136 protein-coding genes, 1 tRNA gene, 15 pseudogenes and 2 other annotated features are annotated in these 164,632 nt (G+C 64.7%); of the genes and pseudogenes, 74 read left to right on the forward strand and 78 right to left on the reverse strand.

What is annotated here, in order from left to right:
- Positions 1-16: 16 nt before the first annotated feature.
- Together BLS40_RS10145 and BLS40_RS10150 are read right to left on the reverse strand one after the other, a co-directional pair.
- The gene (locus BLS40_RS10145) at positions 17-8,914 is read right to left on the reverse strand and encodes a type I polyketide synthase (RefSeq protein WP_092151791.1); all 8,898 of its coding nucleotides are present in this window, start codon (positions 8,912-8,914) and stop codon (positions 17-19) included.
- A gap of 24 nt (positions 8,915-8,938) precedes the next feature.
- Positions 8,939-10,564 carry an acyl-CoA carboxylase subunit beta gene (locus tag BLS40_RS10150; protein ID WP_092151793.1) on the reverse strand — a complete coding sequence of 542 codons (1,626 nt, stop codon included), beginning with the start codon at positions 10,562-10,564 and terminating at the stop codon, positions 8,939-8,941.
- 148 nt (positions 10,565-10,712) lie between these two features.
- Here BLS40_RS10150 and acpS point away from each other — a divergent pair, with 148 nt between their 5' ends.
- Genes acpS through BLS40_RS10180 form a run of 6 tightly spaced genes read left to right on the forward strand, consistent with a single transcriptional unit; the run spans position 10,713 to position 14,551 of the window.
- Positions 10,713-11,084 carry a holo-ACP synthase AcpS gene (gene acpS, locus BLS40_RS10155; protein WP_092151795.1) on the forward strand — a complete coding sequence of 124 codons (372 nt, stop codon included), beginning with the start codon at positions 10,713-10,715 and terminating at the stop codon, positions 11,082-11,084.
- Between the two features lie 57 nt (positions 11,085-11,141).
- Complete coding sequence (locus BLS40_RS10160; RefSeq protein ID WP_092151797.1) at positions 11,142-11,873, forward strand: biotin--[acetyl-CoA-carboxylase] ligase; 732 nt, start codon at positions 11,142-11,144, stop codon at positions 11,871-11,873.
- Between the two features lie 10 nt (positions 11,874-11,883).
- Positions 11,884-12,348, forward strand: coding sequence for a hypothetical protein (locus BLS40_RS10165; RefSeq protein ID WP_092151800.1), 465 nt, complete (start codon positions 11,884-11,886; stop codon positions 12,346-12,348).
- A gap of 49 nt (positions 12,349-12,397) precedes the next feature.
- Positions 12,398-13,567, forward strand: a complete 1,170-nt coding sequence (locus BLS40_RS10170) for a 5-(carboxyamino)imidazole ribonucleotide synthase (protein ID WP_092151802.1) — start codon at positions 12,398-12,400, stop codon at positions 13,565-13,567.
- Positions 13,568-13,569: 2 nt separating this feature from the next.
- Positions 13,570-14,070, forward strand: a complete 501-nt coding sequence (gene purE, locus BLS40_RS10175) for a 5-(carboxyamino)imidazole ribonucleotide mutase (protein WP_092151804.1) — start codon at positions 13,570-13,572, stop codon at positions 14,068-14,070.
- Entirely contained in the window at positions 14,063-14,551 is a 489-nt protein-coding gene (locus BLS40_RS10180; protein WP_092151806.1) for a YdcF family protein, read from the forward strand. Before purE ends, BLS40_RS10180 begins: the two co-directional genes overlap by 8 nt.
- A gap of 80 nt (positions 14,552-14,631) precedes the next feature.
- Here the strand turns inward: BLS40_RS10180 and BLS40_RS10185 are convergent, their stop codons facing one another.
- From BLS40_RS10185 to BLS40_RS10210, 6 genes are all read right to left on the reverse strand, one after another.
- Positions 14,632-14,823 carry a hypothetical protein gene (locus BLS40_RS10185; RefSeq protein ID WP_092151808.1) on the reverse strand — a complete coding sequence of 64 codons (192 nt, stop codon included), beginning with the start codon at positions 14,821-14,823 and terminating at the stop codon, positions 14,632-14,634.
- The gene (locus tag BLS40_RS10190; RefSeq protein WP_092151810.1) at positions 14,823-15,644 is read right to left on the reverse strand and encodes a carbohydrate ABC transporter permease; all 822 of its coding nucleotides are present in this window, start codon (positions 15,642-15,644) and stop codon (positions 14,823-14,825) included. The genes BLS40_RS10185 and BLS40_RS10190 overlap by 1 nt, the downstream gene beginning before the upstream one ends.
- Positions 15,641-16,552 (reverse strand): carbohydrate ABC transporter permease, encoded by a 912-nt coding sequence (locus tag BLS40_RS10195; protein WP_092151812.1) that lies wholly within the window; start codon positions 16,550-16,552, stop codon positions 15,641-15,643. The genes BLS40_RS10190 and BLS40_RS10195 overlap by 4 nt, the downstream gene beginning before the upstream one ends.
- A 149-nt stretch (positions 16,553-16,701) precedes the next feature.
- Complete coding sequence (locus tag BLS40_RS10200; RefSeq protein WP_092151814.1) at positions 16,702-17,991, reverse strand: ABC transporter substrate-binding protein; 1,290 nt, start codon at positions 17,989-17,991, stop codon at positions 16,702-16,704.
- A 128-nt stretch (positions 17,992-18,119) separates the two neighbouring features.
- On the reverse strand, positions 18,120-18,785 hold the full coding sequence (locus BLS40_RS10205; RefSeq protein ID WP_092151816.1) for a TIGR03089 family protein: 666 nt from the start codon (positions 18,783-18,785) through the stop codon (positions 18,120-18,122).
- 26 nt (positions 18,786-18,811) lie between these two features.
- On the reverse strand, positions 18,812-20,395 hold the full coding sequence (locus BLS40_RS10210) for an LCP family protein (protein WP_092152273.1): 1,584 nt from the start codon (positions 20,393-20,395) through the stop codon (positions 18,812-18,814).
- A 140-nt stretch (positions 20,396-20,535) separates the two neighbouring features.
- Between BLS40_RS10210 and BLS40_RS10215 the strand changes: the two genes are divergently transcribed.
- The 3 genes from BLS40_RS10215 to BLS40_RS10225 all read left to right on the forward strand — a co-directional run bounded on the left by BLS40_RS10215 (position 20,536) and on the right by BLS40_RS10225 (position 23,072).
- The gene (locus tag BLS40_RS10215; protein ID WP_407922408.1) at positions 20,536-21,417 is read left to right on the forward strand and encodes a glycosyltransferase family 2 protein; all 882 of its coding nucleotides are present in this window, start codon (positions 20,536-20,538) and stop codon (positions 21,415-21,417) included.
- A gap of 6 nt (positions 21,418-21,423) precedes the next feature.
- The gene (gene manB, locus BLS40_RS10220; protein WP_092151818.1) at positions 21,424-22,503 is read left to right on the forward strand and encodes a mannose-1-phosphate guanylyltransferase; all 1,080 of its coding nucleotides are present in this window, start codon (positions 21,424-21,426) and stop codon (positions 22,501-22,503) included.
- A 320-nt stretch (positions 22,504-22,823) separates the two neighbouring features.
- A complete protein-coding gene (locus tag BLS40_RS10225) occupies positions 22,824-23,072 on the forward strand; it encodes a WhiB family transcriptional regulator (RefSeq protein WP_172808059.1) in 249 nt (82 codons plus the stop codon).
- On the opposite strand, the gene BLS40_RS10230 is transcribed toward BLS40_RS10225, so the two are convergent.
- On the reverse strand, positions 23,069-23,557 hold the full coding sequence (locus tag BLS40_RS10230; RefSeq protein WP_092151822.1) for a metallopeptidase family protein: 489 nt from the start codon (positions 23,555-23,557) through the stop codon (positions 23,069-23,071). The genes BLS40_RS10225 and BLS40_RS10230 overlap by 4 nt on opposite strands.
- Before the next feature lie 94 nt (positions 23,558-23,651).
- Between BLS40_RS10230 and BLS40_RS10235 the strand changes: the two genes are divergently transcribed.
- From BLS40_RS10235 to BLS40_RS10245, 3 genes are read left to right on the forward strand one after another with little or no spacing between them, the layout of a single operon-like run.
- On the forward strand, positions 23,652-24,179 hold the full coding sequence (locus BLS40_RS10235; RefSeq protein WP_092152275.1) for a DUF3499 domain-containing protein: 528 nt from the start codon (positions 23,652-23,654) through the stop codon (positions 24,177-24,179).
- Positions 24,180-24,189: 10 nt separating this feature from the next.
- Positions 24,190-25,569, forward strand: a complete 1,380-nt coding sequence (locus BLS40_RS10240; RefSeq protein ID WP_092151824.1) for a phosphomannomutase/phosphoglucomutase — start codon at positions 24,190-24,192, stop codon at positions 25,567-25,569.
- Positions 25,570-25,603: 34 nt separating this feature from the next.
- Positions 25,604-26,587 carry a hypothetical protein gene (locus tag BLS40_RS10245; RefSeq protein ID WP_092151825.1) on the forward strand — a complete coding sequence of 328 codons (984 nt, stop codon included), beginning with the start codon at positions 25,604-25,606 and terminating at the stop codon, positions 26,585-26,587.
- Here BLS40_RS10245 and BLS40_RS10250 read toward each other — a convergent pair.
- On the reverse strand, positions 26,580-27,368 hold the full coding sequence (locus BLS40_RS10250) for a hypothetical protein (RefSeq protein ID WP_092151827.1): 789 nt from the start codon (positions 27,366-27,368) through the stop codon (positions 26,580-26,582). The genes BLS40_RS10245 and BLS40_RS10250 overlap by 8 nt on opposite strands.
- A 213-nt stretch (positions 27,369-27,581) precedes the next feature.
- Here BLS40_RS10250 and BLS40_RS10255 point away from each other — a divergent pair, with 213 nt between their 5' ends.
- The 9 genes from BLS40_RS10255 to secA all read left to right on the forward strand — a co-directional run bounded on the left by BLS40_RS10255 (position 27,582) and on the right by secA (position 38,223).
- The gene (locus BLS40_RS10255; RefSeq protein WP_092151829.1) at positions 27,582-27,935 is read left to right on the forward strand and encodes a DUF4259 domain-containing protein; all 354 of its coding nucleotides are present in this window, start codon (positions 27,582-27,584) and stop codon (positions 27,933-27,935) included.
- A 118-nt stretch (positions 27,936-28,053) separates the two neighbouring features.
- Positions 28,054-29,517, forward strand: coding sequence for an adenosylhomocysteinase (ahcY, locus tag BLS40_RS10260; RefSeq protein ID WP_092151831.1), 1,464 nt, complete (start codon positions 28,054-28,056; stop codon positions 29,515-29,517).
- A gap of 4 nt (positions 29,518-29,521) precedes the next feature.
- Entirely contained in the window at positions 29,522-30,127 is a 606-nt protein-coding gene (locus BLS40_RS10265) for a dTMP kinase (protein ID WP_092151833.1), read from the forward strand.
- Between the two features lie 9 nt (positions 30,128-30,136).
- Entirely contained in the window at positions 30,137-30,820 is a 684-nt protein-coding gene (mtrA, locus tag BLS40_RS10270; protein WP_092151835.1) for an MtrAB system response regulator MtrA, read from the forward strand.
- Positions 30,821-30,830: 10 nt separating this feature from the next.
- Positions 30,831-32,399, forward strand: coding sequence for an MtrAB system histidine kinase MtrB (gene mtrB, locus BLS40_RS10275; protein WP_092151837.1), 1,569 nt, complete (start codon positions 30,831-30,833; stop codon positions 32,397-32,399).
- Positions 32,400-32,434: 35 nt separating this feature from the next.
- Positions 32,435-34,114 (forward strand): LpqB family beta-propeller domain-containing protein, encoded by a 1,680-nt coding sequence (locus BLS40_RS10280; protein WP_231908453.1) that lies wholly within the window; start codon positions 32,435-32,437, stop codon positions 34,112-34,114.
- 19 nt (positions 34,115-34,133) lie between these two features.
- The gene (locus BLS40_RS10285; RefSeq protein WP_197672615.1) at positions 34,134-34,739 is read left to right on the forward strand and encodes a ComF family protein; all 606 of its coding nucleotides are present in this window, start codon (positions 34,134-34,136) and stop codon (positions 34,737-34,739) included.
- A gap of 92 nt (positions 34,740-34,831) precedes the next feature.
- Complete coding sequence (gene hpf, locus BLS40_RS10290) at positions 34,832-35,512, forward strand: ribosome hibernation-promoting factor, HPF/YfiA family (protein WP_092151843.1); 681 nt, start codon at positions 34,832-34,834, stop codon at positions 35,510-35,512.
- A 167-nt stretch (positions 35,513-35,679) separates the two neighbouring features.
- On the forward strand, positions 35,680-38,223 hold the full coding sequence (gene secA, locus BLS40_RS10295) for a preprotein translocase subunit SecA (RefSeq protein ID WP_092151845.1): 2,544 nt from the start codon (positions 35,680-35,682) through the stop codon (positions 38,221-38,223).
- Here secA and BLS40_RS10300 read toward each other — a convergent pair.
- Positions 38,220-38,585 carry a hypothetical protein gene (locus tag BLS40_RS10300; RefSeq protein ID WP_092151847.1) on the reverse strand — a complete coding sequence of 122 codons (366 nt, stop codon included), beginning with the start codon at positions 38,583-38,585 and terminating at the stop codon, positions 38,220-38,222. The genes secA and BLS40_RS10300 overlap by 4 nt on opposite strands.
- Before the next feature lie 135 nt (positions 38,586-38,720).
- Between BLS40_RS10300 and BLS40_RS10305 the strand changes: the two genes are divergently transcribed.
- Together BLS40_RS10305 and BLS40_RS10310 are read left to right on the forward strand one after the other, a co-directional pair.
- Positions 38,721-39,134, forward strand: coding sequence for an HAD-IA family hydrolase (locus tag BLS40_RS10305; protein WP_092151849.1), 414 nt, complete (start codon positions 38,721-38,723; stop codon positions 39,132-39,134).
- Positions 39,134-39,628, forward strand: coding sequence for a DUF6912 family protein (locus BLS40_RS10310; protein WP_172808027.1), 495 nt, complete (start codon positions 39,134-39,136; stop codon positions 39,626-39,628). The genes BLS40_RS10305 and BLS40_RS10310 overlap by 1 nt, the downstream gene beginning before the upstream one ends.
- Here BLS40_RS10310 and rsgA read toward each other — a convergent pair.
- On the reverse strand, positions 39,602-40,627 hold the full coding sequence (gene rsgA / locus BLS40_RS10315) for a ribosome small subunit-dependent GTPase A (protein ID WP_092151851.1): 1,026 nt from the start codon (positions 40,625-40,627) through the stop codon (positions 39,602-39,604). The two genes, BLS40_RS10310 and rsgA, sit on opposite strands and share 27 nt — an antisense overlap.
- Before the next feature lie 5 nt (positions 40,628-40,632).
- A complete protein-coding gene (aroA, locus tag BLS40_RS10320; protein WP_092151853.1) occupies positions 40,633-41,904 on the reverse strand; it encodes a 3-phosphoshikimate 1-carboxyvinyltransferase in 1,272 nt (423 codons plus the stop codon).
- Between the two features lie 41 nt (positions 41,905-41,945).
- On the opposite strand from aroA, the gene BLS40_RS10325 reads away from it, so the two are divergent.
- Complete coding sequence (locus BLS40_RS10325; RefSeq protein ID WP_092151855.1) at positions 41,946-42,593, forward strand: SOS response-associated peptidase; 648 nt, start codon at positions 41,946-41,948, stop codon at positions 42,591-42,593.
- Here BLS40_RS10325 and BLS40_RS10330 read toward each other — a convergent pair.
- Positions 42,590-43,054 carry an aminoacyl-tRNA deacylase gene (locus BLS40_RS10330; RefSeq protein WP_092151857.1) on the reverse strand — a complete coding sequence of 155 codons (465 nt, stop codon included), beginning with the start codon at positions 43,052-43,054 and terminating at the stop codon, positions 42,590-42,592. The genes BLS40_RS10325 and BLS40_RS10330 overlap by 4 nt on opposite strands.
- A gap of 15 nt (positions 43,055-43,069) precedes the next feature.
- Positions 43,070-43,864, reverse strand: coding sequence for a VOC family protein (locus tag BLS40_RS10335; protein WP_092151859.1), 795 nt, complete (start codon positions 43,862-43,864; stop codon positions 43,070-43,072).
- Between the two features lie 57 nt (positions 43,865-43,921).
- Between BLS40_RS10335 and BLS40_RS10340 the strand changes: the two genes are divergently transcribed.
- On the forward strand, positions 43,922-44,497 hold the full coding sequence (locus BLS40_RS10340) for a sigma-70 family RNA polymerase sigma factor (RefSeq protein WP_092151861.1): 576 nt from the start codon (positions 43,922-43,924) through the stop codon (positions 44,495-44,497).
- Entirely contained in the window at positions 44,497-44,763 is a 267-nt protein-coding gene (locus BLS40_RS10345; protein WP_231908454.1) for a zf-HC2 domain-containing protein, read from the forward strand. Before BLS40_RS10340 ends, BLS40_RS10345 begins: the two co-directional genes overlap by 1 nt.
- A 76-nt stretch (positions 44,764-44,839) precedes the next feature.
- Here the strand turns inward: BLS40_RS10345 and BLS40_RS11395 are convergent, their stop codons facing one another.
- Positions 44,840-44,914: a 50S ribosomal protein bL37 gene (locus tag BLS40_RS11395; RefSeq protein ID WP_095066802.1), complete on the reverse strand. Its 75-nt coding sequence runs from the start codon at positions 44,912-44,914 to the stop codon at positions 44,840-44,842.
- A gap of 128 nt (positions 44,915-45,042) precedes the next feature.
- Entirely contained in the window at positions 45,043-45,306 is a 264-nt protein-coding gene (locus BLS40_RS10350; protein WP_092151863.1) for a WhiB family transcriptional regulator, read from the reverse strand.
- A gap of 464 nt (positions 45,307-45,770) precedes the next feature.
- Between BLS40_RS10350 and BLS40_RS10355 the strand changes: the two genes are divergently transcribed.
- Positions 45,771-46,232 carry a hypothetical protein gene (locus BLS40_RS10355; protein WP_092151865.1) on the forward strand — a complete coding sequence of 154 codons (462 nt, stop codon included), beginning with the start codon at positions 45,771-45,773 and terminating at the stop codon, positions 46,230-46,232.
- On the opposite strand, the gene BLS40_RS10360 is transcribed toward BLS40_RS10355, so the two are convergent.
- Together BLS40_RS10360 and BLS40_RS10365 are read right to left on the reverse strand one after the other, a co-directional pair.
- Positions 46,229-47,425: an Rv3212 family protein gene (locus BLS40_RS10360; protein ID WP_092151867.1), complete on the reverse strand. Its 1,197-nt coding sequence runs from the start codon at positions 47,423-47,425 to the stop codon at positions 46,229-46,231. The two genes, BLS40_RS10355 and BLS40_RS10360, sit on opposite strands and share 4 nt — an antisense overlap.
- The gene (locus BLS40_RS10365) at positions 47,422-48,702 is read right to left on the reverse strand and encodes a DEAD/DEAH box helicase (protein ID WP_092152278.1); all 1,281 of its coding nucleotides are present in this window, start codon (positions 48,700-48,702) and stop codon (positions 47,422-47,424) included. Before BLS40_RS10365 ends, BLS40_RS10360 begins: the two co-directional genes overlap by 4 nt.
- A 126-nt stretch (positions 48,703-48,828) precedes the next feature.
- Here BLS40_RS10365 and BLS40_RS10370 point away from each other — a divergent pair, with 126 nt between their 5' ends.
- Genes BLS40_RS10370 through BLS40_RS10400 form a run of 7 tightly spaced genes read left to right on the forward strand, consistent with a single transcriptional unit; the run spans position 48,829 to position 60,307 of the window.
- On the forward strand, positions 48,829-49,053 hold the full coding sequence (locus BLS40_RS10370) for a DUF3107 domain-containing protein (protein ID WP_092151869.1): 225 nt from the start codon (positions 48,829-48,831) through the stop codon (positions 49,051-49,053).
- Between the two features lie 22 nt (positions 49,054-49,075).
- Positions 49,076-50,017 (forward strand): DUF3152 domain-containing protein, encoded by a 942-nt coding sequence (locus BLS40_RS10375; protein WP_092151871.1) that lies wholly within the window; start codon positions 49,076-49,078, stop codon positions 50,015-50,017.
- 38 nt (positions 50,018-50,055) lie between these two features.
- Positions 50,056-50,778, forward strand: coding sequence for a hypothetical protein (locus tag BLS40_RS10380; protein WP_092151872.1), 723 nt, complete (start codon positions 50,056-50,058; stop codon positions 50,776-50,778).
- A gap of 18 nt (positions 50,779-50,796) precedes the next feature.
- Complete coding sequence (locus tag BLS40_RS10385; RefSeq protein ID WP_092151874.1) at positions 50,797-53,847, forward strand: ATP-dependent DNA helicase; 3,051 nt, start codon at positions 50,797-50,799, stop codon at positions 53,845-53,847.
- 34 nt (positions 53,848-53,881) lie between these two features.
- Complete coding sequence (locus tag BLS40_RS10390) at positions 53,882-57,157, forward strand: ATP-dependent helicase (RefSeq protein WP_092151876.1); 3,276 nt, start codon at positions 53,882-53,884, stop codon at positions 57,155-57,157.
- A gap of 11 nt (positions 57,158-57,168) precedes the next feature.
- On the forward strand, positions 57,169-58,269 hold the full coding sequence (locus BLS40_RS10395) for a potassium channel family protein (RefSeq protein ID WP_092151878.1): 1,101 nt from the start codon (positions 57,169-57,171) through the stop codon (positions 58,267-58,269).
- Positions 58,259-60,307 carry an ATP-dependent DNA helicase UvrD2 gene (locus BLS40_RS10400; protein WP_092151879.1) on the forward strand — a complete coding sequence of 683 codons (2,049 nt, stop codon included), beginning with the start codon at positions 58,259-58,261 and terminating at the stop codon, positions 60,305-60,307. Before BLS40_RS10395 ends, BLS40_RS10400 begins: the two co-directional genes overlap by 11 nt.
- Before the next feature lie 23 nt (positions 60,308-60,330).
- Here the strand turns inward: BLS40_RS10400 and BLS40_RS10405 are convergent, their stop codons facing one another.
- Positions 60,331-61,194, reverse strand: a complete 864-nt coding sequence (locus BLS40_RS10405) for a hypothetical protein (protein WP_231908455.1) — start codon at positions 61,192-61,194, stop codon at positions 60,331-60,333.
- Between the two features lie 25 nt (positions 61,195-61,219).
- Between BLS40_RS10405 and BLS40_RS10410 the strand changes: the two genes are divergently transcribed.
- Positions 61,220-61,729: a M48 metallopeptidase family protein gene (locus BLS40_RS10410; protein ID WP_092152279.1), complete on the forward strand. Its 510-nt coding sequence runs from the start codon at positions 61,220-61,222 to the stop codon at positions 61,727-61,729.
- Positions 61,730-61,732: 3 nt separating this feature from the next.
- Here the strand turns inward: BLS40_RS10410 and BLS40_RS10415 are convergent, their stop codons facing one another.
- Complete coding sequence (locus tag BLS40_RS10415) at positions 61,733-63,130, reverse strand: zinc-dependent metalloprotease (RefSeq protein WP_092151881.1); 1,398 nt, start codon at positions 63,128-63,130, stop codon at positions 61,733-61,735.
- 180 nt (positions 63,131-63,310) lie between these two features.
- On the opposite strand from BLS40_RS10415, the gene BLS40_RS10420 reads away from it, so the two are divergent.
- On the forward strand, positions 63,311-64,366 hold the full coding sequence (locus BLS40_RS10420) for a YlbL family protein (RefSeq protein ID WP_407922430.1): 1,056 nt from the start codon (positions 63,311-63,313) through the stop codon (positions 64,364-64,366).
- Here BLS40_RS10420 and BLS40_RS11145 read toward each other — a convergent pair.
- Entirely contained in the window at positions 64,363-64,965 is a 603-nt protein-coding gene (locus BLS40_RS11145) for a hypothetical protein (protein WP_197672616.1), read from the reverse strand. The genes BLS40_RS10420 and BLS40_RS11145 overlap by 4 nt on opposite strands.
- A gap of 24 nt (positions 64,966-64,989) precedes the next feature.
- On the reverse strand, positions 64,990-65,511 hold the full coding sequence (locus BLS40_RS10430; RefSeq protein WP_092151883.1) for a PPA1309 family protein: 522 nt from the start codon (positions 65,509-65,511) through the stop codon (positions 64,990-64,992).
- An 80-nt stretch (positions 65,512-65,591) separates the two neighbouring features.
- Here BLS40_RS10430 and BLS40_RS10435 point away from each other — a divergent pair, with 80 nt between their 5' ends.
- Entirely contained in the window at positions 65,592-68,558 is a 2,967-nt protein-coding gene (locus BLS40_RS10435; RefSeq protein ID WP_092151885.1) for a UPF0182 family protein, read from the forward strand.
- Between the two features lie 137 nt (positions 68,559-68,695).
- Positions 68,696-68,769 (forward strand) — tRNA-Met (locus BLS40_RS10440).
- A 117-nt stretch (positions 68,770-68,886) separates the two neighbouring features.
- Here the strand turns inward: BLS40_RS10440 and BLS40_RS10445 are convergent.
- From BLS40_RS10445 to BLS40_RS10475, 6 genes and pseudogenes are all read right to left on the reverse strand, one after another.
- A pseudogene (locus BLS40_RS10445) lies at positions 68,887-69,795 on the reverse strand (IS1249 family transposase); the annotation flags it as partial.
- Between the two features lie 16 nt (positions 69,796-69,811).
- Positions 69,812-70,117: pseudogene (locus BLS40_RS11120) on the reverse strand (integrase core domain-containing protein); the annotation flags it as partial.
- A 36-nt stretch (positions 70,118-70,153) separates the two neighbouring features.
- Entirely contained in the window at positions 70,154-71,503 is a 1,350-nt protein-coding gene (locus BLS40_RS10455) for an IS256 family transposase (RefSeq protein WP_092151888.1), read from the reverse strand.
- A gap of 57 nt (positions 71,504-71,560) precedes the next feature.
- Positions 71,561-72,417 (reverse strand): annotated as a pseudogene (locus tag BLS40_RS10460) (IS3 family transposase); the annotation flags it as partial.
- 81 nt (positions 72,418-72,498) lie between these two features.
- A protein-coding gene (locus tag BLS40_RS10470) for an IS3 family transposase (protein WP_092151894.1) occupies positions 72,499-73,763 on the reverse strand; the annotation gives its coding sequence in 2 pieces (ribosomal slippage) (positions 72,499-73,472 and positions 73,472-73,763; 1,266 coding nt in all).
- Positions 73,342-73,473, reverse strand: a sequence feature (AL1L pseudoknot). Its footprint overlaps the gene before it by 132 nt.
- A gap of 174 nt (positions 73,764-73,937) precedes the next feature.
- A pseudogene (locus tag BLS40_RS10475) lies at positions 73,938-75,135 on the reverse strand (IS3 family transposase).
- 374 nt (positions 75,136-75,509) lie between these two features.
- On the opposite strand from BLS40_RS10475, the gene BLS40_RS10480 reads away from it, so the two are divergent.
- Together BLS40_RS10480 and BLS40_RS10485 are read left to right on the forward strand one after the other, a co-directional pair.
- Entirely contained in the window at positions 75,510-76,853 is a 1,344-nt protein-coding gene (locus BLS40_RS10480) for an IS256 family transposase (protein WP_092150768.1), read from the forward strand.
- Positions 76,854-76,919: 66 nt separating this feature from the next.
- Positions 76,920-81,587: a DUF5979 domain-containing protein gene (locus tag BLS40_RS10485; RefSeq protein WP_157672477.1), complete on the forward strand. Its 4,668-nt coding sequence runs from the start codon at positions 76,920-76,922 to the stop codon at positions 81,585-81,587.
- 502 nt (positions 81,588-82,089) lie between these two features.
- Here the strand turns inward: BLS40_RS10485 and BLS40_RS10490 are convergent.
- Positions 82,090-82,485 (reverse strand): annotated as a pseudogene (locus BLS40_RS10490) (transposase); the annotation flags it as partial.
- A 71-nt stretch (positions 82,486-82,556) separates the two neighbouring features.
- Between BLS40_RS10490 and BLS40_RS11410 the strand changes: the two are divergent.
- Both BLS40_RS11410 and BLS40_RS11415 read left to right on the forward strand, forming a co-directional pair.
- Positions 82,557-82,661 (forward strand): annotated as a pseudogene (locus tag BLS40_RS11410) (helix-turn-helix domain-containing protein); the annotation flags it as partial.
- A 72-nt stretch (positions 82,662-82,733) separates the two neighbouring features.
- Positions 82,734-82,877 (forward strand): annotated as a pseudogene (locus BLS40_RS11415) (IS21-like element ISMyma9 family transposase); the annotation flags it as partial.
- 39 nt (positions 82,878-82,916) lie between these two features.
- On the opposite strand, the gene BLS40_RS10500 reads toward BLS40_RS11415, so the two are convergent.
- Positions 82,917-84,181, reverse strand: a protein-coding gene (locus BLS40_RS10500) for an IS3 family transposase (protein ID WP_092151894.1) whose coding sequence is annotated in 2 segments (ribosomal slippage) — positions 82,917-83,890 and positions 83,890-84,181 — 1,266 coding nt in all. Because the reading frame shifts where the segments join, the coding sequence is not laid out codon by codon here.
- Positions 83,760-83,891, reverse strand: a sequence feature (AL1L pseudoknot). Its footprint overlaps the gene before it by 132 nt.
- A 58-nt stretch (positions 84,182-84,239) precedes the next feature.
- Here BLS40_RS10500 and BLS40_RS10505 point away from each other — a divergent pair.
- Together BLS40_RS10505 and istB are read left to right on the forward strand one after the other, a co-directional pair.
- Positions 84,240-85,124, forward strand: coding sequence for a Mu transposase domain-containing protein (locus tag BLS40_RS10505; RefSeq protein WP_092151900.1), 885 nt, complete (start codon positions 84,240-84,242; stop codon positions 85,122-85,124).
- 25 nt (positions 85,125-85,149) lie between these two features.
- On the forward strand, positions 85,150-85,932 hold the full coding sequence (gene istB / locus BLS40_RS10510) for an IS21-like element helper ATPase IstB (RefSeq protein WP_092151902.1): 783 nt from the start codon (positions 85,150-85,152) through the stop codon (positions 85,930-85,932).
- Between the two features lie 65 nt (positions 85,933-85,997).
- Here istB and BLS40_RS10515 read toward each other — a convergent pair.
- From BLS40_RS10515 to BLS40_RS10545, 6 genes and pseudogenes are all read right to left on the reverse strand, one after another.
- Positions 85,998-86,842, reverse strand: a pseudogene (locus BLS40_RS10515) (IS256 family transposase); the annotation flags it as partial.
- Positions 86,843-87,432: 590 nt separating this feature from the next.
- On the reverse strand, positions 87,433-89,520 hold the full coding sequence (locus tag BLS40_RS10525; RefSeq protein WP_076600011.1) for a heavy metal translocating P-type ATPase: 2,088 nt from the start codon (positions 89,518-89,520) through the stop codon (positions 87,433-87,435).
- A 122-nt stretch (positions 89,521-89,642) separates the two neighbouring features.
- Positions 89,643-90,682, reverse strand: a pseudogene (locus BLS40_RS10530) (SURF1 family cytochrome oxidase biogenesis protein).
- A gap of 64 nt (positions 90,683-90,746) precedes the next feature.
- Positions 90,747-92,720, reverse strand: coding sequence for a heavy metal translocating P-type ATPase (locus BLS40_RS10535; protein WP_172808030.1), 1,974 nt, complete (start codon positions 92,718-92,720; stop codon positions 90,747-90,749).
- Positions 92,717-93,082: a Cd(II)/Pb(II)-sensing metalloregulatory transcriptional regulator CmtR gene (gene cmtR, locus BLS40_RS10540; protein ID WP_035120002.1), complete on the reverse strand. Its 366-nt coding sequence runs from the start codon at positions 93,080-93,082 to the stop codon at positions 92,717-92,719. Before cmtR ends, BLS40_RS10535 begins: the two co-directional genes overlap by 4 nt.
- A 173-nt stretch (positions 93,083-93,255) precedes the next feature.
- The gene (locus BLS40_RS10545; RefSeq protein WP_042622850.1) at positions 93,256-93,816 is read right to left on the reverse strand and encodes a copper resistance CopC family protein; all 561 of its coding nucleotides are present in this window, start codon (positions 93,814-93,816) and stop codon (positions 93,256-93,258) included.
- A 313-nt stretch (positions 93,817-94,129) separates the two neighbouring features.
- Between BLS40_RS10545 and BLS40_RS10550 the strand changes: the two genes are divergently transcribed.
- The 5 genes and pseudogenes from BLS40_RS10550 to BLS40_RS10570 all read left to right on the forward strand — a co-directional run bounded on the left by BLS40_RS10550 (position 94,130) and on the right by BLS40_RS10570 (position 99,332).
- On the forward strand, positions 94,130-96,247 hold the full coding sequence (locus tag BLS40_RS10550) for a bifunctional copper resistance protein CopD/cytochrome c oxidase assembly protein (RefSeq protein ID WP_092151904.1): 2,118 nt from the start codon (positions 94,130-94,132) through the stop codon (positions 96,245-96,247).
- A 346-nt stretch (positions 96,248-96,593) separates the two neighbouring features.
- Positions 96,594-97,385 (forward strand): M23 family metallopeptidase, encoded by a 792-nt coding sequence (locus tag BLS40_RS10555; protein ID WP_092151906.1) that lies wholly within the window; start codon positions 96,594-96,596, stop codon positions 97,383-97,385.
- A 146-nt stretch (positions 97,386-97,531) separates the two neighbouring features.
- Positions 97,532-97,863 (forward strand): annotated as a pseudogene (locus tag BLS40_RS10560) (ArsR/SmtB family transcription factor).
- Between the two features lie 101 nt (positions 97,864-97,964).
- A complete protein-coding gene (locus BLS40_RS10565) occupies positions 97,965-98,672 on the forward strand; it encodes a thioredoxin domain-containing protein (protein ID WP_035123040.1) in 708 nt (235 codons plus the stop codon).
- Between the two features lie 9 nt (positions 98,673-98,681).
- Positions 98,682-99,332, forward strand: a complete 651-nt coding sequence (locus BLS40_RS10570; RefSeq protein WP_035123041.1) for a vitamin K epoxide reductase family protein — start codon at positions 98,682-98,684, stop codon at positions 99,330-99,332.
- Positions 99,333-99,675: 343 nt separating this feature from the next.
- Here the strand turns inward: BLS40_RS10570 and BLS40_RS10580 are convergent.
- Positions 99,676-99,879, reverse strand: a pseudogene (locus BLS40_RS10580) (integrase core domain-containing protein); the annotation flags it as partial.
- A 52-nt stretch (positions 99,880-99,931) separates the two neighbouring features.
- Here BLS40_RS10580 and BLS40_RS10585 point away from each other — a divergent pair.
- Entirely contained in the window at positions 99,932-100,255 is a 324-nt protein-coding gene (locus BLS40_RS10585) for a hypothetical protein (RefSeq protein ID WP_231908457.1), read from the forward strand.
- Between the two features lie 2 nt (positions 100,256-100,257).
- Positions 100,258-100,563, forward strand: coding sequence for an IS3 family transposase (locus tag BLS40_RS10590; protein ID WP_231908458.1), 306 nt, complete (start codon positions 100,258-100,260; stop codon positions 100,561-100,563).
- Positions 100,564-100,585: 22 nt separating this feature from the next.
- Here BLS40_RS10590 and BLS40_RS10595 read toward each other — a convergent pair whose 3' ends face one another.
- Positions 100,586-101,671 carry an IS3 family transposase gene (locus tag BLS40_RS10595; protein ID WP_231908539.1) on the reverse strand — a complete coding sequence of 362 codons (1,086 nt, stop codon included), beginning with the start codon at positions 101,669-101,671 and terminating at the stop codon, positions 100,586-100,588.
- Positions 101,620-101,814: pseudogene (locus BLS40_RS11280) on the reverse strand (IS3-like element IS3501 family transposase); the annotation flags it as partial. The gene BLS40_RS10595 and the pseudogene BLS40_RS11280, both read right to left, overlap by 52 nt.
- A 23-nt stretch (positions 101,815-101,837) precedes the next feature.
- On the opposite strand from BLS40_RS11280, the pseudogene BLS40_RS10600 reads away from it, so the two are divergent.
- Together BLS40_RS10600 and BLS40_RS10605 are read left to right on the forward strand one after the other, a co-directional pair.
- A pseudogene (locus BLS40_RS10600) lies at positions 101,838-102,555 on the forward strand (IS6 family transposase); the annotation flags it as partial.
- Between the two features lie 120 nt (positions 102,556-102,675).
- Positions 102,676-103,913, forward strand: a pseudogene (locus tag BLS40_RS10605) (IS256 family transposase).
- A gap of 113 nt (positions 103,914-104,026) precedes the next feature.
- Here BLS40_RS10605 and BLS40_RS10610 read toward each other — a convergent pair.
- The 5 genes from BLS40_RS10610 to BLS40_RS10630 all read right to left on the reverse strand — a co-directional run bounded on the left by BLS40_RS10610 (position 104,027) and on the right by BLS40_RS10630 (position 111,905).
- Positions 104,027-105,949 (reverse strand): MMPL family transporter, encoded by a 1,923-nt coding sequence (locus BLS40_RS10610; protein WP_231908459.1) that lies wholly within the window; start codon positions 105,947-105,949, stop codon positions 104,027-104,029.
- 296 nt (positions 105,950-106,245) lie between these two features.
- Positions 106,246-107,588 (reverse strand): IS3 family transposase gene (locus BLS40_RS10615; protein WP_231908460.1). Its coding sequence is split into 2 segments (ribosomal slippage): positions 106,246-107,147 and positions 107,147-107,588, totalling 1,344 coding nucleotides; the frame shifts between segments, so codons are not numbered across the junction.
- 102 nt (positions 107,589-107,690) lie between these two features.
- Positions 107,691-108,110 (reverse strand): organic hydroperoxide resistance protein, encoded by a 420-nt coding sequence (locus tag BLS40_RS10620; RefSeq protein ID WP_092151910.1) that lies wholly within the window; start codon positions 108,108-108,110, stop codon positions 107,691-107,693.
- Positions 108,111-108,385: 275 nt separating this feature from the next.
- Positions 108,386-109,450 (reverse strand): 2,3-butanediol dehydrogenase, encoded by a 1,065-nt coding sequence (locus BLS40_RS10625; protein ID WP_076599928.1) that lies wholly within the window; start codon positions 109,448-109,450, stop codon positions 108,386-108,388.
- A 292-nt stretch (positions 109,451-109,742) separates the two neighbouring features.
- Positions 109,743-111,905: a catalase gene (locus tag BLS40_RS10630; RefSeq protein ID WP_092151912.1), complete on the reverse strand. Its 2,163-nt coding sequence runs from the start codon at positions 111,903-111,905 to the stop codon at positions 109,743-109,745.
- A 247-nt stretch (positions 111,906-112,152) separates the two neighbouring features.
- On the opposite strand from BLS40_RS10630, the gene BLS40_RS10635 reads away from it, so the two are divergent.
- From BLS40_RS10635 to BLS40_RS10655, 6 genes are all read left to right on the forward strand, one after another.
- Positions 112,153-112,848, forward strand: a complete 696-nt coding sequence (locus tag BLS40_RS10635; RefSeq protein WP_092152283.1) for a chromate transporter — start codon at positions 112,153-112,155, stop codon at positions 112,846-112,848.
- A 228-nt stretch (positions 112,849-113,076) separates the two neighbouring features.
- On the forward strand, positions 113,077-113,643 hold the full coding sequence (locus tag BLS40_RS11025) for a hypothetical protein (RefSeq protein WP_157672479.1): 567 nt from the start codon (positions 113,077-113,079) through the stop codon (positions 113,641-113,643).
- Positions 113,636-115,075 (forward strand): glycosyltransferase family 2 protein, encoded by a 1,440-nt coding sequence (locus BLS40_RS10640; RefSeq protein ID WP_157672480.1) that lies wholly within the window; start codon positions 113,636-113,638, stop codon positions 115,073-115,075. Before BLS40_RS11025 ends, BLS40_RS10640 begins: the two co-directional genes overlap by 8 nt.
- Complete coding sequence (locus BLS40_RS10645; RefSeq protein ID WP_092151916.1) at positions 115,072-118,173, forward strand: hypothetical protein; 3,102 nt, start codon at positions 115,072-115,074, stop codon at positions 118,171-118,173. The genes BLS40_RS10640 and BLS40_RS10645 overlap by 4 nt, the downstream gene beginning before the upstream one ends.
- Before the next feature lie 242 nt (positions 118,174-118,415).
- Positions 118,416-119,612 (forward strand): chromate efflux transporter, encoded by a 1,197-nt coding sequence (gene chrA / locus BLS40_RS10650; RefSeq protein WP_092151918.1) that lies wholly within the window; start codon positions 118,416-118,418, stop codon positions 119,610-119,612.
- Positions 119,609-120,610 (forward strand): LLM class oxidoreductase, encoded by a 1,002-nt coding sequence (locus BLS40_RS10655; protein ID WP_092151920.1) that lies wholly within the window; start codon positions 119,609-119,611, stop codon positions 120,608-120,610. Before chrA ends, BLS40_RS10655 begins: the two co-directional genes overlap by 4 nt.
- Here the strand turns inward: BLS40_RS10655 and BLS40_RS10660 are convergent.
- Positions 120,607-121,740 carry an aminotransferase class V-fold PLP-dependent enzyme gene (locus BLS40_RS10660; protein WP_092151922.1) on the reverse strand — a complete coding sequence of 378 codons (1,134 nt, stop codon included), beginning with the start codon at positions 121,738-121,740 and terminating at the stop codon, positions 120,607-120,609. The two genes, BLS40_RS10655 and BLS40_RS10660, sit on opposite strands and share 4 nt — an antisense overlap.
- Before the next feature lie 62 nt (positions 121,741-121,802).
- Between BLS40_RS10660 and BLS40_RS10665 the strand changes: the two genes are divergently transcribed.
- Entirely contained in the window at positions 121,803-121,973 is a 171-nt protein-coding gene (locus BLS40_RS10665) for a glycerol dehydrogenase (RefSeq protein ID WP_092151924.1), read from the forward strand.
- Here BLS40_RS10665 and BLS40_RS10670 read toward each other — a convergent pair.
- The gene (locus BLS40_RS10670) at positions 121,970-123,082 is read right to left on the reverse strand and encodes a ThiF family adenylyltransferase (RefSeq protein ID WP_092151926.1); all 1,113 of its coding nucleotides are present in this window, start codon (positions 123,080-123,082) and stop codon (positions 121,970-121,972) included. The two genes, BLS40_RS10665 and BLS40_RS10670, sit on opposite strands and share 4 nt — an antisense overlap.
- Before the next feature lie 74 nt (positions 123,083-123,156).
- On the opposite strand from BLS40_RS10670, the gene BLS40_RS10675 reads away from it, so the two are divergent.
- The gene (locus BLS40_RS10675) at positions 123,157-124,917 is read left to right on the forward strand and encodes a BCCT family transporter (protein WP_092151928.1); all 1,761 of its coding nucleotides are present in this window, start codon (positions 123,157-123,159) and stop codon (positions 124,915-124,917) included.
- Between the two features lie 109 nt (positions 124,918-125,026).
- Here the strand turns inward: BLS40_RS10675 and BLS40_RS10680 are convergent, their stop codons facing one another.
- The 7 genes from BLS40_RS10680 to BLS40_RS10710 are packed head-to-tail and all read right to left on the reverse strand — an operon-like array spanning position 125,027 to position 130,340.
- Positions 125,027-125,809 carry a thiazole synthase gene (locus BLS40_RS10680; protein ID WP_092151930.1) on the reverse strand — a complete coding sequence of 261 codons (783 nt, stop codon included), beginning with the start codon at positions 125,807-125,809 and terminating at the stop codon, positions 125,027-125,029.
- Between the two features lie 2 nt (positions 125,810-125,811).
- Positions 125,812-126,012 carry a sulfur carrier protein ThiS gene (thiS, locus tag BLS40_RS10685; protein ID WP_092151932.1) on the reverse strand — a complete coding sequence of 67 codons (201 nt, stop codon included), beginning with the start codon at positions 126,010-126,012 and terminating at the stop codon, positions 125,812-125,814.
- Complete coding sequence (thiO, locus tag BLS40_RS10690) at positions 126,003-127,103, reverse strand: glycine oxidase ThiO (protein ID WP_092151934.1); 1,101 nt, start codon at positions 127,101-127,103, stop codon at positions 126,003-126,005. Before thiO (BLS40_RS10690) ends, thiS (BLS40_RS10685) begins: the two co-directional genes overlap by 10 nt.
- Positions 127,104-127,127: 24 nt before the next feature.
- On the reverse strand, positions 127,128-127,727 hold the full coding sequence (locus BLS40_RS10695; RefSeq protein WP_076599939.1) for a response regulator transcription factor: 600 nt from the start codon (positions 127,725-127,727) through the stop codon (positions 127,128-127,130).
- Positions 127,724-128,758, reverse strand: a complete 1,035-nt coding sequence (locus tag BLS40_RS10700) for a sensor histidine kinase (RefSeq protein ID WP_092151935.1) — start codon at positions 128,756-128,758, stop codon at positions 127,724-127,726. Before BLS40_RS10700 ends, BLS40_RS10695 begins: the two co-directional genes overlap by 4 nt.
- Positions 128,755-129,519, reverse strand: coding sequence for an ABC-2 transporter permease (locus BLS40_RS10705; protein WP_092151937.1), 765 nt, complete (start codon positions 129,517-129,519; stop codon positions 128,755-128,757). Before BLS40_RS10705 ends, BLS40_RS10700 begins: the two co-directional genes overlap by 4 nt.
- Positions 129,516-130,340 carry an ABC transporter ATP-binding protein gene (locus tag BLS40_RS10710; RefSeq protein WP_172808031.1) on the reverse strand — a complete coding sequence of 275 codons (825 nt, stop codon included), beginning with the start codon at positions 130,338-130,340 and terminating at the stop codon, positions 129,516-129,518. The genes BLS40_RS10705 and BLS40_RS10710 overlap by 4 nt, the downstream gene beginning before the upstream one ends.
- Positions 130,341-130,467: 127 nt before the next feature.
- Between BLS40_RS10710 and BLS40_RS10715 the strand changes: the two genes are divergently transcribed.
- From BLS40_RS10715 to BLS40_RS10725, 3 genes are all read left to right on the forward strand, one after another.
- Positions 130,468-130,842 (forward strand): ectoine synthase, encoded by a 375-nt coding sequence (locus tag BLS40_RS10715; protein WP_005291538.1) that lies wholly within the window; start codon positions 130,468-130,470, stop codon positions 130,840-130,842.
- Between the two features lie 80 nt (positions 130,843-130,922).
- Positions 130,923-131,528 carry a cation transporter gene (locus BLS40_RS10720; protein WP_092151939.1) on the forward strand — a complete coding sequence of 202 codons (606 nt, stop codon included), beginning with the start codon at positions 130,923-130,925 and terminating at the stop codon, positions 131,526-131,528.
- A 56-nt stretch (positions 131,529-131,584) separates the two neighbouring features.
- The gene (locus BLS40_RS10725; RefSeq protein ID WP_092151941.1) at positions 131,585-132,826 is read left to right on the forward strand and encodes an Nramp family divalent metal transporter; all 1,242 of its coding nucleotides are present in this window, start codon (positions 131,585-131,587) and stop codon (positions 132,824-132,826) included.
- A gap of 15 nt (positions 132,827-132,841) precedes the next feature.
- Here the strand turns inward: BLS40_RS10725 and BLS40_RS10730 are convergent, their stop codons facing one another.
- The 3 genes from BLS40_RS10730 to BLS40_RS10740 form a co-directional block, all read right to left on the reverse strand.
- Positions 132,842-134,242: a short-chain fatty acid transporter gene (locus BLS40_RS10730; protein WP_197672617.1), complete on the reverse strand. Its 1,401-nt coding sequence runs from the start codon at positions 134,240-134,242 to the stop codon at positions 132,842-132,844.
- Positions 134,243-134,362: 120 nt separating this feature from the next.
- On the reverse strand, positions 134,363-135,019 hold the full coding sequence (locus BLS40_RS10735) for a thiamine phosphate synthase (protein WP_092151943.1): 657 nt from the start codon (positions 135,017-135,019) through the stop codon (positions 134,363-134,365).
- Positions 135,009-135,296 carry a DUF7218 family protein gene (locus tag BLS40_RS10740; RefSeq protein WP_092151945.1) on the reverse strand — a complete coding sequence of 96 codons (288 nt, stop codon included), beginning with the start codon at positions 135,294-135,296 and terminating at the stop codon, positions 135,009-135,011. Before BLS40_RS10740 ends, BLS40_RS10735 begins: the two co-directional genes overlap by 11 nt.
- 115 nt (positions 135,297-135,411) lie before the next feature.
- Here BLS40_RS10740 and BLS40_RS10745 point away from each other — a divergent pair, with 115 nt between their 5' ends.
- A complete protein-coding gene (locus BLS40_RS10745) occupies positions 135,412-136,254 on the forward strand; it encodes a S1 family peptidase (RefSeq protein WP_092151947.1) in 843 nt (280 codons plus the stop codon).
- Here the strand turns inward: BLS40_RS10745 and hisN are convergent.
- Together hisN and BLS40_RS10755 are read right to left on the reverse strand one after the other, a co-directional pair.
- Complete coding sequence (gene hisN, locus BLS40_RS10750) at positions 136,251-137,036, reverse strand: histidinol-phosphatase (RefSeq protein WP_092151949.1); 786 nt, start codon at positions 137,034-137,036, stop codon at positions 136,251-136,253. The two genes, BLS40_RS10745 and hisN, sit on opposite strands and share 4 nt — an antisense overlap.
- An 11-nt stretch (positions 137,037-137,047) precedes the next feature.
- Complete coding sequence (locus BLS40_RS10755) at positions 137,048-137,866, reverse strand: inositol monophosphatase family protein (RefSeq protein ID WP_231908461.1); 819 nt, start codon at positions 137,864-137,866, stop codon at positions 137,048-137,050.
- 38 nt (positions 137,867-137,904) lie between these two features.
- Here BLS40_RS10755 and prfB point away from each other — a divergent pair, with 38 nt between their 5' ends.
- Complete coding sequence (prfB, locus tag BLS40_RS10760; RefSeq protein ID WP_092151953.1) at positions 137,905-139,008, forward strand: peptide chain release factor 2; 1,104 nt, start codon at positions 137,905-137,907, stop codon at positions 139,006-139,008.
- A 27-nt stretch (positions 139,009-139,035) separates the two neighbouring features.
- Here the strand turns inward: prfB and BLS40_RS10765 are convergent, their stop codons facing one another.
- The 6 genes from BLS40_RS10765 to BLS40_RS10790 all read right to left on the reverse strand — a co-directional run bounded on the left by BLS40_RS10765 (position 139,036) and on the right by BLS40_RS10790 (position 147,019).
- Positions 139,036-139,362, reverse strand: coding sequence for a helix-turn-helix domain-containing protein (locus BLS40_RS10765; RefSeq protein ID WP_092151955.1), 327 nt, complete (start codon positions 139,360-139,362; stop codon positions 139,036-139,038).
- A complete protein-coding gene (locus BLS40_RS10770; RefSeq protein WP_092151957.1) occupies positions 139,316-140,314 on the reverse strand; it encodes a hypothetical protein in 999 nt (332 codons plus the stop codon). The genes BLS40_RS10765 and BLS40_RS10770 overlap by 47 nt, the downstream gene beginning before the upstream one ends.
- A 15-nt stretch (positions 140,315-140,329) precedes the next feature.
- Entirely contained in the window at positions 140,330-141,742 is a 1,413-nt protein-coding gene (locus tag BLS40_RS10775) for a phytoene desaturase family protein (RefSeq protein ID WP_092147106.1), read from the reverse strand.
- A gap of 80 nt (positions 141,743-141,822) precedes the next feature.
- Positions 141,823-143,580, reverse strand: a complete 1,758-nt coding sequence (locus tag BLS40_RS10780) for a DUF3556 domain-containing protein (protein WP_092151959.1) — start codon at positions 143,578-143,580, stop codon at positions 141,823-141,825.
- Positions 143,581-143,981: 401 nt separating this feature from the next.
- Positions 143,982-145,469, reverse strand: a complete 1,488-nt coding sequence (locus BLS40_RS10785) for a 3-oxoacid CoA-transferase subunit B (RefSeq protein ID WP_092147115.1) — start codon at positions 145,467-145,469, stop codon at positions 143,982-143,984.
- Positions 145,470-145,504: 35 nt separating this feature from the next.
- The gene (locus BLS40_RS10790) at positions 145,505-147,019 is read right to left on the reverse strand and encodes a class I adenylate-forming enzyme family protein (RefSeq protein ID WP_092147118.1); all 1,515 of its coding nucleotides are present in this window, start codon (positions 147,017-147,019) and stop codon (positions 145,505-145,507) included.
- A gap of 158 nt (positions 147,020-147,177) precedes the next feature.
- Here BLS40_RS10790 and ftsE point away from each other — a divergent pair, with 158 nt between their 5' ends.
- Genes ftsE through smpB form a run of 3 tightly spaced genes read left to right on the forward strand, consistent with a single transcriptional unit; the run spans position 147,178 to position 149,301 of the window.
- Positions 147,178-147,879, forward strand: a complete 702-nt coding sequence (ftsE, locus tag BLS40_RS10795) for a cell division ATP-binding protein FtsE (RefSeq protein ID WP_092147121.1) — start codon at positions 147,178-147,180, stop codon at positions 147,877-147,879.
- A 23-nt stretch (positions 147,880-147,902) separates the two neighbouring features.
- A complete protein-coding gene (gene ftsX / locus BLS40_RS10800; protein ID WP_092147124.1) occupies positions 147,903-148,805 on the forward strand; it encodes a permease-like cell division protein FtsX in 903 nt (300 codons plus the stop codon).
- A 4-nt stretch (positions 148,806-148,809) separates the two neighbouring features.
- A complete protein-coding gene (gene smpB / locus BLS40_RS10805; RefSeq protein ID WP_092147127.1) occupies positions 148,810-149,301 on the forward strand; it encodes an SsrA-binding protein SmpB in 492 nt (163 codons plus the stop codon).
- A gap of 333 nt (positions 149,302-149,634) precedes the next feature.
- Here the strand turns inward: smpB and BLS40_RS10810 are convergent, their stop codons facing one another.
- On the reverse strand, positions 149,635-150,981 hold the full coding sequence (locus BLS40_RS10810; protein WP_092147130.1) for a glycosyltransferase 87 family protein: 1,347 nt from the start codon (positions 150,979-150,981) through the stop codon (positions 149,635-149,637).
- A gap of 241 nt (positions 150,982-151,222) precedes the next feature.
- On the opposite strand from BLS40_RS10810, the gene BLS40_RS10815 reads away from it, so the two are divergent.
- A complete protein-coding gene (locus BLS40_RS10815) occupies positions 151,223-151,981 on the forward strand; it encodes an SDR family NAD(P)-dependent oxidoreductase (protein WP_092147133.1) in 759 nt (252 codons plus the stop codon).
- 71 nt (positions 151,982-152,052) lie between these two features.
- Here BLS40_RS10815 and BLS40_RS10820 read toward each other — a convergent pair whose 3' ends face one another.
- Both BLS40_RS10820 and BLS40_RS10825 read right to left on the reverse strand, forming a co-directional pair.
- Entirely contained in the window at positions 152,053-152,349 is a 297-nt protein-coding gene (locus BLS40_RS10820; RefSeq protein WP_092147135.1) for a hypothetical protein, read from the reverse strand.
- A gap of 87 nt (positions 152,350-152,436) precedes the next feature.
- Positions 152,437-153,306, reverse strand: a complete 870-nt coding sequence (locus BLS40_RS10825) for a cation diffusion facilitator family transporter (RefSeq protein ID WP_092151969.1) — start codon at positions 153,304-153,306, stop codon at positions 152,437-152,439.
- Positions 153,307-153,402: 96 nt separating this feature from the next.
- On the opposite strand from BLS40_RS10825, the gene BLS40_RS10830 reads away from it, so the two are divergent.
- A complete protein-coding gene (locus tag BLS40_RS10830) occupies positions 153,403-153,567 on the forward strand; it encodes a glycerol dehydrogenase (protein WP_092151971.1) in 165 nt (54 codons plus the stop codon).
- Here the strand turns inward: BLS40_RS10830 and BLS40_RS10835 are convergent, their stop codons facing one another.
- A complete protein-coding gene (locus BLS40_RS10835; protein ID WP_092147138.1) occupies positions 153,568-154,245 on the reverse strand; it encodes a type 1 glutamine amidotransferase domain-containing protein in 678 nt (225 codons plus the stop codon).
- Positions 154,246-154,309: 64 nt separating this feature from the next.
- Between BLS40_RS10835 and BLS40_RS10840 the strand changes: the two genes are divergently transcribed.
- Complete coding sequence (locus tag BLS40_RS10840; protein WP_092151961.1) at positions 154,310-156,115, forward strand: BCCT family transporter; 1,806 nt, start codon at positions 154,310-154,312, stop codon at positions 156,113-156,115.
- Here the strand turns inward: BLS40_RS10840 and BLS40_RS10845 are convergent.
- The 3 genes from BLS40_RS10845 to thiO (BLS40_RS10855) are packed head-to-tail and all read right to left on the reverse strand — an operon-like array spanning position 156,112 to position 158,197.
- Positions 156,112-156,891 (reverse strand): thiazole synthase, encoded by a 780-nt coding sequence (locus BLS40_RS10845; protein WP_092147164.1) that lies wholly within the window; start codon positions 156,889-156,891, stop codon positions 156,112-156,114. The genes BLS40_RS10840 and BLS40_RS10845 overlap by 4 nt on opposite strands.
- Positions 156,892-156,896: 5 nt before the next feature.
- Positions 156,897-157,106: a sulfur carrier protein ThiS gene (gene thiS, locus BLS40_RS10850; protein WP_092147167.1), complete on the reverse strand. Its 210-nt coding sequence runs from the start codon at positions 157,104-157,106 to the stop codon at positions 156,897-156,899.
- Positions 157,103-158,197 (reverse strand): glycine oxidase ThiO, encoded by a 1,095-nt coding sequence (gene thiO, locus BLS40_RS10855; RefSeq protein WP_092147170.1) that lies wholly within the window; start codon positions 158,195-158,197, stop codon positions 157,103-157,105. Before thiO (BLS40_RS10855) ends, thiS (BLS40_RS10850) begins: the two co-directional genes overlap by 4 nt.
- A gap of 123 nt (positions 158,198-158,320) precedes the next feature.
- Between thiO (BLS40_RS10855) and BLS40_RS10860 the strand changes: the two genes are divergently transcribed.
- Both BLS40_RS10860 and BLS40_RS10865 read left to right on the forward strand, forming a co-directional pair.
- Complete coding sequence (locus BLS40_RS10860) at positions 158,321-158,695, forward strand: ectoine synthase (RefSeq protein WP_092147173.1); 375 nt, start codon at positions 158,321-158,323, stop codon at positions 158,693-158,695.
- Between the two features lie 122 nt (positions 158,696-158,817).
- Positions 158,818-160,053 (forward strand): Nramp family divalent metal transporter, encoded by a 1,236-nt coding sequence (locus tag BLS40_RS10865; protein WP_231908462.1) that lies wholly within the window; start codon positions 158,818-158,820, stop codon positions 160,051-160,053.
- A gap of 3 nt (positions 160,054-160,056) precedes the next feature.
- Here BLS40_RS10865 and BLS40_RS10870 read toward each other — a convergent pair whose 3' ends face one another.
- From BLS40_RS10870 to thiC, 6 genes and pseudogenes are all read right to left on the reverse strand, one after another.
- On the reverse strand, positions 160,057-160,497 hold the full coding sequence (locus BLS40_RS10870) for a GNAT family N-acetyltransferase (RefSeq protein WP_092147176.1): 441 nt from the start codon (positions 160,495-160,497) through the stop codon (positions 160,057-160,059).
- 10 nt (positions 160,498-160,507) lie between these two features.
- Entirely contained in the window at positions 160,508-161,680 is a 1,173-nt protein-coding gene (locus BLS40_RS10875; RefSeq protein ID WP_092151963.1) for an MFS transporter, read from the reverse strand.
- Positions 161,680-162,336 (reverse strand): annotated as a pseudogene (locus BLS40_RS10880) (thiamine phosphate synthase). Before BLS40_RS10880 ends, BLS40_RS10875 begins: the two are co-directional and overlap by 1 nt.
- A complete protein-coding gene (locus tag BLS40_RS10885; RefSeq protein WP_231908464.1) occupies positions 162,329-162,643 on the reverse strand; it encodes a DUF418 domain-containing protein in 315 nt (104 codons plus the stop codon). The pseudogene BLS40_RS10880 and the gene BLS40_RS10885 overlap by 8 nt, the downstream one beginning before the upstream one ends.
- A 321-nt stretch (positions 162,644-162,964) precedes the next feature.
- A complete protein-coding gene (locus tag BLS40_RS10890) occupies positions 162,965-163,546 on the reverse strand; it encodes a DUF418 domain-containing protein (RefSeq protein WP_157672482.1) in 582 nt (193 codons plus the stop codon).
- Between the two features lie 22 nt (positions 163,547-163,568).
- Positions 163,569-164,632: phosphomethylpyrimidine synthase ThiC (gene thiC / locus BLS40_RS10895; protein ID WP_157672486.1), on the reverse strand; the 1,064-nt coding region annotated here is incomplete at its 5' end.

Raw genomic sequence — 164,632 nt, forward strand, 5'->3', positions numbered from 1 at the left:
CCCCAGGACCCAACCCCTACCCCCTGGGGTACACACCGTCCTCCCCGAGTCGCGCCGCGGGATCGAGAAGCAGGGCGATCTCCCCGTCATGGGCGTTGCCCTCGTGGAAGCGGCGGTTCTCCACCTGGGTAAACAGCGCGCGGCGGCCCACCATGCCGGCCTCCAACCAGCCCGCACCTGCGCGCAGGCGCGCCGTCGCCCGCGAGCGCCACTCCGAAACCGACGCACCGGAGGCGGCCAGGGCCGCCTCGAACACGCCCGGGTGGGCCAGGACCACCAGCGCGCCGACGTGCCCGAAGCCCAGGGAGGTCAGCGCGGCGGCCTTCACCGTCCCCTTGCCCAGGGCCAGGGGGGAGCGCAGCCACACCAGGTTTGTCGCCTTCTCGCCCACCAGCGGGTCGACGCAGTCCAGGGAGGCGTTGGCGGGGACGGTGCCACTGGACAGGACGTCGATAAGCCCGCCGACCTGGAAGAGCGCGGCGCCTGCCTTGGAGTGGCCGGTGAGCGTCTTCTGGGAGATGACGTACATCGGCGCGCGCTCGTCGCGACCGATCGCCGGCCAGAGCAGCGAGTGCAGCTCGGACTCGTTCGGGTCGTTGGCGTTGGTGGAGGTGTCGTGCTTGGACAACACGGTGACGTCGTCAGCCGTCAAGCCGAGCGACGCCAGCGAGCGCGCCAGGCGCGACGACGTCCCGCCGCGCGCGGCGGCGAGCACGCCCAGCCCGGGCGCCGGGATGGAGGTGTGCGCTCCGTCGCCGAAGGAGGAGGCGTAGGCGATCACCGCGTAGACCGGCAAGCCCAGTTCAGCCGCCACGGAGCCGCGCGCCACCAGGACTGTTCCGCCACCCTCCGCCTCGAGGAAGCCGCCGCGGCGCCGGTCGTTGGCGCGGGAGATGAAGCGGTCGGCGATACCCTTGGCGCGCATGGTGGCGGTTTCCGCCGTGGCGTTCATGTCGCCGAAGCCCTGCAGGGATTCGACCTGGACGTCGTCAATGCCGCCGGCGACGACGAAGTCGGCCTTGCCCACGGCGATCTTGTCCACGGCCTCCTCGATGGACACGGCGGCGGTGGCGCAGGCGCCGACCGGGTGGATCATCGAGCCGTACCCGCCGACGAGCGACTGCATCGTGTGCGCCGCAACCACGTTCGGCAGCGCCTCCTGCAGGATGTCGCTCTGCCGCTCGTGGCCGAGCAGGCGCGAGACGAACACCTTGTGCAGCGACTCCATGCCCCCGATGCCGGTGCCCTGCGTCGAGGCGACGTCGGCCGGGTGAATGGCCCGCATCAGCTCGGCCGGGGTAAAGCCTGCGGTGACGAAGGCGTCGACGGCGGTGACCAGGTTCCACACCGCGATGCGGTCCATGTTGTCGATCATCTGCGCCGGAATGCCCCAGGCCGCGGGGTCGAAATCGTCCGGCATCTGCCCGGCGACGGTGCGGGTGAGCGTCGCCTTGCGCGGCAGCGCCGCCTTCGCGCCCGCGAGCCGCGTCACGGTCCACTCGCCGTCGACGTTGCGCACCACCGTCTTGGCGGGGTCGGCGGCCTCGTAGTCGCGCGCCTCAGCCTCGTCGGCCACCGCGAAGGTGACGTCGCGGTCGAGGAAGACCTCCGCCAGGTCGATGGAGCCCAAGTCGGTGAGGAAGTACTTGTCGGTCAGCTCGCGCACGCCGGCGCGGGCGACAACCTCGTCGCGGAAGCGCTCGTAGATGTCTTCCTCGGCGATCGCGGCGCCGTCGGCGTCGTACCACCCCGGGTTCGGGTCCTCGGCCCAGCGCACGAGCCCGGTCATCCACGCGAGCTCGAGCACGCCGGCCGCGGTGAGATCCACGTCCCCGTCGCGCCGGATGCCGTACTCGGCTTCGCGGCGGGTGCGGCCCGACCCCCAGGAGGAGACCTCGCCGATGCCGCAGATGACGACCATGTCCTCGAGCGGGCAGGTCACCTCGCCCACCTCGACACCGTCCGGCTGGGCCGGGTTGGCCAGGTTCGGAAGCGCTTTGATCTTCTTTTCGCTTGTCGACGCCCCCTCGTCCGCGCCCCCGACCGCAGGCGCCTGCGCGCCCCGGGCCAGCTCCGCGATGGACACGCCGGCGTCAGCGAGGCCGCCGGTGAGGTCGAGATCCAGCGGCGCCTCGGCCGCCTTGTCCCGCGCCTCGGGCGTGGCCAGGGTGAGGATCTCGCGGGAGATCTCCTCCGGGCTCCACACGTGGATGCCCGCGTCCTCGGCGGCGGGGACCAGCGCGTCGTTGCCGCCCATGAGGTGCGTTCCCGCGACCCAGCCGATGCGCGCCTGGGCCAGGGTGACGCCGTCGGGCCAGCCGGTCTCGGCGGACCACTTGTTCACCACGGCGTCGAGTGCCGCCTTGACCTCCCCGTAGGCGCCGTCCCCGCCGAAGGTGCCGCGGTTGGGCGAGCCCGGCAGGACGACGTGGGTGCGCCGCATGGAATCGGACGCCTGCGCCAGCTCCGCGAGCCCGGCGATGGTGCGCTCGACCGACCAGAGCAGCAGGCGCGCCTGGGTCTCGGCGTTGCCGCCGACCTCCGCCAGGGAGCCGGAGACGCTCGGCGCGGCGAAGGGGAACGCCAGGGTGGGGATCAGCGCGGGCTTTATCACCCGCACGTCCTTGCCCACGGTTTCCTTCTGCTCCTCGCCCAGCCACGCGATAAGCGCGTCGATGTCGCGGTAGCTCGACAGGTTCGCGGGCACGAGCCACAGCGCGGCGCCGGCCACCGCGTGGTCGCGGTAGAGGGTGCGCGCGAACTCCTTGCGCGCCTGGCTGACGTTCGAGGCGGTCATGATCACCGTCGCGCCGCCGGCGAGCAGGCGCTCCACCAGCGCCGTCGCGATGGATCCGGGGGCGGCGCCCGTGACCAGGGCGATCTCGCCGGCATACTCGCCGGCGGCAGGCTCGGCGGCGGCCTGGGCGATCTCGGCGAGCGGGCCGGAGTAGCCGTGGTCGGCGTACCAGAGCGCCTGCTGCGCGACGGTCTCACCGGTGCCGCGGAAGCGCTCCACCGGGATGTCCGCCTCGCCCACGGCGACGCGGGCGAGGTCCTCGCGCGCCTGCGCCCAGCGGTCGTCGAAAAGCACGGCCTTGCGCGCGTCGAAGCGGGGGGTGACCTGGGAGATCCAGCCCGCGCCCAGCTCCGCCTCGACGGTCTCGAGGATGGTCGTGTCGGGGGCTTCGACCTCGGCGTGCTCGTCCTCGATGCCGAGCTTGGACAGCAGGGTCCGCGCGGTGGCGACCAGGGTGTCGGTCACCTCGTCGCGGTAGGCGTCCAGGGCGGCGGAATCGACCACCCCGCCGCCGGAAGCCGAGCCGGCCTGCGCCGGGTGGACGGTGATGCCGTGGCGGGCGGCGACGTTGGCGATGGCGGCGTCGATAAGCGCGGTGACCTCGGACTTCGAGTTCGCGGACGGGAGGGTGCCCAGGCTGCCGCCGCGCACCGACTCCTCCTGGCGGGTGCCCAGCAGGATCTCCGCCTCGACGTGGGGGACCCACGTGGTGGGCAGCGCCCAGGTGCCGGTGACGTGGTCGCCGACGTGCGCGGGCTTGAGCCCCGCCACGCCGAGGACCTGGCGCAGGCGGGCACCCACGGCCTCCGAGAGCACGGTGCCGAACGGCGTGTAGCCGGGCGCGGCGGTGGTCACGCGCTCGCGCAGCACGGCCACGTCCGACTCGGCGGCGCCGTCGATGGCGGGCACCCCCAGCTCGGCGGACATGTCCATGAGCAGCTGGTTGCGTCGAGACGACACGCCGCCGGTGAGCTCCTCGATCGTGTCGGAGCCGTTGATCTGCTCGACGCGGATCTTGTTCTGGAAGGCGAAGAGCACGTCGATCGCGTCGGCGGCGCTAAACGGCAGGTCGGGGGTGGGCGATCCGCCGGCCGGGGCCGGGGAGGGGGCTGCGGGCGCTGGCTCAGGCTGCTCCGTGGGCTCGTGCTCCGCGGGCTGCTCGGTTTCGGGCGCGGCGACGACGTCTGCGAGCATGACCGTGTCCTGGCTCGCCTCGACGTTGAGCACGGGGATGTGGTGCCCGATGACATCCATCTCGCGCTTGGCCAGGTTGGTCAGCGTCGGGGATGCCGCGAGGCCGACCTCGATGAGCTGATCCACGCGCCCGATGAGCAGATCCTGGGTCTCAATCCAGCGCACCGGGGAGGCGAACTGCCAGGCCAGGAGCTCGATGAGCAGGATGCGGGCGAGCTCGCCTGCCGGGGTGTTGTCCACCGTCACGCCGGTCAGGCGCTCGGAGGGGACCTCGCGTGCCACGGCGTCGATGAAGTCCTGGGTCAGCTCGAACGGGCGCGCCACCAGGTTGGGCACGTAGCGGTGCTCGAGGGTGGCCACGTCGATCTCGGCGGGCAGGAGCTCGTCGAGTTTGGCGGCGAAGGCGGGCACGCCGGAGCGCAGCACGCGGGAGTGGAAGGGGACGTCGATCCCCGGCACGGTGACGAATGCACGCTCGCGCACCCCGTTGGCGGCAGCCGCCAAGGCGGCGAGGCCGCGCTTCGTGCCGGCGATGGAGTACTGCTGGCCGGAGATGTTGTAGTTCACAATCTCCAGGAACTCGCCGGACTCCTCGGCGATGCCGTCCACGTACGCCTCGACCTCGTCGGGGGACACGCCGATCATGTTCGGCCGCAGCGCGCCCATGCCGTAGTCCGAGGTGCCCTCGGCGTCGCGCGGGACGAGCGAACCCATGGCGGAGCCGCGCGAGTAGACGATGTCGATCACGGCCTCGAGGTCGAAAATCCCGCCGAGTGACGCAAGCGCCGTGTACTCGCCGAGCGAATGCCCGGCGAACATCGCGCCGGTGGCCAGCGCGTTGGCGTCGCGCAGCCGCTCGGTCTGCGCGTAGGCCACCACAGCGAGCGCGACCTGGGTGAACTGGGTCAGGTGCAGCACCCCGTTCGGGTGCTTGAACGCGGTGCCGTGCACGGTGATCTCGGTCGGGTTGTCGTCCACGATGCGCTGGATGGAAAACCCGAGGTTGGCCCTGGTGTGGCGGTCGGCGCGGCGCCAGATTTCGCGGGCGGCGGGGCTCGCCTCGCGGTCGCCGGTGCCCATCCCCTCGGCCTGGACGCCCTGGCCCGGATAGATGTAGGCGGTGCGCGGCTGGGCGAGCAGCGCCTGGCCGCGCGAGACCACGTCGCCGCCGATGCGGCACGTCACCTCAAGCGCCGGGCGGATGCCCACGCGCCCGACGCGCTCGACGGTGATCTCCACGGTGTCGTCCAGCTGCACCATGCCGTACATGTTGTACGTCCAGCCGGTCACCTCCCCGTGGCGCCCGGCGACGTGCTGGGCGGTGGCCGAGAGCCACATGCCGTGCACCAGCGGGGCGTCAAGGCCCACCAGGCCCGAAGCGTTCGACGAGGTGTGGATCGGGTTGTAGTCGCCGGAGACCAACGCGAACGGTGTCATGTCGTGCGGGGCGGTGACCACCGCGCGGTCGACGAAGGAGCGCGGGGTGGCCTCCACCGCGTCCGCGTCCGGCCCGCCGCCGAACTGCGGGGCGGGTTCTGGCGGGGTGGTCGTGGTGGCGCGGCCGCGGATGGCGAAGCGGTGCATCTGGGTGGCCACAACCTCGCCGCCGGAGGAGAGCTCGAGTTCGACGGTGACGATGCGCCCGGCGGAGGACTCGTCGATGGCGCTGCAGCGCGAGGTGACGTCGATGGTGCGGCCGTCGGCAAGCTCGCGCAACGGCACGCGCAGGTCGATGAGGTGGTCGAGGTGAACGGCGTTGAGCAGGCCCTCGATGACGGGGAAGCCGTCCGGCAGCATGCCGGAGCCGAGCGCGGTGTAGATCGCCGGCCAGCAGGGGCCGACGAGCACGTCCGGGGTGCCCACCGCGACGTCCTCTCCCAGCGCCGCACCGGTCACGGCGGTGTGCGCGGCGAGCAGGGAGGCGGGGAAGGTGAACGAGGCGCGGGCGACGCCGTCGACAAGCGAGGGCATCTCGGTGATCGCGTCGCCTGCCTCGGAGACCGATCCCACGCCCGCCAGCCCCGCGAGGAGGTCGTAGACGGATGCGGGCAGGCGCTCGTCGGAGACGACGGGGGAGGCGCCGGTGGCGGCACCTTGGGGCAGGTCGATGGGGATGGTCACCTCGCGCACGTAGAACGGGCGCTGCTCCTCGGGCAGGTTGTCCCAGTAGGAGTCGGTGACGATGCGGATCGCCCAGCCGTCGGCCTCCTCGACGATCTCGAATGCGCCCTCGTCCATCGCGTAGGCGGGGTTGTCCATGAGGTGTCCGTGCCACACCATGGTCGGGGCCGCGCGCAGGTACTCCTCGACGCTGGTCGCATCCGCGAGGCGGGAGAACTGCTCGGTCGCGCCCACGCCCGCGGACGCAAGCGCGCGTGTCGACGCCTCCTCGAAGCGCCCCAACAGCTCAGCGACCGGCTCGTTCTTTGTCGTGATGCCGGCCACCGCGACGGGGCCCGGGATGATGCGCACCTGGTCCGCGGTGTAGCGCTCGTCCTGGGCTTGCCACAGGGTGTCCTTGCCAAACCACGTCTTCAGGTTGCCGTCGATGGCCGGCACCCACGGCATCGGCTTCGGGTAGGCGTGGTGCAGAGCGATCCACCAGGCGGCGTCGCGCGGGGAGACGTGTACCTCGCGCGCCGTCGGGTACGCCGCCAGCAGCTTCTCTACGCCCTCGCGGGCGTCGACACCTGCGGCAAAGAGCGACTCGATCTCGCCGTGGTCGGTCTCGCTCAGGCGCGACTCCACCCGCTGCAGCACCGCCAGGAAGCGCTCGTTCCACGAGGAGTCGACGAACGGGTAGGCCAGCTCGACGAAGCGTTCGACCCACTCGGCGTAGGTCATCGTCTCGATGTCGCCGAAGAACGGTTTGGAGGTCGCCCCCAGCGCGGCGATGATCTCGTCGCGGCGCTCGCCGTACTCGGCGATGTCCAGGCCGGTGATCAGCCGGGATGCCCGGGCGAACGCGTTGTCCAGGTCGTGGATATCCGCCAGCAGGTGGCTTTGCGACGACGCGACGCCGCTGCGCCCGGTGCCCCGCGCGACCCAGCCGCCGTTGTCATCGGGGCTCAGCCCCGCGGTGTGCACCAGCAGGTCCTTGACGGAGTCGGTGGCCTTGGCCTCCTTGGTTGCCATGGCGACGGTGCCGATGAACACGGCGTCCACGGGCATTGCCGGCAGACCCCAGCGCGTGGCCCACTCGCCGGTGATCAGCTCCGCGGCGCGCTCCGGGGAGTACACGCCGCCGCCGACGGTGAGGTAGGCATTGTCGTGGGCGCGCACCTCCGCGTAGGTGTCCGTGAGCAGGTCGTCCAAATCGACCCACGAGTGGTGGCCGCCGGCGTGGCCGTCTTCGACCATGAGGATGACGGGCACGTCCGGGTTGGCCTCCGCGATGCGCAGCACCGCGCGGACCTGGGTGGTCGTGCCCGGTTTGAAGGCGATGTAGGGGAAACCGTCGGCACGCAGCTGGGCGAGCAGCTCGGTGGCCTCCTCGACCTCGGGGATACCGGCGGAGATGCACACGCCGTTGAAAGGGACGCCGGCCGCGCGTGCCTTGGGCACCATGCGGGTCTGGCCGAACTGCAGGTTCCACAGGAACCGGTCGAAGAACATGGTGTTGAACTGGGCGGTGCGGCCCGGCTCGAGGTGCTCCACCAAGGTGTCCTTGTGGGCGTTAAACACCTCCTCGGAGTACATGCCGCCGCCGGCCAGCTCCGTCCAGTAGCCGGCGTTCGCGGCAGCCGCGACGATCTCCCCGTCGGCGGTGGTGGGGGTCATCCCGCCGAGGATGATGGGAGACAGGCCGGTCAGCGTGGAGAACCGGGTCTGGGTGTAGGTCAAGCCGTCGGGCAGGCGCACCAGCCGCGGCGCGAAGCGGGAGTAGTCGGCAGCGGTGGGGATTTCCGCGCCCGGCCGGGCGAGGTTGTCCCGGGCCGCGGCGGAGTCGGCGGTGATGACGGGCACGCCGGAGCCGACGACGAGCTTGGCGGTGATCCCCGCGACGGCCGAATCGAACGCGATGATGTGGGTGATCCCCTGCTCCAGCAGCGGCTGCACCTGAGCGGGGAAGTCGTGCTGGTCGTGCAGGATGGCGCCGGCGAGCTCACGCGGGGAGGTGGCCTCGAAGTCGATGCCGCAGCGCTGCGCCCACTCGGCGGCCAGGTCGACGGCGGCTGCATTGCCCGGATTGCCCGGATTGTGGAACGGGTACGCGACCGGCAGCTCGTCGAACTGGGGAGCCATCTCGGAGCCGCCGAACTCCGCCGCCTCCAGCTTGGCGTTGTACGCCGCCGCGGCCGCCTCGATCGCTGTGCGCGCCGCGGCGAGCTCGGCGGGTTCGCCGGACAGGACGATGTGGCGCGGGCCGTTGATCACGGCGGGGTCCGCACCCGTGATGCGCGCGAGCGTCTCGCGGTGCACGCCGCGCACGGACAGCATGCGCGAGCGCGTGTCACCGGAGCCGGCCGTGGCGGAGGCGGCCGCGCCCATGATGAACGCGAACGCGAGCGCGCCAACTGGGTCCGAGGCCGCGGCCACGCCGAGGCTGCCCTGGGAGTGGCCCACGAGCGCCGCGGAGTCCATGTCGAAACCGAGCCCGCGAAGCTGGTCCACCGCGGCGATCTGCGCCAGCACGATGCCCGGCACGGAGACGGCGGGCAGGCGGTCGGCGTCATCGGCCTCGGTGGGCGTGTCCGGGTCCATGATGGCGAGTAGGCGGTCCACCACGCCCGGCACGCTCGAGGCCAGGGGGCGGGCGACGGGGCCGGTGAGCGTCCGGGCGGCGTCGATAAGCTCGCGCAGGCGCTCGTAGGTTGCGGGGGAGGCGGCGGCGTCGGCGAGCGCGAGCTGCCAGGCGGTGCCCTGGCCCTGGAAGACGACGGCGGGTGTGCGCATGGATGACAGCGGGGTGAGATTCAGCATGGTGGTAGATGTTCCTTTTCGGCTTTAGAGGGGGATGTTGCCGTGCTTGCGGGCGGGCCGCGCCACGTTCTTGCCGCGCAGAAGGCGCAGGTTGGCGGCGATCGCGGTGCGGGTTTCCGACGGCACAATGACCGCGTCGATCAGCCCGCGCTCGGCGGCGTTGTAGGGGTTCAAGATGGTGTCTTCGTACTCGCGTTCGAACGAGGCGATGAGGTCCGCCAGCTCCTCGTCACCCATGCCGGAGTCGCGCGCCGCGGCGATCTCCTTGCGGTTGATGAAGCCGACGGCGCCGGCCGCCCCCATCACCGCGATCTGGGCGGTGGGCCACGCCAGGTTCACGTCCGCGCCCAGGCCCTTCGAACCCATCACGCAGTACGCGCCGCCGTAGGCCTTGCGCAGCGTGACCGTGATCTTCGGCACCGTCGCTTCCCCGTAGGCGTAGAGCAGCTTCGCGCCGTGGCGCAGGATGCCGTCGTGCTCTTGAGCGGCGCCGGGCAGGAACCCGGGGACGTCGACAAGCAGCACGAGGGGGACGTTGAAGGCGTCGCAGGTGCGCACGAACCGCGCGGCCTTGGCGGAGGAGTCGATGTCGAGGCAGCCGGCGAACACGCTCGGCTGGTTGGCCACGAAGCCGACGACCTCCCCCTCGATGCGCCCGAAAGCGACCACGACGTTCTCGGCGCGCTGCTCCATGATCTCCATGAACTCGCCGTCGTCGACGATTCGGCTGATCACCTCGCGCACGTCGTACGGCTGGTTCGCCGTGTCGGGTATGACGGCGTCGAGCTCGAGGTCGGTCTCGGTGATCTCGGTGTCCGGTTCGGCGTCCTCTGCCGGCGGGCGCTGGCGGCTGTTGCTGGGCAGGTACGAGATGAGGTCGCCCACCCAATCGAGCGCGTCGGCGTCGCTGGAGGCGACGTAGTGGCAGTTGCCGGCGTTGCCCATGTGCGTCCACGCGCCGCCGAGCTCCTCCTGCGTGATGTCCTCGCCGGTGACGGTCTTGATCACGTCTGGGCCGGTGACGAACATTTTCGACGTCTGGTCCACCATGACCACGAAATCGGTCAGGGCGGGAGAGTATGCGTTGCCGCCCGCGCACGCGCCCATGATGACGGAGATCTGCGGGACCACGCCCGAGGCCTTGACATTTTGGAAGAAGGTCGCCGCGATCCAGTCCAGCGACACGGCGCCGTCCTGGATGCGCGCGCCCGCGCCCTCGTACAGGCCAATGAGCGGGCGGCCGGTGGTCACGGCGAGCTCTTGGATGGCGACCATCTTCTCGCCGTATACCTCTCCGAGGGCGCCGCCGAAGACCGTCCCGTCCTGGGAGAAGACGCACACTTCCCGGCCGTCGACGGTGCCGAAGCCGGTGACGATGCCGTCGGTTAGCGGCCGCTTGGAGTACATGCCGAAGTCGTGCGTGCGGTGCCGGGCGAGCTGGCCCGTCTCCACGAAGGAGCCTTCGTCGAGCAGGTAGTCGAGGCGCTCGCGCGCCGTCATCCGGCCCGCGGCCCGGACCTTGTCGTGGGCGGCCTCGCCCATGGGGGTGAGCGAGGCTTTGCGGCGACGGAGGAGGTCGGCGATCTTGTCCGCCGTGGTGCGCGGTGTGTCCGCGAGGTCGTCTATTGGTTTGGAGGGCGAAAGCGTCATAGCCGGGAGGATAATCGCCTTCCGGCGCCGTTTTGCCGCGACTTACTGACCCGTAGGTTACGTTGAGGTAAGTTTTCGCGTCTATGCTGGGTATTCGCGTTATTGTGATTTTGAACACCCCGAAACCTGGGAAAGGAATGCGAGCAGGATGCACGTCGGCACAGATATCGTCCACATCCCCGCCTTGGGCGCGCAGCTGGCGACGCCGGGCTCCACCTTCGATCGGGTGTTCACGGAACGCGAGCTCCGCGACTGCGCCGCCAAGCCCCAGCGGGCGTCCTCGCTCGCCGCACGCTGGGCCGCCAAGGAGGCGTACGTGAAGGCGTGGTCGCAGTCGCTCTACGGCTCGCCGCCCGTGCTGGCGGAGGTGGACTTCCGGGACATCGAGGTGGTTTCGGATGCGTTCGGACGCGTGGCCATCGCCCTGCGCGGGGAGGTGGCCGCTGCCGGCCCGCCCGCGCAGTCTCTGTCGGTGTCCCATGACGGGGAGTACGCGGTGGCGGTGTGCGTGGTGGGCTGAGTGGGTACTGGAAAAGTTTCCAGTAGCGCCCGTCGACACGCAATATGCTTGGGTGTCATGACAGTCAAAGACATCCAACGCATCGCAGCCGAAGTCGTCGATTCGTGGCTCGACGTTTCCTGGGTCGAATCCGTCGGCTCCACCAACACGGAGCTCATGGCCACCGGCGCGCCGGGCAGCGTGCTCATCGCGGACGAGCAGACCGCGGGCAAGGGCCGAATGGGCCGAGAATGGGTCTCGCCGAAGGGTTCCGCTCTCGCGCTGAGCGCGCTTGTCGACGCCCCCGCGGACACCAACCTGGCCCTAGCGTCGCTCGCCGCGGGCCTCGCCATCACGGACATCATTCCCTCCGCCGAGCTGAAGTGGCCCAACGACGCTCTGCTCGGGGGCAAGAAGTTCGCCGGCATCCTGTCGGAGGCCGATTTATCGGGCGAGACGCCGCGGGTGGTCGTCGGCATCGGCATCAACGCGGCGTGGCGCGCCGAAGACCTGCCGGTTGAAGGCGCTACCTCGCTGAACCTCGAGGGCATCGACATCGACTTCGATGAGTTCACCATCGATCTGCTGCGCGCGCTGGCCATCCGCCTGGGGCAGTGGCGTGACGGCGCCCCCGAACTGCTGGAGGATTACCGCGCCGTGTGCTCCACCATCGGCCGCGAGGTGCGCCTCGAGCGTCAAGACGGAGCCGTGGAGGGCACCGTCGAGGGCGTCAACGACGCCGGCGAGATCATCATCGACGGGGCAGCGTACTCCGCCGGAGATGTGACGCATTTGCGCCCGACCAACTAACATCTGCGCCGTGGCAGACAAGCGAGGTGTGGCGTTGGCGGACGGGGAGGTCGTCCTCGCCGATACGACCAGCCCGTTGTCGAGCCTTGTTTTCCCCCTCCTCGAGGTTATCGTGATTACCGGCGTGTGCTGGATGGCTGCCGGCTGGATGGACGCCAACGGCGTCGGCCCGCTCGCGCGCAACCTGGTCATCGCGGTGTGGGCGGTGGTCGCGGTGACGCGTTTCCTCTGGCCGCTGGCGGTCTCGCGCCGGCGCCGCTTCGTGGTCACGGACCGCCGGGTGCTGGCGCGCAGCCGCCGCGGGGCGGTCGACTCCATCCCGTTCGGCCAGATCCATTCCGTGCGGCGCGACCACGGCGGGATCGCCATGGCGGTGTATGGCTACGAGCGCCCGCTGTATTTCCCGGAGGTGGGGCGCGCCCGTAAGGTGGAGAAGATCCTCAACGGCCAGCTGGCGCGGACGCGCCGTTTCTGACCTGTCCGCACTCAGACTACAGTGGGTGGGCGTGAGAGACGCTTACGGAATGCCCATTGTCGCCGTCATCGGTGACGGCCAGCTCGCCCGCATGATGCACACCGAGGCGATCGAGCTCGGCCTCAACCCCCGGGTGCTCGCCGGCAGCGTGGACGCCTCGGCGGCGCAGGTGTTCGGCGACGTGCGCATCGGCGACTACCGCGACCTCGCCGACCTCGAGGCGATCGCCTCCGGCGCGTCGGCGGTCACCTTCGACCACGAGCACGTCCCCAACGAGCATCTGCAGGCGCTTATCGACGCCGGCGTGGCCGTCGAACCCCGCCCCGAAGCCCTCCTCTACGCGCAGGACAAGTTGGCGCAGCGCACCCGGGTGAGCGAGCTGGGCGCCCCCGTGCCCCGCTTCGCCGGCATCGCGAGCGTCGCCGACGCCTCCCGTTTCTACGACGACGTCGGCGGCGCCGGTGGCGCCGGCGGCGGGGTGTGCCTGAAGGCCACGCGCGGCGGGTACGACGGCCACGGCGTGTGGTTCCCCGCCACGCGCGAGGAGTTCGAGCAGCTCGTGGAGGAGTTGCTCGCCGAGGACGTGCCGCTGTACGCGGAGGAGAAGGTGCCGTTTAAGCGTGAGCTGTCCGCGATGGTGGCGCGCAACCGCTCCGGCGATGTGGTGGCGTGGCCGGTTGTGGAGTCCCGCCAGGACGGCGGCATCTGCCGCGTGGCCATCTCGCCCGCGCCGGGCCTCGAACCGGGGCTGCAGGATGAGTGCCGCGAGCTCGCGGTCCGTATCGCCCGCGAGCTCGACGTCACCGGCGTGCTGGCGGTCGAGCTGTTCCAGACCGCCGACAACAAGATCGTGGTCAACGAGCTCGCGATGCGCCCGCACAACACCGGGCACTGGACGCAGGACGGCTGCGTGACCTCCCAGTTCGAGCAGCACCTGCGCGCTGTTCTCGACTGGCCGCTGGGCTCGGCCGAGCCGACCGCCGCCTACACCGTCATGGTCAACACTCTCGGCGGTGAGAGCGAGCCGGACATGCCGATGGAGCAGCGCGTGAGCGAGGTGATGCGGCGCTACCCGCAGGCCAAGATCCACCTCTACGGCAAGAGCTACCGCCCGGGTCGCAAGATGGGCCACGTCAACGTTTCCGGCGACTCTCTGGAGCAGACTCTCGAGGTGGCGGAGGACGCCGCCCACTTCATCGTCAACGCAGAATGGAAGTAAACATGCAGCCTCTCGTGGGTCTCATCATGGGTTCGGACTCCGACTGGGACACCGTCGCCCCGGCGGCGGAGGTCCTCGCCGAATTCTCCATTCCCTTCGAAGTCGGCGTCGTCTCCGCGCACCGCACCCCGGAGAAAATGCTGGCCTACGCGAAAGGCGCGCACGGCCGGGGGCTGAAGGTCATCATCGCCTGTGCCGGGGGAGCGGCTCACCTCCCGGGCATGGTCGCCGCCGCGACCCCGCTGCCAGTGATCGGCGTGCCGCGTGCGCTAAAGGATCTCGACGGCCTGGATTCGCTCCTGTCCATCGTGCAGATGCCGGGCGGGGTACCCGTGGCCACCGTCTCCATCGGCGGGGCGAAGAACGCCGGGCTGCTGGCGGCGCGCATCATCGGCGCGGCCGATCCGGCGGTGTTGGACCGGATGGCCGCCTACCAGGCGGAGATGGCCGCGGAGGTCGAGCGCAAGGACGAGGCCCTGCGCGCTCGGCTGATGGGTGAGTAGGGACCCGATCGTCGTCCTCGGCGCCCGCATCATCGGCGAGCGCCCCTCCCGCATGCTCGAGGCGCGGCTGCGCCTTGCCCTGGAGATCTGGCGCAAGGACCCGTCTTCCCAGCTGGTGGTCACCGGCTTCGGGGAGGCGGGGGTGATGGCCGCGTGGCTCGAGGCGCGCGGAGTGCCGCGGCAGGCGATCACGCTGGAGACGCGCGCCCGCTCCACGAACGAGAACTTGGAGAACTCCCGGGCGCTGTTTCCCGACGCATCACGTCTCGTAGTGGTGACCAACGGTTTCCACGTTCTGCGCACGCGGGTGTGGGCGTGGCACCTGGGCATCGCCGTCGACGTCGCCGGCGCCGAGACGCCCCGCTCGTCTCGCCTGCGCAACTACGCGCGGGAAATCGTCGCGCTCCCTCACTCCGTGGCGCGCGTTGCGTGGCGACGGCTCGTGCGACGCTTCCCCCTAAACCCGGAACGGTCAACTTGAGGCAAGTTTAGGCGGAATACGGCCATGTTGAGTGTTGTGAGTTGAGGCGGAAGCGGGGAGGGGGCGTAGGGGGCGGGGCGTTAGTGGCCGCGGCGCCAGTGGAGCCAGCGGCGCGTCAGCCAGAGCGTCGATAAGCAGAGTGCCCCGGCGAGCAACCCCGGCCAGATGGCGGGGGTGGGCCGGAACAGGTTGAGCACGGCCTGGACCAGCGAGACGAATGCGAAGAACCCGACGAAACCGATCAGGGTCTGGCACAGAAGGTCGCGGCGCACTAGCCCTTGACACCGCCGGCGGTCAGGCCCGAGACGATGCGGCGCTGGAACACGAGCACCATGATGATCAGCGGCACCGTGACCAGGGAACCGGCGGCCATGATCGACGCGTAGGGGTACTCGAACGCGCTGGGCCCCGAGAAACGCGCGATGGCCACGGTGACCGGCTCGGTCGCGGTCGTGGAAAGCTGGCGGGCCAGCATGAACTCGTTCCAGGTGGTGATGAACGCCAGGATCGCGGTGGTGAAAATCGCCGGCGCCGCCAAGGGCAGAAGTACGAGGCGGAAAGCCTGGCCGCGAGAGGCGCCGTCGACACGCGCGGCCTGCTCGAGCTCCCACGGCAGCTGCTGGAAAAACGAGATGAGGGTGTAGATGGTAAGCGGCAGGGCGAAGGAGATGTTCGGGATGATCATGGCGCGGTAGGTGCCAATCCAGTCGAGGTCGCCGAACAGCTGGAAGAGGGGGGTGACCAGGGCGATGCCCGGGAACATCGACGCGGCCAGGATGATGCCGGTGACGATGCCCTTGCCGGGGAAGTCCAGGCGCGCGATCGCGTAGGCGGTGAACACTCCCACGGCCACCGCGATGGCGGTGGTGGACAGCGAGATGATCAGGGAGTTGCCGATCGCGCCCAGGAAGTCATTTCCCTTGTCGGTGGCTAGGGCGTCGCGGAAGTTTTGCAGCGTGACGTGCGTGGGCCAGGGCGTGGTGTCGAAGGTGTGCGCGCTGTCGCGCAGCGCGGTAATCAGCATCCAGTAGAACGGGGCGAGGCCCCAGAACATGATGAAGATTACGCCCAGGTAGTGGCCGAGTTTGTTCATCGCCTGAACCTCCGCTTCCTTTTTTCTCGCTCGACCTGGCCGACGTTGGCCCCCAAGAACCGGATCATGATGAAGGCGACGGCGAAGATGAGCAGGAATATCAAGGTCGACAGTGCCGAGGCGGAGTTGAAGTTGCCCTGGCGCATGTCCTCGACCACCAGCTGCGAGATCGTGGCGGTCGGGGAGTTGGACGAGCCCGAGATCATGATCACGGGCAGGTCGTACATCCGCAGCGCGTCCAAGGTGCGGAACAGCACCGCCACCATGAGCGCGGGGCGCACCAGCGGCAGGGTGATCCGGGTGAACTGCTGCCAGCGGGACGCGCCGTCGACACGCGCGGCCTCGTACACCTCGCGCGGGATCATCTGCAGGCCGGCGAGGATGAGCAGCGCCATGAACGGCGCCGTCTTCCACACGTCCGCGACGATGACGGCCGCGCGCGCGGCCCACGGGTCCGTCGTCCACGCGATGTCCGTCCCCAGCAGCGAGTTGACGATGCCGGCGGGGGCGAACATGAACTGCCACAGCTTGGCCGTCACCGCGGTGGGGATCGCCCACGGGATGAGGACTGCCGCGCGGATGAGCGCCCGCCCGCGGGATTCCGTGTTCATGATCAAAGCCATGATCATGCCCAACACGGTCTCCAGCAGCACCGTGACCACGGTAAAGAACAGTGTGATGCGCACGGCCGGCCAGAAGTCCGTGGACAGCACTCCGGGCGGGCACGTGCCGACGACCCCGGAAGGCGACATGCACCGGTTGGTGAGCCAGTACAGGTAATTTTCGAGCCCGGCGAAGCCGCCGTCGGTAAACACGCCGGTGGCCGGGTCGAGACGCCGGTTGCCCTGGAACGACAGGTAAATGGCGCGGATGATCGGGTAGCCGATCACCACCGCCAGCACGGCCATGGCCGGGGCGACGAGCAGCGCCGCCTGGCCGGTGTCGCGCTTCAGCGCCCTCGAGCGCGACGGGGAATCTCCGTGTACTGAATCTCTGTGTACTGCAGTTGTCATGTGCACCTTCTCGCGGAAGCGCGCGCCGCGCGCCGGATGCCGGGTTAGGAGGCCTGGCGGATGGCGGCGGCCATGTCGCGGGTGGCGTCGTCGACGCTCTTGCCCGCCGTCAGGGCCGCGTACGCGTTGTCCTGGATGGCCTTAGAAATGGCCGGGTAGAACGGGGAGACCGGGCGCGGCTTCGCGTTCTCCAGGGACTGCTTCAGGGCCGGCAGGTACGGGTGCTCCTGGATCAGGGCCTCGTCGTCGTAGATGGAGGCGAGGACCGGCGGGAAGGACGCCTCGGCGAAGGAGAGCTGGTTTTCCTCGTTGATGATGAACTCGATGAAGTCGCGCGCGGTCGCCTTGTTCTCCGAGTTGACGTTGATGCCGTTGTTGTAGCCGCCGAGGGTGGACACGCCGATACCGTCCTTGCCCACCAGGGGCTGGACCTCGAAGTTCAGTCCCTTCTCCGCCGCGTTCGAGTACATGTACGGCCAGTTGATGGCAAACGCGGTCTTGCCCTCGGTGAACGCGAGGTTCGTCTCCTCCTCGGTCGCCGCGGTGGAGGACTCCGCAATGGTGTGGTCGGCGTAAGCGTCGACAAGCGCCTGCAGGCCCTCCTTGGCCTCAGCAGACTCGACGGTCGGCTCGCCGTTGTCGTCGAGCACCTCGCCACCCCAGCCGTTGATGAAGCCGAGCGCGTTCACGGTCAGGCCCTCGTACTGCTTGAGCTGGGTGGTCAGGCAGTCGGCGTCCTGGACGGCCTCGCACGCGGAGCGGACATCGTCGAACGTGTCCGGCGCGTCCGCGACCAGGTCCGTGTTGCGGAACAGCAGCTGGCCGTTGGTGTTCTGCGGGAGCGCGTAGAGCGTGTTGTTGTAGGTGGCGGACTCCACGGTCGCGTCCAGCAGCCCGGAAGTGTCCACCGCGAGGTCACCCTCGAGCGGGGCGAGCCACTGGTTGGCGGCGAAGTCGGCCGTCCACACGACGTCGAGCGCCATGACGTCGTAGTCCGAGTTGCCGGCCTGCAGGGACTGCACCAGGGTGTCGCGCTGGTCGTCGGCCTCGCCGGCGAGCTCGTTGAGTGTGACCTGCTCGTCCGGGTGCTCAGCATTCCACTTGTCGATGATCGGAATGATCTTGTCCGTGTCGTTGCGGCCCATGGCGAACGTGATCGGGCCGCGGCCCTGCCCCTCGCCGTTGGCAGCGCCGTTACCAGCGCCCGCCGCCGTGGACTGCGCCGAGGTCCCGGAGGCGGGCTCGGAGCTGTCGGAGCCGCAGGCGACAAGCGTCGCGGAGCCCAGGGCGGCGACGCAGAGCGCTGCGCCGATCGTGCGGAACGAAGTGTTCATAACTGGCACCTTTCTAAATGAGTGGTGCCTTCAATGTAGTAACCGGATGCGTAGGAGAGGGAAAGAATCTGTAACGACCCCCATAACGGGGGTGAGTGATGTCCGAATCGGGCACGGAGCGTGGTTACTTAACCATGAGTTAGGAAGTGCGTAACGTTCTCCTTGTCCGCGATGGCGCGCAACCTCTCCGCAGACGCCATTCCTGCGACCACGACGACGGACCCGTCCGCCGCAAGCGGAGCGAGGATGCGCTTTTCGATGTCCTCGCGCCCTCGCCAGGCGTCCGCCAGGTAACGGTGCGGGCCGAGGTCCGCGTCGGCCCAGCGGCCGAGGTCCGGGGAGTCCCCGAAATAGGTGTCGCCGTAAAAGCGGACTGTCGGTCCGAAGTCCACCGTGCCTTCCGGCAGCTCGCCCCCGGATTCGACCACGCCGCGCCCGAACGGGTCGGCGGAGACCACCACAACGTCGGGTATGCCCGACCACGCCTGCGCCCCGTCCATCGTGGTGAAGACGAGGTCGGGGGTTGCGCCTTCGGGGGCGTCGAAAAGCGGCGTGCGGGAAGAGTTGTAGGTGCCGAGGGCGATGACCGCGGCCTGCCAGGACACGGGAAGGTCCAGCAGGATCACCGCGTCGGGTTCGAGCTCGAACTCCTCGTCGAGCATGTTGGCGACCTTGCACGCCCAGTTGTCCAGCGTGAGGGCGGAAAACTCCATGCGGGTTCCCGCCACCTCGTCGTACACGGTGAGGCGGGGGCCGGCGGGGTTGGTCGCCAGAAGCGGTGCCATGATGCTCATGGCCGCCCATACTAGGTACAGTTCGCTTAATTCACGCAGCGCGGGCCGTCGCCGCCGGCGTTGATTTCGGGGGCGACCTGTGCCGCGCCGAAGTCCGCGCCCGGCGTGCCCACGGTGTCATCCACGGACGGCTGCTGCGGGGCCGACGTCACCGGCGCGGACGACGGGCCCGCGTAATCGTCGGAGATGACCACGATGAGGCTTGTGGGCTCGAGGCCCGAGTTGGAGGTGACCGGCAGCCCGCCAAGCATCTCCGCGAGCGCGAGCGCCGCGGGATCCTGCGGGTCCAGCGCCACAACCTGGCTGGAGGAGTACACCCCCGGCAGCGCGTTGGAGACGTCTGCCACGGTGGCGCCGTGCTCCTGCAGCCACCCGGCAACCCCGGCCGCCTGGCCTGTTTCCCCGGTGGCGTTCAGGGCGAAGACGTTGTAGCCGGCCAGAGGGGAAGCCTCACCCCCACCGCCCCCGGATTCGGGCGCCTCCTCGGAGGCGGGCGGGTGAGATGTCGCCGGGTCTTCTGGCGGGCGGGCCACGTCGTCCATGAACTGGTGTACCTGGGCCACGTCGACCGTGATGATGGACTCGCCGTGGTCGCCCACGCCGTCCACCGAGGTCACCGGGATGGTGGTGAACGTGACGTCGCCTCCTGCCAGCCCGGACATTTGCTGCGCGAAGCGGGTGATGTCCCAGCCCTCGTCGAGGGTGACGGAGCGCTCCGCGGCGCTCGACAGCTCGCGCAGCTTTGCGGGGTTGGTCAGGGTTCCCGCCGAGAGCATCTTCTGCACCAGTGAGGCCATGTACACCTGCTGGCGCACAATCCGGTCGAGGTCGCCCCGGGGCAGGTCGTGGCGCTGCCGGACGAACGACAGCGCCTGGGCCCCGTTCAGGGTCTGCTCGCCGGCGGGGAAGCTCGCGCCGGACAGCGGCTCGTCCACCGGCTCGTTGAGGCAGACGTCGACGCCGCCGACGGCGTCGGTAAGCAGGGCGAAGCCGAGCAGGCCCACCTGCGCGAAGTGGTCCACGTCCACGCCGGTGAGGGAGGCGACGGCGTCGATCAGGCCCTCCTGCCCGGCGCGGGCGACCTGCTGCTCCAACGAGGGGCCGTCTTTGAGCCCCGCGTCCGTAAGCTCCTCGCGCTTCTGTTCGGCGTGGGCCGCGTAGACGCCGTTGATCTTCATGTTGCCGAACTCGTCGTGGTGGATGTAGGTGTCGCGCGGGATGGACACCGCGGTGGCCCTCGACCCGTCCTCGGGAATGCGGATCACCATGATCGTGTCCGTGTTGATTTCCCCCTCGGCGACGCCGGCGTTCAGACGGGCCAGTTCCTCCTCGCTCAGGGGGTTGCCCTGCGCGTCCGTGCGCGAGTCCGACCCGACGAGCAGGATGTCCACGGCGCCGTCGAGCGGGTCGACGCCACCCTTGCCCTCAAGCTGCAGCTCGGAGGCGCTCAGCGAGCCGCCGAGGCGGCCTACGGAGAAGTAGCCGATTCCCGACACCGCGAGGACGATCGCCGAGGCGAACGCGATAAATCCCTTGGCCACGGGGTGGCCCACCTGCGAGAGATCCCTTGTGCGCGATGGGGCGGCCTGGATGTCGCGGGCGCGCCGCATGTTCCGCCGCGGGGTTCGGGAGTAGTCGGTCACAGGTGCGGAGTATACGACATGCGCCTTTGTATCCCCTCCATATCTTGAGGTGCGTCCGTGTGCCGCAACCTGTCTCGCGCGGCCCGGCTGACTAGGCTGTGCGCATTGTGACTAAACATCCCTCTCCGTTGGCGGTCATCACGGTGACGTACTCGCCGGGGCGCCACCTCGAAGCGCTGGCCGATTCGCTGGACACGGCGACGGCGGACGCGTTCGCCCTCGTGTGCGCCGACAACGGCTCCACCGACGGCGCGCCCGAGGCGCTGGCCGCCGCGCGCGGTGACGTCGAGGTGTTCTCCACGGGTGGAAACATCGGGTACGGCGCGGCGATCAACGCCGCGGTCAGGCGTCTGCGGGGGCGCAGGCTCGCGGGCGAGATCAACGGCGAATACTTCCTCATCACTAACCCCGATGTCCGCTTCACCCCCGGATCCATCGACGAGTTGGCAGCCTGCCTGACGCGGGAGCCGGCGGCGGGCGCGGCGGGCCCGCGGATCGAGGAGGAGGACGGCTCCGCCTACCCCAGCGCCCGCCAGGTTCCCGGCCTGCTCACGGGCAGCGGCCACGCGCTGCTTTCCGACGTCTGGCCCAACAATCCGTTTACCGCCGCGTACCGCGCCAACAACGACATGAACGTCCAGCGCGCCGCTGGCTGGCTCTCGGGCGCCTGCCTGCTCGTGCGGTGGGAAGCCTTCGAGGCGGTCGGCGGGTTCGACGAGCGCTATTTCATGTACCTGGAGGACGTCGACTTCGGGGACCGGCTCAGCCGCGCCGGTTGGGACAATTTGTACTGCCCGTCGGCGGTGATCAAGCACGACCAGGGCCACGTGGCGGGCAAGCACACGCGTGTCACGGTGCCCGCGCACCACAAGTCCGCGTACCGTTTCCAGGCGGACAGGCACCCCGCGTGGTGGCAGGCACCACTGCGCTGGGCGCTGTGGCTTGGACTGCAGGTGCGCGGCACGATTCAGCTGACGAAAGGTTCTTGACAAGCTATGACAGACCCAGCGAGCACGGACGCGGTCATTCTGGTCGGCGGACGCGGCACGAGGCTGCGGCCGCTCACCGTGTCGACGCCCAAGCCCATGCTGCCCACGGCGGGATTTCCCTTCCTCAGCCACCTTCTCGCGCGGATCCGCGCCGCGGGCATGCGGCACGTGGTGCTGGGCACGTCGTTCAAGGCGGAGGTGTTCGAGTCGTACTTCGGCGACGGCTCCGAGTGGGGCCTCGTGATCGACTACGTGGTGGAAGAGGAGGCGCTGGGCACCGGCGGCGCGATCCGTAACGTGTTGCCCAAGCTGCGCCACGACAACGCGATGGTGTTCAACGGCGACGTGCTCTCCGGGGCGAATCTGACCGAGATCCTCGCAACGCACGTGGAGAAGGACGCCGACGTCACGCTGCATCTGGTCCGGGTGCAGGACCCGCGGGCATTCGGCTGCGTGCCGACGGACGCTGACGGCAACGTCTTGGAGTTCCTGGAGAAGACGCCCGACCCGCCGACCGACCAGATCAACGCCGGCTGCTACGTGTTCAAGCGTTCCGTGATCGAGCAGATTCCGGAAGGCCGGGTCGTCTCCGTCGAGCGCGAGACGTTCCCCGGGTTGCTGTCCGCGGGCGCGAAGATCGCGGGGCACGTGGACACGTCTTACTGGCGCGATATGGGCCGCCCGGACGATTTCGTGCAGGGTTCCTCGGACTTGGTGCGCGGCATTGCGTACTCGCCCCTGCTCGAGGGCAAGACGGGCGAGGCGTTTGTGGATGACAGCGCCGGAATCGCCGGCGGCGTGATCCTCGTGGGAGGCACTGCCGTGGGCCGGGGCAGCGACATCGGGGCCGGGTGCCGCGTGGATGACAGCGTGATTTTCGATGGCGTGACCATCGAGCCGGGGGCCGTCGTGCGCGGCTCCATCATCGCGGCGGGGGTGCGTATCGGCGCGAATACCCGGATCGTGGACTGCGTGATCGGTGAGGGGGCGCAGATCGGCGCGCGCTGCGAGCTGCAGGGCGGCATGAGGGTGTGGCCGGGAGTGGTGATCCCCGATTCCGGCGTGAGGTTTACTCCCGACGCGTAGGCGGCGCGCCGCCGCGCCGGGCGGAGCCGGGCGCATAGGTGGGTTTTATTCCCGGCCCACCACATGTAGTACCCCCGCGCTTCACCCCCGCCATGTCTCTGGTGGTGCTAGTGTGACTTGTGTGACTTGCGACGTGGCTAACGCACACGTGTCGGGCCGTCATCGCCCCAAAGTGTTGCGCCTATTTAGTGGCCCAGTGTGTAATCGCAGTAGCAAACACAGTCGCAATTACAGGCATGTAAGCAACCACAACGGAGGAAGGGGACGGCGTGGACCATTTTGCTGACAACGCCATTCTCCGTGGCGCAGCTGCGGGCGGAATGACCCTCGATGAACTTTTCGGCACCGTCGAGCAGGAGTGGCAAGATCAGGCCCTCTGCGCACAAACCGATCCCGAGGCTTTCTTCCCGGAGAAGGGTGGCTCCACCCGCGAGGCCAAGCGCATCTGCCAGGCCTGCGCCGTGAGGGACGAGTGCCTGGAGTACGCGCTCGAGCACGACGAGCGCTTCGGCATCTGGGGCGGGCTGTCCGACCGCGAGCGCCGCCGCCTGAAGAAGCAGATCGGCTAATAGCCGAAATCGGGGTCGAGGTCCCGGGGGTCCATATTCAAGTAGTTGGCCACGAGTGCCGTGAGAATCCACGTGAGCAACTCGTTGCGCTCCAGCACAGTTTTCGCCCGCCGTTCCACCGGCATGCGGAAGATGACAATCCGCGCCCGGGTGGGGTTGCCGTTTCTATCCACGCCGGCGGCAAGCACCCGCCCAAGGGGGACCGGGCCATCCGCGACGATGTCGTCCGGCATGAGGGAATCGGGGCGCAGCCGCATGCGCGGGATCGTGTCCACCGCTAGGTCTACCCCCGCCAGCTGCTCGAAGTACGCGTTGTGCAGGGGGGCGTAAGCCTCCAGCACCATCTGGTCGAACGCCATCTGGCGCGTCCGGTATCTGGGGACGGCGACCGGCAGCAGCGGACCACGGGGACCTCGTGACCGCCGGTCGCGCGCCGGCCGCAGGTGCAGCGGGTGCGGGGGGCGGAGAGGGTCGGGCTCGCTCATGGGTTCTTATGATAGAGCGCGGGGTTGGGCGGGCCACGGGGCCACGCCGCGTGTCACCCGCATAATCTCAAGGGGAGGTTTAGACTTGGGCGCCGTGAACACTTTCCGTCGTTGCTGCCGTCCGGGCTGTGGCAGGCCAGCCGTGGCCACGCTCATCTACGCGTACGCGGATTCCACCGCCGTCGTCGGCCCCCTGGCGCCCGTCGCGGAGCCTCATTCGTGGGACCTGTGCGAGCGGCACTCCGCCAACATCTCCGCCCCGGTCGGGTGGGATATGGTGCGCGTCGAGCACGTCGAGATCGACGACGAGGAGCTCGACGCCATGGACGAGGCCGACCTCACCGCGCTCGCCGAGGCGGTCCGCGAGGCCGGGCGCGTGACCACGGGGCTCGTCGACGCCACCCAGGACCCCATCGAGTACGCCGCCAACCACGATTTCGGCGACCCGGGCACCTCCAACCACCCCGTGCACCGCACGAAGCGGGTGGGCGAGCAGAAAGAGGCGGCGAAGGCCGCCCGCCGGTCGCACCTGCGCGTCGTCCCCGACCCGGCTCCCGACCCGGCCCCTGCTTCAGACCCTGCTTCAGACCCGGACCAGCGCGGCAGCGGGGACGGCAATTAGGATTGCCGTCATGGCAATCGAACACACCGAGCAGTCCCTCAAGCAGGTCATCAAGGCCTACGACATCCGCGGAATCGTCGGCGAGACCGTCGACGCGGACTTCATGTTCACCGCGGGCGCCGCGTTCGCGTTCATCCTAAGGCGCGAGGGCGAGGGGCGGGTCGCCGTCGGGCACGACATGCGCCCGTCGTCGCCCGAGCTTGCCGACGCCTTCGCGCGCGGCGTCACCTCCCAGGGCCTCGACGTGGAGATGCTGGGGCTCACATCCACCGACGAGCTCTACTTCGCCTCCGGCTCGCTGCGCTGCGCCGGGGCGATGTTCACCGCCTCGCACAACCCCGCGGTCTACAACGGGATCAAGCTGTGCCGCGCGGGGGCGGCGCCGGTGAGCACGGACACCGGGCTCGCGGAGATCGCGTCCATGATCCTTGACGGCGTGCCGGAGTTCGCGGGCGTTGCGGGGAGCGTCGGCAAGCGCGATGTGCTCGCCCAGTACGCGGAGTTTCTGCGCGAGCTGGTGCCGGTGCCCTCGCGCCGCCCGCTCGTGGTGGCCGTGGACGCCGCGAATGGGATGGCGGGCATGACCGTGCCGGCGGTGCTGGGTGAGGGGGGAGTGGACGTGCGCCCGCTCTACTTCGAGCTCGACGGGACCTTCCCCAACCACGAGGCCAACCCCCTTGACCCGAAGAACTTGGTCGACCTGCGTAGATTCGTGGTGGAGCAGTCGGCGGACATCGGCCTGGCGTTCGACGGCGACGCGGACCGCTGCTTTGTCGTCGACGAGCGCGGCGAGGCCGTCTCGCCGTCGGCGATCACAGCCCTGGTGGCCACGCGCACGCTCGCCGAGCACCCGGGAGCGACAATCATCCACAACGCGATCACGTCGAGGGCCGTGCCGGAAATTATCGCCGAGCGCGGCGGCCGCGCGGTGCGCACCCGCGTGGGGCACTCCTACATCAAGGCCTACATGGCCGAGACCGGCGCCATCTTCGGCGGGGAGCACTCTGCTCACTACTACTTCGCCGAGTTCTTCAACGCGGACTCCGGCTTACTCGCCGCGCTCCACGTGCTCGCTGCCCTGGCGGAGCAGGACCGGCCGCTCAGCGAGATGATGGCGGAATACGACCGCTACGCCGCGTCCGGCGAGATCAACTCCCAGGTCGAGGACCAGGATGCCGCCACACAGCGCGTCGTCGACGCCTTCGCGGACCGCGCGGTGTCTGTCGACACCCTCGACGGGGTCACGGTGACGCTGCAGGAGAACCCGCCGGTGTGGTTCAATGTCCGCCCGTCCAACACGGAGCCGCTGTTGCGCCTCAACGCCGAGGCGCCGACGCCCGAGCAGGTCGACGAACTCACCGACGAGGTGCTCGGCATCATCCGCGCCTGACACCGCCGGGGCGCGGGACCGTATCCTTGGGCCCATGGATGACAGGTTGTACTACGAGGGGGCGGGCTCCTACGACCGCGAGACGGTGAGGTTCTTCGACGCCGCCCACGAGGGCGCGCAGCTGCGCGCGGTGGCGCAGGCGTCTAGCGCCCTAGAGCAGCTGCGCGGAATGCGGCCGCGCAGCGTCGTCGTGGTGGGCGCGGATCAGGTGGCGCTCGCCGCGGCCCGCGCGGTTGCCCACCTGCGCGCCCCGCTGCCGCTGCCGGTGGTGGTCACAAGCGAGGTGCCCGACTACGTCGGGCCGCTGGATGTCGTCGTGGTCGTCGGCGACACGCCCGATCAGCTCGGCACACTGCGCTCGCTCGCCTCCGCGGCCGGCCGCGGGGCCGAAACCGTCCTCGCTGGGCCCGCGAGCGGCCCGCTTGTCGACGACTCACCCGACGCCACCCTGTCCATCCCGGCGCTGCCCACCACCGCCGGGTCCTCCCCGCTGCGCTCGTTCGGCGCGGTGGCGGCAGTCCTCGACGCCCTGGACCAGCCGGGTGAGCTCGTGGCCAGGCGGTGGGAGACGGTAGCGGACGAAATCGACCAGGAGGTGGAGGCACTGTCGCCGGAGCGGGAGGAATCCGTGAACGCGGCGCGCCAGCTGCGGGCCTTCGTCGCGGGGGCGCGCGTCGTGCACACCGGGTTCGACGCCTGCGGTCTCGTCGTCGCGCAGGTGGCGTCCCAGGTATGGACCGCGCACGGAATCCCTGCGGGGTTTGCGGGCTCGGACGAGTTCGAGGCGGCGATGGCGGAGGCCCCGGCGGCGGAGGACATCTTCCGCGACCCGTTCATTGACGGGGACGTGGGCGGGGGCGCGCCTGTCCGGGCCGTGGTGTGGAACTACTCGGGCACCGTCCCGGCGGGCAGCCGGGGAGAAGCGTGCGAGCCCTCGGACGTCGGGGCCGAGGGGACGGCGGCCCGGCTCATCGTCCGTGCGCTGTGCGCGACTGTGATGGACGAACCGCTTAGCTGAGCATGCCCCGCATGCGCTCCCACCAGGAGACGGGATCTCCGGAGGAGGGGACCGACCCGCCGGAAGGGATCTGCTGCTGGACCTCGGCGGGCTGCTGGTTTGTCGAGGCCTGCTGGGTCTGCTGGGCCTCCTGGGTCGGCGCTGCGGCCGGGGCCTGAGTGGCGGTCGTCGGCGCCACAGGCTCGCTGTCGGGCCGCTGCGACGCTGTCGGTGCTGTCGGTGCTGTCGGCGCGCCAGATGTGGCGGAGGTCGCTGTGGGATCGGCGGCCACCGTGGGGCTCGCAGTGCCTTCGGGCGCCGTCTGCGATGCACTGGTGGCGGGCAGCGCCGACGCCGCGCCGGGCTGCGCGGGCTCCGCGGGCTCGAGGCTCTCGGGCGAGGCAGCGCGCAAAGCGCCATTCTGGTCGGGGGCGACCGTAGTGGGCACGACGTTGGAAGGGCGGTACACCTGCGTGGGGGTGGCGGGGCGCGGAGCGGCGTTGACCACGGCGTTCGGGGGCATGAGCGGGTCCGCGATCCGGGTGGCGTCGGACGGGGCGCCGGTGGTCCGCGGCCGGGGAGTGGGGTCGGGGGTGTGCTTAGCAGAGCGCGATGCGGCCGCCCGATCGCTCGCCGAGGCGTCCGCGGTCTCGCTTACCGGGGCTTCAACGGCATCTGCCTGGTATGCGGCGTCATCCGGGGAGCTCGGGGCGGACATCTTCCACACCACGAAACCCACTCCGATTGCGAGAACGAGACCTACCGCCATGAATACGGTGACAAGGCGCTTTGATTCGCTCATCTCTTGCCCCCATCAAGGATCGGTCACAGCTTGGTAACAGTTTCGTTCCGTCCGTGCTTTTATAGCACGTCGTTGACCGTTTGGGAAGTGGGAACCGCGCTCCCGCCGAGCGTAGGGGGCTTTCGAGTGGAATTCGAGTGGAATGCCGCCGCCTAATGGCGTACTAAGGGATAGCAAAGGTACCCGAGGCCCCATCGACAGGAAGAAGCACTCATGAGCACCTGGGACAAAGAAGTTTTCTCTGCGGAGGTCAACGTCGACTTCCTCGACGAGCTCTCCGACCTCGAGCCCGAGGACATTGTCGAGACTGTCCGGGATGCGGTGCTGCTGGCCGCGCAGCAGGAGCAGGCCAAGCCGGACGAGGTTGCCAACGGGCGCGCCGCGGCCACGATCGCGGCGATCTGGGCGGGCGCCCCCTTCAGCGCCGGCGACATCGTCGATTCCTACCCGTTCATCCGCAGCATGGACGCCGAGGTGGATGAGAAGCTCGCGGAGGCCGCGGTCACCGTCCTAGAGAATGTGGACACGGAAGAAGACGTCGACCAGTTCATCGAGGCGCTGTCCTAAAAGCCTCGCAGCTTCCGGCGGCTGGTGTCCTGCCCACGGCTAAGGTGGTTCGCAGACCTAGAACAAGCTGAAAGAACTGACAGATCCGTCAGAACCTAAACCCGGGAGTAGTGAGCACATGAATGACGCCAGCGCGGCGACCGACGGCACGATCGACTACAAAGTCGCGGACATCACCCTGCACGAGGCAGGCCGGAAGCAGATCGAGCTCGCGGAATACGAGATGCCGGGCCTGATGCAGCTGCGCCGCGAGTACGCCGAGGAGCAGCCGCTGGCGGGTGCCCGCATTTCCGGGTCGATCCATATGACGACCCAGACGGCCGTGCTCATCGAGACCCTGGTGGCCCTCGGTGCCGAGGTGCGCTGGTCCTCCTGCAACATCTTCTCCACCGAAGACGCGGCCGCGGCGGCGGTCGTCGTGGGCGCACATGGCACGCCCGAGAACCCGCAGGGCGTGCCCGTCTTCGCCTGGAAGGGCGAGTCGCTTCAGGAGTACTGGTGGTGCGTGAACCAGATCTTCAGCTGGGGCGAGGGCGTGTACCCCAACATGATTCTTGACGACGGCGGGGACGCCACCATGGCAGTGATCAAGGGCATGGAGTTTGAGAAGGCGGGCGCGGTACCGGAGGCGCAGCCGGGGGACTCGGACGAGCAGATCGCTTTTTACGCCATGCTGCGCGAGGCGCTTGCGGCGGACGGCGCAAAATGGACGGCCACCGCGGCCGCCGTCAAGGGCGTGACGGAGGAGACGACCACCGGGGTGCACCGTCTCTACCACTTCGCCAGGGAAGGCGTGCTGCCGTTCCCCGCGATGAACGTCAACGACGCGGTGACCAAGTCCAAGTTCGACAACCGCTACGGCACCCGCCACTCGGTCATAGACGGCATCAACCGCGGCACCGACGTGCTCATCGCCGGCAAGAAGGCGCTGGTCTGCGGCTACGGGGACGTCGGCAAGGGCGTGGCCGAGGCGCTGGACGGGCAGGGCGCGATCGTCTCCGTCACCGAGATCGACCCGATCAACGCGCTGCAGGCGCTCATGGACGGATACCGGGTGGTCACGGTGGACGACGCGATCGCGGAGTCGGATATCGTGATCACGGCGACGGGCAACCTCGGCATCATCACCTTCGACGACATGCTGAAGATGAAGGACCACGCGGTGCTCGGCAACATCGGCCACTTCGACAACGAGATCGACATGCACTCGCTGCTGCACCGCGACGACGTCAGCCGCACCAACATCAAGCCGCAGGTCGATCTTTTCCACCTGCCGTCGGGCAACTCCATCATCGTGCTGTCGGAGGGGCGCCTGCTCAACCTCGGCAACGCCACGGGGCACCCGTCGTTCGTCATGTCCAACTCGTTCGCCGACCAGACGATCGCGCAGATCGAGCTGTTCACCAACGGGGACAACTACGACAACGAGGTCTACCGCCTGCCGAAGAACCTCGACGAGTTGGTCGCCCGCATCCACGTCGAGGCCCTCGGCGGCAACCTCACGGAGCTGACCAAGGAGCAGGCCGAGTACATCGGCGTCGACGTCGCGGGCCCGTACAAGCCGGAGCACTACCGCTACTAGCGCCATGATCATCGCAGTAGAAGGCATCGACGGCGCGGGGAAGAACACGCTGGTCACCGCGGTAAAGGGCGCGCTCGGCGCCGAGAGCTTGGCGTTTCCCCGCTACGGGGAGTCCATCCACGCCCAGCTCGCGCGCGACGCGCTGCACGGGCGGATGGGGGACTTGGTCGACTCGGCGCACGGCATGGCGACGCTGTTCGCGCTCGACCGGGCGGGCGCAAAGCCGCTTCTCGACGCCTACGTGGACGCCCCGGGCGCCATCATTATCCTGGACCGGTATGTGGCGTCCAACGCCGCCTACACGGCGGCGCGCACCGGCGACGATGCGTCGTCGACGTGGGTGCACGAGCTGGAGTTCGGGTGCCTCGGGCTGCCGTTGCCCGACCTGCAGGTGCTCGTTAACACCCCGCCGCGTGAGGCCGGCGGCCGCGTGATCGCCCGGGCCGAGTCCGACGACGCGCGGGTGCGTGACCGCTACGAGCGGGACGCCCAGCTGCAGGAGGACACTTTCGCCGCCTACACCCGCCTCGCTGAGCAGGGCTGGGCGGGTCGCTGGGTGACCGCCACGGACGCGGCGGCTATCATCCAAGCAGTCGAGGACTTACGTTAAGGAGCCGTCATGCCCCCCAGAATCCTAGTTGTGGACGATGATCCAGCCATCAACGAAATGCTGACGATCGTTCTCGAGTCGGAGGGTTTTGAGACCAAGCCCGTCACCGACGGCGCGGAGGCGGTGGGCGCGTTCGAGGAGTACGACCCGGACGTCATCCTCCTGGATCTCATGCTGCCGGGCATGAACGGAGTGGACATCTGCCGCGAGATCCGGAAGGAATCGTCGGTGCCCATTGTGATGTTGACCGCCAAGACGGACACCGTCGATGTGGTGCTCGGCCTCGAGTCGGGCGCGGATGACTACATCACAAAACCGTTCAAGCCGAAGGAGCTCATCGCGCGGGTCCGGGCGCGCCTGCGTCGCACCGAGGAGGAGCCCGCCGAGATCCTCACCGTCGGGGATCTGACGATCGACGTCCCCCAGCACATGGTGACGCGTAACGGCGAGGAAATTGGCCTGACCCCCTTGGAGTTCGACCTCCTGCTGGAGATGGCGCGCAAGCCGAACCAGGTGCACGCGCGAGAGGAGCTGCTCGAGTCGGTGTGGGGTTACCGCAACGCGTCGGACACGCGGCTGGTCAACGTGCACATTCAGCGGCTGCGGTCGAAGATTGAGCACGACCCGGAGAACCCGGAGATCATCCTGACGGTGCGCGGCGTGGGGTACAAGACGGGCAAGCCGGGGGCGTAGTCCGCTGAACATGAATCCAGTGCGGCAGGCGCGGGAGGAGGCCGCCGAGGCGTGGCGCACCTCCCTCCAGGTCCGCTTCGTGGGCACGGTGCTCATCGTGTCCACGTTGGTGATGCTGGTGCTCGGGTTCGCCCTCGCCTCCGTCGTCGCGCAGCGGGTGACCGCGGCGAAGGTGGGCCTCGCGTCCACCGAGATCGAGCGAGCCCGTGTTGTGGCGGAGGAGCAGATCGACGGGTCCGGCTCCGCCGGGTCGACCCAGACGCGGCTGAATTCCGCGCGGGCGGTGCTCGGCCAGCGGTCCCAGCAGGATTCGGAGACGTCGGCCGTCTACGAGCCGGTGCTCGTCCTGGAAAACCCGGACGGCTCTTTGACCACCTCTCCCGAGGGCTACGAGGTTCCCGAGCGGCTGCGGGACTTCGTGTCCCAGGGCAATGTCGCCTACCAGTTCCACGAGGCGCCGAGGTCCGACGGCTCCGCCTATAAGGCGTTGGTGATCGGCACACCGACGAGTTCGGACCTTCCCGGCCTGCAGGTCTACCTGGTCATGAGCACGGAGGGGGAGGCCTCCACGCTCGCCCTGATGCGCGGCATTTTGGTTTCCGCGATCCTGGCCGTGGTGGTGTTGCTCATGGGGATCGCCTGGTTCGCGTCGCAGCAGATTCTGGCGCCCGTGCGCTCAGCGTCGCGTACGGCGGAGCGCTTCGCCGCCGGGCACCTGCGCGAGAGGATGCCCGTGGACGGTGAGGACGAGATGGCGGTTCTCGCGCTCTCCTTCAACGACATGGCCAACAAACTGTCGCGCCAAATCGCCCAGCTCGAGGAGTATGGGGACCTCCAGCGCCAGTTCACCTCCGACGTGTCCCACGAACTGCGCACACCGCTGACCACGGTGCGCATGGCGGCCGACATGATCGCCGCGGACCAGGACAGTCTCGAGCCCCACACCCGCCGCGCCTCCCAGCTCATGACGCGCGAGCTCGACCGTTTTGAGGCGCTGCTGGGGGATCTGCTGGAGATTTCTCGCCACGACGCCGGCGTGGCCGACCTTTCCCCCACCCAGCTGGACGCGCGGGCCCCCATCACGTCGGCGTGGCAGCACACCCGGCACCTGGCCGAGGAGCTCGATGTCGAGGTGCGCTTCATCCTCCCAGACGAGCCGGTCGCTATCGAGGGGGATTCCCGCCGGATTGAGCGGGTGGTGCGCAACCTCATCGCAAACGCCATCGACCATTCCGAGGGAAACCCGGTGACGGTGGAGCTGACCGCCAACGATGAGGCGGTCGCGATTACAGTCACGGATGAGGGTGTTGGCTTGAAACCGGGGCAGGAGGAGCTGGTGTTCAACCGTTTCTGGCGCGCGGACAAGTCGCGCAAGCGCCATTCAGGCGGGACGGGCCTCGGGCTCGCGATTGCGCGGGAGGACGCCCTGCTGCACAAGGGCACGCTCGACGCGGCGGGCACCCCGGACGTGGGTTCCCAGTTCCGGCTGGTGTTGCCGCGCGACCCGCGCGTCGGTTTCACCACGGCCCCGGTCGAGCTGAAGGCCCCGACGACGCGGACGAGTGAGGGCGAGAAGTGATGCGTGGACTCGCCCCTAGGCGCCCAGTTATCGCCGTGACGGCTCTCGGAGTCGCGGCTTCCTTCGCGCTGTCGTCGTGCGCGTCGCTGCCGACGAACTCTGCGCCCCAGGTCATTCGGAAGTTCGAAGCCCCGGCGCAGTCAAGCTCCGACATCACCCCCGCCCCCGGCAGTGACCCGGACATGTTGCTCCGCGACTTCTTCGCGGCGTCGGCGATCCCCGCGTCGAACTACGAGGGGGCGCGCAGTTTTCTCACGGACAGGGCGCGGCAGGCGTGGGAACCGGATGCGTCAACGATCGTGGTTGACAGGATCAGCGTGAACACCCTCGCCGATGGCGGCAACACCCAGAGCTTTAACGTGCAGGGCAACGTTATCGGCCAGCTTCGCCCCGGCGGTGCGTTTATTCCCGCCCGCCAGGGGTACGAGGCCACCATGGAGCTGGAGAAGGTGGGGAATGAGTGGCGCATTTCCTCCCTCCCGGCGGGAACGGTCATCGAGCGCACCGAGATGCGTAACCGTTATCAGCCCTACAACCTGTACTTCTACCACCGCGGCGGCAAGAAGCTTGTCTCGGACCGCAGATGGGTCTACGCGGGCCGCGACGCGCTGCAGACGGCGCTGATCACCCTGCTGCTCCACGGCCCGTCGGAACGCGTCCGTTCCGCGCTGCAGTTCCACCTCCCCGCCGACGCCGCCTACACGGGTATGGAGGACGGTGCCTACACGTTTACCGGGCTGGGGTCGCTGGGGGAGGAGGAGCGCCTGCGTTTCGCCTCGCAGCTGGTGTGGACGCTGGCGGGTGCCGGTTTCAGCGGCCCGATCGCGATCGAAGCCGACGGGGCGCCGCTCATCCCGGGTGTCGAGAGCTTCAACAGGGACGATTTCACCGAGGTGAGTCCCCTGGTCGAATCGGTGGGGGATTCCAGTTTCTACACCTTGGCGGGCGGCCGGTTGTTCTCGGTTGCGGACGAGACGGCGCAGCCGCTCGACGGCCGGGTGGTGGAGCAAGGCAACATTGCCGCAGCCGACGTCAGCAACGCGGGCAACTACGCCATTGTCACGGGCAAGGAGGGCGACCAGAGATTCCGTCTCGGCGCCCTCGACAAGGGTGCGCAGGAGGTGCTCAAGGCGAACAATTTCACGCGCCCGACGTTCGAGAAGGAGGATTCCGGTGTGTGGGTCGTCGCCGACGGCAGGAGGGTGACCCGTTCGGTGCGCTCCGCGTCCGGCGACTTCACCACCTCCGAGGTCCCCGTCGACCTGCCCGAAGGCGTCGACGGCAGCATTTCCGTGCTGCGGTTGTCCGCCACCGGGGTGCGCGTGGTCATGGTGATCGAGGGGACGCTGTACACCGGCATCGTCGAGCAGTTCGAGAACGGGGACCGGCACGTGACCAAGGTGCTGGAGTACGCGCCGGATTTGGCGGGTAGCGTCATCGCGGCCGACTGGCAGCCCGACGGCTCCATCGTGGTGGGCACGAGCAACCCGGGTTCGCCGGTGGTGCGGGTGGAGCAGGACGGCTCGGGATCGACGGGCAAGCCGATCGGCAATATCACCGCGCCGGTGGTCGCGGTGGCGTCGGGGGTCAACATGGTCTACGCCACCGACGCGAACGCGGTGCTTCAGGTGCCGTCCGGGTCGACGGACGTGTCCAACTGGCGCGAGGTCCCCGGGCTGCAGGGTGTGCGCTCGGTCCCCATCGTGGCGCGGTAGCGGCGGCGGTCGCGGCACGATGCTGGAGCTCGTTCTTCCCCGCAGGTGCGCGGGGTGCGGCCGGCCGGGGCACGTCGTGTGCGAGGTCTGCCGGACGCGGCTCGCGAACCCGCCGTTTCGGGTGTCCGCGCCCGTCGATACGCTCGTGCCCCTGTTCGCCCTCGGCGCCTACGCGGGCGCGCACCGCGGCCTCGTCTTGTCCATGAAGGAGCGGGGCAATCTCGCGGTGCGCTCGTGGGCGGGCGCGCTTGTCGACGCCGCGGTGGCGCACCTTCAAGCCCGCGGAGAGATCCCGGAGGGGGTGGGCCTCGTGCCGGCGCCGACGCGTGCGGCCTCGGCCCGCGCCCGCGGCGGGGACCCGGTGGCGCAGCTCTGCCGGGCCAGCGGGCGCCCGACGTTCCCGGTGCTGTTTCTCGCGCCCGCCGCGCGGGACCAGTCGGAGCTCAGCGCGGCCGAGCGGCGGGCGAACATTGCGGGGCGGGTGGGCTGCACCGGATCCCCGCGGGGCCCGCTCGTGGTGGTGGATGATGTGGTGACAACGGGGGCGACGTTGCAGGCGAGCGTCGGCAAGCTGCTCGCCGCGGGCGCGGACGTGCGCGCGTGCCTGACACTGTGCGCGGCGTGACAGAAAGTCGGGGACCATTCCGGCCCGATTGGTTATGACCACTTGTATAGTGGGTTGTAGACCCCGTTCGTACTACTCAAGGGAGGAAGCAGATGACTTCTGCAGAGCACAACGACGTTTTGAGCCCAGAGGCTCAAGTCACTATCACCGGACGTAACGTCGAGGTCCCTGAGCACTTCCAGGAACGCGTCCACACCAAGCTGGCCAAGATTGAGAAGCTTGACCCGACGCTGAACTTCTTCCATGTCGAGCTCAAGCACGAGCCCAACCCCCGCCGCGAGGCGCAGGCGGAGCGCATCCAGATCACCGCCACCGGCAAGGGCCACCTCGCCCGCGCCGAGGCGAAGGAGGACAGCTTCTACGCCGCGCTCGAGTCGGCCATCGGCAAGCTGGAGCGCTCCCTGCGCAAGGTGAAGGTCCGCCGAGAAATCTCCCGCTCCGGCCACCGGGCTCCCAAGTCCACCGGCCAGCTCGCCGCGGAATTCGAGGCGGAGGCGGCCAAGGACTCCGCCCCCGAGCAGGGCGGACGCTTCGACGTGGACCCGTACGCCGACAGGATCGAGGACGTGCAGCCGGGCCAAGTGGTGCGCCGCAAGGAGCACCCCGCAACCCCGAAGAGCGTCGATGACGCCCTGTCCGAGATGGAGCTCGTCGGCCACGACTTCTACCTGTTCATCGACTCGGAGACCAACCGGCCGTCGGTGGTCTACCGCCGCCACGCGTTCGACTACGGCCTGATCTCGCTGGTCGACACCGGAGACGACGTCGAGTAGGGCTTCACGCCGCTGCCCGCCGCCCGTGGAGCCTGCGCCTACGGGCGGCGGTTTTGCCGTCTCAGGCCCCCGGCCCCAACACCTGTCCACCGAGTGGTGTTGCGAGTGTGCGTACAATTGCGGGTTGGCAGCAAGATCATTCATACGAAACGAAGGGCTCCACGCACGTGTTTGGACTTTCCAAGCTTCTCCGCGCCGGAGAAGGACGCACCGTCAAGCGCCTGGGCAAGATGGCTGACCAGGTCATTGAACTCGAGGCCGACTACGCGAACCTCAGCGACGCAGAGCTGAAAGCAAAAACGGCGGAGTTCAAGCAGCTCCTCGCCGAGGGGGCGAGCTTGGACGATATCCTCCTCGACGCATTCGCGGTGGCCCGCGAGGCCTCTTGGCGCGTGCTCGGCCAGAAGCATTACAAGGTCCAGATCATGGGCGGCGCCGCACTGCACTTCGGATCCGTCGCCGAGATGAAGACCGGCGAGGGCAAGACCCTGACATCGGTTCTGCCCGCCTACCTCAACGGCCTCAGCGGCAAGGGCGTGCACATCGTCACCGTCAACGACTACCTGGCCAGGCGCGACGCGGAGATGATGGGCCGCGTCCACCACTTCCTCGGCCTCGAGGTCGGTGTCATCCTCTCCGAGATGCGCCCGCCGGAACGCAAGAAGGCGTACGCGGCCGACATCACCTACGGCACCAACAACGAGCTCGGCTTCGACTACCTGCGCGACAACATGACGCGCTCGACGGCGGACATGGTGCAGCGCGGGCACAACTACGCCATCGTGGACGAGGTCGACTCGATCCTCATCGACGAGGCTCGCACCCCGCTCATCATCTCCGGCCCGGTGGACGGCTCCAGCCAGTTCTTCAGCGTGTTCGCGCAGCTGGCCCCCCGCATGCGCGAGGGTGTCCACTACGAGGTGGACAAGCGCAAGCGCACAATCGGCGTGACCGAGGAGGGCGTGGAGTTCGTCGAGGACCAGCTCGGCATCGACAACCTCTACGCCCCGGAGCACTCGCAGCTCGTGTCGTACCTGAACAACGCGATCAAGGCCAAGGAGCACTTCGAACGCGACAAGGACTACATCATCCGCAAGGGCGAGGTGCTCATCGTCGACAGCTTCACGGGCCGCGTGCTGGCCGGACGCCGCTACAACGAGGGCATGCACCAGGCGATCGAGGCCAAGGAAAATGTGGAGATCAAAAACGAGAACCAGACCCTGGCGACCGTGACTCTGCAAAACTACTTCCGCCTCTACGACAAGCTCGCCGGCATGACCGGTACCGCGGAGACCGAGGCGGCGGAGCTGCACCAGATCTACGGCCTGGACGTGGTGGCGATTCCGCCGAACAAGCCGAACCAGCGCGTGGACCGCGACGATCTGGTCTACAAGACCCAGGAGGCGAAGTTCGCCGCGGTGGCGGATGACATCGCCGAGCACGTGGAAAACGGCCAGCCGGTGTTGGTGGGCACGACGTCGGTCGAGCGCTCCGAGTACCTCTCCCAGCTGCTCACCCGCAAGGGCGTGAAGCACAACGTGCTCAACGCCAAGCACCACGAGGAGGAGGGCCGCATCATCGCCGAGGCGGGCCTGCCCGGCAAGGTGACGGTGTCCACCAACATGGCCGGCCGCGGCACCGACATCGTGCTCGGCGGCAACCCCGAGGTCCTGCTCGACGCGCGGCTGCAGGAGCAAGGGCTCGACCCCTTCGAGGATGAGGAGCGCTACCAGGAGGCGTGGAACGAGCAGCTGCCCAAGGCGCGCGAGCGTTCCCAGGAGCTCGGCGACCAGGTGCGCGCCGCAGGTGGTCTCTACGTCATCGGCACCGAGCGGCACGAGTCCCGACGCATTGACAACCAGCTGCGCGGCCGCTCGGGCCGCCAGGGGGACCCGGGAGAGACCCGCTTCTACCTCTCCATGCGCGACGAGTTGATGGTGCGCTTCGTCGGCCAGTCAATGGAGAACATGATGAACCGCCTCAACGTGCCGGATGATGTCCCCATCGAAGCCAAGATGGTCTCCAACGCGATCAAGGGCGCGCAGAGCCAGGTGGAAAACCAGAACTTCGAGATGCGCAAGAACGTGCTCAAGTACGACGAGGTGCTCAACGAGCAGCGCAAGGTGGTCTACCGCGAGCGCCAGGAGATCCTCGCCGCCAAGGACATCAAGGAGCAGATCCGCCGGATGATCACCGACACCGTCGGCGCCTACGTCGACGGCGCAACGGCGGAGGGCTACGTCGAGGACTGGGATCTGGACGAGCTGTGGCACGCCCTGGGTTCCCTGTACGGCCCGAGCATCACCCCGCAGGAGCTTGTCGACGGCTCCGTCTACGGCCGCCCCGGCGAGCTCACCGCGGATCAGTTGCGCGACGCCGTGATCGAGGACGCCCAGGCGCAGTACGACAAGCTGGAGGCGAGCGTCGCGGCGATCGGGGGCGAGGCGCAGATGCGCAACGTCGAGCGCATGGTCATCCTGCCGATCATCGACGCGAAGTGGCGCGAGCACCTCTACGAGATGGACTACCTCAAGGAGGGCATCGGCCTGCGCGCCATGGCGCAGCGCGACCCGCTGGTGGAGTACCAGAAGGAGGGCGGCGACATGTTCCACGCGATGGAGGAAGCGGTCCAGGAGGAGACCGTCCGCCAGCTGTTCATGATGCGCAAGCAGTTCGAGCAGCAGCCCGGCGACGAGATCGCCTCCGCCTAGAGCACCTTAAAGGACACGAGGCGCGCGTCGACGACGCGCGCGACGTAGCCGAAGCGCCGCCCGCCCACGTCGACGGTGCCGAAGAGCTCACCGCCGGCACGCGCATGGCAGGAGACAATGCGCACCGGGCCACGCACGGGCTGGGAGCGCCGGCGCGCGGTGACGTGGTTGCGCACGCCGACGGCGTAGAGCTTCGACTTCAGCGTGGCAACGTCCCGCGCGCCGAAGGCGGCGTCGAGCGCGCCGCGCACGAGCGGAGAAATCGTCTCCGCGGGCTCGGCGCGGTTCTGCGGGCGCGCCGACGGGCGCCTGTCCGCCACGAGCACCTTCATGTACTGGTGGCCGGGAACGGGAAAATACACGGTCGCCTCCTCGAGCTCTCCTCGTGTGGGTGTGCCGAGCGGTAGGTAGAATTGTGGCACGATCGCGCGGCGCCCGCGCCGGGAGAAGCGCTCATTAAAGTGCGCAACGAAGACAGAGGAAGTGGTTTTAGGTTCATGCAGGCAATCATCATTGACTACGCCGGGGTAATGGACACCGACGCGGAGGATCAGCGCCGCTGGCGCGCACTGATCGAGGCGGTCAAGGACACCGGGGTGAAAGCGGCTGTGCTGTCCAACGCCGACGGCGACGGCCCCGAGGCGGAGCAGATCCGCGAATGGGAGTTCCGCGGCGATGTGGACGCGGTTGTGCTGTCCGGGGAAGTCGGGGCGCAGAAGCCGGAGCGCGCGGCGTTCCAGGCCGCAGCGGATGCCGTGGACGTCCCGTTGACGGACTGCGTGATGATTGATGATGACATCATGAACGTTCGCGGCGCCGTGGAAAACGGCATGATCGGCATCTTGCACACCGCCTTCGAGCGCACCGCCGTGGAGATCCAGTCGCTGTTCGGCATCGAGGGTGAGTTTTAGTGCGGGTCTACATCCCGGCGACGTTTTCCATGCTGGCGTCCCTGCGCGACACCGGGGTGCTCCGCGCTCGCAACGGGTGGGGGTTCGCCGCCACCCCGGAGCTGACGGAGTTCTACACCTCCGGCGACCAGGAGGAGATTGAGGCGATTGCGTTCGACGACGCCGCCTTGGCGTCGATACGCTTGCTCGCAATCGGTGACGAGGAGCAATTCCCGCACCGGCGCGTTGTTGTCTCTGCGGACGTGGAGGCTTCCGGCGAACCGGACATGGGCGAGTCTGTGGTAAAGATTTCCGGGCCCGTCGAGCTCGACCGCGTCGCCGCGATCCATATCGACATCGCTGAGGCGGAAGCGGCCACGGCGAAGGCAATCGACAACATTGACGCCGCGGACCTGGGCGAGGAGGACGCGGAGCTCGCGGTCGGCGACGCCCAGGACAACTACATGGCGTTCTACGACCCCAGCGAGCTACCGTTTATCATCGAGCTGCTTTAGCTCCCACTCGTTGTTTGAGCGCAGCGCCTCCAAGAGGCGGCGCACCGCCTGGGCGCGCCGGCCGAGGGTGGAGTCCGGCTCGATGCTGTCCCAGGCGCATTCCGGGTCCGCGGGAGGGCCCAGGTGGGTGCAGCCGCGCGGGCAGGTCTCGGCGGCCGCGGCGAGCTCGGGGAACACGCCGATGATCTCGTCGGGGGAGACGTGCGCCAGGCCGAAGGAGCGGATGCCGGGGGTGTCGATGATCCAGCCGCCCTCGGGCAGCTCCAGCGCGACGGACTGGGTGGAGGTGTGCCGGCCCTTGCCCACACCCGAGACCTCGCCGGTTTCCCGGTTGGCGTCGGGCACGATGCGGTTGACCAGCGTCGACTTGCCCACGCCCGAGTGCCCGATGAGCGCGCTGAGGCGCCCGGCGATGCGGTGGCGCAACTGGGCGATGTCGTCGTCGATGCCGACCTCGAGCACGTCGACATCCAGGTCCTCCAGCTCGGCCCGGAACACGGCCGGGTCCGCCAGGTCGGACTTGGTCAGGCACACAATCGGGGTGACGTTGCCCACGAACGCGGCGATGAGCGCGCGCTCCACGAATCCGGTGCGCGGCGGGGGATCGGCCACGGCGGTCACGATGAGCAGCAGCTCCGCGTTTGCCACGATGATGCGCTCGTAGGGGTCGGTGTCGTCCGCGGTGCGGCGCAGGACGGAGTCGCGCTCGTCGCGCCGGACGATGCGCGCCAGGGTGTCTTTCTTCCCGCTGGTGTCGCCCACCACGCCGACGCGGTCGCCCACCTCGATGGAGACCTTCTTCAGCTCGCGGGCGCGCATGCACTGCACCACCGCGCCGGTCTCGCCGATGACAACCCCCCACCTGCCGCGGTCTTTGGTCACGACCATGCCGCTCACGGCGTCGTCGTGGGACGGTCGGTCCTTGGAGCGCGGGCGCGAGCCCTTGCCGGGGCGCACGCGGGCGTCGCTTTCGTCATAGTCTGAAAAGCGCCTGACCACGCCTCTTACGCCCCCACCATCTGCGCCCACATAGTCTCGAACCCGGGAAGTGTCTTCGCGGTCGTCGCGATGTTTTCCACGTCCACGCCCTCGACGGTCAGGCCGATGATCGCGCCCGCGGTGGCCATGCGGTGGTCGTCGTAGGAGTGCCAGACCCCGCCGTGCATGCGTGAGGGGTGGATGCGCAGGCCGTCGTCAAGCTCCTCGCAGCGCCCGCCGAGCGCGTTGATCTCGTCCGTGAGCGCCCTGAGCCGGTCCGTCTCGTGCCCGCGGAGGTGGGCGATGCCGGTTAGCTCCGACGGCGTTGCCGCCGCGGTGGCGAGTGCGGCGACGGTGGGGGCGAGCTCGCCGATGTCGCCCATGTCCAGCTCGATGCCGCGCAGGCCGCCCCTCTCGGGGCCGGTGACCGTCAGGTCGTGCCGCTGGCCCGCCTCGCCCAGCGAAACCGCGCAGCCCATGCGCTCGAGGATGCCGCGGATCACGTCGCCGGGCTGCGTCGTGCGCGCCGGCCAGTTGGCCACCGTGACCGCGCCCCCGGTCACGGCGGCGGCCGCGAGGAAGGGCGTGGCGTTGGACAGGTCGGGCTCGATCACCCAGTCGCGGCCGCCGATCGGCTGCGGCGCGACGCGCCACGTATGTCCCGTGGCCTCCACCTCCACACCCGCCGCCGCGAGCATGTCGAGCGTCATCTCGATGTGCGGCATCGACGGCAGCGTAGCGCCGGTGTGGGTGATCGACACGCCGTCGCGAAAGCGGGCGGCGGCGAGCAGAAGGCCGGAGACGAACTGGGAGGAGCCGGAGGCGTCGATGTCGACCTCGCCTCCGGCGGCCGAGCCCGTGCCGTGGACGGTAAAGGGCATGGAGCCGCCCTCGACATCCACCCCCAGATCGCGCAGGGCCTGCAGGATGGTGGCGATGGGCCGCTGGCGCGCGCGGGGGTCGCCGTCGAAACGCACGTTGCCCGAAGCGAAGGCTGCCACGGCGGGCACAAACCGCATAACGGTGCCCGCGAGCCCGCAGTCGACATCCGCGCCGCGCAGCTCGCCCGGTGTGACCTCGAGCACGCCGCCGCGGTCGGTGAAACTCACCCCCATCGACTCCAGCGCCCGGCGCATGAGGTCGGTGTCGCGGGAGCGCAGGGCGCCCGCGATTGTCGACGGCCCCTGCGCCAGCGCCGCGAGGACATACGCGCGGTTGGTTAATGACTTCGACCCCGGCACCACCTGGGTGTGGGTGATCGGGGTCGCAGAAAACGGCGCGGGCCACAGGTGAGTCATGTACTCCATCATAAGCGACGTGCAATAGGGATAATGATGGCATGTGCGGGCGATTTGTTCTCTTCACCAGCGGGCGCGACCTCCTCGAGGAAGTGGAGGCGCTGCCGGGCGTCAGCCGCGTCGAGGCGCCCGAGGGCACGCCCCCGCCGCGCTACAACGTGGCGCCCACCCAGCAGGTTCCGCTCATTCGTTTTGACGGGGACACGGCCAGGCTCGACCCCGCCCGCTGGGGGCTGCTGCCGAGCTGGAAGAAGGACGACTCCGGGCCGCCGCTGTTCAACGCCCGCGGGGAGACCGTGGCGGAAAAGCCCTCTTTCCGCTCGGCGTTTAGGGCACGCCGTGGCCTGATGGTGCTCGACGGGTACTACGAGTGGAAGGACAAGCAGCCCTACTACGTCACGCCCGCAGGCGGCACGCTCTACGCCGCCGCAGTGTGGGAAACCGGGCTGGACACGCTGTCCGTTTCCATGGTCACCACCGAGTCGGCGGGCGAGGAGATGAGCTGGCTGCACAACCGGCTGCCGCTGTTTCTCGCCCGCGACGAAATCGAGCAGTGGGTGCGCGGCACGCCCGAGGAGGCCCTGGACCTGATCCACCCCTCGCGCATGGCGGGCGAGCTGTCCTTCAGGCCCGCGGCCAAGGAGGTGGGCAACGTGCGCAACGACTACCCGGAGCTGATCGGGGGCTAGCTTTTGCTGATCGGGGCGAATTCCGCGCCGGTGAGCGCAGCCAGGTCGGACGGGGCGAGTGCAATGGATACGCCGCGCTGGCCCCCGGAGACGGTGACGGTGCTGAGAGCGGCCACTGTGGCGTCGATAAGCGTGCGCAGCTTCGTGGCGGTGCCTAGGGGTGAGATCCCGCCCACGACGTAGCCCGTGGCGCGCTGCGCCCTGGCGGGGTCGGTTAGCGCGGCGTTCTTCCACCCCAGCGCGCGCGCCGCGGCCTTGGGGTCGAGTCGGCCCGCCACCGGGACGAGGCACAGCGCCAGGTCGCGGCCGTGCTCCACCACGAGCGTCTTGAGCACTCTGGCTGGGTCGAGCCCCAACTCGGCGACCGAGTGCGCGCCGAAATGATCTTTGCTAGGGGTGTATTCGAGCACCTCGTGCGGGACGTCGCGCACCGCGGCGAGGGCGCGGGTTCGTTCTGCCATCGTCGTTCCCCCGCTCTAGAATTCAGCGACGATGAGCTTGCCCATGCCGGCCAGCTTCTCGCCCGCACCCGGGCGGGAGAGCAGTTCGCGGAAGTTCGCCGGCGCGATCTGCCAGCTCAGGCCGAACGGGTCCGTGAGCCAGCCGCACCTGCCGGGCTGCGCGGCGAGAGCCTCCCACCACGTGCCGATCTCACCCTGGTCGGAGGCGAGCGCCAACAGGGAGACGCCTTCCGTGAAGCTGAAAGTGTGCGGGTCGGACTCCTGGATAACGCAGAGCTGGCCCAGGATTTCCACCTCGGAGTAGTGGATGTCGCCGGCGTCGGGCTGTAAGACCACGCGGGAGTCCGGCAGGGTGGAGACGTAGAGGTCGGTCGCCGCGCGCGCGTTTCCGTACTGCTCGCCGGCGAACAGCAGGCACGGGGTAACCCGCTCGTCGCGGTCAGCCACGGTCAGCTGCCAGTTCACGCCGTGGCGGTCGGCCACCCAGGCGAAGCGGGGGCTGAAGTCGTACTGCCCCAGCGGCATGAGTACCGCGCCTCCGGCGGCGAGGCGTTCGAAGGTGGCGTCGAGAAGCTCGAGCTCATCGCGTGCGAAATTGAGGAAGAAGCTTATCGACGGCGTGATGTCGCGCTCCGATCCTCCGTTCAGGAAACTGATGGTGAAACCCGCGACCTCGACATCGCAGCTGACCGCCGTTCCGTCGAGGGTGAACGTCTCGCCCCGGCGGGCGTCGGGGAGGGCTGAGGCGTAGAAATCGGCGAGGTCGGCGGCGTTGTCGGCGCACCACACGGTGGGGACGAGGCGTTGCATGGTCCACAGCCTAGCTGCACGCCATGCCTTCGCGTGGCGTGCCCTACAATTGCTCCCATGGCTGACACCGACCTGCAACGGCGCTTCACCGAGGAGGCGATGCCGCTTTTGGACCAGCTCTACGGCGGCGCGCTGCGGATGACGCGGAATCCGCAGGATGCGGAGGACCTGGTGCAGGATACGTTCCTGAAAGCGTACAACGCCTTCGACAGTTACAAGCCCGGAACCAACATCAAGGCGTGGCTGTACAGGATCATGACGAACTCCTACATCAACACCTACCGCAAGAAGCAGCGCCGCCCGCTGGAGACGTCCACCGACGACATGACTGACCACCAGCTCTACACCACGAGCTCGCACGACCCGACGGGGCTGGAATCGGCCGAGGTGGAGGCGCTCAAGGGGATGCCCAACGGCCGTATCTCCGAGGCGTTCGACGAGCTGAACGAGGATTACCGCATGGTCGTCTACATGGCGGACGTCGATGGCATGGCGTACAAGGAAATCGCCGAAGCGCTGGACATTCCGCTGGGAACGGTGATGTCCCGTCTGCACCGGGGAAGAAAACAGCTGCGCTCGATGTTGAAAGATGTGGCAAACGAGCAGGGAATCGGTCTGGAGGAGAAAAAGTAATGGGCACTGACTGCAACAAGTGTGCTGACGCGCACCGAATGTTGTGCGAGTTGCTGGACTCCGGGACGACCCCGCAGCGCGCGGCGGAGATCCGGGAGGCCATCGCGGCCTGCCCGGAGTGCTTCAGCCGCTACGAAAACGAGCTGGCGGCGCGCACGATTGTGCAGGACTGCTGCGGCAGTGCGCACGCGCCGGATCGGCTACGGGACAGCATCATCGCCTCCATTACCACCGTCTCCGTCTCCGAGGTACGCTACCGCGGGTAGCGCCCGGGGCGGGGTTCGGGCACCAAAAACGCCCCCGTGCCAGGAGACTGGCAGGGGGGCGCTTTCTTTTGGTTTTTTAAGAGTTGGGGCGCTTGCCGCGGTTGGCGCTCTTCTTGCGGCGGTCCTTCCGCTTACGACCACGCTTGCTCATGGTGCCTCCTTGTCCTCGTGGGCTTGTAGGGGAAATAATGGTACGTGGCTTCCCACTGTATCGCCCCGGCAGGGGCGCGCAGAAATCGGGTGAGCCGATTACGCCGAGCGCGATTACGCCGAGCGCGATTACGCCGTAAGGCGGGCGCGGTTGCGGGCCAGCTGCTTGTGGCGGCGCTTGAGGGCGCGGCGCTCCTCCTCGGAAAGGCCGCCCCACACGCCGGCGTCCTGTCCGGTCTCGAGGGCCCACTTGAGGCACTGGGAGGTCACGGGGCAGCGGTTGCACACGAGCTTGGCTTGTGCGATCTGGGCGAGTGCGGGGCCGGAGTTACCGACGGGGAAGAACAGTTCGGGGTTTTCGTCGCGGCAGACGGCTTCGTGGCGCCAATCCATGGTCAATGCTCCTTCTACGTCGTAATCAGTGTGTTTCGTGTTCGTACTGTCGTGCGCGCACCACAAATTCGCCCCAGATGATCTGGAGTGCAAAGCGTTTTTCAACTCCGCAGGAGCCGGGCGGTAATTCCCAGTGATGCCGGGGTCCGTCATCCATTTTCCTGCTGTTAACCCTGTGGTGGCCCGGGGTTAAGGGCTAGGTAACCAGCCCGTCGTTTTTGCTACCCGAGAATAATTGCACGTTCACCGGAACTTCGCTAGGGGTAGGGGCGAAAATGTGACAGGGATCATAAATATTAATTCATGTCTGGCGGCTCGGATTGGTCCGCACCAACGAAATCTAGCGCGGCCGGTGGGCCCGTAACCTGCGACAATGGACCCTGCACCCAAGGCACGGCGCGGGTCGCCGGGTCAAATCGTTCGCCCTCGCCCTGGGAGAAAAACCAGCGGATAGACTATCCGCTGTGACTGAGAAACAGAACCCGCGCCTCGTCTCCGGCCATGCCGTACCCGCGATCATCAGATTCGGGGCGGCCGTTGTCCTCGTGCAATGCCTCGCCGCCTTCGCCTACGCCGTCTGGCTCGTCGTGGCGAATGTGAGGGGCACCGAGACCTCGAGCCTGGAGTCCGACTCAGCGGCGACGAATTACGTGGGTATCGGCACCGCGGTGTTCCTGCTTATCATTTTCGGGTTCGTGGCCTTCCACGCATGGCGCACTGTTGCGGGGCGGCCGTCGGGCAGGGGAGCGATCGTGCTGATCGAGGCGATCCTGCTCGGCGTCGCGGTCTACATGTTCGGCGGCGGGGCCATCCTGCTGGGTGCCGTGACGGCGGTTTCCGCGGTGCTCGCGCTGGCCGGGGCGTTCCACCCGGTGGCCGTCGAGTATTGGAACGCGCGCTACGAGGCCCGCCGGAAGCAGGTCTAGCCGGCGGAAAGTACGACGACTTCTTCGCCCCGCTTTTCTGCGACCGCGTGGCCCGCGGCACGCGCCCCGACATCCCCCGAATAGCCGGCGCGGTCCACCGGCACGACCGATTCGACCTCGTTGGAGTCCCAGTTGGCCACGGCGATTCCCCCGGGCACGGCGAACAGCAGGCGGTCGCCGGCAGCGAAGCCCGGGCCGAGCGCCCCGGAAAACGATCCCGTGACGTTGAGGTCGTTGGGTCCGAAGAGGAGGAGCGTCCCGTTTTCGTAATAGCTCATGTGGTGGGGGAGATCGGAAACGCTTCCCGCGGCGAACCCGCCGCCCGCGAGCGAGACACCCTGGCTCACGGCGGTGCTCTGGCCGTCCTCGTCGTAGGCGCGCACGTCGCCGGCGGGGTCGTACACCGCCGCACCCGTGGGGGACACCGCCACCAGGTAGGCTCCTGGGTCGATGGAGATGCTGGAGTGGATCTCCGGCTTGCGCGAATCCTCCGGGGTGGTCTCCTGCAGCCTCAGCCACGCGCCGTCGTCGCACTGCTCCGTCACCGCCAGCAGTTCCTTCCGTGTCAGCGCGGAGGTGATGGTGCACTGGTTCGGTTGCATGCCCGCCTCCTGGGGGGCCTCCACGTGGCCGTACTCCACGGTGCGGACCAGGTCGGAGCGCCACAGCTCGACCCTGCCTGAGCCGACGTAGCCGACGCGGTCGTTCGAGCTGATGCCGGTCACCGTGTCGGGCGCCACGGAAGAACGCGTGCCCGCGTACTGCCCGGTTCCCGCGTCGAAGGCCACAACGTCGCCGCACCCGGCGTTGCCGCGGTACGTGGCCACGACCTTGCCCCACGCCTGATCCAGCGCGCACAGCTCGAGGTCGCGCGTGTACGTCCACACCGTCTCACCCGTAGGCGAGGTGGCGCGCAACGTGTCGCCGGAGTGGGTGATGATGAGCCCCTCGGCAACAACCGGGGTCATCCCGGGCGAGGTGTCCGGGATGCGCAGGGTCTCGGTCAGCGTTGCCGGGGGCGTCGACAAGCTCGCGGAGGCCTCCCACTCCTCGGCGGCGGGGGAGAGCTCGGCGGAGCGGATGGGGGCCGAAAAGATCGCCGCCACGACCAGGGCGATCGAGGTGACGGCGACGACTGCGGCCGCGATCGCGTCGCCGCGCGTGGGCCCCTGCGCGGGAGTCCCAGTATTCATCGGCGCTTCCTTTCTCGGCGGCGCTCGACGGCGCCCCCGTAAACGGTGGTGGCGGGGCCGACGCTGCCGCTGGCGGTCTCGGGAATATCCAGCGCCTCGTAGAGCTCCGGGGAGGTGGAGAACCACTCCGGGGGAGTGGCGTCGCCCACCCCGAGCTCCGAGTTGATGGCGGACCACTTGCCGGCCTCGTCGAAGCCGACGAGGGTCACCGCGGTGCCGGAATTGCCCGCGCGGCCCGTGCGACCGATGCGGTGGACGTAGGTCATGGGATCGTCGGGAGTCTGGTAATTGATCACGTGGGTGACGTCGTCCACGTCGATGCCGCGGGCGGCGACGTCTGTGGCGACGAGGGTCTCCACCTCCCCGGCGCGGAAAGCCTCGAGGGCACGCTCGCGGGCAGACTGGCCCAAGTCTCCGTGCACGGAGCCTACGGTGAAGCCGCGCGCGGCGAGGTCCTCGGCGACGTCTGCGGCGGTGCGCTTGGTGCGCGTGAAAATGATCGTTCTGCCACGACCCCGCGCCTGCAAGATCCGGGCGGTGACCTCGGGCTTGTCCATGCGGTGCGAGCGGAACACCACCTGGCGCGTCGTCGTATGGGTGCTCGGGGTGTCCGCCGCCTCCGCCCGGATGTGCACCGGCCGGTTCATCATCGACCGGGCCAAGGTGAGAACCGCGCCCGGCATCGTCGCGGAAAACAGCATCGACTGCACGCGCTGCGGCAGCGCGGCCCACAGGGTAGACACGTCGGGGAGGAAGCCCAGGTCCAGCATCTTGTCGGCCTCGTCGAGCACGAGCACTGCCACGCGATCCAGGCGCAAATCGCCGCGCCCGTGCAGGTCGAGGAGCCGGCCCGGGGTTCCCACCACGACGTCCACACCGGATTCCAGCGCCTCGATCTGGGCCTCGTACGGGCGGCCCCCGTAGATGGTGAGCACGCGCACGGGTGTGTGCTTGGCGGCGCGGACGAGGTCCTCGCCCACCTGGACTGCCAGCTCCCGGGTGGGAACGATAACAAGTGCGCGCGGAGTGCCGTCGAGCTCCTCGACGTCAGCGTCGTCGAACACGCGATCCAGCAGGGGGACCCCGAACGCGTACGTCTTGCCCATGCCGGTGCGCGCCTGGCCGATGATGTCCTTGCCCGCCAACCCCAGGGGCGCGGCGAGCTCCTGGATGGAAAAGGTGTGGACGATGCCCTGCTCCGCCAGCGCCTCGACGATTTCGACGGCCACTCCGAGCTGCGCAAACGTCGGCGTCGCCGCGGCGGCGGCGCCCGCGATTTCGGCGGTGGTTTCCGCCTCGGCAGCAATGTGGGCTCGGTGGGGCACGCGCCTATCTTAGCGTCGACCGATACAATGGGCCCGACTGCTATACAGCTATAGAGATAAGGACAGTGAAACCAGCCCATGGATATCAAAATCGGACTTTCTGACACCCCGCGCGAACTTACCGTTTCCAGCAACGAGTCCCAGGACGACGTGCTGGCTCAGGTTGACCGCGCGATCGCGCAGGGCGAGCCCACGGTGACCCTCGCGGATGACAAGGGCCGCAAGTTCCTCGTGCGCACGGACCGCATTGCGTACGTGGAAGTCGGCAGCGCCACGGCGCGCTCGGTTGGCTTCGTGCGATAGGCGACGGCTAGGTTAGGTTCCCATGACCCACAGGCGCCCCCATCCGCCGGCACCGCAGCCGAAGCGCGTGCAGGAGTCGTTCTTCGCGCGCTTCGTCCGCGAGTACGGGTGGAGGGCCTACGCCATTCCTGTGCTGGCGGTGATTACCGTCCTCGTCATCGCGAATATGTTCGCGAACCCGGATGACGCGGCTCTGGCCGCCCCCGCCTCCCAGGAGGCCACTACGGAGCACGGTCGCGAGCACGGCGGGGCAGGCGAGGGCAGCGAGTTGCCGCGCGTGCCCGCGGAGCTGCCCGAGGGCACGCCGGGGCTCGAGGATTTGCCGCCCGGCGGTCCCTTCACCGAGGACGGGGACGGGACGTACCGCCAGGTGGGTGTCCCGGGGATGGCGGTCGGAGCCGGGGAAGATCTGACATTGCGCTTCGTGGTCGAGGTTGAAAACGGCCTGGACACGAGCCAGTACGGCGGCGACGACGCTTTCGCCTCGCTTGTCGACGCCACGCTGGCGGACCCCCGCGGGTGGACGAGCGACCCGCGGTTCAGATTCGAGCACGTCGCCGGCGACCAGTATCCCGACCTGCGGATCCGCCTCACCTCCCCGGGTACGACGAAGACGAACTGCGGCGGGAGCCTCGGCCTGGAAACCAGCTGCCGCAGCATGGCCACCGGGGAGAGCACGGTGGTGATCAACGAGGCCCGCTGGGTGCGCGGCGCGGCCCCCTTCCAGGGCGACCTGGGAAGCTACCGCCAGTACCTGGTTAACCACGAGGTGGGGCACGCCCTGGGCTTCGCGGAGCACGTCGCGTGCCCAGCCACCGGGGAACTCGCCCCGATCATGATGCAGCAGACGCTCAGCTTGAATAACGGCGAGCTGCACAGCTTGGACCACGACGAGGTGTACCCGGATTCCGATGAAACCTGCCGGGCGAACCCGTGGCCTTACCCGCGCCCGGCAGTGCTCTGACGCTTGCGACACCAGCTTTTAAGGGGGAGGAGATTCCGATGATGATTCCGGAGCACGTTCTGGCGGCCTTCCAGCTCGACGGGCTTACACCTGTGCAGGTGGGGGCGCCGTGGGACCACGGGGCCCGCTTTGAGCGCGTCGTCGTCGCGCCAGCGACGTCGACCTCGGCGTGGTCCGCGAAGGTGCGAGAGCGATTCTCCTCGCCGGGCCTCTTGGTGGCGCGGCCCGTGAGGGCGACCGACGGCCGCGTCGTCGTCGGCGGGTTTAAGGCCAACGATTTCATGGAGGGCGCCCCCGCCGCCCGGGCTGACGAGGCCATCGCCGCGGCGTTGGCGTTCGACACCGCGATGGCGGACGTTGCGCCGCCTGCGGTGGAGCGGACAGACGTGTGGGCCGAGGCGGACAGGGCCGCCTGGGACGACTGGACGGGCTCGCCCGAGCAGTCTGCCACGGGCGTCGCCCACCTGGATTTCCTCGCGTGCTGCGTCTTCTCCGGCGCTTTGCCCCCGGTGCTGACGGACATCGTCCCCTCGGTCGAGCCCCGCCCGCTGGGGTACACGGCAGCGCTTGCGCTTGTCGACGCCCTCCTGAACAACGCCGTCGACGACCGGGTGGTTTCCCGGTGGGCGCACATCCCGGACTTGTCCTCCTTGGCCGGAAGGGCCGTGGATTTCCGGGAGGCACTCGACGATACGCTTCCGGCAAAATCGAACAATAGTGCGAACTTTGCGCGCGTGCGGGACCTGCTGGTGTCTGCCTAGCCTGGCAGAATCAGGGCCATGGTGGCAGAAGCGTTCAACCCAGCGACCCCCCGCGCCTATCTCGTCGCGCGCACGCGGCGTGACACGCGCCGCGAGTGGCCCCACAACCTCCCCGAAAGCGGGTCGTGGAAGGTCACCGGCGAGGCAGGATCGGGTGTGTCGAGTTTCCTCGTGGATACGGTGGTCCGCGCCGTCGAGGGCGGGGCGGACCCGCGGGGGATCCTGGTGCTCACCGAGTCGAAGGAGTCCGGCGCGCGCCTGCGGGTGGAGCTTTCGGATAGGCTTGCGGCCTCCGGTTTCGTCATCGACGAGCCGCTGGTCCGCTCCGTGCACTCCCTGGCGTTCGCGCTGCTGCGGCAGGAGACGGGCGAGAACATCCGCCTGATCTCCGGCGCCGAGCAGGATGCGGTGATCCGCCAGCTGCTCCAGGGACACGTTGAGGATGGGAGAGGTTCATGGCCGGAGGAGCTGCGCCCGGCCCTGCCCATGCTGGGCTTCGCCCGGCAGCTGCGTGACTTCCTGCTGCGCGCCGTCGAGAGGCGGCAGTCCCCGGACGACCTCGAGCGGCTCGGTAGGGCGCACAACCGCCCCATCTGGTCCGCGGCCGGGCAGTTCCTGCGCGAGTACCAGCAGGTCATGGCACTTAACCCGGCACGTTCCATCAGCGCGTCGGAACTGGCCTCGGCGGTGCTGGCCACCACGGTGCCGGACCGGTGGCACACGGTGGTCGTGGACGACGCGCAGCACCTCGATCCCGCGTCGGCGGAGCTCGTGCGCCGGTTGCTCGCCGCCGCCGAAGTCGGCGTCGTCGGGGGAGACCTGCAGCAGAGCGTGTTCCACTTCAGAGGCGCCAGCCCGTCGTTCTTTCGGGACATGGGCGGGCTGCCGCACGAAGTCATTGACCTGGGGGAGTCACGCCGCGCCCCGACGCGGGCAGCGGTCGTGTGCGACACCCTGGCGACCCAACAGGCGCTCATCGCGGACGAGCTGCGCCGCGCCCATTTCGAGGACGGGGTGGATTACCGGGACATGGCGGTGATCGTCCGCTCCACGGGAAAGCTCGAGCCGGTGCGCCGGGCGCTGCTGCAGGCGGGCGTGCCAGTGGTACTCAACCCCACCGATGTTGTCCTCGGTCAGCAGCGCATCGTCGCCGCGCTCCTGCTCGGCCTGCGGGCGTTGACAGAGGAACTGACCGCGGCGCAGTGGCGCGAGCTCCTGCTCGGCCCCGTGGGAGGGACCGACCCGGTGACGCTGCGCAGGTTGCTGCGCGGCCTGCGCCGCTGGCGCCCGGACGACCGCGCGGAAGACACCCTCCGCGGGCTGCTCGTCTCCGGGGATTCTTTGCCCGACTTCGGCTCGGTGCTCACCGACCGGGAACTGTCCATCCTCACGCACGCCAAGGGCGTCATTGACGCCGGGCGCGACGCGCTCGCCGGCGGGAGCGTGGAGGAAGTCCTCTGGGCGGTGTGGAACGCAACGGGACTGTCCACAAGGTTGCTCGCCGCCGCGCTGCGCGGCGGGGCATCCGGCTCACAGGCGGACCAAGACCTCGACGCGGTCATGGCGCTGTTCGACGCCGCGGGGGACTTCACGGAGCGCCGGGTGAACGCGGGCATCGAGGGGTTTGTGTCTTTCATCTCCGAGCAGGAGCTACCCACGGGTGTGCGAGACCGCCGCACGGCGAAGCCGGACGCCGTGGCGCTGCTGACAGCCCACGGCGCGGTGGGGCGAGAGTTCAAGCACGTCGTGGTCGCTGGCGTGCAGGAAATGGAGTGGCCCACCCTGTCGGAGACCGGCACGATGTTCGGCCAGGAGCAGCTGGTGGACCTCCTCGACAACGGCGTGGATCCCTCCATCCCGGTGAGCCGGAAGACCGAGCGCCTGTCCGAGGAACAGCGGCTGTTTTCCGTGGCCACGAGCAGGGCGACCGAGTCCCTTCTCGTCGTGGCGGTGGACGGGGTAGAAGGCGACGAGGTGGTCCAGCCATCCCGCTTCGTCGACGATTTCGCGGCGCGGCTCGGCGGCGAACCCGCGCGCGCCACGACACAGGGAGGCGACCTGGTCGCCAGAGGTGGCGGCGCGGTGTCGGTGCGGCTGCTCTCCACCGCCGACATCCTGGCGGAACTGCGCCGGGCGGTGACGTCGGACAATTCGTCGGAGGCAACGCGCAGGCAGGCCTCCCGCCAGCTCGCGCGCCTCGCGGCGGCCGGGGTCGCCGGCGCCCACCCGTCCGAATGGTGGACCACGACCGACGTGTCCACGTCGGAGTCCCTGCGCATACCCACCCGGCTGTCGCCGTCGCGCATCGAGAGCCTCCTGGCCTGCCCGATGCGCGAGGTGCTGCAACGGATGGTCCAGCTGGACTCCTCCCTGCACATGGTGTGGGGAGTGATGGCGCATGCGTACTTCGAAGCGGTCGGCAGGGGAGCGGACGAGGCCGCGGCCAGAGAGGCGGTGATGGAGGCGCGCCGGACCGCCGATGACGCACCCGCGTGGAAACTCGACCGAGACGTCGCCGAGTTCGAGGCGATGCTCGTGCGCGCCCACCAGTGGCTCACGAGCTCGCGGGGCACCTTCGAGCAGGTCGCCGTCGAGGCGGACATCAACGTCGAGGTGGCCCCGGGCCTGAGCATCATCGGTCGCGCCGACAGGATCGAGCGGGACGCGAGCGGGGCGCTGCACGTCGTGGATTTGAAGACATCTGCCTCGGTTCCATCGCAGGCGAGCGCGGAGGACAACACGCAGCTCGAGGCGTACCAACTGGCGCTTTCCCGGGGGGTGGTGGACGGGACGAGCGTTGTCACCGCGGGCCCCGGTGACACCCCCGCGGAGATCGGCGGGGCGATGCTGCTGTACCCGAAAGCGCAATCGCGCGGGGCGGCGGCGAAGAGGCAGCAGGCGCCGAAGGACGCCGAGCGCCTCGGTGAGTTCGCGGAGATGATCGCGCCGCTGCCCGCACGCATGGCGGGGCCTGAGCTGGTGGCGGCCACCGGCCCCCACTGTGACAGGTGCGCCGTCCGCGCCTTGTGCCCCGTTCAACCCGAAGGACAGGTGGTTACCCGTGTCTGAACTAAACAGCGCCGCTGACTCGCCGCGGCCTGCGATGTCGCCGACCTTGCTGTCGAAGTACCTCGGGCAGGAGTACCCCCCGACGGACCAGCAATCGGACGTCATCGGCGCGGCGCCGGGGCCCCTCCTCGTCGTCGCCGGCGCGGGAGCGGGAAAGACCGAAACGATGGCGGCCCGGGTCGTCTGGCTCGTCGCCAACGGCTACGCCCGGCCCGAGGAGGTGCTCGGGCTGACATTTACCCGCAAGGCAGCGCAGGAGCTGGGCAAGCGGATCCGCAACCGGCTCGGCGTCCTCGCGGACAACGATTCCCTGCTGCGCCGGCTCGACCCCACGGGTGAATTAGCCGAATCCCTCCGCGTTGTCGCGCCGACGATTTCCACCTACGACGCCTACGCCGGCGACCTGGTCCGGGAATACGGCCTGCTCGTTCCCGTCGAACCAGACGCCCGCCTGATCACGGACGCAGAGCTCCACGCGATTACCCGTGAGGTGGTGCTTGACTACCGCGGCCAGCTCGTGACCGCGTCGGGGAAGAACCCCGCGGTCTCCACCGTGATCTCGGACGTGCTGGGGCTCATGTCGTCCATGGGCAACTCGCTGGTGGAGCCCGCCTTCATCGAGGAGCAGTCCCACATCTTCCTCGCTGAGACGGAGTCCCTGCCGGGAAAGGGGGACCCTGCAAAATTCACCAACGAAATGGCGAAATGGCGGGATGCGCAGGAGCTCCGGCGCAACTACCTGCCCATCCTCGAAGAGCTGGGCAAGCAGCTGCGCGCGCGGGGGGTTGTCACCTTCAACGAGCAGATGTCCGTGGCGGCGCAGCTCGCCCGCGACCATGCCATGGTCGGCGCATCCCAGCGCCAGCGCTTCCGGGTGGTCATGCTTGATGAGTACCAGGACACCTCCCACGCGCAGCGCATCCTTTTGCGGAGTCTGTTCGGCGAGAACCGGGACGCCGCTGGCGGCGCCGCGCATCCGCTGACCGTCACTGCCGTGGGCGACCCGATGCAGGCGATCTACGGGTGGCGGGGGGCGACCGCCGAAAACCTCGCCGCGTTCGTGGAGGACTTTCCGTGCCCGGATGGTTCGACCGCCCCGAAGAGGCAGCTCACCACATCGTGGCGCAACCCGCCCAACGTGCTGGACATGGCGAACCTGGTCTCCGATGCGCTCCTGGGCACGGGCCCCGCCCGAGCAGTGGCCGCGCTGAGCTCGCGGCCGCACGCGCCCATCGGCGACGTGCAGATCGCGTTTTTCGAGCATGAGCAGGAGGAAATCGACTTCGTCGCCGACGACCTCGCCCGTCAGTACGAGAACTCCCGGGAAACCGGGGAGATATTCAACGCCGCCGTCCTCGTGCGGGCAAACAGGACCTCCCCGGAGGTCGCCGAAGCCCTCGAGCTGCGCGGCGTTCCGTACGAGATCGTCGGGCTCGCGGGGCTTCTCGACGTCCCCGAGGTCGCCGACGTCGTCGCCGTCGCCTCCATGCTTGTCAACCCCGGCGACTCCGCCTCCGCACTGCGCATCCTGTCCGGCCCGGCCGTCGGCCTCGGGCTGAAAGATCTCAGCGCCCTCGCGCAGCGGGCGGGCAACCTGCGCGGAAGTGCTCGCTCCGAGGACACGGAAGACACCGGGCACGCAGATCTCACCGACCCGATGGAGCGGCTGCACAACCAGCTCGCCGAGGCCGTGGAGGAGGCGCAGAGGATCACCGCCGGGGCCGACGCCCCCGCCGGCTTGACGGATGCGGTGGCCGACCTCGGGGAGCCCGAACGCTACTCGGAGGAAGGGCTCGCCCGGATGCAGGCTGTGGCCTCCAAGCTCAGGTGGCTGCGCACGCACTCCCTGGGCAAGCGGCTCGCCGACGTGTTCGCGGACATCATTGACGTCTTCGGGATCCGCACGGAGGTGCTGGCGCGCCCCTCGTCGACAGGCACAGTGCACCTCGACCGCCTGCTGGAGGAGGTGTCTACCTATCCGGGTGCCAGCCTGAACGCGCTGCTGGAGTACTTCGAGCTGGCGCGCGACCACGAGGGCGGGTTGACGCCGGGAGCCGTGCCGGTCCGCGACGACCGTGTGCAAATCCTCACCGCCCACAAGGCCAAAGGGCTGGAGTGGGACACGGTCGCGGTGATCCGGGCCGACCGGCAGACGTACGCGTCGCGGAACTCGACATTCCTCACCCAGGCGAAATTGGTGCCCGACGAGGAGTTCGACGCCTTCGCGGATGCGGAGGACAGAACACAGTTCGCGAAGGCGGCCAACGGGTACATCAAAACCTCGGGAGCGAAGCTCGACGAGGAGTCCGCCCGATTGTTCTACGTCGCGCTGACCCGTTCCGAGCGGAAACTCATTGTCACGGGCTCCGCCAAGAAACCGGGGCGCAAGAAGGTGGAGGAACCCTACGCACACCTCCTCGCGTTAAGAGACCTCGTGCCCGAGGACTGCGTGGCCCAGTGGTTCGAGGGTGACGGTGAGGGTGAGACGGAAGCCGACGCCGGCGCCGCCGTGCCAGCCAAGGAAGGCATATGGCCCCATCTGGCCGCCGATCCCCGCGACGCGGAAGCTGCCCAAGCGGTGGGCGCCGCGATGGCGGACCTGCCGGGGCTGTCGCAGGGAGAACTGTTCGAGCTGTGGGAGCGCGACACGACAGCGCTGATCGAGGAACACGACGCCGCCGCGAGCGCGGCCGTGCCCGTCGTGCTGCCCGGCGAGCTCACGGCATCCGACATCGTCGCGCTGAGCGCAGACCCCGAGCAGTTCGCCCGCCGCGCACGGCGCCCGGTCCCTTTCAAACCCAACGCGTACGCCAAGCGGGGAACGGCGTTCCACCAGTGGCTCGAAGAGTTCTACGGGGCGCGCCCGCTCCTGAGCGAGGACGAGCTCCCGGGCGCTGACGAAGCGGGCGTCGACACGCAGACGCTCGCGCAGCTCAAGGCCAACTTCGAGGCGAGCCACTGGGCGAGCCGGACCCCCGCCTACGTCGAGCACCCCTTCGAGCTCGCGCTGGGCCAGTCCGTCGTGCGCGGGCGCATGGACGCGGTGTTCGAGGACGAGGACGGCTGGACGGTGGTGGACTGGAAGACGGGAACCAAACCTCCGCCCGCGCAGATGGAGAGCGCCAAACTCCAGCTCGCGGTGTACGCGGAGGCGTGGCGCCGCAGCGTCGGCGATGGCAAGGATGTGCGCGCTGTGTTCTTCTACGTCCGCAGCGGGGAGGATTACGCCCCCGCGAACCTGCCGGACGGAGCCGAGCTGGAAGCGCTGCTTCAGCAATCCGCCGCCGAGGGGATAGAGTTCGAGCAGTGAGAAGCTTTCGCATGAATCCCCTGGGGTCGAGGTGGCGCGACCAGTTCCGCGCCGACGCCGACGTCAGCAGCGCGCCCGTGCACACGTTGATCGACGTCGTGCGCATTCCCAACGCCGAGCGCGCCACCCCGTGGGCCATCATGCTGCGCAGGTTTTTCTACGCCACCGTGCTCATTATCGCCGTGTCCGTGATTGTCTACCTCGACCGGGACGGTTACTCCGAGGACCTGACGTTCATTGACGCGCTGTATTATGCTGCGGTCTCGCTGTCCACGACGGGCTACGGCGACATCACGCCCGTGACTCAGGGCGCGAGACTGATGAACATCTTCATCATCACGCCGATGCGCATCGCCTTCCTGATCCTGCTCGTCGGCACCACCTTGTCCGTCCTGACGGAGGACTCCCGCAAAACCCTTCAGATCCAGCAGTGGAGGAGAACCGTGCGCAACCACACCATCGTGATCGGCTACGGCACCAAGGGCCGCTCGGCGATCGACGCCCTGCTTGCCGACGGCGCGTCGCCGTCCACCATCGTCGTCGTCGACCAGGACGCCGGGGTCCTCGCGCAGGCGGAGAAGCGCGGACTGGTCACGGTGCACGGCAACGCGACGAAGTCCGACGTGCTCAAGATCGCGGGGGTGACCCGGGCCCGCTCCGTGGTGGTCGCGCCGTCGAGCGACGACACGGCCGTGCTGGTCACCCTCTCCGTCCGCGAGCTGGCGCCGAGCGCGATGATCGTCTCGTCCGTGCGCGAGAGCGAAAACCAGCATTTGCTTCTGCAGTCCGGCGCGGATTCGGTCGTGGTGTCGTCGGAAACCGCGGGGCGTCTGCTGGGCATTGCCACGGTCACTCCGCCGGTGGTGGCGATGATGGAGGACCTGCTCAGCCCCGACGAGGGCTTCGCCGTGGCGGAGCGCCCCATCGGCGACGACGAGGTCGGGGCGAACCCGCGCCACCTCGCCGACATCGTGCTGGGCGTCGTGCGTTCCGGTGAGCTGTACCGCATCGATTCGCCCGAGGCCGAGACCGTCGAGCCGGGCGACCGGCTCCTCTATGTGCGCCACACCCGCGAGGTGCACACCCGGACGGAGGTCGCCAATGACAATTGATCTCTCGCTTCTCGACGACGACCAGCGCATCGGCGCCACCGCCCCGCGCGGCCCCGTGTGCATTCTGGCGGGCGCGGGCACCGGCAAGACCCGCACCATCACCTACCGCATCGCCCACATGATCGACACGTCTGTGGTTTCACCCAACAAGGTTCTCGCGGTGACGTTTACCCAGCGGGCGGCGGGCGAGATGCGCGACCGCCTGCGCACCCTGGGCATCGGCGGCGTGCAGGCGCGCACCTTCCACTCCGCCGCGCTGCGCCAGCTGCGCTACTTCTGGCCGCAGATCGCCGGGGATTTGCCGTGGCGGATGCTGGACAACAAGTTTCCGCTGGTGGGACGAGCCGCGCGCGCCGCCGGGCTCGACACCGGTAAAGACATGGTGCGCGACCTGCTCGGCGAGATCGAGTGGGCGAAGGCGTCCGTCATCGGCGCCGACGACTACGCCGAGCGGGTAGCCGGCACGAAACGCACGCCTCCGGCGGACCCGGCAAAGGTGGCGCAGGTCTACCGCCTCTACGAGGAGGCGAAGACGAGCCCCGAGGGGATGCTCCTGGATTTCGACGACCTCCTGCTCCACGTCGCCGGCGCGCTGGAAAACGCCCCCGCGGTCGCGGAAGAGTTCCGCAGCCAGTACCAGACCTTCGTGGTGGACGAGTACCAGGACGTGACCCCTCTCCAGCAGCGCGTGCTCGAGGGGTGGCTGGGCCAGCGCGACGACCTCACGGTGGTGGGCGACGCGAACCAGACCATCTACTCTTTCACGGGCGCCACCCCCGACTACCTGCTCAACTTCTCCCGCACGTACGATCACGCCACCGTTGTCAAGCTGCAGCGCGACTACCGCTCGACCCCGCAGGTCACGGATTTGGCGAACACCGTGATCTCCAAGGCGACGGGGCGCGCGGCCGGCACGCGCCTCGAGCTCAAGGGTATGCGCCCGCCTGGCCCCGCGCCCACGTTCGCCGCCCACGACGACGAGCCGACGGAGGCCCGCGAGGTGGCGCAGGCGATCCGCGGGCTTATCAGCGCCGGCGTGCCCGCACGCGAGATCGCCGTGCTCTACCGCATCAACGCCCAGTCCGCCGCGTTCGAAGCGGCGCTGGCGGACGCCGGCATCCTCTACCAGGTGCGGGGAGGGGAGGGGTTCTTCCACCGCGCGGAGATCCGGGAGGCCATCAACACGCTCATCGCCGCCGCCCGCCGGCAGGACTTGCCGGACGACCCGGTCGCCGTCGCGCGCGCGGCCTTCGCCCCGCTCGGCCTCACGCCGCGGGAGCCCGAGGGCGCCCAGGCCCGCGAGCGCTGGCAAACGCTGAGCGCGCTGGTGGATCTGATCGAGGAGATCGTGAACTCGAGGGAGGCCACGAACCTGCCCGACGTGCTGCGCTCGCTGCGCCAGCGGGCCGACGCGAAGCAGCCGCCGAGTGTGGACGGGGTCACACTCGCCAGCCTCCACGCGGCGAAGGGGCTCGAGTGGGACGCGGTGTTCCTCGTCGGGCTGGTGGAAAACACCCTTCCGATCTCGCACGCGATCAAGGCGGGCGACGCGCAGATCGAGGAGGAACGCCGTCTGTTCTACGTCGGCGTCACCCGTGCCCGGGAGCACCTGCACATGTCGTGGTCGTTCGCCCGGCAGGAGGGCGGGCGCAAGTCGCGCACCCGCACCCGGTTCCTCGACGGCATCGCCCCGGAGCTCGAGGTGGAAAAATCCCCCGACCGCCTGAAGCGCGCGAAGAACTGCCGGGTGTGCGGAAATCCGCTGGACACCCCGGCGGAGAAATCCCTCGGACGGCACGCGGACTGCGAACCGGAGTACAACGAGGACGCGTTTCTGGCGCTTAAGGCGTGGCGCCTGGACGTCGCGCGCGAGGCGGGCCACCCCGCCTACATGGTGTTTTCCGACGCCACGCTGCTGGCCATCGCCGAGACGATGCCGTCGTCAGAGGCGGACCTCCTGGGGATCTCGGGGGTCGGGCCCGTCAAGGTGGAGAAGTTCGGCCACGGCGTGCTCAGTACACTGTCACCGTTTATGTAGGTCGCCGGGTAAGTAGTCGGTAGTCAGTAGCACACGGGGCATCCCTGGTGCGGGCCGAGCACCGTGCGGGCCAGGGGTGTGGGCCCGAACGGATCGGCCACCACCATCATCCCGCGCTCGGGCGGGGGAGCGGAAACGCCCGGAGGGTCGGGGACCCCGCAGATCCGGCGCACGACCGTCGCCGCCGCGGCGGCGCCCGCGGCCACGACGACGGGATCGGTGCCGGGATCAGCGCTGGCCTGCCCGCCGGCGTGATGCGCCACCACGTGCTCCCACTGGTCGTCGCGGTCGGCGTGGTACAGGTGGGCGCAGTACAGGCACGGGCCCGACCGTCCAGCGCCGACGGGCCCGATGTACACGCGCGCGTCCACCGCGGAGACGGGCAGCATCGTCGAGCTCAAGTGCCGCGCGCTTTTCGCCAGGTCGCGGTACCGGTGGAGCTGGTCCACAAACACGATCGGCATATGCGGGTCCACGGCGTGCAGCGTCCGTGCCGCTGGTTCAGTCGGCAGCGGAGTGCGCACGGAGATGTGGGCGGAGCGCAGGAGCGCCGACAGAGCATCGGCGAGCGGGCCCCTGCCCATGAGCAGGACGCGCGGGGAGGAGTCGGCGACGACGATCCGGAAGGCCGCGAGGTCGTCAATGAGGGCGCGGGCGGCGGCGGGGTCCATGTCCGCGCCGGCGAGTGCGCCCAGGACCTCGCCGAGGGTGACCGGCGAAGTCAGGAGACTGAGCGCCGGCACGAGAGCGTCGGCAAGCGGCGTTTCGACGATCCCGCTGCGCGTGGCGTCAATGCCGAACTGCAGCACGCCGCGGCCACGCGCGAACACCCGCGCGCCGGGGGCGAAGCGGATGACGGAGGCTGGGGTGAGCTGCACGCGCCCCATTTCAACACAGCTACAATCGCCTGTCATGCCACCCGAGAAGCCCGAGCACGCCGTGCGGGTGATCCGCTCGGCGCGTCGCACGCGCACCGTGCAGGCCCGGCTCGTCGGCGGAGTTGTCGAGGTGCGGATCCCCGCGAGTTTCAGCGCCCAGCAGGAGCGCGACGCCGTCGAGGAGATGCTCGCCCGCGTGCAACGCAAGACGTCGACGTCCCACCGCACGGACTCCGAGCTCACGGCACGCGCCGAGCGCCTCAACCGGGAGGTGCTCGCCGGGCGGGCTCGCTTCTCGACGATCCGGTGGTCCAGCAGGCAGAACCTCCGCTGGGGGTCCTGCACCGTCGGCACGGGCGAGATCCGCATCAGCGACCGGCTCAAGCAGGTGCCGGATTATGTCGTGGACGCGGTGATCGTCCACGAGCTCGCCCACACTATCGTCGCGGAGCACTCCCCGCAGTTCTGGGAGCTGGCCGACCAGGCCCCGCAGGCCGAGCGCGCCAAGGGCTACCTAGAGGCGTACCAGCGCTTCGGGCGGTAGGCGCTACTCGTCCTCGGAGTCGTCCCCGTCGTCTTGGGAACGCAGTTCCTCCTCCAGCTTCGCCAGCTCCTCGTCGAAGTCGGTGTCGGTGGAGTCGTCGAGAAGCGTGTCGATGAATGCGGCGGGGTTGTCCAGGTGCTCGGCGGTGGGGAGGAAGTCGGGGTGATCCCACACGTGGTCGCGGCGCTCCTGCCCGACGGCGTTATCGGCGCGGCGCCACAGCTCGGCCGCCTCGCGCACCTTTGGCGCCGAGAGCTCGATGCCGACGATGGTGGCAAACGCCTGCTCGGCAGACCCGCCAGTGGCGCGGCGGCGCGCCCACGCCTCGGCCAGCTGAGGTGTCGACGGGATGCGCTCGCCCAGCGCCTGCTCGACCACGACGTCGACCCAGCCCTCGACGAGCGCGATCAGCGTTTCGAGCCGGGAGGTGGCGAGCTCGTTGCGGGAGGTCACGCGCGGGGAGAGGTCCATGCCCTGGAGCTGCCCGAGCTTCTCCTGAATCTGCTGCGGGTCGCCCGACTCGAGGTCGAGGCTGCGGGCGATCTCCTCGATGTGGGAGGTGTCGATCTCGAGACCGGCCGCGTACTCCTCGACGGACGACACGAGGCGCTCGACGAGCCACGGCACGTGCGTGAACAGCCGCTGGCGGGCGGCCTCGCGGGCGGCGATGTAGACCAGCACCTCCTGGCTGGGCACCCCGAGACCGTTGGAGATGGACGCGGCGTTCTTCGGCAGGATGGCCGCGGTACTGGAGGGGGCGACGGGCAGGCCGAAATCGGTGCCGGTGAGCGCCTGCTGTGCTAAATCCCCGAGCGCGTGGCCCAGCCGCATGCCGAAGTTCATGGAGTTCATGGAGTTCATCATCCCGGCAAGCGGACCCATCATCTCGCGTGCCTGTTCGGGCATGGAGTCCAGCTGCGCCCGGTTCATGTGCTCCGCAACGGGATTGACCAGTCGCTTCCACATCGGCATGGTGTTTAACAGCCAGTCCTCCGCGTTCCATGCCACGGCCCGGGCAGAGGAGGCCGGCAGCGCGGTGGCGTTGTCAATCCACAGGTCGGCCAGGCGCAGCGATTCGGTGACGGCGGTGGTGTCGGTGGACGGCACCGGCGAGGTGTCCTTGATGCGCTGACGCGCCACGCGCAGAGCGAGATCGAAGTTCACGGCCTCGCCTTCGGGGCGGTTGTTAAAGCTCGTGCCCATGCCGGAGAGCATCTGGCCGAACTGGTTGAGGATGTCGCCCAGGTTGCCCGGATTACTGTTGCCCGCGCCGCCGAAGTTGAAGCCGAAAGCTGCGAACGGGTTGTTTTCGTTGCCGGACCCATTGCCGTCCGACTTGTTCTCGTTATTCTCGTCGTCCGGGTCGTTGTTGGGAAAGGAGAAACCGAATCCGTTGCTCATACGACCACACTACCGTCGCCCAAATGGAACGGGGCGGCCTTAACCGAACGCTGTCAGCGAACGCCGTGAGCCAACGCCTGGGGGCGCCGCCCGGCCGCTGGGATAAGATGTTGCCCCGTGACTGAACCAACGGCACCTGCGGAACCCACGGAACCCACGGAACCCACGGAACCGGCTGCGGTGCGCCACCGGCGCTGGAGCACACTCGTCTGGGGGGCGATTCCGGTGGGTGCGCTGGCGCTCGCTCTGTCCGTGGACCATATCCCGTTTACGGATGTCTCCCTCACCGTGCCGTACGCGGCGCAGGGGCCGGGCCCGACGTTTAACACTCTGGCGGAGATCGACGGCACCCCGGTGGTGGACGTCGAGGGGGTGGAGACGGACAGCACCGAGGGAAACCTCAACATGACCACGGTGTCCGTGCGGACCAACATGACGTTGGCGCAAGCGCTGGGCCGATGGCTGGGCGCGGGAGACACGCTCGTCCCGCTGCAGCAGGTCGTGCCGCCGGACGTCTCCGAGGAAGAGTTCAATCACTTCAACGAGGCCGCCTTCGTCGCGTCTGAGGCATCCGCGACCGTGGCGGCGATGAACTTCCTGGGGTTGCCCACCACCGTGGTCGTGCACGACGTCGTCCCGGAGTCCGCCGCGGCGGGGGTCTTGGAGCAGGGCGACGTCATCGTCGCCGTCGACGGTGCGGCGGTGACGAAGCCGGGGGAGGTGCAGGAGGCGGTGCTGGCGAAGGCACCAGGGGACTCCGTCACCATCCGCGTCGAGCGCGACGGGCGGACCCGGGAGTCGGAGGTGACGCTGGGCGCGGCCGCGGACAGTGACACGACGCCCCAGCTGGGGATCTTGATGACGTCCGAGCCCGCGGGCGGCATTTCGGTGACATACAACCTCAACGACGTCGGCGGACCCAGCGCGGGTCTGATGTTCTCCCTGGCCGTGATCGACAAGCTGTCACCGGGTGCCCTCAACGGCGGCCATTTCGTCGCGGGCACGGGGACGATCGCGGAGGACGGCGAGGTCGGGCCCATCGGCGGCATCGGGCACAAGATCGAGGGCGCGCGCGATGCCGGCGCCGAACTCTTCCTCGCCCCGGAGGGCAATTGCGCGGAGGCCGCGACGGCGGACGCCGGGGACATGGTCGTGGCCAGTGTCGCCACGCTTGACGACGCCGTCGCCGCCATGGAGGACTTCAGCTCCGGCCGCGACGTGCGCACCTGCAGTTAGGCGGCCTCCGGCTCCGCGAGGCCGAGTTCGTAGATCTTCTCGCGCGGGTCCTGCTGATCTGTCGAGATGAGCTGCTGCATGACTTGACCCGTGGTGTTGTCCACCACCGTGATGATCGCGGAGGTGCCCAGGGTGGACCAGCCGACAACTCGGTCCCCGGTGTCCTCGACGACCCGGGAGCTGCGCAGCTCGGTGAGCAGCTGGGTGGTGGAGGCGGCCTTGGCGTCGGAGTCGAAGAACTGGAACTGCCCCACCGTGGCGCCTGAGCAGTCGTAGGAACCTTCCATGTCCACGGAGATGCAGGTGTCGAACTCCTCGAACAGCTCCTTCGGGGCAAGGGTGGAGAAGCGTTCTGCCACTACGTCTACGGCCGCGGCGTCCTTGTCGGGTTTCGTCGTCGCGGTCGTCGCGGTCGTTTCGGCCGAGCTTTCGCTTGTCGACGCCTCCGTGGACGTAGTCGCCGGCACCACCGATGTCTCCGATGTCTCCGATGTCACCAGCGTCTCCGGGGCCTCTCCGTCGCCCTGGTTGGAGCACGCCGTCAGCCCCGCGAGGGCGGTCAGCGCGATGAGGGCGACGGAGGTTGAGATGCGTTGCATACTCCGCAGACTACCTCAGGCAGTCTACCCCAGCGCATCGTCGTCGGGCTCCTGCTCTAGGCCGTAGCGCAGGGCGGCGGTGACGTTGGGCGCTACGCCGGGGCCACCGCGCAGATCGATGTCGTCTTGCGCGAATGGGCCGCGCTCTTCCAGCTCCTCCTCGCTGGGGCGGAGCTGGAGAAGCGTGAGCTCCAGGTCGTCGTCACGCAAGACGCCGGAGAAAAGCCGCGCCGGGCGGGGGCCGTCGGCGGGGGCGGAGGAGTCGACAAACGAGATCTCCTGGGCGAGCACGACTCCTTCGACCTCGCGCGGCCACGCGAGACGGGCGACGTATTCGGCGAGCTCCTCCGAGCCGGGCAGGATAGTTTCGGGCAGGTCCTGCACGACGAGCGTGAGGGGGGAGTCGCTGGCGTCGGGGTCGAGCTGGTCGATCAACAGGGTGGTGGGGACAAGTGCGAACAGGGTGGGGCCCGCATCCCACCCTTCGGCGTGGACGAACTCCACGGCCTCCATCATCGCCTTGTTCAGCGCCTGCTGCTCGAACATGGGGAACCTTTCCGGTAGCACTAACGTTGGACAACTTAGGCTACACACATATCGGTGCAACAAATTTTTAAGGAGCAGGATTGGCTACCCGCCTAACACAGCCGCAGCCAGGCGCGAAAAAGAACAGATCAGGGCTCGTGGCAACGCTCACGGTCCTTGGTGTGATTCTGTTTCTGGTCCCTCTCGGGGTCGGAATCTACACGGACTGGCTCTGGTACGGGAACCTTGGTTTCCGCGGAGTGTTCAGCAAGGTGCTTGTCACCCGCATCGTCTTATTCCTCTTGTTTGCGGTCCTCGGCGGGGTGGTGGCGTACGCGGCGGCGATGTTCGCGTGGCGCAACCGGCCCCAGGGGGCGCGGGAGGCGCTGGCCGCCGACCCCACGTCGCCGACGGCGCAGTACCGCGCGCAGATCGAGTCCGGGGTCCGCTCGCTGCTCGTGTGGGTTCCGCTGATCGTCGCCGCTTTCTCCGGCCTCGCGGGCCAGAGGGCGTGGCGCACGGTGATGCTGTGGCTCAACGGCGACAGCTTCGGTATCAATGACCCGCAGTTCGGCCGCGACCTCGGCTTCTACGCCTTCGCGCTGCCGGGCATCTCGATGATTGTGAATATGGGGTCGACGCTTCTCGTCGTCGCGTTCCTCGTCGGCCTGGTGGCCCACTACCTGCTTGGCGGGATCCGCATCGGCTCCAACGTCGCCGGCGCGCGCGGCTACATCTCGCGCGCCGCGCGGATTCAGCTGGCCGTGACGGCGGGCCTGTGGATGCTGCTCAAGGCGCTCACGTACTGGCTGGAGCGCTACACGCTGCTCTACCAAGAAAACGACATCTTTACCGGCGCGTCCTACACGGCGATCAACGCCTCCCTCCCCGCCAAAATCGTGCTGATGGTCATCGCGGTCATTGTCGCCGCGGCGTTCTTCGCCTCCATCGTGTTCAAGGACTTCCGCATCCCGGTGCTGGCCACCGTGCTCATGCTGGTGTCCTCGCTGGTGGTCGGCAGCGTGTGGCCGGCCCTACTCGAGCAGTTCTCGGTCAAGCCGAACCGCCAGGCCAAAGAGTTCGAGTACATCGGCCGCAACATCGATGCCACCCGTTACGCCTACGGGCTTAGCGACGACCACGTGACGTACCTCGACAACTGGGGCGCCGAAGACGTCTCGGATGAGCAGGTGGCCAGCGACGAGGCGACGATCGCTAACATCCGACTGCTCGACCCGGACATCATCGCGCCGACGTTCACCCAGAACCAGCAGCTGCGCAACTTCTACGGGTTCCCGGACACCTTGGCAATGGACCGCTACGAGGTCGACGGCGAGATGCGCGACTTCGTCGTTGCCGCCCGTGAGCTGGACCCGAACGCGCTTCGGGAAAACCAGCGCGACTGGATTAACCGCCACACCGTCTACACCCACGGCAACGGGTTTATCGCGGCGCAGGCCAACACGGTGGACGAGGCCGCCCAGGACGCTGGCTCGACCCGCGGCGGGCTGCCCATCTTCACGGTGTCGGATCTGCAGACCAACGCGATCGCGGCGCAGAGCGACGAGGCGGAGCAGCTCGGCATCAAGGTCGACGAGCCGCGCATCTACTTCGGCCCCGTGATCGCCTCCGCCGACGACGGCCTGGACTACGCCATCGTCGGCGATAACGGACAGGGCCCGGTCGAGTACGACACGGACAACGCCAGCTACACCTACCAGGGCGAGGGTGGCGTGAACTTGGGCAACTGGTTTAACCGCGCCGCCTACGCGCTGAAGTACCAGGAGCTCAACTTCATCCTGTCGGATCGTGTCGGTCCTTCCTCGGAGATCCTCTACGACCGTGATCCGCGCGAGCGCGTCGAGCGAGTCGCCCCGTGGCTGACCACCGATTCCACCACCTACCCGGCGGTGATCGACGGCCAGGTGAAGTGGATCGTGGACGGCTACACCACCCTGTCCCAGCTGCCGTACTCCACCCGCACGTCGATGGAGGATACGACGCAGGACGCGCTCAACCCCGACGGGACGACGCAGCGGCTGGTGAACAACAACCTGGGCTACATCCACAACTCCGTCAAGGCGACGGTGGACGCGTACGACGGCACGGTGGAGCTGTACGCGTTCGACGAGGAAGACCCCGTGCTCAAGGCGTGGATGGGCGTTTTCCCGGGCTCGGTGAAGCCGGCTAGTGAAATCTCCGACTCGCTGCGCGAGCACCTGCGCTACCCCGAGGACCTGTTTAAGGTGCAGCGCGAGCTGCTCGCCCGCTACCATGTCGACGACCCGGGCGTGTTCTTCAACAACGACGCCTTCTGGTCCGTGCCCAACGACCCGACCGCGCCCGAGGGCCGCCAGGAGCTCAACCAGCCCCCTTACTACATCGTCGCCTCCGACCCAGAGACGAAAGAGCCGTCGTTCCAGCTGATCACGCCGTTCCGCGGCCTCAACCGCGAGTTCCTCTCGGCGCACATGACCGTGGCGTCCGACCCCGAGAACTACGGCAACATCACCGTGCGCGTGCTACCCACGAACACGCAGACGCAGGGCCCGAAACAGGCGCAGGACGCGTTGATGTCGTCCGACCAGGTGGCGCGTGACCGCACGCTGTGGGAGGGCACCAACGACATGCAGTACGGCAACTTGCTCACGCTGCCCGTCGGCGGCGGTGAGATCCTGTACGTCGAGCCCGTGTACTCGCAGCGTAAGGACCAGGAATCGGCGTTCCCCAAGCTGCTGCGCGTGCTCGTGTTCTACCAGGGCCGGGTGGGCTACGCCCCGACGATTTCGCAGGCGCTGAGCCAGGTTGGCATCGATTCCGCCGCGGCCCAGGACATTGATATCGTGGGCGAGGACTCCGCCGCCATCCGGGATGCGCAGGACCAGGCGTCCCCGACGGCACCGGGCGCTACGGACGCCGGTGGCGGAAGCGCTGACGAGGCCCTGAGGGGCATCGACACGGCGCTGAGGGATCTGGACAACGCGCGCGACGGCTCCTTCGAGGAGTACGGCGCGGCGCTTGACGCGCTCGACCGGGCAGTGCAGGAATACCAGCGCCTGAACCAGTAGGCGGCAGGCGCCATCCCTTGGGGAGAAAGTGCCCTCTCCAGGGGATTTGGCGTTTACTGGGCCAGTCACTATAGTTGGGACACGTTGCCGATGCAGTGCAAACCGCTAAGGCAGCAGGTGAATTACATAACACCCGTCGCGGGGTGGAGCAGCTCGGTAGCTCGCTGGGCTCATAACCCAGAGGTCGTTGGTTCGAATCCAGCCCCCGCTACTAAGATAAGACCCCTACCAGTGCAAATGCTGGTAGGGGTCTTCTTCATTTTGTGATCGGATCGCCATTTGGGGGTTAAACGACAAAATGTGTGTCTGTTGTCGGCGTGTCGCGGGGTTAGATGTGGCCTTTTTGGATGCCGATTGAGTGTGTGTAGTTGGTGTCGATAGCGTTGTCGTAGAGGGCTGGTCGTCCGGTTTCGTGGTCGGCGTGGTTCTCGTTGTGGGTCAGGGTGGATACTTTGGCGAGTTGGTCCTGGCCCCAGTTGGACTGCCTGGCGATCTCAACAGGATCGTCAGGCAGTTCCGTTTACAGATACAGCCACCACTCCAGCATCCGACGCTGATGCTCCCCGGATCGTCCGCGGTGGGTGCGGGTCAGCAGTTTCAGTTGGGCGTTGATGCCGCCTTCAAGGCTGTTGGTGGTGGATTTGATCCGGTTGGCATCGAGGACACCGTCGGGTGGTTCGAGGTAGACGAACAGTAGGTTGTTTCGCCACAGGTGGTTGAGGCTGTTGTAGGCCTTGCGGGTGCGTTCATGCGTCCATGACCAGGTGCGTTGCCGTGTCGCCGGGTCGGTTGTCCACGTTTTCTGGTTCATCCAGTCGCGGTAGACGTTGCCGTATTCGTGTAGCTGCGCACCCCACGCGGCCGCCTCGTCAAGATCGGTGATCTTCGTGAGGTTGAGCGCGAGCTGGTAGATCGCTCGTCCTGCATCGGTGCGTGGGCGTGAGGTGGTGTGTCGGCGTACCACGCGTTGGGCGTGGACGAGACAGCGCTGCACTTTCGTTGTGGGCCAGCATGTCTTGATTGCGCTGGCAGCGCCTTGGCCGCCGTCGATGACAGCGATCAGGGGCGCGGGGATACGTTCGAGGAGCTTTTGGTAGTCGCCGGTGGTCTCACGTGTGCACCAGTGCCAGGCGATGACGTGATCCAAGGTGGCGGCTACGATGAGACACCCGCCGGCGGTGTAGGTGCCGTCGATGAAGACCTGGTCGTAGACCCGGGCCCGACCCCTGGAAGGTGGACACAGGGAATTGAACTTATGCGGTCAAGGTGAGTTTACCGCAGGTGCGGTTTTCGAACTCGAGGGGCGACAGATAATCGCACCATGAGTGTCTGCGCTTCTGGTTGTAGCGCACACACCACGCGAAGACGTCCCGTCTGGCGTGCAGCAGTGAGTCGAAGCGTTTCCGGTTTTGCAGCACCTCGCGTTTCAATGTCGCGTTGAACGACTCCGCTAGCGCGTTGTCTGCGCTGGTTCCCACCGCTCCCATCGATTGGGTCACCCCTAGCATCGTGCATCGTGAGCTAAATGCCTTCGAGGTATAGACACTGCCGTGATCTGAAGAGGGTGTCCGATTGTTTGTGTGCGGGGGCTTGGGTTACAAGTAATCCGCGAATCGGTCAGGGTACGCCACGGCTAGTTGGTTGATGGCTTGTTTCCACCCGGTGGCTTTCGCTCCTTCAATATAGCCGTTGCATTCGATGTCACGTTTCGCTTTCTTCGCTCGCTGGGCAGCGCGCTTGTCCTCGATATTGCAGATCATCAGCCACAGCGTCTTCAGCGCCGCAGTATCGTTCGGGAATTGGCCCCGGTTACGAGTAGCTTTACGCAGCTCAGCGTTGAGTGATTCGATCGAGTTGGTGGTGTAGAGCACCCGCCGTGCCGCAGGCGGGAACTGCAGAAACGGTATGAACCGCTCCCAGGCGTCGCGCCAGACTTTGACCGACTGCGGGTATTTCTGGCCCAACTCTGAGGCCTCGAAGGCATCAAGGCTGGCACGGGCGGTGTCCTCGTTTGCGGCCGTGTAGACCTCACGCAGCGCCCGGGAGACAGATTTGCGGTCCTGGTAGGACACCCACCGGTTCGCAGCCCGAATCAGGTGCACGATGCAGGTCTGCACCATGGAATTTGGCCAGGTTGCCTCCACGGCTTCCGGCAGGCCTTTCAGCCCGTCGCAACAGACGATGAACACGTCTTGGACACCGCGGTTGGCCAGATCCGCGCACACCGATGCCCAGAATGCGGCGCCTTCATTTTCAGCGATCCACAATCCCAAGATGTGCTTGATGCCGTCGATGTCGATGCCAACAGCCATGTAGCAGGCTTTGTTGACGACGCGGTGACCGTCACGGATTTTCACGCGTAGCGCGTCGAGGAAGATCACCGGGTAAAACTCGTCGAGCTGGCGGTTCTGCCAGATCATGACCTCGTCTAACACCGCATCGGTAATCGTGCTGATCGTATCCGGGCTCACATCCACCCCAAGCGTGGTTGCGAGATGGTGCTGAATATCGCGCACCGTCATCCCACCGGCATACAGCGAGACGATCATGTCGTCGAGCTCTGTCAGCCGGCGTGCTCCCTTGGGCACCATCTTCGGGGTAAACGTGCCGGCACGATCCCTGGGCACGGTCACTTCCACTGCGCCATAGCCAGAGTTGACGGTCTTGGTGTACGACCCGTTGCGGTGATTGCCGCCGTGTGTGGGTTCAACCTGGGCTTTGGTTTTACGGTCGGAATGTCCGTAGCCCAAATGCGCATCCATTTCCGCCTGCAGACCAGCGTTGATCGATGCCTGCAACAGGCCTTTGACCAGGTCGCTGGCATCATCAGCGGACGTCGACAGCTCGCTGATCAAGCTGGCGAGCTCAGGATTTTCCATCAGCTTCTCGCTGATCTCGTTGACCCTCGCCGGGTCATGGCCTTTCTTCGGTGACACCGTAGTCATTATCGGTGAAACTCCTTCTAGATCAGAGCCTCACACACAAACTTCCTGACACTCCCGATCTGAATGAAAAATCGCTCCTTTCAGACTGCCTCGGGCGCGCTGTGCTGAGTCCAGCGCATCGATAACCAGATCGACGCGCATGTGGTCAGCAATAGAAAATCCCACCAGCCTGCGGGAATAACAATCGATCACGGTGGCAAGATACATATTGCCGCCACCGGATACCGGCAGGTAGGTAATGTCGCCGACGAGCACGCGATTCGGCGCCGGGGCATGAAACTGCCTGCAAACAAGATCTGGAAAGACACCACGGCCAGCATCTGCCACGGTGGTGCGCACGCGGCGTTTCTTCGTGAACCCCTGGATGCCCATAGTCTTCATGATGCGTGCGACGCGTTTGTGATTGACCACCGCATGCGCCCCCGAATCAGGATCGTTCAACGCCGCGGCGATGCGCTTAGCTCCGTAGAGTCCGTGTTCCTCACGGAACACAGTGCGGATACGAGCACCGAGAACAGCATCGTCAAGAACCTTCTGGCGGCGCGCGGCCTGTGTGTTTTTCCACTTGTAATAGGAAGATCGCCGCACCTTCAGCACGTGGCACATCCGCTTGACCGAATACTCGGTGCGATGGTCCCGGATGAACTTGAAGCGGATCACAAGCCCATCTCTTTCGCAAAATACTGCGCCGCCTTGCGAAGGATGTCTCGCTCTTCTTGAAGAAGCCGGTTCTGCTTCTCGAGTTGTCGGATCCGCTCTAAATCCGATGATGTCCGGGCTCGAGCTGCAGCATCAATCGCGCGGGCTTTTTTGCCCGTGCCATAGCGCTTGACCCAGGCAGCGAGACTGCCACGGTTAACACCGAGATCATGAGCAACCGAATTAAGAGACACACCGTCTGTGTCTTCATACATCGCGACCGCGTCGCGCTTGAACTCCTCAGTATAGGACTTACTGAATCGGCCTGAGTTTTTCGGAGACTACGGGTAAAAGCCTTACTGGGCTCTTCTGGTGGTGTTGAATTCCTCGTAGTCCTGCTCGTATTCGATCGGGGGAACGTCACCGATCGACGAGTGCAGACGTTGGTGATTGTACCAGTAGACCCACGAGGCCGTTTCCGTTTCTACCTCCTGGGCATCCCTCCACGTACGACGTGGATCGAAGCCGATCAGTTCGGTCTTGTAGAGCCCGATCGTTGATTCCATCATCGCGTTGTCCAAGGCGTCACCGGCCGAGCCGATCGAGCCCTGCAACCCGGCCTCGACAAGGGCATCGGTAAACGCCATAGAGGTGTACTGGGCTCCCGCGTCCGAGTGGTGGACGATGCCGGTGGCGGTGAAGTCCATCCTCGTGCGCCGACGGGAAAACAGGGCGTGCTCCAGGGCCATGAGCACCATCCGGGTGTCCATGACCGTGGTGACCACCCAGCCGAGGATCATTCGCGAATAGGCGTCGACAATGAAGGCGACGTAGCAGAAGCCCTCCCGGGTCCAGACGTAGGTGAAGTCCGCGATCCACCACTGATCCGGGTGCGACGGATACGCCCACCGCCGGTTGATCAGGTCCGGGTGCCGGCGGTGGGCCGGGGTGGCCACGGTGGTCTTCTTGCGGTGCATCCCTCGTGACACGCCTTTGATTCCGGTGATCTTCATCAGTCGTTCGACCTGGTCACGGCCAACAGTCATGCCGTCACGGATGGCGGACTTCCAGAGTTTGCGCCGGCCGTAGACCTTGCGGTTGGCCTCCCACAACCGGTAGATGCGGTGGGCGGCGTAGGCCTCGTCGAGTTCAGCGTCCGAGGGGCCGAAGCCGCGGGCCTGATGGTCGTAAAAGGTGCTTGGGGCAATCGCGATGCCATGGGCAGTCAAGGTTTCGCAGATTGACTCGACCCCGAAGCGGTGGCGGTAGGTGCGGATGAACTCCACGATTACCGAAGTTTGCGGTCGAGCTCCGCCTGGGCGAAAAAAGCCGACGCCGTTTTCAAAATCTCATTGGCGCGTCGCAGCTTGGCCACTTCCTTGGCCTGCTCGTCGTAGGCGGCCTGGAGTTGCTGGTAGGACAGGGAACCGGGCTCAGGAGCTTCGGCCTGCTTTTCCTGTTTGCGGATCCAGTTGCGCAGGGTGGATTCCTTCACACCGAGAAGTTCACCGATCTCCCGGCGGGCGCCCGCCTTGGAGATGTCGCCTTCCTCGAGGCGCTCGAAGTACATGCGCACCGCGCGCTCCTGCGTGGCTGCGTCGTACTGACTGGGTCGTGCCATGCTGATCTTCCTCCTAGGGTAAAACCTAGTCTCCGACCAACCCAGGCCGCCTCATACGAGGCATGAACTGAGACTACCCTCCTCCGGCTGTCAACCGGGGCTAGCCTATGTCCACCAACAAGGGGTCAGGTCCCCCGGGCCTGGCCCCCGGAAAGTAGACACGTCGGGGGCTAGCTATGCTGCTTGGGTCAGTGTAGCTGATGTGAGTGCTTCGAAGGTATCGGGGGCTTGAAGGTTGCACCAGGAGTGCCGTCTGCGTGTGTTGTAGCGCATGCACCATCGGAAGACTTCTTGGCGGCAGGTAATGGGATTGTCAAAGACTTTCCGATCACGCAGGACTTCACGCTTTAAGGTGGCGTTGAAAGATTCTGCCAGGGCATTATCGGCACTTGTTCCCACCGCTCCCATGGATTGGCGCACGCCAAGCTGGGTGCAGTGGTCCCTAAATGCTTGTGAGGTGTACACACACTGCCATGATCAGAATGGAAAATTGCCCCTTTAAGGCTTCCACGGACTTTCCTGGCATGAGATAAAGCCTCGATAACCAGCGATACCCGCATGTGATCGGCTAGTGCATGGCCGACGAGTTTGCGCGAGTAGACGTCGATGACCGTGGCCAGGTACATGTTCTTGCCGCCCTTACACGGCAGGTAGGTGATATCGCCTACGTAGACGTGGTTCGGCCTGTCAGCGGTGAATCTGCGGCCTACTAGATCTGGCATGACTCGACGTCCAGGCTTGCGCCTGGTAGTGATACACCGACGGCGCTTAGTAAAGCCTTTTAGCCCCATGGATTTCATAATGCGTGCGACCTTCTTGTGATTGATCGGGCCGAAATCCGTCCCGGCTTTAAGGCTTGCAGCGATGCGTTTAGCACCATAAAGCCCGTGCTCATCATCGAAGATGGTCTTGATTCGTGCACCAATAAGAGCATCGGAACACATCTTTAACCTGCGTTTTTCGCGGGTATTGACCCATTTGTAGAACGAGGAGCGATTGAGCTTTAACACGTGGCACATCCGTGTGATCCGAGTATTCGGTTCGGTGGTCATAGACAAACTGGAAGCGGATTACCAGCGTGTCTCTTTAAGCAAAATATTTCGCGGCCTTGCGCAGGATGTCGCGTTCTTCGCGCAGCTTCGAGACTTCTTTTGTCTCACTGGCGGATTCGTTCAGAATCAGTCGTCGCTTGGGCCTTGTCACGCAGGGTCTTCGTGCGGGCACGTTTGCCGGTGCCGTACTGCTTAAGCCAGGAATAAAGTGAGGAACGATTGATTCCTAGCTCTGCTGAAGCCGCGTGGAGTGAGAGGTCCTCATTGTTTTCGTAGAGGGCCACAGCATCACGTTTGAACTGTTCGGAGTACCTAGGCATGGTGGTAGATTACCTTTCTTCCCAACCCAACCGGGCTGGATATCAGGTGTCTACCTAACAGGGGTCAGGTCCTAGTTCATTAATTTGTATCCATATTCCTATGGAGCTGCTATTGTAATTGCAGGATTTGGCGGGGGTTCTTATTTTCAAACACCTGGTTGTCGAATCTGTCGTAGATTGATGACAGTTATCAACACTGGCATCTGGTTGTTTAGTCAGTTTACGTCGAGAGAGGGCGGGAATGTTGAGTAGGATTAATCAATTCCGACGAGGAGAGGAGGTGGCTCCGTGGGTTGCATTGGCGACGATCCTTGGGAGGGTGTCAGATGGTTTGTGTGTGAGGGATTCCCCTCATACCAAGGAGATGAACCAGAATGACTACCGTGGCACGACGAAACCCAGAGGACTCCGCAAAGATCAAAGCGATCGAGGAAAAGCTCCTCGCCAATCCTGAGATGGCGAAGCTGATCGACGAGCTCGGCACCTCCACCACGGATGCCAACGATCTCGTCCGGGGCCTGCTCCAGGCCTCGATCAACCGGGGCCTCAACGCCGAGATGGATGCCCACCTCGGCTACCAGCACGGCGACCGGAACAGCAAGGAAGCCGCTGGTCAGAACAATTCCCGTAACGGTTCCTACCCCAAGCGGGTCGATTCGAACTACGGACCGGTCGATGTCGCTGTTCCCCGGGACCGTGACGGATCCTTCCTGCCGACAATGGTGCCCAAAGGATCCCGCCGGCTGACCGACGTCGACGACATGATCATCAGTCTCTATGCCGGTGGCATGACCGTCCGAGACATCCAGCACCACATGGCCACCGCCATGGGCGTGGACATCTCCCATGAAACAATCTCCGCGATCACCGATGCGGTCCTCGAGGAGGTCATGATCTGGCAGAACCGCCAACTTGATGAGTTCTACCCCGTGGTCTTCCTCGATGCGTTACGGATCAAAGTCCGTGACGGGGGCCGGGTGGTCAACAAATCCGCGTACCTGGCTATCGGGGTGGACATGGAGGGGATCAAACACATCCTGGGTATCTGGCTGGCTAAAGAGGAAGGAGCCTCGTTCTGGGCGCAGGTGTGTGCCAACCTCGCTACCCGCGGAGTGCACGATGTGTTCATCGTGTGCTGTGACGGGCTCAAGGGTCTGCCGGAGGCTGTGGAAGCCACCTGGCCGGATTCGATGGTCCAGACCTGTGTCGTCCACCTGATCAGGGCAGCAAACCGGTGGGTGGCCTATGGAGATCGTAAGGCGGTGTCCGCCGAGTTGAAGAAGATCTACACCGCCCCCACCGAGCAAACCGCTCTGGCGGCGTTGACGGAGTTCGAGGCCTCCGAGCTGGGGGAAAAGTATCCGCAGTCAGTCAAGGTGTGGCGCGATGCGTGGGACCGGTTCATCCCGTTCCTGGAGTTCCCACCGATGGCTAGGAAGGTGATCTACACCACGAACTCGATTGAGTCGATGAACAACGAGCTGCGTAAAGCCACCCGGAATCGGGTGCAGTTCACCAACGATGAGTCTGCGATCAAAACCTTGTGGTTGATGATCTGCAACATTGAGGACAAACGGGCCGCCAAGCGTGCTAAGCAGGGCAAACGGGTCGCGGCGACCAGCGGCCGGCTGATCGAGGGCAGGCGGGTGACGAACTGGAAGCAGGCCATCAACCAGATGTCTGTGGCTTACCCTGACCGCTTCGAGCCCTACCTCTAATAATCACGCCCCACACACAAACAACTTGACACGCTCATCCTTGGCATTATTGCCCTGGTCCTCAGCATGCTGACGTTCACTCCTTCACAGGCGACAGCGCAGGAGGAGGACGCACCTGGCGCTTCGGAGACCGCAGATACCTCCGTCGAGAAAATTGATGTAGAGCAGCCTGAAGCTCCGGCTGCGGACACAGGAAACACTGGTGACAATTCAACTCAGGATCTAGTTGACGGGTCTGAAGCTTTGACTCCTGCAAAGTCTGCCGGTAAAAACGCAAAGATTTCTACGTTGGCGACCGACGATAGCCCAATTAAGGTCACCGTAGACCGAATCACTAATAACCCGATTGTTGACCCTGAAACTCAGTTGACGGTCGGCGACTCGGCTCGCGTTGAGGGAACTTGGGAAGCTACCCAAACCCTTAACGGTGGCGAAACCTTTACTGTTGGTTTCCCAGATGAGTTGAGCATCCCTGCTAATTACTCCTTCGATGTAACCTCGGACGGTACTGGTGATATCGACGCGGGCGTCAAGATTGGCGAGTGCGTAGTCAACTCTGACAACACCTTTACCTGTACTCTCAACGACGAAGTTAAGGATAAAGAAGATGTCAGCGGTACTTGGTGGATCGCAGCAGAAGCTCGCGAATACATCACTGAAGAGAGCCTGACTTTTGAGGTTCCGGGTGAAGACGTAGTTGTCAAGCTTCCTGGCGATGGCGGCGGCATCTCTGATGGTGCTGGCCCAATGGAGACTGAGAAGAAGGGGCGCGTTCTCGAGGACCGCACCTCCATTAAGTGGACTGTTGATATCGCGGGCGCGCTATTGGTGACCGAGGATGCCGACGAAGATGGCGTTGTCGTATTGGAAGATGAACTTTCCGAGCACCTCAATTTCTGTCGTCCTGGACAGGCCAAGCTTTTCGGTGGACGTCCAAACAACCAGAATGAAATTGGCGAGTTAACTTACGACGATAACGGCAATCTCACCGTTGCTCTCAACGACGGTGAAGAATTCCGCTCGGACTTCCTCTACACCTTGGAATACGTCACTTGTCTTGCTGATGCAGATCTTTTGATCACCGAATCCGGCATTGACAACGATGACTTCGCTAACACCATCGTTATCGGTGAGAAAAAGTACGACGGCATCATCGGTGACTACACCGACTGGGAGCCAGTTGTTCTGCGTAAGGAAGGTTTCCTCCGCGGCGGGGAAGACCGTTTCCAGAAGGCAACGTGGAGAATCTTCGAACACGGTTCAGCACTGGTAGACGCTGAAAACATCACACTGAAGGATGACTTCGGTGCCTCCCAGGAAGTCTGCGAAGGCGGACTGAACATTGCTGTATTCGAGCAGACTCAGCGTCCTGTATGGAACGAAGATGAAAACCGCTTTGAGCAGGGCTGGACTAATATCACCAGCAACTTCTCCGGTGTAAACGGTGTTGCTGACGCAGGTGATAACGGATTCGATACCACCATCGAGTGGAGCAACTTCGACTTCGACCCAACGAAGAACTACCAGTTCCAGTACACCAACTGCTTGACCACCGATGGCATTCCGGATTCGGAAACTGAATTTGGTAATAATGCAGTATTTAACGGTGCAGAGCTTAAGGCGACCACTAAGTCCCCAGGGTTTACCCAAGACAAGTCTGGACGCTTGAACACTGAGCCGAAGGTAGTTGGCGGACAAACCCAGCCTGCTGGTACTACTGTTGACTGGACCGTTCGTGTTGACGGCTACCAGATTGAAGATCTTGACACCCTGGATATCACTGATGAATTCTCTGATACCCAGGCAGTCTGCGAAGCAGGCAATGCGGATCTGAAGGATCGACTGAACTTCAAGCTGGAAGCACGCGACTTCGTAAAAAATGGCGGCAAAGAGACTGTTGATCTCACCGGCGCTACCGATGTCGACCTCACTGGTAATACCCTGACCTTCTCCATGGATGCAGATGAGTTCGGCGAAGATCACTTCAGCCGTGACTACTCCTACTTCATCACCTACACGATGTGTACCTCCAGTGGCGGTCTCGATGAGAAGGGCACCACGTACGGAAACTCTGTTGATGTTAACGGCGTTAAGTTGAACAGTAATGTTGAACAAAGCTGGGACGGCGGCGCCGATGGAAACGGTGTTTCCCGCGGCTCCTTCAGCTTGCTCAAGACTCAAGCAGGCGGCTCCGCAGACTTCGGTGAAGACGCTGAATTCACCGTGCTCGTTGAGGAATTCGCACCTGTCCGTGATGACGATGACAACCTTGTTCCAGCTGATCTGACCGATGCGTCGGTGACTCCGGTTCAGCGCTACGAGATCAAGGTAAAGGCAGATGGCACTCCAGTCTCCGGGCACTACGCTCGTGGTAACAACTGGCAGATCCGTCTGACCGAGGTTGGATTCCCAGAGGACTCTGGCTTCATTTTCGAACCAGGCCGTTTCGTTGACTCCAAGAAGGACGGCGTGACCGTTAGTGAAGATGGCTCTGAAGCTATCATCGCTATTAAGCCACGTGAAAACATTGAGGTGGAACTGCGCAACCGGGCTAACCTGGGCAGCGCAACCATCTCTAAGGAAGTAGTAGGCAAGGCAGCTGATGCAGTTGGTAACCAATCCTTCGAGGTTCTAGCTCGCATCACCAACCCAGACGGCACCAAGACTCAGCAGACTCTTGTGCTTGGAAATAGCGAAGAAGCTACCATCCCTAACCTCAAGGTCGGAACCATCGTTAAGTTCAGCGAGGCTCGTCCTGCTGACAACGACCAGGTAACCTGGGGCGACCCAGAGTTTGTACCAGGTGATGAAATCACTATCACCCAGGACAACCCGAATGTTAAGGTTCAGCTGAAGAACAAGGCTAACGACACCTACGGCACCTTCAAGATTAAGAAGAAGCTAGAGGGTCCTGAGCAGTACAACAGCAATGTTCCTGACACCTACCTTGTCCGCGCAACGTGGACTGACGCAAATGGTCAGTCTCAGAGCAAGGAACTTCAGGTTCCAAAGAACGGCTCCGTCGACTTCGGCGAAGACCTGAAGAACGGCACCGTTGTAACCTTGGAAGAAATCCTTCCGGAAAACGGTAACGGTCTGGCGTGGGGCGTTCCAGCTTGGTCTGGTGACGTCACTGTCGGCGAAAACAACCTTGGCGAAGTAACCATCGGCAAGGACGTGAAGAACGTTAAGCTGAAGAACTACGTCGATAAGAACGATGGCACCATGCGTGTTATCAAGTCTGTCGAAGGCGAAGCTGCTGAAGCTGTGCCAGAAGACGTTGAGTTCACCGTCAAGGCAACGTGGAAGTCCGGCACTGAGTACAAGTCAGAAATCCTGACTATTACCCAGGGTGAGGCAACCGCACTGTCTGAGAAGCTGCCAGTAGAAACGGAAATCACCTTTACCGAACTCGACCTGCCAGAGATTGAAGGCGTCGCGTGGGGCAACATCACCTGGGGCACTGACCCAACTGGTGAGTCCTGGTTGAAGGCGAACCCGGATGGAAGCTACACCGGAATCATTTCCGATAACCCAGAAGAGGGTCGCCTCGTTACAGTAAGCAACGAAGCCCTGTGGGCACCAGGTGCTATCTCTTACGAGAAGTACATCATCACTGATGAATCTGGTGCCGGTATCCCAGCTGCAGAAGCTAACCTGCCAGAAGGCGCTGAGTTTGAGGTCTCCATCGAGAACATCGAACTGCCAGCCGGCAAGGAACTTCCAGCAGATGCAGGCATCGCTGTTGGTGACATCATCACCCTGAACGCTGCTAACGGTTTCAAGTGGGAATCTGACAAGGTTCTGCCTAAGGGCACCACGGTCACCTTCAGCGAATTGACCCCGAAGCCACTGCCAGGTATCGACTGGAGCACCCAGATTAACTACATCGTCAATGGTGAATCCGCCGACGCACCAGCAGCTGACATCGAAGCTAATGAAGTCACCGAGGTTGAAATCCACAACCGCGTTATCCCAACCACGACCGTTGACGTTGACAAGATTGTCACCGGTCCAAAAGGCAACGCTGTAACCAAGGATGAGAACGCACTGTTCCAGGTCACTGCTTCGTGGACCGATGTAGACGGCAATGACCGCCACTGCATCCTGAATGTAGTTCCTGGCCAGCAGGCAGAAGTACACCCAGAACCAGCAAACTGCGATGCATCTATTATCGACGGTAAGCCTTCGTTCCCACTGAACACGGAGATCACCTTCGAAGAAACCGGTGCAACCACCGACGTTTCCAACGTCAAGTGGGCAGAGGTTCTCTGGACGGTTGCGGGCGGCTCCGCCAACATCTCTGAGCTGGAAGGCTCTGAGACCGGCGTAGTTGTTGAATTGACCGGTGAAGCAAACGACCCAGTTAAGCTGTCCTTGGAAAACAAGACCAGCGCTAACGGTCTGATCATCATCCCAATTCCTATCTTCCCAGGTGACCACACCCCAACACCTCCAACCCCAGATACGCCAACTCCAGGTGAGCCTTCCAAGCCAGGTGAGCCATCTGAGCCAACCGATCCATCTGACCCATCCTCGCCAAGCGAGCCAGGTGACACTCCGAAGTCTCCAGGTTCTGGCCCAAGCCAGCCATCTGACGGACCTTCCGGTTCAAAGGGCGGCGGCTTGGCTAACACCGGTGCATCCGTACTCGGCGTTGCAGGCGCAGGTCTGCTGCTGCTAGTCGGTGGTGCATGGTTGGCACTTCGCGGTCGCGGCAACAAAGAAGCCTAAACCAGGCCCCAACAATTAAGAAACAACTATTAAGTAGGAAAGGAGGGAAACTATGTTAAGTATGATTCCAATCGGAATTAACATCGAAGACATCCAGTACGTCGGCTCTTCGGTCGTCGACTGGGGGGTAGACCTCGCTATCTGGCTTTACGAAGCACTGGGTCCAGTCGGAAGCGCAACTTTCGGCAGTAGCGATCCAGCTGGTGGAATTGATATCCCAAAGCCAATCTAAACCTGCAAGCTACTTTGGTAGCTTCTAGGTAAAGACAACTCAAGGGTCTGACTCTGATTTAACATCGGAGTCAGACCCTTGTTTTGTTTCCAGGAAGTATGAATTCACTGCCTACTTAGCTCTCAATTGTTCCCGCTTGTTCCAATTTCATCTATTGCGCTGAGCTTCGGTAATACAACAATACCTATTGATGTATTGAAATGATGGTCAAGTCCCGTGTAGTGGTGTAGCCGTCTAGCTTTCGGCTCGGTATGTAGTTCGGGGTTGTGGTTAGGCGGTTAGCTGGTGATGGTCGCCATGATCATCTCCTGAGTGGTGCATGAGTTGTTTGGTGTGTTCGAGTGCGGACAGTGACATGTAGCGTTTTTGCTGGATCCAATCGTCGTGCTGCTCGGCAAGAACCGCCCCGACAAGCCGGATGATGGATTCGCGGTTCGGGAAGATGCCGACGACGTCGGTGCGCCGGCGGATCTCCCGGTTTAACCTTTCGGTGGGGTTGTTTGACCAGACTTTCGTCCAGACTGGTTTCGGGGCTGCGGTAAACGCCAACACCTCATCGAGGGATTCCTCTAGATAGGCAGCGACCTGCGGGAATTTCGGTTCCAACAGGTCAACTACCTCGCGGGCTTGTCCCCAGGTGGATGCGGCATCGGGTTGCTGGAAGATTTGTCAGCGCTCTTTGAAAAGTAGCCTAAAACGCTCCCCGAAAAGTAGCCCATCCGAAAAAGATTGGATGGGTGATTTCTTTGGAGCAATGGGCACAGATCCGATACCTGCGTGGGCAGGGTTTATCGATACGCAAGATTGCCAACGAGGTTGGCTGCGCGAAGAAGACTGTCGAGCGGGCACTCGCTTCGGATTCGCCTCCGAAGTACTCGACGCGTCGGGTTAAGACCACGAGTTTTGATGCCTTCGAACCACAAGTACGCGCGCTGCTGGCTGAAACTCCACGTCTTAACGCAAAAGTCATCGGACAGCGCGTTGGGTGGACCGGGTCAGAATCGTGGCTGCGCAAAAACATTGCCCGGATCCGACCCGAGTATCTTCCCGCAGACCCTGAATCGGCCTGAGTTTTTCGGAGACTACGGGTAAAAGCCTTACTGGGCTCTTCTGGTGGTGTTGAATTCCTCGTAGTCCTGCTCGTATTCGATCGGGGGAACGTCACCGATCGACGAGTGCAGACGTTGGTGATTGTACCAGTAGACCCACGAGGCCGTTTCCGTTTCTACCTCCTGGGCATCCCTCCACGTACGACGTGGATCGAAGCCGATCAGTTCGGTCTTGTAGAGCCCGATCGTTGATTCCATCATCGCGTTGTCCAAGGCGTCACCGGCCGAGCCGATCGAGCCCTGCAACCCGGCCTCGACAAGGGCATCGGTAAACGCCATAGAGGTGTACTGGGCTCCCGCGTCCGAGTGGTGGACGATGCCGGTGGCGGTGAAGTCCATCCTCGTGCGCCGACGGGAAAACAGGGCGTGCTCCAGGGCCATGAGCACCATCCGGGTGTCCATGACCGTGGTGACCACCCAGCCGAGGATCATTCGCGAATAGGCGTCGACAATGAAGGCGACGTAGCAGAAGCCCTCCCGGGTCCAGACGTAGGTGAAGTCCGCGATCCACCACTGATCCGGGTGCGACGGATACGCCCACCGCCGGTTGATCAGGTCCGGGTGCCGGCGGTGGGCCGGGGTGGCCACGGTGGTCTTCTTGCGGTGCATCCCTCGTGACACGCCTTTGATTCCGGTGATCTTCATCAGTCGTTCGACCTGGTCACGGCCAACAGTCATGCCGTCACGGATGGCGGACTTCCAGAGTTTGCGCCGGCCGTAGACCTTGCGGTTGGCCTCCCACAACCGGTAGATGCGGTGGGCGGCGTAGGCCTCGTCGAGTTCAGCGTCCGAGGGGCCGAAGCCGCGGGCCTGATGGTCGTAAAAGGTGCTTGGGGCAATCGCGATGCCATGGGCAGTCAAGGTTTCGCAGATTGACTCGACCCCGAAGCGGTGGCGGTAGGTGCGGATGAACTCCACGATTACCGAAGTTTGCGGTCGAGCTCCGCCTGGGCGAAAAAAGCCGACGCCGTTTTCAAAATCTCATTGGCGCGTCGCAGCTTGGCCACTTCCTTGGCCTGCTCGTCGTAGGCGGCCTGGAGTTGCTGGTAGGACAGGGAACCGGGCTCAGGAGCTTCGGCCTGCTTTTCCTGTTTGCGGATCCAGTTGCGCAGGGTGGATTCCTTCACACCGAGAAGTTCACCGATCTCCCGGCGGGCGCCCGCCTTGGAGATGTCGCCTTCCTCGAGGCGCTCGAAGTACATGCGCACCGCGCGCTCCTGCGTGGCTGCGTCGTACTGACTGGGTCGTGCCATGCTGATCTTCCTCCTAGGGTAAAACCTAGTCTCCGACCAACCCAGGCCGCCTCACCCCGTGGATACGCTCACCCATCTTCCCGGGCGTGAAATCCAGTGCGACCTGACTTTTGCCGCCGGCGGGCTGCCCGATGCAAACGGTGTGCACCGGCCATTCCCGGTGCTAGTGATGGCGGCATCGCATTCCCGATTCGCCGCGGCTTGTCTGCTTCCGACTCGTACAACTGATGATCTGATAGCTGGGATGTGGCAGCTCATCGAGCGCGACTTTAAAGCCGTGCCCGACCGGCTGGTATGGGACCGGGAAGCCGGCATCGGCAAGGCCCGCCTGTGTGAGCCAGTCGCTGCGTTCGCCGGTGCAATCGGCACCAAGATCGTCCAGGCCCCGCCGAGAGATCCGGAATCGAAAGGCATCGTTGAACGCACCAACGGCTATATGAAGCGCTCCTTTTTCCCAGGCCGGCACTTCAGCAACCCGCAGGATGTGCAAGACCAGCTCGATGAATGGTTTAGCACCGTGGCCAACACCCGCACCCATGCCACGTTGAAAACCCGCCCGATCGATCTGTTTCACACCGACCAACAGTCCATGCGTCCACTTCCGCCGTATACCCCAACGATCGGGATCCGTCCTGCGGTACGCCTGCCACGCAACTACTACATCACCGTCGACACCAACCAATACAGCGTCGACCCCGCCTTCATCGACAGGCTTGTGACCGTGCGCACCTGTCTAGAAGAAATCACTGTCACAGGACCATCCGGCGAAATCGCTGCCTGCCACCGGCGTTACTGGGGCAAACACCACGTCATCACCGACCCTGCCCACCGACACGCCGCACGACGCATGCGACAGCTAATCACCGGACCCCAACGACACAACCACACACCAGACAACGACGTAGAGGTAGCCGACTTAGCCATCTACGACTCAATCGCCTAGCCCCCAAAGAAGATTGGATTCGACTATGCCCCACACGCACGCCCACGACACCCAAGCAACGATTGCGCACCTGTCACAGACGCTGAAAGCCCCACGTATCAACACCGTTTACGCCACCATTGCTGAACAAGCACGCGCAGAATCGTATACCTACGAGGAATACCTCGCCGCGGTACTTTCAGTAGAAGCCACCGCACGCGCTGAATCCGGAGCGCGCCAACGCGTTAAACGAGCCGGTTTTCCAGCAGTCAAAACCATCGCCGATTTCGATTTCAGCGCCCAACCCGGCATCGATCGCGCCGACATCGCTCGACTAGAAACCGGTGCCTGGGTCGCAACCGCTGAAAACGTCGTCCTTCTAGGCCCACCAGGCACCGGAAAAACACACCTAGCTACAGCCCTAGGCATAACCGCTGCTCAGCAAGGCTACCGAGTACTGTTCGACACCGCCGCAGGGTGGATCAACACACTCACCGAGGCACATAACACCGGACGACTCGAATCCGTACTCAAACGCCTAAGCGGATACCACCTGCTCATCATCGACGAACTCGGATACATCCCCGTTGAGGCAGACGCCGCAAACCTGTTCTTCCAACTCGTCTCACGCCGATACGAACACGGATCCATCATCGTCACATCCAACCTGGCTTTTTCCCAATGGGCCCAATGCTTCGGAGACGTCACCGTTGCAACTGCCATGGTCGACCGCATCGTCCACCACGCAAAAATCTTCCAACACCGAGGAGTAAGCCACCGCATCAAAGGCCGCGAACTCACAACACCACAAACAAATCAGGCACAATAACTACGACCACACTGGGCTACTTTTCAAAGAGCGCCAGTGGGCTACATTTCGAAGAGCACTCACAAGATTGTCTGGAACATCGCCGAGACCATCGGCCATTGTGTTTTCGGGACTTTCTCGTAGAGGTTTTTCGCAAAGTGGGTGCGGCACCGCTGCCAGGATGCATCAGGCAGCACTTCGGAGATGGCGTGCTGGATGCCTTCGTGGGCGTCACTGGTGACCAAATAGACACCACGCAGCCCGCGGGCTTTTAGATCTTGGAAGAAGCCTTCCACGATGCGTTGGATTCCGCGGTGGCGACATGCATGCCGAGCATTTCGCGGTAGCCGTCGGCGTTGACCCCGGTGGCAAGCAGTACGGAGCATTTGACCACCCGGCCGCCTTCACGGACTTTGATCGTGAGCGCGTCGCACGACAGGTAGGCGTACCCGCCGGGATCGAGTGGGCGGTTTTTGAAATCTGTGACCATCTCGTCGAGTTCTTCCGACATGCGTGAGACTTGGGATTTCGACATATTGGCAATCCCAAGTGTTGCCACCAGGTCATTCATCCTGCGGGTGGAGACCCCCTTGAGATAGCACGTGGCAATCACCGTTGAGAGTGCCCGTTCTGCACGCGTACGGCGCTCTAACAGCCAGTCCGGGAAGAACGCTCCGTGGCGCAACTTCGGTACTGCCACATCGATCGTGCCGACACGGGTGTCAAGGTCACGGTGGCGGTACCCGTTGCGGTGGTTGACCCGCTCGGTGGAAGCAACACCGTATTCGGCGCCGCAAACGGTGTCGGCCTGGGCGGAGAGGATCTGGTTGATAAACCCTTGCAGCATCTGCCGCATCAGGTCCGGGGAAGCTTGGGCGAGCAGATCATCCAAGTAGGTTGCCGGGTCGATAGAATACGGTGCAGTGGTCATCGTCATGTGCCTTTCGGTGAGATGTGGTAGTTGAGTCGAAAGGTTACTGGCGGTGGCCACCCCACTATTTCGCAGGGCCCACCATCTGCAAGCATTACACCACACTAAGGGGCACAACCCAATGAGATCCCCAACCGACGGGCGACCTCCGAGTTCGATGCCCCGGTTGCGCATTCCAGTACGATCCGGGAGCGGAGCGCGAGGTCCTGGGTGGTTTTGCGTCGCCGGACCCAGCGTTGCAGTTGGTCGCGTTCATCATCGGTCAAGGTCAGTGGGGCTAACGCCGGTCCTCGGTGTGCCATACCCAATTTTACAATGATCCAGCAGCGAATTAACGGCGCAGGACACTAGGCGAGCTTCCCCCAGGGAACCAAACTCCCGGCGATCGTCTGACAGGCCGGAAGGAGTGTCCGGAAGTCGATGTTGATTCCAGTCCCGTCTGATATGACCCATACGGTGCCGCTGACGGGACAATCCATGAGTGAGTTCCTCTGGATAGCCCGGGGGTTGAGTGGGGGTAAGCGGTTCTCCGACAGATCGGACGGACTGTTCTCGCCACGGGCCCCACTGGTGACTCGCGGGGAGAAGCATCAGTGCGTGGGCTTTTCTTCGTGGTCGATGCCGGCGTGTTCCTGGCCCTTCTGGAAGTTGAGCAGGCGAAGCGCGTTCGCGACGACGATGAGGGTGGATCCCTCATGGATGAGCACGACGGCGCCGATATTAAGCCCAAGGAAGGTCGCGATGATGAGGAAAACGACGATGGCGAGGCTGGCGATGAGGTTCTGTCGGATGATCCGGCTGGCGGCCCGGCTCAGCCGGACAGCGAACGGGATGCGTCCGAGGTCGTCGCTCATCAGCGCGATGTCGCAGGTCTCTAACGCGACCGTCGACCCGGCAGCACCCATCGCAATGCCGACGTCAGCGCGGGCCATCGCGGGGGCGTCGTTGACGCCGTCGCCGATCATCGCGATCGGGCGGTATGTCTTGGCCAGGCTCGTGATGTGAGTGACCTTGTCCTCGGGGAGGAGCTCTCCGATCGCCGTGTCGACGCCGACTTCCTGACCTACCGCGTCGGCGACCCGCTGATTGTCGCCGGAGATCATGACCAGATGGCCGACCCCTGTGTCCCGGAGCGCGTTGAGCACCTGGGCGGATTCGGCGCGGGAGGCGTCCATCACTCCCACGACCCCCAGGAAGCGGTCACCACGACGCACGATCATCAACGTCTGCCCAGAGTCGCGGGCTTCGGCGTAGGCCTTGGCCAGCGAGGAGGGCAGTTCAAGCTGCTGTTCGTCGAACATGCGCAGGTTGCCGATTTCGACCCGCTCTCCGTCGATCGTCGCGGTGATGCCGCGGCCGGTGAGTGCCGAGAGGTCGGTGGCCACCAGCCGCCCGGTCTCGGGGACGCGGGGTGCAAGGTCGCGGACGATCGCGGCGGCGAGGGGGTGGTCGCTGAGAGATTCGACCGACACGAGTGTCGGGATCAGTTCCGATTCGGACGTGTCATCGGCGGGAACGAGCGAGGTCACTCGTGGTGCGCCCCACGTGAGGGTGCCGGTCTTGTCGAACGCTATCGCCTCTACTCGTCCGAGTGTCTCGAGCGGGGCACCGCCCTTGACGAGCACGCCGGCCCGGGCAGCGCGAGCCACACCCGCCAGGACCGCGGCTGGGGTGGCGATCGCGAGAGCACATGGACTCGCGGCGACGAGCACGGTCATGGCGCGGTAGAAAGCGTCGGAGAACGGTTGCGCGAACACGAACATCGACACCAACAAGGTGGCGATGACCCCGAGGATCACGGCGGGCACGTACCAGCGCTGGAACCGGTCGATGAACTGCTGGGTCGGGGACGCGGCCTGGTCGGCGGTGCGAACGAGCTCGACGACTTTGCTCAGCGTTGAGTCGGCGGCGGTCGCGGTGACCTCGATCTCGAGCACGCCGGACCCGTTCACGGTGCCGGCGAACACTCGATTGGCGGCGGGGAGGGTGTCAATCGTGTGCATCGTCCGCTGTGGGTCGGCCACCGGTTCCTTCTCCACGGGGATCGACTCGCCCGTGACCGCTGATTGATCAACGGCGGACATCCCGGAGATCACGAACCCGTCCGAGGGGATGCGGGAATTCGGGCGGATGACCACGATGTCTCCGACCACGAGCTCCTCCACGGGCACTTCCACGGGTTCGGTATCACCGCGGCGCACCAGGGCGCTGCGGGGGGCGAGCTCGGCGAGGGCCTCAATGGACTTGCTGGCGCGGCTGAGGGCGTACTCCTCGAGGGCGTGGCCGAGGCTGAACAAGAACAGCAGCACCGCTCCCTCCGCCCACCGGCCGATGAGGGCAGCGCCGACCGCGGCGACAAGCATGAGGAAGTCAACCTCGAACTTCCCCCGCAGCGTGGAGGAGATAGCGGTGCGGATGGTGAAGAACCCACCGAAGAAGTAGGTGGCGAGAAAGAACGCCAACGGCCATCCGACCATCGGCAGCCCCAAGGCGAACTGCGCAATCATCCCACCGGCGTAAGTGACGCCGGCGGCGATCGCGAACCCCAACTCCCAGCGTGCGGAGCCGTGGGCATGATCGCCGGTAGGGGTGGTCGGCGCTGTCGGTGTCAGGGTTGTGGGGGATCCGTTCGGGGCAGCGTAGTCGCCGGGGTCAGGGTCATGATCGTGCTCGCTCATGCCTGTAGCCTAACGGGGAAAACCCCTTATTGAAAGCTTATTAAAATCCTTGAGGGCATCCCCTCCCGCACCCTCCGTATAGACATCGAGTGGGCCGCAACGTGTGGTGCGCAAGGCTGCGCTTAGAACCGCTCGCGCCGGCGGTTGGTGAATTTCCGGGAGTGGTTCGGCTGGCTGTCGCCGTAACGGTCGTGCAACATGCGTGCACGGGCACCAGAGGATGCGGAAGTAGGGGCTTGGGCATGGGCGAGACCCTGGGTGCCATTTTCCGGGTGAGTGGTGCGGAGGGCGCCCACCGTGTCGGAATCTGTCTCTTCGTCCTGGGAGTCCCCGGTCTGCTGCGAGGATGCGGATCCGTCGGCCAGCTCGGCCTCCTCGCGGCGCACGCGGCGGCGTTCCTTTAACTCCGCCCAGATGAAGTAGCCCAGGCCGAGCGGGCCATGATGCCAAAGGCGATCCACTGGAAGGCGTAGGACAGGTGTGAGCCGCGGTCGAGCATGGGCACCGGGATGGCGTTGATCTACCCGGCCTGTCCCTCGGCCAGCTGCACATAGTCCTGTGCGAGATCTGTGCCGGTCACCTCGGCGCTCTGCTCGGTGTTGATGCCGTAGACCTGGCGGTAGCCCTGGTCCTCGATCGGCGGGGACATCGGTGTCTGCTCGGCAAATCGGGCGTGGCCGAGAATGGACTGCTCACCGGTCGGCGGGGTGTCCATCGGGGGGACACCGCCCTCGAACGGCGTTTGAAAACCACGGTTGACCAGGATCACCTCACCGGAGTTCAGCTGGAAGGGGGTCAGGGCGTGGAAGGCGGGGGAGGAGTCGACCGGACGGTTGCGCATCAAGACCTCATCCTCGGGCAGATAGTGGCCCTCAAGGATGACCCGCGCCCATTCCTCCTCAGGCTCAATGCTGCCCTGGGCGTCGAAGACCTCCTCGGCGGGGACGGGCTCGACCTCGAAGGCGGCCTCGATCTGATCGTTGCGCTCGACGATGGCACCGTCCCTGCTCAGCTGCCATGGGGCCAGAAAGGTAAAGGAGAAATAGGAGAAGGCGATGATGGCGAGGACACCGAACACCCAGCCGGGCCGGAGGAATGTCCTCCAGCCCTTCTTCTGCGCGGCCCGCTCGTACCTGCGTTCATGTGTGCTGCTCACGGCCATGACTTCTACTTCCCCGTCCGGTGAGAAAATGCATTCTTTTCCAGTGTGCTGATGGGTGAAAACACTAGTAGACCCGGGTCTTTCCGTGCGCATCCTCATCCGTGGGAACCGTGGCCGTCGCCACCGGGTTGAGGTCAGGATGCTTGGTGCGGGCGGCCCGTAGGCCGTTGGTGATGACGATGACCTCGGCCACCTCGTGGACCAGGACCACCGCCGCCAGTCCCAGCACGCCGGTGATCGCCAGCGGGAGCAAAACGATGATGATCGCCAGGGACAGGACGATGTTCTGGTTGATGATGGCCCGTCCCCGGCGGGCATGGTGCAAGGCACGGGGGATCAGGCGCAGGTCATCGCCGGTAAACGCCACGTCCGCGGACTCGATGGCGGCGTCCGAGCCCCTGGCACCCATGGCGATGCCGATGTCTGCCGAGGCCAGGGCGGGGGCGTCGTTGATGCCGTCGCCGATCATCGCCACCGGACCCCGCTCATGCAGGTCAGCCACGGCCCGGGCCTTGTCCTCCGGGCGCAGCTGCGCACGGACGTCCTGGATGCCGGCCTCGACGGCCAGGGCCTGGGCGGTGCGGGTGTTATCGCCGGTGAGCATGGTGATCCCGAAGCCTTCGGCAGTCAGTGACCTGATGACCTCGGGGGTTTCGGGGCGTAGTTCATCGCGGACCCCGACTATCCCGACGGGTTGGTCGTCGCGGTGGACGATGACCACGGTCATGCCCTGTTCTTCCAGGGACTCCACCTCGGTGGCCAGAGGCCCAGGGGAAAGCCAGCGGGGGCTACCCACGGCAATCCGGGTTCCGGTGATGACTCCGGTAATGCCCTGGCCGGCGGCCTCCGAAACCTGCTGGGCCACCGGAGGGTGGGGTGCGGCGGCGGTGATCGCCGCGGCCAGCGGATGGGTGGAGTGAGCCTCCAGTGCCGCCGCCCAGTCGAGGACCTCGGCCCGGTTGACTCCCCCGGTGGTGAGCACCTCCGTGACGGTGGGTCGGTTGCGGGTCAGGGTGCCGGTCTTGTCCAGGGCCAGATGCCGGATGCCGCCGAGGCGTTCAAAGGCGGCGCCGGATTTGATGACCACACCGAATTTACTGGCCGCCCCGATTGCCGAGACCACCGTGACCGGCACCGAGATCGCCAACGCGCACGGGGAAGCGGCCACCAAGACGACCAGGGCACGCTCGATCCACACACCGGGATCACCGAGCAGGGAACCGATGGCGGCCACGAGGATGGCCAGGATGAGGACCCCGGGCACCAGGGGGCGGGCCAGACGGTCAGCGATCCGGGCCCGTCGGCCCTTGTCGTTCTGGGCCTGCTCCACCAGCTTGACGACGGTGGTCAGGGAGTTGTCCGTGCCGGCGGCGGTGGCCTTGACCTCGAGGGCGCCGGAGGTGTTGATGGATCCGGCCAGCACCGCATCGCCGGGCCCGACTTCGACGGGGATGGATTCACCCGTGATCGCCGAGACATCCAGGCTGCTGTGACCTGAGCGGACCACCCCGTCGGTGGCCAGGCGTTCCCCGGCGGCCAGGCGCAGAATGTCCCCGGGGACGAGGTCTTCGACCTGTACGGTGCGGGCACCCCCGTGAGCAGCGACGATCGTGGCGGTCGAGGGGATGAGTGTCAGCAGGGCGCGCAGGCCCGAACGGGCCTTGTCCATCGCCTTATCCTCCAGCGCCTCGGCGATGGAGTAGAGGAAGGCCAGGGCGGCGGCCTCCTCAATGAATCCCAGCAGGACCGCACCGGTGGCGCTGATGGTCATCAGTAACCCGATGCCCAGTCGGCGAGAGGTGAACAGCCCCTTGAGTGCCCCGGGAACGAACTGGGAAGCACCCAGCAGAAGGGAAACCCAGAACAAGGTGGTGGCCATCAGTCCGGCCCCCGGGATAAACCACTCGAGGATCAGGCCGAGGAGCAGGGTCAGTCCGGAAGCCACCGGGAGGAGGATGGCGCGGTCACGCCACCACGGGGTGTGCTCATCTTCTTCGGTCATCGGTGCGGACGGTTCACAACCACAGGCAGACGTCATGACTGCTGGCCTCCGTCCGTATCGCAGCAACCGGCAACCGGGCACTGCGGGTCCAGGCAGGCGGCGTCCTCATCGACGGCGAGGGTGGTCTCCAGCAGAGCGGTCAAGGCCTGAGCCAGGTGGGCATCAGCAATGTCATAGCGGGTGCGCCGCCCCTCTGGCTCGGCGACCACGATCCCGCAGTCCCGCAGGCACGTCAGGTGATTGGAGACGTTTGAGCGCGTCAACCCTAGTTCCCGGGCCAGTTGCGCCGGATAGTTCGGGGCATCGAGCAGGGACAACAGAATCCGGGACCGCGTGGGATCGGCCATGGCACGACCCAGGCGGTTCATCACATCGAGACGGGAAGCAATGGTCAGCATGCGCTGACCATACAGTGGTGAATGACTAATCTGCAAGCATCCCCTGGCGGGGTCGTCCTCGGGTACCTGGCCAGCATCAGGTGGGGGTCCTGAGACATATCCGGAGGCAGGAAGAGGGGCCCGTGGCATGGCACATCTGCACGGGAGGATGTACCGGGTGCCTCTTTCACTCTTTAACGCGCGTCACGACGTCGGACGACCAGGACACCGGCACCGGCGATGGCCCCGAAGACGGCCAGTCCCACGAGGGTCGGGACTATCAGATCGCTCCATCCGGAGGTGTCTTCCTCGGCGGTGTTCTCGGCAGCGGGGGTCTCCTCCACCGGCTCGGCGTCACCCGTGGTGGCAGCGGCCGCGTCGCCGGCGACGGTGAAGGTGGTTGAGCTGCGGGTGGCGTGGCCGTCGGAGGAGAGGATCTGGAAGCCCACGGTGTAGTCGCCTGGTCCACCACTGATATCCGCCGGCAGGTCGAGGGTCACCAGTCGATCCTTGATGGTCGGCTCACCACTGAACAGGAGGTCACCGGAATCCTGATCGGTGATGGCCACGGTGCTGAAACCCTCCTGGGGAAGCCCCGAGAACTCCAGTTCGATGCTGCGCGGGAACTCCTCGACCACCTCACCGTCCGCGGGATTGCCACCGATCACCGAGTCATGCGCAAGGGCAGCCGGGGTGGCTACGACACTCAGGGCACCGACCGCCACCACAGCGGCGATGACACGACGAGGGAGCATGGGAGAGATGATCACGAAAGTCCTCCTGGACTGGGCCGGCTCTTCAACCGGATGTGAGCGACTAAGGCACCTGCTTGCGGGAGGTACCAAGAGAGTGGTCGGAACGGACGGGGGGAAAGTTCCCGGCCACGCCGCCTTCACCGGGTGTTGTTCTTCACAGGTAGATGCACCCCTGCAGGGGGTGAACCGGGGGAAGATACTGGTCCCTGGGCAATTTACAAGAACACCAGCAGGCCCCATTAGGGTGAACCCCACGCCAGCTTCCGAACGCATCAGGAGAGCGGAGGCGGCTTGGACGGCGAAATGGACACAGATGACCCACCCGGTAAATGACACCCCCACTGCCACGGATACGACCGCAGGGAAGACCCCCACCATCGGGAGCCGGCCTCAGGAGCGGGTACGCCCCACGTGGCCGTTGTACTTGCTCTTTCTCGCCGTCGCCGGTGCAGTCGGCGGGACGGTTGCCTACAGCTTCCTCGGCGAATCCCTCGCGGCCTTGGGGATCCCCAACCCGGGCATCGCGACCACCTTCGGGTTGCCGTTTTTCCGCGCGGTCGGTTGGATGCTCGCTGCCCTGTCGGCCGGTTCTTTCCTGTTCTCCGCTTTCCTCATCTCCCCACGGTTGCCCGGCGGTGATAACGACCGCCTGCACCAGGCCTCGTTGAGTGTGGACGGGCACCTGGCCTCGCGTACCGGTGCAGTCGCGGCCCTCTGCTTTGGGCTTGTTGCGTTATTGATGATCCCGCTGGTGATCTCGGATGTCTCCGGCACACCCCTGGCCCAGACACTGGGAATGGAAGCCCTGGTGGTGGCCCTCCAACAGGTGGCCATGGCCCAGGTGTGGCTGATCGTGGCCCTTATTGCCCTGGTCACCGGACTTACAGGCATGATGAACCGGGCGTGGATCACCCAACCCCTGCTCCTGCTCGGGGCGATTCTCATGGTCGTCCCTCTGGGCCTGACGGGACACTCTTCCTCGGGTGGTAACCACGACCACGGCACCAACTCCTACCTGTGGCACCTGATCTTCCTGGTCATCTGGGTCGGCGGGCTCATGGCCCTGCTCGCCCACGGGCGTCGCCTGGGACCTGACCTGGATATTGCGTTGCGTCGCTATTCGACGATCGCCCTGGTCTCCATCATCGTCATGGCCATGTCCGGGCTGGTCAACGCCGCCATCCGCATCGAGCTGACGGATCTGTTGACCACCCGTTACGGGTTGATCATCGTGGCCAAGACCATCGGCGTGATTATCCTCGGTGTCTTCGGGTGGATCCACCGGGCGTGGGTCATTCCGCAGGTGCAGGCCAACCCCGCTGATCGCCGCCTGTTCCGCCAGGTCGCCATCGTCGAGGTGCTTGTCATGGCGGCGGTCACCGGTATCGCCATCACCATGGGGCGCACCCCGCCGCCCCCACCGCGCATCCCGAACCTCTCGCAGATGGCCACCAAGCTCGGCTACGAGCTGTCCGAGAAGCCCACCATCCTCAACGTGTGGGGCATGTGGCGCTTTGACCTGCTGTTTGGTGCCCTCGCCCTGCTGCTGGCCGTCGGCTATCTGGCCGCTGTGTGGCGCACCCGCCAGGCAGGTCACACCTGGTCGAGTACCCCCACCGCCTGGTGGTTGGCCGGATGTGTGACCCTGCTGGTGACGATGAGCTCCGGGATCGGGCTGAATATGCCCGCGGTCTTCTCGGTGCACATGGTCGGCCACATAATCTTGTCGCTGGTCATCCCCATCTTCCTGGTGCTGGGTGCCCCGCTGACCCTGCTGATGACCGCCTTCGCCCCGGGGGCCCCGGGTAGGCCGAATATCCACGACTGGGTGCGCGCCTTCACCCGCAGCCGGTTGGTGGGGGTGATCACCCATCCGGTGGTCAACACCCTGCAGTTCCTGGTGTTCTTCTACGTCATGTACCTGTTCATCCCGCTTTATGAGCTGCTGATCTCCAAGTACGCGGGGCAGCTGATCATGAACGCCGTGCTCCTGGTCTCCGGTTGCTTCTACGTCTGGGGGATGCTCGGACCCGACCCGATCCCGCGCCGGCGCCCGGCCACCATCCGCCTGGGGTGGCTGGTTGCCTCCCTGCCTGTCCACCTGCTCGTCGGGGTCTATCTCCTGCGCCTGGACACGATTCTGGGCGAGGAGTTCTACCGCTCCCTGCTCCTGCCCTGGGAGCTCGATCTGCTCGCCGACCAACGCACCGCCGTCCTGGCCTGGGCCACAGGTGTGGTCCCACTGGCCGTCGTCGCCCTCCTGCTCATCGGCCAATGGCCGGGCACGGTCGGGAAAACCACGGGCAACGAGGAAAAGACCACCACCGGTAGCAACGCCGAGAACGAAAACCACACCGCATTCCTCGGCCCCACCGCGGACGGTAAGACCCCCACGTCCGACCACGGCATCCGGACAACCGACCAGCCTTAACCACCCCGGTCTCACCGCCGGCCCCTCACGGGGCCAGCGAGGAACTGGCCGCGTGACCTCCTCCCGGGCTCCCGCGGCCATGGCCCATGCCTCGACGAGCTCAGCGACAAGCCCGAGACAGGCCTTTCCCCTGGTGATCCCGCCCGCCCATCACAGACCCCTCTCCGACTAGGAGCCGAGGAAACTATGATATAGATCACTAAATGGACTCCGGAGGTGACTTCGGTGGGGATGAGGGGTTAACGTTACCTCCATCAGGTAACGGAACGGTCACAATTTCGTCTCTAACGAGTACAACGGTGAGATCGAGTGTGGCGGGACAACGGACAACGACGGAAGAAGATTCATGCTCATGAAGGCCCAGCGATCAGCCGGAGGAAAACACCGCAAGATCCCCACCTCGCAAACCAAGAGCCGCGTAGCCCTGGTGGCCGTGGCCACGGGAGCGGTCTCGTCCGCGGGTATCGGGGGTGCCGCCGCCGCCACGCTGCAGACCCAGGCTGAAGCCTCGATCTCCCCGCAGGACACTGTCGGTGGCGTGCAGTTGGCCACCAATGACACCGCGCTGCCCCCGGACACGACGGAGACGGCCCCGCAGATCCTGACGATCTCAGAGTATAAGCCGGTAACCAATATCAACGAGCAGTTGGACAAGGCGGTTGAGTACGCCGCCGAGCGCACCGAGGCCGCCCGCGCTGAGGCCGCACGTCTGGAAGCAGAACGCATTGAGGCAGAACGCCTGGCCAACGCCTCATCCGTGGTCAAACCCACTGAAGGCACCTTCACCTCCGGTTTCGGTATGCGCTGGGGCAGCCTCCACGCAGGACTAGACATCGCCAACGTCGTGGGCACCCCAATTCTTGCGGCCATGGGTGGCACCGTCATCGACTCCGGACCGGCTTCCGGTTTCGGCCAGTGGATCCGCATCCAGCACGATGACGGCTCCATTGCCGTCTACGGCCACATGGAAACCCTCGATGTCAGCGTGGGTGAGCAGGTCACCGCCGGCCAGAAGATCGCCGGCATGGGCAACCGAGGTTTCTCCACCGGTTCCCACCTGCATTTTGAGCTCTACCCGACCGGCAGCGGCGCCGTCGACCCCGCCCCCTGGTTCGCCCAGCACGGCATCACCTTCTAACCTTCCCCCCCCACCCGGGAGAAAACCCGGTCCTGACCCTCAGGCCAGCGCCTGTGGTCCGGATGTAAACATGCTCCCGGTCATCTCACACTCCTCCGCCGAGGGCACCGAGGAGTAGTACAGGGGATTGTGTACTGTCTACGATTATGAGCACGGTGACCGTCACTCACACCTCGGCGTTGTCCCGGGTGGGCCATGCCCTGTCCGATGACACCCGGACCGGGATCCTGTTGGCCTTGCGCCACGGGCCCGCCCGACCCTCGGACCTGGCCCGGCAGCTGGATGTCTCCAAACAGGTGATGTCGAATCAGTTGGCCTGTCTGCGCGGATGCGGGCTGGTGGCCTCCACCCCCAGGGGCGCAACGTCTGGTATTCACTGGCTGACCCCCAACTGGGTCACGCCCTCGGTGAGTTACTCGAGTTGGTGGTCACCATCGATCCGGCCTGTTGTTCGCCGGACGGGTGCACCTGCTCATGACCGCCTCGGTCCTGGAGGACTTCGTCGCCACCTTGCCGGGTCCCCCGGGGCCCACGGCCTCGACACCCCTTAATTTCCACCAGCGATAGAACGGACCCCTCGTGAGCACCCCCACCAACCGCACCACCTCCACCCGGCCCTCCGGGAATTGGAGAAAAGCCCAGATCATTGTCTGGGCGTTATTGGCAATCGTCGTCATCGCCGGGATCGTCGCCTTTTTCCTCGGCCGATCCGACTCCGCTTCTGCGCCCGCCCCGGAAACCGTGGCCAGTGATGCGGGGCAGGTGGTCCGGGACAACAGTCGGGTGCTGTCCCAGGCGCCGAACGAGAAGGCCGTGCTGGTGGAGTTCCTCGACTTCGAGTGCGAGGCCTGCCGGGCGGCTTACCCCTTCGTGGAGGAACTGCGTGCGGAGTACTCCGACACCGTCACCTTCGTCAACCGTTACTTCCCGCTGCCGGGTCACCGCAACTCCATGCCCGCTGCCGTGGCTGTGGAGGCTGCCGCCCAGCAGGGCCAGTACGAAGCGATGTACCACCGGATGTTTGAGACCCAGTCTGAGTGGGGTGAGTCCGCCGAGGACAACAGTGCGGTCTTCCGCGGCTTCGCCGAGGACCTGGGTCTGGACATGGCCGCCTTTGACGCCGCTGTGGCCGATCCGGCCACCGAGGAACGGGTCCGACTCGATGTGGCTGACGGCACGGCCCTGGGTGTGCGCGGCACCCCGACCTTCTTCCTCGACGGTCAGCTCCTGACCCCGGACTCCCTGGAGCAGTTCCGGGCCGAGGTCGACGCGGCCGCCGCCGACTAACCCGAATCCATGACGCACCCAGCCACCGCCGACGACAATGAGGTTCTTGTGACCGAGACGAACGACGACACCTTCCTGCCGGTCTTTGCCCGCCAGCGTCCTTTCGCCCTCATCCTGCTGGTCACCGGCGTGATCGGCTGGGTGGCCTCCGGCATCCTGGTGCTTGAACGCCTGGCCCTCTACGAGGACGCCGAGCATGTCACCACCTGTGACATCAACGCCCTGGTCTCCTGCGGAAAAGTGATGGGAACCTGGCAGTCCGAACTCTTCGGCTTCCCCAACCCGTTGATCGGCATCGTCGCCTTCGCCGTGGTCATCACCACCGCGATGGCCATGCTGTCGGGGGCACGCTTCGCCGACTGGTACTGGGGAGGTCTGCAGGCGGGTGTGACCGTGGGCCTGCTGTTCATCATCTGGCTGTGGTACCAGGCGCTGTTCGTCATCCATATTTTGTGCCTGTACTGCATGGTGGTGTGGGCGATGATGGTCCCGCTGTTTATCCTGCTCACAGTACGCAACCTCGCCCACGGCCTCTTCCCCGCCTCGCCTGCTGTGGTGCGGTTTGCCTCCCAGTGGGCAGGCACCCTGATCGCCGTGGTGTACGTCGCTGTGGCCGCCTCGGTGTTTTTCAGCTTCTACTCCGATTTCACCACCCTTTGACGCTCATGCCCTGTGGTTTTTCACGCCTCTACCGACAGCCCGGGGCTCACGCAGCTGCCTGCCGGCAGCACTGACGACCCCCACCACCAGACCCGGTGACGGTGGTGTCGCTTGAGCCCTGGGGCTTTGTCCAGTGTTGGACGAGCAGCTGCTGGGCCTCGTCCTGGCTGAGTTCATTGATGACCTCAGGGGATAGACGAAGATCCTGTTCCAGGGCCTGAAGCAGCCACGGCGGCAAGGTGGAGGTCGGGAAGGTGCTGTTGCAAAGTTGGGGCGGCAGGCAAAGCGCCGTGGAATGATCGAGCCTATGGCTATCTTTGAAGCGTCCTGGTTTTCGTTCCGCTTATTGAACGCCCAACGGGTGGGCGAGTGATTGTTGATAGTAGGCGTCTTCCATCTCTTGTGGAGTGATGTATCCCAATGACTCGTGCAGGCGATGGTTATTCCACCAGTACACCCAGCGAAGGGTCGCGATCTCGACTTCCCCAACCGACGCCCACGGCCGGTGGGGATAGATCAGCTCGGTCTTGTATAGACCGTTGACCGTTTAAACCGGCCTGGGTTTGTGAGAGGGCATGATGTAACGCAGGAGGAACATCATGGCTATCAGCCCCTACGACCAGGAGACCCGCCAGCGGGCGGTGCGCCTGTACTTCGAGGAGCTCGCTGACGGCGCTTCATCCAAGGCAGCCGCACTACGCGCTGTCGAAGCTGTCATCGGCATCAAAACATCCACTATCCGCAACTGGGTACGCGCAGAAGAGAAAAAGGTGGACGTCGCCGTCGAGCAATCCGACGCCGAGAAAGACGCGGAACTTATTACCCTGCGCAAAGAAAATGCCCGGCTCAAAGAAGCCAACGAGATCCTGAAACTGGCCTCAGCTTTTTTCGCCCAGGCGGAGCTCGACCGCAAACTGAAGTGATCGTGGACTTCCTCCGCACTCACCGGCACCTGTATTCCATCGAGCGGATGTGCCGCGTGCTCAACGAGCATGAATACGCTATTTCACCAGCAACGTTCTACCGCTTCCAGGCCCGTGGTTTCGGGCCCACCCCTGCCGAGCTGGACGAGGCTTACACCGCGCACCGGCTCTTTGAGCTGTGGCGGGCCAATCGGCGGGTCTACGGGCGACGAAAACTATGGAAAGCCGCCCACCGGGCAGGCTGGAACATCGGCCGTGACCAGGTGCAACGCCTCATGAATATCCTTGGAATCGCGGGTGTACTCTGAAGCGTCCTGGTTTTCGTTCCGCTTATTGAACGCCCAACGGGTGGGCGTGTGATTGTTGATAGTAGGCGTCTTCCATCTCTTGTGGAGTGATGTATCCCAATGACTCGTGCAGGCGATGGTTATTCCACCAGTACACCCAGCGAAGGGTCGCGATCTCGACTTCCCCAACCGACGCCCACGGCCGGTGGGGATAGATCAGCTCGGTCTTGTATAGACCGTTGACCGTTTCCGCCAACGCGTTGTCGTAGGAATCGCCGACGGTGCCAACGGACGGATCAATCCCAGCTTGAGCAAGCACCTCACTGTAACGAATGGACACGTACTGCGAGCCGCGATCGCTGTGATGGACAAGTCCTTCAGCACGGAGATCACCTGCGTGATAAAGAGCATGCTCAAAAGCCTCAAGAGGCAGCTCATCGGTGCGCATGCTCGCCCTGGTGGCAACCCCGACAATCTTGCGGGAGTACGCATCGGTGATGAACGCGGTGTACGCAAACCCCGACAGGGTACGCACGTAGGTGATGTCAGCGACCCACAGCCGGTGCGGCGCTGACGCGGTGAAGTCACGATTGACCAGATCAGGACGACAATCCGGGACATCAGCCCGAAGCGTTGTGATCGGAGTGCGGCCCCTTCTGCGGCCTTGGATGCCGGCGAGTTTCATCAACCGTGCCGTCTGATCACGACCGATGTCCCAGCCGGCGCGCTGCATGGCCTTCCACATCTTGCGTACCCCGTACACGCTGAAGTTGTCCTCGAAGACTTTCACCAATTCGGGGATAAGCAGCGCGTCTGACAAGCTCCTGGCCGACGGGGCTCGTGTTTTCGCTGCTCGGTAGCCACGAGAGGTGATAAACCCACATTCTGTCTGCCTTAACGTGCGACAGATGGCCTCGACCCCGAAGCGATCGCGATACGTGTCGATGTATTCGATCATCTTCTGGTGGGACGGTCGAGTTCCGCTGCGAAAAAAGCTGAAGCGGTCTTCAAGATCTCGTTTGCCCTGCGCAGCTCTTTGTTCTCTTGCCGCAGACGCTTCAGTTCGTCGTCGACCGACTCGCCAGTGCTCCGCTGAACGTCGGGGGACGCTTTGACAGGTTTCAACCAGTTGTTGAGCGTGTGCGCCGAGACGCCGAGCTTCTCGCCGATCTCCTCCGCCGCCGCCCACTTCGAGCACCCCTCAAGCTCAACGAGCTCCTCGGCTAACCGCACCGCCTTGTCCTTGAACTCGTCACTGAACTTCCTAGGCATGGTCCAATCCTCCTCTAGAAACGATCGGAACTAAACCCAGGACACTTCACTTCTCGGGTCGACGTGTCCCTCGCGAGGTCATCCTGTGGGCAGTACGGGGGTATTGCCGCTACGGCATCAACTATCGAGACCTCGAGGGAATGATGACCGAGCGCGGCGTGCGGTTCGATCGCACCACGATTTACCGGTGGGTGCAGAAATACGCCCCTGAGCTGGACAAGCAGACACGGTGGTACCGGCAGGTACCTGATTGGCAGGCCAGTTCTTGGCGGGTGGATGAGACCTATATCCGGGTCGGCGGGAAGTGGTGCTACCTCTATCGGGCGATCACCACCGGTGGGCATACCCTGGGCTTTTATCTCTCCCTGAAGAGAAACGTGGCGGCGGCCAAGCGTTTCCTGGTCAAGACTCTGAGTCAAATACTTTAGCTGGGTATCCCAGAGTGATCAACACCGATAAAGCACCCTCCCTAGCCAGGGCAATCGCCGAGTTGAAGTCAGAGGGAATCTGCCCGCCAACAGTGGAACACCGGCAGGTGAAATACCTCAACAACGTCCTGGAAGGCGACCATGGTCGGCTGAAGCGGGTCCTCGGGCCGGAAGGCGCGTTTAAGAACCGGACATCTGCGTACCGGACGCTCAAGGGTATGGAGGCGATGCACTCATTGCGGAAAGGGCAAGGCACGATGTTTGACCTCACGGGCAGCCGAATCCGGATGCGGTGATCGTCAGCCGGGGGTTCGGGTTGTGCCCCTTAGTGTGGTGTAATGCTTGCAGATGGTGGGCCCTGCGAAATAGTGGGGTGGCCACCGCCAGTAACCTTTCGACTCAACTACCACATCTCACCGAAAGGCACATGACGATGACCACTGCACCGTATTCTATCGACCCGGCAACCTACTTGGATGATCTGCTCGCCCAAGCTTCCCCGGACCTGATGCGGCAGATGCTGCAAGGGTTTATCAACCAGATCCTCTCCGCCCAGGCCGACACCGTTTGCGGCGCCGAATACGGTGTTGCTTCCACCGAGCGGGTCAACCACCGCAACGGGTACCGCCACCGTGACCTTGACACCCGTGTCGGCACGATCGATGTGGCAGTACCGAAGTTGCGCCACGGAGCGTTCTTCCCGGACTGGCTGTTAGAGCGCCGTACGCGTGCAGAACGGGCACTCTCAACGGTGATTGCCACGTGCTATCTCAAGGGGGTCTCCACCCGCAGGATGAATGACCTGGTGGCAACACTTGGGATTGCCAATATGTCGAAATCCCAAGTCTCACGCATGTCGGAAGAACTCGACGAGATGGTCGCCGACTTCAAAAACCGCCCACTCGATCCCGGCGGGTACGCCTACCTGTCGTGCGACGCGCTCACGATCAAAGTCCGTGAAGGCGGCCGGGTGGTCAAATGCTCCGTACTGCTTGCCACCGGGGTCAACGCCGACGGCTACCGCGAAATGCTCGGCATGCACGTCGCCACCGCGGAATCCAACGCATCGTGGAAGGCTTCTTCCAAGATCTAAAAGCCCGCGGGCTGCGTGGTGTCTATTTGGTCACCAGTGACGCCCACGAAGGCATCCAGCACGCCATCTCCGAAGTGCTGCCCGATGCATCCTGGCAGCGGTGCCGCACCCACTTTGCGAAAAACCTCTACGAGAAAGTCCCAAAGACCCAGTGGCCGATGGTCTCTGCGATGTTCCAGACCATCTTCCAGCAACCCGACGCCCAATCCACCTGGGCCCAAGCCCGCGAAGTGGTCGACCTGCTGGAACCGAAGTTCCCACAGGTTTCGGCGTATTTGGAGGAATCACTCGATGAAGTGTTGGCGTTTACCGCAGCGCCGAAACCAGTGTGGACGAAGGTGTGGTCGAACAACCCCACCGAGCGGTTAAACCGGGAAATCCGCCGGCGCACCGATGTCGTGGGCATCTTCCCGAACCGCGAATCCATCATCCGGCTTGTCGGGGCGGTTCTTGCCGAGCAGCATGACGATTGGATCCAGCAAAAACGCTACATGTCACTGTCCGCACTCGAACACACCAAACATCTCATGCACCGACAAGGAGACGACCATGGTGACCAGCACCAGCTAACCGCCTAATCAAACACCGAACTTCATACCGAGCCGAAAGCACACACGGCTACACCACTACACGGGACTTGACCCGGCACTTGAGGTGGCGGCCAGCAGGGACGTCGACAAGCTGTCAAAGCCTATCTGCCTCGCGGTGCGCTGTGGTTGCGTGCGGGCCACCAGAAACGCTCGCCGAGCAGCTGCACGGCCGCCGGAACCACGAGTGTCCGCACGACAAGGGTGTCTAGGAGGACACCGAGACAAATCACGATGCCGATCTGCGCTAGCACTACGAGCGGGAGCACGCCGAGGGCCGCGAACACGGCGGCCAAAAGGATGCCCGCCGAAGTGATCACCCCGCCGGTGCTGGATAGAGCGCGAAGGATTGCCTCGGGGGTGCCGTACTCCTCCGACTCTTCTCTCGCGCGGGTGACCAGGAAGATCGTGTAGTCGATTCCCAGGGCCACGAGAAAGACGAATGCATAGAGCGGAGTGCTCGAATCGAAACGCTCGAAACCGAAGATGTGGTGCGAGACCCACCAGCCCAGCCCGAGAGCAGCGACGTTAGTCAGTAAGACCGAGGCGGTCATGACTAGCGGTGCGGCGAGTGATCGCAGAATGACGATAAGGCTGAGCAGGATCAAGAGGAGAACCGCGGGAAAGATGACGCGCCGATCTTCGCCCGCGGCGGTTTCGGTGTCAAACAGCTCCGCGTCTGGCCCGCCTACGCTCGCATCGATCCCGTCCAGGGCCCGGCGAACCTGCTCGGTGTCTCCCCCGGAGACCTCCAGCGATCCCTCGGCTGGTGTGACGGAGAGCCCGGCGGCCTCGAGCGCCGCGGTGGCCTCATCAGGGAAATCGGTGGACACAACAGCGGGCGTGGCAGATGCGTCGGGGAACTTTTCTCCAAGTGCCTCAGCGGCGCTGATGGATTCAGGCTTATCGATGAACTGGTCGGATTGTGTCAACCCGGTGGTCACCTGGAGAGTGCCGAGACTCATCACTCCGAGCGCGGCGAGGGCGGTGGCAAGGATGGTGGCCGGGCGCGCATGGACGAAGCCGCCAACCCGGTCGAACAGGCGGTGTTCTACTCTCTCTTCTATCCTGGGTGCGCGCGGCCAGAAGATCCACCTGCCGAACAGCACTAGGACACCAGGGAGTACGAAAGCCCCGAAAAGTAGCGCGACCGTCACACCAAACGCGGCGGCGGCGCCGAGGGCCCTTGTTGTGGGTGTCTGGGAGAATAAAAGACAGAGGACACCGAGGATCACGGTGAGCGCGGACGCGCAGATAGTCTTCACCGTGGGCAGCCAGGCGCGCGACATCGCCTCGAACCGGTCATCGTGGTGGGTGAGCTCGTCCCGGTAGCGTGAAATCAGCAAGAGCGCGTAATTCGTTCCGGCACCAAAGACGAGCACGGAGAGGATGCCACCGGTCGAATCATTCCACTGCATCCCCATGAGGTCGAGGAAGCGCGGATACATTGCGGCGACCAGTCTGTCCGCCACACCAATGACCAGAAGTGGAATGACCCAGAGGATAGGGGAGCGGTAGGTGAACACCAGCAGCACCGCGACGATGACGGCGGTGACCGTTAGAAGCTTGAAGTTGGCCCCGGAAAAAACCCCTGACAGGTCGGCGCTGATGGCAGCCGGGCCCGTAACCTGAGATTCGACACCAGCTGGCAGATCAGCAGAAGCGCGTTCACGCAGCTGGCTGACCGCGTCGACGTTGTCACTGAGTGATTCAGATGTTACCTCCACGGGCACGATCGCGGCATCGATCGCCGCGTTGGGAACCAAGGGCCCGCCCAGCTCACTGGCTTTCCGCTGCAGTTCACCGAAGGACTCAGAGGTTAGCCCGGTATAGAGCACGATCGCTGCTGCGGATTCGTCGCCGCTCTCACCGCGCTCTGCTGCGACGCGGGTGGAGTCGAATCCATCTGGAAGCATCGCGGTGGCCGACTGCGGCGCCTCTATCGGACTGAGGGAAATAAGGAACGCAGCTAGGCCAATCAAAACTAGCGACAACCAGCGCAGTGAGCGGATAAGGGACGGCGGCACGCCAGCTCCTTCTTTCGGGGTAGTTGACTCCACCCACAATATCCGCCGACCTTTACATGCGATCCCTTTTAGTCGAGTAGTCTCGCACTCACCTCAAACGGTTCGAGGCTCCGAGGTGATTCCCAATGCTCGTTTGTTCACCTGAAATGCGGGGTCAGAACCGAAAATCACCTGTTTGGCCGAATCTAATCCGATAGCCCAGGCCTCGTCCGTTCCAATCTGCCCGCTGCCCCCAAAACCCGATCCCCTACCAGGAGAAATTTGAACTAGCCCCCGAAAGTTGGACTGGTTTAATTCTAGGCGGTGAGGGCTTCACGGGTCTGATTCCGATATTGCATCGGGGTCAGGCCCTGGAGTCGTTGTTGGATGCGTTCGGTGTTGTACCACTGGATGTACTCGTCGATCGCTTGGTTGAACTCCTCGACGGTGTCGAAGACTTCACCGTGGTACATCTCGGTTTTCACGTGCCCGAAGAGGTTCTCCATGACTGCGTTGTCGTAGCAGTTGGCTTTTCGCGACATCGACTGAACACCTCCGTTATCGCCGATCAGGTTGCGCCACGAGGAATGTTGGTACTGGAAGCCTTGATCGGTGTGCATCATCCACCCGGGTTCAGGTGCACATGCCGCGATTGCCTTGGATAAAGAATCGGCGGTAAAGGCTGTCGACGGCGATGTGGCAACGGTGTGAGCGACGATGGAGCGGTCGAACAAGTCCATCACCGGTGACAGGTATATCTTGCGGCCTGCGACCCTGAACTCGGTGACGTCGCTGACAAAGACGGTGTTTGGCTTATCCGGGGTGAACTTGCGGTCGAGCTTGTTGTCAGCGATGTGGCTGATTGTCCCAGCGTAGGAAACATAAGGCCTGCGTTGGCGGATCTTGGCTCGAAGACCCATCTCATGCATGAGTTTGTAGACGAGTTTGTGGTTGACCACCCAGCCCTGGTTGCGCAGGTCAAGTAGCACTCGCCGGTAGCCGTAGCGATGCTTGTTGCGTTCGAAGCTTTCCCGAATCGCGTCTTTGAGCACAGCATGTTTATCTGGCTCGATGAGTCGTTTCTGGTGGTAGAAGAATGTCGACCGTGGGATGCCAGCGGCGTCTAGGAGGTACTCCAAGCGGTGGTGCGACTTGAGGATGACGATCGCTTGAACTTTCAGGCGCGTCCCTGGTTCCTCAAGTCCCGCAATTTTTTTAGATACACGTTTTCCGCTTCCAACCGTGCGATCTGACGGCGCAGCTTGTCTTCTTCTGTAAGCCGCTTCGGTGCGGCCGAGCCTTTGGGTCTGCCCTTCGGCTTCGGTTTCAACGCCTCATCGCCGCCTTTGCGCCATTTCCAGGACCAATCTTTGACGAGTTGGTCTGACGACAGGCCAAACTCACGTGCAAGATCCATCCTTGTCTCGCCGGCAAGGTGGCGCTGGACAACTTCCTTCTTGATGTCGAACGAGTACTGCTGCTTAGTCGGTTTCTCCACAAGACATAGCCTGCCATGCAGCTGAAACCGACGACGCAGCGTACGGACGGCGTATTTGGAGACACCAAGAGTCTTGGCAGCGGTTCCGTAGCTCATGCCTTGCTCGAAACACTCCACCAGCTGCTCACGCTGATGTTCGCTCAGCGAACTTCGTGCTCTCAATGGAAACTGCTCCCCACTAGTTGGTAACTGATTTCTCAGTCCAACTAATGGGGAGCAGTTCAATTCCCGGTAGGGGATTTTGCTACTTAACCCGCAGTGGCTCTAATCCTCCGCCACGGTGACGGTGACATCGATATTCCCGCGGGTGGCTTTCGAGTAGGGGCACGTCTCGTGGGCAGCGTCGGCAAGCGCTTGGGCATCCTCCGGGGCGATGCCGGGGATGGTGACCTCAAGCACGACGCTGAGGAAAAATCCCTCGGAGCCCTTGTTGAGGGTAACGCGCGCGCCGACGGCGGAGTCGGTGACATCAGCCTTCTTGCTCTTGGCCACGGCCTTCAACGCAGAGTGGAAGCAGGCGGCGTAGCCGGCAGCGAAGAGCTGCTCAGGATTAACGCCCTCGCCATTGCCACCCATTTCCTTCGGGGCGTTCATGGTGAAGTCGAGGCTGGAGTCTTGGACTACAGTGCGGCCATTGCGGCCGTCGCCAGTGGAGAGCGCTTCGGTGGTGTATGCGGCGGTCATGAATAACTCCTTTGTTTGTTGACGGGGCCTTCGGCCACCGATCGTACGCGGGAAAGCAAGCTAGTTCGCCAGAGCCGTGACGAGTTCCCTCGACGTGGTGAACGCCTCACGCGAGGCGTTGTCGGAGCACTCGCGCAGGATGTAGTGGATGGCAGCGCCAGACCACATTCGCGGCTTTGTGAATTGCTCCTCACTAGTCGGTGACTGGGCTATCAATCCAACTAATGAGGAGCAGTTCAGGTGTCGCTTTCGACGCCCCATTTCTGGCGTGGACGCTAGAGCTCCGGCGACACCAAAATTTTCACCGCGGTCTCGTTGCGGTTGATAAGGGTGTCGAAGCCCTCGTCGACGACGCCGTCGAAACCGATCTTGCCGGTGATGAACGGTTTGAGGTTGACCTTGCCCTCCTCGACCAGCTTGATGGTCTTCGGGTGGTCGTGCGCGTAGCCGATGATGCCGCGCAGGGTCAGCTCCTTCATCACCACAGCGTGGATGTCGAGTTCGGCCTTCTTGGACCAGATGGACTCGACAACCAGCGTGCCCTGCAGCTTGAGGCAGTCGACGAGCTGGTCGAGCACCACATTGACCGAGGTGCACTCGAATGCGACATCAGCGCCCTTGCCGTCGGTGATCTTTTGGATCTCTTCCTTGAGGTCCTGCGACGACGGGTCGATAGCGTGGTCTGCGACGCCGGCATCGAGCGCTTTCTGGCGGCGCAGTTCCGACAGCTCGGAGACGACCACTGTGCAGCCGTATGCCTTAGCGACGGCCGCGGTGAGCAGGCCGATCGGGCCCGCGCCACCGATTAGCGCCACATCGCCTTCGTTAGCCCCGGAGGCGACGAAGCCGTGGTGGGCGACAGACAGCGGTTCAATCAACGCGGCCTCGTCGAGCGGCACATCGTTGTTGATCGGGTGGACCCAACGGCGCTGCACCGCGATCTGCTCGGACAAGCCGCCACCGCCACCGGCCAAGCCGATGAAGTTGACGTCCGGGTGCAGGTTGTACGGGCCCGGCTTCGTCGGGTCGATGTCGTCGGGGAGCACGTACGGTTCCACAATCACATGCTGGCCGACCTCGATGTCGTCCACGCCGTCGCCGAGGGCCGCGACCACACCGGAGAACTCGTGGCCAAGCGTGACCGGCATTTCCTCGCCGGTCACTGGGTGCGGGGCACCCTTATCCGGGACGAAAATCGGGCCGTCGAGGTACTCGTGCAGGTCGGTGCCGCAGATGCCGCACCAAGCGATGTCGATCAGCACCTCGCCCGGGCCTGCGACAGGCGCATCGATCTCCTCGACGCGGATGTCCTTTTGACCGTGATAGCGAACTGCTCTCATAGGAACTCCTTTCAAAATGGTACAAAGACCATTTTAGCTGTCAGTTTCCCAAACAGACCGAGTTGTGCAGTTACTCACATGGGCCCGCTTTTCCTTAACGCCTTTCGGGGGTGGCGGAAACCCAGCCGGGTCAGTGAGTTAAGCGAGCGCGCCGCTTAGAACCGCAGCAGTCCCTGCTGTGCTGTTCTGTCCTGCCGCCGAAAACGCCAGACCCTCATCGACCACTTCTGCTCCATCACGGCACCCGGCAGATCTAGCAATTTTCCGGGTGCCACGATATCAACTTTGTTTCCTACCGCTCCCAGACGCGGTGGGAGGCGAGAAGCTCCGTTACCGCGTCAACAGCCTGGGAGGGGGAGGAGACGGCGACGATACCGGGCTGATCGACTGCGATGCGAGCGGCACCCAGTGCGACGGAGGCATCCGGCCCGGCGAGGACAATCGCCTTCTTGTGGCGGTCGAACTCGCCCAGCATCGTGGCCACCTCCGGGGTGGCGGGTGGGTTGACCACCACGGCAGCGTCGAACTCGATGGACCGGGCGGTGAGATACGTGCGGGACACGGACACCTCCTCGCCATCCAGGGTGAGAGTGCCGCCCTTCGTGGAAACGATCATCGGAGTGATGCCGGCGTCGAAAAGCTCGTTGAGAAGCGAGCCGACCCCCTCCAGCGCCTGCTCCGGGCTGACCAGAACCGCTACCTGGCGACCGTCGACAGGCCAAGTCTTGCCCACCTGGGACAGCGCGGGCGACGGGGTGACCTCCGCGACCTCGTGCGGCTGCGGGTGAGGCAGGCCGAGGTTGTCCGCGACGGTCTCGGCGAGCCCCTGGTCCACGTGGGCGAGTACGTCCAGGTATCGTAGCTTCACAGCTTCCTCGTAGCATTTGCCCAGTTCGAAAGAGAACGCGTCGGTCAGGTGCTGCTTCTCCACGTCCGACAGAGACAGGTAGAACATGCGTGGCTGCGAGAAGTGGTCTTCGAAGGAAGCCGGGTTCTCACGGGTGATGTGGCCCTCAACGGGCTGCGGGACGTCGATAAGCGCACCCTCGTTGACGCTCGCCTCGGTGGGGTTGCCCTTATCCAGGCTGTTCGGCTTGTAGGGTGCGACGCCGGTGTGCGCGCCCTGCTGGTACATGCCGTCGCGGAGGTTGTCGTTGACGGGCGCGTGCGGGCGGTTGATTGGCAGCTGGGAGAAGTTCGGTCCGCCCAGTCGGCTGATCTGGGTGTCCAGGTAGGAAAACAGGCGTGCCTGCAGCAGCGGGTCGTTGGTCACGTCGATGCCCGGCACAAGGTGGCCCGGGTGGAAGGCGACCTGCTCGGTCTCTTCGAAGTAGTTGCCTGGGTTCCTGTTCAAGGTCAGGGTGCCGATGATCTCCACCGGGGCGAGCTCCTCGGGGACGATCTTCGTCGGGTCAAGCAGATCAATGCCCTCGAACATCTGCTCCTGGGTGTTCGGGAAGACCTGAACACCCAGGTCCCACTCGGGGTAGGCGCCGGCCTCGATGGCGTCGGCGAGATCACGGCGGTGGAAATCCGGGTCCACCCCGCCGGTGATCTGCGCTTCCTCCCACACCTGGGAGTGGACGCCGAGACGCGGCTTGAAGTGGAACTTGACCAAGGTGGTCTCACCGGCATCGTTGATCATGCGGAAGGTGTGGATGCCGAAGCCCTCCATGGTGCGGAAGGAACGGGGGATTCCACGGTCCGACATGTTCCAGAAGGTGTGGTGAGTGGCCTCCGTGTGAAGGCCCACGAAGTCCCAGAACGTGTCGTGCGCGCTCTGTGCCTGGGGGATCTCCCGGTCCGGGTGCGGTTTGGCGGCGTGGATGACGTCCGGAAACTTGATACCGTCCTGGATGAAGAACACCGGAATGTTGTTGCCCACCAGGTCCCAGGTGCCCTCGTCGGTGTAGAACTTGACGCCCCAGCCACGGGTGTCGCGCACACTGTCGGCGGAACCGCGGGAGCCCAGCACAGTGGAGAAGCGCACGAAAACTTCGGTTTCCTTGTCCTTGGCAAACACTCCCGCCTTAGAAATCTTGGAGGCTGCGCCGTTGGCCTTGAACACGCCATGCGCACCTGCGCCGCGCGCGTGGACCACACGCTCAGGGATGCGCTCGTGGTCGAAGTGGGTGATCTTTTCGCGGAAGTGATGGTCCTGCATGAGCAGGGGGCCACGCTCACCAGCGCGCAGCGAGTGGCTGGTCTCGCTCAGGCGCGCACCCTGAGCGGTGGTCAGGAACTCACCCTGCTGGGCGCGGGGATCTGGCTCGCCGGCCCCGATGTGGAACGGGCAGCCGGTCGGGGAGACCGCCTGCGGCGGCTGCTGGTCCGCTTTCGATTCGGGAGGCGTAGCCGGGGTAGTGGGCTGGTTCTTGTCCGGGGTGGCGTTGCCCGGGGTGCCGGGGGCCTTGTCGCCCTGCGGGGAGGCTGCGGGGTTGTTCTTCGGGGACATCTTCTCACCTACTGCAAATCGGTTGTTGCTTACGTAGGCGAGAGTAGAGAAAGTCGCCTGACGGGCGCGCCCTTAGACCCTCACCTGGGGTCCGTCGAATCCCGACGGGTGTTGTGGCGGTTTGTTGTGTCCGCAAGCTTGTCGATGCCCACCTGGCCCAGCGCCTTGAAATCCCCTCGTCGTGCCCCGGTCCATTGTAAAAATACTAGCGTGCCGGGCGATGTTTGCTCTGGTAAACATTGAGGTCATGTCCACTTCCCGCACTGACCTGAATAAACAATCCCCGTGGGAGGTCTTCACGATCTTCACGCGGCTCGGCTGTACTTCCTTCGGCGGGCCGACAGCGCACTTGGGATACTTCCGGGACGAATTCGTGGAGAAGCGCAAGTGGTTCTCGGACAAGCAGTACGCGGACCTGGTGGCGCTGTGCCAGTTCCTGCCCGGCCCGGCGTCGAGCCAGGTGGGCATGGCGATCGGCCTGCAGCGAGCCGGGTATTTGGGCATGTTCCTGGCGTGGGTGGGTTTCACCTTGCCGTCCGTGGTGCTCATGGTTGCGTTCGCCCTCGGGGTGGCGCAGCTGGGTGATATCAGCGAGGCTGGCTGGCTGCTCGGCTTGAAGGCGGCGGCTGTCGCTGTCGTGGCGCAGGCTGTGTACGGGATGGCGAAGAACCTGGTCACAGGTAAGATTCACGCGGCGATCGCAGTGGCGGCGCTAGTGCTCGTTCTGCTCGTGCCGCATCCGCTCATCCAAGTCGGCGCGATCGCGCTCGGCATCCTCGTCGGCCTGGCTTTGTTACGCGGCACAGGGCGAGAAAACGACAAGCCCCGTGAAGACACCGGCTCCCGCACCGCCGGGGCGGTAACCTTGGTCAGCCCGCTGCATGTACTTCATTTTCCTGGAGCCCTTGCTCGGCGACACGGATCGCGGAACCTTAAGCCTTAGGAGGTCTCGAAAGCAGGTCAACGACGACGAGGTGGGCGACCGCGTAAGCGAGAGGCTCACCGCGATTGTGGAGTGCTTCGCTCGGCAAGCCATAGCGGATCGTCGCCGAAATGTGGGCGCAGTGCGAACGCTGACATGCAAGCATTGTGCAACCACGGTAATGTTTAACTGGTAAGTGGGTTGAGCGGGCTAGAGCTTTGCTGCCGTCCGCTGGTACGAGGCTGGGAGATGGGCACGATGCTCGAAACCTCAAACGTTCTTGTTGGGGTCGCGGTGCTGTTCGGGGTACTTGTCTTGCTGACGCTGTACCTGCAGATCGGCCATGTCGTTCAGCGTAGGAAGGGCACCAGAAAAACGAAATTTCTCGGCGGCGCGGATTCCGGGGGTCACGGCGTGCAGGACATTCCTGATCCGAAGAACCTCGAGGAGCAACAGTGGGTGCTCGAACTCCTGCTTGACCGGGCGGGTTCCACCAGCGAACCGGATCAGTGGCAGGAAATCCGCCAAGTTGCAGCTAATAAGTGCGGGAAGATGCTGCACGCCACGTTGCGCTCGCGCAAGTCCTCGGACCGTCTCTACGCCCTGGCAGCGATTTACCGATTGGGGCTACGGGGATTCGGACGCGCCATCGCAAAGATCAAGCCCCGTAACGGGCTGGAAGGCGTGTTCAAAGCGGCCATCATGGGCGAAAAGCTTGAGACGGCGGACGCAGCTGGAAGCATCAATGAGCTCTCGTTGGGAAGCATCTACGAAGCGATTCAGGCGACTGAGCAGAAAAGGCAGATCAATGCGTAGCGACATAGCGCTGACAATCCTCGCCTGGATTGGTTACTTCCTAGCGGCCTACGTGCTAATAGTAGTCGGTTTCTATTTCGCTATGATGGTCATCGCGCTCGTGCGCGTCAGACGCAACCGGAAATTCGAGCGCCCCCTGGACTTCCTCGGGGAATCAGAGGTTTTTGATCTGGGCGTGTCGGTGCTGGTGCCCGCCTACAACGAAGAGGCCGGCATCCTGCAGAGCGTGCGCTCCCTGCTCAAGCTGCGGTACACCGATTACGAAATTCTGGTGGTCGACGACGGCGCCTCGGATAACACATCCGCGTTGCTGATTAAGGAATTCGATATGGAGCCGGCGGACTTTCACCCCCGCGAGGACGCGCTGGAGACCGCAGCCGTGCTCGAGCGCTACCAGTCGAGCATCCACCCCAACCTGCGGCTGATACGCAAGGAAAACGGCGGCAAGGCGGACACCCTGAACTGCGGGATCAACTATTCGGCGATGGAGTACGTTTGCACGGTAGACGGGGATTCAATGCTGGAGCAGCATGCGCTGCAGCGCATCATGCGCCCCTTTGTCTTCGGTGGTGGCGATGTCGCGGTGGCCGGCGGCACCGTCGAGCTCATGAACGGCAACGACGTGGTGGGCGGTATGGCGGACAAGCAGGTCAACTTTTCAGAAAATCCGCTGGTGGCGATGCAGGCCTTGGAGTATTATCGCTCCTACCTTATCGGGCGCGTGGCGCTGAGCCAGTTCAACCTCATGCTCGTCTGTTCCGGCGCCTTCACCGTCTTCGACAAATCCTTGCTCATTCGTTACGGCGGGCTCGCCCGTGGGGCGCTGGGGGAGGACATGGAGGTGATTGTGCGCTTGCAGAAAAGCATGCGCGACGACTCCGCCCGCAAACGCATCGTTCACGTCCCCGACGCTATCTGCTACACCGAGGCCCCGGAAACCCTCAAAGTCTTGCGTCTCCAGCGGCGTCGTTGGCACCAGGGAATGTGGGAGAGCCTGTCGCGCCATCGAAGGGTGACGTGCAACCCGAAGTACCGCTCCCTTGGCCTTGTGGCCTTCCCGTACTTTTGGATCGCGGAGGCGCTGCTGCCACTCATCGAGCTCGCCGGCTGGATTTACCTCTTCCTCAGCTTTTTTGCAGGCCAGTTGTTCCTCGAGTTCTCGATCGTGTTCATAGCCTTCTTCATCATCTACTCCGGCGTGGTGAACACGATCGCTGTAATGCTCAGCGCGTGGCAGCAGGGCAAATACCCTAGTTTCGCCGAGATCACCTACATCCTCGGCCTGTCCTTCACGGAGATCTTCTGGTACAAACCACTCGTGCTTTTCTGGAGACTTGAGGGCATCTTCCGCTTCCTGAACAAACAGAGCGAGTGGGGAAAGATGGATCGTGTTGGCTTGGGCAGCTCACAATCCAAGGCGGTGGTGCCGTGAAGAAGTTGATCTCCGCCATCGCGCTCGTATCGCTGCTCCTCCTTGTCCCGGTGGTGGTGTGGGTGGCTAAGCCGAGTGACCTACACAGCGCCTTGGTGATCGAGAACAATGCCGGCACCGCGGCCGCCACGTCCGAGCGTCAGGACCGAGGAGCAGGATACGTGTTCAACTACCGCAAAATCCGTCCTACGTATACATCGTCGAACGACTTGGACTACTCCATCGATGAGCTCAAGGATTTCGACGCCGTGTATCTGACCACAGAGGACGGCTACCGACTGTCGCTCGCGGAGTGGAATAAGGTGGCGGTCAATATCGGCCAGAACGACCCGAGTCTGTTGGTAGCGGAGTACGGCGTTATCCAAAACGCGGAGTCCGGTGAGCTTGCTGAATACATTGCCCGAGATATCGGGGTCAAACCAACCGGGTGGTCAGGTAAGTACGTGGACGACCTCGCTCAACCGGGCGACTCCGACATTCCCGACCGGGTGGTCGCCGCGGCGGGCGGCTGGCAGTACTCGGGACCAGGGCTGGTGCTGAATAACAGCCGGGAGGCCAAGACGATCGTGCTTGAGCTCAGCTCGGAGGGAAGGAAGGGGGGCGTCGGTCTTGACCGCACCGACAAAGCACGGGAGCTCGGCTACAAGGACATTTCGGCACTATACGACGGCTGGTTCGACGTCATCGAGCCAGCCGCCGGGACCGACCCCCTCTACAACTTCGATCTTCGGCTCAGTGATGATCAACTGCAGCAATTACAGGCCAGCGGACTTCCCGGTGTGTTGCCGGCTGTGACCCTAGATCGGGACGCCACCTCGGACCGCATGTACCTTTGTGGTCGTTTCAGCGAGGTTGAGGGTGTGCCCCAGGTGTTTCAGTACGAGGGGATCCAGCACCTTTACAGCTTCCTCCAGCGATTCAGCTCCAGCAACTTCTACTGGAGCGCGTTCTTCCCCATTATCAACCACACCATTAAGGAGCACGCCCGATCGTCTAAGAGAATGCTCGAGGCCAAGCAGGAAGTCGAACAGGAACCGACCGCTGGGGTTTCTTACCCAGCGCGCGTGGGCAAGACCAACGACCGCATCGAGGTGAATATCGACGGAAAGTTCACCCCGTTGACCATCAAGGGAGTGAACATGGGCATGGCTAAGCCCGGTCACTTCCCGGGAGAGGCCGGGATCACTGAGGACGAGTACTACGCCTGGTTCGAAGAAATCGGCGCGATGAATGCCAACACCGTCCGCGTCTACACTTTGCACCCTCCGGGATTCTACCGGGCGCTGGCAAAGTACAACGCGTCACACGCGGCCAAGATCTACGTCCTGCACGGCGTGTGGATCAACGAAGAGTGGATCACGGGTGATTCGGACGCATACCACGACGAGGCGCTGCACGGTTTCCAGAAAGAGATCCAGCATGTGGTCGACGCGATGCACGGTAACGCGCTCGTGGAACATGTGCCAGGGCACTCTTCCGGCGCTTATGCGGCGGATATTTCGGACTATGTCATTGGCTGGGTTCTAGGCACTGAATGGGACCCGTTCATGGTCCTGGGTACCAACGAAAAGCACCAAGACGCGGGGCAGTTCGACGGCGACTACTTTTACACGGACGAGGCTAGCCCGTTCGAGTACTGGCTCGCGGAGCAGATGGAATTCACCACGAACTACGAGGTGTCGCGCTACGAGGAGACCCGGCCCATAAGCTTCACGAACTGGGTGACCACTGATATTTTGAACCACCCCTCCGACAGCTCAAACAAAGAGGACATCGCTGAGGTCAACCCCAACCACATCCACACACGCGGAGTGATGGAGGAGATAGGCCAGTTCGCATCCTACCACGTCTACCCATATTACCCGGAATTCATCCGGATGGACCAAAAGTATGCGAAATCCAAGGATTGGAGGGGTGAGCCGAACCCGTATTACGCGTACCTGCAAGAGCTACGCGCTGCGCATACCATGCCAGTTTTGGTTGCAGAGTTCGGCATCCCCGCCTCGCGCGGAAGAACACATACTGGCCCCAACGACATGCATCAGGGCATGGAGTCCGAGCAGGAGCAGGGCGAGCACCTTGTTCACATGTACGAAGACATCCTGCACGCTGGCTACCTCGGTGGACTCGTGTTCACCTGGCAGGATGAGTGGTTCAAGCGAACCTGGAACACGATGGACTTCGACAACCCCAGCCGCCGCGCCTTCTGGTCTAACGCGCAAACTTCTGAGCAGCAGTTCGGCCTGTTGAGCTTCGATACGCTAAAGGTCAAGGTCGACGGCGATGTCAGGGAATGGGAAGCCGACCCAATTTATTCCGCCGACAACGCGGAAGATCCGATCCGCAACGTTTACATTGACCATGATGAGCGGTACCTCTACTACCGCTTCGATCTCGCCCCAGGCGCGCACGAAAACGGGGGCTACCCAGTTGCATTGGTGGATACTATTGGGGGCCAAGGCAACGAGCACGTCAACAACCTGGGCGTGGACAGTCCGGTAAAGGCGGACTTCATGCTCTCGATGAAGCCCGGGAAATCGCAGCTGCTTGTAAACCCGTACTACGACATGCACGCCTACCTGTACGGCTACTTCCAGAAGTCAATACCGTACAGCGAGAACATATTCCTCAGCAGTACCGGTGAGTTCGTTCCCATCCGCTACGTATTGAACAACGAGATGCGCAACCGCGAAACGGGCGAATTGATCCCCTTCGAGGAGTACGAGACAGGTGCGCTGCGGGAGGGCAACGGCAACCCCAACGCGGATAACTACGATTCGCTGGCGGATTACGCTTGGTCCGCCGACAAATCGAAGCTTGAGGTGCGCATCCCGTGGCTACTTTTGAACTTCCGCGACCCGAGCCAGCGCGAGGTGACCTCGGACCTGTGGGGCAATCAGTCCATCTACGAAAGCGAGTTCGTAGACGATATCGGGCTGAGCTTTGTGTTTGTCGGTGGCGGCGGGGGAGATGAAGCGCTGCAGCAGGCAACCAAGCCGGTCCGCTACACCTGGGACAAGTGGGACCGTTTCGAGACGTCGCACCGGCTCAAGGAGTCCTACTTCATTTTGCAGTCTTTTTACGACACAGTGGAGTAGCTAGCCATCGGGTGCGCCCGGTCAATCCAGCGCTAAACGTCGCCGAGCAACTGCTGGTGGTGTGCGGAACCCAAATTTCGATGCGGGCGGCGTGCGAAGAGAGAAAATTCTCCTCGGTCGGGCGCGCCGAAGAGGATCACGCGGTGGATGTCGGGCCGGGCACCGCATTATCGTATATAAAACCTCTGCCTGGTTTGCCGGCCCATGGTTGACAGGTCAGGGCTCTGGTAAAAGTTGAGGGTATGCCCACCACTGAGTCTCGTCGCGCATCGTCCGCTTGGGACGTTTTCCGCATCTTCCTGCGCCTCGGCTGCACGTCCTTCGGCGGGCCGACAGCGCACTTGGGATACTTCCGCGACGAGTTTGTGGAGAAGCGCAAGTGGTTCTCTGACAGGCAGTACGCCGACTTGGTGGCATTGTGCCAGTTCCTGCCTGGCCCGGCGTCGAGCCAGGTGGGCATGGCGATCGGGCTGCAGCGCGCCGGGTACCTGGGCATGTTCCTGGCGTGGGTGGGCTTCACGCTGCCTTCGGTGCTGCTCATGGTGGCGTTCGCGCTCGGCGTGGCGCAGCTTGGCGATATCAGCGAGGCAGGCTGGCTGCTCGGCCTGAAGGCGGCGGCTGTCGCTGTCGTGGCGCAGGCCGTGTACGGCATGGCGAAGAACCTGGTCACAGGTAAGATTCACGCGGCGATCGCAGTGGCTGCGCTAGTGCTCGTTCTGCTCGTGCCACACCCGCTCATCCAAGTCGGCGCGATCGCGCTCGGCATCCTCGTCGGCCTGGCTTTGTTACGCGGTACAGGGCGAGAAAACGACAAGCCCCGTGAAGACACCGGCTCCCGCACCGTCGGGGCGGTATGCCTCGTGCTCTTCTTTGCCCTTCTTTTTATTCTCCCTGTCGTAGCCCGGCTGATCGGCACGACGGGCGCCGATATCTTCGACACGTTCTATCGCGCCGGCGCGCTCGTCTTCGGTGGCGGCCACGTGGTGCTGCCGCTGCTGGAGACGGTCACGGTTGGCGAGGGGCTCGTGGACCACGACACCTTCCTCGCCGGCTACGGTGCCGCCCAGGCAATGCCCGGCCCGCTATTCACCTTCGCGTCCTTCCTCGGCGCGAGCGCGGAGGGCATGAACTGGGCGCTCGGTGCGACGATTGCCACCGTCGCGATCTTCCTGCCGGCAGCGCTGCTCGTTCTCGGCGCGATGCCGTTTTGGGAGCGCCTCCGCACGATGCCGCGCGCGGGTGCGGCGCTGGCCGGCGCGAACGCCGCTGTCGTGGGAATTCTCGGCGCGGCGCTGTACACCCCGGTCTTCACCGCCGGCATCACCGGCGTGGTCACGCTGTCCATCGCCGTGGTCTGCTACGCCGCGCTGATTTCGTGGAAGGTGCCGCCGTGGGCGGTGGTCATCGGTGCAGCACTCGTCGGTTGGGTGGTGCTATGAATCCGCTCTTCGAAGTCTCTGACGCCCCGCACTGGCAGCTCCCCGGCTTCCAGCGCACCTTCCGGCCGGGCGAGCTCACCGTCGGCCTCACCCTGCCCATCGAGGAGGATGCGGAGTCGAATCCGCTCGACAGCCTGGATAACCAGCTGCGCCTCATCCGCAAGGCTGAGGCCGGGGGAGTGGCCGCGATCTGGGTGCGCGATATTCCGCTGCGCGTCGAGACGTTCGGCGATGTCAGCCAGGTCTACGACCCCTGGATGTACCTGAGCCACATCGCCGCGCACACGGACGCGATCGCTTTGGGCACCGCAGCCATCGTCGTGCCCTTCCAGCACCCGCTGCTTTTGGCCAAGCGTGCCGGCACCATCGACCGCCTCAGCCGCGGCCGCTTCCTCATGGGCGTGGCCACGGGCGACCGCCCCGAGGAGTTTCCCGCGTTCGGCCAGGACAAAGGCAAGCGCGACGAAGAATTCCGCGAAAGAATCGCAGCTTATCGACGAGCCACCCTCACCACCCACACCCCCGTCCGCTGGTCCGGCGGCCGGATGGGCGGCGCCGATGTCGTCCCCAAACCCCAGGCCCGCGAGGTGCCCCTCTTGGCCACCGGCTCCTGCCAGCAGACTCTCGAGTGGCGCGCCGAGCACACCCACGGCTGGCTGATGTACCACAAGGGCCTGGAGATCCAACGCCAGAACGTGCGCAATTGGAACACCGCCGTGGCCGACTGGGCCGCCCGCGAAGGTGTCGCAGGGACCCCGGCCGCCTTCAAGCCCTTCGCCGAATCGCTCTGGCTCGACCTGCACGAGGACCCCGATGCGCCCGCTTCAGGCGGCAGCTTCGGCTACCGCCTCGGCCGCAACACACTGATCCAGCTGCTTCGCTCCCAGCGCGAGGTGGGGATCAGCCACGTCATGGTCAATTTCCGCTCCAGCAAGCGTTCCGCGGAGGAGCAGATCGACGAGCTGATCGAATACGTCATCCCCGCGCTGGAGCGCTAGACCCGGCCCAGCGCCTCCGCGAACCGCGCGACGGTGCCGTCCACGTCTGCCCACTTGTCCAGGCCGAATAGGCCGATGCGGAAGGTGGAGAAACTCTCGGGCTCGCCGATCTGCAGCGGGACGCCACCGGCGATCTGGATGCCGGCCTGCTTGAATGCGGCGCCGGTGGCCTGCTCCGGTGCGGTGGCGTGCATGACCACGATGGAGGTGGCCTCAAAACCCGGGGCTGCAACGGAGACGTAGCCCTTCTCGGCCAGCAGCTCACGGACCTTAGTGCCCAGCTCGACCTGGCGAGCGGTGAGCTCGTCGAGGCCGATCTCCTTGGCTTCTTTCATCAGCTCGAGGTTGTGCGCGATCGTGTCCGTGGGCACAGTGGCGTGGTAGGCGGCGGTGCCGTCCACGTAGCCCTCGGAGATGGCGGTCCACTTGGCCAGGTCCATGGCGAAGCTGTCGGAGGTGGTGTTGTCCAGCTGCGCGCGGCCGTCCTCGGAGAACATGACGTAGCCGGTGGCCGGGGAGCCGGACCAGCCCTTCTGCGGCGCGGTGATGAGGATGTCCACGCCGGTGGCCTCCATGTTGATCCACTTGGTGCCGGCTGCGACGCAGTCGAGGACCATCAGGCCGCCGGCCTCGTGGGCGGCGTCGGCAAGCTTGGAAATGTAGTCGACGGGTAGCTCGAGGCCCGCTGCTGTCTCTACGTGCGCCGCGAACACGAGGTTGGGGCGCTCGGTGCGGATGCGCTCCACGGCGTCGTCGATCGCCGGCGGGGCGTAGGAAGCGCGCTCATCGTCCGAAGTCGGCTCGGCGTTGAGCACCGTGACTTTCTCGGTCACGCCGGAGGCATCGAAAATCTGCGTCCAGCGGTAGGAGAAGTTGCCGGTCCGGATGACCAGCGCCTCCTTGCCGCGTGCGAACTGGCGCGCAACAGCTTCCATCGCGAACGTGCCGCCGCCGGGAACCACAGCCACGGATGACGCGTGGTACGTCTCACGCAGGATTGCCTGAAGTTCCTGCATGATGCCGATGAACTTGGCGGACATGTGGTTCAAAGACCGGTCGCTGAACACGGCCGAGTATTCCAGCAGGCCGTCTGGGTCGATGTCGGGGCGGGGGAGAGTGTTGTCAGTCATGCCCCAACGCTATCGGTTTTCTCTTACGATGGTGAACGCTTACCACGAAAAAGGAGAAAACTATGGGTCGTTGGATCATCGCCATCATCGGTGCCGTTGTTGGCGCGCTACTCACCGGTTTCATTCTCAGCCAGCTCGGTGTGACCGGCATTCTCTACACCATTCTGGTGCTCGTCGGTTCCGCCATCTGCTCGTCGCTCGCGGGAACGCTGTACTTCCGCGCGAAACGCTAGAGCGCGTTCACGCCGCCAGGCAGGCTCCTCAGCATCACATTCCGCTCGGCGGCATGAGCTGCATGCTTATCGACGAACCCCTGCGACCTCTTCCCCGACGCGCAGTACACCACCACATCGGTGCCTTGGGGCAGAGTGTCGATGAACTCGTCGCCGAGCGCGGAATTCCCCTCCAACTCTGAGGTGGGGATGTGCCCGCTTCGCACCGCGGAAACGTCCTTCAGCGCTTTCTCGTGCTCCTCGCGCACGTCGAGGGCGACGGCAGATCCCGTCGCAACCGCAGTCAGAAGCTCTTCATTGTCGTGCACCGGCACCGCGCACACCGCGCCCTCGTAGTCGCCGAAGCTGGTGGCCAGCTCGCGACCGGGGTCGCGGCGGACGGCGAAGCTGCGGATCTGGGTGGTCAGGGCGTCGTACATGCGCAGGGTGCCCACCGGTGCTTCGCCGACGCCGGTGAGGAACTTGATGACCTCGGTGGACATCAGCCCGCCGACCACACTCGTGGTCACGCCGAGCACGCCCGCGGTGGCGCAGTCGGGAACCGAGTCCGCGTCGGGCTGGTCGGGGTAGAGGTCGCGCATGCCCACGCCGTCCTCCGGTGCGCCCGGGCCGGACCACCACAACGCCACGTCGCCGCGGTAGCGCAGCACCGACCCCCACACAAGGGGAGTGCCGGTGATCTCGGCAGCGTCGGCGGCCATGAATTTGGTTGTGAATGTGTCTGAGCCGTCGATGAGCACGTCAATGCCGTCCAGGATCTCCACGGCATTGGAGGCGTCCATGCGGCCGTCGATGGTTCTCACCTCGATGCCGGGCTGGAGTTCGCGCAGGCGCTCGGCGGCCACTTCGGTCTTTTTCCGGCCCACATCGGAGGCTCCGAAGAGAATCTGGCGGTGAATATTAGTCAGGTCGACCACGTCGTCGTCGATAAGCGAAATGTGCCCGACGCCTGTCGCCGCGAGCGTCTGCATCACGGGGCAGCCGAGCCCTCCCGCTCCGATGACCAGCACATTCGCGCGGTGAAGCGCTTCTTGTTGGTCCGGCCCGAAACCGGGCAGATTCATCTGGCGGGCGGTGCGGCGGAGTTCTTGCTCAGGAAGAGAAATCACACCCCTTCACCTTAATGGCCTAAACTTTTTCGGGACATCATGACCGCCCGACTAAAGATTTGGGGCCGATTCCCATGCGCAAACTTCGCGCTGATCCACTGATCTTTTTCACTGCTGTCGGATTCATCGTCGCTTTCGTGGCTCTCACTATCGGTTTCGGTGAGCGCGCCCGCGACACGTATTCCACTGTCTCCACCTGGATGATGGACAACTTCGCCTGGCTGTACATCGGAGGAGTGTCCGCGGTGTTCATCTTCCTGATTGTCCTGTTCGTGTCTAAGTACGGCAATTACCGGCTCGGCGACGACGACGATGAACCCGAGTACTCCCTCCCCGTCTGGTTCTCCATGCTGTTCGCTGCGGGCATGGGTGCGACGCTGATGTTCTGGGGTGCCGCGGAGCCTCTGCACCACGCGTACGACCCGCCGCGCGGCGGGTACGAATCCATGAGCCGCGAGGCAATCCGCCAGGCATTCGAATTCACCTACTACCACTTCGGTATTCACATGTGGGTGATCTTCACGCTGCCGGGCCTGGCCATGGGCTATTTCATCTACAAGCGAAAGATGCCCGCGCGCTATTCGTCGATCTTCTCGCCGCTGCTCGGCTCCAAGGTCTACCAGTGGCCGGGCAAGCTTCTCGATGCCATTGGCATCATCGGCACCGTCTTCGGCCTCGCCGTCTCCGTGGGCCTGGGCGTGCTGCAGATCAGCGCGGGCCTGAACATCCTGTGGGGTGTGCCGTTGGTGACCTGGGTTGAACTCGGGGTCATCATCTTCATCACGGTCTGCGCCTCCGTGTCCGTGGCCACGGGCCTGGACAAGGGCGTGAAGCTGCTGTCGAACCTGAACATCATCGGTTCGATCGCGTTGCTGGTCTTCCTCTTCGTCATGGGGCCGACCCTGAAAATCATCGAGCACCTCACCGAGTCCTTCGGCATTTACGCATCGTCGTTGCCGGAGCTGATGTTCTGGGTCGACTCCTACAACGACAACCCGGGCTGGCACGCCACCTGGACCGCGTTCTACTGGGCGTGGACGATCTGTTGGTCACCGTACGTGGGCATGTTCTTCGCCCGCATTTCGCGCGGACGCACCGTGCGCCAGTTCATTGCCGGCACGATCCTCCTGCCGACTGTCTTCGACATCGTCTGGTTCGCCACCTTCGGCCGCACCGCGATCGACGTGGAGACGAATGACCCGGGCGTGCTCACTGGCCCAGTGGTGGAGGACGGGGAGACCCCGCAGGCGCTGTTCACCCTGCTGGCGCAGTATCCGCTGTACTTCATCAGTGGTGCGGTGGCGCTCGCGGTGATCATCTTCTACTTCGTCACCTCAATCGACTCCGCGGCGTTGGTGATGGACATGTTCACTAGCGGCGAGGAGGAAGCGACTCCGCGGTACTACCGCGTCGCCTGGGCGGTCGCAGTCGGCACGGTGACAGCTGCGTTGCTGTTCATCAACGATTCCGGCATCCAAGCACTGCAGGAAGTGGTGATCATCATCGCCCTGCCGTTCTTCATCGTCTACTTCATCATGATGTTCTCGCTGGTGAAGGGGATGAGCGACGATGCCGCCGCCGAGCGCCGCTTCCGCTCCCGCCAGTGGGAGAAGACCGACACGGCGGAGAAATACGAGGAAGCCGACGCTAAGCCCGCGCCGGGGTACGACGAAGAAGGCAACGAAATCGACCGCCCCGAACTCGAGTACGACCACGAGGAGGGCTCATGGCGCCTCACTGAGAGCGTGCTCACCGAGGCGAAGGCCGAGGACGAAACGGTCGACGCGGAGGTGCCGGAGGGCACGTCTGTCATCATCAAGCCTGAGAAGGACTAGAGCGAGAACAGAACCGCATTGACACTGCCGGCGCGAATCAGCGCCGGCTTTGCCGTATCCAGGACGTACAGGTCGCCGGTGGGGCTGGCCACGGTCCGCTTTCAGAGTTTTACAGCACCTGGTCAGCCCAGCTGGCAAGTCCATCAAAGCTGGACGACGCCACCGCGTGTTCGCGCTTCGGAATACGGCCCGCGCCGCGGGCGAGGAGGCCGCCTTCCACGGCCAGGCGCATCGCGCGCGCCATCGCTTCAGGGTCCTGGCAGCGGTTGACGGCGCTGGCCAGCAGCACGCCGTCGCAGCCGAGCTCCATCGCCAGCGCGGCATCGGAGGCAGTGCCCACGCCTGCGTCGATCAGGACGGGCACCTCCGTGCGCGAGCAGATCAGCTCGATATTGTGCGGATTCAAAATACCTAGCCCGGTGCCGATGGGGGAGCCGAGCGGCATGACGGCGGCGGCCCCCAAGTCCTCGAGCTTCTTCGCTGCCACCGGGTCGTCGGAGGTGTAGGCGAGGACGGTGAAGCCTTCGTCGATAAGCATCTCGCACGCGTCGACCGTTTCGACGACGTCCGGCAGCAGCGTGTGATCGTCGGCGATGACCTCCAGTTTCACCCAGTCCGTGCCCAGGGCCTCGCGCGCGAGCTTCGCCGTGATCACCGCGTCGCGCGCGGTGCGGCAGCCAGCGGTATTCGGCAGCGGCGCAATATTCAGGCGGTTGAGCAGGTCAAAGACCGACTCACCAGAACCCGAGCCAGCAGCGTAGCGGCGCATTGCCACTGTGGTCAGCTCAGTGCCCGACGCGACCAGCGCGCGCTCGAGCATGTCCTGTGAACTCGCCCCGCCGGTGCCCATGATCAGGTGCGAGTCGAATTGCTTGCCAGCGATTTCCAGCACGGCTAGCCCCCCTGAACGGCGGTGAGGATGTCCACCTCGGCACCGTCGCTGAGATGCGTGGATTCCCACTCGGAGCGCGGAACGACATCGCCGTTCACCGCGACGGCTGTTCCCGCGGGCACCTCGCCCAAACGTTCGCGCAGAAGCTTATCGACGCTTCCCGCTTCCGTTTCAACCTTTTCACCGTTGATGACTAGCTGCATTGGTTCCTCCTTGAATGACGTAGGGGATCACAGGCCCCCAACTCTACGGGTGGTTCTTGTCCTTCGACCAGCGCGGCTCCGCACTTCGCGCCCATCGCGGCGAGCAGGATGCCGTGCCGGAAATAGCCGGTGGACACCACGACACGGTCGCTGACCCGGCCGAGGTACGGTAGGTCGTCCGGCGAACCGGGGCGCGCGCCGACGTGGACCTCGATGAGGTCGCAATCCTCGATGCCGGGCACGATCTCGCTGGCGTCGCGAAGCAGTTGCAGCACGCCGCCGGCCTGCGGTTCTGGTCGGTCGTCCTCGCGGGTGGTCGCGCCGATCGTGAGCGTGTCGTCTTCGCGCGGGATCAGGTACACCGGCCGGTCCTCGACGAAACCGCGTATCACACGGTCGATCAGCGGCCGCTGGTGCTTCGGCACGCGCAGCTCCACCATGTCGCCGTAGACCGGCCTGAGTTTCAGCGGGTTCTCGCCATCGAACCAGCCCGTCGTCTCGCGCGCGCCGAGCCCATTGGCCAGCACGACCTGCTCGGCGTCGATATCGTTGACATCTTTCACGGCCTCCGCCACGAATTCCACGCCCGCATTCGCGCACGCGTCCTGCAGCGCGGCCACGAACAGCCGCGGACGGACCTGGTGGTCGCCGGGAATATGCACGGCACCGCTTATCGACGGCGCCAGCGCCCCCTCCAACCTCCTCGCCTCCCGCGTGGTGATCCGTTCCGTGGTCATGCCGTGGAGCTCCTGGTACTCCTGCAGTTCCTCCAAATGCGTCTTATCCGCGCGGTCTTTCGCCACCACCAGCGTCCCGTCAGTGCGGTAGCCGGTCGGCTTGTCCGTGTGCTTCGCCGTCAGCTCGATCAGCTCCGGGTACCACTGGCCGGCCGCGATCATCAGCGGAAACAGCGGATCCTGCTTGTACACGACCTCTGCTGCCGGTGCGAGCATGCCGCCCGCGTGCCAGGTCGCGCCGCTGGCAGGCTCCGGATCGTAGACGGTCACGTTGTGGCCACGATTTGCCAACGTCAGCGCGGTGGACAGGCCGACGATGCCTGCTCCGAGGATTGCAATCTTCTGTTCTGCCATATCGCCATCCAACCTACGCTCTTTTCAGAGCCAGCCATTGTCGTCGCAGGTGCGCGCGGCTGCAAAGCGGTTGGGTGCTCCAGTCTTGGTCATGATCGCCGAAATGTAGTTGCGCACCGTCCCCGTGGAGAGGTTCAACCGCGCCGCGATCTGCTTGATTTCTGCACCGGTGAGCGCCTCACGGGCGACCTCGACCTCGCGCGCAGTCAGCGGTGACGGCGGAGTGAACAGGGATTCCTCCGCGACCTGCGGATCGACGACCCGCAGACCGGCGTGTGTGCGACGCACTGCGTCGGCAAGCTGGTCTGGGGGAGTGTCCTTCACAATGAAACCGGAAGCCCCGGCTTCTAAGGCCGTGCGCAGGTATCCGGGTCGCCCAAACGTGGTCACGATGAGCACCTTGCACGAGGATCCCGCGAGGTCGGCAGCGAGCTCCAGGCCGGTGCGGCCGGGCATTTCAATATCGAGCAACGCCACATCCACATTGTGCTCCCGTACCGCTTCGACGACACCATCGCCGGAACGGCAAGTGGCTACGACCTCTATATCCTTCTCGAGGTTGAGCAATGCAGACAACGCTCCGACGAGCAGCCCTTGGTCGTCGGCGATGAGCACGCGAATCATGCTGTCACCTCCACCCGTGTTCCAGACTCGGTGGGCGGCACCACGAGAGTGCCGCCGGCAGCACTGACCCTGTCAGCGATGCTCACCAGACGCGTCCCCGGTGGCAGGCCGATGCCGTTGTCAGCCACAACGAGCGTGCGCGGGGAGACCTCGATCTCGCATTCCGTGGCCTGGGAGTGCCGGATCACATTTGTCACTGCCTCCCGCAGCACCCATCCGAACAGTGGGGAGTCGGTGGCGCCGTCTGAATCAATCCGCGCCTCGATCCCGGCTGCCGCCAGCGCTGAGCGTGCGGCTTCCACCTCGGCAGTTAGCGACGGCGTGTGAGTCGCCCGCACAGCACGCCGGACGTCCTCAAGTGATTGGCGGGACAGCTCCACGATCTCATCCAGCTCCTTCGCCGCTTCTTTCTTATCGACGTCCACCAGCCTGCGCGCCAGCGACGTCTTCACGTTGATCACAGTCAGCGAATGACCCAATAGATCGTGCACGTCCCGGTAAATCGACTCGCGTTGTCGCGCCAGCTCGAGCTCAGCGGCGAGGTGGACGCGCTCGTCGGTTAGCTTGGTCGCGCTGACCTGCGTTCCCACTGTCACCGCGATGAGCACGGACGCGCCGAAGAAAATCCACGCCGTCAGGTTTCCCGTGAAGAACACGTAGACACCGAACGCCGAGATGATGGCGAGATCCACGATCGTGTGCATGCGCACTGGCATGAGTGATCCGGTCACGGCCGTGATGTAGGGGAGCATTGTGGTCCCCCACACCTCCATGATGGCGGTCACTCCGATCATGGGGATCAGGAGGGCGATCACGCACAACGCCGCGTTGACGGTGTCGTTGCGGTGTGCCCGGATTGCGTGCGCACACAGGTACACCGCCCCGAAGACCACGATCAACGAGGCGCCCGCGGCGTACTGCCAGGCGGGGCGCTCCATGGCGAACAAGCCGGCGAGCGGGCTGACCAAGAGGATCAGCCAGATGCCGGCCTCAACGAGGTGGTAGTGGCCACCGTTCGTTTTCTGGGTCACGCACGCCCTTTCTCGCGGCTATCCAAGGCCAGACTGATCACAGCGAAGATGACAGTCCAGGCAATGATACTGAGCACAGGTTGCCATAGTGGGTCGGTGATCTCGTAGGGCTCGTCCTGAATCAACTGGAGTCCTTCGGCCACAGGCCACCGCGACAGCATGGTGGCGCCGTACATCGGGGTGAACCGGGAGAAGTCGATCAAGTTGCTCGTGAGCGGGAACAGGGTGTTTCCGGCGAAGGCCAGCAGAGTGACTGAGGTGGCGGCAATTGAGACTGCCGTGAGGGACTTCAGCGATTGCGCCCAGACCAAACCGTAGAAGCCGAAAGGCAAGGACACGCCGACGGTGATGAGGAAGCTCCAGAACCACGCGCTGGCGTCCATCTCGGCGTCGACCAATGCGCCGGTGAGGAACACCGCAGCTACGGGCAGCACGACGTTGACGATGATGACGAGCAATCTCGCGACCGCAATCTGCATGTTCGTCAGGGGAGTCAGCGCTAGCTGCCGCCCCCATCCGCTGTTGTGCTCCACGACCACCAACGATGATTGGGAAACAGCTCCAGAAATGCCCGCGTAGAGGGCCATGCCGAGCATGACGAAGGCGGCGACATTGCCGTTGCCCAGTTCATCGCCTGAATACTGCTGGGCAGCACCGAAAATGAGGTAGAGAATCACCGGAAGAACGATGTTGAAGAACAGCGAAGAGGCATCGGATTTGAGGCGTTTGAGGTTGTGCAGTGCGAACTTCAGGGTGGTCATGGCTGCTCCTTATCTGAGGTGAGCGCGACGAAGGAGTCCTCCAGGGACGTTCTGGTGATGGTCAGGTCGTGCGCGTCGGTCTCGGTGAGTAGTTTCCGGGCGTAGGAATCGGCGTCGCTGGTGGTGACGTCGATAAGCCCCTGCGATGACTGCGCTGTGACCCGCTTTTTGTTCGCGTCGGCAGTGAGTTGGTCTGTCGGCCCATCCGCGATGACCTGGCCGTGGTCGAGCACGATGATGCGTTCGGCCAGGTTCTCTGCTTCTTCGAGGTAGTGTGTGGAGAAGATGATGGTGCGTCCGGAGTGGGCCTGGGCGCGCATCGTGTCCCAGAACTCGTGGCGGCTGGTGGCGTCCATGCCGGTGGTTGGTTCGTCGAGGATGAGAATGTCCGGCTTGCCCAGCAACGCAATCGCGAAACGAATGCGCTGTTGCTCGCCGCCAGAGCATTTGCCCACCCGGCGGTTCTGAATCTTGGTGAGATTCGCCTGCTCGATCGCAGCCTCCACGCCGATGGAATCGCGGTGCGTGGAGTTGATCATGGCCAGGGTGTCTTTGACGGTGACAGTGTCGAGGAGACCGCCGGTTTGCATCACCGCACCGATGCGTGCGTCCCGGATGGCCTGCGCCGGGGTCATGTCGGCCACGCGTACTGTGCCGCTTGTCGGCTTGGTCAATCCGAGAATGAGGTCCACCAGGGTGGTTTTGCCTGCTCCGTTGCGCCCAAGCAGGCCGACGATTTCACCGCGGCCAATGCTCAGGCTGACATCTTCAACGGCTTTCACCGATCCGAAATGCTTGCTCACGTTTTGTGTTTCGATCATGCTTCACATTCCACTGCGCGCCGGGAAGGCGAGCGTAGCCCTGCTGTCACGATCTCGGCGTGACAGTTGTCATGGGTGTTAGCCTGGGGTCAAGATTGCGAACCGATCGAAAAAAGGAGCATTAGTTATGTTCACCCGTTCCCGCGACGAAGTGGAAAAGGTCGAGTGGGGCGGCGGCACCTCTGAGCGTGTCGTCACCGCCAAGGACAACATGGGCTTCGCCATCGCCCACACTGTTGTCCGTGCTGGCACTGAGTCCAAGCTGCAGTACCGTAATCACCTCGAGGCTTGCTACTGCATCGGCGGTTCCGGCGAGGTCGAGGACACCGAGGGCAACGTGTACCCCATCACTCCGGGCACGGTGTATGTGCTTGATGAGCACGACGCCCACTACCTCCGCGGCGGCAAGGACGAGGACCTCATCCTGGTCTCCGTGTTCAACCCGGCCATCACCGGCGATGAGAAGCACGAGCTGACCGCCGACGGCTTCAGCTCCTACTAAACCCTTACTGAACACGGTAAAACCCCAGGGACTCCGCAATGCGGAGTCTCTTTTGGCGTGCAAGGGGTGCCAGGAGCACTATGAACACTGACCGAATCCGCCGCGCCGTTCTCATCGTTGCGCTGCTGAACCTGCTCTACTTCTTCATCGAGTTCGCCGCGGCCGTGATGATTGGCTCAGCCTCGTTGTTCGCCGACTCGGCCGACTTCCTGGAGGACACCGCAATCAACCTGCTGGTGTTCTTTGCAGTGGCGAGGCCCGCGTCGCGACGTCGGAAAGCGGGAAGCGTGCTCGCGGCGCTCATCCTGATTCCTGCGATCGCAGCGATCGTGATGGTTGTGACCAAGATTCTCAACCCGGAGCCGCCATCGGCGGAAGGGCTGACGGCGGTGGCGTTCGGTGCGCTGGTGGTCAACGTCATTTGCGCAGTGATCTTGCTGCGCTTGCGCGACGAAGGATCCTCGCTCGCGACGGGTGCGTGGCTCGCTGCGCGTAACGACGCCTTGGCAAACCTCCTCATCATCCTCGCTGGTCTGCTGACGTTCGTGTGGCCGACCGCGTGGTTCGACATCGTCGTCGGAGCCATCATCGCAGTGGTCAACTTGTCGGCGGCCAAGGAGGTGTGGGAGGAATCCCGCGAGGAGCATGACTCCGTCGAAGAGGCGTTTGCAGATATGGAGGACTAGCAAAACCCGATAGGGTAGCTAGAACACCTGTCACCGACGGCAGAAAGGGTCTGTCCATGTCAACCACAGTGGAAAGCCACGGCAAGCGAGGCAAGAGGAAATCGGGATGGCTGGGGCCGGGGTTGCTGATTAGCGCCTCCTTCATCGGCCCGGGCACGGTCACGACGGCAACAGTCACCGGCGCGAGCTACGGATTCGCTCTGACGTGGACAATCGTGTTCTCCATCGTGGCGACGATTATCCTGCAGGAAATGTCTGCCCGACTCGGTCTCATGGGAAAGTTGAGCACGGGTGAGGCGCTGCGCGCGACCTTCGAGTCGCCGGTGGCGAAAGCGCTGATGATCACGCTCATTGTCGCGGCGATCGGCATCGGCGGCGCCGCTTATGCCGGAGGCGACACCACCGGCACCGCTTTGGCTCTGAGCTCGGTCACGGGGCTGAGCATCCCCTTGCTCGCCGGCATCATCGCCGCGATCATCGTCGGGCTGCTGCTCACCGGCAGCTACAAAGTGATCGAGAACGTCATGACGGGCCTCGTCGTGATCCTCGCGCTCATATTCCTTATCACTGCCATTTCCGTGAAACCGGATCTCGGGGAGATGTTCCGCGGGGCATTCGTGCCGAGCATTCCGGACGGCGCGGTGCTCACCGCGATCGCGCTCATCGGAACGACCGTGGTGCCCTACAACATCTTTCTCCACTCCAACCTCGTCCAGGAAAAGTGGGGCGATGAGCCGCAGGAGCAGGCGCTGAAGAAAGCCCGCGTGGACAACGTCATTTCCATCTCCGTCGGCGGCTTGATCACCCTCGCGATTCTGGCGACGGCCGCCGCGGTCATGTTCACCAAGGGGCTCGAAGCCGAGTCCGCGGCCGACCTGGCTGAGCCGCTGCGCCCCATGCTCGGTGACTTCGCTCCCTGGGCTTTGGCGATTGGCCTCTTCGCAGCCGGTCTGACGTCCGCTATTGCCGGCCCCCTCGGCGCGGCCTACGCGATCTGCGGTGTGCTCGGCTGGTCCTCGGATATGAAGGACAACAGGTTCCGGGCGATTTACCTGACAGTCGTCATCGTCGGTGCGATCATTGCCATCACCGGCGTGAACCCGATCCAGGTGATCATCCTCGCTCAAGCCGCGAACGGCATCCTGCTTCCGGTCGTCGCGTTCTTCCTGCTGTACACGATGAACAACAAGAAGCTTCTCGGTGAGCACGCCAATGGACTCGCCTCTAACATCTTCGGAGGAGCCATTTTCCTGGTCACCGTGGTGCTCGGCGGGTACTCGCTCTACAGCCTGTTCTAGATGGTGGCAGCCGCGTTAAACCGTGTATCCAACGATGAGCATCATGATGGCCATCGGGATACCGGCCGCGACAAGGGTCGCCGTGGTGTAACCCAGCACATCGCGGATTTTCATGCCGGCGACAGCGAGCATGGGCAGCGCCCAGAACGGCTGAATCATATTGGTCCACTGGTCGCCGTACGCGATCGCCATGATGGCCATCTCTGGTGACGCTCCCAACTGCTCTGCTGCATCGAGAAGGATCGGGCCCTGAACAGCGAGCTGGCCGCCGCCTGACGGGACAAAGAAATTCACAATGCCCGCAGAAATGAAGCCGAGAACGCCCAGTGTCTCCGGTGTGGCGACAGCGACGATGGAGTTGGACAGAATCGCCGCCAGACCAGTCGTGGTCATGATGCCCATGATGCCGGCGTACAGGGGGAACTGGAGGAGGATATCGCCGACATTCGACGCGGCTTCCTTGGTCAGCTGCGCGAGCTCGTGGGGGCTGCGGACAAGCAGGAAGATGAGCGTGAGGAACGTCCAGTTCACAATGTTCAGCGTGACGCTACCCCCGTTGACGAAGTGGACAACGAGGTAGGCGAGCAACGCCAATCCGGTGACGAGGGTGAGGATGCGCGAAGCATCGATGCGGTCAGCGGTGGTGTCCCGAGGGGCTGGTGCCTGCTCTTTCTCCACCAGTTCTGCCACCGTGTCGTCCTTGATCAGGTGAGAGCTCTGCACCTCGCGGGGTGCGATGAAGTAGAGCACCAATGCCACGCAGGCGAGAGTGACCACGATGGTGGTCAAGTTCCACCAGGAAAACAGCGTGTCGGACAGGGGAATGGTCCGCCCCAACTGCTTGGCAATGAACGACCCGTCCGTTGCCGCAGTGAGCTGGGCGGAGCCGGAGTAACCCATGTGCCAGACGACCATCGCCGAGTACGCCGAAGCAATCAGCATGGGAAAACTAATGCTCTGTCCACGCTGGTGGAACTGAACCGCGATGTTCTTGGCCAAGATGGCACCGAGCATGAGGCCCAGTCCCCACGAGAACAGCATCGCCATCGCCGTCACTCCGAAAAGGAAGAGGTAGGCCGCCATTGGCTTCTTCGGCACTGTTGCAAGAGACCTGAGCAGGGTGCTCACTGCGCTGGTTCCAGCCAGGATTGACCCAAGTAGCAGCACAAGGGCCATCTGTGTCATGAACTCGAGAAGCCCGGACAGGCCGTTGCCCCATCCGGTAACGACATCCACTGGCCCCGCGTCGGTGAACACGAGGGCCATGATCGCCACGATGGCCGTGAGCACGATCGCGAAAGTGAGGGCAGAGGGGGTGTATTCCTCGATGAGCCGGTTGATCGGCCGCATGGCGCGTGCGAAGAACGGGTCTCGAGAGGGGGTCGCCGCTTCGCCTCGCTGAACAGTCGTAGTCACAGTGTCCTCCATCATCAAAAGCGCAAAATATGGGCTGCGTCACATTATGCCCAATTGATTTTGGAAGTAAAGCTACTTTCTAAGAAAAACTAAATGTGGGGAGCCGACGGCGCAGCGGATTTAGGTGCGCCCGCGCCCAAATTCGCGGATGACCCGCTCGACGTAGCTGCGGGGATCGTCGGCGTTCATGATGCCGCGGACGATGGCGACACCGTCCACGCCGGTGCGGGCGAGGTCAGCGGCATCGTTGACAGTGACGTCGCCTATGGCGACGATAGGGAGCTTTGAGCTATCGACGAGAGCAGGGTACCCCTCGAGCCCGAGTGGTTCGCGGCCGGAATCTTTCGTGGGTGTTGCTCGGAACGGACCGGCGCCGATGTAGTCGATGACGTCTGCGTACGAGTTCGCGTTCTCGACGAGGTCGAGGGTGCCCGTTGTCAGACCGATGATCGCGTCCGGGCCCAGTAGTTCGCGCGCGACGCGGGGATCGAGATCGTCTTGGCCGATGTGCACCCCGGCGATGCCGTGGGGTTTGAGGGCTAGGGCGACGTCGACGCGGTCGTCGATAAGCACGTGCGTTGCGGGGTTCGCGTCGCGCACGGCGGTGACGACGGCGCGGGCGAGGTCGTAGAGGTCCCGCGCGGCAATTGGCTTGCTACGCACCTGGATCAAGCCCGCGCCGCCGAGGGCGGCCGCGCGGGAAGTTTCAACGATGTGGGCGGGTTCACCCTGGCCGGTGATGAAGTAGCAGCGGAGGTCGAGAGAATCAGTTGTCACGCAGCGCCTCAATCAACTCGTCTTTGGTCATGTCGGAGCGGCCGGCGATGTCGAGCTCCTGGGCGCGCGCGTACAGTTCGTCCTTTGTCCAGTCGTCGTACGAGCCGGACTCGCCGCCTTTCGCGCTCACCTTCGAGCGTGACGAGTTGGCGGCGGCGTTGGCGATCGCCGCTGCTTTAGACTTCGAGTTGCCCTCCTCGCGGAGCTTCTCGTAGAGCTCGCCGTCTTTGACAGAGGGTCCGCCGGGCGTGTTCTCGGGATGTGCGTCCTTGGCCATGCCCGCAATTCTATGGCCAACACACGCTGCGGTAAGCGGGAAAGATGGCAGAGTGATGGCACGCTGGGGATGGTCTTGGACCGGAGTGTCCGAGGATGAACAAAAGGGGTGCGCAATGCGACGTGGAAGAAGGGTCGCTGCCGTCACGGCAGTGTTGGCATCGGCGCTCGCGGCCGTGAGCTCACCCGCGGTCGCGCAAGCCCAGATGGACCCGAACTATCACTGGCGCAACGACCCGCTGACCAAGGTGATGGCCGGCAAGCCGTTCGTGGACCGGGTGCTGCACCGCGTGTCGGGATCGTGGTTCGATGCGGCGCCTGTTTCACCGGGAGCGCAAGACGCGCTGCGGCGGGGCAAGTCTCTGTACGGCCCGGGCGCCCCGCTCTACGTGGGCGACTTCAGTATGTGCACCGCGGCGGCGGTGGGCACCGACAGCGCGGGGCGGATGGTGGCCATCACGGCGGGCCACTGCGGCCACCTGGGGGAGCCGGTCGCGGCGGCTGACTCGCTGCAAGCGGGCTGGTCGGGACGGATTGCCCGGAAGAACGACGCGCTCGACTACGCCGTCATCGAACTGGGCCCGAACGCGGAACTCACCGCGAGCTACAACGGTACGACGGTGCGTTCCGCCGGCGGTCGCGCCAACCCAGGCGAGGTGGTGTGCAAGAACGGTTACGCGTCGGGCGCGACGTGCGGAGCTGTGCTCGGCGCGGACTCCCAGCGCCACTTCACGCACCTGTGCGCGATGGCGGGGGATTCCGGCGCACCGGTTTATAGCGGTGAGCGCCTCGTGGGCATGGTCAGCGGCGGGCTGCTTCCGCCGGGACTCAACCTGCAGTGCAAGACGCCGCTGCAAGGCGCGCTGCACGCACCGACGGTGGTCACCAACATCGACGCGGTCATCGCGGACATGAACTCCGTGCCGGGAGTGGGGCAGGGGTTCGTCCTGGCGCGCTAGTTGCGCAGCCGGCCGAGCACTTCGTCGTGAAGCAGGCCGTTGGTGGCTACGGCGTCTCCGCCGTGGGGACCGTCCTCACCCGCGAGCGAGGTGAAGCGCCCGCCAGCTTCGGTGACCAGCACGGACAGTGCCGCGAGATCCCACAGCGAGACTTCGGGCTCGGCGGCGATATCCACGGAACCTTCAGCGACGAAGCAGTAGGAGAGGAAATCGCCGTAGCCGCGGAGGCGCCACGTGTCGTCCGACAGCGAGATGAGCGCATCGCGCAGACCGCGGTCGCGCCAGCCGCTCAGCGAAGAAATCGCGAGCGAGGCGTCGCCAAGCTTATCGACGCCCGACACCCCCAGCTTCTTCACACCACCACCCGCGAAGGTCCGCCACGCGCCGGTGCCGGAGCTGGCGTACCAGCGGCGGGCGAGGGCGGGAGCACTGACGACGCCGACCACGGGTTGGCCGTCCTCGAGCAGCGCGATGAGAGTGGCCCACACCGGCACACCCCGCACATAGTTCTTCGTCCCGTCAATCGGGTCGATCACCCACTGGCGCCCCTCGAAGTGGACGTCGCCGCCGAATTCCTCGCCGAGAATCGCGTCCGTCGGGCGGGCCTCCTCGAGTTTGTCGCGCAGCGCCTGCTCCACGGCGACATCCGCATCTGAAACCGGCGTCATGTCGGGCTTGGAATCGACCTTGAGGTCGGCAGATTCAAAGCGCGCGATCGTGACCGTGTCGGCGATGTCGGCGAGTTCGAGGGCGAGGGCGAGATCGTCTGAGTAGGTGGACATGCTCACCGACTCTAGTGCCCCGAGTCGGCGAGGAGGCTGAGCACGTCGTCGACGAGACGGCGGTTACCTGCGACGCACCACGTCACGCCACCTGCGTCGACCTTCACCGCGGCACCGCAGGCTGCTTCGACGAGCGCTTTGCCGGGCAGCCAGTCCCAGTCGGCGACAGAATGCTGCATCCATCCTCCAATGCCGCCGGAGGCGACGGTGGCGAGGTCGATCGACCCGGCGCCGAACATCCGCACCGTCGCTGCGCGACTCGCCGCGGCCATCCAGGCTCCGCGGATGCCGTCGTCAAGCATGACGCGCGGGTGGAGGTAGGTGGCGAGGGCGAGTTGGTCGAGGGGGGCGTCGACAAGCGGCGCGAGCTGGGCGCCGTTCTTTAACGACTCCCCGCCGTGCGCGGTCCACGTCGTTTTCAGTGCCGGGCGGTTGACTGCGCTGGCGACGATGCGTTCCGGGTCGGAGGGCTCACCCTCCACGAGCGCCACTGCCGAACAGAAATAGTCCGACCCGCAAGAAAAGTTGTAGGTCCCGTCCACTGGGTCGATGACCCACGTGCGGCCGCTCGCGGACGCTTTGGCCGCGCCTTCCTCGCCGAGCACTCCGTCGTCCGGGCGGAGGGCGGCGAGCACGTCGGCGACGAACTTCTCCGCGGCCGTGTCCGCCTCGGTGACGACATCCGACACCGACGTCTTCTGACTCGTCTCCAGCCCGCGGTTGCGCATGGACAGCGCGAGTTCGCCCGCCGTCTCGACGAGGGCGGGCGCGAGTTCGCGGTCTTCGGCGTGTTCCAAGTCGGCGATGAATGCGTGGGCTAGGTCGCTCATGCCAGCCATTATTGCGCCGTCCACTAGACTGCGCACGTATGCAACCGGAGACTAGCGCACGCATCCAATCGCTCGACGCGACGATGACCACCATCGAGAAGGTGATGGATCTCGACGAGATGGATTCGCGGGCCCGGGAGCTGGAGAGCCAGGCGGCGGACCCGAGCCTGTGGGACGACCCGGAGCACGCGCAGCAGATCACCACCGAGCTGTCCAACGTCCAAGCGCGGCTGCGCAAAGTGCGCGGCTTGCGGCAGCGTCTCGACGATCTCCCCGTGATGTACGAGCTCGCGGAGGAAGAGGGGGACGCTTCGCTTGCCGACGACGAACTCGCCGACCTCACCGGCGCAGTCGAATCCCTTGAGGTCACCACCATGCTCTCCGGCGAATACGATGCCCGCGAGGCGGTGGTGAATATCCGCTCCGGCGCCGGCGGCGTCGATGCCGCGGACTGGGCCGAGATGCTCATGCGCATGTACACGCGGTGGGCGGAGAAGAACGGCTACAAGGTCGACATTTACGACGTCTCGTACGCGGAGGAGGCCGGCATCAAGTCGGCGACGTTCGTGGTGCACGGCGAGTACATGTACGGCCAGTTGTCGGTGGAGCAGGGCGCGCACCGCCTCGTCCGCATCTCGCCCTTTGACAACCAGGGGCGCCGGCAGACCTCATTCGCCGAAGTGGAAGTGCTGCCTGTCGTCGAGCAAACCGACCACATCGATATTCCGGACTCGGACATCCGCGTCGACGTCTACCGCTCGTCCGGTCCCGGCGGACAGTCAGTGAACACGACCGACTCGGCGGTGCGCATCACCCACCTTCCCACCGGAATTGTGGTCACCTGCCAGAACGAGAAATCGCAGATCCAGAACAAGGCCTCTGCGATGAACGTCCTCCAGTCCAAACTCTTGGAGCAGAAGCGCCAAGAGGAGAAAGCGGAAATGGATGCGCTCGGTGCCGGCGGCAACGCCAGCTGGGGCAACCAGATGCGCTCCTACGTCCTGCACCCGTACCAGATGGTCAAGGACCTGCGCACAGAGTACGAAGTCAACGACCCGCAGAAGGTCCTCGACGGCGACATCGACGGCTTCCTCGAAACGGGAATCCGGTGGCGCATGGCCCAGCGGGAAGCCGGGGAGTAGACCGGCGGTCTGCCAGCGGCTCTGCCGCTACAGCGAACTCCACAGCACAGCGTCGCCGTACCAGTGGGTCAGATCGAGCGCGAGCTGGATATCGGACGCGCGCAGGGTGCCACGGTCGAGGATGTCCCGGAACCGCTTGTTGCGGTACTTGACCGTATTGGGATGGGTATATAGCTGTTTGGCGGCCTCGTCCGTGCCATGGAGCAGGAACAATCGCGCGCTTTGACGCAGCAGGGCCGCGTTGTGGTCCCGCAATGCCAGTTCGCCAGGTGTGAGCCGGACAAAGTTGGACGCGACGTCCACCTGGTCAACGAACGCCGCCGCGACAGCCGCGCCGGGAGCGGCGTAATCCACAATGCGGGGGACGGAGCACTCTGCGCGTTGCGCTAGCTGTTGAAAGCGGCGCGTGAGCGTGTGCGTAGGCGAAGCCGGCCGCTCCTTTAGCAGACGGACCAAATGCCACGCGCGCATCTTTGGGAAGCAGTCCCGCGATCAGCTCCGCGGGTCCACTGTCGCTCGGCGCGAGGTTGAGGATCGGGTTCTTCATCCACACCCACATCTCGCCGGGGCGGGGAAAGACGACTAGCACTTTCGAGGTCGATCCGAGTACACGGGCCATCTTCTGAGCTATCTCAACTGATTCACTCGCGGGGAGCGGCTCCGGCGACGGCATCCAGACAACCGCGGCTGCGTGTTGGCCGTCAAGAGAGTAATTCTCCACCTCGCCGGTTTGCGGTGCCTTCTCAGGTTCGGCGAGAATCGCGTTGACCGTTTCAAGAGTCGCCGTATTGCCGGGCAGGAAGAGGTTCTCTAGCTCTAGGTTGTAGACCTCGACGACTTTTCCTTGCACGATGAGCAAGAACTCGTGGCAGAGAGACATGGCCTCTTCGAGCAGATCGAAGTGGTCGGTCACCGAGGACACGGCATCCTGCTCCGCGAATTGCTCCTGAATGGTGACCAGCACCGCGCGCTCGATGGCGTTCTGCCCTTGGTGGTAGGCCAAGGTGAGCGTCGTCACCGAGTAGCCGTGCCGGGCGCAAGACTGGGCGAACCGGGTGACCCCTTCCGGCAGAGCCATGTAGTTGATCGCGTCGAGGTCGAGCCTGCCCTGCAGCAAGAGCACGAGGTTGGCGATGTTCGCGTGCACGCTGTCATAGAGGTCTTCCCGCAACGACGGAGCGATGTTGGGGAAGAGAGTGTCCTCTATATATTGCGTGACTGTGGAAACCAGCTCCTCGAAATTCTCTGACACTCGGTGAGCGAGAAGACCGAACTGGTCATCTTCCTGGCGTTCTGTAGCGTTCATCGGGTGGGGCGGCACCTAGGTTCGGCGGGCCTTGATCGCGCGGCTCGCCGCCTGCCAGCCGCTCATGCCGTGCACACCAGCGCCCGGCGGGGTCGACGCCGAGCAAAGGTAGACCCCGTCGATCCCGGTGAAGTAGGGGTCCGGAGCGAAGATCGGGCGGGCAAGCAGCTGAATCATGTCCGACGAGCCACCAATAATGTCGCCGCCGATGTAGTTCGCGTTGTAATCCTGCACCGCTTCCGTCGAGTAGGAGACCGATTCGACGATGATGTCGCGGAAACCAGGCGCGAACCGCTCGATCTGGGTGACGATGGCTTCCGTCGCGTCCCCGCGGTATCCGGCGGGGACGTGGGCGTATGCCCAAAGCGGGTTGTAGTCGCCGCTACTGCGCGAGGGATCGGCGAGGTACTGCTGGCCGACGAGGATGAATGGCCGGTCGGACAACCCGCCTGCTGCCGCGGCCTTTTCGGCGCGGGCGACCTCGTCTGCGGTCCCGCCGACGTGAACTGTGCCCGCCTTGCGGGCCTCGGCGTTCGTCCAGGGGACTTTGCCCTTGATGACGAAGTCGACCTTGAACGCGCCGACCCCATGCCGGAAGTTGCGGTAGGCGCGTCGCTGACGTGCCGGGAGCTCATCCCCGCAGATCTTCAACGCGATGGAAGGGCTGACGTCGAGCATGACTGCGTCGACGTTTCTAAGCTCCTTCAGTGACGTCACCTCGTGGTCGCATTCGACCTTTCCGCCCAGCTCTTCGAGCTCAGCGACCATGGCCGCAGCGATCGACCCGCTGCCACCTTCCGCGACCGGCCATCCTGCCACGTGGGCTGCGGCGGTGAGCAGGGTGCCGGCGGCCGAGCTCATCGGCGTGTCCAGCCGAGTCAAGTTGTGCGCGGCAACACCGATGTAGAGCGCCTGGGCCTCGTCCGAACGCCACCGTTTCGCTGACAGCTGTGCCGGCAGCGCCGCGTTCATTCCGAAGTAGCCGAAGGAGAGCGGGTACTTGGGAATGGTGAGCATCGGCCCGAACACGGAGCTCCCGATCTTGTCGAAGTTCGCAGCCATCGGCCCGAACGTCGCTTTCCACAGCCGTCCGTCCGAACCGAGTCCAGCGGACGTCCTCTCGATGTCCCGGTAGAGGACGCCGGCGCGGCCGCCGTCCAACGGATGGGCGAGGTCCACCTCGGGGAAAGCGAACCGCAGGCCGTGCTTGGCTAGGTCGGTCTCGCGGAAGAAGGGACTCACCACGGACATCGGGTGAACGGCGGAGCACATATCGTGGACGACACCGCTGCGCAGCGATTCATTGCTGCGCATGCCGCCGCCGGGCGTGGCCGCGGATTCATAGACAGTGACGTCGTATCCGTTGCGGGCCAGAGTGATCCCCGCGGCCAGGCCATTGGGGCCACTGCCGACGATTGCTGCTTTCATAGCGGTGCTCCTCGTTCTTAGAAGGCGATTGAAAGGTGGATCCCCCACGGCGCGGGAGGGCGCATGGGGAGAGGGGCTCTTTAGACCTGCGGAACCGGCTGCTGTGCGTCCCGAGTGTAAAGGGCGATGCGCTCGTGCAGGAACTGGCGGCCCTGGAACTCCGGGTCCGGGTTGACGGGGATCGGACCGTTGGGCAGCCACGGCTGTTCCGAGATGCAGTCCTTGACCTTCCACTCACCGGTTTCCAGCACGCCCAGCGCCATGTCGTAGATCACGTAGCGCTGCGTCGATTTGTGTAGGGGCTGCGATTCGACGTATGCGACGACGCACTCGCCCGGCTTGAAGTTGAGGTGCTTCTGCACGGACGGCCAGATGGTCGGGACGTGGAAGTGGCCTTCACCGAAGTTCCAGCCCAGCAGCCATGCGGACATGTACTCGCCTTCGCGCAGTTCGTAGCCATCGACGGCGGGGCCGAGCTCGCGGGTGAGCAGCGAGAGCAAGCCGCGGCCCTGGGAGTGCATAGAGCGCCACGCGAGGACCTTGTCCATGAGCTTGAACTTAGCTTCTTCGCCGAAGCCGGCCTTGATGATCTCCTCGGGCGGGGGGATAGCGCCCGGGTAGTCGGTGTACATTTTCTCGATGCCCTCCGGGGAGAAGGCCCACACGGTGCACGCCCAGTTGCCGGCGTACTGGCGCATGCTGATGAGGAACGAGATCCATTCCGGTTTGAGGTTGCCCAAGACGGGGCCAATCAGGACGCAGAAGAAGATGAATACGCCGGCCCAGACGCTGCTGATAGAACCAAGCCCGTAGCCCTCCCAAACCGGGAAGCCGAAGAAGATGAAGACTGTCAGCAGGATGTAGTGGATGTTCCACTCGAGCGGAACCGCGATCGGCATGGACAGGATGATGACGATGTGCATGCCGATGATGACGAACGCTGCAATGGCGGCCGCGTAGAAGTTGCCGGACAGCAGCAGGACCAGCGGGCAGATCAGCTCGACGACGGTTCCGAGCACGTGCGCCATGGCGAGGGACAGCCACGACGGCTGGAGGTCGTGCGGGTGCTTGCGGAAGAAGAGGCGGCTAACGCGCTTGCTGAGCATGTACGGAGCGTTGGCCATCATGACCGGAACGACGTACTCGAAGTGGCGGCCGAACTTGGACACGCCGGCACCCATCCAGACGAGGACGATGATCATCTTCACGCCAATGATGTAGTCGTGGGGGTTCAGAACCAGCGCGAAGAGTAGCGCGAGGAAGTACTGGTCGTTGCGCATGCCGAGGAAGAGGTGCTGGCAGCGGTACCCCAGGAACAGGATGAGAACGAGTGGAACCAGAATCGACCACATTGGCAGCATGCCGCCGTCTGCCCCCGGGATGTACTCGGCAACGTAATCGTGGTTAGTGGGTGGAATGACGATGCCTACGACCAGGGAAAGCGCCAGCGCGTAGTAGACGGCCACGTCCACGATCGAGCGGGTGTCACCGCCCTGGCCCGGCAGCCGTCCGCCGAATGGAGGGCGCTTGATCACTCCGACCTTCGACCAGTACTTGTTGGCTCCGAAGCGCGGCACGTAGTGGAAGCCCGCAGGGCCAGAGCTGGCGCCGAGACCGCAGAGCTCCCAGAGGATCGCGAACAAGAGGAACTTCTGGTAGACGATCGGCTCCGCCCACCAGTTGCTCACGTTGAGGGGGTTACCAACGCCAGCGAAAAGCGTCGAAACAGTCAAGCCGATGACCACGTAGGCCGTGCACTTGAACAGGTAGAAGAGCCTGCTTTGGGGAGCCGAGCCCGATCTCTGCGAGGCTCGCACCTGAGAGCCGCAGACGCTCACTCAGGCTAAGTTTCTTGTACTCCTCGTAGGGCGTATCGAGGAGGTCGGGTGTAGACCAAGCCATCGGTCTCTCCTTTCAATGTCTGGTTCTCCGATCCCGCTGCGCAAGGCGGGACCCGTTGTAGGTACCGCCCGTCTACCCCGGAGACCGTCTCCGGACTGTGATGTGGCTTACAGGATTGAGGCTTAACCATAAGAGGAGGCTGACACTCTCAACAATGTTTGTGTGGCTAAACAATTGAGCGATCTTTATGCCGCGCGTACAAAACATGGCTTTGACATGCAAGAACGAAACCGCCAGACATTTAGATGTGCAAAACAAAAGCGGTGGCGGCCACCTGAAAGAGGTGGCTGCCACCGCTTGAGCGAAAGAGGGGCGGGAGCGGATCCCGCAGGCGCGACTACAGCGCTACCGTGTAATCCGCCACGGTGTTGTCGGCGATGTCCTGCTCCGTCACTCCGGGTGCGAGTTCAACGAGCTTCAGCCCGTTCTCGTCCACCGTGAAGACGCACAGGTTCGTGATGATGGTGTCCACCGCGCCCTTGGCGGTCAGCGGCAGTGTGCACTCCTTGAGGATGCGCGAGGAGCCGTCCTTGCGGGCGACGTGGTCCATGATCGCGATGACCTTTCGGGCGCCCTTGACCAAGTCCATGGCGCCGCCCATGCCGGTCATCTTCTTGCCGGGGATGCTCCAGTTGGCAATGTCGCCGTTTTGCGATACCTCCATCGCGCCGAGGATCGCGGTGTCGACGTGTCCGCCGCGGATCATCGCGAACGATGTGGAAGAGCTGAAGGTGGCACCGCCCGGCAGGATCGTCACCGATTCCTTGCCGGCGTTGATGATGTCGGGGTCGACCTCGTCCTCGTAGGGGTAGGGACCAGTCTTCAGGATGCCGTTCTCGGACTGGAGAGTGATGTGGATGTCGGCGGGAATGTAGTTCGCCACCGCCGTCGGCATGCCGATGCCGAGGTTGACGTACTCTCCGTCCTTAAGCTCTTGGGCTGCGCGCTCCGCAATCTCCAATCGCGACCAGCCCTTCTTCGGCTCGTCGCTAGCCGCGGCTTCGCTCGCGGCGGGGGCTTCCTCTGTGGGCGCCTCTTCGCGCGGGCGGACCGTCGATCGTTCGATGAACTTGCTCGTCGCCTGCTCCGGTGTCAGCGGCAAGATCCGGTCGACGAAGATGCCGGGCACGTCGATCTCGTCGGGGTCCAGATCACCGGTTTCCACCATGTGCTCCACCTCGACGACGGTGATCTTCCCGCAGGTGGCGGCGTCAGCGTTGAAGTTGCCGGCGGTGCGGCGGAAAATCAGGTTGCCCTCCGGATCGGCCTTATGCGCTCGGAGCAGCGCGAAGTCAGTGATAACAGACTCCTCGAGAACATACGTCCGCGTCTCGCCCTTGAACTCGAATTCGCGGGTCTCGAGCGGCTCGGATGTCTTCACGAGCTCGCCCTCGGAGTTGTACAGCGACGGCAGGCCTCCGTCTGCGCGGGCGGTGTCCACGCCGGTCGCGGTGTAGAACGCGGGGATGCCGGCACCGCCAGCGCGCATCTTCTCGGCCAAGGTGCCTTGGGGGATGAGGTCCACTTCGATCTCGCCATTGAAGTACTGGCGCTCGAATTCCTTGTTGAAGCCAAAGAAGGAGCCGCAGAACTTGCTCACCTGCTTCGACTGGAACAGTGTGGAGAGACCGAGGTGCCGGTCGTCGATCATCGTTCCAGGGTTATTCGAGTAGACCGTGAGGTCCTTGACTCCCGTTCCGACGATCCCATCGAGCAGAACGAGCGGGTTGCCGCAGACACCGAAGCCGCCGACGGCCAGCGTCATGCCGTCTTCGAGTCCCTCGAGCGCCTGTTCCGGGCCATCGACGATTTTGGAAAAAGTCATAAGGCTTCCTTTCGGGAATTGGATTTCAAAAGTGGTTAGCCGAGAAAGTCGTCTTTCGCGATATTCCGGAGAGTCGGTTTGTCGACTTTGCCCACCGGGTTGCGGGGGAGGTCCTCCACCGCGGAGATATGCACGGGCCACTTCACCTTTGCCAGCTGCGGGCGGACGTGGTCGAGGATCGCGTCAGTGTCCACCGCGGACGGGTTCGAGTTGCTCACGTACGCCACCGGCACCTCGCCGAGCACCTCGTGCGGAAGCCCGACAACTGCGGACTCGACGACGTCCGGGTGAGTGTTGAGAGCGGCCTCGATCTCGGACGGGTAGAGGTTCTCGCCGCCGCGGATGATCATGTCCTTGATGCGGTCCACGAGGAACAGGAATCCGTTCTCGTCGAGGTAGCCGACATCGCCGGTGTGAAGCCAGCCATCGACGATCGTCTTCGCGGTTTCCTCGGGCTTGTTGAGGTAGCCGACCATGACGTTGTCGCCCTTGATCACCACTTCGCCGGGCTCGCCGACCGGTAGGAAGTTGCCGTCCTCATCCATGATCCGGACTTCCTGGCCGGGAAGAGCGCGGCCGACGGTGCCGGAGGGTGGGTCGTCGTCAAGCCGAACGGCGGTGGAGCCGACCGTTCCTTCGGTGAGGCCGTACGCCCCGCGGATCTTCACGCCGTACTTCTGCTCGAACGACTCGATGAGCTGGATCGAGGCGGGAGCGGCGCCGCAGACAGCGAACTTGAGGCTGGAGAAGTCCACGCCGGAGTCGGGCGGGAGCTGCAGCAGGTAGGCGAATATCGCCGGTACCGCGGAAAAGTACGTCGGACGGTACTCCGCGACCGCGGTGATGAACTCCATGGGATTGAATCGGTCGAGGATGCTCACCTTGCCGCCGCGGCTGTAAGGAGCGAGGAAGCTGACCAGGATCGCGTTGGAGTGGAACAGCGGCAACGGCATGAGTGCGTTAATCTCTCCGCCCATGTCCAGCGCGCCCGAGATGCTGTTCACCATCGCGTTCAGGTTCTTGTGGCTGAGCAGCACGCCCTTCGGGCGGCCGGTGGAGCCCGAGGTGTAGACGATGAGCGCGATGTCGTCGGGAGTGGGCAAGTCAGGCAGAGCCAGCGGGGAACTGGAATCCTCGTGGGTCGGGTGCTGGCCGGAAACAGCGAGTTCGAACAAGGGAAGGACCCGGGCGCCGGGGAAGCACTCTTCCGGTTGGCGCGCAGCGAAGTCGTTCGTCGTCACGACGACCTTCGCGCCGGAGTCCTCGACCTGGTAGGCGGATTCGGTCGCGGTGAACGTCGGGTTCATTGGCGTCACTGCCGCGCGGAGGCGCCACGCGGCACCCATCACGGTGAGGAGTTCAAGGCGGTTGGGCAGGAACGTGGCGACGACATCCCCGGGGCCGACTCCCAGGGTGGACAACTGGCGGGCGAGGATCTCGACTTCCTCTGCGAATTCTTGTCCGGTGAGCTCACGGAATGAATCCCGCAGCCGAGTTCCTTCGATGCCTTGGTGCAGTTCGTGCCATGGTTGGTAGCTGTAGTCCGCCACATTTCCTCCTTGGTTGTGATCTGTTTAACAGCCACTATAAAACCTTTCTAAGCAAAACATCTTGAAGTTTCCTGATCGGCTCAGAACATCCTGTGTCACCTGCGATTTTTAGGGGCGAGATTTCTATTACGGGAGGCTCGCGAACTAGAGTGACGTGAGTGATCACCTTCTCCAACGTGACAAAGGTCTACCCGACTTCGACGCGGCCGGCGCTCGACAACGTCTCGCTGACCATTGATAACGGCGAGTTCGTCTTCCTCATTGGCCCGTCCGGTTCGGGCAAGTCCTCGTTCCTCGAGCTGCTCATCCGCGAGGAGAACGTCACCTCTGGGGACATCCACTTCGACGGGTTCCATGTGAATGCGCTCAAGGGGAAGGATGTCAACAAACTCCGGCAGTCGATCGGTTACGTCTTTCAAGACTTCCGTCTGCTGCCCAAGCTGTCCGTCTACGACAACGTCGCTTTCGCGCTCGAAGTGATTGGCAAACCGAAGTCGAAGATCGAGAAACTCGTGCCGGAAGCGCTCGAAATCGTTGGCCTCGACGCCAAAGCGAACCGCATGCCGGGCGAGCTTTCCGGCGGCGAGCAGCAACGCGTCGCCATCGCCCGCGCGTTCGTGGACAGGCCACCGCTTTTGCTTGCCGACGAACCCACCGGCAACCTCGACCCCTCCACCGCCGACGACATCATGGCGCTGCTCGCCCGCATCAACAGGATGGGCACGACAGTGGTGATGTCCACCCACAACGCGCGCGCCGTCAACGACATGCGAAAGCGGGTCATCGAGCTCCATTTGGGCAAGGTCATGCGCGACGACGCCCACGGCATCTACGGGGTCCACGGCTCCACCAACGTTTAAGAGTTCTCGAGAGGAGGAACGCAATGAACTGGAACTTCATCTTCCGCGAAGGTTTCCGCGGCCTGGGCCGCAACCTCACCATGACTATCGCGCTGATCATCACCACCGCGCTGTCGCTCGCACTCGTCGGCACCGGCATTCTCATTTCGCAGGTGACCAGCAACACCAAGGACCTGTACCTCGACCGAGTCGAGGTCATGGTGGAGCTCGATGAGAAGATCTCGGTGGAGGACAAGGACTGTTCGTCGCAAAGCTGCATGCAGGTCCGCGACAAGCTGCAGAGCGACGACCGCATTGAATCGGTGACCTTCCGCAACCGTGAGCAGTCCTACGACCGCTTCGTCGAACTGTTCAAAGAGTCGGACCCAGCTCTCGTCCAAGAGACCTCGCGTGACTCAATGCCCGCCGCGCTCCACGTGCGGTTGAAGGACCCGACGGACACATCGCCTATCGACGCCGTCCGCGACCTCCCGCAGGTCACCTTCGTCGCCGACCAGGCGAGCGACGTGCGCAGCACCGCTGATTCCATGGACTCTTTCCGCAACGCCACGTTCCTCATCGCGGCGGCTCAGGCGCTGGCGGCGATCTTCCTCATCTCCAATATGGTGCAGCTCGCGGCGTTCAACCGGCGTGAGGAGATCGGCATCATGCGCATGGTCGGCGCCACACGCTGGTTCACCCAGGCGCCCTTCATCCTCGAAGCGGTCATCTCCACGTTCGTCGGCGCCATCTTGGCTACTGTCGGGGTGTGGTTTGCCAAGGCCCACGTGGTCGATCCGATGCTGACCAGGGTGTACGAGAACTTGCTCGTGGCCAAGCTGCCGGACTCGGCGGTGTGGACCGTGATGCCGCTCGTTGGACTCGGAGCCGTTATCGTTTCCGGCGTCGTCGCCCAGATCGCGTTGCGGTCGTACGTACGGAAGTAGCGCTATGGGAAAGAAAAAGAAGAAGTCCGACGGCAGCAACGTCATCGCCGCGAACCGCAAGGCGCGGCACGATTACACGATCCTGGACACCTACGAGACGGGAATAGTCCTGCAGGGCACGGAGATCAAGTCGCTTCGCGACGGCAAGGCATCCCTCGTCGAGGCCTACGCCACCATCGACGATGGGGAAGTCTGGCTCCGTAACCTCCACATCCCCGAGTATTCGATGGGATCGTGGACGAACCACTCGCCGCGCCGCACCCGCAAGCTGCTCCTGCACCGCCGCGAGATCGATTCGCTCGAGGGCAAGCTTCGCGACGGCAACCGCACCCTCGTCCCCCTGAAGCTCTACCTCAAAGACGGCCTCGCCAAGGTCGAGCTCGGACTCGCCCAGGGCAAGCAGGATTACGACAAGCGCCGCGACATCAAGCAGCGCACCGAAGACCGCGAGATCGCGCGCGACCTCGGACGGAAGTTCAAGGGGATCAAGGCGTAGGTTGTTTCCGGCTTTCTTCGAGTGCGTAACCTAACCGCGAGGGCGGTGTGATTTTCTCAGATTCATGATGAGAACCGCCACCGTAAGCGCTACCACCCACAAGACGGGGGCAGCTTGGACATAATCGGTCCAGAAGGTGGGACCAGCCGAAACGATCTTTCCCGGGAAGGGTTCGGACTCAGACCCAAGCTGACGGTAGGGGACAAACACGGTGGTGAAACCCATTGGTAGAACCCCGAGCACCGTAGTCTGGACTGCTCCCCATTAGTTGGACTGAGAAATCAGTTACCGACTAGTGGGGAGCAGTTCAGCGAGAGGGGGTCTTTGCGTTGATTACTCCGCCGCGGCAGAACCTTCCTCGGCCAGTCCGATACCTTTGGGCCGAGAGGAGGTGCTACGGACTCCACGTCCACGCGGCATGAACCCGAAGATCGCGTAACCGACGATGAACAGGAGGCACAGCGTGGTCCAGATCGTGCCGAGCCACGGGGTGGTTTGGGAGAGCTCGTCGATTCCGCGAGACGACATCGCGCGCCACACCGGGTAGGAAACGAACGGGATATGGAAGCAGACGATGGCCGCGAGGGACGAGAGGCCAGCGAGGGCGCCTTCAAGCGAAGCGCCAAAGCGGTCGGCAGCCCACTCGTTGACGGCGAGGAAGAACACCACGCTCAGGGGCACGAGCCAGACGAAGTGGTGGTACCAGGAAAAAGGGGACACCAGGCAGGAGCTGATGCCGGTGAGCGCGAACGCCATCGAGCGGTTGTTGCGCAGCATTGCCGTGCGCAGCGCGAGGCAGGTGAATACGAAGATAACGATCACCGAGAGGATCCACACCGTGCCGCCCTCCAGCCCGAAGGTGCGCTGCATCACGGAGAGGACGGATTTGGACCCCGTGTTTTCGGAACTGCCGACGCGCGAGGAATCGAACATGGCGTGTTGCCAGAAGTGGCGGGCGTCGGGCACGAAGGCGAAACCGATGATCACGGTTGCGAAGAAGGTCAGCACCGAGATGACGGCGGCCCACCAGCGTTTTTGAAACAGCAGCACCAAACCCATGTAGGCCGGGGTTAGTTTCAGCCCTGCGGCGATTCCGATGCCCATCCCCGGCAGGCGCCGGCTACCGGGCAGGATGTCGAGCGCGACGAGGAGCATGAGGAAGATGTTGATCTGCCCGAAGAAGAGCGTGCCGTGGACAGCTTCGTTGCCGATGCTGGCGCACGACAGCAGCACGCAGACCAGGAGGGTCAGTGGGGTGAGCTTGAAACCTCGCTCGCGAAACACCAAAGCGATGATCACCGCGAGGGCGGCAAGCATCCCGATCTGCCATAGGATGATGAGTGCGTTGTCCGTCAGATACGCGAACGAGGTAAACAGCACACCTGCAAACGGCGGGTAGGTAAACGGCAGGTCGAAGATGTAGGCCTTGTCGTACAGGTTCTCGCCCCGCAGCAGTGCCTGCCCGCCCATGCGATAGATCTCCAGGTCGAGGGGCACTCGCCAGCGCAACGCGTGGTCCTCGGGCTGGTGAAAAGTGCGGAAGACCATCAACGCGATCAGCGCGCTCAACCCGATGATCAAGGCGGGTGTACCGGCGAGCACTTTTTCCGGGGTGTCGGAGGCGCGGAAACGAGGTGGTGTCGCCGCGTGACGCGGTTGGGGCCTATTAACGACAGTCATTTGATGAACCTTTTGGGTGAGCTCCAACATCGGGCTCGTGGTGGGTGGGGGTTTCAACTGATCAGCTTGATTCGCTGTTTGCCACCTCATCGTTTCACAAAACCGTGCCCAGACCTGGCTTTGACGACCATCCGGCGAGCCGGATCTTCTCGAGCCGCGCGAAGCGTAGCGCGGCGCCACTCTTCGTTTACGTCGGTACACTAGATGTTGCATCGTAGGAAATACATTGAAGGGAAATAGTATGTCTACTTTTCAGGGCAAGGTCGCACTCGTTACCGGCGCAGGCTCGGGCATCGGCGCGGCGGTAGCCAAGAAGCTCGCCGCCGAAGGTGCGAGGGTAGTGGTGGCGGATCTGAAGGTCGATGCCGCCGATACGGTTGTTGAGGAGATCGTCAAAGCTGGCGGAGAGGCAGCGTCGTTCGAGATTGACACTGCCGATTCTGAGAAGAACAAGGAAGCCGTGGCGTTTGCTGTCAAGAAGTTCGGCTCCCTTGAGCTCGCTGTCAACAATGCTGGTATCGGTGGCACGTCCAACAAGGTCGGGGAGATGGATCTGGAGGACTGGGATAACGTCATTGCCATCAACCTTTCGGGCGTCGCCTACGGCAACCGCTACCAGATTGAGCAGTTCCTTACGCAGGGGAACACCTCCGAGTGCGCGATCGTAAACATGGCCTCGATCCACGGCACGGTCGCAGCTCCTGGCAATGCCGCTTACACCGCCGCGAAGCATGGCGTTGTTGGCCTGACCAAGAACGCCGCTGCTGAATATGGCGCGGAAGGCATCCGCATCAATGCTGTGGGCCCGGCATACATCGATACTCCGTTGCTCAAGAACCTGCCTGACGAAGCCCGCGAGGGCCTTATTGCCAAGCACCCGACCGGGCGTTTGGGCACGGCAGATGAGGTCGCCGCATTGGTTTCGTTCCTGCTCAGCGATCAGGCTTCCTTCATTACCGGTAGCTACCACCTTGTCGACGGTGGTTACACCGCTGTCTAGCGTTTAGCTGAGGAACGCACACGAAAAGGCCCCATCAAGGGGCCTTTTGCAACTACGTGACGGGTACTGGACTAGTGCTCGTCGTAGTGGTCGCCGTGAGCGGCGTGGCGGTGGCCGTCGTGGATGTAGTCCACGTGGTCGCCGTGGGGGACCGCGACGTGGCCGCAGCCCTCGCCGTGGGTGTGGCCGGCGTGCTCGCCGTGCTCGGTGTGCTCGGCCAGGATGCACTCGTCCCAGTGGCCGTCGTGGCTGCGGTGCAGGTGGCCGTCGTGCACGTAGTCGACGTGGTCGCCGTGGGGGACCGCGACGTGGCCACAGCCCTCGCCGTGGACGTGGTCGTGGGTCTCATGGATGGTGTGGGTGCTCATGGAACAATCCTTTCTCGCTGTTTTCAACTAGTTTCCATTAAACCCAGTTTCCAATTAGTTTTCAACAATGGGGCTAGATCGGGGGTGCTAAATCCAGTTGAACTCCACGTGGGTTGTGGTTCCCAGCGGCTCGACGTGCACGATCGTCCGCGCGCCTCCAACGGCCTCGTCCACGCCGTCTTCGACCATGTCGGCGTATTCGTGCGCGCGGTCCACATTCCACTGCCCGGGCACTTGCATGACGACGTTGACCAGGCGCTCACGCCCGAATGCAGCCGTGCGCACGTCGGTGAACTTGATTGCGTGCTGCTCTTCCACGCCGTCGAGGTAGTTCTTGATGGCGAGGCGCTCGTCCTCCGGCAGGGCCTCTGAGAGGAGGCTGACAAGAGAATTCTTGAGCAGGGTGTAGCCGGTAACGAGGATGTTGATTCCGACGGCCAGCGCGATGAGGGGATCGAGAATCTCCCACCCGGTCAGCCACACCAGCGCGATGCCCACGAGCACCCCGGCTGTGGTCCATACGTCGGTGAGGAGGTGGCGTCCGTCAGCGGCGAGAGTCGCGGAGCGGTGTTTCTTGCCCGCCCGCACCAGCGCTACGCCGACGGCGAGGTTCAACGCTGCGGCGAGCGTCGATAAGAGCAAGCCCACTCCGGCCTGCTCGATCGGCTGGGGATCGATGAGCCGCTGGACGGCGGTGTAGATGATGGCCACGGATGCGACCAAAATCATCGACCCCTCCACTTGCGCGGAGAAGTACTCGGCCTTGGCGTGACCGAAGTTGTGGTTGACGTCGGCCGGTTTCGCGGAGATTTTCAGCGCCCAGAGCCCGACGACGGCCGCGACGACGTTGATGAAGGACTCGATGGCGTCCGAGAGAAAACCCACCGACCCGGTGACCCACGCGGCGACGAGCTTGAGCACGATGGTGGCAACTGATGCGGCGATGGACAGCCACATGAATCGTTCCAGCAGCTTCTGTCCGTCGAGCACGGCGGGTCACCTCATTCCCGGATGGGCTTAGCGACGTTCGCATCCGGCCTATACTCGGTGGGCATGGATACCCGAGGCTGGATAATCGCAATTGTGGGCGCCGTCGCCGGCGCCCTGTTTTTTGGATGGTTGCTGCGGATGTTGGGGGTGAGCGGCTTCGCCTACACCGTGCTAGTGCTGGTCGGCTCGGCCGTCACCTCCGCCATCGCAGGCAGGTTACTGCGTTAATTAGATGAGCTCGAGCACGGCCTTACCGACGCCCGCGGCGCTCATCGGGTTCTGCCCGGTGACAAGGAGACCGTCGACAACGACGTGCTCGGTCATCGGGACAGCGCCCTTGCTGTACTCGCCGGCCTGCGCGCCCAGCTCGTCCTCGAGGCTGAACGGGACGTTGTCCGCGCGGCGGGCCACCTTCTCCTCGGCCCAGGTGAAGCCGGTGACCTTCTTGCCGTCGAGCAGCTTGGAGCCGTCGGCGAGCGTCACGTTAAGCAGACCGGCCGGGCCGTGGCACACGGCGGAAACGATCTTTCCGGCATCGGCGAAGCTTGCCACGGCCTCGCGCACGGTCTCCGAGGTGAAGTCGTACATCGTGCCGTGCCCGCCGGTGAGGTAGATCCCGTCGTAGCTGTCCTTGTCCACGTCGGCCAGCGCCGGGGTGTTGTCGAGGCGCTTCATAAACTCGCCGTCCTCGTAGCGCTTGTCGGTGTCGCCCATCCCGATCACGGGCGGCATCAGGCTAACGGGATCGAGGGGGACAACGCCGCCCTGCACGCTCGCCAGGTCCACGGTGTGGCCCGCTTCGGTCAGAACGTCGTAGAAGTGGGTGTACTCGCCCAGCCAGAGGCCGGTGCGGTATCCAGAGGTTTGGTAACGGTATGTGCTTGTTGCTACTGCAAGGAATTTCATTGCTCCGACCATAGCACCGTCGCGAGGCGCGCGGAAGACCCTCGATCGGCTACACTTCGCACCCATGTCGACAACCACTTCCGCCCCGAAACGCGGGCTTAAATCCGACCCGTTGATCTTTTATACGTCGGTCGGATTCATTGCCCTCTTCGTCGCGTTGACCGTCGTGTTCGGCGACCGCGCCCGCAGCGCCTACTCGGCCATCTCGGGTGCGCTGATGGACAACTTCTCGTGGTTCTACATCGGCGGGGTCTCCGCCGTCCTAGTCTTCCTCATCGTCATTTTCGTGTCCAAGTACGGCAACCTGCGGCTTGGTGACGATGACGACGAGCCCGAATACACCCTGCCCGTCTGGTTCGCGATGCTCTTCGCCGCCGGGATGGGCGCGACGCTGTTGTTCTGGGGCGCGGCCGAGCCGCTGCACCACGCCTACAATCCCCCGCGCGGTGACTTCGAACCGATGAGCCGCGAGGCCATCAATCAAGCTTTCGAGTTCACCTACTACCACTTCGGTATCCACATGTGGGTGATTTTCACCCTGCCTGGCCTGGCCATGGGCTACTTCAGCTACAAGCGCAAGATGCCGGCGCGTCTGTCGTCGCTGTTCGCCCCGCTGCTGGGCTCGCGCGTGTACGACTGGCCGGGCAAGCTTATCGACGCCTTCGGCATCATCGGCACCGTCTTCGGCATCGGCGTCTCGGTCGGCCTGGGTGTGCTGCAGATTTCCGCTGGCATGAACATCATGTGGGGCGTGCCGCTTGTCACCCCGGTCCAGCTGGGCATCATCCTGGCGATTACTGTCGCCGCGTGCCTGTCGGTGGCCTCCGGCTTGGACAAGGGCATCAAGATCCTGTCCAACCTCAACATCGCCGCGACCGTCGTCCTCATGGTGTTTGTGCTGCTGGCCGGACCGACGCTGAAGTTGATTGGGCAGGTCACCGAGTCCTTCGGCATCTACGCCAACTCGCTGCCTGAGCTGATGTTCTGGGTCGATTCCTATAACGACAACCCGGGCTGGCACGCGACGTGGACCGCGTTCTACTGGGCGTGGACGATTTGCTGGGCGCCGTTCGTGGGCATGTTCTTCGCCCGCATCTCTAAGGGCCGCACGGTGCGCGCGTTCATCGGCGGCACTTTGCTCCTGCCGACGACCTTCGACCTCATCTGGTTTTCCATTTTCGGCCGCGCCGCGACCGAGATCGAGACGGCCAACCCGGGCGTGCTCACCGGTCCCGTGGTGGAGCAGGGTGATACTCCGCGGGCGCTGTTCACGCTGCTGTCCCAGTACCCGCTCTACGGCATCGTGGGAACGGTGGCTCTGATTGTCATCATTTTGTACTTCGTCACCTCGATGGACTCCGCCGCGATGGTGATGGACATGTTCGCCTCCGGTGAGGAGAACAAGACGCCGACGTATTACAAGGTCGGCTGGGTCGTGGCCATCGGCGTGGTCACTGCGGCCCTGTTGTTTATCAACGACACCGGCATCCAGGCGCTGCAGGAAGTCGTGATCATTATCGCGCTGCCGTTCTTCATCCTCTACTTCTTCATCATGTTCGCGCTACTCAAGGCGATGAACGACGACTCCGCCGCGCGCCGCCGCGTCCGTACCCGCCAGTGGGACAAGACCGACAGCGCCGAGAAGCTGGAAGAGGCGGAGAACCGCCCCGCGCCGGGTTATGACGCAGAAGGCAACGAGATTGCCCGTCCCGAGCTGGAGTACGACCTGGAGGAGGGCGGCTGGAAGCTGTCGGAGTCGCTCATCATCGAAGGCGACCTCGCCATCGGCGGCGAGGTGGACCAGGACTGGAGCGGGGAATCAGAACCGGCGTTTACGATCGTCGACGAGGAAACCCCGAAGCGCCGTTAGAGCACCTGGTCGGCCCAGCTCGCCAGGCCCTCGAAGCTTGACGACGCCACCGCGTGCTCGCGTTTCGGAATCCGCCCGGCCCCGGCCGCCAACGCTCCGGCCTCGACTGCCAGGCGCATTGCGTTGGCCATCGCCTCCGGGTCCTGGCTGCGGTTGATGGCGCTGGCCAGCAGAACGCCGGAGCAGCCGAGTTCCATGGCGAGCGCGGCGTCGGAGGCCGTGCCGACGCCAGCGTCGATGAGCACGGGCACCTCGGCGCGCGAACAGATCAGCTCGATGTTGTGCGGGTTGAGGATGCCCAGCCCGGTGCCGATCGGCGACCCGAGCGGCATCACCGCCGCCGCGCCGATGTCCTCGAGGCGTTTTGCCGCCACCGGGTCGTCCGAGGTGTAGGCGAGCACGGTAAAGCCGGCGTTGATGAGCATCTCGCAGGCGTCGACGGTCTCCACCACGTCGGGCAGCAGCGTGCGGTCGTCGGCGATGACTTCGAGCTTGACCCAATCCGTATGCAGTGCGTCGCGGGCGAGCTCGGCGGTGATCACCGCGTCGCGCGCGGTTTTGCAGCCCGCCGTGTTCGGCAGTGGCGCGATACCGAGTCGGCGCAGCAAGTCGAAAACCGACTCACCGCTGCCGCCGGCGGAGTGGCGGCGCATCGCGACGGTCGTCAGCTCCGTGCGGGAGGCAACCAGGCAGCGCTCGAGCATGTCCATCGAGCTCGCGCCGCCGGTGCCCATGATGAGGCGGGAGGAAAACTCCCGGCCAGCGATAGTAAGCACCTGCCCTAGCCCCCCTGGACTGCGGTGAGGATGTCCACGCGCGCCCCGTCGGCAAGCTGCGTCGACTCCCACTTCGAGCGCGGGACGACGGCCGAGTCGATTGCGACGGCGGTGCCGGCGTCGGGAACATCGCCGAGCACCTCACGCACGAGCTCGCTGACCGTCGCCGCATCGGTGTCTCGCGCGGTGTCGTTGACCAAAATGTTTCTGCTCATTGTGTCCTCCTGTGGCGCATCGGGTCGCATGCACTCAAGTCTAGGCAGGGCTTTTGCTTCTCGACGAGCTCCGCTGCGCACCGCGCCGCCAGCGCCGCCAGCAAAATCCCGTGGCGGAAGTACCCGGTGCTGACAACCACGCGCTCGCTAACACGCCCGAGGTAGGGCAGATCGTCCGGCGTGGCGGGCCGGGCGCCCGCGCCGGCCTCGATGAAATCGCAGTCCTCAATGCCGGGCAGAATCTCAATCGCGTCGCGCAGAAGCTGGTACACGCCCTGGGCTTGCGCGTTTGCGCGGCCGTCCTCGCGGCTGGTTGCGCCCACGGTCAGCGTCGCATCCTCGCGCGGGATGACGTAGATCGCCCTGCCCTCCACCACACCGCGGACCACCCTGGTGGCGAGCGGGTCAAGGTGTTTCGGGGCCCGGAGCTGCAGGATATCGCCGTAGACCGGGCGCAGCTGCAGCGGGTTTTTGTCCCCCTCGTCCCACCCGGAGATGTCTTTCGCGCCGAGGCCGGCGGCGATGACTACCTGCTGGTGCGCAAGATCGGAAACGTCAGTGACCTGCTCGCGCACGAAACTCACCCCGGCGTTGGTGCAGGCGTCGATAAGCGCGCGCGTCAACAGCCGCGGCCTGACCTGGTGATCGCCGCTGCTGAGCACCGCCGAGGACAGCGCGGGAGACAGTGCGGGTTCCAGCGCCCGGGCCTGGCGCACCGTGAGGCGCTGCGCGTGCACCCCGCGGGCGTGCTGGTAGCTGAGCAGATCGTCCAGAAAGGTGCTGTCGGCGCGGTCGCGAGCAACCACGAGGGTGCCCTCGGTGCGGTAGCCCGTCGGCAGGTCGGAGTACTTCCGGCACAACGCGATCAGCTCCGGGTAGCGGCTGGCTGAGGCCTGCATCAGCGGTAGAAGCGGGTCTTGCTTGTACACCACCTCTGAAGCCGGCGCGAGCATTCCGCCCGCGTAGTGGGAGGCGCCGCGGGCTGGTGCAGGGTCGTAGACGGTGACCGAATGGCCGCGATCTGCCAGGGTTAAGGCGGTGCTCAACCCGATGATTCCCGCGCCGATGACGGCGGTTGGCGTGCCAGACATGGTTCCATTGTTCCACACGAGGGGGGCGGAATCCGGCTCGCGCCCGAGCGCGCGAGGTTGGAGTTTACGTAGGGTTGAAAGGTGTAACGCAATCGCCAACACGTAAATCTTGAGGAGGATTTCATGTTCACCAGGTCTCGCAACGATGTGGAAAAGGTTGAGTGGGGCGGAGGGACCTCCGAGCGCGTGCTCACCGCGAAGGACAATATGGGTTTCGCGGTGGCGCACACCGTGGTGCGCGCGGGCACCGAGTCCAAGCTGCAGTACCGCAACCACCTGGAGGCGTGCTACTGCATCGGCGGCTCCGGTGAGGTTGAAGACACCGAGGGCAACATCTACCCGATCACGCCGGGCACCATCTACGTGCTCGACGAGCACGACGCCCACTACCTGCGCGGCGGCAAGGACGAGGATCTGATCCTGGTCAGCATCTTCAACCCGGCGATCACCGGCGACGAGAAGCACACCTTAAGCGAGGACGGGTTCAGCTCCTACTAAAGGCATCTCTGTGAGGCGCTAGGGAGACAGGTAGTGAAATGCACCCCGCGGGGTAGCGCGACAGTACTAAGCTGTCACCAACGTGATGTAACTCACATTCATAGGCGGATTCGAGGTACGCGATGTCCACTGTTGAAACCACCACAGCGCCACAGCGTAAGTCCGGCATGTTTGGGCCGGGGCTGCTCATCGCGGCATCGTTCATCGGCCCGGGTACGGTCACCACAGCCACGGTGACCGGCGCGAGCTACGGCTACGCGCTCGTCTGGGCGATTGTTTTCTCCATCGTGGCAACGATCATCCTGCAGGAAATGTCTGTGCGTCTCGGACTCGCGGCTCGCCTCAGCACCGGCGAAGCGCTGCGCCAGACGTTTAATTCGCAGATTGTGAAGTGGCTGATGATCGTCCTGGTCGTTTCCGCGATCGGAATCGGCGGCGCTGCGTACGCCGGGGGCGACACGACGGGAACCTCGCTCGCGATCGCCAGCGTGACGGGGTGGTCGCAAGTGCTGCTCTCCGTCGGGGTGGCCGCGGTGGTGCTGGCCTTGCTGCTTTCGGGAAGCTACGCGCTTTTGGAAAAGGTGATGACGGTACTCGTGGGCATCCTGGCGCTGACCTTCGTGATCACGGCCATCAGTGTGGGGCCCGACCTCGGGGACATGCTGCGCTCCACCTTCATGCCCAGCGTGCCGGACGGCGCTGTTCTCTCCGCGGTCGCGCTTATCGGCACGACGGTCGTTCCCTACAACGTCTTCTTGCACTCCAACCTGGTGCAGGAAAAGTGGGGAGACGAGCCGCGGGACCCCGCACTGAAGAAGGCGCGGATAGACAACGTTGTTTCCATCAGCCTCGGTGGTTTGATCACGCTGGCGATCGTCGCAACGGCCGCTGCGACGATGTTTGCGCAAGGACTTCAGGCGGAATCCGCCGCCGACCTCGCCGAGCCGCTTCGCCCGATGCTTGGCGACGCCGCCCCGTGGCTGCTCGCAATCGGCCTGTTCGCCGCGGGCATGACCTCCGCTGTCGCCGGTCCAATGGGCGCGGCGTACGCGATCTGCGGCGTCATGGGCTGGCCCACGGACATGAAGAGCCAGCGCTTCCGCGCCATCGTGGTGGTCGTGGTCCTGTGCGGCGCGGCGATCGCGATCTCCGGGTTCAACCCGATCCAGGTCATCATCCTCGCCCAGGCCGCGAACGGCATCTTGTTGCCCGTCATCGCGTTTTTCCTTCTGATCACGATGAACAACAAGCGTCTGCTGGGCGAGCACGCGAACTCGCTGGTGGGAAACATCGTCGGCGGGCTGATCTTCCTGATCACACTCGTCCTCGGCGGTCTATCGCTCGCCGACCTGTTCTAACTGTCAGCGCCGCAGCCGCATCATCACGTGCGGGATGCCGGCATCAAGGAATTCCTCGCCCTCGGCGACGAAGCCGAAGCCGGTGTAGTAACCCACCAGCCCGGATTGGGCCTCGATAACAAGGCCGCCGGAGAATCGCTGGGTGTAGGCGATGCCGGTGCGCACGATCTCATGGCCGAGGCCCGTGCCACGCGCAGCTGGGGCAACGACGAAGCGGCCGAACCGGCTGCCGGAGTCGGTGGGAAACACCCGTGCGCACCCGAGCAGCTCGGCCGGATCCTCATCCGACCACGCCAGAAGGTGGCGGGTGTCCGGGTGCGCGTCAATGTCGTCGATCTCAGCAAACGGGCACTGCTGCTCGACGACGAACACGTCAACGCGAAGCTTGAACAGGGCATGGGTCTGCAGAGCGGTAAGCTGCGCCAGCGGCGAGATCGCAATCATGGCCCCAAGCTTAGGCGCGGGAGAGGTAGCCGGTCTTAATCTGGGTAAAGCGCACGACGGCTGAGGTCAGAGCCAGGGCGGCGAGCACGAGCAGGGGCACCGTCGGCCCGGCCAGCGGCTCCAGCCACTGCAACAGCGGCGGCAGGGCGAATCCGATGTAAGTGCCCACGTAGTAAATGCCGAGGACGCGGCCGCGCGCGTGGAGGGGAGCGTATGTGTCGACGTCGAGAAGCCCGTCGCGCAGGCACAAACCGTACGCCGCACCCAACGCGATAGTCGCTGCGACGAAGGCTGCGAGCGTGGGGTTGGTTCCAGCGAAGCCGGCAATCGCCAGTACCGTCGCGGAGCACAGCGCGCCGATGACGCCGGCGCGCGGGCCCCAGTCGAAGCGCCTGCCCAGAGCCTGGAGCACAAGCGCGGTGCCGAAACCGAGAACGGCGGCGATTCCCGGCATGAACACCCCGGTAGGGAAGTAGTGGGCGACGCGAGCGGCGAGCCCGACAACCGCGGTAGTGATGGAGGCGAAGACCCACACTGCCACCGGCAATGCCGTCGCCAGCGCCTTGGTGGATGAGCGCTGCGCCGGTGCCGCGGCGGGCGCTGGTGCGGGGCCGTCGGGGCCCTGGGTTACCGCGTGGTGGGGTGTGTCGCCGATGACCAGGGAGACCACGATGGCCAGCAGCGACAGAGCGAATTTCACCGCGTAGAGCTCCCAAATCCGCGACTGGGCATAGGCGAAAATTCCGGAGAAGATCGGCCCGAGGGCGAAGCCGGAGGTCAAAAAGATGCCGGCGAGGGTCGCACCTTGCGCGCCGCGGAGCCTCGCCGCCCACGCCGTTCCCGCGCTCACGACAAGTCCGACGCCGAGCCCGACGACGAAGCGGCCCGACAGCAGGGCGGCGGCGCTGTGCGAGAAGGCAAGGCCCAGGTTTCCGAGCGCGGAGACGATCGTGCCCGCAATGACAATCGGGCGGCCTCCGAAGCGGTCGGCGAGGATCCCGCCGGCCAGAAGGCACGGAAACAGACCGGCTGCGTAGATTCCGTAGGCGCCGTTGACCAGCAGCGGCTCGAGGTGCGCGCGCTCTTTAAGGGCCACGAGAACGGCCGCGAAGTGGTTCGCGGCCCATCCTGCCGTGACGAGGAAAAAGATGACGTGTAGAAACTTTGCGGCTGGACATGGGATTAATCTGCTGCGCCGCGTTCGAACTCGGAGAGTACGCGCGCCACGTAGGCGCCGGTGTCCTCGGCGTTCATGATGCCGCGCACCAGAGCGAGCCGTCGACGCCGGTGGAGGCGAGCTCGGCGGCGTCGTCGACCGTGACATCGCCGATGGCTACGACGGGCACGAGGGACTCGGCGACGAGGGGCGGTAGCCGTCGACACCGAGTAGCGGCCGGCCCGAGTCCTTCGTCGGGGTGGCGCGAAACGGCCCGGCCCCGACGTAGTCGATGTCTCCAGCTAGTTCATTGGCGCGCGCACGAGCTGAAGCGTCCCCGTGGTCAGTCCGATGATCGCTTCCGGGCCGAGTAGCCGCCGGGCAACGCGGACGTCGAGGTCGTCTTGGCCGAGGTGGACGCCGTGAACACCCTCGTCGCACAGGGCGAGCGCGACGTCGACGCGGTCGTCGATAAGCACGCGCGTGGCGGGGTTGGCCTCGCGCACCGCGCGGGCGACCTCGCGGCCGAGGGTGTAGAGCTCGCGCGCGGAGATGGGTTTGCTGCGCACCTGGATGACACCGGCTCCGGCGCGCGCGGCGTCTCGCGCGCGGGCGACGATGTCGCGCTCGCTACCGCTCCCGGTGACAAAGTAACAGCGCAGGTCGAGCTCGCACTTAAGCATGTGCGGGCCTCGGTTCGATCGCGCCGGTGCGCCCGTAGGCGATGCGGCGGTGAACCCACTCGAACGGGCCGGGGTGCGGGTGGCCTCGAGGACGGAGGCAAAAAGCAGCGTGATCAGCAGACGAGCAGGCCCACCCCGAGCTTGCCGGTGACGTTCCGTCCAGGCCGAGCCCGAACCCGAACGGAGAAGCGAGGATGATGAACAGCAGCGATTGCGCGAGGTAGCCCGACATGGAGCGCTTGCCCAGCGCGATGAGGGGGTAGGCCCAGCGGGGCGCCGCGTGCGCCTGGGCGGCGCGCTTTTGCATCCCGTTTGTCGCCAGCGCGAACGCGGCGAGGATTCCGGGGCCGGTGAACGGCCCCCAGGACTGGTGAGGATCCAGAAGAACTCCTCGAGGCCCGGGTCGATCACCCGATCGCCGCGAGACCCCACGGAAGCCCGAGCAGCAGGGTGATCGCCACGGCGACATAGACCCATTGCCGCAGAATAGCGCGATGCTTATCGACGTTCACCAGGTAACCCTCCGTCGCCCAGACGTAGCCGATGATGCTCAGCCCGCGAGAGAACCGACGCGAAGGGGATCGAAGTGAGCATCAGCATCGCCGCGGAAAAGTTGGCGCTGAAATAGTCACCCACGGTTAACAGCTCCGTGGTGGGGGCGCGCATATCGGGCAGGGCCCCGGGCTCGAAGAAGTACACAGCAAAAGCGCCGGCGGTGCCGGTAACGGCGAAAAGAATCCAGCAAGATGTAGGCGATCAGGCGCAGCCACTTCGCGCTGACGGTGAACAGTAGAGCCATGAGCACGCCGATGAGCCCATAGGTGAGCATGATGTCGCCGTAGAAAAGCGCGAGCATGTGGATTAGCCCCAGCGCAGCGAGGGTGCCGTAGCGGCGCAGAAGCACCCGGCGCGCGTCGCGCAGCGGGTAGTGCTTGCGGTACAGGCTCGCCACCACGAGCCCGAAGCCGAAGCCGGCAGCGTGGAAAACATCGGCAGGCCGCGCACGTGAACGAACATTGCGGAGAACACGGCGAAGAAGGCGTCCACCCGCTCGAGGGGTCGACGCCGCCGAGGGTGTCTCCTGGGCGCCGCGCTGGAGGTGCCGGTGGTGACCAGGCTTGGACCGAGTTGGCTGCGGCGATGCCAGCAGGGAGACGCCGCGGGCGATGTCGGGGAGGAGCAGCCTCTGCTTCGCGGGTGTTTTGTCCATGCCCATAACCTACTCGGGTGGCTTACTCGGGGAGGTAGACCTGCGAGCCGTGTTCGCGGAAAACATGCGCCATGTGCTGCTCGCCGAGGACGGCGTCGACGGTGGGCATGCCCAGGGATTCGATGGTGTCGCCGAACTCGTCCCGGATGTCCTGGGAGATCCGCATCGAGCAGAACTTCGGCCCGCACATGGAGCAGAAGTGCGCGGTCTTGGCCGGTTCGGCGGGCAGGGTCTCGTCGTGGTAGGCGCGCGCGGTATCCGGGTCGAGGGAGAGCGCGAACTGGTCCTCCCAGCGGAATTCGAAGCGGGCCTTGCTCATCGCGTCGTCCCAGTCCCGGGCGCCCGGATGCCCCTTCGCCACGTCGGCGGCGTGCGCGGCGATCTTGTAGGTGATCACGCCCGTCTTCACGTCGTCCTTGTTCGGCAGGCCGAGGTGCTCCTTCGGGGTGACATAGCACAGCATCGCGGTGCCGCCCGCGGCGATGTTGGCCGCACCGATCGCGGAGGTGATGTGGTCATACCCCGGGGCGATGTCGGTGACTAGGGGGCCAAGCGTGTAGAAGGGCGCCCCGCCGCACCACTCCTTTTCCTTGTCGTTGTTGATCTGGATCATGTCCAGCGGCACGTGGCCGGGGCCCTCGATCATCACCTGGACGTCGAAATCCCAGGCGCGGTGGCACAGCTCGCCGATGGTCTTCAGCTCGGCGAATTGGGCGGCGTCGTTGGCGTCGGCCACCGAGCCGGGACGCAGTCCGTCGCCGAGCGAGAAGGCGACGTCGTAGGCCGCGAAGATCTCGCAGAGCTCGTCGAAGTTCTCGTAAAGGAAGGACTCCTTGTGGTGGGCGAGGCACCAGCCGGCCATAATCGAGCCGCCGCGGGAGACGATGCCCGTGACGCGCCGGGTGGTCAGCGGCACGAACGGCAGGCGAACTCCGGCGTGGATGGTCATGTAGTCCACGCCCTGCTCGCACTGTTCGATGACGGTGTCGCGGAAGATGTCCCAGGTCAAATCCTCGGCAATGCCGCCGACCTTCTCCAGGGCCTGGTAGATGGGCACGGTGCCGATCGGGACGGGGGAGTTGCGGA

The sequence above is a fragment of the Corynebacterium mycetoides genome (assembly GCF_900103625.1).
In the GTDB taxonomy this organism is placed as follows: Bacteria; Actinomycetota; Actinomycetes; order Mycobacteriales; family Mycobacteriaceae; genus Corynebacterium; species Corynebacterium mycetoides.

Bases quoted from the DNA above. Each gene is read 5' to 3' on its own strand.
- BLS40_RS10145 (WP_092151791.1), bottom strand. From the start codon at position 8,914: ATGCTGAATCTCACCCCGCTGTCATCCATGCGCACACCCGCCGTCGTC.
- BLS40_RS10150 (WP_092151793.1), bottom strand. From the start codon at position 10,564: ATGACGCTTTCGCCCTCCAAACCAATAGACGACCTCGCGGACACACCG.
- acpS (WP_092151795.1), top strand. From the start codon at position 10,713: ATGCACGTCGGCACAGATATCGTCCACATCCCCGCCTTGGGCGCGCAG.
- BLS40_RS10160 (WP_092151797.1), top strand. From the start codon at position 11,142: ATGACAGTCAAAGACATCCAACGCATCGCAGCCGAAGTCGTCGATTCG.
- BLS40_RS10170 (WP_092151802.1), top strand. From the start codon at position 12,398: ATGCCCATTGTCGCCGTCATCGGTGACGGCCAGCTCGCCCGCATGATG.
- purE (WP_092151804.1), top strand. From the start codon at position 13,570: ATGCAGCCTCTCGTGGGTCTCATCATGGGTTCGGACTCCGACTGGGAC.
- BLS40_RS10190 (WP_092151810.1), bottom strand. From the start codon at position 15,644: ATGAACAAACTCGGCCACTACCTGGGCGTAATCTTCATCATGTTCTGG.
- BLS40_RS10195 (WP_092151812.1), bottom strand. From the start codon at position 16,552: ATGGCCGTGCTGGCGGTGGTGATCGGCTACCCGATCATCCGCGCCATT.
- BLS40_RS10200 (WP_092151814.1), bottom strand. From the start codon at position 17,991: ATGAACACTTCGTTCCGCACGATCGGCGCAGCGCTCTGCGTCGCCGCC.
- BLS40_RS10205 (WP_092151816.1), bottom strand. From the start codon at position 18,785: ATGAGCATCATGGCACCGCTTCTGGCGACCAACCCCGCCGGCCCCCGC.
- BLS40_RS10210 (WP_092152273.1), bottom strand. From the start codon at position 20,395: ATGCGGCGCGCCCGCGACATCCAGGCCGCCCCATCGCGCACAAGGGAT.
- manB (WP_092151818.1), top strand. From the start codon at position 21,424: ATGACAGACCCAGCGAGCACGGACGCGGTCATTCTGGTCGGCGGACGC.
- BLS40_RS10225 (WP_172808059.1), top strand. From the start codon at position 22,824: ATGACCCTCGATGAACTTTTCGGCACCGTCGAGCAGGAGTGGCAAGAT.
- BLS40_RS10230 (WP_092151822.1), bottom strand. From the start codon at position 23,557: ATGAGCGAGCCCGACCCTCTCCGCCCCCCGCACCCGCTGCACCTGCGG.
- BLS40_RS10240 (WP_092151824.1), top strand. From the start codon at position 24,190: ATGGCAATCGAACACACCGAGCAGTCCCTCAAGCAGGTCATCAAGGCC.
- BLS40_RS10245 (WP_092151825.1), top strand. From the start codon at position 25,604: ATGGATGACAGGTTGTACTACGAGGGGGCGGGCTCCTACGACCGCGAG.
- BLS40_RS10250 (WP_092151827.1), bottom strand. From the start codon at position 27,368: ATGAGCGAATCAAAGCGCCTTGTCACCGTATTCATGGCGGTAGGTCTC.
- BLS40_RS10255 (WP_092151829.1), top strand. From the start codon at position 27,582: ATGAGCACCTGGGACAAAGAAGTTTTCTCTGCGGAGGTCAACGTCGAC.
- ahcY (WP_092151831.1), top strand. From the start codon at position 28,054: ATGAATGACGCCAGCGCGGCGACCGACGGCACGATCGACTACAAAGTC.
- BLS40_RS10265 (WP_092151833.1), top strand. From the start codon at position 29,522: ATGATCATCGCAGTAGAAGGCATCGACGGCGCGGGGAAGAACACGCTG.
- mtrA (WP_092151835.1), top strand. From the start codon at position 30,137: ATGCCCCCCAGAATCCTAGTTGTGGACGATGATCCAGCCATCAACGAA.
- mtrB (WP_092151837.1), top strand. From the start codon at position 30,831: ATGAATCCAGTGCGGCAGGCGCGGGAGGAGGCCGCCGAGGCGTGGCGC.
- BLS40_RS10285 (WP_197672615.1), top strand. From the start codon at position 34,134: ATGCTGGAGCTCGTTCTTCCCCGCAGGTGCGCGGGGTGCGGCCGGCCG.
- hpf (WP_092151843.1), top strand. From the start codon at position 34,832: ATGACTTCTGCAGAGCACAACGACGTTTTGAGCCCAGAGGCTCAAGTC.
- BLS40_RS10305 (WP_092151849.1), top strand. From the start codon at position 38,721: ATGCAGGCAATCATCATTGACTACGCCGGGGTAATGGACACCGACGCG.
- aroA (WP_092151853.1), bottom strand. From the start codon at position 41,904: ATGACTCACCTGTGGCCCGCGCCGTTTTCTGCGACCCCGATCACCCAC.
- BLS40_RS10325 (WP_092151855.1), top strand. From the start codon at position 41,946: ATGTGCGGGCGATTTGTTCTCTTCACCAGCGGGCGCGACCTCCTCGAG.
- BLS40_RS10330 (WP_092151857.1), bottom strand. From the start codon at position 43,054: ATGGCAGAACGAACCCGCGCCCTCGCCGCGGTGCGCGACGTCCCGCAC.
- BLS40_RS10335 (WP_092151859.1), bottom strand. From the start codon at position 43,864: ATGCAACGCCTCGTCCCCACCGTGTGGTGCGCCGACAACGCCGCCGAC.
- BLS40_RS10340 (WP_092151861.1), top strand. From the start codon at position 43,922: ATGGCTGACACCGACCTGCAACGGCGCTTCACCGAGGAGGCGATGCCG.
- BLS40_RS10345 (WP_231908454.1), top strand. From the start codon at position 44,497: ATGGGCACTGACTGCAACAAGTGTGCTGACGCGCACCGAATGTTGTGC.
- BLS40_RS10350 (WP_092151863.1), bottom strand. From the start codon at position 45,306: ATGGATTGGCGCCACGAAGCCGTCTGCCGCGACGAAAACCCCGAACTG.
- BLS40_RS10360 (WP_092151867.1), bottom strand. From the start codon at position 47,425: ATGAATACTGGGACTCCCGCGCAGGGGCCCACGCGCGGCGACGCGATC.
- BLS40_RS10370 (WP_092151869.1), top strand. From the start codon at position 48,829: ATGGATATCAAAATCGGACTTTCTGACACCCCGCGCGAACTTACCGTT.
- BLS40_RS10375 (WP_092151871.1), top strand. From the start codon at position 49,076: ATGACCCACAGGCGCCCCCATCCGCCGGCACCGCAGCCGAAGCGCGTG.
- BLS40_RS10380 (WP_092151872.1), top strand. From the start codon at position 50,056: ATGATGATTCCGGAGCACGTTCTGGCGGCCTTCCAGCTCGACGGGCTT.
- BLS40_RS10385 (WP_092151874.1), top strand. From the start codon at position 50,797: ATGGTGGCAGAAGCGTTCAACCCAGCGACCCCCCGCGCCTATCTCGTC.
- BLS40_RS10390 (WP_092151876.1), top strand. From the start codon at position 53,882: ATGTCGCCGACCTTGCTGTCGAAGTACCTCGGGCAGGAGTACCCCCCG.
- BLS40_RS10395 (WP_092151878.1), top strand. From the start codon at position 57,169: ATGAATCCCCTGGGGTCGAGGTGGCGCGACCAGTTCCGCGCCGACGCC.
- BLS40_RS10400 (WP_092151879.1), top strand. From the start codon at position 58,259: ATGACAATTGATCTCTCGCTTCTCGACGACGACCAGCGCATCGGCGCC.
- BLS40_RS10405 (WP_231908455.1), bottom strand. From the start codon at position 61,194: ATGGGGCGCGTGCAGCTCACCCCAGCCTCCGTCATCCGCTTCGCCCCC.
- BLS40_RS10410 (WP_092152279.1), top strand. From the start codon at position 61,220: ATGCCACCCGAGAAGCCCGAGCACGCCGTGCGGGTGATCCGCTCGGCG.
- BLS40_RS10415 (WP_092151881.1), bottom strand. From the start codon at position 63,130: ATGAGCAACGGATTCGGTTTCTCCTTTCCCAACAACGACCCGGACGAC.
- BLS40_RS11145 (WP_197672616.1), bottom strand. From the start codon at position 64,965: ATGCAACGCATCTCAACCTCCGTCGCCCTCATCGCGCTGACCGCCCTC.
- BLS40_RS10430 (WP_092151883.1), bottom strand. From the start codon at position 65,511: ATGTTCGAGCAGCAGGCGCTGAACAAGGCGATGATGGAGGCCGTGGAG.
- BLS40_RS10455 (WP_092151888.1), bottom strand. From the start codon at position 71,503: ATGACTACGGTGTCACCGAAGAAAGGCCATGACCCGGCGAGGGTCAAC.
- BLS40_RS10480 (WP_092150768.1), top strand. From the start codon at position 75,510: ATGACTACCGTGGCACGACGAAACCCAGAGGACTCCGCAAAGATCAAA.
- BLS40_RS10485 (WP_157672477.1), top strand. From the start codon at position 76,920: ATGCTGACGTTCACTCCTTCACAGGCGACAGCGCAGGAGGAGGACGCA.
- istB (WP_092151902.1), top strand. From the start codon at position 85,150: ATGCCCCACACGCACGCCCACGACACCCAAGCAACGATTGCGCACCTG.
- BLS40_RS10525 (WP_076600011.1), bottom strand. From the start codon at position 89,520: ATGAGCGAGCACGATCATGACCCTGACCCCGGCGACTACGCTGCCCCG.
- BLS40_RS10535 (WP_172808030.1), bottom strand. From the start codon at position 92,720: ATGACGTCTGCCTGTGGTTGTGAACCGTCCGCACCGATGACCGAAGAA.
- cmtR (WP_035120002.1), bottom strand. From the start codon at position 93,082: ATGCTGACCATTGCTTCCCGTCTCGATGTGATGAACCGCCTGGGTCGT.
- BLS40_RS10545 (WP_042622850.1), bottom strand. From the start codon at position 93,816: ATGCTCCCTCGTCGTGTCATCGCCGCTGTGGTGGCGGTCGGTGCCCTG.
- BLS40_RS10550 (WP_092151904.1), top strand. From the start codon at position 94,130: ATGACCCACCCGGTAAATGACACCCCCACTGCCACGGATACGACCGCA.
- BLS40_RS10555 (WP_092151906.1), top strand. From the start codon at position 96,594: ATGCTCATGAAGGCCCAGCGATCAGCCGGAGGAAAACACCGCAAGATC.
- BLS40_RS10570 (WP_035123041.1), top strand. From the start codon at position 98,682: ATGACGCACCCAGCCACCGCCGACGACAATGAGGTTCTTGTGACCGAG.
- BLS40_RS10585 (WP_231908457.1), top strand. From the start codon at position 99,932: ATGGCTATCAGCCCCTACGACCAGGAGACCCGCCAGCGGGCGGTGCGC.
- BLS40_RS10620 (WP_092151910.1), bottom strand. From the start codon at position 108,110: ATGACCGCCGCATACACCACCGAAGCGCTCTCCACTGGCGACGGCCGC.
- BLS40_RS10625 (WP_076599928.1), bottom strand. From the start codon at position 109,450: ATGAGAGCAGTTCGCTATCACGGTCAAAAGGACATCCGCGTCGAGGAG.
- BLS40_RS10630 (WP_092151912.1), bottom strand. From the start codon at position 111,905: ATGTCCCCGAAGAACAACCCCGCAGCCTCCCCGCAGGGCGACAAGGCC.
- BLS40_RS10635 (WP_092152283.1), top strand. From the start codon at position 112,153: ATGTCCACTTCCCGCACTGACCTGAATAAACAATCCCCGTGGGAGGTC.
- BLS40_RS11025 (WP_157672479.1), top strand. From the start codon at position 113,077: ATGGGCACGATGCTCGAAACCTCAAACGTTCTTGTTGGGGTCGCGGTG.
- BLS40_RS10640 (WP_157672480.1), top strand. From the start codon at position 113,636: ATGCGTAGCGACATAGCGCTGACAATCCTCGCCTGGATTGGTTACTTC.
- chrA (WP_092151918.1), top strand. From the start codon at position 118,416: ATGCCCACCACTGAGTCTCGTCGCGCATCGTCCGCTTGGGACGTTTTC.
- BLS40_RS10655 (WP_092151920.1), top strand. From the start codon at position 119,609: ATGAATCCGCTCTTCGAAGTCTCTGACGCCCCGCACTGGCAGCTCCCC.
- BLS40_RS10660 (WP_092151922.1), bottom strand. From the start codon at position 121,740: ATGACTGACAACACTCTCCCCCGCCCCGACATCGACCCAGACGGCCTG.
- BLS40_RS10665 (WP_092151924.1), top strand. From the start codon at position 121,803: ATGGGTCGTTGGATCATCGCCATCATCGGTGCCGTTGTTGGCGCGCTA.
- BLS40_RS10675 (WP_092151928.1), top strand. From the start codon at position 123,157: ATGCGCAAACTTCGCGCTGATCCACTGATCTTTTTCACTGCTGTCGGA.
- thiS (WP_092151932.1), bottom strand. From the start codon at position 126,012: ATGCAGCTAGTCATCAACGGTGAAAAGGTTGAAACGGAAGCGGGAAGC.
- thiO (WP_092151934.1), bottom strand. From the start codon at position 127,103: ATGGCAGAACAGAAGATTGCAATCCTCGGAGCAGGCATCGTCGGCCTG.
- BLS40_RS10695 (WP_076599939.1), bottom strand. From the start codon at position 127,727: ATGATTCGCGTGCTCATCGCCGACGACCAAGGGCTGCTCGTCGGAGCG.
- BLS40_RS10705 (WP_092151937.1), bottom strand. From the start codon at position 129,519: ATGACCACCCTGAAGTTCGCACTGCACAACCTCAAACGCCTCAAATCC.
- BLS40_RS10710 (WP_172808031.1), bottom strand. From the start codon at position 130,340: ATGATCGAAACACAAAACGTGAGCAAGCATTTCGGATCGGTGAAAGCC.
- BLS40_RS10715 (WP_005291538.1), top strand. From the start codon at position 130,468: ATGTTCACCCGTTCCCGCGACGAAGTGGAAAAGGTCGAGTGGGGCGGC.
- BLS40_RS10720 (WP_092151939.1), top strand. From the start codon at position 130,923: ATGAACACTGACCGAATCCGCCGCGCCGTTCTCATCGTTGCGCTGCTG.
- BLS40_RS10725 (WP_092151941.1), top strand. From the start codon at position 131,585: ATGTCAACCACAGTGGAAAGCCACGGCAAGCGAGGCAAGAGGAAATCG.
- BLS40_RS10740 (WP_092151945.1), bottom strand. From the start codon at position 135,296: ATGGCCAAGGACGCACATCCCGAGAACACGCCCGGCGGACCCTCTGTC.
- BLS40_RS10745 (WP_092151947.1), top strand. From the start codon at position 135,412: ATGCGACGTGGAAGAAGGGTCGCTGCCGTCACGGCAGTGTTGGCATCG.
- hisN (WP_092151949.1), bottom strand. From the start codon at position 137,036: ATGTCCACCTACTCAGACGATCTCGCCCTCGCCCTCGAACTCGCCGAC.
- BLS40_RS10755 (WP_231908461.1), bottom strand. From the start codon at position 137,866: ATGAGCGACCTAGCCCACGCATTCATCGCCGACTTGGAACACGCCGAA.
- prfB (WP_092151953.1), top strand. From the start codon at position 137,905: ATGCAACCGGAGACTAGCGCACGCATCCAATCGCTCGACGCGACGATG.
- BLS40_RS10770 (WP_092151957.1), bottom strand. From the start codon at position 140,314: ATGAACGCTACAGAACGCCAGGAAGATGACCAGTTCGGTCTTCTCGCT.
- BLS40_RS10775 (WP_092147106.1), bottom strand. From the start codon at position 141,742: ATGAAAGCAGCAATCGTCGGCAGTGGCCCCAATGGCCTGGCCGCGGGG.
- BLS40_RS10785 (WP_092147115.1), bottom strand. From the start codon at position 145,469: ATGACTTTTTCCAAAATCGTCGATGGCCCGGAACAGGCGCTCGAGGGA.
- ftsX (WP_092147124.1), top strand. From the start codon at position 147,903: ATGAACTGGAACTTCATCTTCCGCGAAGGTTTCCGCGGCCTGGGCCGC.
- smpB (WP_092147127.1), top strand. From the start codon at position 148,810: ATGGGAAAGAAAAAGAAGAAGTCCGACGGCAGCAACGTCATCGCCGCG.
- BLS40_RS10810 (WP_092147130.1), bottom strand. From the start codon at position 150,981: ATGACTGTCGTTAATAGGCCCCAACCGCGTCACGCGGCGACACCACCT.
- BLS40_RS10815 (WP_092147133.1), top strand. From the start codon at position 151,223: ATGTCTACTTTTCAGGGCAAGGTCGCACTCGTTACCGGCGCAGGCTCG.
- BLS40_RS10820 (WP_092147135.1), bottom strand. From the start codon at position 152,349: ATGAGCACCCACACCATCCATGAGACCCACGACCACGTCCACGGCGAG.
- BLS40_RS10825 (WP_092151969.1), bottom strand. From the start codon at position 153,306: ATGTGGCTGTCCATCGCCGCATCAGTTGCCACCATCGTGCTCAAGCTC.
- BLS40_RS10830 (WP_092151971.1), top strand. From the start codon at position 153,403: ATGGATACCCGAGGCTGGATAATCGCAATTGTGGGCGCCGTCGCCGGC.
- BLS40_RS10835 (WP_092147138.1), bottom strand. From the start codon at position 154,245: ATGAAATTCCTTGCAGTAGCAACAAGCACATACCGTTACCAAACCTCT.
- BLS40_RS10840 (WP_092151961.1), top strand. From the start codon at position 154,310: ATGTCGACAACCACTTCCGCCCCGAAACGCGGGCTTAAATCCGACCCG.
- thiS (WP_092147167.1), bottom strand. From the start codon at position 157,106: ATGAGCAGAAACATTTTGGTCAACGACACCGCGCGAGACACCGATGCG.
- thiO (WP_092147170.1), bottom strand. From the start codon at position 158,197: ATGTCTGGCACGCCAACCGCCGTCATCGGCGCGGGAATCATCGGGTTG.
- BLS40_RS10860 (WP_092147173.1), top strand. From the start codon at position 158,321: ATGTTCACCAGGTCTCGCAACGATGTGGAAAAGGTTGAGTGGGGCGGA.
- BLS40_RS10865 (WP_231908462.1), top strand. From the start codon at position 158,818: ATGTCCACTGTTGAAACCACCACAGCGCCACAGCGTAAGTCCGGCATG.
- BLS40_RS10870 (WP_092147176.1), bottom strand. From the start codon at position 160,497: ATGATTGCGATCTCGCCGCTGGCGCAGCTTACCGCTCTGCAGACCCAT.
- BLS40_RS10885 (WP_231908464.1), bottom strand. From the start codon at position 162,643: ATGCAAAAGCGCGCCGCCCAGGCGCACGCGGCGCCCCGCTGGGCCTAC.
- BLS40_RS10890 (WP_157672482.1), bottom strand. From the start codon at position 163,546: ATGGACAAAACACCCGCGAAGCAGAGGCTGCTCCTCCCCGACATCGCC.